The organism is Rhizobium sp. LARHSG275, assembly GCF_052871115.1.
On the sequence record NZ_JBIXJN010000004.1, the window covers coordinates 56150 to 286835 of the forward strand.

Sequence of the window (230686 nt, forward strand, 5' to 3'; positions counted from 1 at the left end):
TTGTGGTGTCGGTAAGTGTATCGGCCATCGTTATTCTCCTTACGCTGCCTCGGTGGAACGCCGGTATCCGGCATCCACCTCCTGGCGAAGATCCTCCCAGATGGTTCGGCAGTAATCGATGAATTGCGGTTCATAGCGGATTTCCGACACGACGCGGGGCCGTGGCAGATCGATCTTGTAGACCGACCTGACGGTCGCCGGTCCCGCTGTCAGCACATAGACCTTGTCGGCCAGCGCAACGGCCTCCTCGAGATCATGGGTGACGAAGACCACCGATGCCTTGCGTTCCGCCCATAGCCGCAGCAATTCCTCGTGCATGACGGTGCGGGTCTGAACGTCGAGCGCGGAGAACGGCTCGTCCATCAGCAGAATTTCGGGCTCGTTGATGAAGGTCTGTGCCAGCGAGACGCGCTTGCGCATGCCGCCCGAGAGCTGATGCGGATAGTGATGCAGGAATTTCGACAGTCCGACCCGGGCAAGCCAATTCTTGGCGCTGGCTTCCGCCCGGGCCTTGGCTGCGCCGCGAAACAGCGGCCCCGCCATCACGTTGTCGATGACGTTTTTCCACGGGAAAAGGGCATCCGTCTGAAAAACAAAACCGACGCGTGGGTCGATGCCGTTGACCGGACCGCCCATCAGCCGGACTTCGCCCGCGCTTGGCCGGGCGAGACCTGTCACAAGGTTGAGTGTGGTGGATTTTCCGCAGCCGGTCGGGCCGACGACCGCGACGAATTCGCCCTTTTCCACCGACATGGTGAAATCGCGTAGCGCCGTCAGCGACTTGCCGGTCGGCGAGACGAAACGCCGGCTGACATTGAGGAGCTCGATGGCGGCCCCCTGACTATGATTGGACATGTTTTTTCCTCAAAGGGTAGAAACAGCGTACAGGCCGGTAACCCGTCACCCGCGGCAGCGGGTGACGGGTCCAGCGCTTACATTGCCTGGGCGTGCTTCACGTATTCCGTCGTATAAGTCTTCGACAAATCGATCTGCTTGCCCTGCATATTCTTGGAAAACGCGGACAACACGGCCAGAACCGTCTTCGGGCCATCTTCTGGCATGATGCCATCAGCGGTAAACATGCCCTTGCCGGCATCGAGGGCCTTGATGTAGCCCTCCTTGTCGCCGACGTAGAAATCCTTCGGCATCTTTTCGGCGATTTCAGCGCCGGAATGCGTATTGATGAAATGCAGCGTCTTGACGAAGGCGTTGGCGAGCTTCTGAGTCTCTTCCTTGTGTGCCTCTGTCCACGCCGTTTCCATGTAGAGTGAGGCTGCCGGATAGGTTCCGCCGAGCGCCTTGCGCGATCCTTCGATGGTGCGCATGTCCACCAGTACCGAAGCTTCCTTGGTCTTCAGCAGGCGTGAAACAGTTGGTTCGGTCGTCATGCCAACCTGGATGGCGTCCTGCTGCAGGGCGGCGATGAAGGTCGTTCCGGCACCGACCGGGACCGATGTGACATCCCCGCCCTTCAGACCGGCCTTTGCGACCATGTATTGGGTGAGAAAATTGGTAGAAGAGCCCAGGCCGGTTACGCCAGCGCTGTGTCCCTTGAAGTCAGCGACCGACTTGATCTCGGGATGCTTCGACGACACCAGTTCGACTTCGCCTGGCGCTTGGCTGAACTGCACGATGGATTCGACGAACTTGCCTTTCGCCTGCAGATCCACACAATGATCGTAGAAGCCGACAACACCCTGAACGGCGCCAGCCAGAAGCTGGTTTTCGGCGTCGACACCGGCAGGTTCGTTCAGGAGTTCGACGTCAAGACCCTCATCCTTGAAGTAACCGAGCGATTCGGCAAGCTTGGCGGGCAGATAGATCTGCTTCTCATAACCGCCGACCATGATGGTGATCTTATCGGCCGCATGTGCGGCGCTGGTCGCGAAAGATGATGCGGCGAGAAGCGTGGAAAAAGCGACGGTGTGAAAAAGGCTGCGTGAATAACGCATAGAAATCTCCTCCTTGTGGTTGCGTGCATCGTCGTCTCGCCACCTTAACCGTGTCTCCTCCACGATGCCGCCCCTTTCTATGACGTCGAAGCTTTCAACTAGCTTTCAGCCGCAGACAGGCAGGCAGCCCGTCCAATCCCGTCCATGCATCAATGACAGCGCCAGCATTTTCTAAGCCGGATATGCCGCCCGTTCCACAGCATGTATCGCAGACATATCCTTTTCCGAGCGCATCGGCAGCGTTCAGTGCTCGCGGTAACCGCTTCAACATGAAAATCGTGAGACGACTTGTCCGCGCCGCTAAGGTCACCTGATGACCGGCTGGAACGTGTGAGCTCTTGGGATCAGATGTCAGCTCGTAAAGCTTCGCAGATCCCTCAGCAGATTGCGGTACCTCGCCTGGCTGCCGACCAGATGGTCGCGCATGGCGTCGCGGGCAGTTTGATCGTCCCTGTCCGAGATGGCGACGACGATCGCCTCGTGCTCCTTGTGGATCAGCTTTCGATAGGCGGTCTGTTCGGCCGTCCTCGTTTCCGGAACGAGCCTCGACTGCGGGATGATCGCCGAACCCTGGGACTCCAGGAACTGCCTGAACAGCGGATTGTTCGTCGCTTCCGCGATCGCGGCATGGAGCTCGAGATCCGCATCGCGAATGGATTGATCACTCTCGATGCACCGGAGGATTTTCCGGTGGCATTCGAATATCGCTTCCTCCTGTGCCGGCGAGCGGCGTAGGGCTGCAAGGCCCGCCGCCTCGATTTCGACAGGTGTTCTGATCTCGAGTACCTCAAGATCGGAGGCGACGCGGGCCTTGTCGACTTTCCGCGCGGAGAGCGCCGGATCGGCACCGAGTACGAAGATACCCGCTCCCTGGCGCACCTCGACAAGCCCGTCGGAGCGAAGTGCTGCCACCGCCTCACGCACGACGGTCCGGCTGACGCCGTGTGTTTCGGTCAACTCATGTTCACTCGGAAGCTTGTCGCCGGCGGAATATTGGCCGCTCAATATGGCTTGCCGGAGGCTTTCGCCGACCTGTGTGACCAGCGACCCCGAGCCTTTGCTGCGATCCTTCATCTGCATAGCCACGCCTGACCCCCGCATCGGCTTTGATCCGAATGCCATTCAAACGCGCGGCACCCGAAATTCACGATTCATCACACATGTATGACAAATTTGGTGGTCTTTCAATGGATGAACCGCGCTTGTCGCTTGCCGGTATCGCCGACAACGGCGGTACGTTGCAGATGATCTGTTGGGTCTTGGCGCGGCAGCCTCCCAGGTGCCTCATCCCGAGGTGCGTAGCCCATAGGGCGAAGCCTCGAAGGACATGCCGCAACTTTGCTCCTTGCATTCAGCACCGCCAGCGTGCCCGCCTCGCTCTTCGAGGCCCCTTGCGGGGCAAGGATGAGGCTCTCTTGAGCTTTATCGTGGCATCCTTCCGCGCGCCTCTTCCTTTGCCTTGGTGATGGAATTCAGGCAAGCGCTCACAAACGCCTGGTCGACTCCCCGCGCACGAATCTCGGCGTCAGGATGAAGTCTTGCGGCGCCGCGGCGGCACCCTCCGGGCTTGCTATTCTTGCCAGTAGGCGCTGCGCCGCGAGTTCGCCGAGCTTCTGCGCATCCTGCACCACCATGGTGATGCGTGGCGTGATGACGTTGCTCCAGGGCACGTCGTCGACCATCGCCAGCGACACGTCGTCAGGGCAGCGGAAACCCATCTCCTGCATGACCTGAAGTGCTGCGAGACCCGTCATGTTGTTGGCGCCGATGATGGCGGTCGGCCGATCGCGGCGGGTGAGCAGGCGCATTGCCTGCGCATGGCCGCCGGTTCTGGTGTAGCCGCCTTCGACCACCAGCGAAGGATCAAGGTCCACGCCGGCGCCGGCCATCGTATCCATGAAGCCCTTCAGGCGCTCGTCGGCGGTGTGCAGGCCGCTCGGCCCGGAGATGAAGCCGATGCGCCTATGGCCGAGCTGCAACAAATGTTCCGTCAGGATGGTGGTGGTCAGCGGATTGTCGGAACCGACAAAATCGCGCTCGGCGCCCTCCACCTTCTGGTCAAACATCACGATCGGGGTTTTGAAGTCGCGCAGGAAGGTGGCGTACTCCTCACCGCGCCCGTTTGCCGCCAGCGCAATGCCGGCAATCTTCTGCGCCTCCAGCCGCTCCAGCAGCGCCCGTTCGAGATCGGCCCTGCCGGAGGAGTCGGCGATCAGGACAAAATACCCGTTATCGAGCGCCTGGTGCTCGATCTCGCGGCGGATGTCGCCGAAGAACATGTTGCCGAGATTGGCCGAGACGAAACCGATCAGCGAGCTGCGTCCGCGCGCCAGCGTCTGGGCCACCGGGTCGATGCGATAACCGGTCGATTTTATCGCCTGCTGGATGCGGTCAAGCGTCTCGGCGCCGACCCGCTTCGGGCTGTTGAGCGCGAGCGAGACGGTTGAGATTGAAACCCCCGCAAGGCGCGCGACATCTCGTATGGTGGTCATGGCTATCGAACCGGTTCTAATGCCTTGTTATGTCCGATTTTATTGGTCGGCGCAACATTCATGCTTAGAATCACCTGTTTGCGGGATTTGTCCTTCTAATCTTCCGATCGAATTTCGGCTTGACAGACATCGGATCAGGCGAGATGATCGTTTGCCGAACCGGTTCGATACGATGTTGACCCGGAAAACAGGGAGGAGAAACCTGTGACGAGTTCGGAACGCCAGCCGGAAAATCCGGCATCGGGAGGAGCGGAGAAACACGCCTGGTTCAGCCAGGATCGCCTGGGCATGTTCATCCATTGGGGCCTCTATGCCCTAGGAGCCCGGCACGAATGGTTGAAGAACCGGGAAGAGCTGACCGACGACCATTACCAGCGCTATTTCGACAATTTCGATCCCGATCTCTATGATCCCAAGGAGTGGGCGCGGCGGGCACGTCTTGCCGGCATGAAATATGTCGTGGTGACGACCAAGCATCATGAGGGCTTCTGCCTCTGGGACAGCAAGGTGACGGACTACAAGGCGCCGAACACGCCCTGCGGCAAAGATCTGCTCGCGCCGCTGGTCGAAGCTTTCCGCGCCGAAGGGCTGAAGATCGGCTTCTACTATTCGCTGCTTGACTGGCACCATCCCGATTTCCCGATCGACGTTCACCATCCGCTACGCAATCATCCCGACGCCAAGGCGCTGAATGCCGGCCGTAACATCGCCAACTACGCTGCCTATATGCGCGAACAGGTGCGCGAGCTTCTGACCGGCTTTGGCCGCATCGACATCATCTGGTTCGACTTCAGCTACCCCCGGCGCGAATATCGCGGCCTGCCTGGGAAGGGGCGCGCCGACTGGGAAAGCGAGCGCCTGGTCGAGCTGGTGCGCGAGCTGCAGCCCGGCATCATCGTCAACAACCGCCTCGATCTGCCGCCCGGCAACCTGCCCGACGTGACGACACCGGAGCAATATACGCCGCGCGTGGCGCCCGCTATCGCCAGCCAGGGCGTGCGCTGGGAAGCCTGCCATACCTTCAGCGGCTCCTGGGGCTATCATCGTGACGAGGATACCTGGAAGAGCCCTGAACAGATCATCCAGCTGCTCATCGATTCCGTCGCGCTCGGCGGTAACCTTCTGATGAATGTCGGCCCGACCGGTCGCGGCACGCTCGACGCGCGCGCCATCGCCGCGCTCGAGGTCTACCAAAATTGGATGGCCGTGAATGCGCGCTCCATTTACGGGGCAGGACCGTCCGATTATCCGGCGCCGGCCGGCTGCCGCTATACGCAGCGCGACAACCGCCTCTATCTGCATGTTTACAACTGGCCTTACCGCCACATCCACATCGAGGGCATCGCCGACAGGATCGCCTATGCGCAGTTCTTGCACGACGCCAGCGAGGTCCGCTGGCTCGCCCAGACCAGGGATGTGGATTCCAATGTCGGCGTGATGGTGCCGGAAGGCATGATCACGCTCGAACTGCCGGTCCGGCGCCCGGATGTTACCGTGCCGGTGATCGAGATCGTACTCAAGGCGTGATCTCGGTCGCACCCCGCGTGTCCTTTGCGTTCATGGAGGGAGGAGAAACCCATGAAGGTTTTGAAGAAAGCGCTTTTGCTCGCCGCGGTCGGCAGCAGCCTCTATGCCACCGCCGCATCGGCCGAGCAGGTCAACTTGACCTGGCAGATGTGGACCGGCTCCGAAACCGACACCAAGAGCTGGCAGCACCTAGCCGAGATGGTGACCGCCAAGTATCCCGATATCAAGGTGACGCTGACGACGACGGGCTGGGTCGACTACTGGACGCGGCTGCCGGTGCTGGCGGCATCGGGACAGCTCGCCGACATCGTTTCCATGCAGTCGCTGCGCATGCCGAACTTCTATTCGCTGCTCGAGCCTCTGAATGACCGGATCGAGGCCGACAAATTCGACGTCGGCGCCTTCACACCCTCGATTATCGGCGGCATGTCGGTCGACAAGCAGCTCTACGGTCTGCCTTACGACGTTGGGCCGTGGGTCATCTATTATAACCAGGACGCGCTCGAAGCCGCCGGCGTTCCGCTGCCGAAGCCGGGCTGGACGCTTGCCGAGTTCACCGATGCCGCCAAGAAGCTGACGAAGGACGGCAAGTACGGCTTCGGCATTACACCGACGAACTACTCGGTCCTGGCCGCGGCCTGGGGCGATAAATACGTCAACGACGCCGGTGCGCTTGACTTGACCAGTGCAAGCGCAGTTGCCGCCGCCGACAGGCTGATCGGCTTTGCCGCCAAGGATAAGGTCGCGCCGCTGGTCCCCTCGGGTGGCGCGGATCCCGGTGATGTCGTCCAGGGCCGGTTCAATTCGGGCAACGTCGCCATGTATATCGACGGCCCCTGGTCGATCATCGGCATGAAGGACCAGGCGAAGTTCAAGATCGGCCTCACCACCCTGCCGCGCGATGAGGGCGAACTTTCGGCCGTCACCGCAGGCTCCGGTTTCGGCATTTCCACGACGAGCAAGAACAAGGACGCGGCCTGGAAGGCGATCCAGGTGCTGACCAGCTCGGAAGCCTTGTCCTATCTCGCCGAACAGGGCCGTGCCTTGCCGGCGCGCACGGCGTCGCAATCGGCCTGGTACAAGGTGGCGGCCAAGGACATCACCAATGGCGGCGAGGCCATCGACTATTCCCTGGCGCACTCCGTACCCTACGTGATCACCAACAACTGGGCAGCGGTGGAAAACCTCTTCAACCAGTATTTCCCGCCGGCTTTTGCCGGCAGCGCCGATGCCAAGCAGACGATGGAGTCCATCCAGAGCCTTGCGCAGCAATAGAGCCAGCGCGTCCGACAGGACGCGCCGTCGCCTGAAATCTGCGCATGATCCTTTCGGAAAATGGATTCCGATTTTCGGGTCATGCGCCAGCTCTCGCTGCGGCAGGACCTGCCGCGCATGGAGGAAGACATGTCGCAAAGCGCTGTTGCCGAAGTTGCCTTGCAGCCCGCTCAGCCACGGCGCTTCCTGAAGCCGGAGACCCAGACAGCCATGCTGTTCCTGCTGCCGAGCTTTCTCGGCTTCATGGTCTTCATGGCCGTGCCGATCCTGGCATCGCTGGCGCTCAGCTTTACCAACTGGCAGCTGATCTCGACGCCATCCTTCGTCGGCTTTCAGAATTATATCAGGCTCTTCACTGTCGATCCGGCCTTCTACACCGTACTCCGCAACACGCTGTTCTTCGCCATCGAGTATCTGGCGCTGAATATCATCGTCTCGCTGACGCTGGCGGTCTGGATATCGAGCCTGAAGCGCGGCAAGGCGATCTTCCGGGTGATCTTCTTCCTGCCGACCTTCACACCGACCATTGCGGCGTCGGTGGTCTGGCTGCTGATCTTCACGCCGGACGGGCTGGCCGACACCATCATCCGAGCGCTCGGCCTCGGCCTGCCGAATTTCCTGCTGAGCTCGACTTGGGCCATGCAGGCTGTCGTGCTCGTCACGCTGTGGGCGAATGTCGGCTACAACGTCGTGATGTTCAACGCCGCTCTCGACCTCGTGCCGAAGCACTATCTCGAGGCAGCGACGATCGACGGCGCCAATGCCTGGCAGCGCTTCTGGCGCATCCGCCTGCCGCTCATCTCGCCGACCATCTTCTTTGGCACCGTGATGACGGCGATTACCTCGCTGCAGGTCTTCGACGAGATATTCGCGATGACGCGCGGCGGCCCGGGCTCGGCAACGGCGACGCTCGGTTTTGCGATCTACCAGAAGGGCTTCACCAACTTCCAGATGGGCTATGCCTCGGCTCTCGCCTGGGTGATGTTCGTCATGATCATGGCGCTCACCATCCTGCAATTCCACATGCAGCGCAAATGGGTGCATTATGACGATTGACCCGGCCTCACGGCATCCGCATTCCGTGTCTCAGCATCGTCACCGTATATTGCGGCGTGTCGGCACCTTCGTCAGCTACGCGGGACTTTCGCTGATCGCGCTGCTTTTCCTCTTCCCCTTCTTCTGGATGGTGTCGAACGCGGTGCGCTCCAATGCCGAGGTGATGGCCGTGCCGGTCCGCATCTTTCCCGAGGAGTATCATTGGGGAACATTCGTCGAAGCCTTGGTTTCCCTGCCGTTCGGAACCTTCCTGTTGAATTCCTTCGTGGTCGCCTGCGGCGTGACGGCGATCGTGATTGCGGTATCCTGCCTTTCCGCCTACGCCTTCGCCCGGCTGAAGTTTCCCGGCCGGGAAGGGCTGCTGCTTACTTATCTCAGCACGCTGATGATCCCGCAGGTGATGCTGGTCATCCCGCTCTTCCTCATCGTCAGCAAGCTCGGCTGGATCAACACCTATCACGGCATGATCCTGCCGGTCGCCTTCAGCTCCTTCGGCACCTTTCTGCTGCGGCAGTTCATCCTCGGCATTCCCAAGGATCTCGACGAGGCGGCGATGATGGACGGGGCTTCCCGCCTGCGCATCCTGATCACGGTCATCGTTCCACTTGCCATGCCAGCCATCGGCCTCTTGTCGCTGTTCACCTTCATTGCACAGTGGAAGAGCTTCCTCTGGCCGCTGATCGCCACCAGCGGCGTCGAAAAGGCCACGCTGCCGCTCGGCCTCACCCTGTTCCAGACACAGCAGGGCACCGCCTGGAACTACATCATGGCCGGTGCGACCATCTCCATGCTGCCGGGTGTCGTCCTGGCCATCGTGCTGCAGAGGGTGATCTACAAGGGTATCACCGTCAGCTCCGGATTCGGTGGACGCTAATCTTCATAAGAACAAAGATCTGAGCGCATCGCATCAAGTTTGGTGTGATGCGCTTCAAGTACGGTCGATCGCCACCGAAGACGGCGCTCCTGCCGCCTCGAGATCATATCTTCGGGCTTAACTTTTCCTTTCGGAGAAAAGTAAAATTTAACCAAAATTTGAAATAACGCATTCATATCCGAATTGTGCAGGGGAATTCATGAAAACCGCCACGCTTGCATCCATCGCCTTGGCGATATCGATCTCTGCTGCCCATGCCCAGACGATCGGGGTTTCGATGTCAGGTCTCGACAAATTCAGGACGGCGCTTCTCAACGGCGTCGTCTCGCATGGGCAGACGATATCCGGCCTCAAACTCGTCACCGAGAATGCCAATGGCGACAAGGAGCTCCAGAAGCAGCAGGTGCAGAAGCTCATTGCCGACAAGGTCGACGCGATCATTCTTGCCGTCTCCGATGGCGACCTCGGGCCGCAAATGACCAAGATGGCGGCAGATGCCGGCATTCCGCTGGTCTACATCAACAACGTTCCTTCCAACCTGTTGGACCTGCCGGACAATCAGGTGGTGGTCGCCTCCAATGAGAAGGAATCCGGAACGCTGGAGACCAAGCAGGTCTGCGCGCTCCTTAAAGGCAAAGGCCGCGTCGTCGTGCTGATGGGCGAACCCTTCCACGCCGCTGCCCGTGCCCGCACCCAGGATATATCAGACGTCATCGCCACCCCGGATTGCAGGGGCCTTCAGATCGTCGAGCGGCAGGCCGCCTATTGGTCGAGCGATCATGCCGACCAGCAGATGCAGGAATGGCTGTCGGCCGGCGTCAAGTTCGACGCGGTCATCGCCAATAATGACGAGATGGCGCTCGGCGCGATCCGGGCCATGAAGAAGGCCGGCATGCCGATGAAAGATGTCGTCGTCGCCGGCGTCGACGCGACCGACGACGCGCTCGCCGCCATGGTGGCCGGCGATCTCGACGTGACCATTCTCCAGAGCGCCGTCGGACAGGGCGCTGCCGCTGTCGATGCCGCCGCGAAGTTGATCCGCAAAGAGAAGGTGCCGCGCGAAAACGACGTTCCTTTCGAACTCGTCACACCTGAGAACATTGCCACCTATCTGCCGAAGAGCCAGTGAGCATAAGAGGATTATGATGTTGCATTTCTGGAATAAATTCGGCATTCGCGCGCAGATCACCTCCGGCTTCGTGCCGCTGATCCTGTTGATGAGCCTGCTCACGGTCAGCGCGATCTCCGGCATGAACGGACTCGCCTCGATCTTTGCGTCTTATCGCGCCACTGCCGGCCAAAGTCTCGCCATCTCGGACTACAGCGACCAGCTGCACGAGATTCAGATGTCGGCGGAAGCCTTCCGCTCTACCCCGACGCAAGAAGTCGTCGATCGCTTCCGCGCCGGCGTGAAGGCGTTCGACGCCGACGATCCGCGTTTTGCCGGCAACAAGGACCTGCAGTCCGGCCTTGCGGCGATCCGCCGGGACATTGCCGCCTATGGCAAGGCTTTCGAAGAGATCGTTGTCCTTCAGGCCAGGCGTGACGCCTTGATCTCCAAGGTCACCGAATTCGGCCCCTGGACCAGCATCGCGCTCAACGACGTCGTGCGCAGCGCCTGGCGCCAGAACGATGTGGCCCTGCTGCAGATGACGGCGGCGACACTGGAGGCTCTGAACCGCAGCCTCTATTTCTCCGAGCGCTTCGTGCATTCCAACGATTTTGCCGCCTATGACACGGCGCAGACGGCACTGGCCGAAGCGCTTACGCTCAACGAAGCCGCCGCCAAGGCCGCGAAGAACGAACTGCAAAAGAAGCGCCTGATGGGCGCCGGCCAGTTGATGCAGAACTACACCGCCCGTCTCGGCGACATGAAGGACGTGCTGCAGGCCTCGGGCAACATCCGCCAGATGCAGCTCAGCGTGCTCGCGCCGAAAATCTCAGGCGGCTTCAAGGATCTGCAGGCAACTGTTACCGGTGCGCAGAAGACCCTGGACGGTTCGGTGGACGCAACGGTTGCCTCCGCGACCAGTGCGACGCTCGTCATCAGCGGACTGCTGATCGTCATCGGCCTCGTACTTTCCTATTTCGTCGGCCGGCTGATTTCCTCGGCGGTGCGCAACATGGCCCAGTCCATGGAGCAGCTTGCCCGCGGTGAGGAAGGGATCGTGATCACGGGCGTCGAACATCGCCACGAGTTGGGAGCCATGGCGCGTTCGCTGAAGGTATTCCAGGAAACGGGGCGCGCCAAGCTGATCGCGGAAGCCAATGCCGAACGCGCCCGCCTGGCGGCCGAAGAAGAGCGGCTGCGCCAGGAGGCCGAGCGGCTCAGCGACGCGCAGGTGATGGAGCATGCCTTCCGCCAGATCTCCGTTGGGCTGGACGCGCTGTCGAAGGGCGATCTCACCGTCCGCGTCGGCGACGTCGACCACCGCTATGTCAGGATCCGGGATCATTTCAACAACTCGGTCGCGAGCCTCGAAGAGGCGGTTGACGCCGTCATTCGCGCGGTCGCCACCATCCGCTCCGGCCTTGCGGAAATCTCTACCGCCTCCAACGATCTCGCCCGCCGCACCGAGCAGCAGGCAGCCTCGCTGGAGGAGACCGTCGCGGCGCTGGGTGAGGTGACCCGCGGCGTCAATGGAACGGCTGAGGGCGCAAGCCGCGCCCAGGGAGTCGTGGCGACCGCCCGCACCAATGCCGAAAAGGGCGGCGAGATCGTTGCCCGTGCCATCGATGCGATGACGGAAATTCAAAATTCATCGTCCAAGATCGGCAACATCATCAGCGTCATCGATGAGATCGCCTTCCAGACCAACTTGCTGGCGCTGAATGCCGGCGTGGAAGCGGCGCGCGCCGGCGAGGCAGGCAAGGGCTTTGCCGTCGTCGCCCAGGAAGTCCGCGAGCTCGCCCAGCGCTCCGCCAACGCGGCAAGGGAGATCAAGCAGCTGATCTCTACCTCCTCGGCGCAGGTCAAGACCGGCGTCCAGCTGGTGGGCGAATCCGGCCTCTCGCTCGAACAGATCGTCGAGCAGGTCACCGCCATGAATGCGACCGTGGCAGAGATCGCCGTTGCCGCCCGCGAACAGGCGACGAGCCTGCGCGAGGTCTCGGCCGCCGGCGACCAGATGGATAAGGTGACGCAGCAGAACGCCGCGATGGTCGAAGAGACCACGGCCGCCGCTCAGAGCTTGACGCATGAAACCGAAAGCCTTGCCGAGCTGCTGCGGCGCTTCAGGACGAGCAGCGGCCGGGGATCGGAGCATCGGCACTACGCGCTGGCATCCTGACGTCGTGTCGATACGAGCAAACGCCGCCGTCCGAAAGGGCGGCGGCGAGCGCGTGTCTGGTGTCGTATCAATGGCTCCCGGATGCCGGAGCGTGCGGTGCGCCGGCAATGCTCTTGCGAACGTGACGAATTGCCGTCCAGACGGCGAAAAGCACGACCGGGATGGCGCCGAGGACGGCGAGCTTCGCCATGTGCGGATCAACGCCCAGTTCGGAAATGCTTTCCAGGCAGATCTTCGCCAGCCCGACGGTGTAGTAGGTGATGGCGATGACGGAGAAGCCTTCGACCGCCTGCTGGATATGCACCTGGATCCGCGCCCTCTCTTCCATCGAGGTCAGTAGCGAGGCGTTCTGATCTTCGAGCTGAACCTGCACGGTCGTCCGGAGAAGGTCTCCGGCCAGGCTCACACGTTCGGCCAGTTCGTCGAGGCGGCGTTCGGCGGCTTCGACCGAGCGGACGGCTGGTTGAAACCGCCGGTCGATGAAGGTGCCGATCCTCTGACGCTGCTCGACGCGCACCTCGCGAAGCTCCGACGTTCTGCTTGCGACGATCTCGGCATAGGCTTTCGTCGCGCCGAAGCGGTGGCGAGCGAGCGCTGAGAAGTTGAGCACATCCGACGAGAGCTTGGTGACCTCGGAAAGCAGGGCTTTGTCGACCTTGACCGCGCTTTGCATGTGCGCGATCAGCAGGTCGAGGCGCCGGTCGAAGACGGAAAGCTTCGACACCGTCTCGCGCGCCATCGGCAACGCCAGCAACGCCATCATCCGGTATGTCTCGATCTCCAGGAAACGCCTGACCATGCGGCCGGTGCGATAGGCATTGAGGTTGCGGTTGAAGAACAGGAATTCCACGAAGCCGCTGTCGGTCAGGCGGAAATTCGAATGCACTTCCGCATCGCCGCCGCCGACTTGCGAGGCGACATAATCAAGCTTCGGTCTTTCCGGACGCTGCCCGTCCTTCTCGTCGCGCACCAGCACCCGGACGGCCGCGATGACCTTCCCGTCGATCTGACGGCAGCATGTCTGAAAGGCTTCCGGCGGGTTGCTGCCGGGTTCGGCCGATGCCGGAACGACGAAGGTGAGGGTCAGGAACTCGGTATGCGCCTCCCACTTCAGCCGGCCGTCGCCGATGCGGCCGATGCCGTGGTTGCCTTCGCGGGTCGTGGAGACATCCTCCAGTCCCGGCAGGGAATTCGGTATCTGAGGAGGGGCATTCACGCCGACGATGGCGACGTGCCACACATCCGTGTCGCCATCGAAGTAAAGCGACGGCCGCGCGTGGAGCTCGTTGTGAAGCTCTCTTCGCAGCGGATGCTCGGAGCCCATCGGCATGGAAATGCACCTCTATACGGTAGGCAGTCGCTGGGTCGCCTGATGTAACCGGGTTGCCGGCATGTGTGAATTGACCATGGCGCCTGCGAGCCGGCGAAGGCCGACAACGCTATAGCCTCTCCCGAACCGCGTGTCACCATGCCTTCACCATCGGGTGGCGGCACTGCGCATGCCTTCGCACCGACCGTTCATTTAGAGCAAGCGCCAGCCGATGAAGCTTCCAAGCAGTTGCACACTACCGCCGGCCGACATCGCGATGATGAAGGCGGTTTCGGCTTCGCCGAGGAAGGCGAAGACCGCGCCCAGTATGGCGACGCCGATCGTCGCTCCCACCATGCGGGCGACGTTGATCAAGGCGCTCGCCGTGCCGGCGCGATCTGATGTCACGGTGGAGACGGCCACCGCCGTCAGCGGTCCTGTCGCCGTGCCCATCCCGACCCCGGTCAGCAACAGTCCGATCTCTTCGGCAATGAACCAGTCCGCCAGAAAGGCGGCGCCGAGCAGCAGATTGCCGAGACCCATCAAGGCGAGCCCCGCGGATATGGCCTTCTTCTTCCCCAGGCGCTCCGAGATCGCGCCGGAGAAGGGAGAGATCGCGATGAAGCTGATCGCCATCGGCAGCAGCGATAGCCCGACCTCGACCGACGCCAGCCGGCCGAGGCCGAGGGAGGCGAGCGGAAAGAGGAAGAGCGTGCCGTACATGCCGAAAGTCATCGCCGCCGTTCCCAGCATCGCGCCGCGGAACTGGCTGCCGGAGAACATCGAGATTGGAACCAGCGCCGTCTGTTCCAGCCGCCGCTCGACCCTGACGAAGAGCAAGAGAAACAGCGCGCCGGCAATGGCCAGCAGGGACGTCCAGAGGGGCGGCAGGTGCGACGATTCGATCGCGGCGAGCGTCGTGACCATGAGGGCAGCGATCCCCAGCAACTGACCGAGCATGTCGAAGGATCGGCCCTGCCGATCCGCGCTCTCGGGAACGAAGAGCCGCGCTCCGGCCGCCGCAGTCAGTCCGATGGGGATGACGACGAAGAAGACGGATCGCCAACCGAAATCACGGATGAGGAAGCCCCCGAGGCTCGGGCCGATCGCCAGCGACATGCCGTTGCAGCCGGCCCAGATTCCGAGCGCTCGGGCACGGATTTTCTCATCCCGGTAGATGACCCGGATTAACGAAAGCGAAGCGGGCAGGAGCAGGGCGGAGCCGAAGCCGGTTAAGGCTCTCGCCGCGATGAGGATGGCAATGGTCGAGGCGAATGCACAGCCAAGGCTCGCCAAGGCAAAGACAGCGCAGCCGATGATGAACATCAAACGTCGGCCGTAAAGATCGGCGAACAAGCCGCCGCTGATGAGAAGTGCTGCGTAGACGAGATTGTAGGCGTCAACGACCCATTGCAGTTCAGTGACGGAGGCCTTGAGGTCGACTCCTATTGGCTGAACCGCCAGGTTGACCACCGATGTATCGACCTGCGCCACGATCACGCCAAGGCACAAAATGGCAAGAGCGGCGGGCCTCAACTGCGAGTGAGACCCGGTGTTTTGTTCGATCGAATTCATGACGCTGCCTTTCCCCTACAGCGCCGCACGTCTTTTCAGAGGCCTAAAGAACGCTGTAACAATTTGAAGTGAGACGTAGCGTGATTCAGGCTATCGACAATTCGAAACTAGTCGAAGTGTCTGTGGGAAAGAAAAAGCCACGGCCCTGTTGCGAGGCCGTGGCTGCTGCATGCGCGCATGATGCGGGACGACGCGTGACCGGTTACTTGGCGGCGAGCGCCACGTTGACCTTGTCGACGTCGGCACTCATTGCCTTGAAGGTCTCGTCGAGGGAAAGCTCGCCGACGATCAGCTGGCTCATCCTCTGAACGATGAGCTGATAGATGGCGGAGGATCCCTTGAGACGTTCCAGGTCCCGGGCTGCCTGCGGCACGCTATTGCGGCTTGCGAGGAAGACGGCCATCGCCTCCTTGGCATTCTTGCTTTCGAGCTTGTATTGCGGGTCCTTGATGTCGGCGCCCGTCAGGATGACGTAGTTTTCAGCGATTTCACGCTGGACCTTTTCAGAGCCGAGAAACTCGATGAACGCGGCCACGGCCTCCGGAGATTTGGTGCGCTTGAAGCCGACGATCGCGGTGCCGCCAGGCATCGCATAGCAGCCGGCATCGCCGCACGGCGCGCTGATTGCCGTCCAGTCGAATGCGTCGCCGATCTTCTTCTGGAACGGATTGACCATCCAGTTGCCGGCGAGATAGGTCACGACGTTGCCGTTGACGAACTCGTCGCCCATGTTCTTGTACTGGGTTCCGCCGGCAGCCCCCCACATTTCCTTGGGGAAGGAGCCGTCCTTCGTCCAGCCGTAGAGATCCGTGACATAACGCTTGGCGGCATCGTCGGGGAAGAAGAACTTGCCGTCCTTCACGTAGTTCGAGCCGTAGGAGAATGCCGCGCCGGAAAAGCGGTGGCCCGAGCGATCCATCGTGAAGGGTATCTGAGCGCCGGTCGCCTTGGCGACGCGCGCGGAGGCTTCGACGATATCCTTCAGCGTGGCGGTGGGCTTCGGAAGCGGTTCGCCGGCCTGTTCGAACAGCGTCTTGTTGACAAAGGGCAGGTTGAAGGTTTGCGACGCGATATAGCCGTTGATCGACTGCGGGTCGTTGACGCCGGGGAAGCGAAGCGTGTTCAGGCTGTCGCCGTGCAGCTTGGCGAAACCGTCCGGGTCCTTCATGTAAGGACGCATGTCGAGGTAATAGGGCGCCAGCTGCCAGTCGGTGATCTTGGCGATGTCAGGGCCTTCGCCGACGGCAAGCTGTACCGGCAACTGCTTGGCGACCGCATCATAGCCCGACGAAACGAAATTGACCTTGACGTCGGGATGCGCCGTCTCGAATTCTTTGCTGAGCGCTTCCATCCGCTCGACGTAAGCCTGGTCGTCGTCGGTGAACAGAAAGGTGATCGTCTTGGTTTCCGCCATGGCCGCGCCGGCCCATGCGAAAGAAACGGTAGCCAGCGCCAGTGCGAGGGCTCCTGAGAGATAGGTTTTCATTTTCATCCTCCCATGAAAACATTTTCATCAATCGCGGCGTGAGCCATCGATAAACGAATTTCATATACTTGACATTCGTTCGGTCAAGCTATTTTCTGCGACCCTAGCGAATGTTTTTGAGCAATTTGCAAAAATAGCGCGCAAAAAGACATAATGAAAATATTTTCATAGAATTGCGGAGGAGGCGGTCTGTGAAAACGGAATCCAGCAAGCAGCCGGGCGAGATGACGCCGGCATACAGCGTGGCCGAGGGCCAGACGATTACGGCATGGGCCGTTTCCGGCCTCATCGCCAGCTATTTTCCCGGTGAGCCCGCGCCGGCCGAAGACCGCGTGAACTATCGTTTCATCAACGGTTTCGTCGATGTCGGCGACTTGCCCTGCCGCAAGGCCTTCTGGTCGACCATGGTCGGGCGGCCGCTGCTGCCCGACACAGCCTGGCCGACCGAAAGCCTCAATCTTCCCGGCTCGAATCGCCGCGTCGAGTTCACCGGTTTCTGGCACGTGCCGACGCATCTCAGGCGATGGCTGAAGGGCACGTTCAGGACGGAGACCGCGCGAACGCTCAATCTCAGGCTGAGAACCTGCGGCGGCGTTCGCATATGGGTCAACGGACAGGAGGAAGTGCGCTTCGAACCCTTCAAGCGCAACGTCGAGAGCGCAACCGACATAAGCCTGCCGCTTAAGGCGGGCGACAACCAGATTCTCGTCCATACCGAAGACCTCGCCGAGCGCGACACGACATGGTTCTTCGAACTCGAGATGCTGGACGAGGAGCCGCTCTGCGTGCTGCTGCCCGTATCGCTTGATCAGGATGAGGTCCGCGAGCTGGAAGCCCTTGCGCGCGGCGTGCGCCCGGCCCGCGACGTCTTCGTCAATCAGCCGCTGGAGATCATCTTCGGCACGGCGCCCGAACGCGACCTGCCGGTGGAACTCAAGGTCGTCGGCCATGGCCACGAACGGCCCGTTCTCGCGCACTCCCGATTGACGCTCAAGGCGCATCAGAGCAGCCTCACGGCCGACGACGTCTGCGGCATTGCGGACGGTTATCACGGCGTGCATATGACGATCGGCAGCGGCACGGGTTCGGTTACGCGCGTCATCGATGCCGCCTTCATGAGCAGCATTTCGCCGGTGCCATCAGAGACGTCGCTCGCCGCCCGCAAACGCCACGCGCTGGAATACAGCGCCCGCTTCGGCGCAAACCGCGTCGGGCGCCTGATCGCCATGATGGAAACCGGTCACCACGACCAGGAAAGCTTCGACCGCATCATCGACGCGACGCTCGCCTCCATCGATGCGCGGGAGGATTGCTCGGATTTCATCATGGTGCCGCTGTTATGGCTGCTCGGCGCCTATGGCGACCGGATGCCCAGGGCCACCATCGACCGCATCCGGCATTCTGTCCGTTCCTATCGTTACTGGGTCGACGAGCCGGGCAATGACGCGATGTGGTTCTGGAGCGAGAACCATGTGCTCTGCTTTCATACGAGCCAATTGCTGGCGGGACTTCTCCTGCCCGACGAGGTGTTTTCAGCCTCGGGCAGGACGGGGCGGCAGCAAGCGGAACTCGCGCGCCAGCGCCTCGGTCGCTGGTTCGACAGCGTCGAAGCCCATGGGTTGGCGGAGTGGAACTCGGCCGCCTATTACCCGATCGATTTCATCGGCCTGCTGGCGCTGGAGCGCTGGGCGGAGAGCGAGATCGCCGATCGGGCACGGGGCCAAGTCGATCTCATCTTCCGCATGATCGCCCTTCACACGCTCGCGGGCGTTCCGGCAGGATCCCAGGGACGCGCTTACGACAAGGAGCTGCGCGCCGGCCCGCTGACCGAGCTTGCGCCCTTCGCACAGGTCGCCTTCGGAACCGGCTGGCTCAACAACGGCGTTGCGGCACTGACGATGTTCTGCGCCGGCGGCTACGAGCCGCCGGCCGATCTCGCCGAGCTTGCTTCGCTGTCGCGGGGCAGAAGCGTCGAGGCGCGTTACAGCCAGGGGCTGGAGAGCGGAAAACTCGTGCTGTTCAAGAACCAGGCGGCGCAGCTTTCGACGGTCGTCGATCACAAGACCGGCCAGAAGGGGCACCAGCAGCATGTCCTCGACATCAGGTTGGCCGGCCATCCGATGGCGAGGCTGTGGGTCAATCATCCCGGTGAGGACGATCCCTGGGGCAATCAACGGCCGTCCTATTGGGCCGGCAACGGCATCCTGCCGCGCGTTGCCCAGCATCGCGACGTCGCCCTGCTGATCGAGGACACAAGCGACGCACGGCACGCATGGACGCACGCCTATATCGGCCGCGACGGGCTAGACGACCTCACTATCGAAGACAAATGGCTGATTGCCCGATCAGGCAGGGGATTTTCCGCCCTCTGGGCGTCGAACGGCCTGGAACTGATCACCGATGGCCCGACCGCCGGCCGCGAGGTGCGCTCCTACGGACCATTGTGCGGCTGGGCTGGTATCGTCGGATGCGGTAACGACGGCGCCTTCAAGACGTTCATCGAACGCCTGGGCCAGACGACGGTTTCCTTCGATCCCGGGCTTCGGCGTCTCTCCCTGACACCGCCCGGCGGCTCGGCGATCTGCCTGTCCTATGTTGATGGTCTTTCGATCGGCGGCAAGGCGAAGCCCTTCACGCACGAGCAGCCGCACCCGATCCTCACCCACGACAGTGCAGCCTCCCGCGCCGGCACTGACGGGCCGTTCTACTCCTGAAACATAGGTCTCCAGCATGAACACAGCATCTGTCGATAACGCCGCCCTCCTGACGACGATCGATCGCGTGGCAACGGCGTTCAGCCGGCTCAGGGGCATCAAGGAAGGTCTCGTGACGGGAAATTCCGCCTCCGGAATCCAGTTCGACGAATGGGACTGGGAAGTCGGCGTCGGCCTTTACGGCTTCCTGCGGCGCGCCATTTCCACCAATGATCAGAAAGCGCTGGAGGAGCTCGTTGCCTGGTATGCCGGCCAGATCGAACGCGGCCTGCCGCCGCGCCAGATCAACAGCACCGCGCCGATGCTGCCGCTTGCGATCCTCGTCCAGCATGTCGACCGCTCCGATTTTCGCGCTCTCGTCGAGGACTGGGCCGAATGGCTCGTCAAGGAACTGCCGAAGACCGAGGACGGCGGCTTTCAGCACGTCGTCAAGGAGCGCCTCAACGACGGTGAATTGTGGGACGATACGCTGTTCATGGCCTGCCTGTTCCTCGCCCGGGCCGGCGTGCTCTGCGAGCGCAGCGAGTGGATCGACGAGGCCGTCTATCAATTCGTGATCCACACCCGCTATCTCTCCGATCCGGTCAGCGGGCTCTGGTATCACGGCTGGACCTTCAACGGACGGCACAATTTCGCCAATGCCTTCTGGGCGCGCGGCAATGCCTGGATCACGGTCGCCATCCCCGAGCTCTTCGATCTCGTCCCAACGCTCGGCGAGAAGGACCGGCGTTTTCTGTCGAACGTTCTGGTCAGCCAGGTGCGCTCCTTGAAAGCATGCCAGCGGCCGGACGGAATGTTCACGACGCTTCTGGACGATCCGTCCTCGCCGCTGGAAACCTCAGCCACGGCAGGCATTGCCTATGGCATATTGCGCGCCATCGATGCCGGCATTCTCGACAAAGACGACAGGGCTCATGCGGAGCGCGCGTTTGCGGCGGTGCTGGCGCAGATCGACGAAGAAGGTGTCGTCCACGGCGTCTCGGACGGCACGCCGATGGGCCATGACCTCGATTTCTACAGGCGCATCCCCAACGTGCCGACGCCTTATGGCCAGGCGCTGACCATGCTGCTCCTGACGGAAGTCTTTCTCGAGAACGGCGAGCGCCAATGAGCCCCGTGTCACTTGTCGCGATCGAGCCGGCGGAAGGTGACGATACGGGCCGCCTGCAGGCGGCCATCGACGGACTGTCGGCTTCGGGCGGCGGACGCGTGGAGCTCAAGGCCGGCATCCATGTCTGCCGCGGGCTCCAGCTCAAATCCGGCGTCGACCTTCACCTGGCCGCCGGCGCGATCCTGCGTCCCGCTCCGGACTACGAGGCCTATGCGCATACGAGTGTTTCCGTGATCGCCGAAAAGTCGGACCGCGGCATGATCGTCGCCAAGGATGCACGGCGGATCAGCCTGACGGGGGCGGGGCGCATCGAAGCCGGTTGTGACAGCTTCATTGTGGGAGACGACGAGACGGTGGGAACCTTCATCCCGGCCGAATTTCGTCCCCGTGTCGTGGTGTTCGAAGGCTGCGACGAGGTCGAGATCAGCTCCGTCCATATTTGCCGCTCGCCGATGTGGACGCTGCACTTCGTCAACTGCGCCGATGTCGCGGTCAGGAACGTGACCATCGACAACGACCGCCGCCTTCCCAATACCGACGGCATCGTACTGGATGCCTGCCGCGGCGCCGTCATCGAGGACTGCCGGATATCGACGGCCGACGACGGCATATGCCTGAAGACGAGTATCGGCCCCGATCGTGTCGCCATCGGACGATGCGAAAACATTCTTGTGCGCCGCTGCTCCGTTGAGAGCCTCAGCTGTGCGCTGAAGATCGGCACGGAAACGCATGGCGACGTCACCAATGTCGTGTTCGAGGATTGCAACGTCTCATCCTCCAACAGGGCGCTCGGCATATTTTCCCGCGACGGCGGCCGGATATCGAATGTGAGGTTTTCGAGAATTGCGGTGGAGTGCCGCGAGACCTCCGATGGTTTCTGGGGCTCGGGGGAGGCGCTGACCGTCAATGTGGTCGACCGTGTCGCGGAGCGCACGGCAGGCGCCATCGAAAATCTCATCGTCGAGGACATAACCGGCCGGATGGAGGGGGCGATCACGATCATTTCGACCTCGTCGGCCGGTATCAGGAACGCATCGCTTGCGCGCATCGCCATCGATCAGCAGCCTGGGCAACTCGGTACGGCGCGATCCTACGACCTGCGTCCGACGAACGCGGACCTTTCCCCGAAAGCCGATGGCGGCGGCCGTGCGAATGCCTGGACCCGCGGGTCCGACGGTCGGGTGATCGGTCTTGAGCACTATCCGGGGGGAATGCCGGCCGTCTACGTGGCTGATGTCGTCGGGATAGTGATGAACGAGGTGCGGATCACAAGACCGACACCGCTGCCGCAAGGCTGGAACAAAAACAACGCCGTCTTCGAAACGGCGGCACCTGATGGGAGTGGGGCATGGCAGAACTGAAACTTTCCAACGTCAACAAATCGTATGGCTCGGTCAAAGTCCTGCATGACGTCGAACTCGATATCCAAGACGGCGAGTTCGTCGTCTTCGTCGGTCCGTCGGGATGCGGCAAGTCGACCCTGCTGCGTGTCATCGCCGGCCTCGAAGAGGTCACGGAGGGCGCAATCGCGATCGGGGGGCGCGACGTCAGCGCGCTCTCGCCAGCCGAGCGGAAGATCGCGATGGTCTTCCAGTCCTACGCGCTCTATCCGCATATGAGCGTTCGCAAGAACCTCGCTTTCGGCCTGGAGAACCTGAAGTTCAAGCGCGCCGAGATCGAGGCGCGGATTGCCGAAGCCGCCAGGATGCTGGCGATCGAACCTTATCTGGACCGGCGCCCGAAGCAGCTTTCGGGCGGCCAGCGCCAACGCGTGGCGATCGGCCGGGCCATCGTGCGCGAACCGGACATTTTCCTGTTCGACGAACCGCTGTCGAATCTCGACGCCGCGTTGCGCGTTCAGACCCGGGCCGAGATCACCAAGCTGCACCGCGAAATCAAGACGACGATGATCTACGTCACGCATGACCAGGTCGAGGCGATGACAATGGCCGACAAGATCGTCGTGCTTCGCGCCGGGCGGGTCGAGCAGGTCGGTGCGCCGCTGGACCTGTTCGATAGCCCGCGCAATCTCTTCGTCGCCGGCTTCCTCGGCTCGCCGCGCATGAACATCATCAAGGGCAAGATATCAGGCATCAGCGAAAGCGGCGTCACCATCGATGTCGGCAATGGCGGCAGCATCGTCAGCGATGTCGATCTCGCCGGCATTGCGGTCGGACAGGCCGTTCTCGCCGGCATCCGGCCCGCGCATTTTTCCCGTTCCAGCGAGCAGGGCCTGCCGTTCATCGTCCAGTATCATGAGGGCCTCGGGACCGAGACCTATGTCTACGGCAACCTTGCAGGTCAGGACGAGCAGATGATCATTCATGAGGCCGGCCATTTCGCGCCGGCCCCTGGTGATCACATCCTGATCGATGCCGCCCCGGGGCGGGTTCATCTGTTCGATCCCGAAAGCGCCCTGGCTTTTGCCCGGCGGCCCGGACAGGGGAGGCGCTGAACATGGCGGCGCTCAAGGCAGGTGCATTGCTGACCCAGACAGGGGAAACGGCGATGAGAGTGGTCGAAGCCCCGATAAATCTGATCGAGCGCATCTTCGGCCGCAAGCGTATGCCATGGCTGTTCCTGGCCCCGAACCTCGTACTGTTTGCTATCTTCACGTTCCTTCCGATCGCGATCGCGATCGGTTACGCCTTTACCGGCGGCACAAACCTTTTCGTGTCGGAGCGTCCCTTCGTCGGCCTGGACAATTTCCGCACGCTGCTTTCCTGCGGCAATTATCTGCAGCCGGGAACCTGTCAGGAATCGCTGTTCTGGACGGCCGTGTGGAACACGCTCTGGTTCGTAGCCTTCAATGTCGTCGCCACATTGCTCGTGGCGCTGATCACGGCGCTGATCCTCAATCGGGCGATCGTCGCGCGCGGCTTCTTCAGGGCGATGTTCTTCTATCCCGTCTTGCTGTCTCCCGTCGTCATCGGTCTCATCTGGAAATGGTTCCTCGATCGTAACGGGCTCCTGAACGCCTTCTTCCAGATGATCGGCGTTCCCCCTGAAATCTTCCTGCTTGATGTCGGCTGGTCGCGCTTCTTCGTCGTCGCGGTATCGGTCTGGTTTCACATGGGTTTTTATACCCTGATCCTGCTTGCCGGCCTCCAGGCTATCCCGAAGGAGCTCTACGAGGCTGCCTCCATCGATGCCGCTTCGCCGCGCCGCACGCTGTTCAGAATCACGCTTCCGTTGCTCGCCCCGAACCTCTTGGTCGTGTTCATTCTTTTGATGATCAAATCCGTCCAGATCTTCGACGAGGCCTGGGTCTTGACCAATGGCGGAGGCCCCGGCACGGCCAACAGCTTCATCGTCCAATATATCTACCAGATGGCTTTCGGCAGCGATCTTCGCCTCTTCGGACTGGCCTCCGCTGCATCGGTTCTCATGGGGCTGGTGCTTCTGGTTCTTACCCTCATACAGCTGCGCATCGGCAAGCGAATGGAGTCCTGAGATGAACCAGACCAGCTTTTTCACGCGCACACGCCGAGCCGGACGCATTGATATAACCGACATATTGTCATGGGTCTGGCTGGTCGGCGGAACCTTCGTGGTGTTGCTTCCGGTTCTCTGGGCGGGCCTCTCCTCGCTGAAGCCGGCGGCTGAGATCACCCGGTTTCCGCCGACGCTGCTTCCCCGGGCCGCCGTCGAACAGACCGTGCCCGGCTTCGACAAGCCGCTCAGCCTCTGGCAGGTTACCGTCGACGGCCAGATGCGCGAAATGGCCATGATTCGCCGCATCGGCCTCAAGGCCCAGATGGTCGATCCGGCAAATCCGGGATCACCGGTCAGCGTCGACGTCAAGGGGCTGACGCCGGTGCAGAAGCTGACGGTCGCCACGCAGAATTACACCGATCCGTTGACGCGCTTCAACTTCCTGACCTTCCTCAAGAATTCGGTGTTCGTCACCTTCGTCGCAACGCTGTTGACGCTGATCGTCAACGCCATGGCGGCTTTCGCCCTGTCGAAATACAAATTTCCCGGTGATACGACGGTCTTCGTCATCATCATTTCGACGCTGATGATCCCGCTCGCCGTCGTCATGGTGCCGGCCTATCTCGTCATCGTCGGAGTTGGGCTTGCCGACAACCTCTGGGGCGTCATCCTGCCGACGGTCGCCTCTCCGACCGCCGTCTTCTTGCTGCGGCAATATATGCTGACTATACCCGACGAGCTGATAGAGGCGGCGCGCGTCGATGCGGCAAGCGAATTCTGCATCTTCTGGCGCATCATCCTGCCGCTGACGGCGCCGGCTCTGGCGGTGCTGGCGATCTTTTCGGTGCTCTGGCGCTGGAACGACTTCCTCTGGCCGCTGATCGTCCTCAACAGCCGTGAGAATTTCACGCTGCAGGTCGGCCTGAACGCATTCCAGGGGGAGTTCTCGGTGCAGTGGCACTATATCCTGGCGATGACGTTCCTCAGCCTGCTGCCCGTCACCGTCGTCTTCCTGTTTCTGCAGAAGTACATCACCACGGGCATCGCCGGAACAGGGATGAAGTAAGTGGGCCTGCATTGAGAGAGATCTCTCGCAAGCGTCGAAGAACCCAACCACGCCGACCTCCGGCTGAGGCGCGTCGTATAGAACTCGGTTCATGCGGCGCGCTTCGGCGGTCGATACCTCCTGCGAATATCACAAAACGGTTTCGATCAGCGGGATCAAGGCCGCGCCGATTGCACCGGGGGCATCGATTATGCGCGCCACGGCAAGGCTTGGGACGTCACGTAATACGCCATGCCGAGGTAGATTATTGAATTCGGTCCGTTCGATAAGCATTCTCGCGAGTGAATGCGGAAGCTCGCCGCCAAGCACGATCAAGGCCGGGTCGAATACTGCGCAGATCGCATTGATGGCTTTGTTGTGGGCCGGCGCGACGCGGTCGACCCACTCCGCAACGCCATCCCAATCCACCAGGTTTTCGTTCTTTAAGTCCCTGAGGGTCAAGTTCGAGCGTCCCTTGGCATGAAGGTGTTGAAGCAAGAGGCTGAGTGCAGGGCGATCGTCGTATTCCTCACGCCCGAAGAGAACGGAATATTCGCCGGCATTTCCGAAACTGCCGCGAAACGGCATGCCTCCGGAAACGAGGCCGCCCCCGTATCCGTGAAGGTGGGCGATATAGGCGAAATCAGCGATGTCGCGGCCGACACCGAAAATTGCTTCCGCCAAGGCGGCGGTTCTCGCGACATTGTCTGCCCAGACCGGCAGGCCGAGCTGCTCTCCGAGCAAAGGCGCCAAATCGATCAATGACCAATGAGCGAGCGGCAAAGGACAGTTGAAGGCCGTCTCCAGCATCCGGTGGCCGGCGACCGCCAGGCCAACGCCGAGGACGTCACGTCGTTTGGCGCCCCGGCGGGCAAGCAGCTCTTCGACCGCCGCTTCGATCCGCTCCATTTCAACGGCTAACGAGGTGCCTACCTGGGGAATTTCCATGTTTTCCAGAGGTTCGCCGAAACCCATGAGGCAAAGGCCGATCGAGCCGACGTTCACAGAGATGCCCAGGGTTAAACACCAGTCTTTGCAAAGGGTCAGCTCCGGACTGGGCGGCCCGGGGCGCCGGGTTTCCGATGTGGAAAAGACAATCATCCCTCGCTCATGAAGCCGCGCGACGATCCTGTGCAACGATTGCTGGGTGAGATCGAGCGGCTCGGTTAGGTCGGAGCGCTCAATGCCCGGAGACTTCCAGATCAGCCGCAACAGGTCGCGTTCGTTGCGGGACGCGACGCGCACAGCTTGCGTGTCTCGCAAAAAATGCGCGGCGATGTGGTCTAGCGGATCATACTTCATTTTGGGTTCGGTTTGATTTACACTGTGAGTGTGAACCAGATTGGGAGGGCGTTTTGCTTCTGTCAAACAAGGAATTCGAGCCCCGGTTTGCCGGCCCTGCTTACTCCATTGAGATTGGCCAAGCCAGCCGGGATCACAATTCACGACGGCAGAGGGGATATCGTTGAGATCCGAGAGCACGGCGCGCGCTCCTGAGCGTGAGACATACGGGTTTGCGCCGACGCATGAAGGCAGGGACTTCGAGTCGATGGTGCAAGCCTATTCGGCAGGCTACGGAGCCTTTAGCGCCAAGCCGCTGAGCAAAGATCGGGCTTTTGCTTGGGCAGCGGACCTGAGAACAAGCGGGCCATTTACGGCGCTCCATTCGGTTTATCAGAGTTCCTGGACGATTCGAACGCTCGAGGAGACGCCGCAACACCTCGCGTTTTACATCCCGCACACCGGATCCTTTCGACTGTCCATTGGAAAAAGGGTGGTTGAAAGTGAGGCGGGTCATCTTCTCATGGCCAACAACCATCAGGCCGGCGATCGTTTCGTCCAGGGCGGCCCGCACCGCTCGGATGCGCTGTTCCTGGACTGGAAAATTGTGAGACGAATGCTCGTTTCACTGGTGGAAACGCCGATCCTCGATTCGCTTGACCTAGAACCCGTTCTGGATCTCGCAACACCATCGGGTCAGCTTATCGGCAGCCTGGCGCAGACGATCGTGCGGGGCATGCTCGATGACGGTCCGCTTCTGTCTTCACCGCTTGCCATGGCAGGAATGAGCGAAACGCTTGCGAATCTCGTGATCCGATTTGGCTCTCACCGTTTTTCCGGCTATCTGGAAAAAAACAAAGTATCGTTGGTCGCGCCTTGGCATGTCCGACGTGCTATCGACTATATGCACGCCAATATCGCAGAGCCCCTCACCATGACGATGATTGCGGATGACGTCGGTGTTTCACTTCGGGCGCTGCAAACGGGCTTCAAGGCCTTCAGGGGAACTTCACCGGGCAGTTACTTGCGCACGATCAGGCTGCAGGCAGCCCGCGACCAGTTGCGGGATCCGATGAATCAGCGATCCGTTCGGGAAATCTGCGCGATGTGGGGTTTTTCTCATGCCGGCAGGTTTTCCAGTGTCTACCGCAGCGCCTTTGGAGAAAGCCCGCGCGATACGCGCTTGCGGGCCGAGCGCTTGCGCTAGCTAACTACGGAAGGCGCGCCTAATAATTTCTTCAACAGCAATCGATACCGGCGCACAGGATGGGATCAGGCCGCGCTGCATTTGCCAAACATCGGTGAGCAATGTCCGATCGTGGAGCGCGCCGCCCGCATTGTCTTTCGACCGGTCTCGTTTGAGAAGACAAATCATCGACTGTCGACTCTCGTTGAACTCCGCCGAGGTAGCCTCTAGTTCCCGTTCCGATAGACCCAGGTATTTTCCGCAGCCTTCAGAGGCGCATATTTCGAAGGGCTTTCTCAAGAAAGCCTCTACCGCCGACGCTTGGCTTGAATAAACGGGATCGTCTTTCACGAACTCGCGGAACGCTTTAAGGTCGCCGCGCAGGATTCTCGGAGTTAGATCGAAGCCTCGAGCTGCGAACAAAAGACCCCAGCTAAAGTATCCAAGCCTGAGTGTGGTCGCCTCGCAAGCGCGACGTTCTTTACTATCGTAGTGGTTGCAATCTCGAAGCTTCACTGCACTAAAGATCTTGGGAATTTGCAAGGTTTCTTTAGCGTCGGACGCAACGGCTATCGAAGCATCGATCATGATACACAATGAGATCGATAGGGCTGCAGCAAGGATTTTGGTCATCGTGCTCTCCGAAGGTACCGCATCGATCAGGCTCGATGCGTTGCGTTCTCGCGCGGCGGCGCGATGCTGCCCCTCAAGACGAGATGGCAACCGAGTTCCAGGCGATGGGCCGGCCGCTGCGGGTCGTTGGCGATCAGCCGCTGTTCGATGAGCGCCAAGGCGGCCGCGCCGAGCCTGTCTGTGGGTACGCTGATCGTCGACAACGGCGGGCGGCTGAATTCGCCGGGGACGATATCGTCGAACCCCAGCACTGATATCGCTTCGGGCACGCGGATGTCGCGATCGGCCAATGCCTTCAGGCATCCGAGCGCCAGATTGTCGGCCGCGCAGAAGACGGCGGTCGCGCCTTTCATCGTGGCATCGCGGTCGAGCAGCGCATTGATCGCAGCCTCGCCGTGCCGGGGCTCATACCCCTCGGCCTCGACGATCATATCGTCGGGCACCGGAAGCTGCGCGGCGAAATAGGCATCGGAAAAGCCGTCATATCGGCGCTGGATCGTCGTGCGGCCCTTCCAGGTCAGGTGCAGGATGCGGCGATGCCCGAGCCCCAGCAGGTGCTCGATGCCGAGCCTCGCCCCGAAGCGGTTTTCGGGGGTGACCGTATCGACCAGCATGGTGGGATCTTCGCCGTTGACGATGACGACCGGCATATCAGGAGAGGCGAGGCTTCGGATCAATTCCGGCTGATCGTCGTTCAGGACCACGATGCCGTCGGCGCGCTCCGACAGCGCGATCTGCCTGACCCGAGCGCCGTCGATGCGGCGGCCGGTGCTAACGAAGGGTACGATCCTGATGCCGCGGCGTTCGCACTCCCTGCGAAGACCGTTGAGGATCGTCCAACTCACCAGGTTGAGGTCGCTCTCCGGCGCGGCATCGTCGGGAATGGCGAGAAGCAGGACGCGCAAGGTCGCGATCGTCGCCTTCTTCCGCCGGCGGTCGAGGTAACCCAGGCGTTTTGCCGAATCCAGAACCCTCTCGCGTACCTCGATCGTCAGCGGTGCGGTTCCGTTCAGCGCGTGCGAGGCCGTGCTCAGCGATACGTCAGCATCGCGCGCGACATCCTTGAGATTGACTTTGCGTTCCACTTTTTCCGTCACGAATTGAGGTCGTGCCTTCGAAGGCATAGCTAACTCGATGTTTTTACATAAAAACTTCAAAAAAGCTACGTGTTTGGCACGGAATTATTCGTCGTTCGGCCATCAGTGAGGTTTGGCAAGCAGGCCGTTGAGCAGCAGGTCGAAATAGGCCCGCAGGAAGGCCTCCTTGTTGGGAGTGGGCACGCGGCGGTCGTCGAATATCAGCCGCAGAACTGTCGTCGTCAGGATGGGCGCGACCACGATGTCGGAGAATTCCACCGGAACTTCGCGAAACTCCCCTGACGCCACACCCTCGAGAATAAGAGCGTCGACCTTGGCGATGATCGGTTCAATGAACTGATCGTGGTGGCGGTCGATCAGGTCGGGGAATCGATGCCCTTCGGCAATGACGAGCCGCGTCAGCTCGCGGGTCGTGCGATCCTCGGCGATTTGTTCGTAGAGCAGGCCGAGAATGGAAATCAGCCGGTCGGCGGCGCTGCCGCTGAGGCTCTCGGTGATCCCCAGCAGCTCCTGAAACGGCACGGAGAAGTGGTGGATCATGGCTTCGAAAAGCTTCTCCTTCGTCTCGAAGTAGACATAGACCGTTCCCTTGGTGACGCCGACCCTGTCGGCGATGTCTTCGACGCGCGTGCCCGCGAAACCGCTTCTCACGAATTCCTCGAAGGCGGCATCGAGAATCTGGATGGGCCGCAGCGCCTTCTGTTCCGCGCGCGTGATCTTCTTCTGGGCTGCCATTTTCTGACCCTCCACCTGTTGCATGCGTCCTCGTTCCCCGCGGCGCAAAGTTTCATTGACTAATGCGTCAGTCAATTATATAGGAGCTGCCGTTGAGAGCAAGAGGTCAACTATGAGAACCATTCTGATCGCCACAGCGATCGCATGCGCCATCGGTCTCGGATCATGCAGCGATGAGCGCGGGCCGACTGAGCCAACCGCACGGCAGGTCGGCGTTGTCGTCGCCAAGCCTGAGCCGCTGGTCCAAGGTGGCGCGGTCACCGGCGAAGTCCGCGCCCGTGTCCAGACCGATCTGTCCTTCCGCGTCAGCGGCAAGATCATCGAGCGGCTGGTGGAAGTCGGACAGTCAGTGAAGGCGGGGCAGCTCCTCGCGCGGATCGATCCGGAAGAGCAGAGGGCCGATCTGGATGTGGGGGCAGCCAATCTTCAGTCGGCTGAGGCCCAGCAAACCCAGGCGCAACTCGCATACGACCGCCAGCAGAGCCTGTTTCGAACGCAGGTGACGACGCGTGCGGCACTCGACCAGGCGCAGGAGGCGCTTCTGACTGCGCAGGCATCGACAAAGTCGGCGCAGGCGCTGTTGGAGACCGCTCAGGACACTCTGTCTTACACCGAGCTGAAGGCGGACGCCGACGGGGTGATCACCGCCCGCAATGCCGAGGTCGGGCAGGTGGCGCAGGCGGCCCAGGTCGTCTTCACGCTGGCCCATGACGGCGACCGCGATGCCGTCTTTGAAGTGGTCGAGAGCGCGTTCCTGCGCCCGATCGACGGCGACGGGACCGTGACCCTTCTGGCGAACCCCTCACAGAAGATTACGGCCAAGGTTCGCGAGATTTCGCCGACGATCGATCCCTCCACCGGAACCATCAAGGTCAAGGTCGCGATATCGAGCGACGCTGCGATCCCCCTCGGCGCTCCCGTCGTCGGAAGATTCAATTATGTCTCGCAGGACGTCATCCAGCTTCCCTGGTCCGCCATGACATCCAAGGGCGGCAAGCCGGCCGTCTGGATTGTCGATCCCGCATCATCTGCGGTTTCGGCAAGGGCGGTGGATGTCTCCGGCTACGAGACCGGCAGCTTCATCGTCAAGTCAGGTGTGTCTGAAGGAGAGGTCGTGGTGGCCGACGGAACCAAGTTCCTCAGGCCGGGTGAAATCGTGTCTTATGTCAAGGAAGCTTCCAAGTGATTATTCGTCCCAAGATAGTCGCACTGATGATGGCTACGGCCCTGATCTCCTCCTGTACGTCGCAGGAGGAAAGCAAGGAGGAAGCCCCTCGTCCCGTGCTGTCGATGACAGCCAAGCCAACGTCGTCTTCGAGCTTGAGCCTGACCGGCACGATCGAACCGACGATCGAGACCGAACTCGGCTTCCGGATTCTCGGGCGGATGATCGCCCGCAACGTCAATGTCGGCGATCTCGTCAAGAAGGATGATGTCGTTGCCGCCATCGATCCGCTGGCGTTGGAGCTTGCCGTGCGCAACGCCCAGTCGGACGTAGAGAACAGCGACGCCCAGCTCAGGAACGCGGTGACCACAGAACAGCGCCAGCGCACGTTGCTGGAGTCGCGCTCAGGTACCGAAGCCTCGCTCGAAGAGGCCGAACAGGCAAGGCGAACGGCCGCGGCCGCCGTCGCCAAGGCGCAGGCCAATCTCGACAAGGCCACGGAGCAACTCGGCTACGCGCAGCTTCGGGCGGAATTCGACGGGGTGGTGACCGCGACCTCGGCCGAGGTCGGACAGGTGGTGTCGGCCGGCCAGACGGTCGTGACCATCGCACGGCCGGACAAGCGCGATGCCGTGGTCGACGTGCCCCAGGCAGCCGCCCAGAAACTGAAGATCGGCGCGCCCTTCGAGGTGGCGCTGCAGCTCGATCCGACCATCCGCACGTCGGGAGTCGTGCGTGAAATAGCACCAGAGGCGGAGACGTCCACCCGCACGAGCAGGACCAAAATCGCGCTGAGCGATCCCCCCGCCACCTTCCGGCTGGGCTCCGTCATCTCAGCCTCGGCAACCATTGCAGCCGATTCGCAGATCGTCCTGCCTTCCTCCGCAATCCTTGTCGGCAGCGACGGCCCGAGCGTCTGGATCGTCGATGCGCCGGCCAGGAAGGTATCTCTTCGCCGCGTCAAGATCGACGGCGACGTCGAAGATGGCGGCACCGTCCGAGTCAGCGAAGGGATCGCCCCCGGAGAAAGGGTGGTCATGGCAGGCGTGCATCAACTTGAAGATGGCCAGGCCATCAGGATCGACCAGGAGATCAGCCAGTGAAGTCCTTCAATCTTTCCGACTGGGCGCTCGAACACCGTTCGCTCGTCTGGTACTTCATGATCGTCTTCATTCTCGCCGGCGCCTTCTCCTACGTGAAGCTCGGCCGCGAGGAAGACCCGAACTTCACGATCAAGACGATGGTGATCACCGCCCAGTGGCCCGGCGCCTCCGCCGAAGAGGTGACGCGGCAGGTAACCGATAGGATCGAGAAAAAGCTCCAGGAACTGGAATCGCTTGATTACACCAAGAGCGAGACCGTTGCCGGCCAGACGACAGTCTTCGTCGAGCTGCTGCCGACGACCAAGGCGAAGGATGTCGCGCCGACCTGGCTGCGCATCCGCAACATGATCGCCGACATCAAGGGCGATTTCCCGACCGGGGTCGACGGTCCTTTCTTCAACGATCGCTTCGGCGACGTGTTCGGAAACATCTACGCCTTCACCAGCGACGGCCTTACCCAGCGCCAACTTCGCGATCTCGTGGAAGATGCCCGTTCCAAGGTTCTGACCGTGCCCAACGTCGGCAAGGTCGATGTGGTCGGCGCCCAGGACGAGGCGATCTATCTCGAATTCTCCACACGCCAGATCGCCGCACTCGGGATCGACCAACAGTCGGTCATCCAGACCCTGCAGGCGCAGAATGCCGTCACGCAGTCCGGCTTCGTTGACGCCGGGCCGGAGCGCATCGCCTTGCGGGTCAGCGGACAGTTCACCTCCGAGGACAGCCTGAGATCGATCAATCTTCGGATCAACGACCGCTTCTTTCCGCTGAGCGATGTCGCCACGATCAAACGCGGCTACGTGGATCCGCCGTCGGCGCTGTTCCGCTTCAACGGCCAGCCGGCGATCGGGCTTGCCATCGGCATGAAGCAGGGCGCCAATCTTCTGGAGTTCGGCGAGGGGCTCGACGCGCAGATGAAACGTGTCGTCGCCGATCTCCCGATCGGCGTCGATGTCCACCGCGTTTCCGATCAGCCGGCCGTTGTCGACGAAGCGGTGTCCGGATTTACCCGCGCGCTTTTCGAGGCTATCGTCATCGTCCTGATCATCAGCTTCATCAGCCTTGGTCTTCGCGCCGGCATGGTGGTGGCGATCTCCATTCCGCTCGTCCTGGCGATCACCTTCGTGGTGATGGAATATTCCGGCATTTCGCTTCAGCGCATCTCGCTTGGCGCACTCATCATCGCGCTCGGGCTGCTTGTCGACGATGCCATGATCGCCGTCGAGATGATGGTGGCCCGCCTGGAGGCGGGCGACGATCTCAGGAAGGCCGCCACCCACGTTTATACATCGACCGCCTTTCCGATGCTGACGGGGACGCTCGTCACCGTTGCCGGTTTCATTCCGGTTGGTCTCAACAACAGCGCTGCCGGTGAATTCACCTTCACGCTTTTCGTGGTCATCGCAGTTTCGCTGATCGTTTCCTGGGTGGTGGCGGTGCTGTTCACGCCGCTTCTCGGCGTCACGATCCTGCCGAAGACGATGAAATCGCATCACGAGAAGAAGGGCCGCTTCGCCTCGGTCTTCTCCTGGCTCCTGGGGCTGGCGATGCGCTGGCGCTGGGTCACCATCATCCTCACGGTCGGTGTCTTTGCACTTTCGATCGGCGGCATGGGGCTGGTGCAGCAACAGTTCTTCCCCAACTCGGACAGAACCGAGCTGGTCATCGACTGGAATCTCCCCAACAACAGTTCGATCGCCGAAACCAACAGGCAGATGGCCAAGTTCGAAAAGGAGATGCTGGCCGATAACAAGGATGTCGACCATTGGACGACCTATGTCGGCCAGGGTGCGCCACGCTTCATCTTGTCCTTTGACGTGCAGACGCCCGACGTGTCGTTCGGGCAGACGATCATCGTCACCAAAGGGCTCGACGTGCGCGACAAGGTGCGGGCGGAACTGCAGGACTATCTGACGAAAACCTTCCCCGGCACCGACGCCTTCGTCAAGCTTCTCGACATCGGCCCGCCGGTGGGCAAGCCGGTCCAGTACCGGATCAGCGGTCCCGATGTTCAAAAGGTCCGCGACCTCTCGCAGCAGTTCGCCGGCGTCATGGGATCGCACCCGCTTCTGGCGAACATGGTCCTGGACTGGAATGAGCCGTCCCGCGTGGTGAAGGTCGATGTCCTGCAGGACAAGGCGCGCCAGCTCGGCGTATCCTCCGAAGACATCGCCACTGCCCTCAACGGCATCGTCGAAGGCTCGACGGCCACCCAGGTTCGAGACGACATCTACCTGGTCAACGTCATCGGCCGCGCCAGGGCAGCCGAGCGCGATTCCATCCAGACGCTTGAGAATCTGCAGCTCTCCACCTCCAACGGCAAGGTCGTGCCGCTGTCTGCCGTGGCGAATTTCCGCTACGAGCTCGAGCAGCCGACGATCTGGCGTCGCGACAGGCAACCCACCATAACGGTCAAGGCGGCCGTCGTCGGTCCGACGCAACCCGCCACGATCGTCGAACAGCTCAAGCCGAAGGTCGAAGAATTCCAGAAAAACCTTCCCGTAGGATACAAGGTGGAAGTGGGCGGCGCGGTCGAATCCAGTGCAGATGCCCAGGGGCCGATCGCGGCAGTCGCTCCGCTGATGCTGTTTGTGATGGCGACGATCCTGATGATCCAGCTGCAGAGCTTCAGCCGCCTCTTCCTGGTGTTCGCGGTTGCGCCGACCGCCCTGATCGGCGTCGTCGCAGCACTGCTGCTCAGCAACGCACCCATGGGCTTCGTCGCGATCCTCGGCGTGCTTGCGCTCATCGGCATTCTGATCCGCAACTCCGTCATCCTGGTCGTTCAGATCGAGCACCTACGCAGCGAAGGAATGGCGCCCTGGCAGGCGGTCATCGAGGCCACTGAACACCGCATGCGGCCGATCATGCTGACGGCCGCGGCGGCCACGCTGGCGCTGATCCCGATCTCGCGCGAGATCTTCTGGGGGCCGATGGCCTACGCCATGATGGGCGGCATCGTCGTCGGAACCGCGCTCACCCTGCTGTTCCTGCCTGCACTCTACGTCGCGTGGTTCAGGATCCCGAGGGATAAAGGCGACCACACCGCCGCCTTGGCAGAGGCGTGAGCACCGGCTTCGACGTCCATCGCATGCGACCGCCTCGGCGGCCGCTGCATGTCCCGGTCTGCGAGGAGCGAGCGCCGGCGACGTTGGTGCATATGTCTTCGATGCCGCGGGCGCCGCAGTCGCAAGTCCGTTTCGCCTGGTCGGACGAGTCGTCGGCTCGCAATGATGAAAGCTGATGTCTCGAGCGGGCGCCCATGGCTAATCCTGAGGCATCGTGAAGAAATGTGTACAATGTGACTATTAAATTGTCAGCTGCACAAATGAAGAGCAAACTTCCGCCTGTGGCCGATTTGGCCTCAAGGATATGGGAGGGCATTCATGAGCGTACGAAATCCGTCTCCCTCGTTATACAACGAGGATCTTGCACCCGCCGAGGAGCGCAAGTGGGGTGCATTCAGCATTTTCAACGTCTGGACATCAGACGTCCACAGCCTGTGGGGCTACTATCTGGCGGCGAGCCTGTTCCTGCTGTGCGGCAGCTTCGTCAATTTCGTCATCGCCATCGGCATTGGATCTCTGGTCATCTTCTGCCTGATGAGCCTGGTCGGCAATGCCGGCGTGCGCACAGGCGTACCATTTCCGGTTCTGGCGCGCGCCTCCTTCGGCACGTTCGGGGCGAACGTGCCGGCACTCGTCCGAGCGGTGGTCGCCTGCTTCTGGTACGGTGCGCAGACCGCCGCCGCATCCGGCGCGATCGTCGCCTTGCTGATCCGCAACGACAGCCTGCTCGCCTTTCACCAGAACAGCCACTTCCTCGGTCACTCGACCCTTGAGGTCATCTGCTACGTCATCGTCTGGGCGCTGCAGCTGCTGATCATTCAGCGCGGGATGGAAACGGTTCGCAAGTTCCAGGATTGGGCCGGTCCGGCCGTCTGGATCATGATGCTGGTCCTTTCGGTTTACCTAGTCGTCAAGTCCGGCACCTTCTCCTTCGGGTCCGAAATCCCGCGCGACGTGCTGATCGAAAAGACGAAGGATGCGGGCGTGCCAGGTGAGCCTGGTTCGATTGCAGCATTAGCTGCCGTGGCCGCCACCTGGATCACGTACTTCGCAGCGCTCTACCTGAATTTCTGCGATTTTTCGCGCTACGCAACGAGCGAAAAGGCGCTCAGGAAAGGCAACCTCTGGGGGCTTCCGATCAACCTGCTGGCGTTCTGCCTCGTCGCGGGCGTGACGACCACCGCCGCCTTCACCGTCTACGGAGAGGTGCTGCTGCATCCGGAAATGATATCGGCGAAATTCGACAGCTGGTTCCTGGCGCTGCTGGCCGCGCTGACATTCGCGATCGCAACGCTCGGCATCAACGTCGTGGCGAACTTCGTGTCGCCGGCCTTCGACTTTGCCAATGTTTTCCCGCGCCAGATCAATTTCAAGCGCGGGGGATATATCGCCGCATTGATCGCTCTTGTGCTTTACCCATTTGCTCCCTGGGAGACGGGTGCGGCGCATTTCGTCAATTTTATCGGATCGACGATGGGGCCGATCTTCGGCATCATGATGGTGGACTATTATCTTATCCGGAAGAGCCAGCTGAACGTCGAAGCGCTCTATCATGAGAATGGCGAGTTCCGGTTCCAGAACGGATGGCACGGCAATGCCTTCATCGCATTTGTGGTGGGCGCGCTGTTCTCCTCAATCCTGCCGACCTTCACCACCATCCTGCCGGACTGGTGGGGCACCTACGGCTGGTTCTTCGGCGTCGCCATCGGCGGGGCGATCTATTTCGTGTTGAGAATGGGCGCGCGGCGCAATCCGGCCTTCGCCTCCTGAGCAAATGAAAGCCGCCCGGCAATCGCCGGGCGGCTTTCATGTCGGATTTCCTGCTGTCACCTGTTTTCAGCGGCGAGCGGCGCCTGGCCACCACGAAGGCGCCTGGTCGGACCCCGCGCAGATGCGGATGATGCATGTTTTACGAAATAGCATTATGATCGGCTGAGCGCCTGACCGGCGGAGGGGCTGCTGCGGATATATGATCCGTGCAGGAATGAGAGGACGGCAGGATTTGGAACGGCTGAAGGATCTGGACAGTATTCCCGCGCGAGAAGGAGGCGGTTCCACATCGCCTCCCTATGAACGGCCCGGCGTCGTGGCTGCCGCCGTTTACCAGCATGGGCAACGCATTCGCGATATCAGGATAGAAGAGGCCGGCGAATGGCGAAGCCGGGAGAATGCGATCGTCTGGATCGGCCTGCACGAGCCGGATGAGGTGCTGCTGAGCCAAGTCCAGGCGCAGTTCAATCTCCATCCGCTGGCGATCGAGGATGCAGCGCAGCCGCACCAGCGCCCGAAGCTGGAGATCTACGGGGAGGCGATGTTCATCGTCGCCCGGACCGCGCACATGAAGGACGGCGAAATCATCTTCGGCGAAACGCACCTGTTCGTCGGTCGCGGTTATGTCGTCTCCGTTCGTCACGGCGACTCGTCCTCCTATCTGGCGGTGCGGCAGCGATGCGAGGCGACGCCGGCGGCCCTTGCCCACGGCGAGAACTACATTCTCTATTCCATCCTCGATTTCATCGTCGACAACTACATGCCTGTCATCGAGGTCGTGCAGGACGAGGTCGAGAATATCGAGGATCTGGTGCTGCGCGAACAGCTGACAAAGTCCGATATCGAGCGGCTTTACCTGTTGAGGCGCAGGCTGCTGCGGCTGCGCAACGCCGTGGTGCCGCTTGTCGACGTCTGCCGGCGATACGAGCACACGGATCTTCCCGGCATGGATCCGACGCTGCAATCGCTGTTTCGCGATGTCACGGACCATGTGCGCCGCGTTCAGGAAGATATCGACGCGCTGCGCGAGGTGCTGGCCTTCGCCTTCGAGGCGAGCGTGATGATCGGCCAGTCGGAGCAGACGGCGATTGCCCGCAAGCTCGCCGCCTGGGCGGCGATCCTTGCCGTCCCCACCGCGATCGCCGGCATCTACGGGATGAATTTCAGCGATATGCCGGAGCTGAAAACCCAATATGGCTATTTCGTCGTGCTTGGTGTCATAGCCATCTTGTGCCTTGGCCTTTTCGGTTTCTTCCGACGGAGGAAATGGCTGTAGGGGTGGGCATGCGGCAGGCGGGACATTCGAGTTGGCAAAGGTGCGTCAGCACACGGCCTTCAGCAGCCGATCCCGATGGCTTCGAACATAATGCATATCGCTGAGATACAGCCGGGCGTCTCCTCTCGCCACGCGCTCCACGAATGTCTCATCTCCGGCCGCTGCACTTGGCAAAATGTAATCGACGAGCGCCTGAAGCCGCCCGCAGATCATCTCGGGGAGTTGGAGCCGTTCTTGCATCGTCGCCCCATATGCCGTGCAGAAAATCTCCGCCCGCTGCAGTTGTTCGTCGAGGCCGAAGGTCACATCAGGATTGGCAGGATCGGAGAGCGGCGCCCAGCGGTAAACCGAATAGGCCAGATCCGATAGGCGGGGTGCGGGATGGGCGGTGTCGAAATCGATGATCCCGACAGCCTCATGACCTGCTGTGGCGACATTGTAGGGTGCATAATCTCCGTGGCATATGATCTCGTACGGTTCCTGCGGTGGCAGCATCCATGTCTGGACCTCGCGATCCGATTCCAGAAACCCATGAGATGCCGAATGAAATTCGCGCAGTAGCTTGGCTGCGGAGAGCAGCATGCGCTCCGACCCGACAAACTGGTCGCTCAAGTCTTCGCAGACGCGCCCGGCGACATGACTGACGACTTCCTGGCTACCGGTTATTTCAATGGGATGAGGCGCTCCCGGAAAGCCTCTGCTTCTCAGATGGCGCAAAAACCGGTGCACCGTCGGCGTCCATGCGCCGGACGGCCTGATCACGGTGTCGCCGTCACGCCAGATCTGCCCGGTTCGTCCGCCCTCCAACGGTTTCATTTGCCGGTCTCCAGACGTCCTCTATGCGGATTTCAGCTTGTCGATGTGGGCCTGAACCGTCGCGCCAAGGTTTGTCTCATGGCAGTTCCGGTAGAAAGCCACCACGTCGGAAGGCATTCCCTCGGGGATGGCGACGAAGTCTTCAAGCCGCAGGCCGCTTGAACCGCCGAGTTGCGGCTCCGCCAATTGGCTCTCGCTCAAACTGCCGACACGATCGGCCAGGGCTTGGAAATAGGCGAGGTTGTCATCCACCGCCGAAGGAGAGTGCGTCCGGCCGTGCGCCGGGATGACCAGTCTTGCATTGAGGTCACGTATCCGCTCGAGCGAGGAACGGATCAAGCGCAGGTCGCCTGCATTTTTGCTCCAGACTTCGGGGATGGGGTATTCCACCGCGTCGACGGCCAGGCTGATGCGAAGTTCGGGAATCCATACGGCGACATGGTCGGGCGTATGTCCCGGCGTATGAATGAGCTCCAGCGTCAGATCGCCGCCGTTGACGGTCATCGAGCCGGAGAACGTGATGTCGGGACCGATGAGGTCGACGTCCCGAAACCTCGACTCCTGCCTCGCCTTGTCTCTCAGGACTTCCCGCGCGGAAGGGTCGCGTAAACGGTCGAGCGCGGCGGCATGCGCGATAATCGGAGCGCGCCGCGCAATGGCGGCATTCCCCCAGAAATGATCCCAATCCATGTGCGAATTGATGACGATCAGCGGACGAGCGTTTATCTGTTCCCCGAGCATGCCCAGCGCCGTCAGGCACAGCTCGGGCGTTCCGAGCGTATCGATCAGCACATTGAACCTTTCGGTCCGGATAAACACGCCATCAACCTCGTCGCCCGCCCTGACGATCACGATTCGATCATCGAGTTCGGGATATGAACATAATTCCACCGATGGGTTCACGTCTGGTTGCCTCTATTGCAATCGCAGTGATTTCATTCGGACACATCAAGTCTCGTTCGGGCGCTGATCTTTCAAAACGGAGCGGGGCCCTCCGTTAGCAGCCAAATGGGTCATCGTCTCAGACAGCCCAAGACTATTCATTTATATCGCGAACCTTCAAGATCCGTCCGCGCAGTTCAAGGCTTTTCACGTGCATGTCGAGCGCCTCCCATCGGTCCCGCGCCGGTGCGGCCGGCGATGCCTGGCGCCACCTGAATTGAAACTTTCGGTGGAACAACGTCCGGCAACAGAAGTTTGCCTTCAAACCAAACTCGAGCGGCGGCCGATGTCATTCTCTCCAAACCAGGGTGTGTTGAGCACCCCACCCCGGATCTATTATGTCAATCCACTCCTTCTTCAGGGTATCGATGCATGGCGCGAGGTTTTCGACCATGCTGCGGAAACCGGTTTCGACCGTGTGCTGACAGCACCGCTCTTCGACCGGGGCGGGGCGCGCAGCATTTTTTCCTTCCAGGATATGAATCGACTCGATCCTCAACTGTCGCTCGGAAGTGCAGTCGAGGATGGGGTGGGTCGCCTGGTGGAGGCCGCCCGCAGGAGCGGCGTCACCCTGATGATGGACCTGATGCTCGACGGCAAAGCCCTGGATACCAAGGCAGGCTTTCGCCCTGTCGACCCAAGACGCTCACCACTGGATCCAGCAGGGCCGATGACTGAGATGGACGCGGAGTCTCAATCCCGGCTGTTGGAAGAATGGGCCGAACGGCTGCGGGGGCTGGCCGGTCTCGGCCTCTGCGGCTACCGCGCGCTCGGGATTGATCGCATTGCGCCGGCGGCTTTCAAATCGCTGATTTCCGCCGTGCGCGAGAAGGCGGACGCGCAATTCCTCGCCTGGACGCCGGGCACTGATTTTGGGGCGAGGAGCGCGGTCCAGAATACAGGCTTCGATGGATGTTTTTCATCTATGGCTTGGTGGGATTTCGACGAGAGATGGTTCATCGAAGAACACCGGGTTCAGAAGCCGCTCGGCTGGCAGATCGCTTTTCCGGAGCCGCCATTCGGCAGGCGGATCGCGCACGGAACCCAGAGCCGCGAAATCCTCGAACGACGGGCTATCAGGGCGCTGCGCCTTGCCGCCTCGCTCGGTGGCGGCCTGATGGTTCCGATGGGTTTCGAATATGGGGCCGCCACGCCGCTCGATCCGACCCATGGGAACGGGACGGGCTTGCGGGGGCTGCGCCATGATCTCCCTTTCGATATTTCTTCCGAAATTCGCCTTGCGAACAGCGAAATCGGCAAAGTCAGTTATGCGCCAGCCTCATCCCTGCGGCTCATCCGCAACGCCAACGGACCGGTCTCGGCGCTGCTGCAATCGGCGGCGGAAGACTTGCGCAGCGCCGAGAATGTGCGCTTCATCCTGCTCAACAGGGACCTGCGGAAAAGTGCGCCAGCTCCGCTAACGGCACTGCGCGAAGCGGCTTCCGGTTTTCTTCCGGTTGCAGCCGACGGCACCCCTCTGCGGCTGCGGGCAGGGGAAACCCTGGTGATCGAAGGCAGGGCGCCGGCGCCGATCACGTCCCGGCCTATGCTGGACATCGCGCAGGCGACGGCGTCGCCGCGGCTCGCCATTGAAAACATCATGCCGCGAGTCGATGACGGGCGCTTTCCCATCAAGCGAGTGGTCGGCGATGTCGTCAGTGTCGAGGCGGATATATTCGCCGACGGGCACGACCCGATCGCCGCGGTCCTGCTGTGGCGGCCGCTCGATGCGGCGGATTGGACCGAGAGGGAGATGCAACTGGTCGAAAACGATCGCTGGCGCGCCGAATTCCTGCTGGAGCGCATCGGACGCTATGAATTCGCCGTCGAGGCATGGAAGAACCCGTTTGCGATCTTTCGCTACGAACTGACGAAGAAGAACGATGCGAGGCTGGACCTGAAGCTTGAACTCCAGGAGGGATTGAACCTGGTTCGTTCGGCTGCGACGCATGCCGATGCAGCGCTCGGCGCCCACTTGAGGGCCCTCGTCAGCAGTCTCGAAAGCGCCTCGGATGCCGAGCGCACGGCGATCCTGCTCGATGCTCGAACATCGGAATTGATGAACAAGGCGGACAAGCGGCCGTTTCGGCTTCGCTCGACGGCAAGCGCCGTCGATGCCGAACGCAAGGCGGCTGCCTTTGCCAGCTGGTACCAGATCTTCCCGCGCTCGCAGAGCGGCGATCCGAACCGACACGGCACCTTCGACGACGTCATCCCGAGGTTGCACGCCATCCGTGACATGGGATTCGACGTGCTCTATTTCCCGCCGATTCATCCGATCGGTTCGACCAACCGGAAAGGCCGCAACAACAGCCTGAAAGCCGGGCCCGATGACCCCGGAAGCCCCTATGCCATCGGCTCCGAGGACGGCGGCCATGATGCCATCCATCCCGAGCTCGGCAATTTCGAGGACTTCCGCCAGCTGGTGGAGGAGGCAGGCCGTCACGGCCTGGAGATCGCTCTCGACCTCGCGATCCAAGCCTCGCCGGACCACCCCTGGCTGAAGGAGCATCCCGGCTGGTTCGACTGGCGTCCCGACGGAACGATCAAATACGCCGAGAACCCGCCGAAGAAATACGAGGATATCGTCAATGTCGATTTCTACACGAAAGACGCGTTGCCCTCGCTGTGGGTGGAGCTCAGGGATATCGTCCAGCTTTGGGTGGACCAGGGCGTCAAGATGTTTCGCGTCGACAATCCGCACACCAAGCCCTTTCCGTTTTGGGAGTGGCTGATCGGCGATATCAGGGCGCGTCACCCCGATGTGATCTTCCTGTCGGAAGCTTTCACCAAGCCGAAAGTCATGTACCGGCTGGCAAAGATCGGCTTCTCTCAGTCCTATACCTACTTCACCTGGCGCAATGCCAAGTGGGAGCTCGAGCAATATATGGGGGAACTCACGGAGACAGCGCCGAAGGAATTCTTCCGCCCGCATTTCTTCGTCAACACCCATGATATCAATCCGGATTTCCTGCAGAACGCGCCGCGCCCGGCCTTCCTGATCCGGGCAGCACTTGCCGCCACCCTTTCGGGATTGTGGGGCATCTATAACGGTTTCGAACTTTGCGAGGGGCGTCCCGATGCCAAGCGCAAGGAATATGCCGACAGCGAGAAGTATGAGATCCGCGCCTGGGACTACGACCGCCCGGGCAATATCATCGCCGAGATCAGAATGCTCAACCGCATCCGGAACGAAAATCTTGCCCTGCATTCCCATCTCGGGCTGACACTGCTGAACGCCTGGAACGACAACATCCTGTTCTTCGAAAAGGCGAGCCGCGCCCGCGACAATGTCTTGTTGATCGCCATCAGTCTCGATCCGCACAACTTCCAGGAAAGCGACGTCGAGCTGCCGCTCTGGAAGTGGTCGCTCGGAGACGGTGGAGCGCTCGACGCCGAGGATCTGGTCGCTGGGCATCGGTTCAGATGGAATGGCAAATGGCAGAGAGTGAGCTTCAACCCTCAGATCCTGCCCTTTGCGATCTGGCGCGTTCGCGCAGCGGAGGCATGAATGGACACGTTGAATCCTGATGGTATGAACCAGCCGCTCTGGTACAAAGACGCGATCATCTATCAGCTGCACATCAAGTCGTTCTACGACGCCAATGGTGACGGGGTCGGCGATTTCGCCGGCTTGCACCAGAAGCTCGATCACATCGCAGCCCTTGGCGTCAACGCCATTTGGCTGCTGCCGTTCTTTCCCTCGCCGCGCCGAGACGACGGTTACGACATCGCCGACTACGGCAATGTCAGCCCCGACTACGGGACGATGGAGGATTTCCGGGCATTCGTCGACGCCGCCCATCTGCGCAATATTCGCGTCATCATCGAGCTCGTCATCAATCACACCTCCGACCAGCATCCCTGGTTCCAGCACGCTCGCCACGCCCCAGTGGGGTCGCCGGAGCGCGACTTCTATGTCTGGTCGGACAGCGACCAGAAATTTCCTGAAACCCGCATCATCTTCCTCGACACCGAAAAATCCAACTGGACGTGGGATGCGGTTGCCGGTGCCTATTATTGGCACCGCTTCTATTCCCACCAGCCCGATCTTAATTTCGACAGCCCACTCGTCATGGAGGAACTGCTGAAGGTGATGCGCTTTTGGCTGGAAACCGGTATCGACGGGTTCCGTCTCGACGCCATTCCCTACCTTGTCGAGCGCGAGGGAACGATCAACGAAAATCTTCCCGAGACCCACGCGATCCTCAAACGGATCCGCGCCGCTCTCGACGCCACTCATCCCGGCGTGATGCTGCTTGCAGAGGCCAATCAATGGCCGGAGGACACGCGCGAATATTTCGGTGAGGGCGACGAATGCCACATGGCCTTCCACTTCCCGCTGATGCCGCGCATGTATATGGCGATTGCCAAGGAAGACCGGTTCCCGATTACCGACATCCTGCGCCAGACCCCCGAAATCCCCGAGAATTGCCAATGGGCGATCTTCCTGCGCAATCACGACGAACTGACCCTCGAAATGGTGACCGACGCCGAGCGGGACTATCTCTGGGAGACCTATGCATCTGACAAACGCGCCCGCATCAATCTCGGCATCAGGCGGCGTTTAGCGCCGCTGATGGAGCGCGACCGCCGGCGGATCGAGCTGATGAACGCGCTTCTTCTCTCGATGCCGGGAACACCGGTGATTTATTACGGCGACGAGATCGGCATGGGCGACAATATCTATCTCGGTGACCGCGACGGGGTGCGGACGCCGATGCAATGGTCTCCGGACCGCAACGGCGGCTTCTCCCGCACGGACCCGGCTCGTCTCGTCCTCCCGTTGATTGCCGATCCGCTCTATGGTTACGAGGCAGTCAACGTCGAGGCCCAGAGCACCGATGCCCATTCGCTGCTCAATTGGACGCGAAAGATGCTGGCGCTGCGCGGCAGGCATCCGGCCTTCGGGCGCGGCTTGTTGCGGTTCCTCTCGCCTGAGAACCGAAAGATTCTCGCTTATCTCAGGGAATATGACGGCGAGACGCTGATGTGCGTCGCAAACCTTTCCCGGCTGCCTCAGGCGGTCGAGCTCGACCTCGCGGCCTTCGAGGGCCGTGTGCCGATCGAGCTGACCGGCATGTCGCCCTTTCCGCCGATCGGTCAGCTGACCTATCTCCTGACATTGCCGCCCTACGGCTTCTTCTGGTTCCAGCTGGAGGCCGATGCCGATCCGCCGGCATGGCGCACCGCGCCGCCCGAGCAATTGCCCGACCTCACGACGATGGTCATTCGCCGCGGCCTGCTCGATCTCGTCGATGAGCCGCGGCTGGGACGCGTCCTCAGCAACGAAATCCTGCCTGCTTACCTCGCCAGGCGCCGCTGGTTCGGGGCGAAGGACCAGCCGCTCCAGGCGGCGCGGCTGATCTCGGCAACGCCGATCCCCTTTGCTGATGGTGTCGTTCTCGGCGAATTGGAAGCGGTGCTGCCGGATCACACCGAATCCTATCAGCTGCCGCTCGCGATCGCCTGGGACGACGCGCAACCCTCTGCTTTGACGCAGCAGCTTGCTCTGGGGCGGGTTCGCCAGGGCAGGCGGGTCGGCTTCCTGACGGACGGGTTTGCCGTAGAGCCGATGGCGCGCGGGGTCCTGCGCGGGCTTGCCGACCGCTCCATCATCACCGGGCGTACCGGCACGCTGGAATTCCTTGGCACCGAGCGGCTCGACCGGCTTGATGTTACCGACGATATGCCGATCCATTGGCTTTCCGCCGAACAATCCAACAGTTCGATGATCGTCGGTGACGTCGCGATGATCAAGCTGATCAGGCATATTTTCCCCGGCGTCCATCCGGAGGTCGAGATGACGCGGTTTCTCACCCGCGCCGGCTACGACCACACCGCGCCGCTGCTTGGCGAGGTCGCGCACACTGATTCCAGCGGGCGTCGCTCGACTTTGATCATCGTTCAGGGAGCGATCCGCAACCAGGGCGACGCCTGGAACTGGATGTTGAGCAATTTGCGCCGCGCGGCAGACGAGCTCGTGCTGAATGACCCGGCGGTGGAACCAGGCGATGATGTCTTCCAGTCACTGATCAGCTTCGTTGCAATGGTGGGCCTGAGGCTCGGCGAATTGCATGTCGTCCTCTCGGGGGAGAACGCGGACGAGGCGTTCAGCCCTCTGATCGCCGGTGGCGGTGAGGTTGAGGCGATCAAGAAGGCGGTGGCGGGCGAAATCGCTTATGCGATGTCGAAGCTTGCCGAACGCGAGGAAAGTGCCGATCCCGCGGTCGATCTGCTCGCTCGCCCGCTTCTGGAGCGCCGCGCCGAACTCATCGAGCTTGGCGCAGGCCTGGCGGAGAGCACTCGCGGCTTGTTGATGACGCGTACGCATGGCGATTTCCATCTCGGCCAGATTCTGGTCAGCGAAGGCGATGCGGTCATCATCGACTTCGAAGGCGAGCCCGCGAAAAATCTCGCCGAGCGCCGAGCCAAGACCGTTCCGCTCCGCGACGTGGCCGGGCTTTTAAGATCGTTGAACTATCTCGTCGCCACCGCGCAGCTCGACAATGATGCGGTTACCGAACACGAGAACGAGGTGCGACGGGACGCCATCGCCCGCTTCGGGCGCAGTGCCGAGGAGGCCTTTCTCGATGCCTATTGGCAGGCGGTCTCCGCATCGAAGACGCTCGCTATGCCGCCCGAGCAACGACGGAGGGTCCTCGATGCCTTTCTTCTCGAAAAGGCCGCCTATGAAATCGCCTATGAAGCGCGTAACCGGCCGAAGTGGCTGCCGATCCCGCTCGCCGGCCTTACCGAAATCGCATCGCGCTTAGCGGGGGTAACGGCATGAATGTTGAACGCATGGAACTTCTCGCAGGCATCGGACAGGATGCGCTTTGGGCTCTGATAGAGGGCCGCCACGGCGATCCCTTTTCGATCCTTGGTCCCCACGAAAGCGGCGGCATGACGATCGTGCGGGTGTACTTGCCCGGCGCGGAAGCGGTCGATCTCATCGACGCGACGAGCGGTCGTGAGGTGACGCCGTTCAGCATCGTCCACCCGTCCGGCCTGTTTGCGGCGGCCGCCGCTTCGAGGACGGGATACCGGCTGCGGATCACATGGCCGGATGCAGTCCAACTGACCGAGGACCCCTACAGCTTCGGTCTGCTGCTCGGGGAACTCGACCTCCATCTGATATCGGAGGGCACTCACTATAGTCTCAGCCGGACGCTCGGCGCGGTTGAGATGTCGATCGACGGTATATCGGGCGTTCGTTTCGCCGTGTGGGCTCCGAATGCGCGCCGCGTCTCGGTCGTCGGGGACTTCAACGCCTGGGATGGACGGCGAAACCCAATGCGGCTGAGACAGTCGGCAGGCGTCTGGGAGCTGTTTATCCCCCGGCTGGCTCCGGGTGAAAGATATAAGTTCGAGATCATCGATGCGCAGGGGACCTGCCTGCCGCAGAAAGCCGATCCGGTGGCGAGGGCGAGCGAGGCCGCCCCATCCACCGCCTCCATCGTCGCATCGTCGACGCCGTTTCGATGGAGGGATGAGGGCTGGATGAAGAGCCGGTCCCGGCAAGACAGGCTGGAGGGCGCGCTCTCCGTCTATGAAGTGCATGCCGGCTCCTGGCTTCGCGACCAAAAGGACGGCAACAGATCGCTCGACTGGGCCGAGCTCAGCCAGCGGCTCGTTCCCTATGCCAGCGATATGGGATTTACGCATATCGAGCTGCTGCCGATTATGGAGCATCCGTTCGGCGGGTCCTGGGGGTATCAGCCGCTTGGCCTCTTCGCTCCAACTGGCCGATATGGGACGCCTGAAGATCTCGCTTATTTCGTCGACCGCTGCCATGGCGCCGGGCTCGGCGTCATCCTCGACTGGGTGCCAGCCCATTTTCCGACAGACGTTTGGGGGCTTGCCCGCTTCGACGGCAGCGCGCTCTACGAGCACGAAGATCCGCGCGAGGGCTTTCACCGCGACTGGAACACGCTGATCTACAATCTCGGCCGCAAAGAGGTGAAAGGGTTCCTGATCGCCAGCGCGCTGGAATGGCTGGAGCGCTACCATATAGACGGTTTGCGGGTCGACGCCGTTGCCTCGATGCTCTACCGCGACTACAGCCGCAACGAGGGCGAATGGATTCCCAATCAGTATGGCGGTCGCGAGAATCTGGAAGCGGTCGAATTCTTCAAGCATCTGAACAGCATCATTCACGCGCGCTGCCCGCACGCGATGACGATCGCCGAGGAATCGACGGCCTGGCCCGGCGTGACGAAGCCACCGGAGGAGGGGGGGCTGGGGTTCGATATCAAATGGAACATGGGCTGGATGCATGACAGCCTGAGCTACATCGAGAAGGATCCGGTGTACCGGAGCTATCACCACGGCACGATGACCTTCGGCATGATCTATGCCTATTCCGAGCGCTTCATTCTGCCGATTTCACATGACGAGGTCGTCTACGGAAAGGGCTCGCTGCTGACGAAGATGCCGGGCGACGAATGGCAGAAATTCGCCAATCTGCGCAGCTATCTTGCCTTCATGTGGGGCCATCCCGGCAAGAAGCTCCTGTTCATGGGCAGCGAAGTCGCCCAGCCGGACGAGTGGAATCATGACGGCTCGGTGAGCTGGGATGTGCTGGACCGGCCTCAGCATGTGGGGATCCAGCGGCTGGTGAAGGATCTGAACGGCCTTTACGGGGACGAGCCGGCATTGCAGTTCGGTGACTTTCATCCCGAGGGTTTCGAATGGGCGGCAGCCGACGACGCCGTCAATTCCGTCCTCGGCATGCTCCGTTATGCGCCCGATCGCGCTTCGACGGTTCTGGTCATGTCGAACTTCACGCCGGTGCCGCGTTACGGTTACAGGATCGGTGTGCCGAGAGACGGCGTGTGGGTCGAGCGGATGACGACGGATGCGCGGGAATATGGCGGCTCGGGCCTTGTCAACGGCGCGGTGTCGACTGAACCCGTGCCCGCCCACGGCAGGTCCGTCTCCCTGTCGCTGACGTTGCCGCCACTGTCGACGATCTTTCTGCAAGGACCGTCACCATAAGCCTTTAGCCCTTGCCTATTCATTCGTGCGGAGCTGGATGAATGAAAGGCCAAGGGCTCGCCTCGGATCCCTTCTCGATGGGAACCTCGATGAGAACAGGTTCGTCGAGAGACAGGGCATCCTCGATCGCGTCTTTCAGTTCGCCAGGGCTCGTCACCTTGAATGCTCGAATGCCGAAGCTCTCGCCAAGCGCGACAAAGTCCGGATTGGTGAGCTCCGAGCCAAGATAACGGCCTTTATACGCCTGCTTCTGGTCACGCAGTACGTTGCCATAGGCCGAATTGTTGAAGACGATGGCGATGACATTGATCTTATGCTGGACGGCGGTAGCAAGTTCCTGAACCCCGAACATGAAGCCGCCATCGCCGGAAACTGAAATAACGGCCTTGTCGGGATTGGCGACTTTCACGCCCAAGGCCGTGTTGAAGCCGAAACCCAGATTGTCCTGATAACCGCATGTGACGTACTGACGAGCGGCATAGACCGGGAATGCAAATCGGGCGGTAAAGCCCATCTGGCAGATTTCCTCGACGAAGAAGCCATCCCTTGGCAGGGCTCGGCGAATGGCATCGAGATAGGCGAGCTGCGGCTGCACTGCCGAGAAGCGAGACTTGGCCTGTTCGTTGCGTTCGGCAAATTCGCGCGTGCGATCTTCACGGCCCAGCCCGGCAAGCGCATCAACGAGGGCCTGTGTTCCGGCCTTGGCGTCCGAGACGATGCCGACATCAGGCTTGAGCCGGACCATTTCGGTCGGATCGATATCGATGCGGATCACCTTGAGATCCTTGGGAAGCCACTTCCATCGCATGAACTGCAATTCCAGCCGGCTGCCGATCCCGATCAGGACGTCCGTCTTCCGCCAATATTCGTAGGCCGCGACGAAATTCAGGTAGTTGGGGTGATCGTCGGCGACGATGCCCTTGCCGGAGCGATGGGACGTGACCGGCGACTGCAGCAATTCCGCAAGAGCAGCGATTTCCGCTCCAGCATCCACCGCGCCGCCACCAACCATGATCATCGGGTTGGCGGCACCTGATATCAGTGCCGCAGCGGCGGCGACCTGATCAGAGTTGACGGCCGGATGAGGTGCTCTCGTGCCGACCGGCAGATCGGTTTCTGGGCCGAATTGCCCGAACACGTCCCATGGCGCTTCGACCGCTCCTGGACCCTGGCGGCCGGAGAGCATTTTGGCGACGACCTCGGCCGTGACCGGACCGGTTTCGGACTGGTGATTGATCCGCTCCGCCGTTTTCGTAATTCCGCGCATCGTCGCGAGCTGATCCGGCAGTTCGTGCAACTGTCCTCTGCCCTGACCGATCAGGTGGGACATGATGTTGCCGGTGATGCACAGCACCGGGGTATTGGCGCCGTAAGCGGTGCAGAGAGCCGCGCCGGAATTGAGGACGCCCGGGCCCGGAACGACGGTATAGGCGCCGATCCGGCCGGTGGACTTGGCATAGCCATAGGCCATGTAACCGGCGCCCTGCTCGTGTCTGGTGTGAATGAACCGAATTTTGTCACCGGCACCGTAGAGGGCATCGTTAAAATCATACATGTGGGCGCCCGGGATGCCGAACACGGTGTCGATCCCGTGGGTGACGAGCGAACGGGTGATCGCCTGACCGGTCGTTTCTTTCCTGCTCATTCGGAGGCTCCAATGCTGCGTTCGGTTACGATCTCAGGCAGCCTTCGGCCCGGAGCGCCGCGACGATGGCGCCGGCATCGGCCGGCTGCATGCCGGCAAGGTTCATGCGCCCGGAATCTGCCATGTAGATGCCGTGGTTTGCCCTGAGCGCGACCGCCGTTTCCTTGAGCATGGAGAGATTGGAAAACAGCCCGCGTTGCCGGCTGATGAAGGCCAGCTCGGGAGAGGCCGCGGCCAGCGCCGCGCGATTGCCGTTGACGCGCTCGCACATTTCTTCGAGTTCCGTGCGCCACATTGCCGTCATTTCGGGGCTTTCGAGAATGGTCCTGACGACGACCGCCCCATGATCCGGCGGCATGGACCAGTTGACACGGGCGAGGGCCGCCATGTTGCTTTCGGCCTTTGCAACGTCGTCGGCATTGCGGGCCACGACATAGAGCGCGCCGACGCGCTCGCGATAGAGGCCGAAGTTCTTGTCGCAGGAATAGGCGATCAGCGCTTCCTCGACCGCATCGAGGATCATGCGGGTGGGCGCGGCATCCTGTTCGAGACCGTCGCCCAGCCCCTGATAGGCAAGATCGATGAACGGCACCAGCCTGTGCGCAACGAGGAGATCGGTAATCTCTCGCCACTGCTCCATGGTGAAATCGATACCCGTGGGATTATGGCAGCAACCATGAAGCAGCACGACGTCGCCCGCGTTGGCGGAAGACAAGGTGTCCACCACGCTTTCGAATTTCACATGCTGTGAAGCCAGGTTGACGAAGGCATATTCCTTCACGGTCAGCCGCGCCGAAGAGAAGATCGGTGCATGATTGGGCCAACTCGGCGTCCCCAAGAGAACCTTCGCCGATGGATTTGCCGTTTGGATGAGTTCTGCGCCGAGTCGGAGCGCGCCGCTTCCACCCGGCGTCTGAATGCCGGCGAGGCGGTCGGCGATTTTCGGGGAGTTTCCGAAGATGATGGGCTCAAGCAGGCGCACGAATTGCAGGTCGCCTTCGGGGCCCAGATATTTCTTGCTGTCCTGAGTCTCAAGAAGAAGCCGCTCCGCGGCCTTGACGGCACGCATGACGGGCGTGCGTCCCATGGCGTCGCGATAAACACCGACGCCGAGGTCTATCTTTCCGGAGCGCTCGTCCGCCTGAAAAGCCTTGATGAGTGCAAGCAGGCTGTCGGCCGGCCGGTTCTTCAGTTCCTCAAACACAGGTCCACCTCTTTTTTGATGTCATTGGCCGGAGATTAGCGGAACTTTCGCGACGAATTTCTGCGATTATCTCCTTTTATAGTCGCGTCAATGCAGACAATCGGCGAATTGCGGGTATATTACGCAGAAATTCCCCTTATATGAGAGGGCAGGCCATGCTCGACCAGTTCGATATCAAATTGCTTGCCGCCCTCCAGCAAAACAGCGAGGTGACGCAGGGCGAGCTGTCCCAGAAGGTCAACCTGTCCGCCACTCAATGCGCACGTCGTTTGGAAAGACTGCGCAAGGAGCAATATATTCAGAGCGTTGTCGCCATCCTCAATCCGGTGAGGCTGGGTTTCACCGTCGTTGCGCATACGCTTGTCAGCCTGCGCGCGCATACGGAAGGCGGAAACGAGCGGCTCCATCGTTTCATCGAGACCGCGCCGGAGATCCTGGAATGCTACTCGCAGACGGGCGACGCCGACTTTCTGATGAAGGTCATGACGCGCGACCTCGACCATCTCAGTCAGTTTCTCGAAAGAATGATCCGGGTCACCGATAATCTGGCATCGGTCAAATCGAGCATCGTCCTCAAGACACTGAAAAAGACGACCGCTTTGCCGCTGCAGATCGTGACGTGAGAGCGGCCGCTGTCACCTGAGATAGTGGATGTGCGGGCGCGAATGATGGGGCGAGGCTTCGATGCGGGCCTCGACGGAAAAGACCTCGCGCAGAAGGTCTTCGCTCAATACGTCCTGCGGTGCGCCGGAGGCGACAATCCTGCCCTGCTGCATGATAACAAGCTCGTCGCAGAACATGGCTGCATGGTTGAGATCGTGCAGGGCGACGATGCTGGTGATCGGCAGGCCGGAGACGAGCCGCATCAGGCCGATCTGGTGCTGGATGTCGAGATGGTTCGTCGGCTCGTCGAGGATCAGCTCCTGGGGCGACTGGGCGAGCGCCCTGGCGATATGGGTGCGCTGCTTTTCGCCGCCCGACAGGCTCTGCCAGCGATCGTCGCGCTTCTCCGCCATGCCGGCGCGCGCCAGCGCCTCTTCGACCGCCTCTTCGTCCGCCTTCTTCCAGCCTGAAAACATCGACCGGTGCGGAAACCGGCCGAGCTTGACGACGTCGACGACCCTGAGATTGGCATTTGTCGTGGCGTGCTGCTCGACGAAGGCAATCCTTCGGGCGATCGAGCGACGGCTGATCGTGCCGATGTCGCTCCGGTCGAGCGTGACGCGGCCGGAATGCGGCCGCTTCAGGCCGGCCAGAAGCCGCAGCAGCGAGGTCTTGCCCGAGCCGTTCGGCCCGAGCAGGCCGAGCATCCGGCCGGGCTGCGCCTCCATGGAAACGCCGTCGAGAATGGTTTTCCTGCCAATTTTCCAGGTGAGGTTGTCGGCCTTGATACTCATGATGCGCGCTGGAATCGGTAAAGGATGATCGAGAAGAAGGGGACGCCCACCAGGGCCGTGACGACACCGATCGGCAGGATCTGGTTCGGAATGAGGGCGCGTGCGGCGATGTCGGCGAGCACCATGAAGATCGCCCCTGTCATGGCACAGGCCGGCAGCAGACGGACATGCAGCGGCCCGACGACAAAGCGGGCGACATGCGGCACGACGAGGCCGACGAAGCCGATCGACCCCACCATGCTGACGATCGTCGCCGTCATCATTGCCGTCAGCGCGAAGAGCACCATCCGAGCGCGGCCGACATTGACGCCGAGCGAGGATGCCGCCTCGTCGCCGAAGGCGAAGGCGTCGAGCACGCGGGCGTAAAACAGGCAGCCGACCAGGCCGATGCCGACGACGATCGAGACCAGCGCGAATTCCGGCCAGCGCACGCCGCCGAAGCTGCCGAGCAGCCAGAACATGACGTCGCGGGCCTGCTGCGCATTGGCCGAGGTGGTGACGATATAGGAGGTCGTGGCGTTGAAAAGCTGTGACGCGGCGACACCGGCAAGGATGGTGCGATCGGCTCCGCTGCGCGTGCCGTTCGACAGCAGGGCGACGAAGAAGAAGGCTGCGAAGGCACCAGCAAAGGCGCCGGCGGAAAGTGAGACCGCGCCGGAGCCGACGCCCAGGATGACGATCGCGACGGCGCCGGTGGAGGCGCCGGCGGAGATGCCGAGAACATAGGGTTCGGCGAGCGGATTGCGCAGCAGCGACTGCATGATCGCGCCCGACAGCGCAAGGCCCGCGCCGCAGAAGGCGGCGACGAGCGCCCGGCTGAGACGATAATCCCAGATCACCGTCTCATGGATGCGGTTCAGTTCGACCGCGGTCCATCCCAGCCGGTTGGTGACGGCCGAAAACGTGGTTGCAAGCGGGATCGGCAGGTCGCCGATCCCGACGCTGACGCCAATGGCGATAGCGATGAGGCAGAAAGAGGCGACGAGCAGTGCGAGGACGGCTCCCAGCTGCCGGAAGATGCGGCCCGCTTCCGTCACTTCAACAGACCGAGAGCCTTCAGCTGGCCGGCCACCTGCTCGGCGCCGTAGACCGTGCGGACGGTCGGGTTCATGGCCTGGCCGTCCATGATCACCATCGCCTTGTTCTTCACGGCAGGGATCTGGCTGACGGCCGGATCGGTGTTCAGGAAATTGATCTTGGCCTCCGGCTTGTCGAGCTCCCAGCGGTTGCGGTCGAGACTGGCGACGACAATGACGTCGGGATTGGAGGCGATGATGCCTTCCCAGCCGAGCGTCGGCCATTCCGCTTCCGCTGATATCGCGTTGTGTCCGCCGAGCAGGTCGGCGATGAAGCTGGACGCGCTGTTCTTGCCGCCGAGATAGGCGTCGGCCGACGGGCTGGGGCTGGAGAACCAGAAGACGTAGGAAAGGTTCTTGCCGTCCTTCGAAACGCTCCCGCGAAGCGTGGCTTCGCGCGCCTTGAAATCGGCGATCAGCGCCTGACCGCGATCGGCGACATCGAAGATCTGCGAGAGTTCGTCGATCTCCTTATACAGAAGATCCATGTTCCACAGCTCTGCGCGGCTGCCATACTGGTCCTTGACGTCCTTAGTGCTCAGGCAGGTGCTGGGCGAGAGATAGGTGGCGACGCCGACCTTGTCGAAATCTTCGCGCTTGGCAATCTTGCTGTTCGGCCCGACCAGGCTCGGCAGGGCCACTGCGACGAAATCAGGATTTTCGGCGAGCATCGATTCGAAGGTCGGCATCTCTACGGTTAGAAGCTTGACCTTGGCATTGGCTTCCGCGAGCTGCGGCAGAACCTTGCTTGGCCAGAAGGCCGTGCCGGCCATCTTGTCCTGAAGGCCGAGCAGCAGCAGGATTTCAGCGCTGTTCTGGCCGAGGCCGATCGCCCGTTCGGGCGCCTTCTCGAACGTTACCTGCGCGCCGCAGTTTTCCAGGGTCAGCGGGTAGGTCGTCGAACCGGCCAAAGACGGATTTGCGGTAAGGCCGATCATGGTTGAGAGGCCGCAGGCGGCCAGAAGTGGTTTGAGGTTAGTCACGAAAGAAATCCCGGTGCGTGTACATATGCGGCCGGGGTATAGCCACAGGAGTGGGACTAAAACAAGAGAGGAAAGATCAACTTATAGCGAAAACTGACAGCGCTGCGCACGTAGCGGGATGGCGACACTACCGGAGTGCGTCTTGAGCTCAGGTGCTATCCGTGCTCGAGAAACTCCTGGATCGCCTGCGAGAGCGCTCCAGGATTCTCCTCGGCCACGTGATGGCCGCTGTCTATGCCGAAGCCGCGCACGTCATCCACCCAGTTCCGCCAGACGGCGACCGGATCGCCGTAGATCTGTTCCATGTCGTCGCGCAGCGACCAGAGACAGAGCATGGGGCAGGTCACTCTTCGGCCGGCGTCGCGGTCCTCGCGGTCGTGGAGATGGTCGATGCGGATGCCGGCGCGGTAGTCCTCGATCATCCCATGGATCGCTGCTGGATCGTGGATGATGTCGATGAGGTCGTCATAGGTCTGCTTTCCCATGAGTGCCGTCGAGAGTTTGTCGTACCATGCCAGGGGAGCGGCCAAGATTGCCCGTTCCGGCTTTTCCGGCTGAGCGAAGAAGAACCAGTGGTACCAGTCTCTGGCAAATTTCCAGTCGGCGCGTTCCAGATGCTCTATGACGGGGATGCCGTCGGCGATGATGAGTTTCTGCACGCGTTCGGGATAATCCATCGCCATGCGGAAGGCAGCCAAGCTTCCGCGGTCGTGGCCGGCCACCGCGACGTTCTCGTGTCCCAGCCTCAGCATCAGTTCAACCAGGGCTCCGGCCTTTGCGCGCTTCGAAGAGTTGCGGCTGTCGGGAGTATCGAGCGGCAGGTAGGAGCGGCCGAAACCAGGCAGGTCGGGGCAGACGATCGTGAGGTAGGGCGACAGCAGATCGGCCACCTTGCCCCAAGTCATATGTGTCCTAGGATGGCCGTGGAGAAGCAGAACGGCCGGTCCCGTTCCGCCGTGACGGACGCGAAACGCCCCTGGCCCAACGTCGACGGTCTCGAGAGAAAAGTCTTCGAACATGCTCAGCTGAGCTTGCCGACGCGCTTGGCGTATTCAGAAAACGTGGCCCCTTCGCCCTTGCGACCGGCTTCGCCGGCAAGCCGCAGCACGCGGATCGGAAACAGGATCGCTGCTAGATTGGCGCCGGACAGCTCGTGGTCGTCATCCTCCTCGATCGCTTTTTGAGCCTTTGAAAGCGCGGCGTCAACTTCCCCGCGCGTGAGCAGTTCCTTCTCGACGATTGCGTCACATAGCGAGGCCATCGCCATGATCAGGCCCTTGAGCTGCAGATTGGCGGTATTCATGAGAACTCCCAGGTGAAGAAGGATTTTAGTCTGTCTCGACCGGCCGGATCGTGTCGACAGAGACCGTGCCATTGAGGATACCTCGCTTTATATCACTTCTGTCCCGACCGATCTCGATCACTGTGTAGAGCTTGTCGTCGCGGAAGGCGCTGGCATTCGCCGTGGTGACGTCCTCGGCGGGCGCAGCATCGACTTCCATGAAATCGAGTTCACGCGCCGCGGCGACGATCCTGGCGTCGCCGGGCGTCCTCGCGGCAACGACGATGACGCCGTGGTTGGGAGCATTGTCCCACCGGGGATCGTCAGGTTTGGCGATGGGTTCCAGCCGATAGATATTGAGGACCTCGCCGCCGGTTTCGGGCGATGCCTCCGCAGCGGCATCCTGCATCTGCGCCTGACTCTCGACCGACCTTCCGAAGGTCGTCAAGCTCGTTGCATTGTTGATCTCTTCTTTGCCTGTCCTTGAGACGTTCGACATGTCACTCTCCTTGTCTTGGCGGAAACGACGGTCGAGCGGAAACTGTTCCCGCGCGGGCAAAGTTTGGCCGTTGATCTTGGGTTTGGCTTCTCTCTGCAACCCTATGGACGCCCATCGCCTTTTTCCGGCGGAGCACTAAATTAGGTTTGTTCGAACAGGGGGATTCCGTGAGCACACAAACGAGTGGATTTTCGCGCGAAGAGGCTGCGGATGAGGGCTTCAACGGGCAGGACCATAAAACTACGGCATTTGACGATGCCAGCGCCCTTTTTAGAGGTGCTGGTTGCGGTCAGGCGAGGCGACTTTTCGGTACGGATGCGTTCCGACTTGACCGGCATTTCCGGCAAGGTTGCCGACGCTCTAAATGGCATCATCGCCGCCAATCAACGCATGGCCCAGCAGCTCGAGCATGTCGGGCAGGTGGTCGGCCGGGACGGGCGAACGAGCACGCGCGTACACTTCGGCCTGTCGGACGGCTCCTGGTCCGAAATGGAAGGATCGATCAACGGTTTGATCGACGATCTTCTATGGCCGACGACCGCCGTCACGCGCACAATCACCGCGGTCGCCAAGGGAGATCTGCTGCAGACCGGGCCGCTCGATGTCGACGGGCGGGCGCTCAAAGGTGAGTTCCTGCGCTCCGCCGATATCGTCAATACGATGATCAAGCAGCTGAGTGTCTTCACGTCGGAAGTGACGCGCGTCGCGCGCGAGGTCGGCACGGACGGAAAACTCGGCGGTCAAGCGCAGGTGCCGGAAGTAACCGGCGTCTGGAAGGACCTCACCGAAAGCGTGAACTCGATGGCCTCGAACCTGACGGCGCAGGTGCGCAATATCGCCGACGTCACGATCGCTGTTGCGAATGGCGATTTTTCCAAGAAGATCACCGTCGACGTGCGCGGCGAAATCCTGCAGCTCAAGGGAGCGATCAACACCATGGTCGACCAGCTCAGGTCCTTCGCCTCGGAAGTGACGCGAGTCGCCAGCGAGGTCGGCACCGAAGGCAAGCTCGGCGGGCAGGCTCTGGTGCCTGGGGTGGCAGGCACCTGGAAGGACCTGACCGATTCCGTCAACGCCATGTGCGGCAACCTCACGGCCCAGGTCCGTAATATCGCCCAGGTGACCACGGCCGTGGCACGCGGCAATGCACCTGCCGCAAGAGGCATCTTCCGCTTCCCAGGCGTTGGAATTCTTTGCCGACGGACAGGGTTGCGATCTCGTCATCACCGATCATGCAATGCCGGGCATGACGGGCGCTGAGCTTGCGCGCCACCTTCGCTCCTCCTTTCCAGGCCTGCCCATCATCCTTGCCTCGGGCTATGCCGAGTTTTCCGAAGACCATGGCCTCGGCCGGATGCTGCGGATGAAGAAACCATTCACGCAGGAACAGCTTCAGGCGGCGATGGATCAGGCTCTCTCGGGCAAAGTCGCGGCGGCCTGACAGTCGAAGTGCCGGCGCCGCAATTTCGGGTCGCAGTCAAGGCGGTTGACGGGAGTTTTATTTGTCCAGGTTATCAAAAACTGATAACATGGCTTCGATGAAAGGTATTGCCATGCCCTCCAGCTATAATATCGGGCCTCGCTATGAAGGCTTTGTCCGTGAGCTTGTTGAAAGTGGACGCTATGCCAGCGCCAGCGAAGTCATGCGTGATAGCCTCCGCTTGCTGGAACAGCGGGAGGAAATTCGCGCGCTTGAACTGGAAAAACTCAAGCGGGAATATGCCGAAGGTAAAGCCAGCGGCGAACCCGAAGAGATTGACCCTGCGGCCTTCCTGCAAGAACTGAAAGCAGAACGCGCAGTTCGTGGCTAAATATAAGTTGTCTCCGCGTGCCCAGCGCCAGATGCGCGATATCTGGCGCAATATCGCCGTTCACAATGAACTGGCTGCCGACAGGCTCCTGCAAAAACTTTTTGAAAAGTTCGAACTGGTCGCCGCTCATCCCGAAATGGGACCTGCGCGCCCGGAAATCAGCCCCGCGGCCCGCTTACTTGTCGAGGGGCGCTACATCGCGGTCTATGAGCCGACCAGTTACGGCGCCGAAATTGTCGTGGTCGTACATGGAATGCGCGAGCCAGCGACCTGGCTCGACTGACCCAGACTTCTATGTTTCGGTGAATGGTGACAGCGGCCGCCTTCGCGCGTCCGCTTGCTGACGAAACTTTTTGCTCCCGCAAAAGTTACCCAAATCCAATCTCACTTCATCGAAGGCTTTCCCTTGACCAAAATGAAGTTCGGCCCCGCATTCACCGAAGAGGGCATTTTGTTTCGCCTCTGGGCTCCCTTGCATGAAAGCGTGTCGCTGAAACTCGAAGGCGCTGATCCGCGGCCGATGCAGGCGCTCGGAAACGGCTGGCACCACTATACGGTCGCGGATGCCAGTGTCGGTACCCGCTATCGCTTCGTCCTGCCGGACGGTCTCGAAATTCCCGATCCCGCCTCGCGGTTTCAGCCGCAGGATGTGCACGGGCCGAGCGAAGCAGTCGACCTTTCCTTCTATCGCTGGAAGACGATCGACTGGGCGGGTCGGCCTTGGGAAGAGATGGTCATCTACGAGATGCATATCGGCTGCTTCACGCCGGAGGGTACTTTCAAGGCGGCAATCGAGCATCTCGACTATCTGCAGCAGCTAGGCGTCACGGCACTGCAGATCATGCCGCTTAGTGAATTCCCCGGACGTTACAGCTGGGGTTATGATGGCGTGCTTCCCTATGCTCCGGACCGCAGCTACGGCCGGCCGGAAGATTTCATGGCGCTGGTGGATGCAGCACATCAGCGCGGCATCTCGGTTTTTCTGGACGTGGTCTACAATCACTTCGGGCCGGCCGGCAATTATATCCCGGCCTATGCGCCACTCTTTACCGATCATCACAAGACGCCCTGGGGCAACGGCATCAACTACGACGGCGACGGATCCGAGATGATCCGCGAGTTCATCATCGAGAACGCCATTTACTGGATCACCGAGTTCAGGCTCGACGGTTTCCGCTTCGATGCTGTCCACGCCATCAAGGACGACAGCGCCGAGCATCTGCTTCACGCGCTTGCCCGGCGTGTCAGGGCGGCGGCGTGCAGCCGGCATGTGCACCTGATCGTCGAAAACGAGGAAAACGACAGCGACCTGTTGCAGCGTGACGAAAACGGGGAAGTGAGGCTGTTCACCGCCCAGTGGAACGACGATGTCCACCATGTGCTGCATATCACCGCCACGGGCGAAACCTTCGGCTATTATGCCGATTACGCCGGTGACGCCGGCAAGCTCGGCCGGGCGCTGGCGGAAGGCTTCGTGTTTCAGGGGGAACACATGCCCTACCGCGGTGGAAGCCGCGGCAGGCCGAGCGGCCACCTCCCGCCCACCGCTTTCATCTCCTTCATCCAGAACCATGACCAGATCGGCAACAGGGCGCTGGGGGACCGGATACTTGCTTCGAGCCCTGCCGATGTCGTCAAGGCCGTCGTCGCCATCTACCTGCTGGCGCCGGAGATCCCGATGCTGTTCATGGGCGAGGAATGGGGCGCCAAAGAGCCTTTCCCTTTCTTCTGCGATTTCGACGAGGACTTGAACGAGAAGGTCAGGAAGGGCCGTCGCGAGGAGCTCTCCCGTTTGCCGGGATTCGACGCCAACGATCTTCTCGACCCGACGGCGCCATCGACCTTCGCCGCCGCCAAGCTGGACTGGTCGAAACTCACCTCTTCCGAGATCCTTGATTTTTACAGGACGCTTCTCGACCTCCGGCACCGCAGGATCGTGCCTTTGCTCAAAGGCGCCGGCGGCGGAAACGCGGTCTATCGCTCGGCGGGAAGCGCGCTCGCGGTGGATTGGAGCCTGGCGCAAAACCGACGTCTTCATCTGCACGCCAACCTCGGCGCCGAGGCGGCGCCGCTCGTCTCGGAGCAAGACGTCGGCGAGACGATCTTCCGTCTCGGCGGCAGCGATGGTGGCAATCTCGCGCCATGGACGGTGATCTGGAGCATCAGCGAGGCTTGATGGCGCGCTGACAGGAAGGCGATCGAACGATGAAATCTGCTGACCTCGACAAGCTCGCCCGCCGGCACGGCATCGGCCTGACCAGGCCCAGTCCCGACAATCAGGAGGTGGCGATATCAGGCGAGACCAAACGCAAGATCCTTCAGGCACTGAAGATCGACTTGGCGGGAGCGGCTGATCACGAGATCGGTGCGCCGCGGCGGCAGCCTGCGGCCAAGAAGATCGCCAGGTCATTTCTGCCGGATTTCCTTTCCAAAACGCCGGTCTGGGGCATAAGCCTGCAGCTTTACGAACTCCGTTCGGCACGTAACTGGGGCATAGGAGACTTCGAGGATCTCTCGGATATGGCGGATCTCGCGGGATCGCTGGGCGCCGATTTCATCGGCCTCACCCCGCTTCACGCGCCGTTTCTCGCCGATCCCGAGCGTTGCAGTCCCTACGAGCCCTCGAGCCGCCAGCATCTCAACCCACTCTATGTCGCGGTCGACCGGTTGCCGGGTTTTGCCTGTGACCCGGAACTCGAACGGAAATTGGCAAGCCTTCGCCAAACCGATCTCGTCGACTACGTCGGCGTCGCAGAGATCAAGTTGAAGGCTCTTCGCGATCTCTGGCCGGCCTGGCGAAGGCGCAGCGTGATCGACGAGGCTTATGATCCGGCTGATTTCGATGCCTTCGTCGCGCAAGGAGGAAACAGCTTGCGGCTGCACGCGCTTTTCGAATGCCTTTCGTTTTCCATGGTCGAGCGGGGGGCGGGCGCTGGCTGGCAACGGTGGCCGGCGGATTTCCAGCGCTTTGACAGCGCAGCCGTCGCCGAATTCGAGCGTGGACACGCGGACGATGTGCGCTTTCACATGTGGTTGCAATGGCTCGCCCATCGGCAGCTGATGCAGGCAGCGGACCGGGCGCGGAAGGCCGGCCTGCGGATCGGACTCTATCTCGATCTTGCCGTCGGGGAGGCGGTCGACGGCTCGGCGACATGGAGCGAGCCGTATATCTATCTCTCGAAGGCCACGATCGGCAGCCCACCCGATCCCTTCGCCATAGATGGACAGGACTGGCACCTCGCTGGGTACCTGCCTTCCGCGATCGCGGCAGGAGAAATGTCGCCTTTCCGGCGCATGGTGAGCGCTGCCATGCGCTATGCGGGCGCCATTCGTATCGACCACGCCGCAGCGCTTCGCCGCCTCTTCCTGGTGCCATTGGGCAGCAAACCAGACGACGGCGCTTATGTCCGCTATCCCCAGGATCGGCTCCTGCAGATCCTCGCAGAAGTGTCCGCCGAGCATCGGTGCCTCGTCATCGGAGAAGACCTGGGACTGATCCCCAAGGGATTGCAGGACGATCTGGCGGCAGCCCACATTCTCTCCTACCGCATCCTTTCCTATGAACAGGACGAGAAGGGCTTCAAGCCGGCGGACACCTATCCCGTGCTCGCTTTGGCCTGCATTTCGACGCACGACCACCGGACCCTTGCCGGTTGGTGGCGCGGCGCCGACATTCAGGACCGGTGCGATCACGGCATCGTGCCGCCGGATCTTACCGAAAGACATCTCGAACATCGTAAGCGCGAGCGGAGAAGCCTGAAGGCGGCGCTCACGGCGGCCGGCCTCGACCTGCCCGCTGGGCTTACCGCGCGGGCAAGTCGGGAGGCGCTGCGGGAACTGACCGTCAGCGCCTATCGCTTCATTGCCAGGACTCCATCGCTTCTCGCCGCAGTGCGTCTTGCCGATCTCACCGACGAGAAAAAGCCGACCAATATTCCAGGCACGAGTGACAGCTATCCGAACTGGAGGCCGAAGCTATCGGTGTTGCTCGAGGATATGACGTCGAGTCCGCTACTCAAGCGCGTAACGGCGGCGATGGGAGAAGAAAGGCCGCAAAATCGAGGGGCGAGGGAACGAATAGCAGATGGGCGGATTCTGAATAGGCAAGGATGAGGATCCTCGAGATGATTTCTAAGAAACAGCTGGTCGAAGTCGCCGTAGATACCGAAGAAGGGCGAATTGCGCTGGGCATCATGAACGCCAAACAGGCGATCGCGCTTCCTGATGAACTCGATGTGGAGGTTTCACATCCCGATCATGAGCCGGGCAAAACCGATCACTTCATCCATAAGGACGAACTGCGCAGGCATCTGGACAAATCGTAGGAACACCCGCCCTTGCTGTCGCGATTTGTTTTTCAGGCGGAACCTCCGCGGGTTTTGATTGTTTGACCTGATAACCGAAGGGAGAAAGACTATGGCAAATGCCGACCGAAAACATATTGGCGCCGGAGCGAAGGGGAAGGGCGACGGCAGCGGCGCGATGACCAATCTCGACGAGGAGCAGCTTCCCGAAAACATGGTCCTTTCCAACCGCGACAAGGCCCGGCACTCCAAGGAGCGCGGCCTCGACAGCAAGACGGTCCAGACTGAGCAATATTCAGATCACAGCGCCAATCGAGATCCTGAATGAGGAGACGTTGATGAGCAGCAGGTTACCCCCCGTTCCAGCCGAGAATGTCAGCGGCAAGGGCGTCGCTGGCAAGCGAGCAAGGACCAGTGCTGACGATGCCGAAATGGCAAGCAGCGCTGAAAACCCCGACAAGAAGGGGCAGCAAGGCAATAGCAAGATCAATACGACCCATCAGGGTAACCAGCAGGACCGGTAGGAGGCATCGATGTCTACATCGAAGAAGAGCCCGTCGACCATCCGTCAGGGTGGCCCCGGCGCATCGCATGAAAACGCAAAGGCTCCGCTCGAAATACCCAAGCCGGCGGCAGAGCCGGACAGGCGCACGCAAAGCAAGGTCTCAGGCGGTGGCGGTGAGCATGATCGCCATCACAGCCACGACCCGAAGCGAAAGTGAGCGGCAGCCGCAGCGGTGGAAACTGATCGGCGGAAGGCACGAGGTCCTTCCGCACAACATGACCAATATGATGGAACACAGACCATGACGACCGCATTCATTCTTGTTGCATTGGCTCTCATCGTCATCTTCGCCGGCCCGACATTGCTGTTTATCTGTGTCGGCTATGCCGACTATATGCTTGAGCGGCGCAAACATCTGATTGCGCTGAAGCACGCAGTGAAGCGTCGCAGCGATGAGCTGTAGCGGCAGCGGCGTCCGCCGCTGCCGACTCGTCCTTGCGCCGGTACCGCTGGGACGCTGATGCTGCGTTCGGGTTGTTCTTAGTCCCTCGTGCAAATCCTATTCTTTCATCAGTGCGATTCCTGATTTAATACCGCTGACAAGTCCCAGCGCCTTGGCGCCCTTACGATTGTCGATTGGCTGCGCCAGTCAGCAATCCGCAACAGCGTATCTCCTTTGCTGACCGAGCTACGCGATGACGGGGTTGTTCCGGTTCAATCGGGAGCCTCGCCTGTCTCATGTCTCAGGCAAATTCTGGAACAAATGTCCCTCAAGCCTGGTTACCTTGGCGAAAGACGAGCAACACTCGGGGGACAGGAAGAAGTGAAGGTTCCGATGCAGCTAAGGATAGGATTTGCGCTGGTTTTCGCCCTTGTGCTGACAAGCTGCACGACGAGTGTAGGCGGTTATTCGTCGTCAGGCCTCGCTCCCATTCCTGGCAGCATCACTTATGGTGGCCAGCCCCGCACCAAGTTGACGAAGTCGCCCGCAGGTTCATCCTTCCCGCACACCTTCACCGATCAATGGGGACGCGAGGTTGAGGAAATCTACGTCATCCGACCCGACAGGAGCTTGCTTATCGCGGAGCGCCATTACCGCCCGGTTTTCTCGCTCGACGACGACTAAAACGAGCAGTTGCCTTGAGAGATTAGGAAGGAGAATGATCATGCCGCCCCGCAAGAGCACAGCAACGAAAACACTCGACACCACGGGAGCCAAAATTGGCGAGCCCGTGCCAAAAGCCATCATTGATACGAATACCGCCTCCGTCGGAGTTCCAAGGCAGGCAGAGTCTGATCTGCAGGAAGACCTGAGCGCGCTGCGAAAACAAATCGACGCGCTCCAGCAGCGGGTGGCCAACGCCGCCCAATCGGCCAAGGGGAATGCCGGCGACGCAATGCGGCAGACGCAGGCGGCGGTGAAGCATCACCCGGTCTCGACATTGGTCGTGGTGGCGGCTGTATGTGGCGCGTTAGCGCTTATCTTCACCGGACGTCGTGCAGAGCCGCCGCGGCGCTATCGCTATCGGCCGGCACTGGACGAATTGCGCGAGCTCTATGACTCTGTCCGCGACCGGCTCTAACAAGATTTCAGGATTGCGAAAATCATCGATATGCCCGACGCTCCATCATCAGCGAGGGATTACATGTTCGATATTATCGTGAGAAGTGCACTTGATATCGTTGGGCAGACGGAGCGTCTGATCGAGGCGATGCGGCGGATGCTGCAGAGTGAAGAGTTTGACGAGGTAGAAGTGTACGAGCTCGACTATGAGATTGAGCGACTCGGAGACATTGTTTTCAATGTGGACGAGGCCGTCCGCTCGCTGGTCCGCTCGGTTGAATATTCGCTAAAAGGTGCCCACGTGCACGCAATCTGCAGAACGGTGCACTGACGGCTCATCGCCAGGCTTCCGACCGACGGCTACGAGACCCGCGGCCCGCATTTGATTATCTCGATTCTGCGTGTCACGCCGATGTCACGCGACCGTCGCAGCAATATGTGCTTGATAGGCGCCGTTGGGCTCAGACCATCGGTCGGGCCGAAATGTCTATTGTTGCTGAGGCATCGCGATGACCTTGAAAACCACCGGGCTGGAAATTAGCCCCGATGAATTCATTTTTCCGGTTCACACCCGAACGATCGCACAGATCAGGTACGATATTCTCAATCAGGTCATGACCGTAGTCTATCACGACGGTCGTTCGCGCACGACCAGTGGCATACAAGGCCCCGCAATGCTGAGGATTCTTGCCCAGCGTCCAGTGGAGCGCTCGCCGTTTCTATTGCAGACCGTCATCTGACGCGGGAAAGACGTCGTCGACCGTTTTCGGTTGGGTACGAACCGGCTTCCGCTGGTTAAATCACCATAGTCGTGCATCCATTTCCCGCGACCTGCGTTCATCCTCCAACTGCCATACACATGGAGGGAACGCCGATGAACTTTCCATCACCGAAGACCGAATTCCCCGCGCAGCGCTTCGAAGAGGCGACCGCTGCCGCACGCGACGCTTTGGAAAGGGTGATCGCAGCTGCCAATGAAGCCGGATGGGGCACCGAAGAAATCACCGCGGCATTGCTTAAGGCCGCGCAGTTTATGAGCGATGCCAACAAGAGAGATCCCGATCCGGCCGACGATCCCTCGATCAGCGACACACCAGCCAGACAGGCGCAGATCGGTCACGGCGAGCTCTATGATTAGCCGCGATCTCACCGGTCGATCGTCGCGACAGAACCGCGCACGACGAGGTTCGTGCTGACGCGCAGATGTTCGACGGCAAGGGGGGTGCGTTCGATGCGGGCGACGAGCCGTTCGCCGGCAAGCTTGCCCATCTCATAGACGCGCTGGTCGACGATGGTGATCGGCGGAACGGTGACGCTGGTCCAGTCCGCGTCGAGAAACGAAATCATCGAGACGTCCTTGGGGATCGACAGGCCGAGCGACTGCAGCGATTTGAAGATGCGCAAACCGACGAGGCTGTCTGAAGCTAGCAGCGCCGTTGGCGGCGATCCATCCGAGAGTAGGCGTTTGATCACGGCGTCCGTCTGATGCTGGTCGGTAGCGCCAAGCCTGACATAATGAAGAGGGCTCGACAAACCCGCCTCGGTCAGCACGCTGACAAAACCCTCCACGCGTTCGCGCACGGCGGAATTCGAGATCCACCCAATATCGGTGAGCCCACCGTCGCCGGCATCCATGGCAGAGACGTAGGCGAGGCGGCGATGTCCTCGCCCGATCAGGTACCGGGTCGCGGTGATGGCCGCATTCCGGTCGTCGCCGGTCACGGCGTCGACTTCGAGTTCCGGGATGGCCCGGTCGAACAGAACCAATGGCACGCCGGCGCGGCGGACGTGCTGGAGATGATCGACGCTGTCGCAACGGGCAGGCGTGACGATCAGGCCATCGACGCGTTTGCCGATCAGGAGGTCGACGGCTGATTTTTCCGCATCCAGCTCTTCGCCCGAATTCGCGATGATGACGTTGAAGCCCGCAAGACGGGCCGCATCGCTGATGCCGCGCACCGCCAGGCTGAAGAAAGCGTTCTCGATATCGCCGACCACGACCCCGATGATGCCGGATCTTCCGGTGCTCATGCTTCGGGCGAGCTCGTTCGGGCGGTATTCGAGGGCGGCGGCAGCCGCCATGACCTGATCTGTGACCTTGGCGCTGACCACGCCGTAGCCGCCGAGAACGCGGGCGGCCGTCGCCTTCGAGACCTTTGCGGCCTTCGCGACGTCGGCGACCGTGACTGAACGTTTCGGATGAGCGGAATCTTCCATGAGCTGAGGACTACAAGAGTTGTTGACTACCGGTCAATTGACGGATATCAAATATGTTATGAGACCGGTCTCTTTATACGGGAGACCGGTATCTTGTCCAGGAAGCCTTTAGCCGCATATGTGGCGGGGCAGGGCGACCCGACGATGCCGACAAGAGCATTCCTTTCAGAGCGGAGAACGAACATGAAGCCTTTTGAATCATTCGTGGCCACCCTCGCCCCATTGCGCGCTGGCCTTTTAACATGCCTTCTTGCGATGGGCGCAGGCTCCGCAGCGGCGGCTGACAATCCCTATAACCTGATCGAGCCAGGGACCATCAGCGTTGGCACGATGGGCGATTCCAAGCCCTATACGTTTGCGACTGCGGACGGCCAGTTCACCGGTTTCGATATCGAACTGTTTCTCAACGTCGTCTCCCGCCTCGGCTTTCCAAAAGACAAGGTGACGTTCACGGGCCAGGAATTTTCTGCACTCCTGCCGTCGGTCGCAAACGAAAGGTTCGACGTTGCCGTTGCAGCGATCGGAACCTCCGAAGCCCGCAAGAAGACCGTCGACTTTTCCGACGGCTATCTCGCCGGTTATCTCTCCGTCCTGACCCCGGATGCCGGTATCAAGGATGCCGATGGCCTCAAGGGCAAGCGTCTCGGCGTCGTGCAGGGAACCTTGCAGGAAGTCTATGCAGCCAAGAATTTCGGGGGAACTGATCTGGTGAAATTCCCCGACAACAATTCCGGCGTGGCCGCGCTCAACAACGGAACGGTCGATGCGCATTTTCTCGACTACGAGGCTGCCAAGCAATATGGCGAGCGCTATCCCGCACTGAAGGTTGCGGTAAACATCCCGTCCTTCGATGCGCCGGCAGGCTTCGTGGTCCGAAAAGGAAATGATGCCTTCCTGACGGCGTTGAACGGCGCGCTTCACGACGCGATGCAGGATGGCACCTGGAAGACCCTTTACGAAAAGTGGTTCCCCGGCTCACCGATGCCGGAACAATATCTTCCCAAGAAGTGACGCCGCAAGCCGCCCGCTCATGGTGGGCGGCTTACCAAGGCTCTGCCGGACGGCGGCGTCTGCGCCGGGCAAGAATTCATGGGGATCTGAATGAACTGGCTTGAAAATCTGCGCCGCAGCTTCCTGGACTGGGACGCCATGGCGGACGTTCTGCCGAGCATGATCAGCGTCGGCCTGAAGAACACGCTGATCCTGGCCGCCGCCTCTACCGTGCTCGGCGTCATCATCGGGATGGCGCTTGCTGTGATGGGCATCTCGCAATCCCGCTGGCTGCGGCTGCCGGCGCGCATCTACACCGATATCTTCCGCGGGCTGCCCGCGATCGTCACGATCCTGATCATCGGCCAGGGTTTTGCCCGGATCGGACGCGAGATCTTCGGTCCGTCTCCATTTCCGCTCGGCATCCTGGCGCTCAGCCTGATTGCCGGAGCCTATATAGGCGAAATCTTCCGGTCCGGCATTCAAAGCATCGAGCGCGGCCAGATGGAAGCCTGCCGGGCGCTCAGCATGAGCCACGGCCAGGGCATGCGCCTGATCGTCATTCCACAAGGCATCAGGCGCGTTCTGCCGGCGCTGGTCAATCAATTCATCGGAAACGTCAAGGATTCCAGCCTTGTCTACTTCCTGGGATTGCTCGCCTCCGAGCGGGAAATCTTCCGTGTTGGGCAAGATCAGGCGGTGGTCACGGGCAATCTGTCACCGCTGCTGTTGGCGGGCGTCTTCTATCTCGTCATCACCGTGCCGCTGACCCACTTTGTCAATTATATTGATGCGAGACTGCGCCTCGGAAAACAAGGCCGCGGCTCGGGTGCTGCGAGCGGATTGGTCGAGGTAAGCGAATTGCGGGCCGCTGCCGGCCCCCACCCCACGGGCACGGCCGAGGAGAGGACACCGCGCTTCAAAGGCGGCGTCCTGAACATCCGCGACCTCACCATGGCCTATGGCGATCTCGACGTGCTCAAGGGTGTCGATCTCGACATCGCCGCCGGCACCGTCACCTGCATCATCGGCCCTTCCGGCTCGGGGAAATCGACGCTGCTGCGCTGCATGAACAGGCTTGTCGAACCGAAAAGCGGCGACATCCTGCTCGATGGCGAGAGCATCCTGGCGATGAAGCAAGAGAGGCTGCGCCGGCGCGTGGGGATGGTGTTCCAGCACTTCAACCTGTTTCCCGACCACACGGCACTCGAAAACGTCATGCTTTCGCTGACCAAGATCAAGAAGATGCCGAGGCAGGAGGCGCGGCTCATCGCGGAGGCACGGCTGGCCGAGGTCGGTCTCGCAGAACGCAGGGATCATCGGCCGGCAGGTCTGTCGGGTGGGCAGCAGCAGCGCGTCGCCATCGCACGCGCGCTGGCCATGGATCCGGAGATCATGCTGTTTGACGAAGTGACGAGTGCGCTCGATCCCGAACTGGTGAAAGGTGTGCTCGACCTGATGGCCGCTCTCGGCCGCCAGGGCATGACGATGGCCGTGGTGACGCATGAGATGGGATTTGCGCGCAGGGTGGCCGATCAGGTCGTCTTCATGGATGAGGGCCGCATCGTCGAGGCGGGCTGCCCGCAGCAGATCTTCGACAATCCCCGAAGCGAGCGGCTGAAGCGCTTCCTTGCTGAAGTTCTCTGAAGCGCCTGAGGCAACGCATGGTGCTCCCGGTCGTCCTCACGCCGGCGCGCCGGATTTCATCTAGTAAGAGCAGAAAACAAGGTTATCGACATGAACGCTTCCATCAAGCCTTCCAAGGTCGTCGTCATCGGTGGCGGCATCTTTGGCGTCTCGACCGCTGTCCATCTGGCACGGCTCGGGGTCCGCACCGTGCTCGTCAATGACGGCCCGCTTGCCAATGGCGCCTCCGGCCGTTCGCTCGCCTGGCTCAACTCGGCACGCAAACGCACCGAGGCCTATCACCGGCTGCGGTTGGCCGGCATAGATCGCTACCGCACGCTGGCTGTCCGGAATCCCGACGCGCCGTGGCTGCGCTTCAACGGCGGCTTGACCTGGGATGCGGACGATGCCAGCAACGAGATCGCCGAGGTCTTCGACTATGAGCGTGAGCTAGGCTATCACGCGCAATGGCTCTCCCCGGAAAGAATTGCTGGGGTAACGCCAGGTGTGGACGCGAGTACTGTGACGCGCCAAGGCGCGATCTTCAATCCCGGGGAGGGCTGGGTCGATCTTCCGTCCTTGATCGGCGTGCTGGCGCAGGAATACCGCACGTTGGGGGGCGAGATCATCACGGACGCGGGTCGCGCGACGGTAGACGTCGAAAGCGGGCGTGCCCGTGGCGTGATCACGGCAGACGGCATGCGCCGCGATGCGGATGCCGTGCTGCTCGCTGCCGGCGGCGACGTCCCCCCAATCGTGGCCGAGGTCGGCCAGCATATCGGCGATGCAACGCCCGTCGCGCTTCTCGTCCGGACCAAGCCGATCCGCCACCCGCTGAAGGCCGTGCTCAATACCCCTCGCGTCGCCATCCGGCCGACGCCCAACGGTGGCTTCGCGCTCGATTCCGCCTGGTCCGAGGAAGAGGTGAGTGTCAGGCCCGACGGCAGCTACGAAATCAGACAATCGACGCTGGAGGGGCTGCTGCGCGAGGCCTCCAGGGTTCTCGAAGGCAATCCGGCGCTGGAGGTCGAAGATTATGGGGTCGGGCCGAAGCCCATTCCGGGCGACGGCGAGCCCGTCTTCGGCGAACTGCCGTCGATCCCGGGTTATTTCGTCGCTTTCAGCCATAGCGGCGCCACCCTCGGCCTAATTGCCGGCGAACTGCTGGCGGACGAGATCGGCACTGGACGCCGCCATCAGCTGCTGGCGGACTTTCGGCCGGAGCGTTTCAGCGCCTCGCGAAGATGAAGGCAGGAGCGGAGGCCGATGCATCCTTCTGAGCCCTCGAGCGTTCTATCGCCAGGAACAACTGGAGACGCATCATGTTCAAGGACGAACTCGGGGACACCGGCACAAACAAGGATATGCACGACGGTGTGGAAATCGCGCCGGCCTCCTTTGAAGAGGCGAGCATCAACCCTGATCTTATTAGACGTGAGGGTTTCGCCAGCGAGGCCGAATATCGGGCATATATTGCGACGCTCGGTGGTTATGCTTCCGTTGCAGACACCGTCGAGGAGCCCCTCCAGATCTACGAAGGTCATGTCTTGGAAGGCCGTTTGCAAGAACTGAGAGAAGAACTCGAAAACCTACGGGCTCGCCTTCACGTGATCAAACATCAGGCCGCGACCGTTGTTACGGAGAACGTCCGATGGGCTGATGCCAGCGCCCATGCGCAGCTCGGCAATCAGCCCTGGCTCAAGCTGGCAGGTGCTATGGCGGCGGCCTTCGTCGTCACGCGCGGCATCATGAGGTTGCCTCTGGCAGCCGTGGCGACGACGGCGCTGCCGTTGGTGGCGGCGGTGATGAACCGGAAGCTCGCCCGGTAAAGTCATCAATGCCGATGACTATCAGGCGAAGCCGATTTCGGCGAGCAGGGGCAGGTGGTCCGATGCGATCCTTGTCAGGCGGCTTTCCAAGACCGCCGCCTGTTTGACGATGAGATCGTCAGTGACGAAGATGTGGTCGAGGCGCATCAGCGGGTAGCGCGACGGAAAGGTCGCTTTCGGCGCGGCGCCGCCTGCGAGCTGGGCGTCTTTCAATGACCGCGCGGCAAGTCGGTAGGTCGCCGAGGACGGAATGGCGTTGAAATCGCCGCAGAGAATGGTTGGAAGAGGCTCATCCGCCGTGCCGCGCAGCCAGCCGGGGTTCAGCAATGTCGTCATCTGCCGGATGCGCTCGCGGCCACGAAGGCCGAGATGGGTGTTGACGACCAGCAGTTTTCTGTCGCCGACCAGTATTTCGACAGACAAAGCGCCGCGCTGTTCGCCAATGGATGGCAGCGGGCCGGCCTTGACCGCGCCTGTCGGCAGCGCCGTGATGATCGCATCGCCATACTGCTCCTCGGCAATCGACAGCGCCGGATGGAAATGAGCCTGCATCTTCAAAAGCGAGGCGATCGCATGGGCCTGGTCAACACCGCCGGTCCTGCGCCGGAGAACATCGACCTCCTGAAGAGCGACGATATCAGCCTTCGCCTCGGCGATGACAGAAGCGATGCGGCCGGGATCGAGCTTCCGGTCGCCGCCGATGCAGCTGTGCACATTATAGGTCAGGAGTTTGATTGATTGATCCGGCATCGGCCCCGCTGAAAGCTCGTTCCCCCAGGACATGGAAATTGTCCTTCGGGGGAACACAGAACTCGTTTGATCGTTCCAGATGATCGACGTAACGCCTTCGTGCTTTCTTCGAAGGCAGGGGGAAGCGCTCGCCCGCAAAATCTGCGCATCGCGCTTCGGAATGGATAATAGATGAGCCTGAAAAGCATAATCTGGAATGGATTATTAATTGCCGCCCTTTGTCTTGCGGTCTTCCTTCTCTATCGGATCTTCCAACAGTACAGCCTGGATGAGATCGTCCAATCGGTTCGCAGCATTCCATTCTTGACCTTCTGCACAGCGCTTCTGTTTACGGCGGCATCTTATCTCTGCCTCAGTTGCTTCGACCTCCTGGCGATCCGCTCGCTCGGCAAATCCTTGCCATACCGGAACATTCTACTCGCCTCGTTCGTCAGCCTTTCGCTCGGCCACAATATCGGATTTGCCGGACTAAGCAGCGGCGCCTTCCGCTATCGGTACTATTCGCGTTGGGGGCTGACGACGGAAGACGTGGCGAAAGTCATCTTGTTTTGCGGTGTCACTGTGGGGCTCGGGCTCATCGCGCTCGGCGGCCTCGTCATGATTATCAATCCCGGCGATGCCGGGCGCCTGTTGCGCATCGATCCTGCAAGCGCCCGTGTCTTCGGTTCACTGGCGCTGATGGTGCCGGTCGTCTATGCGTCTCTGGCGCTTTTCGTCCGCGGCACGTTGCGGCTGTGGCGCTGGTCGTTTCAGCTGCCGCGATTTTCGATCGCGGTTGCGCAGGTCGGAATTGGGACGATCAACTTCATGTTCGTCTCCGCCTGTCTGCATCAGATGCTTTCCACCTTCGGCGACGTTGCCTTCTTCAGATCGGTAACGGCTTACGTGCTCGCCAATTCGGCGATCATCGCAACGCATGTTCCGGGCGGTCTCGGCGTGCTCGAGGCAACTGTCTCCTACGCGGTGCCGAAGGAGGCGTCGATCGGCGCGCTGATTGCATTCCGCTGTGCCTATTTCTTCATTCCGCTGGCGCTCGGTACCATGCTCCTTGCTATCAGCGAGGTAATCTTCCGGCGGAAATCACGCGGGGCGGATGAGGAGGCGGACGAGCGCCCCGAGGCCCAGTCGGTCTAGGGGTGCGAAAGGCCGAGCCGGATCGAAGAGGCCAGTACCCCGAATCGGCGAAATGCTGCCCGACAGATCGACGGCGAATTCCCGCAAACCTCGCGGCCCGTCGTTGAGTGCGTCGATTGCCTGGACCAGTGAGCCGCTTCTCATGAAGGCTGCGGCAAAAGTCTCCGGGGCGGTGCCGAGATATTCCGCCAGAAGCCGGCTACGCAGATCAGCGATCGCGCGGCGGTGTTCGCCGCTGTCGGCCTCGAACAGCATGTCGCATTCGTAATCCAGCCCTTCCGAGCGATTGTTGAGATTGGAGGAACCGATGCGGATCAGCTCATCATCGGCAATCATCAGCTTGGAGTGGATGAGCACCTCCACCTCGTTGTCCTTTTTCTGCACTGGCCCGGGCACGACGGGATAGTAGACGCGCAGGCGGGCTGCGCGATCGGCGCGTTTGAGGCGACGGATGACGCGGTCGCGATTGCCGCCCATGACGATTTTTTCGATCAGGCCGTGAGAGCTCCGCGTGCAGATGATGATGACCTCGGGCCCGTCCTCCTCCTGCAGCCGCGCGGCAATGGCGTCGGCGACACGGAAGGAGGCGAGGTATTGCGCCTCGACGTAGAGCTGCCGCCGCGCCCGGGCGATGACGTCCAATGTCATGGCGATGCCATCGCTGATGCCGTTGCGAAAAGCGGTCGACGGTTCGGTCAGCGCCAAGGTGACCGGGATCTCCTGCATGGAAACGGCGAGATTGGCGGGCCATGTGAAGGGAACGCTCTCAGTCAACGGCAGGTGGCGTTCGCCGGTGGCGTTTTCCCAGCGCCGCCTGGCGATGTCGCCGATCATCCGGGCGGCATCGCCAGTGGTCATCGCCTGAACGTCATGCAGAGGATCGTAGGGCTCGCCACCAGGGTCGCGCCGCCACCTGTCCATGACGCGATGGCTCCTTGTGTCCCATCGCCGCGACGTCAGATCGATGCCGCCGATGAAGGCGACGGCATCATCAATGCAGACGAGCTTTTGATGATGGCAGCCGCGTACTGTACCTGGAAGGTCGAAGCGCAGATCGATCCTGTCATCCTTTGGAAAATCCTTCTTCCGAAGCAACTGGATTGATTTGTCCGAATAGATCGGCCCCAGCGCCCAAACGAGGATGCGTATTTCGAGGTCGGGGTTCGTCGCTACTACGGAATGCAGCAGGTCGGCCAAGGTTTCGTCGGATTTTTCGGGCTCGATCCGAATATCGGGATGGAAATCCCACCCAATGATCCAAACTCTGCGTCGCGCCTGCCGCAACGCACGCGCCAGTTCTGAGAAATAGCGGTTACCATTGATCAGGAAAGCAGCCTTTTCCGCATATCCTTGCAGGCGCCGTGCCGTGCTTTCTTGTTTTTCGCCGCACGGATGTTGCGCTTTCGTTCGGGTCAGGTACGATTGATCGGACATGGTTTCAAATGCGGTCATGTTTGCCTCGGCCTCTCGACTGAGAACAAACGCCTGGAATTTCACCGGGTTCCCGACCGCAGGACGCGGCTGTTGCAATGGGCGGCGGCCCGCCATAGAGGATTGACACAGCGAAATGTCACAACGAGCAGGCAGCGCCGATCTTCCCCTTCACGGAGGACGCGTGCCGCATTGGCTAGGCGACCGGATGACGCGGCTCGGGACGCTGATCACCGAGGCGGTCGTCCATCACTATGGCCGCGACGAATTCCTGCGCAGGCTGGCGCATCCCTTCTGGTTCCAGTCCTTCGGCGCGGTCATGGGCATGGACTGGCATTCCTCCGGCATCACGACCAGCGTTCTCGGCGCGCTGAAACGCGGGCTGAAGCCGCGTGCCGGCGAGCTCGGCCTGCATGTTTGCGGCGGCCGCGGCGCGCATTCGCGCAAGACGCCGCTGGAGCTCGTCTCGATTGGCGAGCGTGTCGGTCTCGACGGCGAGGGGCTTGCGACCACGAGCCGTCTTATAGCCAAGGTCGACAGCGCCGCCCTTCAGGACGGGTTCGATCTTTATCTGCACGGGTTCATCGTCGCCGATGACGGCCATTGGGTGGTCGTGCAGCAGGGCATGAACGGCGACAAGCGGCAGGCCCGGCGCTATCACTGGTTGTCCGAAGGCTTGGAGAGCTTCGTGGATTCGCCGCATGCGGCAATCGAGGGACGGAGCCAGGGTGAAATCGTCAATCTTGCCGACCGGCGAGCGGAACGCTCGCGACGCGGTCAGCTCGATCTGCTGGCGACCCTCGGTCCCGACCGGATCATCCGCGAGGCCGCTGCCTTGCTGCGTGCCGAAGAGCCGGCGCCCGAACCTGCCGCACAGCCGATGCTGCCGCACCTGATCATGCCTGCCCATCACGATGTCCGCGAGAGCGACGTCAACATGCGGCGGCTGCATGGAAACCTGGCTGCCGCTGCCGACCGCGGCCCGGCGGATTTCGAAGAGCTGCTACTCGTTCCAGGCGTGGGCGCCCGCACGGTGGAGGCGTTGGCGATGGTGGCGGAAGTCGTCCACGGCGCGCCCTGCCGTTTTTCCGATCCGGCGCGCTTCTCGATCGCCCATGGCGGCAAGGATCGCCATCCTTTTCCGGTCCCGCTCAAGGTTTATGATGAGACGATCGCCGTGATGAAAACGGCGGTGCAGAAGGGCAGGCTCGGACGCGAGGAGGAGTTGCAGGCGCTCAAGCGCCTGGACGACCAATCCAGGCAGATGGAACGCTATGTGACGGGTCCAGACCTCAAGGAAATCATCGCCGGCGAATTCCGCCAATCCGCCGATTTCGGCGGTCGGAGCGTCTTCGGCTGGGAGGAGCCGCCCGCGGATGAGAGCTAGAACATCTCCGTCTTTCCGAGTGACGAAAATGCCCTAGCCCTTTATAAAACCGCTTCGCGCCTTTGCTGCGATTGCACCAGTTCTCAATGACCGTCGGGCGGGACGGCTTCGGCCGGAACCGTCTCTTTCAAATTCTTCCGATGGAAGATGAAGAGCCCCGCAACGACGATGATTGCGGCACCGACGATGATCTGCGTATCGGGAATATCATTGAAGAAGAGGTAGCCGAGGACGATCGCCCAGAGCAGCAGCGTATATTGCAGCGGCGCGAGCAGCGATGCCGGTGCGAGCTTCAGCGAGCGGGTGATGAGCAGATGCGCGCAGGAGGCGACGACGCCGAGCAGCAGCATGCCGGACCAATCGATGAGCGCCGCCGGCTGCCAATGACCGATGCTCAGGACGATGCCGGTGACGAGCGCCGCGACCGTCTGCCATGTCACGAGCGTCGTGTCGCTGGTCGAGCGTAGATAGCGGCTCATCACCAGCGACAGCGCAAAGGCAAGACTGCCGGCAAGTCCGAAGAGCGATGGAAGCGACAGCATCGCCGTGGACGGACGCAGCGCGATGACGACGCCTGCGAAGCCGGTCAGAACGGCGAGCCAACGGCGCCAGCCGATCTTTTCTCCGAGAAAGAAATGCGAGAGCGCAGCAACGTAGATCGGCCCGGCCATATAGAAGGTCATCACATCTGCGAGCGGCAGATAGGCGACGGCAGCGTAGAACAAGGCGACATCGACAGTCGCCATGAAGACCCGGATGAACTGGAGGCCCTTCTGCTCGACGCGGAACAACGCCATCGGCCCTTGCCGGAGGATCATTGGTCCGAGCACGATGAAGGCGCCGACCGAGCGGATCACCAGCACTTGGCCGACGGCAAAGCTGGCGACCAGCCACTTGCCCATTGCATCGTTCAGCGCAAAGAGCAGATCGCCGAGCAGCATCAGCACGACGCCTGTTATGATCAGGTTTCCGGCATCGGCTAAGCCAGTCTTGGTCGTCATCTCTCGCATCCTCGCAAAAACGGCCGCGCATGCGCGGCCGAGTGCGGCTTCTGCCTTAACACTGCCGATGTCAAGCCGGCGGCGTGGCGGATGAGGCGCCTAGAGCGCCCAATCATCCCAATTCTGGACTTCGGCAGCTTTGTCCTCGCAGCAAATCGTTTCCAGCGCCAGCGAGGCGCGACTGGCGTGCCTTTGTTTATGCCGCAGGATCGCAAATTGGCGGGACGGCAGAGGGAAGCGCGCCTTGACCAGGAGACCTTGCGTCAAGAGTGGTGCTGCCACGGCTCCCGAAACGACCGTCGCGCAGAGGCCCTCTCTTGCTGCCGATATGACCGCCTCGTTCGACGGCAGTTGCAGCGCGACAGCCAGATCTCCTGGGCCTATGCCGAGATTGGAAATCGCCGCCTCGAAAGCCGATCGGGTTCCGGACCCCTTTTCCCGCATGACCCATTTTGTGCCCGAAACCAGCTCTGCCGGTGCAATTGGTTTGCCACGCGCCCAGGGATGGCGCGGACCGACGACGACAAGGAGTTCGTCTTTGGCAAGCGGCTGAACGTGCAGCGCTGGCTCATCGACGCTGCCTTCGACGAACCCGACTTCGGCCAATCCATCGAGTACCGCTTTTGCCGCGGTGGTCGTGTTGCCAATCATCAGCTTCAGGTCAATGCCCGGGTAGCGGATCTTGAAACGCATCAGCATCGCCGGTAGCCAGTAGCTGGCGATCGTCTGGCTCGCAAAAACGACCAGTTCACCCTTTTGCAAGCCGCCGAGATCGGACAGGACGAGCGCTGCGGCCTTTGCGCGTGCCAGCGTCGCTCTTGCCTCCCCCAGAAACACCCGTCCTTCATATGTCAGTTCTATGCGGCGTCCGACGCGGTGGAAAAGCTCGACACCATAGGAGGTCTCGAGATTGCGGATAGCCGAGCTGACGGCTGAGGGCGTCAGCCCGATCGCAAAGGCGGCATTGGTCAGATGCTCGCGTTCCGCAACCGCGACAAAAATGGAAAGTTGTTCAAACGTCATTGATTCAATCGTTCGATTTTAGCGAATGAACGATCCTAAACTATTCAATGGAAGTCGACAATTGGGTGTGGGAGATTGTAGTCTTGCGCAAGGTCTCGCCGATGATCGTTTCCGCCTCCCGTTCCCTGTCGCTTCCTGCCGTCCTCCCGGGACTCGTCCTGTGTGCGGCAGTCACGCTCTCTGCGTATCTCCTTGAACAGCTGCAGATGATGGTTTTCGGCTCGCATTGGATCGAGAACCTCGTGCTCGCCATTTTGATCGGCATTGCCGTGCGCTCCTCGGTCTGCCTGCCGCAGACTTTCATTCCCGGCATCCAATTCGCCGCCAAGACCTTGCTCGAGATTGCGGTCGTATTGCTCGGCGCCTCGCTCAGCATGGCTGCCATCAGGCAGGCTGGACTGCCGCTGGTCGGCGGAATTGCCGTTCTGGTTGCTCTGTCTTTGGCCGGAAGCTTTGTTATCGGGCGGCTCTTCGGGCTGCCGGCCAGCCTGGCGACGTTGGTTGCTTGCGGCAACTCGATCTGCGGCAATTCTGCAATTGCCGCCGCAGCTCCGGTAATCGGCGCCAAACCGGACGATATTGCGGCCTCGATAGCCTTTACCGCAGTGCTCGGCATCGGTGCAGTGCTGACGCTGCCGCTGCTTCACCTGGGTTTTGGTCTCAGCGCCGTACAATATGGTGTTTTCGCAGGACTGACGGCCTATGCTGTCCCGCAGGTCTTGGCGGCCACGGCCTCTGCCGGGGCCGTCAGCACTCAGGTGGGCACGCTCGTCAAACTGATCCGCGTGATGATGCTCGGACCCGTCATCCTCGTGCTCGGCGCAGTCCATGGCTGCCGTCCCGGCAGTTCGCCAGTCAAGCTCCGCTATGTTCTCCCATGGTTCATCCTCGGTTTTGCAGCCATGGCGACGCTTCGTTCCCTCGACGCGATCCCGGCGCCGCTGCTGCCCGGGATGGCGGCTGTCTCTGCCGCCTTCACCGTCACCGCCATGGCGGCTTTGGGCCTCTCCGTCGATGTCAGATCCGTCGCCCATACCGGCGGTCGTGTCCTCGCAGCGGGGGCGCTGTCGCTGTTGGCGTTAGGGGCTCTCGGGCTTTGCCTGATCGGGCTGCTGAACATCGTCTGACCGATCATGCCGGACGGCCGCCGCCGCTTTCAATATGTGATACCCGCAAGAAATCTTGCGCGTCCCGTCAATGAATTCGTCGAGAGTTTCCGCCTTGGCACTCATCCTCTCCGGTGAGATGCCGGGACTGCATGTCAGAGCCGCCGATGGGACGCTTGCGGGATATTTGTCTCGTGACACCTTATTGCGCGCCAATCGACTATAGAGCAACTCCGGCATATTGCGGAGCGGTCTTGCGCCCGGAACTGCGCAGAACAAAAAGATAGAGCGTTTTCGTGACATGGGGACAGGCGGAAACGCTCCGGCTGGAGTCGTTTGCGGAAGAGGGCGACATCGCAGGTCGCCATGACGACGAGCCCAACCTGCTCAACGCAGGCTGGGCCATCTTCGGTTTTCGATCAGATGGTCGAGACGTTCTCAGCCTTCGATTTTCCGGTCTTGCGATCCTGTCCGATTTCGAAGCTGACCTTGTCGCCTTCGCGGAGCGACCCGCCGCTTTGCAGCGCAGACACGTGAACAAAAACGTCCTGCCCGCCACCCTCAGGGGTGATGAAGCCGAAGCCCTTGTCGTCATTGAAGAATTTAACGGTACCTGTCGGCATGAGATAACTATTTCCTTGTGTCGTTCAGCGATTTGCGAAGGCGAAACTATAGCTTCGGGGCTTCTCTATCAACCCTTTAGCACACTGGTGGCTTTTTGAACGCAAAAAGATATCAGCTCCGACGTAGCTCAATGCGGCTCGTAACAACCGATCGACCTGTCGCGGGGTCGGTATCGACGGTTGTGAGGCGCATGCCCGATGCCCCGGTTTTTTCGATCGTCATCTGCGCAAGTCGATCGCCATTGACTTCTTTCGCCCATCTGATCGCGAGGCTTATGGCATTGCCAGCGCGTTTTCCGCCAAGACCCGCGGTGCCAGTGCCCGCGCCCACGTAGGAGCCGGTGTAGGTGTCACCGCTAGCCTTGAGGTTAGCGCTGATGACACGGGAAAAAAGCACGAGACTGGTGCAGCGCCCATTGAGTGCAAGGGAGCTTGCATTCGCATCCGACTTGAAATGGCAAGTGACTGTCATGGTGGGTGCATTTGTCCGCACTTTCACCGTACCCTTACCGCTCCAATTTCCCGCCAGTGTCTTCAGGAACGCGGACTCGTCGGCCTTGGCGTCGCAGGCCATAACTATCGACGCCGTCGCAACGGCGATGGCACATGCAAGGACCTTCATCAGCTGAGTAACTTTCGGACCGCGTAACATCCGCATAACGACGCTCGTCTGATCGAGGAGGAGGGTGTCATATAACCGCTCGGCGGTGAATTGGTTCCGTATGGGACGTATTCGCTCGCCGCAGCGCACGCGTTTTCAACAGGATCAGCCTGCCAATGCTGCGGTTTGCCGAAAAGAAAAGATGCTGCCTGCGCTCGGTAGAGTTCATTCGTTCAGCCCCGCCTGGGATCTTGCGGCTTCGCGCGGGTGGAAAAAGGCATTTTCAATGCTGGGCTCAGCCGGGCGGACTGGCCCGGACCTGCTTGGCGAGCAGCGATCTTTACCCTTTTCAGGGACAAGCTCGGCGAAAAACCTGCGGATGCAGGCAACTTACCATTGCGAAACCAATAGCCTTCGGCGAATGTCACCTGACGTGGCGTGAGGCGAGTTTATGTCATTTCGGATCGAGCGTCTGGTTGAAAAACACATTAGCGGTGCGGCCGTCGTATTGGTAAATGCCTATGCCCTGCCTCCGTGGAATGAGAGCTGGTCCCTTGAAGCGGCTGCAGAAAATGTGACCTATGTGCTTGAAACTCCTAGGTCAATTGCACTTGCGGCAGTTGACGGAAGCAAGGTGCTCGGCATTGCGCTCGGGATACGACAGCGGCGCCATACCGGCCCGGTCATTTATCTGGACGAGCTTTCAGTGCAGCCCGATGCACAGGGTAAGGGAATTGGGACCGCTCTACTTTCTGCAATGTTCGAAACAGCCACAGCTGAAGGATGTAGCAGCTTGTGGCTGATCTCGAAGCGAGGAGGGGCGCTGTCGGAGTTCTATCAACGTTGCGAATTTGCTGTGATAGGCGACCTTGGCCTGTACTCTAGATCGAGCGAATAAGGCCAGATTCGGAATTACGCCTTTCCATACATCCGGCTCGCCCGCAGCAAGCGTTGCGAATAAGGATGTTCGACCGCACCTCTTCGCAAGGCGCCGACATCGACCTGTTCGACGATCTCGCCCGCTTCCATGATGGCGACGCGGCTGCACATGTGCGAGACGACGGCGAGATCATGGCTGACGATCAGATAGGTCAGGCCGCGATTGGTTCGCAGATCCTGGAGGAGATTGAGGATTTCGGCCTGAACGGACACATCGAGCGCCGATGTCGGTTCGTCGAGAAGCAGAACGTCCGGATCCAGCATCAAGGCACGGGCGATTGCCACGCGCTGCCGCTGCCCGCCGGAGAGCTGGTGCGGAAATCTGTAGCTCAGCGCCGGGTCGAGGCCGACTGATCTCAGGACGGCGTTCACGTCGACGGAATTCGTATCCAGGCCCTGGTTGCGCAGCGGTTCCTTTAGCTGCGAGCGGATGGTCTTGCGGGGATGGAGCGATCCATAAGGGTCCTGGAACACCATCTGCACCCGGCGAAAGAACGGCCGGCTGCGCTGTCGGTCCAGCGTCTCTCCGTGGAGCTCGATCCGGCCGTCATAATTGGAGTTGAGACCGGAGAGCGCTCTTAGAACGGTGGACTTTCCGCAGCCGGATTCGCCGACCAGGCCGAAAGCAGTTCCCTTCTCGATGGAAAGACTTACATCTCTGACGACGGGCCGCTGGCCATGGCCGAAACGGATGGAGAGATTGTCGATTTTGATCACCGTGGCGGCTCCAATGCGGGTTCGTCGAGCCAGGCGGGATCCCGCTTCAGGATCGGCAGTCGGGCGGGTGGATCCTCGATCGTCGGCAGGGATGCCAAAAGCCCTTGCGTATAGGGATGTCTGGCCTTGTCGAGATCGCGCGCTTCGAGCACTTCCACGACCCGCCCCGCATACATGATGAGGACGCGATCGCAGAAATTCCTGATGAGATTGAGATCGTGACTGATGAAGATCAGCCCGAGATTGCGGCGCAAGACGAGCTCGTCGAGCAGGGCCAGGATCTCGAGTCTCACCGTCACATCGAGTGCTGACGTCGGTTCGTCGGCGATCAGCACTTCGGGTTCGGCAATCAGCATCATGGCGATCATCGCCCGTTGACCCATGCCCCCCGAGATTTCGTGCGGATAAAGGCGGGCCACACGCTCCGGATCGCGGATCTGAACGGCCTCGAGCATATCGAGAGCCTGCTGCCAGGTCTTTGCCCTGCTCGTCCTCGGATGATGGAAGCGGTAGGTCTCGGCAATCTGTTCGCCGATCCGCATGACGGGATTGAGCGAATATTTCGGATCCTGCAGGATCAGGCCGATCCGCCGTCCCCTGATCGTCATCATCGTTTTTTCATTCGCCTTGAGCAGGTCGACGTCGCAAAAGCGCATCCGCTCGGCATTGACGATCGCGGTCGGTGGCAGCAGCTTCATGATCGCGCGGCCGACGGTCGACTTTCCCGATCCGGATTCACCGACGATCCCGAGCTTTTCCTGTCCAAGCGAAAAGCTGACGCCGCGAACGGCTCGCACCTGTCCGCCGCCGAAGGCGATTTCGAGGTTCTGAATATCGATCAGGTCAGTCATTCCGAACCTCGGGGATCGAGAACATCGCGAAGCGCATCACCGACAAGGTTGAAGGCGAGGCTGACCAGCGCAATGGCAATACCGGGTGCCGCGATGACCCAGGGGCTGTCGAGCATGAATTCACGTCCGCTGGCGGCCATCGAACCCCATTCCGGCCATGGCGGCTGCGCGCCGAGGCCGAGGAAGCCGAGGCCGGCGGCGGTGATGATGATGCCGGCCATATTGAGGGTGACGCGGACGATCACCGAGGGAATGCACATCGGCAGGATGTGACGGGTGATGATCGCAATTGACGTCGCGCCCTGCAGGCGTACGGCGGCGATGTAATCCGCCTTGCGAAGGCTGAGCGTCTCGGCGCGCGCAAGACGCGCGATCGGCGGCCAGGCCGTCAGTGAAATCGCGATGATCGCATTGGTGATGCCTGGACCGAGCGCTGCGGCAAAACCAAGCGCGAGGACGAGGCCGGGAAAGGAAAGGAAAATGTCGGTGACGCGCATCAGGACTTCATCGACGATGCCACCGAAATAGCCTGAGACGGTGCCGATCAACAGGCCGAGCGGGGCGACGATGACCGTGACAAGCATGATGATGTAGAGCGTGGTGCGGGCGCCGTAGATCACCCGGGAGAAGACGTCGCGGCCGAAATTGTCGGTGCCGAGCCAATGGCTGGCCGATGGCGCGGCAAGCCGCCCGGCCATGTCCTGAACGATCGGATCGTAGCTCGTCAGCAGGGGTGCGGCCAGCGCCACGACGATCAGCACTACGATGATGGCAAGTCCCGCCAGGCCAAGCGGGTGCAGGCTGAATTTCCGCCAGCCCTGATGAATTTGCTGCACCGACGACTGAAACCAGCCTCGCGGTTCCTGCGCGAGCAGCCAGTTGCGAAGGCCGCCAGTGTTAGTGCTGTCCGCGTGCTCAGAGGAGATCGTCATGGCGTCATCGTGTCCTCGGATCAAGAATGCGATAAAGGAAGTCCGACAGGATGTTGATCGTCAGGAAGACGGCACCAATCGTCAGGACGGAACCCATGACCACGTTCATGTCGTTCATCTGCAGCCCCCGGGTCAGGTACTGGCCGAGCCCCGGCCACCCGAAGACGGTCTCGATCAGCACCGCGCCTTCGAGGAGCCCGCCGAACGTCAGCGCCATGATCGTTAAAAGCTGCACGCGGATGTTCTTGAATGCATGGCGCCACACCACCTTGCGGGTGCCAAGCCCCTTGGCCCGGGCGGTGATGATGTATTCCTGGCTGAGCTGCTCCAGCATGAAGCTCCGCGACATGCGGCTGATATAGGCGACGGAATAGTAGCCGAGGATTGCCGCCGGCAGGATGATGTGGCCAAGGGCGTTGTAAAACACGTCCCATTGGCGCTCTATCGCCGCGTCGATCAGGAGGAAGCCCGTCATCGGCGTGACGAGGCCTTCATAGAAGACATCGATCCGGCCCGAGGCGCCGACGAGCTTCAGCTTCGCATAAAAGACGAAGAGCGCCATCAGTCCGGTCCAGAAAATCGGGATGGAGTGGCCGGCAAGGGCGACGATCCGCGCGACGTGGTCGATAATGGTCCCGCGCCTGACCGCAGCAGTGATCCCTAAAGGAATGCCGACGATCGCACCGATGATCATGGCGATGATCGCAAGTTCGATCGTCGCGGGAAAGATCGTCATCAGATCGGTGAGGATCGGCTGGCCCGTCGTCGCCGACATGCCGAGATCGCCTGTGGCGATCTTGCCGACGTAGGAGAGGAACTGCATCCAGATCGGCTGCCCAAGACCCAGCTCGTTATAGACGCGATCGTAAACCTCCTTGCTGACTTCCGCCCCGGTGATGGCGAGCACCGGGTCGGCAGGCAGCAGGCGGCCCATCGAGAAGGTCAGGAAGAGCAGGCCGAGCAGCGTCGTCACGACGGCTACGACGCGTCCCGCCAGGCGCCGCAGCAGGCTCAGTGCCGGGTGCGGGGCCGCCTCGGCGAACCCGCCCGCCGGGGAGTGCCGGCTGCTCTCCTCCTTCGATGTCGTATCGGCGCTTGCCACGCGTTCTACTCCTTGGTCACGTCGTGCCAGCGCGTCGACCATGTCGTATGCCCGTGATAGCCCTTGACGTTGGCGCGCATGACATAGGGGTCGGTTCGCTGGAAGAAGATGACCAGCGGGGAGGCCATGCCGGCATAGATGCCGTCCATCTTCTTGAAGATGTCGGTACGCTTTTCCGTGTCGCGCTCCTTCATCGATTGGTCGATGAGCGTGTTGAGCTCGTCCACCTTCATGCCCGTGCGCCAGAGGTAATAGCTGCCGAGGCGTGCCTCGTCGCTATTGTCGGGGTTGAAGGCATATTGCGTGGCGACCGCGAAGGGATCGGGCAGGCGCGCGCCGGAATTGCCGAGCAGCACTTCGAATTTGCGCTCGCGGAAGGCGGGCGTGAACTCGCCGGGCACGAGATCGAGATCGATGCCGGCAGCGCGGGCACTCGCCTGCAGCGCTTCGGCGAAGGGCAGGGTCGGGGCTCCCGACGGATTGAGCACCTTCTTCAGCCCATTGGGATATCCGGCCTCCGCCAGCAACTGCTTGGCCTTGGCGGGATCGTAATCGTAGTGCGAGGCAGCTTCCTCAGGGGCGCCGATCATGCCGCGCGGGATCATCGACTGCCAGGGAAAGCCCGTATAGCGCATGATGTTGCCGGAGATCGCTTTCCAGTCGAAGGCATGCTGGAAGGCCTCGCGAACCTTCGGCTTCTGCAGATCCGGGTCTTTCTGATTGAGGGCGATATAGTAGAAGCCCAGACCCGGGACATTCTCGATGACCATGTCCTTCTTGCTGGCGAGCGCATCGAGGTCGCCGCTTGCCACATACTGGCCGACATCGACGTCGCCGGCTTCGAGTTGAAGCCGGAGATTGCCGGATTCAGGGATATGACGAGCGACGACGCGCGCCATGGCCGGCTTGCCGTCCCAATATTTCGGCTGCGCATTGAAGATCGCGACATCGTTCGGCCGCCACTGTGCCAGACTAAATGGGCCGCTGCCGGCCGAATTGGCGGATAGCCAGGCACCGCCGAAATCGCCGTTCGCCTCGTGCGACAGCACCGTCTTTTTGTCGACGATGCCGATCGACGAGCCCGCCAGCGAATAGAGCACCAGATCGGTATTGACCGACTGCGGCAGCTCGATCTCGAGCGTGTGTTCGTCTTTTGCGCGAACGAGCTTTTCGACGTTTTCAGGCGTGAAGCCCCACAGTGCGATGTCGGTGGAGCCGACCTGTCCCATCTTGATGACGCGCTGGATCGACCAGGCTGCATCCTCGGCGGTCACCTTGTTGCCGCTCTGGAAGACCGCGTCGTCGCGTAATGTCAGCGTGATGATCTTGCCATCCGCCGAGACGCTCCATTGCGTCGCGAGCATCGGCTTCAGCGTTTTAAGATCGTCCGGCGACAGCTGCACGAGGTTGTCGTAGAGGTTAGAGATCAGCTCGGATACCGTGCGGGCATTGTTCTGGGCCGGATCGAGCGTCCTTATGCCGGTGAGATTGGTGCCGATCACCAGCATGTTGGGCGGCGACGCCGCGAAGCTGGGCTGCGCCGTCGTCAGGGCGCCGGCAATTGCGATCGTTGTCAGTACTTGTCTCAGCATCTCAAGACCTCCCAATCCTGTTGTTTGTGGATAGTGTCGAAATCAGCCGGCCGCCTTGACGACCGGTTGGTCTGAATGAGTTTGAATGTCGCCTTCGGCCTCCCAGCCTTGAAGGAGCCGATGAAGCTCCTCGCGGTCATGCTGGTCGAGCTGCGGCAATCCCGGCACACGCACGGGACCGACATCGAGACCGGAATAGGTGACGGCTTCCTTGACGACGGTCACGTTCGCGCCATTGCGGAATTTGGTCCGCATCCGCTCGAATGGCTCGAGCTTGTTGACGATCGCCCTGGCGGCGGCAAAATCGCCTTTTTCAAGCGCAGCGTGGACCGCAAGCGAGAGCTTCGGCGCGACATTGACGAGGCCGGACGTGAAGCCGCGGGCGCCGGCTGCGGTAAATGTCGGCGCCCAGCTCTCCGCCAGGCCGCAGACGAACAGCGCGCCGCCGGGGCTCGCCGCCGGGATCGCTCTCGACAACAACATCAGATCGGTCGTGGCGAATTTGATGCCGGCAACATTGCCGTGATTTGCGAGGCGGACGATATCGGCGACGGCGAAACCATCGGCCCTGACATAGGCGATGAGCGGCAGGGCGGAAACATCCGCAAGATTGCAGAAATAGTCGATCTGGGCCGCAGGTGCTGCGAAGGGATCGACGGGCTGATGCGACATGACGGCGGATGCGCCGATCACCGCCGCATCTTTCGCCATGCCGATCGCCTCTCGCAGCGACCGGCCGATTGCGGCCGTCACCGGCGCCTTGCCGTCGACGCCTGAAACCGCCGCCTCATGGACGATCCTGATTTCCTGCGGCGTGAGCGCATAGAATTCCCCGGTATTGCCGGCAGCGACGATGTTGTGAATACCCGCTGCCGCCACCCGCTCATAGACTTTCGCCGTAATCCGAGGTTCGACTTCGCCTCTCCCGTCATAGGCCGTGACGGGAACACCCGAAACGCCCGTAAGCGCCTTGCGCATGATCGCGATGCTCATTTTTTCTTCCCCGTTCGCTTTCCATCCTAATGGTCGTTATCCGAAGTGGTAGGGCGCCAAGCCCTCCGCATTCACATCGAAGGCAATGACAGTGCCTGCCTCGAAATGTCCGGTGCGGTCCGTCGACAGGCTCGTGACGTAGAGGGTGCGCAGATCCGGCCCTCCGAAACACGGCATCGTCGGTGCGGGAACCGGCAGAATGTAGATTTCGACGATGTCGCCTTCGGGCGAAATCCGGTTGAGGCGACCGGCGGAAACGCCGGCACTCCAGTAGAACCCGTCACGATCGGTTGTCGCGCCGTCGGGCCGACCCTCGTCTTCCGTGAAGCTGCGAAGCCGGCGCCCATCGCCGAGCTCGCCCGTATCAGGATCGAAGTCGAACGCCTGCAGGAAGCATTGCCGGCTGTCGGAGTGATACATCCGCCGGCCGTCCGGCGACCAGGCGAGACCGTTGGAGCTGGTCAGTCCGGTTGCAACGGTCCGCGTGCGGCCATCGGCGCCCACGCGGTAAAGGGCGGCCTCATCGGTCTGCGGCTTGGCTTCGCTGAACGAGCCGATCCAGAAGTGCCCGTCGGGGCCGACCTTTCCGTCATTGAGGCGGCAGTTGATGTGGCGCCCGACTGGATCCGACACAAACTCGAAATCTCCCGAAACCGGATCGAAGAGATGGACGCCCGTTTGGAGCCCCACGACGATCCTGTGATCGCGGCAGAGCCCGAGCGCGCCGATTGCGGCCGGCATCTCGAAGCGGTCGATCTTACCTGAAGGCGAAAGCCGGACGAGCGCCGGCGCCAGAATATCGACGAGCCACAGAGTGCCGGTCTCCTCGTCCCATACCGGCGATTCACCGACCGTCAGCGGTTGCTGGATTACGGAACGGACGTCCGGGCGGATGACCCGCGGCGCCGTCATTCAACCGTCTCCAAGCTCTTGACCAAGCCATCGGCGTCGCGCATGCGGATGGTGCCGTCGTGATTGATCTCACAGAATCCGCCACCCTGGAATGCCAGCGCGACCGGACCTTCGGATCCCTCTTCGATCAGTGCGTAATCGCGCGGCCGGTCCTGCGGCTGGTAGCCCAATCGTGCCGCCAGCTCGTTGTCCCACCATTGCGTGTCCGTGTCGGAAACGCCGTAGACGACTGTTGCGGCGATCTGTGGGTGAGTGAGCCCAATCCGCACCAGTTGCGCCAGATCCCGCGCGCTGATCCAGATTGCCACCGATCGCTCGCTGTTGGGATAGGTGCCGGCATTGCCGATACGGATGGAAAGGGAGCGAATGCCCGACGTGTCGTAGTAGAGCCCCGCCACCAGTTCGCCCCAGCATTTGGAAAGTCCATACGGGCTGTCGGGGCGCATCGGGTCGAGCGGCGATATGACTTCGCCGCGCGGATAGAAGCCGGTGGTATGGTTGCTGGAAGCATAGACGACCCGCTGGACCTTGTTGATCCGTGCCGCTTCGTAGAGATTGTAGGTTCCAAGCACATTCGCGTGCAGAATGGCGTTCATGTCGATGCCGCTGGCGATGCCGGCGAGATGAACGACGCCGTCGACATCCTTCAGCGCCGCCGTTGCCTCGTCGAGCTTTGTAAGGTCTGCTCTTACGAAAGTCTCGTTTTCGCCAAGCTCAGCCGGTTCCTGCAGGTCGATCAGGTGGACGTGCTCGAAATGCGCGTGAAGGTGAGGGCGCAGCAGCGTTCCGACACGGCCGGCAGCGCCCGTCACAGCGATCCGTTTCATTATTCTTCCTTCCATTATCGCTCAACCCCCTGAAACATGCGGGCGCGGGCGTTCAGTATGTGTTTCTTCATCGCATCGTGCGCTTCGGTTTCCCGCCGTGCGAAGATCGCCTCGACGATCACCGCATGCTCATCCTGGACGCTGCGAATCTGCTCCAGCGTCCGTTTCAAGCTCAGGCTTCGCGTGACGGAATGCCCGATGGCGAAATGCGGCCTGAACCATTCGCGAACGGTGATGTGGAACTGGTTGCCGGTCGCCATGGCGATGGCATCGTGCAGAACCTGATCCTCCTCGGCACCGAGCTCTCCGTTGCGCAGACATTGCTCGATCGAAAGAAGCGCTGCCGTAATCCTCTCCTTGTCGGCCGGCTGCCAGTTTCGCGCGGCAAGCTCCGCCGCCTCGGCCTCGAGCCCGGCGCGGAATTCAAAGAACCGCTGGACATCGGCGAGCGATCCGACCGGCACCATTTTCAGCATCGACGAATCCGGTCTTTGCCGGACATAGGAGCCCGAGCCCTTGCGCGAAACGACCAGGCCGTCGGCTCTCAGGCGTTCGAGCGCTTCGCGCACGACGGGTCTCGAAGCGCCGAAATCGGCGGCGAGCTTCGTCTCCGACGGCAGCCGTTCGTTCACCGGAAAATTGCCGTCGGCGATCATCCCCACGATCTTCTCGTAGATGATGTCGCTGAAGCGCGTTGCGCCCCTGTTCGAAACGGCATCGACCGCGAATGTCATTATGGTGCTTTTCTCCGAACGATTTGGGCTCTTGCAGTTGCCGACCGAACGTCTGCGTGGAAGTGTACAGCTTCTAACAGATCTCTGTCTTGGATGCGTATTTGCCTTGTTATTGGCGCGCGAGAACCCGGTTCTGTTGCTGCATCGCTACAAAATTTGTAATTATCTGTCAACTCTTGTAATCATTTGGGAACGTGTCTATGGTTCGGTCCCAGCGCCGAGGAGGGTGCGGGCGGCAGGTCGGGAGCCTGCCGCATCAGCCGGTTCAAAAGGTGCACCGGCTTAGAAAGGGAGGAACTCGATGCCCAATGAAATTCTGTCGCGCGGCGTTACCCGCCGCACTGTGCTTGGTGGCATGGCGGGCGTCGCAGCCTTGTCCATTGCCGGTCGCGTCTCTGCCGCCGCAGGCGGCGAAGCACCCGCACTTGCACAGCTTGTGAAGGACGGAAAACTGCCGCCGCTCGCCGAGCGCCTGCCGAAGAAGCCGATGGTCGTCAAGCCGTTCGAAAAAGTCGGCACCTATGGCGGCTCGCTACGCCGCGGCCTTCGCGGTTCATCCGACCACAACGGCATCCTGCGCATGGTCGGCAACCAGAGTCTCGTGCGCTGGAACCTCGAATTTACCGCTGTGGAGCCGAATCTTGCCGAGCGCTGGGAAGTCAGCGACGACGCGACGCAATTCACCTTCCATCTGATCGAGGGCGTGCGCTGGTCGGACGGTCATCCCTTTACCGCCGACGACGTGGTTTTTGCGATCGAAGACTGCGTCAAGAACACCGAACTCTACAGCTCGACACCGGCGCAGCTTGCCGTCGCCGGCAAGCCGGTCACCGTCGAGAAGATCGACGATCATACGGTGAAGTTCACCTTTGCGGCGGCCAACGCGCTTTACCTGGAAAATCTCGCTACGCCGCTCGGTCAGCATCCGACGCTCTTTCCGAAGCATTACTGCAGCCAGTTCCTGCCGAAATATAACCCCAATATCGAGGCCGATGCGAAGAAAGCCGGCGTCACCAGCTGGACGGAACTATTCCGCAGCCGCTGCGGTGACATCGAGATCCCGTCGCGCTGGGGCAATGTCGACAAGCCGACGCTCGATCCATGGGTGGTCAAGGAACCCTATGCCGGCGGTGCGACGCGTGTCGTCATGACCCGCAATCCATATTTCTGGCAGGTCGACACCGAGGGCAATCAGCTTCCCTACATCGATGAGATCAACTTCGGCATTTCGCAGGATGTGGAATCGCTGATGCTGAATGTCATCTCGGGAAAGATCGACATCCAGGAACGCCATATCAGCGTGCTTGCCAACAAGCCGACGCTGTCGAAGAACATGGAAAAAGGCGATTATCGCTTGCTGACGCTCGTGCCTTCGGCCTCGCAGCAGTGCCAGATCTACTTCAACATCACTCACAAAGATCCGGCGATGCGCAAGATGTTTGCCGACAAGGCATTCAGGCAAGCGCTCTCGATCGGCATCAACCGCCCGGAACTCATCGATATCGTCTATTTCGGCCAGAGCGAGCCCTACCAGGCCGGGCCGCGTCCGACCCATCCGTGGTACAATGAGAAATACGCGCGCCAGTTCACCGAATTTGACGCCGACAAGGCAGGCGCGATGCTCGATGAGGCCGGCTACAAGAAAGGTGGCGATGGTTTCCGCCTCCGGCCGGACGGCCAGAAGGTGTTCTTCTCGATCGACGTCATTCCGACGCTCTATCCCGACCTCGTCGACGCGCTCGAACTGGTCAAGACCCACTGGGCGCAGATCGGCATCGACATGAAGGTCAACACGATCGAGCGGGCGCTCTACTACACCCGCGGCGACGACAATGCCCATGATGCGCAGGTATGGCCTGGCCCCGGTGGCCTCGATCCGATGCTCGATCCGCGCGATTTCTTCGCCTTTCATCCGCAAGGCTCGCGTTACGCCATTCCGTGGACGCTTTGGTACACTTCCAACGGTGCACGCGGCGAAGAGCCGCCGGAAAGCCAGAAGAAGCGTATGAAGCTGTTCGACGAGGCGCGTTCGACGGCCGATCTCGACCAGCGCGGTGCGATCATGAAGCAGATATTCGATATCGCGGCGGAAGAATTCGAGACTGTCGGGCTTTGCCTTGCCGTCGGCGGCTTCGGCATCATCCGCAACAATCTGCGCAATGTTCCCGAAAAGCAGCCGGATAGTTGGTCCTGGCCCAATCCGGGGCCGGCAATGCCGCAGCAGTTCACCTTCACGAGCTGATTTGCACCTCCGGCGCCGTGCCTGACGGTACGGCGCCTTCTTTCAGTTCGCCCTCCGAGATGCCTTGCCGGCCATGGCGGCCGACAAGGTCCGGAAGGCGGCGTTCAATGCAAGAGGCGCCCCATGCTGGTCTTCATCGCCAAACGCCTGCTATGGATGATTCCATCGCTTTTTGCCGTCAGCTTCCTCGCTTTCGTGCTGATCCAGCTGCCGCCGGGCGATTACGTCACCACCTATATCGCGACGCTGGCCGCCTCTAACGAGATCGTCGATCAGAACACGGCGGCGCAATTGCGCGAACGCTTCGGTCTCGGCGATCCGATGTTGATCCAATATTTCAAATGGATATGGGGTATACTTTCGCGCGGCGATTTCGGCATTTCCTTCGAATGGCAGCAGCCGGTCTCGGATCTGATCTGGGAACGCATGGCGCTGACGCTTGTTCTGGCTCTGTCGACATTGATCGCCACCTGGGCGATCGCGCTGCCGATCGGCGTCTTTTCCGCCGTGCGCAAATATTCGATCGGCGACTATTTCTTCACTGCCTTCACCTTCTTCGGCTTGGCCGTTCCGTCCTTCCTGCTGGCGCTGGTGCTGATGTATGTCGCGGCTGTCGAATTCGGCCAGGACGTCGGCGGGCTCTTTTCGCCGGAATATGAGAACGCGGCCTGGAGCTTCGCCAAGATGGGCGATCTTTTCTCGCATCTCTGGCTTCCCGTCATCATTCTTGCCGTCTCCTCGACGGCGAGCCTCATCCGCGTCATGCGCGCCAACATGCTCGATGAGCTGCCGAAGCCTTACGTGACCACGGCACGGGCAAAAGGTCTCTCCGAGTTCCGGCTGCTGGTGAAATATCCTCTGATGATCGCGCTCAATCCGTTCATCTCGACGATTGCCTGGCTGCTGCCTAATCTGATCTCCGGCTCGGTCGTCGTCGCCATCGTCCTCAATCTGCCGACGGCTGCTCCTTTGTTGCTGCAGGCGCTGATGGCCCAGGACATGTATCTCGCCGGCGCCTTCGTTCTGCTGATCTGCGCGCTGACGCTGATAGGCTCTCTGATCAGCGATATCCTGCTTGCGCTGGTCGATCCCCGCATCCGGTTGGAATAGGAGCCGATATGGCCGACATCACCGTTACGAACATTCCGCCGGATCGCGCCGCCGTCGCATCGCAGTGGCAGCTCATCTGGTGGGCTTTCCGCCGGCATCGGCTGGCCATGGTCGCGCTCGTCGTCACCGTGCTGATGTATATCGTCGCCCTGCTTCCCGGCTTCTTCGCCATCAACGATCCGAATCTGCAAAATGCGCGGGCGACTTTTCACCCGCCGCAGAGATTGCATCTGATCGATACGCAGAATGGGTTCTCATTTGGCCCGCATTATTATCCGATGAAGCTGACCCGCGATCCGGAAACGCTGGCCGCCATCTTCAAGGAAGACACGTCAAAACGTGTCGACGTCCAGTTCTTCGGGCGCGGCTATGAATATTCCGTGTTCGGCCTGTTCAGGACCAACATCCATCTGATCGCCTCGCCCGACAAGACGACGCCGCTGCTTCTGTTCGGCGCCGACAGGCTTGGGCGCGATGTTTTCAGCCGAACGGTGCAGGGCTCGCAGATCTCGTTGTCGATCGGCCTCGTCGGTGTCTTCTTCTCGCTCATGCTCGGCATCGTGCTCGGCGGCATCTCGGGATATTACGGCGGCCGCATCGATTTCTTCCTGCAGCGGGTGATCGATTTCGTGCTGTCGCTGCCGACGATCCCGATCTGGCTCGCAATGGCCGCGGCCCTGCCGCAGGACTGGCCTGCGACGCTGCAATATATGATGATCACGATCATCCTGTCGCTGACCGGCTGGGCGCAGCTCGCCCGCGTCGTTCGCGGCCGCTTCCTGTCTTTGCGCACCGAGGAATTCGTCGCTGCCGCCAGGCTCGACGGTGTTCGCGAAAGACGCATCATCTTTCGCCACATGCTGCCGAGTTTCGCCAGCCATATCATTGCGTCGATCACTCTTGCGGTGCCGGCGATGATCCTTGCCGAAACCTCTCTCTCCTTTCTGGGGCTCGGTCTGCAGCCGCCGACCATCTCCTGGGGCGTGCTTCTGCGCGAGGCCCAGAACATTCGCTCGATCGCTACCGCGCCATGGCTCTTCATGCCGGGCTGTGCCGTCGTGGTCGCCGTGATGGCGCTCAACCTTCTCGGCGACGGCCTGCGCGATGCGGCCGATCCTTACAACAAATGAGGCCGGCATGACCGATATCCTTCCCATTGCCGGCAGGCCGCTGCTCCAGGTGAAAAATCTGACGGTTGAGTTCCCCCTGCGCACCGGCGTCTTTCGCGCGGTCAGCGATCTGTCTTTCTCGATCGAGCCGGGCAAGACGCTCTGTGTCGTCGGCGAAAGCGGATCCGGCAAATCGGTGACGGCGCGTTCGATCCTGCAGATCGTCGACGCGCCCGGCCGCATATCCGGCGGATCGATCACACTGAACGATCAGAACGGCGGCTCGATCGACCTGACCAGCCTCAATCCGCGCGGGCGCCAGATCCGAGCGATCCGCGGACGCGACATCGCCATGATCTTCCAGGAGCCGATGTCGTCGCTGTCACCGATCCACACGGTCGGCAACCAGATCGTCGAGGCGCTTCGCCTTCACACCAGGATGAACAAGGCAGAGGCGCGTGCTGAGGCCATATCGCTGCTCAAGCAGGTCGAGATTCCCTCACCTGATAAAGCGCTGGACCGATATGCCTTTCAATATTCCGGCGGGATGCGCCAGCGCGCGATGATTGCCATGGCGCTCGCCTGCAAACCGCAGCTGCTGATCGCTGACGAGCCGACCACGGCCCTCGACGTGACGACTCAGGCCGAAATTCTCGACCTGATCGCGCGGCTGCAGAAGGCCAAGGGCATGGCCGTGCTCTTCATCACGCATGACATGGGCGTCGTGGCGCAGATCGCCGACGATGTGCTCGTTATGCACAACGGCGTCGCCAAGGAATATGCGCCGGTCGAGCAGATCTTTCATGCGCCGAAAGACGACTATACCCGGATGCTGATCGGCTCGGTGCTGAAGCTGGAAGCGAAGGCCGAAATCCGGCTGGCGCGCCCGCCGCTCGACACGACGGCGCCACCGATCCTCGAACTCCGCAATGTATCGATGGATTTCGGCGAGGTGAAAGCGCTGGACGATGTTTCCATTTCGCTTCTGCCGGGCGAAACACTCGGCATCGTCGGCGAGAGCGGATCCGGCAAGACGACGATGGGCCGCTCGATCATGCGGCTGATCGATCCCACGTCAGGCGAAATCCTCTATCGCCGTGCCGACGGCGACATCATTGATCTGGCAACGGCAAAAGGTCAGACGCTCGCCGCCGCACGGCGGGAATTGCGTATGGTGTTTCAGGATCCTTTCGGCTCCCTCAACCCGCGCATGACCGTCTCCCAGATCATCGGCGAGCCGCTGCTCGTCAATGGTGTCGCAAAGGGGCGGGCGCTGGAAGAGCGGGTTTGCCATCTTATGGAGCAGGTTGGTCTCGACCCGAGGGCACGCGAGCGCTATCCACACGCATTCTCCGGCGGCCAGCGTCAACGCATCGGCATTGCCCGCGCCATCACTCTCAATCCGCGCGTCATCGTTGCCGATGAGGCAACTTCGGCGCTCGACGTCTCCGTGCGCTCGCAGGTGCTCGATCTGCTGATGCGCCTGCAGGACGAACTCGGCCTCGCCTATATCTTCATCAGTCATGACATCGGCGTTATCCGCTACATGTGCGACCGTGTCGGGGTGATGTACAAAGGCCAGCTCGTCGAGATCGGCGATGCGGAGAAGGTCTGCCGCACGCCCGAGCACGCCTATACGCAGGCGCTGATATCGGCAATCCCGCGCCCCGATCCGCGTGATCGCGATCATTCGCGGCGTTTCCGCTACGTCGCGCCGGACATTTTGAAGAATGGGAGTTCTCTGCGATGAAAATCACCGGGATCCGCACTTTTCTCATGCGTGTCGGTCAACCAGACCCCTCGAAATGGGCTTCCGACCAACGTGCGGGTGATGGCGCGTCCAAGCACTTCGGTGGCACCAGAAACTGGCTCTTTCTGAAAATCGATACCGACGAGGGCATCACCGGCATCGGTGAATGCTCCGGCTGGCCGCGCGTTGTCGAGGCGGCGATCCATGATCTGGCCCCACTCCTCATCGGCGAAGATCCGGCTCATACCGAGCGGCTGTGGCAGAAGATGCATATCGCCATGATGGGCCATGGCATGCTCGGGACGGTTGGCGGCGGTGCTATGACCGGGATCGACATGGCGCTATGGGACATCAAGGGCAAGGCGCTCGGCGTGCCTGTCTGGATGCTGCTCGGCGGCAAGGTGCGCGACCGGATCCCGATCTATTCGCATGCAAATACACCCGAGCACGCGCTTGCCCTCAAAGAGCGCGGCATAAAGGCGATCAAATGCGGCGGTGTCGCCGATCCGGTCCGCAAGGTCGCCGCCCTGCGTGAGGCCGTCGGCGACGACGTGGACATCGCCATCGATCTGCATGGGCCGCCATGGCTGACGCCGGCGGATGCCTGCCGGCTGGTCCGGGCGCTCGAACCCTATGAATTGATGTGGGTGGAAGATCCGATCGCGCCGGAGAATATCGACGGCTACCGGCGCATCCGCGACGCAGCGCATGTGCCGCTTGCCGCTGGCGAACGTTCGGCAACCATCTTCGGCGAGCGTGAGCTCATCGAGAAGGAACTGGTCGACGTGATCCAGCCGGACACGGGCCGGGCCGGCGGCATCACCCAGATGAAGAAGATCGCGGCCATGGCCGAGGCGCATCATATCCAGATGGCGCCGCATTCGGGCTCGCTCGGGCCGGTGGCGGAATATGCGGCTTTGCATCTGCTTGCGGCGATCCCGAACGCCCTCATCCTCGAGCGCCTCGACGATGACTGGGAGGGCCGCCGCCAGACGATCGTGCCGCATCCGCAACAGGTCGACGGCTTGATCGCCGTTCCCAATGGCCCGGGACTTGGCTGCGATATCGACGAGGCCTTCGTGGCGCGCTTCCCCAGCGGCGGCAATGTCTCGGTACCGCAAAGTGCCGGCGCCTACAATCCCGGAACCGACAACGAGCATCTCTACGTGCAGACGCGCCAGTCGCGCCGCAGCTATTTCAATCGCTAGAAGGACAGAAAGATGAAGATCGACCGCATGCGGGTTTTCATGACCCGCGACAAGGACCGTCCCCGCGTGATCGTCGCACTCGACACCGATGACGGACTGACGGGCTGGGGCGAATGCTACAATCACGGCCCCGACAAGGCGCTTCCGCCGCTGCTCGATTATCTCTACGAATTTTTGTCCGGCCAGGATCCGACACGCGTCGACTATCTCGTCAATCTGTTGATCCAGCAAAGCCGGTTCCCGCCGGGCGCGCTTGGCCTTGCCGCGATCTCCGCGCTCGATCACTGCCTGTGGGACCTTGCGGCCAAGGCGGCGAACGTCCCGGTCTACAAGCTGCTGGGCGGCGAAGTACGCGACCGCATCAAGGTCTATGCCGGAGTATACACTGCACCGGATGCGCCGGCGGCCCGCGACGAGTTCGATCGTCTGAAGGAGGGGTGGGGTTTTACCGCCTTCAAGCTCAGCCCCTGGCGGCTCGACATGCACGCACATCGCTGGGGCAATGTCGTCAAAGCCTCGGCGGATTATTTCCGCTCGCTGCGCGAAACGGTCAATGACGAATACGAGATTGCCTTCGACGCCCACGCCAAGATCTTCGAGCCGATCGCCGCAAGGCAACTCGGCAATGCGCTGGCCCCCTACGACCCGCTGTTTTACGAGGAACCGCTGCGGCCCGAGAACATCGAGGCCTGGGGTGATCTGAAACAGGGGCTCAATTGCGTGCTGGCGACAGGTGAGTCGCTCTATAACAGAAACGAGTTCCTGCGCCTGCTACAGGTCAAGGGCGCCGACCTCATCCAGCCGGATATCTGTGTTGTCGGCGGCATCAGTGAAATGCGCCGCATTGCCACGCTCGCCGAAGCCTATTTCGTCGGTGTGGCGCCGCATAACCCGATGGGACCGCTTGCCACCGCGGTCAACGTTCATTTTTCGGCCGCTGTGCAAAATTTCCGCATCCTCGAATACCGGCTGCCAAAGGGACAGGCCTACGTCTATGGCGGCATCGATATCGAGAAGCGGCAGGGAGAAACCCGCTACGTCGTCGATCCCTATCTGCCGAAGGACGGTTATCTCGAATTGCGTCCCGATCGGCCGGGCTGGGGCGTCGAAATTGACGAGAAGGCGATGGAAGAGGAAGGCTACATCCATTGGCAGCGGCGCGTGCCTAAGCGGCCCGACGGCTCCTACGCCTTCGCCTGAGGGCATTGCGCGCTTTCATAACAGGCGCTGGCCGCTCGGATGGACGCGGCCAGCGCCCGCAGGGCGACGCTTCTAGAGCATGATGCCGAAAGGTGTGAGCGGTTTCGGGTGACATCATGCTCTAAGTATTTAATTTAGGAGGATTCGGATTTTAGGCCGACCGGCCTAAAATCATCCTGTTCTAGGCATCTTTCGGCAGCACTGAGCGAACCCTTGCGATGAAGACATGGAAGTCCTGCATGTAAGTGCGAAGGAAATCAGCGGTTTGGTCGTTCGTGACCTCGCCGTCATCGGTGATCAGCCCCGTTGTGAACTGGATGTATGCTTCCGGGGCATTCATCTGGGGAGAGTTGCAGAAACTGAGCACACTGCGCAAATTCTGCTGGGCGACTGCCGTGCCTATCGCGCCCGGCGACGTGCCGATCACCGCTGATGGCTTGCGTGTGAACGAGTTGGTGCCGTAGGGGCGGCTCGCCCAGTCGATGGCGTTTTTCAGCCCGCCGGGTATGGATCGATTGTATTCGGGCGTGACGAACAGCACCGCGTCGACAGCCGCGATTGCCGCTTTGAATGCCTTGCCAGCCGGAGGGTAGTCGGCGTCATAGTCGTAGCTGTAGAGCGGCAGGTCCTTGAAGGATATCTCCGACATTTCAAGTTCCGGCGGGGCGAGCCGCACCAACGCGTTGGCGAGCTTGCGGTTGATCGAGCCCTTGGCGAGGCTGCCGATGAGATAGCCTACTTTATGCGTGGTCATGGCGTTCTCCAATATCTCGCATGAGAATGGACGTATCATACGCTAGGATCACAGAAGGGGTTTCCTGTCCTTTGATCGCAGGTCACTAATCGCCGAGGAACGTGACCGTCTCGTCGAGCGGGGCGCGGCCTGTACGGGCGTAACTGACCCTGGGATCCTCGTACCCGATCGACATGCCGCAGAAGAGGATCAGCCCGTCCGGGGGCGACAGGACCTCCGCGACCGTCTCGCGAACCTGCGACCACGCCATCTGCGGGCAACTGTGCAGACCTTCGGCGCGGAGCAACAGCATGACGGTCTGCAGATACATGCCGACGTCAGCCCATTGGGGTAGCCCCAGGTCACGGTCGATGTAGCAGAACAGGGCGGCGGGCGCGCCGAAACAGTTCCAGTTGGCGATTGCTGCCCGCTGGCGCGCCTCCCAGTCCTCGCGCGCAATGCCGAGCGCGCTGTAGCGCTCCTTGCCGAAGGCGGACCGGCGCTCCCCATAGGGGGGCTTCAGCTCGTGCGGGTACATCTCGTACTGCCGCTTGTCCCAGGGGTCGCCATGGGCGACGCGCTCGACGGCGGACGTCTTGAGTTCTGCCAGCGATGCGCCCGTCATCACGTAGGTGTTCCACGGCTGGATGTTCGATCCTGACGGCGACCAAGCGGCGGCGGACAGCACACGCTCAAGCACCTCCCTCTGCACAGGCTCGTCTTTAAATCCGCGCACCGACCGTCGACTTTTGACTGCCTCATATACGTCCATGATCGCCTCCGTCCGCCGGCCGTTCGTTACGACCATAGTCATGGCCGTCTCGTGCTGACTGTTCCGTTCCTGATGTGGTTCATTATCTCCATTCGCAATGGAGGCGTAATCACACCGTGGTCTAGGAGGCGTACATCAAACGTACATCAGGGATCGATGCGATCGGGGGCATGTGGGCGAAGGATCGCGAGACTCCCGCGCAACTGCATCCCGGCCTGGAATTACGCCCCGACTTCCAGCTTGGCGCTTACGCTCAAGCCGCAATCATCTCCTTCGAAACCGCGTTCTTCCCCGCTGCGCTGCTCTTCGTTGCCTCGGCGCCGATACTGAGTTGCCTACAAGATCATGCTCGGCAGAATTGGAGGCCAATCATGAGCCGCAAGGGCAACGGTTCGTCATTTCGTCAGGCGCCTGCGGCTCGGACGCGTTCCCCTTGGGTGCGACGGTGCCATCCGAAGACGTCAGCGAGCGTATCGAGCATCGCCTTGGCCGCGTCGGATTGAAGTGAATAGTAGATCGTCTGGGCAGCCCTTCGCGGCTGCACGAGTTCCTGATCTCGAAGAATTGCCAAATGCTGGGAAGTCGAAGATTGGCTCAATCCGACCTCGTCGGCCAGAACGCCCACGGACATTTCTCCTTCGGCCAGCAGATGCAGAATGTGAAGCCGTTTGGCGTTCCCCATGGCCGACAAGAAGTTTGCTTCGTTGTCGAAGGCGTTGGATTCAGGGGACGGCGCGGCTGACGATTGATTGTTCAAGGCGAGATCTCCTTTGGGGAACCAAAGCCGGGTCATATCCCCGAGCTTTAATTTAGAGATAACGCATGGGTGCGGGGCCGAAACCCATTATCGGCGCCGCATCGTCTTTTCCGGCGCGAATCGGATACGGCGCGCATCAAATGGACAGCGGCGGCAGATCATGTTCGAGGCCGGCATCCTTCGCCTATGCGCTAGCGCGGGCCGACCTGGCGCATTTGTGCGGGCAGTGTTTCCCAGGCCCGGATCAGTTCGCCGATAGAGGCCGCCTCCATCTTGTGCATGACATTGCTGCGATGCAGCTTGACTGTCACTTCGCTGATGCCGAGGTCGAAGGCGATCTGCTTGTTCAGACGTCCGCGCGCCACTTCATGCAGAACTTCGCGTTCACGCTGCGTCAGCGTTTCCAAGCGCTCGATATTGCGCTTGGCGATCGCGGCTTCCGCCCGTCGTACGGCATCCATCGCAATGGCTGCACTGATGGCGTCGAGCAGCGTCTGGTCCCGCACCGGTTTGGTGAGAAAATCCACGGCACCGGCCTTCATCGCCTGGACGGTCATCGGGATGTCGCCATGTCCGGTCAGGAAGATGATCGGCTTGGAATTGCCATTTTCGGCCAGATGACGCTGCAGGTGGAGGCCGCTTGCCCCCGGCATGCGCACATCGAGGATCAGGCAGCCGGGGCTGTCCAAGATATCGGCGTCAAGCAATTCACGGGTCGAAGCAAAGCTGGTCGACTGGAAACCCGCCGACAGGATCAACTCCGATAGCGCCTCGCGAACCGATGCGTCGTCATCGACGATAATGACAAGCGGCTGGTTCTCTTCATAAGTGCACTGCAGTGATAACGGCGCCGATCTCCGCTGCAACGGCTGGTCAACTCTCATGTCACCCTCCATCTGTCGATTTATGCAAAGCATTGGCGATGGCCGCCAGCAGGGCCTGGGCATCGAAGGGCTTGCGAAAAAATCCGCCCGCGCCTTGAGCGCGTCCCTGATCGGCTATCTCGTGGCGGCCGGTGATCAGGAACACCGGCAGCTCCGGACGTGACTTCCTCACGAGGTCACGAAGTTCGAAGCCATCGATGCCAGGCATTCCGATATCGGTGATGAGCAGGTCGAGGTCCGACAGCCCGTTGACGAGCAGCGAGCCCGCCGACGAGAAGCTGCGGGCCACATAACCCGCAGATTCCAGAAGGTCGCCCATCGATTCCAGCAACCTTGGATCATCATCGACGATTGCCACGACGTGTCTTGTCTTGTTCATGTTCAATTCCCTCCCACTCGGCGCGAGTGGGTTATTGGTATTTCCAATCTCTCCGCGATCCGCACCAGATCGGCGAGCGACGCCGCCGCCATTTTCTGCATCACATTTCTTCTGTGGATTTGCAGCGTTACTTCGCTGATTCCCAATTCGGCTGCCGCCTGCTTGTTGAGAAGGCCGCTGACAACGAGTGGCAGCACCTCGCGCTCGCGCGGCGTCAGGTCGAGATAGTGCCGTCTGAGCATGTCGATCTCGGCGCGCTCGGCTCTCTTTTCCCGATCCTGAGCAAGCGCCGCCTGGATTGCCGCCATGAGATCCGCATCGCTGAACGGTTTGGTCAGGAAATCCACCGCGCCATGCTTGATCGCACGCACGGAGGAGGGAATGTCGCCGTGTCCCGTAATGAAGACGATCGGCGGATGATCCCTGTCGGCGATCTGCCTCTGCAGATCGAGACCGTTGATGTCAGGCAGCTCGATATCCAGCACGAGGCAGGCGGGCACGTCCGGCTTGTCCGCTCTCACATAGTCGCCGGCCGATTCGAAGGCGATGGCGCGCATGCCGTGCGAGTCCAGCAGCTCGCCGAGCGCTTCCCGAACACGTTCATCATCGTCGACGATGAAGACGATATGGTCGTCAACCGTCATGGCACCGCCTTCGTTTCAATAGGCAATGTGAAGATCAACGTGGCTCCGCGAGGTTCGTTCTTCTCGGCCCACAATCGGCCACCATGCTGCTCGACGATCGAGCGGCAGATCGCCAGCCCCATGCCCATCCCATTTTCTTTTGTCGTGAAGAAAGGGTCGAACATCTTCTCGGGGAACTCGATACCGTGGCCGCGATCGCTGATTTCGGTCTGCACAACATTGCCGATGTGGCGCACGCGCATCTCGATCAACTTATCTCCTGCAATGGCTTCCATCGCCTCAATGCCGTTGCGGATCAGATTGATCAGAACCTGCTGGATCTGGATGCGATCGACTGCGATGAGCGGAAGGTTGCCGTCGACGTTCACGTCCATCCGAACGCGACGCCGCGACGTTTCGTCAGCCATGAGGTTGCGGGCTTCGTCGATGATGCTGGAGAGCGTCGTCTGGATCCTCCTGTCAACGGATTGTTTGAACAAGGCGCGAATGCGGCTGACGACATCCGCCGCCGAGTTGGCATCCCGGATGATGCGCTCGACCGTCCTCTGTGCACGCTCCATATTCGGCGGCTCGGCCATGAGCCAGCGCTGGCAGGCGTGTGAGTTGGCCACGACGGCCGCAAGCGGCTGGTTCACCTCGTGCGCGATGGAGGCCGAAAGCTCGGCCAGGCTCGCCACCTGGCTCGCCCGTGCAAGACCCTCTCGCGCTCGACGCAGATCTTCCTCCGCGTGAACTTCACCGTCGATATCGAGGCATATGACATTCCACTGGACGATGACGCCTTCGGCATTGCGCATCGGTGCCGCGCGCGTCTCGACCCAGCGATATTCACCATCATGGCGCCGCAGACGGTGCCTACGCGCATAGGGCTCGCCAGTGGACAATGAATGGGCATAGTTTTCTTTGACCCCTGCCACATCGTCGGGATGAACCCCGGCATCGAGTGTGCCGTCCAGCCGGGTTTTGCCTGTTCCATCCAACTCATCGAGATTATAACCGAGGAAGTCGCGCAGTTGCTGGCTGCGATAGATCGGCTCCCCATCAGGTGCTGCGCAATCGATCATTGCCGGCAGCGTTTCAACGAGCTGCGAGAGCGATCGTTCTCTCTCCCGCAACGCCTCCTCGACGCGTAGTTGATCGTCGATGTCATGCGACAGGCCATACCATTGGACGATACGGCCGCTCTGATCCCGCAGCGGTTCGGCGCTGCCTTTCACCCAGCGGTAGACGCCGTCGGCGCGCCGCAGGCGATACTGCTTCGAAAAGCCCTCGCCGGTGACGAGGGAATGGTTGAGCGCTTCGGCGAGGCTGGCGGCATCATCGGGATGGACGGCGGCTTCGATGAGGGCTGCCAGCCGGCTCAAGCCGGGCTTTTCCATATCGGCGATGCCGAGACCGAGAAAATCGATCAGGCGCTGGTTGAAGAAGGTCGGGGTGCCTTCCGAGTTGAGCCGCCAGAGCAGGCTGGGAACCATATCCACCAGTTGCGAAAGCTCTCGCTCGCGGTCGCGCAGCGCTTCCTGCGCGCGCATCTCGTCGTCGATGTCGACTGAGATCACATACCATTGCATGATTGCGCCGCCTTGATCCCGCAGCGGTTCCGCGCGGCCGTCGACCCAGCGATAGGCACCGTCGAAACGGCGCATGCGGTATTTTATCGAGAAGGGATCGCCGCTGGCGAGTGAATGGTGAACCGTCTCCAGCAACCTCGATGCGTCATCGGGATGGACGAGGGTGTGAATGACCGAGGCGAGGCGGCTCATGTCCGGCCTGTCCATATCGCCTACGTCGAGACCGAAAAAGTCGATCAGGCGCTTGTTGAAAAAGACCGGCTCCCCTTCCGGCGTCAGGCGCCTGATCTGAGCCGGGACCATGTCGACGAGCTGCGAGAGTTCGCGCTCTCGGTTACGCAACGCCTCCAGTGCGCGCACCTCATCGTCGATGTCGAGAGAAACGCCATACCATTCCGCGACCGTTCCGTTTTCGTCGCGCCGAGGCTCCACCCGGCACTCCGCCCAGCGGTAGACGTCATCCTTTTCGCGCCAGCGAAATCGCATCGCGCAGCCGTCGCCGGTTTCGAAGCAGTTCCGGAGCGTGCGCTGGATATCGGGAGCGTCTTCGGGATGAACCAGCTGCTGCAGCAGATCGTCGATGCGCGGTTCACCGAGAGCGTCGAAATCGGCGATAACCGAGCGGAAATGGTCCTGATACCGCTTGTTGAAATAGAACGACCCGCCGTTAGGCTCTACACTCCAGATGCGGACCGGCACGGCGTCTATGATCTGCTGAAGCTGTTGTTGGCTTCGACGCACAGCTTCCTCGGCATGGACCTGATCGTCGATGTCGTGGCAAAGGCCGTACCATTGGACGATGCGCCCCGCCTGATCCCGCATTGGCTCGGCCCGGCTCGACATCCAGCGATAAATTCCGTCGGCGCGGCGCAAGCGATAGCGGCTGGCGAAGTTCTCGCCCGTGAGAAGACACCTCCGCAGGGCATCACCGAACCCCACCGCATCCTCGGGATGAACAGTGGCGTCCAGGAGCGCCTCCAGCCGACTCATGCCCGGCTTATCGAAATCCACCACATCCAGGCCGAGGAAATCGACCATCCGCCTATTGAAGAATGTCGGCTCGCCATCGGGCGTCAGGCGCCACACATGGCTCGGAACCATATCCACGAGATGCGAAAGCTCCTCCTCCCGTTCCCGCAATGTTTCTATGCTTTGGCGCAAATTGAGCAATGCCGACTGGTGCTGCCGGGAAATGGCGGCCACGATGAGCGCCGAAAATGCCGAGATGGCCAGAAAAAGCTGCAGCATGACCTGCTTGTGCTTCTGGGACTCGGGATCGCCGGCGAACTGGCTGGTCCCCGTTATCGTAAACAGCGCCGTGATCAGGGCGAGGAGAGCCAAGGATACGGCAGCACCTTTGAACTCGAAGCGAACGGCAGCCCAAAGAAGGGGCGGCATGATGATGTATGCGAAGGGGAGGTAGCCGCTCAGAGAAAGAGCGGCAACGCCGAGAAAGATCAATCCCAGGACGCCAGCTTCCACCCATTGCGCGGCTGAGAGCTGGGTCTTGCCGCGCCAGCTATGAAATACAACCAGCGCCAGCGGCGCTACGATCAAGGCGCCGGTGGCGTCTCCGATCCACCATAGAGGCCAAGCCGTTGCGAAGGATTGCGATTGCATGCCAAACCATGCCAGGGTCGCACTTCCCACAGTCGCGCTGACGATGGGCGCGATCCCTGCGCCCAGTACCACAAATGCCAAAACGTCCTGCAAGGTTTCAAACCGAACTGGCCGCTTCAAAGTCTGGTTGACGAGCCATGCTCCGGCCACCGCTTCAAGAGCGTTGCCGATGTAGATCAGGACGGCCGCAGGCAGGGGGCTGTGGAACCATACGTAATTGCTGAACAATTCAGCCAGGCAGCCCCCCAGTACCCACCAAGGCCAGCTGTAGCGGGAGGCGAGGACAAGTGTCGCGATGAAAAGCCCCGCCGCAGGCCAGATGGAAATGCCGGTTCCAGGGACAATTGCGAGCGACTGCGCGAATCCGCATGCCAGCACATAGGCGACGATGAAAAGCCCCAGATGCAGGGGTCGGGGACGGTGCGACCAGACGCTCATCATCAGCTGCTCCTGCCGGACAGGCAAAGCCAGCGGATCGTCGGCGTTTCTACCGTTGTTCTTCTCGATTTCGGGGCTGGCGAGCTCATGTTCAAACCGTAACCCCGCCACATTGCAACCGCAACTCATGGAAACCCATGCATTGCGCGGGGGTGTAGCCGCCGTGCCGGGTCGGCACTTTTGCGCGAACGATAAATTGGGGACCTGTTCTGCCTTCCTGGTGGGGCATCCTAACCGTTGGGCTGGCTTTCCTAGACCTACGGCTAAAGCGACCGAACCCCTTGGACGATAGATGGCGCCTGGCTTTCCAGTCATTGTCGACCCAATCGATCGCCAGACATTGAAGACGATAGGGAGCCCGTCTGCGATCTCGTCCTCATTCGCGCCGCGCAATGCAACAAAGGGGTGCTGAGATGAAAATCACCGTGGCGGGAGCAACCGGTGTTATCGGAACACGGCTCAGTGAAAACTTGCGCCAGTCCGGTCATCAAGTCGCGGCTGCATCGTTGTCGCTCGGCGTCGACACCATCACCGGAAAAGGCCTTGATACGGCCTTGGCAGGGGCTGAGGTCATTGTTGATGTCACCAACGCGGCGTCCTTCGGCGACCGCGTAGCGCTGGATTTTTTCAGGGCTTCGACCAGGAATTTGCTTGCTGCCGCAGCTGAGGCCGGCGTCAGCCACTATCTTGCACTTTCCGTCGTCGGTACGCCGCGTCTCGTTGAAAGCGATTACTTCCGCGCGAAAATGGTGCAGGAGAATCTCATCAGGGCGTCGAAGCGACCCTATACTATTCTCCGCTCCACGCAGTTTTACGAGTTCATCAGCGGATTGATCGACACCGGTTCTGATGGTGATTTGTTTCGATTGCCGCCGGCGTTCATGAAACCGGTCGCAGCTGGAGACGTCGCCGCGTTGCTGGCGGAATTAGCAATGGGAGCGCCGTTCAACGATGTCGCCGAAATCAGCGGCCCGGAGCAATTCGGTATTGATGAAATCGCTCGGATCTATCTCGCCGCAAACGAAGATGAACGGCAGGTGGTAACGGATCCATCCGCCTCGTATTTCGGCGTTGAATTGACTGACGACGCGCTGCTTCCGGGCGCCGGCGCGCGCGTGGCAACCGAGAAGCTCTCCGACTGGCTCTACCAATCGATGGGGGAGTAGGTCATGCGGCTTTTGACCGGCAGGTAAGGGATTTAATTGACCTGCCGCGGACCGGTATCGTTGCCGGGTCTGGTCTGAGCAATGCGTGCGGTCTCAATGGCTCACCGCAATCGTCAAATCGAGGTGAACGGGAATTCCAGGACTTGCTTTCCGAAAGATTGCGCACTACGTAATCGCGTGCGATATAAAAGGAGTTTGACTATGTTGAAGATATTTGTCGCCGCTGTCGCGATCACCGCAGGTGGCCTTTTGAACGCCCATGCGGCCGAAAAGCCGACGGTCGTCCTTGTGCATGGCGCATTTGCAGATGCCTCCAGTTGGAATGGCGTGATCACACGTCTTGAAAAAGATGGATATCCGGTGGTGGCGGTCGCTAATCCGCTTCGAAGCGTAACGTCCGATGGCGATTACCTAGGCAAAGTGGTTGCTGGATTGAAGACCGACGTCGTTCTCGTCGGCCACTCCTACGGTGGCTCAGTGATCAACGAGGCAGCAGCCGGCAGCGCCAATGTCAAATCGCTCGTCTTCGTCGCGGCGTTCGCGCCCGATGTTGGGGAAACTGCCCTCACGCTTTCGGGCAAGTTTCCCGGAAGCACGCTCGCACCGACCCTCGCGGAACCCGTGCAGTTGGATGGGGGAGCAAAGGACCTGTACATCAAGCAGAGCGCGTTTCACGATCAATTCGCTGCAGATGTATCCAAGGCGGATGGCAAGCTGATGGCCGCAACACAGCGCCCAATCACCGATAAGGCTCTTGGCGAGGCCTCGACCGTGGCGAGCTGGAAGAAGATCCCGTCTTGGTTCGTCTATGGTGACGCGGATAAAAACATACCGCCAAAGGCGCTAGGATGGATGGCGGAACGAGCGGGTTCTAAAGAGACGGTTGTGGTTAAAGGCGCGTCTCACGTCGTGATGGTCTCTCATCCCGATAAAGTCGCGAAGGTCATCGAAGACGCTGCGTCCAATAAATAAACGGCGCATTGTGGTTCTGCGACCGGATCAGCATTGATCCGGTCGTGGTAAGGGAATACGCAATGCGAGATACCGAAGTCTCTTTTCTCTCGAACTGTCCTGTTCCAACCCGATGGCCGTGAACTGTCTCGATCTCATGGACGGGTGATCCTGTAGACCAGCAAATCATCTGAATCCACAAGCTTGGTTGCGGTCTTGTCCAGATAGTCGATGACACCATCATGATGCTCGACGAATAGCCGGCCCTGCTTGTCGACGGCGTTCTTGGCCGCGCCGAACAGATCCGCGCCTTGCGCGCGCAATTCGTCGAGCTGTGCGATCGCGGTGGCGTCATCCGCGACGAATTTCGACCATTCGACATCGCCTCCGCCAGGCGGGAACAACCAGCCGCGCGCCCTGCTGTAGTAGACTGCGACGGGATCGCCGACCTCGGGCGCGATGGCGACGACGAGGTCGCCCGGTTGCGCCAACCGCGCCAGTTCCTCGCCAAGCAGCTTGCCCTTCATGGCGATTGGCTTCTTCATCGTCCTGACGAGCGGCAATGTCGACCAGGCAAGCCCGACGGCCACGATGCAGATTGAGCGAAGCACAATCGTCGGCGTTAGAATGCCTCGAGATGCAAGCGTTGCCAGAAGCAGCGCGCCGTGGCCGCAGAACATCGCGACCGGCACATGGAAGATGTGGAAGTTCCACACATTGCTGGTGATCTCGCCGGCCGCAGCCAGATAGACGATCATGGCCGCAGCCAGCCACACATAGGGAATGGCCGAAAGGGTGCGTTGCTTCGGGTCTTCGGCGGGGCTAGGCGGCATCCACAAGCCGACCGCCAGCAGCACCAAGAACGGATAGCCGTAGAACCACAAGACCGAGGTGTTCCATAAGGATTCGAAGTAGAATCTGTCCCTGACATATGTCCAGAAGCCGTAATCCCAGATATAGCCGCCGGTCCCGGCGACATGAAACGGCGGATAGCTGCGGCCGAGATAAATCGCCCAGCTGAAATAAGCGCCAATGATGGCCAGGCTCAAAAGCCCCGACAGGAAAACCCAGGTCGCCTGCTTTCGCTTCTTCTCCAGAATCCAGCAGACCATCAGATAGACGATGACGGCGCCGGCAGCGATGCCTGGTGGCTTTGACAGCACGCCGAGCGAGAAGCAGACCGTGGCGAGCGGCAAGAGCCAGCCGCTGCCGCCCGCCCAGTATTTGACGAACAGCCAGACGCCAAGAGTGACCAAGGCCAGCATCGCGGGATCGGGAAGAAACGAGCTGTCGATCATGATTGCCGCCGGCATCAGCGCGTAGGCCAGTGCCGCCGCGTGGGCGTGCATCTCATCCCAGCAGAGCGCCGTTAACCGGTGCAGCGAAAACACCGTCACCAGACCGAAGAAGGCAGCAACCGTGCGGCCGAACCAGTCGTGCCAGCCGAAGAGCTGGTAGAGCAAGGCTGTGAGATAGCTGACGATCTGGAACTCGCGGCCCTGATAGCTTGGCCCGGGTCCGGTCCAGCTGACCTCCGGAAAGAAGATGTTCCAGCTGCGCTGCTGGAAATTGTCGGCCATCATTGCCGTGCTTATCTCGCGCCAGCTGAAGCCGTCGACCAGCGGCAAGGTGATCTTGTGGAATCTGAAGACGATCGCAATAAACAGGATCCCCAGAAAGATCGCGGTGTCGAGGTTCAGGTAGTTGCGAGCAGCCATGTCCCGGTCGGTCGTCTGCTGCTGACCCTGCTGACCATTGGCCTGATTCAATTCCGGGTCGTGCGTTATCTGAAACCGTGTCCTCCCTTCCGCCCGACGCGGCGCGATATGCGCCGGCATCGGATCGAGAGCAAGATTAGGCTGAGCGGGATCTCGCCGCCGGCGCGGCCGGCTGCGGAGCGGTTCGGAGGCTTCACCGGGCAGCGTCTTGGAAGGCTTGCGGGGCGGTTTTCTCATGATGGCAGTTCATCAGCAAAGCCTTAAAAAGCAATTCACCCAGATTGATTAGTGACTCATTCAAACATAACAAGAACATCAGCGGGGCGGCTGCCAATCTGGAAACTGAAGTATGGAGTGCGGGATGCGCAAGCCGCCGATCAGCGAACCGGTGGGAGACGATGAGCGTGTGGAGGTGATCGCCTATCGAAGGGCGCCGCTATCGGCATTCTGCTGGAAATACAGCCGATTGGTATCTGACGGCCGGTAAGATAATGAGCGAGCATATATCCATGCTGGATGAACGGCGTTCACCGCGGCATCCTAGATCAGTGCTTCGGGGATGCCCCAAGGTTGACGAAAAGACATCCATTGCCGATCTCTATTTGTGTCAGAAGGTCCGCCCTTACCTCTTCGCCAACAACCGCCTTTAAGTGTCGCCACTTTTGGCCCTTCGGATGTGCCGGCACCGGTACGCCTTCTCGCAAAAACAGCGTTACTTCAGGAGCTTCATCTGATTTGTAGATGCAAATTCTCAACGGCTCAAGTCCTGTTGGCAGCATTTATTGTGCACTGCAAAACAAGAAATGGCAAACATTCGTTTGCCGGGTAAGTCAACATTGGGCGGGATTCCGGCGGCTAGCGTTGGAGTGGCAGCGGAAGGTCCAAAGGATTGGTATCGGATTACGCGGGCTTCCAGGCTGCCGCACGGATCGTCGGCGACGCCTCGGTAATGAGTTGACCGCACGCGGGAGTTTATCGGCAACACCGGCCGTCATGCCGTCGGGCTAGCAATGCGCGTGGTAAAGGGCTGGCGGTTGGAGGACGCCTTTCCAACGACTTGGTTGTCGGCGAGAGTGGCGTGTGAACTGGCCCGGCCGAGGGCGCGGTTAAAGGAAGGCGGCGGGCCCTCATGTTGCCCACCGCCCACCCCTCCCGGCGTCCGCCGCCACGGTCGGGAGGAGAAGTGAGCCTATCTGAGCCAAGGCACGGTTTGTATCCAAGCAGACAAACAAAGATGCGGTGTCATTCCACAGTCACATAAGCATTTGTGAGGAGTGGTTTGCCGACAGGCGAATGTCATTGAAGTTGCTGCGATCATTGCAGCGGTGCCTGTGGATAGGCTGTGGATATCCGGTGGATGACAGGATCAATCAGCGCGCGATAACGTCGCAGTTTCCAATCGCATGTTGCCTATCCGTTCCGAATCTCATCATTCTACCGTTGCTGCTGTCGACTTCCGCCGCAAACGTCGTCGATCGCATGCCACGGGGCGCTCCGACTGATGTCGTGGAGCGCCCTTTTCTTTGGATTCGGCGTCTCGTCACAAAAGAGGGTATGAGAACCGTAGCTGAGCCTCGCATATCGTTGCTCATGCCATAGATTACGCCAATCGGTCGTTGATCAATCGGGCGACACCGACCCCGGTGACCGGCCGGTACCTATTCATAACTTTCGGGAGTTGCATGATGGAATATCGACGTTTGGGAAGGTCGGGCCTGAAGGTGAGCGAGTTCTCTTTCGGCTCATGGGTCACATTCGGCAAACAGGTCAATGGAGGCGACGCCGTCGACCTCATGAAGCTTGCCTACGACAACGGGGTGAACTTCTTCGACAATGCTGAAGGATACGAAAGCGGCAGGTCCGAGATCGTGATGGGCGAGGCGCTCAACCGACTTGGCTGGAGCCGTGACAGCTTCGTCGTCTCCAGCAAGGTCTTCTGGGGAGGCCAGAAGCCCACACAGCGCGGCCTGTCGCGCAAGCATGTGACCGACGCCTGCCATGCAGCGCTCAAGCGGCTTCAGGTCGACTACCTCGACCTTTACTTCTGCCACCGCCCGGATATCGACACGCCGATCGAGGAAACGGTCCGGGCGATGCATGATCTCGTTGCCCAGGGCAAGGTGCTCTATTGGGGCACGTCGGAATGGTCGGCGCAGCAATTGACGGAAGCCTATGCCGTTGCCCGGGATCTGCGCATCACGCCGCCGACCATGGAGCAGCCGCAGTACAACATCTTCGAACGCCAGAAGGTCGAGTCCGACTACTTGCCGCTCTATGACCTGATGGGCCTTGGCACCACGACCTGGTCGCCGCTCGCCTCGGGCGTCCTGACCGGCAAATACAACGACGGTGTTCCGGCCGACAGCCGGATGAACCTGCCGGGCTACGAATGGCTGAAGGAGAAGTGGTCCAGCGATGCCGGCCGCGCCCAGCTCAGACAAGTCGGCGAGCTCGCAAAGCTCGCGGACGAGATCGGCATGTCGATCACGCATCTCGCCCTTTTGTGGTGCCTTGCCAATCGGAACGTCTCGACCGTCATTCTTGGAGCCTCGCGCGCCAGCCAGTTGCAGGACAATCTCGCGGCCCTCTCACACCGACAGAAGATGACGTCTGACGTTCTGGACCGGATCGACACGATCGTCGGAAACAAGCCCGAAGGACCGCGTCGCTTCTAGGCGAACAAATCTCCCTCGACGAGCCGGATTAAGTGTCGTCGAGGGAAAAGCGCCAGCTATGTTACCAGCACCATGGTGCTGCGGGCGGCGGTGGGAATGTTCGAGAATGTGAGGTGCCGCGTAGCGACCCGTACATCCCAATTTCGGTCGTTAGCGAAGCACGTCTTCATCGCAGGCTGCCGCCCCGCTAGTTGCCCCAGACGACGGCTTCCTCATGACGCTTGATCAGGTGGCGCAAGCTCTCGAAGCCGGACCTGACAAACTCGGCGAAGTGATGAGCACGATTTCGTGCTGGCGCGGGAGTAGAGCCTCTCGGGCGGGTCGGGCAACTGCCCAGGCGATTATTTCCGTGCCAGCGGTTATCTCTAAAGCGCCGGATGCTGAGAAGGATCTTCAGATTCCAAGCACGGTCACGAGCGGGGGCGTGAAGTCCTTGAAGCCCAATCTCGGCCAGTCGCACCTTGTGTCAAACCTCGTTTTCGGTTCGTGGCGCTGACATTTCGGGTTGGTCTTGAAGGCGTATCCGGGCAAGGTGACATATCTGGCATTTGCCGTGCAAAGGGCAATGGCGATGCACAGCGTCAATGCGGAGCACATGGTTCTCATGGCACACCTCCAGGCGTCGTAGGAACCTTCAAGTGCGGAGAATTTCCGGTCGATAGTTCTCCCACTTTTGCCGGCCCCCCGCCATTCGCCTAATAGGAGGTGGCGTGGCGTCGTGAGTAATCCATTTAGTGGAGCATTGGCTAAGCGTTCAAGAAACCTGCATAAAATCCCAGACCTCATCGGGGTCGGTGGCGTCCAGCCATACGCTGAGGATTCATCGAAACGATACTTTCGAACGCACAGGCTGGTCGGGCGCCTCGATGACGAACGAAATCGGCGGATCGCAATCGGGCGTCACCACGTCAAGCAACCGGCCGGCGCAAGCGGACGCTACAAGCTTCCGGCTATCGTCTCGATCTGACCGACGCGAGCGGCAAGACCGAGACCATGAGCATGTTCGAGCCGGACAAAGGTTCCGACGGTCAACGGCAACAACTACCTGAAGGATGATGGGAAATAGAGAGGCAGCGCCCAAGCTGTTGATAAATCCGGCTTATACGGCGACGTCATTGATCTCGGTCGGCTGGAAAGCCACCGTGGGTATCAGTCACTTCGAGCCCTCGGCGAATAGGCGAATCACCGGAAATCTGTGTCATGTCGTCGGCCGTCTCGGCGGGCTGAAACGGACGGTTTGGTTAAGCATTTGTAAATTGGTAACGAATCGAGGCATATAGTAACTGCGCAACTGAAGCGCTTTCGTTCAAAATTGCGCAGTTACCTGGGAAAAAGATCATGCAGCCGAGTCTTGCTCTTCAAGACGATCAAGAGCACCTCCCATCGCTTCTGGCAACAGATGCGAAGGAGTTATCCTATCAACTTCAGCAGCATCAGGCAAAAATCTTTCCCCCGCTCTCGCAAAAGACCATCAGAACATTTTCGCCGGCGGAAGCTGCAGCCTTTATCGGCATCGGCGAAGGTTATCTCCGCCAAGTAGCCGCCGACGGCCATGGGCCCGATCCGCTCGCAAACGGACGGCGGCTTTACAGTGCAACGGACATGGACCGGATTCGCCGGGTCCTCGACGAGCGAAACGGAACGCCGAAATATGTGCCGGCCCGCCGGCCCGGGGAAAAGCTCCAGATCATCTCCGTCATGAACTTCAAGGGTGGCTCGGGCAAGACCACTACTGCGGCCCATCTGGCGCAGTTCATGGCGCTTAGGGGCTACCGCGTGCTCGCCGTCGACCTCGATCCGCAGGCCTCCTTGTCCGCCTTGTTCGGTCATCAGCCGGAGTTCGACGTCGGAGAGGGCGAAACGATCTATGGGGCGATCCGATATGAGGAGCCGCGCCCCATCGCCGACATCGTGCGCGCCACCTACACGCCCAATCTGCATCTCATTCCGGGCAATCTCGAGCTGATGGAATTCGAGCACGAGACGCCGAAGGCGATGGCGTCGGGTACGGCGGAGACGATGTTCTTTGCCCGCATCGGCGAAGTCCTGACGGAGATCGAAAGCCTTTACGACGTCGCGGTCATCGACTGCCCGCCGCAGCTGGGGTTCCTGACGATGTCGGCGCTCTGCGCGGCCACCTCGGTGTTGATCACGGTTCACCCGCAGATGCTGGATGTCATGTCGATGTCGCAGTTTCTGACGATGACGAGTGAGTTGATGTCGGTCGTCGAAAAGGCCGGAGGGCGTACCAGCTATGACTGGATGCGCTATCTGGTGACGCGGTTCGAGCCAAATGACGGACCGCAAAGCCAGATGACCGGCTTCATGCGGGCGATCTTTGGCAATCGAATGCTCCACAACGCCATGGTGAAGTCGACGGCAGTGGCCGACGCCGGTGTCACCAAGCAGACACTCTACGAGGTCGAGCGGTCGCAGTTCACACGCGGAACCTACGATCGGGCTCTGGAGTCCCTCAACCTCGTGAACGGCGAGATCGAGGCGCATATTCGCTCGACCTGGGGAAGGAAATAGCAGATGGCGCGCAAGAACCTCATCGAAATTTCCGCTCCGAACCCGGAAAGGATGGACGCAGTCGCACCGCGTGACAATCGTCCGATCGCCGGATTCGTGCCGCAGGAGCGCAGTGCCGCGCCTGTCGGCGGTATCACCAAGACGCTCGGCAACATTACCGAGAAGATGGAGCGGGCAAGTGAGCTGGAACGGCAGCTCGCTGCCGGCCAGACCGTCGTCGAACTCGATCCCGGACTGATCGATGCTTCCTTCGTCAGCGATCGATTGGCGATCGACGCGGCCGAACTCGCGCAACTTGTCGAGCAGATCCGCGAGCATGGGCAGCAGGTTCCGATCCTTGTCCGCCCTCATCCCGAAACCAGGGGACGCTATCAGGTCGCCTACGGCCATCGGCGCCTGGCTGCCACCCGAGAAATCGGCATCCGGGTGCGCGCGGTCGTCCGCGATCTCACCGACGGTCAGCTGGTTGTCAGCCAGGGACAGGAAAACAGCGCTCGAACCAATCTCTCCTACATCGAGCGCGCGCTCTTCGCATCGCGGCTCGAGGAACGCAGCTTTGGCCGCGATGTCATCATGGCGGCTCTCGGCGTGGACAAGGCGGCGCTGTCGAGAATGCTGATCGTCATACGACAGGTTCCCCTGGACCTCGTCAACGCCATAGGCGCAGCACCCGATATCGGCCGCCGGCGATGGCTGGAACTGGGCGAGCGGCTTGAGAAAGCCGACGTCGACAAGATCATCGTGGAGTTGTCCGCGGACGACGCGCGCAAAATTTCGAGCGACGAGCGGTTTCAGCGGGCACTCGTTCTGGCGACGAAGAAGACGGCTGCGCCGAAACCGGCGGTGGCCAAAACTCAGGTTAGTGGCGTGCCTGTCATGATTAAAAAAACAGCGTCCGGTGCAACCTTCGTTTTCGACGCCAAGACCGCACCCGGTTTCGATCAATTCGTCCAGGAAAGGCTGAAGGGCCTGTTCCAGGAGTTCAACAAGGTCAGAGGAGCGTAGCGCGCAAAAGAAAAAGGCCCCCAACGACGCCGTCGTGGAAGCCCTTCTCAGATCTTAAGCACATCGAGAATCGCATTTCCACGAATCACAGTCAAGCGTCTTAGGCACCAAATTGGTGGATGGTTTTCTTTTGCCTGAACGAAGGTGAAGGCAAATGGAGAGTGGATATGTGACGACGCCCTTTGGGCGGCGGCCGATGTCACTTGGCATGCTGGCAAGCCAGCAACTGGCCGAGACCATCGAGCCGGGGATGAAGCGCAGCAAGTGGAAGCTGTTCAGGGCGATCTGCGAAGCGCGGCCGGCGCTCGGCGTTACCGATCGGGCGCTGACGGTGCTCGACGCGCTTCTGACCTTCTACCCAGACGACGAGATCTCCGAGGAGAAGGGCCTGATTGTCTTCCCGTCGAATGCGCAGCTTTCGCTTCGCGCCCGCGGCATGACGCCAGCGACCCTCAGGCGGCATCTTGCCGTTCTGGTCGAGGCCGGCCTGATCCTGCGCAAGGACAGCCCGAATGGAAAGCGCTATGCGCGACGCGACAGGGCAGGGACCGTCGGCGAGGCCTTCGGGTTCAGCGTAGCACCGCTTCTGGCGCGTGCAGTCGAAATCGAAAACCTGGCCGCCCAGGCGGTTGCCGACCGGGAACTGCTGCGCGCGATCAGGGAACGGTTGACCATTTGCCGGCGCGACATCTCCAAGCTGATTGCGACGGCCTTCGAAGAAGAGGTCTCCGGTGATTGGGAAGGCATTTCGGTGATGTTTCGAACGCTCCTCGCCCGGATTCCGCGCGTGGCGACCACTGAGCAATTGACCCCGCTACTCGATGAGATGGGGTTGCTTCGGGCTGAAATCGTCAACTTGCTGGAAAAGCAGATAAAAACACAAAAAATAGACGCCAATGAGTCTCAGATTGAGCATCACAAACAGAATTCAAATCCCAACTCCACATATGAACTTGAACCAAGCTTCGAGACGAAGCAGGGCGAAAGGGCAGTTGCCGATCTTGAACCGAATGCCGGACCGCCGGACGAGCAAAGACTGAAACAACCGAAGCTTTCCGGCAACAGGGCGGGGGGCGCCGCCGATCCAGGGGCTGGGCATAACCTGAAATCCTTCCCGCTCGGCCTCGTCCTCCAAGCCTGCCCCGGTATTCTCGACTACGGGCCTGGCGGAACCATCGGCAACTGGCGAGATTTGATGTCGGCTGCTGTCGTCGTGCGCTCGATGCTCGGCGTCAGTCCCTCGGCCTATGAGGAAGCCTGCTCCGGCATGGGGCCGGAAAATGCCGCCACCGTGATTGCCTGCATTCTGGAAAGGGGAGGCCACATCAACTCGCCCGGCGGCTATCTCAGAGATCTGACCCGCAGGACCGAGAGGGGTGAGTTTGCGATCGGCCCGATGCTGATGGCGCTCGTGCGGGCGAACGGGCCAACAGCAAGGCGTGCCAGTTGACCGGAGGGAAGCCGCGGCCGCGACAAATCGTGTAACGAGACGGTGTGCAATCACCTCTTTACATCTAACATGTTAGTCTGCTACATCTGAGCCGGTAATTGGGAGGAGGCATATTTGACACAAAAATTCGGGCTCTCAGTCGCTCTCGCCACACCATTCGACAGCCACGGCGGCATCATGATCGAGGCGATGATCGAGCAGGCACGGCGAAGCCTCGCGGCCGGATGTTCGAGCGTGACGCTGTTCGGGACGACGGGTGAAGGTTGTTCCATCGGAACCAAGGAACGTGAACGTGTCCTCACTTCCATGCTTGATAATGGGATAGCAGCAAAGCAAATCATCGTCGGCGTGCTGGTCGACGCGGCCGAGGATGCGGCGATGCAGGCCGGGCATGCGCTTTCCGAGGGAGCCCGCAATATCCTTCTTGCTCCCCCTTCCTACTTCAAAAACGTCACTGACGACGGCGTCTTCCAGTGGTTTTCGGCTGTTTTCGCCATCCTGGGCGAGAAGGCGCGAGACATTATCGTCTACAACATTCCCTCGGTCACCATGGTCCCGCTGAGCGTATCGCTGATCGGCCGGCTGCGGACCGCCTTTCCCAATATCGTCACGGGCGTCAAGGATTCCTCCGGCGACTGGCCTTTCACGGAAGCGCTGTTGAAGGCGCATGGCGATCTTGTCATCCTGGTGGGGGACGAACGTCATCTGGCGAAGGGCGTGCGGCTTGGCGGCCAGGGTGCGATCTCCGGCATGGCGAATTTCGTACCCCACGAAGTCAAGCTGATGGCAGAGGACGGCAAGGACGATTCCCGCATCGAGGATTTCGTCGATGAACTGCTGAAATTTCCGGTGACCGCTGCCGTAAAGGCCATGGTGGCTCATTTGACGTCGGATGAAATCTGGCTTGCGGTTCGCCCACCACTCGTTTCAATATCCGGCGAAGGGCAGGCGCAACTCGCTCTTGCGTTCGACACTCTTTTCCGCTCGAAAGTGGCATAGGGCGGACATGTTTCTGGGAGAGGCGATGGACGGAACGGACGAGCAGCCGACACTGCGGGAAAAGGCGTATGAGAGCTTCACACGCCACCTTCTTGCGCGTGACGTGCGCCCCGGCCAGTTCGTTTCGCAGCGCCGCCTCGTCGAGCTGACGGGGTTGACGCTTGGCGCCATCCGCGAACTCATCCCGAGGCTCGAAGCCGAAGGCCTGATCAAGACGGTGCCCCAGCGGGGGTTGCAGATTGCGCATATCGACCTGAACCTTATTCGCGAGGCGTTCCAGCTGCGCGTCTTCCTGGAGAAGGAGGCGGTCGCGCTTTTCACCCGCTCTGCGTCGGACGAGACGATCGCCGGGCTGCTGAAGCAGCATCGGGATATCGCCGACGCCATTCGAAACGGCGATGGATCGCACGAGTTGGAGGTGCACGCGCAAGCTGTCGATTGGGGCATGCACGATGCCTTTATCGATGCGCTTGGAAATACCATCATCTCGAATGCCTACCGGGTGAACTCGATCAAGATGCGCCTGATCAGTCAGGATCGTTTTCGCATCGATGGTCACGTCGGACCTGTCATGGGCGAGCATCTGAAAGTGCTCGAGGCGATCGAAAGACGATCGGCGGAGGACGCCGTCAACAGCCTTGTCGCACACATTAATCACGCAAGAGATCGTGCGCTCAGGATATAATCGGAAATAAACAGCCGGGGGTGAGGAGATCGCCGGCAAAAGGAGGAGGTACCACATGTCATCGTTTTTGAACCCGACGAGGCGCGGCTTTCTGGCGGGTACGGCCGCTTTTGGCGCCAGCAGCATGCTCGGCGTGCGGTTGGCGTCGGCTGCCGTCGATTGGAAGCGCTTTGCCGGCACGACGCTCGAAGTCAACCTGGTCAAGAGCCCGCGCAGCGAAATACTTCTGAAGTACCTGTCCGAATTCGAGGAGCTTACCGGCATCAAGGTCAATGCCGAAGCGACGCCCGAACAACAGCAGCGTCAGAAGACGACCATCGAGCTGAGCTCCGGCAAGCCGAGCTTCGACGTCGTGCACATGAGCTATCATGTCCAGAAGCGGCAGTTCGAAAAGGGCGGCTGGCTTGCGGATATCGGCGGTTTCCTCAAGGACCCCTCTCTGACCGACCCGTCTCTGGTTGAAACCGACTTTGCCGAAGCCGGCCTGACTTTTGCCAAAGATCCGGACGGCGTTCTGCGTTCGCTTCCATTCTCGGTCGATTACTGGATCATCTATTGGAACAAGGCGCTGTTCGAGAAGAAGGGGCTTTCCTACCCGACGACGTTCGAAGAACTCGCCAGTGCTGCGGAGGCGCTCACCGATCCTTCGAGCAACACCTACGGCTTCGTCGCCCGCGGCCTGAAGAACGCCAATACGCCGGTCTGGACGTCGCTGCTGCTCGGCTATGGCTCGAGCCCGCTCGGCCCTGATGGCAAGCTGCGCACGACATCGCAGGAAGCGATCGATGCGGCCAAGCTCTATCAAAGGCTGATGACCAAGACAGCCCCTCCCGGCGTCTCCGGCTTCAACTGGGCCGAGGCGCAGTCTGCCTTTCTGCAGGGCAAGATCGGCATGTGGCTGGACGGTGTCGGTTTTGCGCCGCCGATTGAGAATCCGGAAAAGTCCCGCGTCGTCGGCCAGGTCGGTTACGGCATCATGCCGAAAGGTCCGAAGGCACAGGCCGCGGGCACTTTCGGCGACGGGCTTGGCGTCGTCGCGGCAAGCCAGAAAAAGGAAGCCGGCTATCTCTTCTGCCAATGGGCGATTTCGCATGAAATGGGCGCACGTCTGCTGCAGGCTGGCGCCGGTGTTCCTTTCCGCCAGTCCGTCCTCGAGGACGCAAAGGTTCGCGAAGGCGTCAAAATGCCGGGTGCATGGCTTGATGCCGTCGTCGGTTCCGGCAAGATCTCGCAGCTCGCGCTGCCGGTCATCATTCCGGTCACCGAGTTCCGCGACGTTTATGGCGTCGGTCTCACCAACATGATCGGCGGCGCCGATCCCGAAACAGAACTGAAGGCAGCGACGGCACAGTTCGAACCCGTCCTGGCAAAAAGCGAGGGATAATGGCCTCGACAAGCATCGAAACGGCTGCCGTGGCCAAGACGTTGAAAGGAAGGAGCAAACCGGATCGGTTTGCTCCCAACTACTGGCCCTTCGTCATCCCGGCGCTCATCGTCATAGCCGCCGTCATCGTCTTTCCGTGGGTATTTACGGTCTGGATGAGCGTCAACAGCTGGACGCTCGGCCAGTCGCAGGTCTTTGCGGGGCTGGACAATTACGTGCGCCTCGCTTCCGACATTCGCTTTTGGGAGTCGCTGTGGCACACAGTGCTCTATACGACGCTCTCGGTGGTGGTTCCCCTGTTTCTGGGGACGCTCGCGGCGCTGATTTTCGATGCTCAATTTCCGCTGCGCGGTCTTATACGCGGCATATTCGTGATGCCGATGATGGCCACACCCGTCGCCATTGCCCTCGTCTGGACGATGATGTTCCATCCGCAGCTCGGCGTCCTTAACTATCTCCTCTCCTTCATCGGCATCGGCCCGCAGGAGTGGATCTATAATCAGAGCAGCGTCATCCCGTCGCTGGTGCTGGTCGAGACCTGGCAGTGGACGCCGCTTATCATGCTGATCGTGCTCGGCGGTCTGGCGGCGGTTCCGCGCGAGCCCTATGAAAGTGCTGAAATCGACGGCGCCAATGTCTGGCAGAAATTCCGCTATCTGACGCTGCCGATGATTGCGCCGTTCCTGATGATTGCCGTGATCATCCGCAGCATCGATGCGGTGAAAAGTTTCGACATCATCTATGCCATGACCCAAGGCGGTCCCGGCACGGCGTCGGAGACGATCAACATCTATCTCTACAACACCGCTTTCGCCTATTACGATATCGGCTATGGCTCGGCGATGGCGGTTGTCTTCTTCATCCTCATCGTCCTGCTCTCCTTCGTCCTTATGATGCTCCGGCAGCGCGTGAACTGGTCCGACGGGGAGGCACGCTGATGAAGCGCAAGACACTCGATCGCATCGGACTGCTGTTTGTTGCCCTGGTGATGATCTCGCCGGTCGTCCTGTTCTTCCTCTGGATGATCTCGCTGTCGCTGAAATATGAGATCGACAGCGGCGCCTATCCGCCGATCTTCATTCCGGAGCGCTTGGCCTGGTCGAATTATCTGAAGGTCTTCGAAGAGAATAACTTCTTCCTCTATCTCTGGAATTCGGTGCTGGTGACGGGTGCGGCCACGCTTCTGGCGCTGCTGATAGGCGTACCGGCCGGATATGGCATCGCACGGCTGAAGGCGGAGAAGTCCGCTATGGTCATCATGATAGCGCGCATGACGCCCGGCCTTTCCTTCCTGATCCCGCTCTTCCTGCTGTTCCAGTGGTTGAATGTGCTTGGCACGCTCATGCCGCAGATCATCATCCATCTCGTCGTCACCGTGCCGATCGTCGTGTGGATCATGATCGGCTATTTCGAGACGACGCCGATGGAGCTGGAAGAGGCTGCAAGCATCGACGGCGCGACACCCTGGCAGGTTTTCCGCTTGGTCGCCTTGCCCATCGCCAGGCCGGGCATCGTCGTCGCCTTCATCCTGTCGGTCATCTTCTCGTGGAACAACTTCGTCTTCGGCATCGTGCTCGCCAGCCGCGAGACGCGCACGCTTCCTGTGGCGGTTTACAACATGCTCTCGTTCGAGCAGGTCAGTTGGGGACCGCTCGCGGCTGCCGCGTTGATCGTCACCTTGCCTGTGCTGATATTGACGGTATTTGCGCAACGGCAGATCGTGGCGGGCCTGACGGCCGGAGCCGTCAAGTGAGCGGGTGAGACAACGGTTTTGACGACTTCTTCTGCCTTCGAGCAGCCTCCCGGTCGGGCGCGCCGCGTTTTGTGTGTCGGCGCGGCGGTTATGGACACCGTATTTCGCGTGCGCTCGTTGCCCACCGGCCAGGGAAAAATTCTGCCCTACGATATGCTGCAGATCGCCGAGGGCATGGCGTCGAGTGCTGCCTTTGCGGTCGGCCGGCTGGGCGGCCATGCCAGCCTCTGGGGTGCTGTCGGCAATGACGCCACCGGCGATCGCATCATTGCCGATCTCAGCGAGAGCGGTATAGATACGAGCGGCATGCTGCGTGTGGAAGGCGCCCGCTCGGCGATCTCTACCATCCTTGTCGATGATCAGGGCGAGCGCCTCATTGTGCCTTTCTATGATGCGGGCCTGCACGAGACGGTCAAGCCGGTCACAGCAGAGGACATTTCTTCTTTCGACGCGGTTCTGGTTGACGTCCGGTGGCCGAAGCTCGCACTGGCGACGCTGTTGGGGGCCCGAGAGGCAGGCAAGCCGGCCATTCTCGATGGCGATGTCGCAAGCGATGGCGTGATCGAGATGCTGGCGCCGGCAGCCAGCCACATCGTGTTCTCGCAGCCGGCGGCCGAACGGCTTTCTGGAGCAGCCGAGCTGGTGAAGGTCGTCGGCCTTTTGAAACGAAAGTTCGAGCATGCTTTCGTCAGCGTCACCGCTGGCGAAAACGGCTGCTTCTGGTTCGATGACCTGACCGGCGAAGTCTTCCATTTTGCCGCTCCGAAGGTGAGGGCCGTCGATACGCTCGCAGCCGGCGATATCTTCCATGGCGCTTTTGCGCTGGCTACTGCGGAAGGCATGCCGATCGAAGAGACGATGCGCTTTGCATCCATGGCGGCGGCGCTCAAGTGCCAAGTGTTTGGCGGTCGCACCGGGGCACCTAACAGAGCCGAGGTCGGCGATGCCCTGCGGGATTGGGACGTCGGCGTTAGCCGCAGCGCTTTGCTCCCGTTATGAAATTCGAAACGCGATCAGCGCCCCATCAGCTTTTGACTGAGCCGGCGGTCATGCCCGCCAGGAAGTAGCGTTGAGCAACCAGATAAAGGACCAGGAGGGGCAGGGAACCGAGCACGCTCATCGCCATCATCTCGTTCCATTCGAAGGCGTGCTGGCCCATCAGAAGCTGGATACCGATCGGAACCGTCCTGAGGTTCATCGATTTCGTCAGCGTCAGCGCAAAGAGGAATTCGTTCCAGGCTAGCAGAAACGTGTAGACCGCCGTGGCAACGATCCCGGGGATGGAGACGGGAACGATGACGCGCCAAAGCGCCGTCCAGCTTGAGCCGCCGTCGACAAGGACGGCCTCGTCCAGTTCTTTCGGCAGCGTGTTGAGATAGCCTGTCATCAGCAGGACGGCGTAAGGCAGGGTGAAGACCATGTAGGTGAGGATCAGCGCCAGATAGGTATCGAAGATCCTGAAGGCGACCACCATTCCGAAATAGGGGATGAGAAGGGTGATCGGCGGAACGGTCTGGGTGCTGATGATGAAGATGTTCAAGGTGTTCTTGAACCGGAACTGATAGCGGCTGAAACCGTAGGCGGTCACGATCGCGACGACCAGAGTCAGGCAGGTGACGACGCCGGCCACGAAGTAGCTGTTGATGAAGAACCGCACTTTTACCGGATCGTTGAAAATCGTCAGATAGGCGGCGACCGTAAAATCATCCGGCAACAGCCGCGGCGGAAGGGCGAAGATTTCCGTATTCGATTTCAGCGAACTGAAAAACATCCACACGATCGGAAAGGTGGAGAAGACAAGACCGATCGCCAGGCCGAGATAGGTCAGGATGGTCGGCAATGCCGAACTCTTGAAGGAACGCTTTGCCATGGCGGTTACCTGCGCTGCTGGTGTTTGATATAGAAATAGGTAACGCTCATCGAGATGATCAGGATGATCATCGCACTCGCCGAAGCCAGTGAGAATTCGTACTGGGAGAAGGCGAGTTTATAGGTGAAGGTGGAGAGCACTTCCGTCGAATAGATCGGGCCGCCGCCCGTCGTCATCCACACCAGCGGAAAAACCTGCATCGTCCAGATGAAATCGAGGAGCGCGATGCTGATGATGATCGGCATCAGCTGCGGAATGGTGATGTACCAGAACTTTTGCACTTCGTTCGCGCCGTCGATACCGGCTGCCTCGTAAAGCTCCTTCGAAATGCCCTGGAGGCCGGCGAGCAGGCTGACCATGTAGAGCGGATAGCCTGCCCAGATGTTTGCGAAGGTCAAAGCGTGGATGGCGGTGCGTGTCGACGAAAACCACTCGACCTTGAAGTTGATGATATGGAGCGCCATCAGCACGCTGTTTATGACGCCGTTCGGGTCGAGCAGCAGGCGCCAGATGATGGCGATAATGACGGCGGTGAACAGCCAGGGCAGGATGAAGAGTACACGCAGGATGCTGCGAATAAGCGGATCGACGCGGTTGGTGTTCAACAGCAGCGCAAAGGCCAAGCCGATGATGAAGTGGAAGACGACGCTCATGATCGTGAAGTAAAGCGTCTGTACCAACGATTGCCAGAAGACCGGATTTTCGAAGATGGTCATATAATTCTGGACGCCCGCGAAGGCAGCGTCCTTTTTCATGATGGCGCCATCCATCAGCGAATATCTGAAGACCATCACCATGGGGAACAGCATCAGCAGCACAAGCAGCAGGCTCGCCGGCGAAACGTAGAAATACGGCACCAGCTTCCTCAAGGTGCTGTAACGAAGCCATCCTTTTCTCCGCGCTTTGGATTGCGCAACGACCAGAGCCGTAGCCGAATGGTTCATGAGCTGTGACTTTCTATTCTGCCGAAATTTGACGACTTGCACCGGCAGCGCCTGTTTGCGCTGCCGGTGATCCGTGAAAGCGACGTGCTTAGAACTTCGCCAGCCAAGCCTTCTCGGTGTTGGCGGCTGCCTCCTTGGCTGACTGCCCGCCGTCGAACATCTTCTGAACTTCGACATTCATGTCGCGCATCAGCTCTTCGGCAACCGGAAGGCCGACGAATTCGTTCGCCGGATAACCGCTCTGGAAGATTTTGAAGGCTTCCGCGAAGATCGGGTCCGAGGCCACGAAGTCCGGCTTGGCATGGACGTTGCCGGGGAAGGCGTTGGCAATCGAGACCAGACGGCCGTTGACGTCAGGGCTCATCAGGTATTCGACGAGCTTCCAGGCCTCTTCCTTGTGCTGGCTGCCCTCGCTGATGCCGATGCCCCAGGACGCATAGGGCATGCCGCGCTTGCCTGTGTAGCCGTCAGTGGCCGGCAAGGCGGAGATGCCGAAATTGAGCTTCGGATTGCGCTCGCGGATGAGGTTCACATGGGCGAGGGAATCCACCATCATGCCGACGCGGCCGTTGACGAATTCCTCGACCTTGTCCTGTTCCTTCTTGGCGAAGATGCCGGGAGAAATAACGCCTTCCTTGTTGAGGGAGGCGATATAGTCGAGCGTGCCGACGACGGCGGCATTTTCGAGGTCAGGCTTGCCGTCCTTCATCATCGAGGCGCCGGAGGCCCAGACCCAGGACATCACGTCGTTCTGGATACCGCTCGGAGACTGCAGCGACAGCGGCAGAACCCAGCCGTACTGGTTCTTCGAGGCGTCGGTCATCTTCTTTGCGGCTTCGGCGAATTCCGTGCGCGTGGTCGGCAGCTTGTCGACGCCGGCGGCCTTGGAGATATCCAGATTGACGAAGACCGGGTAGACGAAGGATGCCAGCGGGAACATCACGCTCTTGCCATCGACCTTGACGATATCGGTGATCTGGCTCTTGTCGTATTTCGCCTTCTCCATCAGTTCGTCCATCGAGGCGATCGCGCCCTGCTTGGAGAGCCCGTTTACCCAGGCACCATCCAGCCCTACCACGTCGCTCAGCGTTCCGGAGGCTGCGCCGACGACGATCTGGTCACGCGTCGTGGCATAGGGACCGCTAACCAGCGTCACCTTAATGCCGGGATTTTTGGCCTCGAAATTGTTCATAATGCCGCGCAGGGCGCCGGACGGCATTTCGGGTTCCCACCATTGAATGAACTCGATGGTGGTGTCGGCAAACGCGGATGTGGCGCAGAGCGCCCATACCGCTACGGCCGCCCGCATGGTCACGCCGAATTTCCTGATATTCATCTGTGCCTCCCAAAGATTGTCCCGTTAATCGATCCTCCTCAAGATCGTAGGCAAAGTAGGTTCCCTGGAGCCCCTAGCTGTCAATGAAGAACTGCGATCGGGAAAAGATGGGAGGCCGGCATGCACGGCGCGTGTTGAGTTAAATCGTTGATGGAAAACAATAAAATTGATTGACATCGGCAGTAATTTTCTACAGCATTTGTGTTGCTTGTGATGCATTTTTTCTTTACTTTCGTAAACAAATGAAAGTTTACCCAACAGAATGAAAAGCGTGGAACCTGGCGTCTTCACTGCAAATTTGGGAATTTGGGGTGCTGAAACAAGCACCTTTTGCAACCACGCAGCGCAGACGGTGCAATTCGCAGTGAAGGGAATATTTCGATTTTCGAAAGGGAGGGCGGAGCCTGCACCAAAAACGACGGATCACGCCGGCTTACGCGGTGATTTTCGACGCTTCAGGATCCGAAGATCACCTGTACAAATTGCCGAATGCGTGATTTGGCGCGCCAGAGGATCGGCCGTTGCGTGAATCATTGCCGATCGGTTGTCGTCGTCCCGCCAGTAAGGAATTGAATGGCCAAGAAAAACTATAAATCGATGGACGACTTCGCGACCGCCGCCGGCGTCTCGCGTCCGACCTTGTCGAAATATTTCGATGACCCCTCGCAGATCAAGGAGGTGACCCGCAAGCGGATCGAGGCGGCTCTCAAGAAGTCGCATTTCGAGCCGAACCTTTTCGCGCGGCATCTCAATCGCAAGCGGACCAGGAATATCGGGATTCTGGTCCCGACCATGTCGGATCCCTTTTATGTGCAGGTGGTGTCGCTGATTGAGCTGGAGTTGCGTGAAAGAGGATTCTGGCCCGTCCAAATCTCTTCGCACACGCGGCCGGAGCTGGAGGCGGAGGCCGTGCGGACCTTACTCTCGCTGAAGGTCGCGGGTGCGATCGTGGCGCCGCTCGGAGCCGGTTCGCGCCGTTCCGCGCTGGAAAGGCTGAGGGATGCCATACCCGTCGTCTGCTTCGACAATCCTGCCGACGCCGACCTTCCCTATGTCGGCAACGATAACGCGCAAAGCATGGCAGCCATTGTGCAATATCTCTGCCGGTCCGGTGAGCCGCCGATCTTCCTGGAAATTCCGCATATGACCGAAAATGCCGGCGAGCGGCAGGAGAGCTACCGCGCGACCATGCTGAGGGAAGGGCATTCCCCGCTGGTCATAGATTGCGACGCGCCACCTTCCTGGGAATTCGAGCGTCTCGGATACGAGCAGATGCAGAGAATTCTTGGCACTGGCGGTCTTCCGGGCAAAACGCTCCTATGTGCCAACGACCGCTTCGCTTTCGGCGCGATGGCAGCCGCCTTTGCGTCGGGACTGAAAATCGGCCGTAGCGACACGTGCGACGTGCGCATCGCCGGACACGACGATCACCCGCTTAGCCGATATACCTGTCCGTCACTGACGACCATGGCCCAGAACGCACCCGAGATCGCCGCGAAATCCGTGGAGCTTTTGTTGGCACACATCGAAAGCGAGGATGATGGAACGACCCCGGTGACGAACAGGGTGATCCTCGAGGCAACGCTTGTTATGCGCGATTCGGCTTGAGACTGGGCGGGTTCCCGTTTCAACGGGCAAGCGCAGGGTCCATGGTGCGCCATGCCATTGCAATGGCTTCTAGAGCCTCCTGCCCCTCCGGAATGGCCCCGCGCTTCGACACGAATCCATGAATCTGTCCGGGCCAGGTGCAGCTTGTGGCCTGCGCTTCCGAGCTGAGCCGCTCGGCATAAGCGGCCCCTTCGTCGAACAGCACGTCATATCCGGCAAGGATCACCAGTGCCGGCGCCACGCCCGTCAGCGACGCCACGCTCAGCGGCGAGGCGCGCCAATCCGACCGGCTTTCGGCGTCCGGCAGGTAGTGGTCTCGGAACCATTTCATCGCTGCGGCCGTCAAGCCGAAACCCTCTTCGTAACGTGAGTAGCTGTCGCTTGTCTGCAACTGGTCGGTCACTGGATAGATCAACACCTGTCCGATGATATCAGGCACCTGTCCGTCCCGCGCCAGCAGGGCGACGACGGCGGCCAAATTGCCGCCGGCGCTATCGCCGGCAACGATAATCCGCAAGGGATCGATGCCGAGCGCATCCGCCTGTTCCGTCATCCAGACGAGTGCGGCGGCGCAGTCGTCGATCGCTGCCGGAAAGGGATGTTCGGGGGCGAGGCGATAGTCGGGTGAAACGACGACTGCGCCCGCCATATTGGCCAGCGTCCGGCAGATATCCCCATGGGTTTCGGGCGCGCCGATCACAAAGCCGCCGCCATGGAGATAAAGCAAGGCCGGTGCGCCCCGGCGCGGCGCAGCGCGGCCGCGCCATATCTTCAACCTGATTGCGCCTGCATGCCTTTCCAGGATCTCGGCTACGTCTTCAAGCGGCCGCTGGATGTCTGCGAAACTATCGAGATACTGCTGCCGCGCCAGCGCCGGGGTGCAGCTTTCGACCGGCGTTTGCGGATCGCCAGGCCATGCAAGGGCGCGTTTGGCGGATTCGTCCAATTGGATCATGCCAGCAAACTCCTCGCTTCGTCTTCCCGCAATTCTTTTGGCTGCGCGACGATACCCGGAATGGTCTGCGCCGTACCGGTTTCACCTGCACGCAGGATCGCTTCCATGACTTCGAGCACGTGCAGTGCGAGATCGCCCGAAGCGCGTGGCGCACGGCCTTCGATGATTGCGCGCGCGAGATCGGCAAGACCAAGCATGCGGTAGTTGGCCCGATCCGGTGCTGCGATCGGCCAATTGACGGCGCCGAAAAGTTCGCCGGATGTATCCGTTTCCTGCCAGGGCGCGCCGCGGCTGGAGAGCGCGACGGAGCCGCCGAAATTGTCGGGGTCGGGCAGGCGTAGCGAGCCTTCGGTTCCGTGGAGCTCGATGGGATGGTTGGAGTGGCGGAAGACGTCCCAGGAGGTGCCGAAGGTGACCGTGGCACCGCAATCGAATTCCAGCAGTGACAGCACGCTGGTCGGCGTACCGACTTTGAATGTGGCGCCCTGTTTCGGCCCCTCGGCGGTGATGAGCCGCTCTTCCTGCCCGCTTGTGGCGACGGCCTGCACACGGCGGATCGGGCCCATCAGATTGACCATCATCGTCAAATAGTACGGTCCCATATCCATGACCGGGCCTGCGCCGGCCTGATAGTAGAAGCTGGGGTCCGGATGCCAGTGCTCCATGCCGCGCCCCATCATGAAGGCTGTCCCGGTCACCGGCTTGCCGATGGCGCCGGCCTCCATCTGCCGCCGGGCGTGGCGTCCGGCTGCGCCCAGGAACGTGTCTGGCGCCGAGCCGAGCATGAGGCCCCTTACGGCGGCGGCATCCACCAGCCGGCGTCCTTCTGCGGCCGTGACACCGAGCGGCTTCTCCGTGAAGACATGCTTGCCTGCCGACAGCGCCCGCATCGAAACGTCAAAATGCGCAGCCGGGATCGTCAGATTGAGGATGAGGTCGATGCTCTTATCGTCAATGAGGCTATCGACGTCAGCCGCCCGCAGATCGAACTCCGCCGCGCGGCGCTTGGCGGCGTCTGCGTTCAGATCTGCACAGGCGATGATTTCGACGCCGCGAAACAGCGGCGCGTTGCGCATATAGGCGAGCGAAATATTGCCGCATCCTACAACGCCGATCCTGAGTTTCATACCATTGGTCTGTGCCATCTAAGAACCTGATTTTGCCGATGCGGGTGCGAAGGGCTGAGAGGTGCGTTACATCTTAATCGCAAGGAATAAAATATATTGACGTACGGTAACATTTGACCGTACGTAATGGCAAGACGCTGGCGTCGCAATCCCCGCTGAAGAGCCCGCCGTTCCGGTCTTCGGCCGCCTCTCCAGGCGGAGGAGGTTTGGCAAGGCCGGCGAAGCCTCCGAGGATTGCACCCGCGGGGAAGTCGCCGGCTTCGGTATCGGCTGCATCAATGGACAGGTCAGGATTAAGATATGAAAAATGCTGAGCTGCAGATCGGCTGCCAGACATTCACCTGGGAGATGCTGGGTACCGGTTGGGGCGGCGGTCCGGACGATCTGGTGCGCGCCATTGCCGACGGCGGATATGCCGGTATCGAAATCACCGACACGATGATCGGTCACTACGCGCTCAAGCCTGCCGACTTTGCCCGCACCCTGACGGACGCCGGTTTGGCGCTGGTTTCCTTTGCTTTCGGCTCCGCCAGCGGCTTCACGATGGCGGAAAAGATTGCCTCCGATCTCGACACGGCGCGGCGATGGGTCGATTTCGCGGCGAACTTTCCCGGCGCGATGATCTCGATGGGATCGGCGACGGTCGTCTCGGACGGCCCGCGGGATGAGAAATTCGCCATTGCGGCCGAGTGCTACAATCGTGCGACCGAGATCGGACAGTCGGCCGGCGTTGCCGTTGCTGTTCATCCTTCCTCGCACCACAACACGCTGCTCTTTACCCGGAACGAGTATGATCGCCTGTTTGCTCTCTTGGACCCGCGGGTGGGTTGGGTGCCGGATACCGGCCATATCCTGCGAGGCGGCCAGCAGATCGGCGATACGCTGGCGGCCCACCGGGACCGGATCCGCTACGTGCATCTGAAGGATGTGGACGCCGACGGGACCTGGGCGATGCTCGGCGAAGGCGTCTGCGACGTGCCTACCGTGATTTCGGCCGTTCGGGATGCGCCGAACTTTATCGGCTGGATCGTGGTGGAAGAAGAATCGGACCATGCCGGATCCGATCCTGCCGCCGCCGTTCGCGCGAACCGCGAGACGCTTCGACGTCTGGGGTTTTAGCCCATCTCGTAGTCCGTGGCGTCGGCCAAAGCCATCCGTCGACGCCAAAGCCTCCCCTGTCTCTCTTGTAAATTGGAGAAGTGGACTGCAGGTCACGCGTAGCGAACCTCCACGCCCAGCTTGTCCAGCCTATGGCGAATGCTGTGCGGCATGTTGCTGTCCGTGATGATCAGATCGACGCGCGATAGCGAGAAGGCTTTGGACGAAGCGCCGATGTCGAATTTGCTCGAATCCGCCACGAGGACGACACGCCGGGCCATGCGAACCAGGTTACGCTTGGTCCGCGCCACGTCCTCGGAGACATCGACGACATCGAAGGCCTGATCGATTGCGTGGGCGCCGACAAAAGCCTGGTGGGCGACGAGGCCGCCGACCGCTTTGTCGGAGTCCTGTACGATCGTGCTCACGGTGCTGGGAAACACGCGGCCGCCGATCATGTGCACGTCGAGCCCTGGCCGGTACATCAGATGCTGGGCGATGTTCATTGCCGTTGTCGCAACCACGACGTTGTTGACCGGTGGCATCTGCATGGCAACCTGCAGCAGCGTCGAACCGCTGTCGAAGACGATCGACTGATTGTCGATGATCTGCCGCGCAGCCATCTGGGCGATGCGTCGCTTCGCATCGAAATTGCGTTGCATGCGTTCCTCGAAGGCCGCTGCCGGCGAGTCGGATGGCAGGGCGATTGCACCGCCATGCGTTTTGATCAGCTGCTTCTTAGCGTCCATGATTTCAAGATCGGAGCGGATCGTCACTTCCGAGACCTCGAAAAATTCCGCGAGCTGGCGGGTGCGTGCCTGACCGACCCGTTGAAGTTCCAGCATGATCTGCTGCCGCCTCTGTTCTGCAAGCATATGTGATCCCGACTGCTGTTATTTGCGACACTGCGACTTTTGAAAAACGAAAGCTCGCTGTCCCATCCTACGGCTTCTGCTGCAGAAATAATCGTTCCATGACGAAAATGCACGTCAAAAATTCATCGTTCACGTAAAAACGAAAGAAATCGAAATATTGAATGTTTGTTTGTTTTCGAGTTAGGGTTTTTCCAGCATCGGTGCCGGCAATCGCAAGCCTGCAATCACAAAGCCGGCAATCACAAAGGAAGTATCGCTATGGGTCTCGGAACCAAAGTCCGCCTTGCACGCCTGTTCTCGAACCCATCGGGTCATCTGTTCGGAGGCGCCGTCGATCATTTTGTCGGTTATGGCAATGTGCGTGAGGGCGGGCTTGCCGACCTGCCGGGTGCGCTGAGACGCGTCATGGCGGGAGGCCCCGACTATATCAGTATCCAGCCCGGCGCGGCGCGCCACCTCTGGTCGGAATATGCCGGAAAGGCAGCGCTCGTCATTCAGGGTGGTTGCTTCACCGCCGACGACCGTATTCGCCAGCTCATTGCGACCCCGGAAGACGCGGTGCGCTATGGTGCGGACGCACTGGCTGTCGCCATTCCCGTGCGCGGCGCCACCGAAGGAGAGTATATCCGCTGGCTCACCGATACGGTCAACGCCGCCGCCCGCTTCGAGATGCCGGTCGTCGCCCATGTCTATCCCCGCGATTTCTCCGACGGCGGCAAGATCGTGTTCACCCCGAATGAGATTGCTTATGCGGTGCGCATCGGCTTCGAGGCCGGCGTCGACGTGATCAAGGTCGGCTACACCGGCGATTTCGAGTCCTTCCGCGAGACCGTTGCGACCTGCCCGATTCCGGTCGTGATCGCCGGCGGCCCGAAGACCGATACGCTGCTCGGAGCGCTCGTCCAGACGTCGGAGGCATTGCGCGCCGGGGCCAAAGGCGCGGTCGTCGGTCGCAACCTTTGGGGTCACGGCGATACGACGATGGCCGCTCGCGCCTTCAAGCTGGTCATTCATAAGGGCATGGCGCCAGAGGATGCGCTGGCGGCGGCCGGTGCTTGAGACGTGTCGCGCCCTTTCCAGGTTCTGGGCTTCGGCGCCCTGGCAATCGATGACATCATTTATGTCGATCGGGGGCTGACGGCCGGCAAGGGGAAAGTGACGAAGCGTGCCACGGACCATGGCGGCAACGTGGCGACGGCCCTGGTTGCCGTCGCCCGGCTCGGCGGGCGCGCCGGCTTCATCGGCTGGCTCGGCGATGAGCGGGCGGCGGATGTGGCGGGCAGCGAACTCGAGCGCGACGGCGTCGACATATCGCTGGCTCCCCGCCACGCTGATGCCGCGCCGATCCGCTCCGTGATCACGGTTGGTCCCGACGGCGACCGGTTCATCGCTTATGACGACGATGTGCTGCACGGCACGGCGGATTCGCTGCCTGACGAGGCTTTGATGCAGGCCCCGGTACTGCTGATCGATGGTTATGCCACGCACTCGGAAAGTGTCGTGGCGCGCGCACGCGCCCTGGGCTTGGCCGTGATTGCCGATATCGAATGGACGGTCGGTGCCGCGACCGACCGGATCCTGGCTTTCGCCGACCACCTGGTGCTGCCGCTTGCCTTCGGGCGGGAGTACACCGGCGAGGGTGATCCAATGATGATCCTGGACAAGCTCTGGTCCGAGGATCGGTCCGCGGTTGTCCTGACTGACGGCGAACGAGGGACCTACCTCCGCCAGAAAAGCGATGCCACCCGCTGGCATGTACCGGCCTATCAGGTTCAGGCGGTCGACACGACCGGCGCCGGGGATTGTTTTCACGGTGCCTACGCCCTTGCCCTCGCTAGGGGTAAAAGCCCGCTTGATTGCACTGCCTATGCCACGGCGGCGGCCGCCATTTCCGTGACCGCACGGGGAGGGCGCAGAGGTCTGCCGGATCACCGGACGTGCCTGGCATGGATGGCGGCGGAGAATGCGCCCACGACGCTCCCGATGCGCCAATCATAAAAGTTACGCGCGATAAAAAATATAGTTCCGCAAATAATTTTTAATTTTTTGTAAAATACCTCTTTCTTTCAAAGAGATATGCAGATCGTCTGACCGATTACAGCGAGTTTTCCTCGATTCTTTTGTTGACTTTGAAGCTCAGTCCTGAGCCTTCTTGTCGAAACGATTGGAGATGGCAGGGAGCGCTGTCTGAAGGTGCGATCCTGACCGGTACGGGAGGACGAGACGTGGCTGTGGTTGTACTCGACAAAATCTGCAAGACCTATGGAAACAGCTACCATGCGATCAAGGATCTGAGCCTGACGATCCATGATGGCGAGTTTCTGATTCTGGTCGGGCCGTCCGGATGCGGAAAATCGACCGCTCTGCGCATGATTGCCGGGCTCGAGGAAATCAGTAGCGGAACGTTGAGCATCGGCGGTCAGGACGTCGTGGATCTCGCGCCTAAGGACCGGGACATTGCCATGGTCTTTCAAAGCTATGCGCTTTATCCGCACATGACCGTCTTCGACAACATTGCCTTTTCGATGAAGCTGGCCGGAAAGAACAAGGCCGAACGCACCAAGCGCGTGCATGAGATCGCCAAGATCCTGCAGCTGGAGCCCTTGCTGGGCAACAAGCCCGCGCAGCTCTCCGGCGGCCAGCGCCAGCGGGTTGCGATGGGCCGCGCCATGGTCCGCGAGCCCGCGGCATTCCTCATGGACGAACCGCTCTCGAACCTCGATGCGAAGCTGCGGGTTCAGATGCGGGCAGAGATCGCCAGCCTGCAGAGACAGCTGGGCGTGACGACGATCTACGTGACGCACGACCAGACCGAAGCGCTGACCATGGGCGACCGGGTCGCGGTGCTGAAGGGCGGCGTGCTTCAGCAGGTGGATACGCCCAGGGCTCTCTATCACCGGCCGGTCAATGCGTTTGTCGCCGGCTTTATCGGCTCGCCGTCGATGAACCTTTTCGAAGGGCGTCTGGCGGGCGGGCGGATCCATCTGCCGGGCTTCTCCATTCCCTTGTCCGACGGCGCCACCGAGCGCGCTCCCGGCCTGTCCGCCTTTGAGGGAAAGGACGTGATCTTTGGGGTCAGGCCCGAGGACCTCTACGACAGCCGGTTGCCGTCAGGCGCCTCCCATCCGACGATTCCGGTTGTCGTGAAGTCGATCGAGGAGCTCGGGTCCGAGCTGATCGTGCATTTGAAAATCGACGCGGTCCGGATCGACTCGGGCGACCCCGATGCCGTCGAAGACCTGAGCGGGGCCGCCAATGCCGTCGCGCGCTTCGAAGCGGTCAGCGCGGTCGAGACGGGCCAATCGATCGATCTGGCCATCGACCCGGCGAAACTGCACTTTTTCAATCCTCAAACACATATGGCGCTATGAAGTGAGGAGGGAGCAGCACCCCTTGGTGGCCCTCCGCCAGCAGACGTCGTCGACGTTTGAAAGCATTCCATCTGACGCCAAAACCAGCGTTCATCTTCAATATCGACCCAAAGGGCTTATCGATGCCAGCAAAACAGGAACGACGTCTCCGCATCGGTGTATTGGGAGCGGGCCAGATTGCCCAGGCCGCGCACTTCGAGAGCTGCACGAAAGCAGTCAATGCCGATCTCTATGCGATTTGCGACGTAGCCGAAGATCTCCGCGAACGTATGGCAATCACCCATGGGGCGGACAGAACCTATGGCGACTACGACAAGATGCTGGCCGATCCCGACCTCGATGCGGTGATTATCGCGACCGCCGATGCCTTTCATGTCCCGGCCTCCATTCGCGCTCTTCAGGCGGGCAAACATGTCCTGTGCGAAAAACCCGTCGGTGTGACGATCGAGGAATGCCTTGAACTGAAGGCGGCGGTCGACACGTCGGGAAAGGTGTTTCAGGTCGGGCATATGAAGCGTTTCGACGCGGGGCTGCAGGCTGCCAAATCCTTCATCCGCGATGAAATGGGCGAGATGGTTGCTCTGAAAGCATGGTATTGCGACAGCACGCATCGCTATCCGATGACCGATGCGGTCCAGCCGCTGATCGTCACCAGCGCCAATGCGAAGAAACCCTCCACCAATCCGAAGGCCGACCTGCGGCGCTACTACATGCTTGCCCACGGTTGCCATCTGATCGACACGGCACGGTATTTCGCCGGCGACATCGTCTCCGTCAACGCTCGTCTGTCCGAGCGCTCCGGCATCTGGTGCTGGTTCGTGGACGTGGAATTTGCCTCCGGGACGCTCGGCCATCTCGATCTTACCGTCCAGGTGCGCATGGACTGGCACGAAGGCTTCCAGATCTACGGCGAGAACGGCAGCATTTTGGGCAAGACCTATAACCCGTGGTACTACAAGACCAGCGAGGTGGACATTTTCCGGGAAGCGGACGGTGCCACCCATCGCGTTCTCGGTGCCGACGGCCATTTCTATCGCCGTCAGGTCGAAGGCTTCGCCCGCACCATTCTGGACGGCACCGCGATGGAAGGCGCCGACATCGATGACGGCCTGGCATCCGTCCGGGCTATGGTCGCCGTCGCGCGCTCCGTCGAAAGCGGCAAGGCGGTTGCGCTGTCCGATGTCACGGGTGGCGTGTGATGAAGCTCGGTATCTTCGCAAAGACCTTCAAGGGAACGGAACCCGCAACAGTTCTCAATGCGGTCGCCGCAGCCGGGTTCACCTGCGCACAATACAATATGGCCTGTTCGGGCCTCGCGCCGATGCCGGAGACGATTACGGAAGCCCAGGCCCGCGCAGTCGGCGAAGCGGCGCGTAGCAGCGGCGTCGAAATCGTTGCCGTTTCCGGCACCTTCAACATGATCCATCCGGATCCCGCCATGCGCGAGGCCGGCCTTCGCAGACTGGCGACACTGGCCGAACGCTGCGCCGGCATGTCGACGGCGCTGATCACGCTCTGCACCGGCACACGCGACCCCATCGATCAGTGGAAGGCGCATGCCGACAACGACACGCCGGAGGCCTGGCGGGATCTCCTCAAGGCCATGGGCGCGGCCATCGAGACCGCCGAGCGCTACGATGTGGATCTCGGCATCGAGCCCGAGCTTGCCAATGTCGTCAACTCGGCTGAGAAAGCCCGTCGGCTGATCGCGGCACTGAACAGCCCCCGCATTAAGATCGTGCTCGATCCGGCCAATCTCTTCGAGGTCGCGACGCTGGATAAGCAGCGGAGCATTGTCTCTTCCGCCATCGATATTCTGGCCGATCGGATCGTCATGGCGCATGCGAAAGATCGCAATCCGGACGGCAGTTTCGCGACCGCCGGCAAGGGCGTGCTCGACTATGGCCATTATCTCGGCCGTCTCAAAGCGATTGGTTTCGAAGGCAGTCTCGTCACGCATGGTCTTTCGGCCACGGAGGCGGCCGATGCGGCGGCCTTCCTGAAGAATAGCCTCGACGGTAATTCTGCGGGGGCAGGAAGATGAGACGAGCGCAACCGTTCGAAACCAGCGACGGGACCATTCTCAATGTCGATATGGCGGGCGAGGGCGCGTCCATGATCTTCCAGCACGGCCTATGCGGCGACGCGGCGCAGACCGACGAAGTCTTTCCGCTCGACGCGGGTTTTCGCCGGGTAACGATCGAAGCGCGCGGCCACGGCCATTCCCAAGCCGGCAATCTGGAGCAGTTGTCGATCGCGACCTTCTGCGATGATATCGCCGCCTATATGGAAAAGAACCTTATGCCGCCGATCGTGATCGGCGGCATCTCGATGGGTGCTGTGATCGCCTTGCGTCTCGCGGTCAAGCGGCCCGATCTTGTCAAGGCTCTGATCATCGCAAGGCCGGCCTGGCTGACGGCATCCGCGCCGGAGAATATGTCACCCAACGCCGAAGTCGGGCATCTTTTGAAAACTCTGCCGCAGGGCGAGGCAAAGACCGCATTCCTTGCCGGGCCGGTGGGTGTGCGGCTCGCCGCCGAGGCGCCGGACAATCTGGCCTCGCTTGTTGGTTTTTTCTCCCGCACGCCTCTGGATGTGACCGCCGAACTGCTCACCAGGATTTCCAATGACGGTCCTGGTGTGACCGACGAGGAGGTCCGCAATCTCACCGTGCCGACGCTCATCATCGGCCATGATCGGGACAGCATTCATCCTCTCAGCCTTGCGCGTGCTCTTGCCGAGCGGATTGCCGGCGCGCGTTTGGTGCAGATCACATCGAAGACCGAGAGCCGCCGGCAATACGTCGCCAACTTCCGGCTTGCCATGGGCAATTTTCTGAAGGAGCTCTGAAAGCAATGACGACCCCCTCCAAGACCTGGATCGCCGATCTCCCGAAGGATCGCCTGATTGCCGAATTCTCGGTCTGGTCGGCCGATCTCGTCCGTCTGGCGGATGATCTGGCGCGTGTCGATCCTCACGTCGACATGCTCCACATCGATGTCGCCGATGGCCATTTCGCGCCGGCCATGTTGTTTTTCCCTGATCTTGTTGCCGGCGTGCGCAAAGCGTCCTCGCGCCCGATCCACGTTCACCTGATGGTCGCCGACAGCATCCTCCTGTCGCAAATCGAGCAGTTCGCCGATGCGGGCAGCGATCTGATCAGTCTTCACGTCGAAAACGACAGCGTCGCCGACCAGGCTCTCGATCTTCTCGATCGCCGCGGTGTCGCAGCCGGCATGGTGCTGAAGGTCGAGACGCCTGTCGAACGCGTCGAGAAATATGTTTCCCGGCTGCGCTTTGTGACGCTGCTCGGTACGGCGATCGGCGTGAAGGGCCAGGGTCTCGACGAAAAAGCCGGAGCGCGGCTGCAACAGGCCAAGCAGATCATTGCCGGCTGCGGTGCGGCGCATCGGATCGTGCTGGCGGCAGACGGCGGTATTCGCGAGCATACCGTGCCGCTTCTGCGCCAGTCGGGCGCGGAGACGGTGGTCCTCGGTTCCCTGGCCTTTAAAGCACCGTCGCTCGACGAGCGGATGGCATGGCTGCGCGCACTCTAACTCATGGTCTTCACATGCAGCAGGTTGCCATTGGAATCGACCTTGGTGGGACGCAGGTGCGCGCTGCCCTCGTCGACGAGCAGGGCAGGATCCTGGCGCGCGCAGCCGAGCCAACCGCTGCGCTGGCGGGCCCCGACCGCGTGCTCGCCCAAATCTGCGGCCTGACCGATGGACTGCTTGCAGCATCGAACCCCGCTTCTGTGGTGGGCGTCGGCGTCTCCGCTCCGGGCCCGCTCGATACGGTCGCCGGTGTCGCCTCGCATATCCCGACCCTCTCCGGCTTTGTCGATTTTCCGCTGAAGACGGAGTTGCAGAAACGGTTTCCGTTTCCGGTCAACCTCGAGAACGATGCGATTGCCGCTGCCATCGGCGAATGGCAGTTCGGAGCCGGCAAAGGGCTCGACAATCTGGTCTATGTCACAGTGAGCACCGGTATTGGCGGTGGCGTCGTTTCGGATGGCCGCGTCGTGCGGGGTCGCAAAGGCATGGCAGCCCATGTCGGCCACATGTCGGTCGTGCCGAATGGAGAGCTTTGTCCCTGCGGCAACAGGGGCTGTTTCGAGGCCTACGGATCCGGAACGGCTTTTGCGCGCCGCGCCCAAATGAGAGCGATGGAATCCAGCGGGACGACGATCGGCAGCGACGGCGGCGCCATCGACAGCCGCAGCGTTTTTGCAGCCGCCAGAGATGGCGATCGTCTCGCAAATCAACTGATTGACGAGGAAGCGGAAATTCTCGGTCGCGGTTTCACCAGCCTGATCCATATCTTCAGTCCCGATATCATCGTGATGGGAGGTGGGCTGTCCCACGAGTTCGATCGTCTACAACCCGGCATTCAAGCCTACATCAGGCAATGGGCAATGCCGGCATTCAAGGATGTCAGGGTGGTGCTGGCGGCATTGGACCAGAACTCGGGCCTCGTCGGCGCAGCGGCTCTGGCGTTTCTGACCGACAAGGTCCCTGCGGTCGATCATCAATAAAATCGGGGTGCCCATGTCGGCTAATGGAACAGATGCTCCGATCTGGCTATCAACCATGACCCGAGCCGCCGCCTCCCTGTTTCAGATCGATATTTCGCAGGATCAGGGCGAGGGGGATGAGGCAGAGCGAGATCAGCATGAGCGTGTGGAAGACGTCGATATAGGCAAGATAGCTCGCCTGCGTTTGAACCTGTTCTGCGATCCAGGCAGTTGCCTGCGTTTGGGCGTCCGCCATCGGCAAACCCCTGTCGATGAAATGCTGCGTGGCGGTTTGCAGTGTCTGTTGGTAGGCGGGATCGGGCGGCACCACGCTTTCGACGAGCCGGCTCTGGTGCCATTGCTCGCGATGGGCAAGTACGTTCGAGGCGATCGACACGCCGATCGAGCCGCCGGTGTTGCGGGCGGCATTGATCAGCGCCGATGCCTGGTCGGTCTGGTCGGGGCGCAGGCCGTCATAGGATGCCGAGGTGATCGGAATGAAGATCAGCGGCAGACCGAGGCCGAGAAAGATGCGCGACCAGACGAAGAAGCCGAAGTTGAGATCGGCATGGATCCTCGTCATGTCCCACATGGCCGCCGCGATGATCGCCGTACCGATGGCGATCAGATATCTCGGCTGGATGCGGGCGGAGAGCCGGCCCGACACGAACATCATGACCATCGCCATGAGGCCGCCGGGCGATAGCGCGAGGCCGGCCCAGGTGGCCGTGTAGCCGAAGTTCTGCTGCAGAACCTCAGGGACGAATTGTGTCGTTGCGATCAGGATCGCGCCCGTTGCCAGCATGACGATGAAGCACGATCCGAACTGCCGGCTTGCCAGCAGGTGGATGTCGATGATCGGATTCGATTTCGTCATCAGCCAGGGAATGGCGGCCGCAAGGGCGAGGATGCAGATTGCAATCGTGACGACGATGAAATTCGAATCGAGCCAATCCTCGATCTGTCCCCGGTCGAGCACCACTTCCAGGGCGCCGAGAAAGGTGGCGACGAGCAGGAACCCGACGATGTCGATGCGAATACCGGTGCGGCGCATTTCCGCCCGCTCCCGCTTCAGCGAGTCCGGCTCCTTCACCAGCATATAGACGAGCGCGAAGGCGAAGAGCCCGACAGGGCCGTTGATCAGGAAGCACCAGTGCCATGAGAAATTGTCGGAGAGATAACCGCCGAGCGTCGGGCCGATCACCGGCGCAACCACGACGGCAACGCCGAACAGCGCAAATCCCTGCCCGCGCTTTTCGGGTGGGAATGAATCGGCGAGGATCGATTGCGAGATCGGCACCATGCCGCCGCCGGCAAACCCCTGGATCATCCGGAAGATCAGCAGCGATTCCAGGTTCCAGGCCATGCCGCAAAGGATCGAGGCAATGGTGAAGGTCGCAAGACAAAGCAGATAGAAGCGCCGCCGGCCGTAGCGTTTCGCGATGAAGCTGCTGGCGACGAGGATGATGGCATTCGAGACGAGATAGGTGGTGACGACCCATGAGGCTTCGTCGGCGCTTACGGCGAGGCCGCCGGATATATAGCGAAGAGCAACGTTGGCGATTGTCGTGTCGAGCACCTCCATGAAGGTGGCGAGCGAGACGACGAGAGCGATCAGCCACGGGTTTGCCGCTTGTGTCGGCGATGCCTGGCTGCCAGCGGTGGTCGCAGCGCCGCTCACGTCAATCCCTCGGGCGGACCGTTACCGTCGGAACCACCGACATTCCAGGTCCGATCGCCACGTCCTGAGGCCAGTCGTCGACGGCGATCTTGACGGGAACGCGCTGGATGACCTTGACGTAGTTGCCGGTCGCGTTCTCGGCGGGAAGCAGCGAAAAGGCGGTGCCCGATCCCGGCTGGACCGAATCGACGTGGCCCTTCAGCAGTCTGTTCGGATAGGCGTCGATCGTCAGCTCGACCGGCTGGCCGGGGCGCATATCCGTCAATTGCGTCTCCTTGAAATTGGCAGTCACCCAGATCTCGTCGGGAACGAACATCGACACGGCCTGGCCGGCTTGGATATATTGCCCTCTGGAACCGGAAAGGCGGACGATGCGACCGGGCTGCGCTGCGGTGATGGTCGTGTCGGCGAGGTTCTGTTCGGCGGCCTCGACCTGGGCTTGGGCCTGACGCAGGCTGGCAATCGCGCTCGCCTTCTGCGCTTCGGCGGCTGTCTTGTTCTTCAGCGCCGAGGTGACACTTGCCTGCGCCTGCGCCAGGCTTGCCTGGCTTTGCCTGAGCGTGGAGGTCGCCTGCTGCGCAGCCTGTTCGGAACCGGCGCCCGATTTGACCAGCTGCTGCTGCCGATCGGCCTCGTCCTGCGCGTACTGAAGTGCGGCTGCTGCCGAATTCTGCTGCGCCTTGGCTTCGTCGATAGCGGCATCGCCGGCTGCGATCTGCGCCTCGGCGCTTGAAATGGCCGCCTCGGCGACGCCAACCTGGCCTTTCGCCGCGTCGAGCGCAATCTGATAATCGCGAGGATCGATCCTCAGGATCGGATCGCCTGACGTCACGTGCTGATTATCCGTCACGGATACGTCCGACACATAACCTGAAACCTTTGCGGCAACCGAGAAGCTGCGGGAATCGACGAAGGCATCGTCCGTCGTCTCGTAGGGGTGGAAATAGACGAGCCAGATGAAATAGCCGGCGACAGCCAGCAGCAACAGGGCAGCGATGCCGGAGAGGACCATGAATGGATGACGGCGAAGCAGCGAAGGGCGCTCTTCCTCCTTACCGTCATTCTGCCGTGCATCATCTTCCGCGGATTGATCCTGCAGGCGTTTCATTTCATCGCTTTTGGGAGGAGAGCTCTGATCCAACGGGCCGGTCTCGCACTTGGTGATTGAAACAGGGCGAACGCCAAAACCCCGCATAGGTTCCTGATGAGGAAGAACTGCAAAGGATTGTGATCGCTGAGCGAAACAATCAGCTTCGTCAAATGCGCCGGTTCAGCTCGTCTTCGTTGATCCCAAAGTGGTCGAGGATGATGCCGACGTTTCGGCGATGAGATTTGAAATAGACGTCGAAAAGATCGCCGAGGAGGGGAACCGTTCCGCCGGCGGCGTCGATCCCGAGATTGACAGCCATGCGGGTGAGCTTGTGGGTGGGAATGCCGAGACGTCTTGCCTCATCGATGATGAAAAGACCGATGAGGGATCCGGCAATGTCGCCGACCGCCGGGATGAGGCCGAGAACCGAGTCCGCGCCGATCCGCACGCCGATGACGGGCAATCTGACCGCGGTATCCATCAGGCGGGCTAGGCCGACGGCACGCCGAATTCTTGCGAGTTCGGCAGGGGTGAGGTATGTCGTGCTACCGGTTGGCATCAGCGGCCGCTTGGCGCGAACGACAGTTCGGTCTCCTTCATGGATAGAACGAAGCTTTGGATCTTCCGCAACAGCGAACGCTCGATGTCATTGCAATGATTTTCCATGGCCGTGAAACGCCGCAAGGCTCATAAAGTTCGCCTGCGGCGTGATCAGCGATCGGGTCTTATCGTTGGTCGGGAACCACGACCAATTTGCCGACGAAGTTCTTCGCCATGAAGTCGGTCTGCGCGCGGTGGAATTCCGACAGCGGATAGACGCCGCCGACGAGAGGCCGGATTTTCCGGCTTTCGATATAGCCGACGATCCGACGAAAGTCCGTGCGGCTTCCCTGGCTCGAGCCGTGCAGCTCCAGCTGCTTCAGGTACATGGTTCGCAAATCGAGCTGGACGACCGGGCCGGCGATGGCGCCGGCCGTCGTGTAGCGGCCTTCGGGGCGCAGGATTTTCAGAAGATCGTTGAACAGCGGTCCGCCGACGAGATCGGCGACGACATCGATCGGCTGCCCACGGCTGGCGGAATGGACGGCTTCGACCAGATCGCCCTTGCCGCGGGTCACGACCGCCTCGGCGCCGATATCGAGCATCGCCGCCTCCTTGCCGGGGCCGGCGACCGCGATCGGGATGGCGCCGCGGGCGCGCGCGAGCTGGATGATCGCCGAGCCGACGCCGCCCGAGGCGCCGGTCACCAGAACGCGTTCGCCGGCGACAAGCCTTGCCCGTTCCAGCATGCGCTCGCCGGTCAGATAGGCACAGCAGAAGGTGGCGAGTTCGACGTCGGTCAGATCGGTTGCGACGACATGGGCGTTCTCGGCCGGCAGTGCCATGTATTCGGCATAACCGCCGTCGCGGCCATGGCCCATGTAATCGATGTCCGCGAGGCTATCGTCGTCGCGGTTATAGATCGAGAAGTCGACCATGACGCGTTCGCCCACGCGTGCCGGATTAACGCCGGCGCCGACGCCGACGATATGGCCGACCGTATCGGTGCCCTGGATGCGCGGGAATGTCAGCGTGTTGCCTTGCCTTCGCCATGTGGAGACGGCGGACGGATCGTCCTCGGTGCCATAGGCGCCTTGGCGGACCCAGACGTCGGTATTGTTCATGCCGCAGGCCGTGACGCGGATCAGAACCTCGCCGTCCGCGGGTCTCGGGACGGGCACGTCCCTGTCATAGACGAGCTTGTCCAATCCGCCATGGCCGGTGAGCAATACGGCCGCCATCTTTTCCGGGATCGTCATGCCGTTCTTCTCCTCAGATGTTCGTGAAGACGGTTTCGATCGCATCCGCCGCGGCCTTGACCACGATATCGGCCTCTTCGCGGGTCAGGCAGAGCGGCGGGGCGAAGCCGAGGATATCGCCCTGCGGCATGGCGCGGCCGATGACGCCGCGTTCGAGGAGGGCGGAGGCGACCTGCGGGCCTATCTTGCGGCCGGCATCGAAGAATTTTCGGTCGTCCCTGTCCTCGACGAATTCGACGGCCGCCATCAGTCCGTCGCCGCGGACTTCGCCGACGTTGCGGTGGCCGCCGATGGCTTTCTCCAGTTCCGAGCGGAAATAGGCGCCGGTCGCACCCGCATTCTCGACGATGCCGAGTTCGTCGATCAGCTCGAGATTGGCAATGCCTGCGGCAGCACAGATCGGATGAGCGGAATAGGTCCAGCCGTGACCGATCGCGCCCATCTGATCGGAACCCTGAACCAGGACTTGCCACATCTTGTTCGACACGATTGTGCCGGAAAGGGGAGCGTAGGCCGAGGTCAGGCCCTTGGCGATGGTGATCAGGTCCGGCTTCATGCCGTAATGATCCGAGCCGAACATGGTGCCGAGACGGCCGAAGCCGGTGACGACTTCATCGGCGACGAGCAGGATGTCATATTTGTCGAGCACGGCCTGGATCTTTTGCCAGTAGGTTTTCGGCGGCGGCACGATACCGCCGGTGCCGAGGATGGGTTCGCCGATGAAGGCGGCGACCGTTTCCGGGCCTTCGGTAATGATCATCTCCTCGAGCTTGTCGGCGCAATATTGCGAGAACTGCTCCTCGCTCATCGACCGGTCGGGGCGGCGGAAATAATAGGGTGCTTCGGTGTGCAGCACCGGTGCGCGCGGCAGGTCGAAAGCGTTGTGAAAAAGCGCCAGGCCGGTGAGGCTGCCGGTCATGACGCCGGAGCCGTGATAACCGCGCCAGCGCGAGATGATCTTCTTCTTTTCCGGGCGGCCGAGGATGTTGTTGTAGTACCAGATGAGCTTGATGTTGGTCTCGTTGGCGTCCGAGCCGGAGAGACCGAAATAGACGCGGCTCATGCCGTCGGGCGCGCGGTCGATGATCATCTTCGAAAGCGTAATCGAGGCTTCCGTGCCGTGGCCGACATAGGCGTGGTAATAGGCGAGGTTCTTCGCCTGTTCGGCGATCGCATCGGCGATCTTCTGGCGGCCGTAGCCGACATTCACGCAATAAAGGCCGGCAAAGGCGTCGAGGCTTTTGCGTCCTGTCGTGTCGGTGATGTAGACGCCTTCGCCGCCGGCAACGACGCGGGTCGGTGTCTCGCCACGAGCATGCGCACCCATATGGGTCGAGGGATGGAAGAAGTGATCGCGGTCCCAGGCGGTGAGTTCGTTGCTTCTATCGAGCATGTCGTAGCCTCTTTCTTGAAAATGGGGCGGCTCAGGCGGCCGTGTCGATGCAGAGATATTTAAGCTCCGTGAAGGCCTCGAGCCCATGGCGTGAACCCTCGCGGCCGAGGCCGGACTGTTTCCAGCCGCCGAAGGGAATGGGAGCGCCGGTGATTTTCACGCGGTTGACCGCCACCATGCCGTATTCCAGCGCACGGCCGAGCCGCATCTGGCGGGCGCCGTTTTCTGTGACGATATAGGCGACAAGGCCGTATTCGGTATCGTTGGCGCGGGCGATAACGTCGTCTTCCGTATCGAAGGCGGTCATGGCCGCCACTGGCCCGAAAGTCTCCTCGCGCATGATCAGCGCCTCCGCCGGCACATCGATCAGCAGCGTCGGCTCATAGAAAAGCCTTCCGGCCTTGTGGCGCTTGCCGCCGGTGACGAGCCGCGCGCCATGCGCCAGCGCGTCGGAGACCTGCTCCTCGACCTTGGCGACGGCGTGTTCATGCATCAGCGGCCCGATCTCGGCGCCATCCTCGAGCCCCGGACCGACCTTCAGTTCGGCAATGCGGTCTGCAAAGGCCTTGGCGAAGGCATCGGCGATCCGCCGCTGGACGAAGATCCGGTTGGCGGCGAGGCAATCCTGGCCTGACGTGGCAAACTTGGCGTTGACGGCGATCTCGACCGCCTTTGATATATCGGCGTCATCGAAGATGATCAGCGGGGCGTGGCCGCCGAGTTCCATCACCAGCCGCTTCAGTGTCGGAGCGCACTGGGCGGCGATCAGCCGTCCGATCCCGGTCGAGCCGGTGAAACTCATGGCGCGCACGCGATTGTCGGCGCACATCCGCCCGACGATCGTAGCGGCATTGCCGGGGGCCACGTTGAAGACGCCGGCGGGAATGCCGGCCCGCTCGCCGAGCTCGGCAAGTGCAAGTGCCGAAAGCGGCGTTTCGGAGGAGGGGTGGGCGACGACCGTGCAGCCGGCGGCCAGCGCTGCGGCAGCCTTTCGGGTAAGCATGGCAGAGGGGAAATTCCAGGGCGTGACGATGCCGACGACGCCGAGCGCCTCACGCCGGACGATCATTTCCGCGCCGGGCAGATGGCTGGTGACGCTTTCGGCGTTCAGCCGTTTGCCTTCCTCGGCATACCATTCGACGAAGGAGGCGGCGTAGTCGATCTCGCCACGCGATTCCGCAAGCGGCTTGCCCTGTTCGAGCGTCATGATCAGCGCCAGATCCTCCTTGGCCGCGAGCATCAGCTCAAACCATTTGCGCAGGATCGCCGCGCGGTTCTGCGGCAGCTTCGCGCGCCAGCCGGCAAAAGCATCCGACGCTGCATCGATCGCCACTGCCGTTTCGTCGGCGCCAAGGCTTGCAACCCAGGCCAGCGTCGTCGAAGAGGCGGGATCGGTGACCTCGAAACTTTTCCGCGATTGGCCGGCGACCCACCGGCCGCCGACATAGGCCAGATCGCGCAGGAGATGACGGTCGGCAAGCCGCGACAGCGCGTCATGATAGGCGGGGCGGGCAAAAACGGCGGTCATATCAAGTCTCCTCGTGGCTGACGCAAGTTTTCCACGGGAGCGGGCGAGAGATTGTCTGTTGGTGAAGGCGAAAACAGAGAGATGGTCTAAAGGACGGTGGCCTGGCAGAGAGATTGTCTACGGCGCGGTCTCGTCTTCGCCGGCGGCAGTGAAGGAAGAGACCGGAAGGACTGTTTCCTCCTTCACCGTCTTGGTGACGATGTAGGTGAAGTAGCGGTCGATGCCGAGTTCGCGGTCGAGGAGCCCGTCGACCAGCCGTTGATAGGCGTCGATATCGGGCGCGATGATCTTCAGGATGTAATCGACTCCGCCGCCGACCGACCAGCAGGCGACGATCTCCGGGATTGCGGTCACGGCGCGCTCGAAGCGCTCGAAATCCGCCTGGCGATGATTGGCGAGCGTCACTTCCATCATCACGCTGGCGACCGGCGCGATGCGCCGCGGCGCGATGCGTGCATGGTAGCCGGTGATAACACCCGCCTTTTCGAGCTTGCGCAGCCGCATCCAGCACGGCGTCGGCGACAGCCCGGCCTTTTCGGCCAGCGCCAGCTTGGTGATGCGGCCGTCGCGCTGAACGGCGTCGAGAATGCGCAGGTCGATGGCGTCGAGCTTCATGGTGCTTTCTTAAAAATAAATCATTTCAAACGGAGCGAAAAGACAATGGGAGCGCATTTTGGCATTGTCAATTGAACTGATTTTCAGCAGTGTTGAAATCATGACAAAGTGGCGCCCCGATCCCTCGCAACTCCGCCGGCCGGCCTATCTTTCGCTTGCCGAGCAGATCGCAAACGCGATCATGGACGGCAAGCTCTCCGATGGCGTGCAATTGCCGCCGCATCGCAAGATGGCGGATGACCTGCATCTTTCCGTGCAGACGGTCAGCCGCGCCTATGACGAATTGATCCGCCGCGGACTGATATCAGGCGAGATCGGACGCGGCAGCTTTGTCCAGACCAGGCCGCGCGAGCCGGAACCGCCCTATCTGCCGGAACGGCTGGGCGAGGTGATCGATCTGTCGATCCTGAAGCCAGTCTGCGAGCAGATCCATTTGGAAAGGCTGCGGCAGGCCTTCGGCTGGCTTTCGGAAAACCTGCCCTCCAGCTCGGCGCTTTCATTCAGGCCGAATATGGTATTTCCACGCCATCGCGCCGTCGCTACGGAATGGCTGGCGCGATGCGGGCTGGAGGTATCGCCGCTGAACATCAGCGTGACGAACGGTGCGACATCGGGCATGACGGTGGCGCTGATGAGCGTTGCCCCGGCCGGTTCGACGGTTGCGACCGAAGCGATCAGCCATCATACGCTGGTTCCGCTCTCCACCTATCTCGGTCTGCACCTCGAAGGGCTGGCGATCGACGAGGAGGGCATGATCCCCGAAGCGCTGGACGAAGCCTGCCGAAAGGGACCGATCCGGGCCATTTTCCTGCAGCCCTCGGTGATCAATCCGATGGCGGCGCTGATGAGCGCGAACCGCAGGCAGGCGCTTGCCACCGTCGCGGCCAAGCATGATATCGCGATCATCGAAAACGATATTCTCGGCCCGATGGTCGAGAACCGCGCGCCGCCGATGGCCGCGTTTGCGCCGGAACGGACACTCTACGTCACGAGCTTCACCAAAATTACCGTTCCGGGCCTGCGGATCGGCTATCTCACCGCGCCCGACCGCTATGTCGCGGCCGTCGCCAACAGGCATCTCGTCTCCAACTGGATGGCGACACCTGCCATGGCGGAGATCGCCACCCGCTGGGTTAGCGACGGCACGGCGATGGAACTGGTCAACTGGCAGCGCCGTGCGCTTTCGAACCGGCACGCGATCGCGGCGGAGATGCTGGCGGGCCTGCCGTACCGGGCGCATCCGCAAAGCCTGCACGTCTGGCTGCCGCTCTCAGGCAACCATACCGAGGATGGGTTTGTTTCGCAGGCAAGGCTGCGCGGTGTGGCGATCGCGCCTGGCAAAGCGTTCCACACTGCCGATCAGGGCTGGACGCCGGCCGTGCGCATTTCACTTGGTTCGACGACGGAAAGCGAGTTGCGGACGGGGCTCGGCATCGTCGCCTCACTGGCGCAAGGCAATCCGGAAGAGCTGCTGCTTGCGATCTGATGCCGATGCCTTGTATTTGAGCGCGCGCAGAATAATTGTCATGATATTATTTTACGAATTGACATGATTTTGATGGACCGTCATCGTTAGGACATTGCTTGTCTCAACAGGGAGAGACATGAATGCTTCCGCCCATCATCCGCATCGACAACATCGTCAAGAAATACGGCCCGCTGACCGTGCTCGACGGCCTGTCGATGAATGTCATGCCGGGCGAGAAGTTGGCGCTGATCGGGCCATCCGGCTCCGGCAAGACGACGATCCTGCGTATTCTGATGACGCTGGAGACGATCAGCGGCGGCCATATCGAGGTCGACGGCGAGCAGCTCTACCATATGCCCGGTAGCAGCGGGCTGGTGCCGGCTGACGAACGGCATCTGCATCGCATGCGCGAAAAGATCGGCATGGTCTTTCAGCATTTCAATCTGTTCCCGCATAAATGCGTGCTCGACAACGTGACGTTGGCGCCGATGCTGACCAAGGGTATCAAGCGGCCCGTGGCGGAAAAGCGGGCGCTGGAGCTTCTCGACATGGTCGGCCTGGCCGACAAGGCAAAGAGCGTTCCGGCGCAGCTTTCCGGCGGGCAGAAGCAGCGCGTCGCCATTGCCCGGGCGCTGGCTCTATCGCCGAAGATCATGCTGTTCGACGAGGTGACCTCGGCGCTCGATCCGGAACTGGTCGAGGAGGTGCTGAACGTCATGCGGCGGCTCGCCTCCGAAACCGACATGACCATGCTTCTCGTCACCCATGAGATGGGCTTCGCCCATGATTTCGCCGACCGTGTGCTGTTCTTCGATCGCGGCAAGATCGTCGAGGAAGGCAAGCCGGGCGACATCTTTCGCAATCCGACCCAGGAGAGGACGCAGACCTTCCTGCGCAAGATCATTGCGGCGGGGCACCGCGTCTGACCTCAGACATTGCCCGCAAGAACAAAACTCAAGGAAAATCAGAGGAGTTGGGAACGATGAAAACAGGATATCTTTTGAGCGCCGCCAGCCTGTCGGTGCTTCTGATCACAGCGGCTGCGCCTGCCTCCGCCGCCGATGACAAGCTCGAGCAGCTGAAGGAGCAGGGCTTTGCGCGCATCGCCATCGCCAACGAGCCACCGTTCACCGCTGTCGGCGCCGACGGCAAGGTGTCCGGCGCGGCCCCCGATGTGGCGCGCGCAATCTTCGAAAAGCTGGGCGTCAAGGAAGTGGTCGCCTCGATCTCGGAATATGGCGCGATGATCCCCGGCCTGCAGGCCGGCCGCCACGACGCGATCACCGCGGGCCTCTTCATGAAGCCCGAGCGCTGCAACGCCGTCGCCTATTCCGAACCGATCCTCTGCGACGCCGAAGCTTTCGCTCTCAAGAAGGGCAATCCGCTGAAGCTGACGAGCTACAAGGATATCGCCGACAATCCGGACGCCAAGATCGGCGCCCCGGGCGGCGGCACCGAGGAGAAGCTGGCGCTCGAGGCCGGCGTGCCGCGTGATCGCGTCATCGTCGTTCCGGATGGCCAAAGCGGCATCAAGATGCTGCAGGACGGCCGCATCGACGTCTACTCGCTGCCGGTCCTGTCGATCCACGATCTGATGGCCAAGGCAAACGATCCGAACCTCGAAACCGTCGCTCCCGTCGTCAATGCGCCGGTCTATTGCGATGGTGCCGCCTTCCGCAAGCAGGATGTTGCGCTCCGCGACGCCTTCGATGTCGAGCTGAAGAAGCTGAAGGAATCCGGCGAATTCGCCAAGATCATCGAGCCCTACGGCTTCTCGGCCAAGGCGGCGATGTCGACGAGCCGCGAAAAGCTCTGCGCCGCGGCGAAGTAAACGAGGTGAGCACCCGGCCATGCTATCGGCACGGCCGGGTTATCCTCAAACGATCTCCAGAGAAGCGAGTTGCCGATGTCGGGATGGTCCGGCTATCTGACATTGATCCTTGAGGGCGCCCTGGTGACGCTCCAGCTGACGATCATGGGGTCTGCTCTGGCGCTTGTCATGGCGTTCCTGGCGGGCCTCGGCCGCCTGTCGCGATTCTTTGCCGTGCGGGCTCTGGCGACGGCCTATATCGAATTCTTTCGCGGCACCTCGATCTTCGTCCAGCTGTTCTGGGTCTATTTCGTGCTGCCCTTTGCGGGCGTGACCCTGACGCCGCTGCAGGCAGGCGTGCTGGCGCTCGGGCTGAATGTCGGCGCCTATGCGGCGGAAGTGGTGCGCGGCGCCGTTAAGGCTGTCGGGCGCGAACAGTCGGAAGCCTGCATCGCGCTCAACCTTTCGCGATACCAGCGCATGCGTCACGTCATCCTGCCGCAGGCGCTGCCGCTGATGCTGCCGACCTTCTGCAACAATGCAATCGAACTCTTGAAGGGCACGGCCGTCGTGTCGCTCATCTCGCTGACGGATATGACTTTCCAGGCGCAGGTTGTGCGGGCGCAGACCGGCAGTACGCTGGTGCCCTTCGCGACGATCCTCATCCTCTATTTTCTCATGGCCTCGGCGATCTCCGCGACGATGCGCTGGCTGGAGCGGCGGATGGCGCGCAGCCTCGACGGCATAAGGACCTGATCGGATGGAATGGGATTGGGACTTCGTCTGGCAGATCATGCCGACCCTCCTCGAAGGGTTCAAGATCACTCTTCTCGCCACCATCCTCGGCGCTGCCGTCGCCATGATCGTCGGCCTGGGGCTCGCCATTGCGCGGCGCTCACCGCTCGCCGGCATTTCCAGGACGGTCGCTTTCGTCTCGGAATTCATCCGCGGTACGCCATTGCTGGTGCAGCTCTACTTCATCTTCTACGTGCTGCCGGATATCGGCATCCGGCTGGCGCCGCTCACCGCCGGCGTCATCGGCATGGGCATTCACTATGCAACCTATACCGCCGAGGTCTATCGCGCCGGCATCGAGAACGTGCCGCGCGGACAATGGGAGGCAGCCAAGGCCACCAATCTGTCGACCCGCCAGACCTGGATCCACGTGATCCTGCCGCAGGCGATCCCGCCGATGATCCCGGCGCTCGCCAATTATTTCATCGCCATGTTCAAGGAGACGCCGCTGCTTTCGGCAATCACGGTGCTCGAACTGATGAACCAGGCAAAGAGCATCGCCAACAGCAATTACCGCTACATCGAGCCGATGACGCTGGTCGGCGTCTTCTTTCTCGTCATCAGCTTGATCTCGGTCTTGGGTTTGCGCTGGCTCGAGGAACGCTACGCCAGGATGGACGACTGACCATGACCGTAGAGATTGAGATCATTCCCGCCGGCCGGCTGCCGCGACTGGACGACCGGCCGCTGGAAAAGCGCATCGGCCTCATCATCCTCGCAACCGACCACACGACGGAAGTCGACTTCCAGCGCATGGTAGCCGGCGATCGCATCGGCGTTTATGTCAGCCGCATCCACTATGCCAATCCGGTCACGCCGGAAAACCTCCTGAAGATGCAGCCGTCGCTGACCGAAGGCGCGGCATTGATCCTGCCGGACGAGGCACTCGATGCCATCGTCTATTCCTGCACCTCCGCTTCGGTGGCGATCGGTGACCGGAACATCGAGGCGGCGATCCACGCGGCAAAGCCCGGCGTTCCTGTCGTGACGCCGACGGCGGCCGCCGTGACCGCCTTGAAGGCACTGGGCGCCAGGCGGATTTCGGTGCTGACGCCCTATACGATCGAGACCAGCCGGCCGATGGCGGATTATTTCGGGGAGCTCGGCTTTGCGATCGACCGGTTCACCTGCCTGGGACTGACCGACGACCGTCAGATGGCGCGGATCGCACCGGACGAGATCGTCGCCTTCGCACGCCAAGCACTGGCGCCGCAGTCGGACGCGCTGTTTATCTCCTGTACGGCGGTGCGGGCGGCCGAGGTCGCGGACCGGATCGAGGCTGAAATCGGCAAGCCTGTCGTCACCAGCAATCTTGCGACGGCCTGGGCCTGCCTGCGGCTCTGCGGCGATGATCGGGCGCGGTCCGAACTCGGTCAATTGATGACCAAGCCCTATCGGGAAGGCTGAGATCATGGTGAACACCTTGCCCGTTTCGCTGGAGGATATCCGTGCTGCGGCGCGCCGGATCGCCGGCCGCGTGCTCTGTACACCGATGGTGCAGTCCGCTTCCCTTGGCGAATTGGCAGGCGTTCCTGTCCATCTCAAGCTTGAGCATCACCAGACGACCGGCAGTTTCAAGCTGCGCGGCGCGACCAATGCGGTGCTCTCCTTGTCGCCGGCAGAGCGCTCGCGCGGCGTCGTCGCGGCCTCGACCGGAAATCACGGCCGGGCGCTTGCCTATGCGGCAAAGACGGAAGGTGCTGTTGCGACCATCTGCATGTCGCGGCTGGTGCCGGAGAACAAGGTTTCGGAAATCCGCCGCCTCGGGGCCGATGTCCGCATCGTCGGATTATCGCAGGACGAGGCGCAGCAGGAGGTCGACCGGCTGGTTCGCGAGGAGGGGCTGGTGATGGTCCCGCCCTTCGACCATCCTGATATCGTGGCCGGGCAGGGAACACTGGGGCTCGAAATCATCGACGCCTTGCCGGAGGCGGCAATCGTGCTGGTGCCGCTCTCGGGCGGCGGCCTTGCGGCGGGCGTTGTCGCTGCGGTCAAAGGCATCAATCCGAAGACCAAGGTGATCGGCCTGACGATGGAGAAGGGCGCTGCAATGAAGGCAAGCCTCGATGCCGGACGGCCGGTGCAGGTCGAGGAAGTGCCGAGCCTTGCCGACTCGCTCGGCGGCGGCATAGGTTTCGACAATCGCGTGACCTTTGCTATGTGCCGCGAACTTCTCGACGAGGTCATCCTGCTGACGGAAGCGGAAATCGCCGCCGGCATGCGCCACGCCTATGCCTGCGAGCGCCAGATCGTCGAAGGCGCGGGCGCGGTCGGCATTGCAGCGCTTCTTGCCGGGAAAATTGTGGCAAACGGTCCCATCGTCGCGATCCTGTCCGGGGCGAATGTCGACATGGAACAGCACCGGCGGGTGATCAACGGGACACAGCCGCTCTACCGCGAGGAGGGACCATGAGCCGGATGATCATTCTGACGGAAGCGGAACTGAGGAAAGTCATCGGGCTTGATCGCGATGCGGCCGCCTGCATCGAGGAGGCTTTCGCAGCGCTTGCAACCAAGGCTGTCGCCATGCCGCCGATCCTGCGGCTCGACATTCCGGAATATCGCGGCGAAGTCGATGTGAAGACGGCCTATGTGCCCGGCATCGAGGGCTTCGCAATCAAGATCAGCCCCGGCTTCTTCGACAACCCCAAGATCGGCCTGCCGAGCACCAACGGCATGATGGTGCTGCTGTCGAGCCGGACCGGACTGGTGCAGGCGCTGCTCTTGGACAACGGCTATCTCACCGACGTGCGCACCGCAGCAGCGGGCGCCGTCGCGGCAAAACATCTGTCGCGGGAAAATGCATCCGTGGCCGCGATCTTCGGCGCAGGCATGCAGGCGCGGCTGCAGCTCGAAGCACTGACGCTGGTCCGGCCGATCCGGGAAGCGAGGATATGGGCGCGCGATGCTGCCAAGGCGCAAAGCGTGGCAGCGGAATTGGCCGGAAAGCTCGGCTTTCCCGTCACCGCGACACCGAACGCCAGAGGTGCAATGACCGGCGCCGATCTCATCGTCACCACCACGCCGTCGGAAATACCGATCATCGAGGCCGGGTGGCTGGAACCCGGACAGCATCTGACGGCCATGGGCTCAGATGCGGAGCACAAGAACGAGATCGATCCGGCCGCCATTGCGGGTGCCGACCTCTACGTCGCCGACAGCTTGAAGCAGACGCGGCGTCTCGGCGAGTTGCATCACGCCATCGATGCCGGCCTGGTCGCAGGCGATGCGGTTTTTGCCGAGCTCGGCCAGATCGTCGCCGGCCGGACGCCGGGGCGGACGCGCAACGACCAGATCACCATCGCGGACCTCACCGGAACCGGGATCCAGGACACCGCCATCGCCACACTCGCCTTTGCCCGCGCCGGCGCGGCGAAGGCCGGGACCGCATTCGAAAGCTGACCGGCGCGGCGCCGGAAAAGAAGGGAAGAGACATGACAAAGCCCAATCTCAAATTCTCGCTCGGCGAATATGCCGCGCGGCTGGAAAAGACACGGCGTGCCATGGAGGCGAAGGGCGTAGACCTGCTTGTTGTCAGCGACCCGTCGAACATGGCCTGGCTGACCGGCTATGACGGCTGGTCCTTCTATGTGCATCAGGCGGTGATCGTGCCGCCGCAGGGCGAGCCGATCTGGTTCGGCCGCGGCCAGGACGCCAATGGCGCCAAGTTCACCGCCTATCTGAAACACGACAACATCGTCGGTTATCCCGATCACTATGTGCAGTCGACCGAGCGCCACCCGATGGACTATCTCTCGGGCATCCTGACCGAACGCGGTTTCGGCAAGCTGACGATCGGCGTCGAGATGGACAATTACTGGTTTTCGGCGGCGGCTTTTGCGGCGCTGCAGAAGCACCTGCCGAACGCCCGCTTCGTTGACGCGACCGCTCTCGTCAACTGGCAGCGCGCGGTCAAGAGCGAGACCGAAATCAGGTACATGCGCAATGCCGCCCGCATCGTCGAGGCGATGCACGCCCGCATCTTCGACAAGATCGAGGTCGGCATGCGCAAGTGCGATCTGGTTGCGGAAATCTATGATGCCGGCACTCGCGGCGTCGACGGCATCGGCGGCGATTATCCGGCGATCGTGCCGCTGCTGCCGTCCGGCGTCGAAGCATCCGCGCCCCACCTGACCTGGGACGATCGGCCGATGAAGAAAGGCGAGGGCACCTTCTTCGAGATCGCCGGCTGCTACAACCGCTATCACCTGCCGCTGTCGCGCACCGTCTTCCTCGGCAAGCCGACACAGGCTTTTCTCGATGCCGAAAAGGCAACGCTCGAAGGCATGGAGGCCGGCCTTGCGGTCGCAAAGCCCGGCAATACCTGCGAGGACATCGCCAACGCCTTCTTCGACGTCTTGAAGAAATACGGCATCGTCAAGGACAACCGCACCGGCTACCCGATCGGCCTTTCCTATCCGCCGGACTGGGGCGAACGCACCATGAGCCTGCGTCCCGGCGACCGCACGGAGCTGAAGCCGGGCATGACCTTCCATTTCATGACCGGTCTCTGGCTCGACGACATGGGTTTCGAGACGACCGAGAGCATCCTCATCACCGACAGCGGCGTCGAGTGCTTCGCCAACGTGCCGCGCAGACTGATGGTTAAGGATTGAGGCTGTCATGACAGAGATTGGCTTGCGGCCGTCGCCGATCAGCGCGACGGTCAATTTCGCCGCCGAGGGTATCCAGCACGGATTCCTGCGCCTGCCTTACAGCCGCGACGACTCCGCCTGGGGATCGGTGATGGTGCCGATAACGGTCATCCGAAACGGCAAGGGGCCAACGGCCCTGCTGACCGGCGGCAATCACGGCGACGAGTATGAAGGACCGATCGCACTCTTCGATCTTGCCAACTCGCTGAAGGCCGAAGAGGTGAGGGGCACTGTCATCATCGTGCCGGCCATGAATTACCCGGCTTTCCTGGCGGGGACCAGGACCTCGCCGATCGACAGGGGCAACATGAACCGCAGCTTCCCGGGCCGGCCCGACGGTACGGTGACGGAGAAGATCGCCGACTATTTCAGCCGTGTGCTGCTGCCGATGGCGGATCTCGTCCTCGATTTTCATTCCGGTGGCAAGACGCTCGATTTTCTGCCGTTCTGCGCGGCCCACATCCTGCCGAACAAGCAACAGGAGGAAAAAGCTTTCGAATTCGTGAGGGCGTTTGCGGCACCCTATTCGATGAAGATGCTGGAGATCGATGCGGTCGGCATGTACGACACCGCGGCCGAGGAGATGGGCAAGATCTTCATCACCACGGAACTCGGCGGCGGCGGCACCGCCACGGCCAAAAGTGCGGCGATTGCCAAGCGCGGCATCATGAACGTGCTGCGCCACGCCGGGATCGTCGCGGGCATCGTCGATCCTGGTCCGACGACCTGGCTCGACATGCCGGACGGCCGCTGCTTCTCCTTCGCAGAGGAGGGCGGGCTGATCGAACCTGTCATCGATCTCGGTGAAGCCGTCACTGACGATGCGGTCATCGCTCGCATCTATCCGACCGGGCGGACCGGGGTGGTGCCCCGCGAGATCCGCGCCGGCATGAGCGGCATTCTCTGTGCCCGGCACTTCCCGGGGCTGGTCAAATCAGGCGATTGCGTTGCCGTCGTGGCGGTTGTTGACGATTAGAACAGGATGATTTTAGGCCGGGTCGGCCTGAAATCTGAATCCTGTTCCAAATTAAATGGTTAGAGCATGATGTCGTCCGAATAATCGCGCACACTTTTCGGCATCATGCTCTAGGCGATCGGACAGGTCGAGGCAGGACGAGCTTCGACGGTCAGGCGTCAAGCCGCTTTCTGCGGTCTTGACCCGGTGGCGGCCGCGTCGATCTGAAAGCGGTTTACCACCCCTTCCAATGTCTGCGTCTGGCTGCCGAGCGCCCGGCAGGCCGTGGCAGTTTCGACCGCCATGGCTGCGTTGCGTTGGGTTACCTGATCGAGGGCGTTGACGGAGGCGTTGATCTCGCCGATCGCCACCGCCTGCTCGGAAGACACCGACACGATGCGGGCGATCAGGCCGGCAACCTGCTGGACCTGTCCTTCGATTTCCAGGAGCGCCTTGCCGGTGCGATTGACGAGGTCCACACCGGTGGAGACCTGGGCGGAGGAGGTGGAGATCAGAGCTCTGATCTCCTTGGCGGCGTTGGCTGAGCGCATGGCAAGTTCACGTACTTCCTGGGCAACGACGGCAAAACCCTTGCCTGCTTCGCCGGCGCGCGCTGCTTCAACCCCGGCATTGAGCGCGAGAAGATTGGTCTGGAAGGCGATTTCATCGATGACATTGACGATGGCGCCAATCTGGGAGGACGAGCCTTCGATCCTTTCCATTGCGGCGATGGCTTCGCGAACGACGGCTGCCGAATGTTCGGCGCTGGTGCGGGTCTCGGCCATCATGCCGGTGGCTCTGCCGGCATGGTCGGAGGCGTCTTTGGCTTTGATATTCATTTCATCGAGTGCGGCTGTGGCCTCTTCGAGCATCGCGGCCTGCTGTTCCGTGCGCGACGCAAGGCTGTCGGCTGCATCGGTGATGCCGGCCGAGGAACTGCCCACTTGCTTGGAGGTCTGGGCAATCTCCGCCATCGAAGCGCAAAGCGCATCCATACTGTCGTTGAACTTCGCGCGCAAAGTCTCGTAGGCGGCGGCGAACGGCGTCGTGATCCGGCAATCGAGATTGCCGGTCGACAGCTGTTCAAGGCCGTATGTCAGCCGATCGATCACTGTTTCGCGGATCTGCTCCTCGACGGCTCTTTCGGCCAGTTGGCCGCGTTCACGCTCGAATTCCGCATCGCGAAGTGCGGTCTCGCGCTTCTGTGCGTCCTGCCGCTCGAGCGCGTTGCGGCGGAATACCGCGACGGCCCTGGACATGGCGCCGATCTCGTCGGACCGGTTGGCATAGGGGACTTCGGTCGAAAAATCACCTTCGGCAAGGTTGCCCATATAGGCCTTCATGCCATCGAGCGGCACAATTGCGCGGCGACGCAGGAGATAAAGTCCCACCAGCAACAGCCCGAACGAACCGAAGCCTGCAGCACCCGCATATAGCGTCCAGGTGACGATCTCCGAGGCGGCATTGCGCTCCTCACCCTTCAGGAAAGCGTCGGAATTGGCAACGAGTTTCTCAACCGCGTCCTGGTGCGAATGAAAGGCGACGCGCAACTGCTCGATCGCTCCGTGCGCCTTGTCTTCATCCTTGGCATTCAGGGCCGGAATGATCTCACGGTTCATCACGCCCCAGAATGCATCGCCCTTGGCGATAACATCGTTTTCAAGCTCGTCCTTCAAAGCCTGCGGCAGCCGAGTGGTTTTCCAATAGGCGCGGCGGTCATCGTAAGCGGCCTTCAGATTTGCGATCTTGGCAAGATTGGTGTCGGTGAGTTCGGGAAATTTGCTCGCCTCGAAGGAGAGCATATAGGATTCGACCACAAACAGCGGCGGCGGCAGAATATCGGCAATCAAATCCTTGCCGTAGACAACCTGCTCGTAAACCGGCCCGTTGACTTTCAGCCGTTCAAGGGCCGACTGCTGCAATCCGATCGACATGAAAAGGCCTGCCGAAACGGCGACACCGAACGCAACCAGACTGCGGGCAATGGTGAATGCCAAGGACTGTCTCCCACATGATTTGGCTTCTCTGCTTGAGATGCCTGATCCCTCGTGAAGTACTATGTCGATAGAACACTGAAATATGGTTAATTCTTTTTGACATCGGAACAAAATCAGGACCGGGACTACTTGTAGTACCCAGCCATCATCTGCAATCTTGATGTTAGCGACTGCTGCTACATGCAGATGAAAGGAGACCGACATGGCCGAACCTCAACTTTCCGTGCGCAGTGCGAAGGCACGCGATCTTGCACATCGGCTTGCTCGGCGCGAAAATCGATCAATAGCTGACATCGTTGAGCGGGCCCTCGAATCGTATGAAATACGGGAGACCGGCCGCGAGACGGCCACGACCTTTTATGCTCAGCTTTCGCAACAAAGTGGCACGGATATCGACCTTGAGTCAGTCCTCAAAGAGGACAGACAGGCACACAAGGGCATCGAACTTTGATCTTTCTCGTTCCAGTAAAAACAGGCTTGCGGTTGATTTTGTTGCCGAAACTGCGTTAGAGGATGGGATACCCTGGGATGCTGCGGTCGAACTCTTGCTATAGGAATAGGAATAGGAATAGGAAAAGATAGAGGTTGCGGCGGAAATGGCGGTCACAGGCGCTCCATCGGTAGACGGTGAGAGATGCAACGCATTGCAGAGCTGATGAGTTCTCTAAATTGAAATTGCCAATGCCACAGCTGAAGAATCGCCTCTCAGAAGTCCTTGTCTCCTTTCTGCGGCCTTCGGCTTGTGCCTCGATGGGGGTCTAGGCCATAATGGATGTTGTCGAGCTCGCAGATGAGCCGCGCAAGCGCGGCCGGCCGAAAGTCTCCAGTGACGATGACAAGCGGGCGCATATCGTTGAAATTGCCCGCCGCGTTTTTGTAAAATACGGTTATGCTGGCAGCACGACCGCAGTCGTCGCTACCGAGGCGAGTGTTTCAAAACAGACGCTTTACAAGCTGTTTCAGAGCAAGGAAGAGCTGTTTGCCGCGGTGGTCGGCGCGCATCGGCGCCTGATGCTCGACCTTCCGCGGCCTGCTGAAGATCTCTCGATCGCCGAGAGCCTCGAACGCATCTTCATGATCGACATGGATGACGACAAGGATGCGGATCGTGCCGGTTTCCTGCAGCTCGTCTTTCGCGAAGCGGGGCAGTTTCCCGAACTTATCGACATACTGCAGCGTGAAGGCATGCTTGCCAGCCGGCAGCATCTGGCAGACTGGCTGAGGGACCGCAGGGTGGAAGGCAAGTTGTCGCTTGATGATCCGGACAGCGGGGCCCGGATGCTGATGGATATGATCTTTGGCGCCATGGGTCCGCCGGAAGGACGAGCAAAGGCTTGGCCTAATCGGGCAACACTGCTTGCCCATCTCCAGCGCTGCATTGCAGTCTTTGCCGCAGGCGTCGGCGCCGCGTGACCCCGAAAGACGGCGATCCCTCGGCTTTTGACGTCGATGAGCGATTACAAGCTCTAATCTTATGCCATGCAGGCCTGCGGGCGTGAAGACATGGCTATGCCAAGGCCTTCATGAAGAAGGTGCTGGAGAGTGCGCTTCGCCCACAGCTTGAGCGACACCCGCTATGCAGAGTTGGCTGCCGCCTTCAAATTCGCCGGCGAGACGAAGACGGCGCGATCGGACGTGCAGCGGGAAGTTCATTAGAATCCATGAAGTCTACAAGCCTCCCCCAGCGCATACCTAGATTTCTCTTACCGAAATGCGCTGTATTTTCGTTTTCACACATTCCCTGCAAATCCACCGCGCATTTTTGCTGAAATGCTCTGGACGAAGCGGGAAGCTTCCGGTTGGCGAAAGTTGGCCGTTGGCTTGAGGTTGGCAGTTTCCCGAGATCCTAATTCGCCGCCTGCGCCAACGCCTCGCTTGCATATTCCATTTACCAAGGCTAGCGCAGCCGGGCGGTCCGGAAGTGGGATGAAAATGCTGCGCTGCCGAAAAAATCGCCACGCGCGCCACTGCGCGTTTTTTCGGCATACCCCATTGACAATTCATCCTTGATGGCACTTGATAACGTTATTCCAGTAAAACAGACATACGTCCATTATACTGGAATATAGGAACAATCCATAAGGGGAACGCCATGACCATTTCCTTTCGCACCGGCGTGATGTCGTTGGTCGCCGCCGCTCTGTTGTCCACGCCTGTGCTGGCCGAAGGCAGCAAGCTCGATGAAGTGTTGGCCCGCGGCCATCTCGTCCTCGGCACGGGCAGCACCAATGCGCCTTGGCACTTCAAGAGCGCCGACGACAAGCTTCAGGGATTCGACGTCGACATGGGCCATATCATCGCGAAGGCGCTCTTCGGCGACCCTGAGAAGATCGAATATGTGAACCAGTCCTCCGATGCCCGCATCCCGAACATTACCACCGACAAAGTCGACATCACCTGCCAGTTCATGACCGTTACCGGCGAGCGCGCCCAGCAGGTTGCCTTCACCATTCCCTATTATCGCGAGGGTGTCGGCCTGATGCTCAAGGCGGACGGAAAATATGCCGACTACGCCGCCCTGAAGGCGGCCGGTTCCTCCGTCACCATCTCGGTTCTCCAGAACGTCTATGCCGAGGCGATGGTGCATGCGGCGCTGCCGGAGGCGACCGTCGACCAGTACGATTCCGTCGACCTGATCTATCAGGCGCTAGAATCGGGACGCGCCGATGCTGTCGCCACGGACCAGTCGTCGCTCGCCTGGTACATGACGCAGAATCCCGGCCGTTACAAAGACGCCGGCTATGGCTGGAATCCGCAGACTTACGCCTGCGCCGTCAAGCGCGGCGATCAGGATTGGCTGAACTTCGTCAACACCGCTCTGCACGAGGCCATGACCGGCGTTGAGTTCGACTTCTACGCCAAGTCCTTCAAAACCTGGTTCGGCAAAGATCTGACGCCGCCGCAGATCGGCTTCCCGGTCGAGTTCAAGTAACAGTCATGTGGAGCGGGACATGTTTCCCGCTCCACATTTAAAGAGTGAGAGCATGATGCCGTCCGGAAACCGCTCACAGTTTCCGGTATCATGCTCTGGTCTGAAAGGCGGCCCGCATGGGTTACACGTTGAATTTCGCTGCCGTCTGGCGCAATTTCGATTTTCTTTTGAGCGGGCTCGCGCTCAGCCTCGGCCTGGCGGTGATCTCGATCCTGATCGGGGCGGCGATCGGCCTTGCCGTCGCCTTCGCGCTGACGTCCAAAAGCCGCTTTGCGATCGTGCCGGCGCGGGTCTATGTCACTGTCATTCGCAACCTGCCAATTCTCGTTCTGGTGCTTTTTGCCTTTTTCGCGTTGCCGCAGATGGGCTTGCGGCTCGACAAGATAAAAAGCTTCGTCCTGGTTCTATCCCTTTACTCCGGCGCCTATCTGGCCGAGGTGTTCCGCGCCGGGCTGCTGTCAATTCCGAGAGGGCTGACGGAAGCGGGTCTTGCCATCGGCCTGACGGGGATGCAGATCCGCAGTTCCATCATCGCTCCGCTGATGCTGCGCAACGTGCTGCCGTCGCTGTCTTCGACGATCATTTCGCTCTTCAAGGACACCTCGCTCGCCGCCGCCATCGCGGTGCCGGAACTGACCTTCGCGGCTCGCAAGATCAATGTCGAGAGCTTCCGCGTTATAGAAACCTGGATGGTCACATCAGCCCTCTATGTCGCGACCTGTTTCCTCATCGCCGCCGTGATGCGCTTCGTCGAGCGCCGCCTGGCCCTGCCGAGATAGACCTGATGTCCCACACTTTTCTCGAACAACTCTGGATCGCCCGATACGTCATCATGAACGGCATTGGCGTGACCGTGTCGATCTCTCTGCTCGCCATCCTCGCGGGTTCCATACTCGGCGTTTTCGTCGGCCTGGCGCTCGTCTATGGCGGCGCTGTTTTGCGTCTGGCCGTGCGCGCCTACACCGATATCATCCGCGGCACGCCGGTGCTCGTGCTGGTGCTGGCGAGCTACTACGTGTCCGCCGCCGTCGGCCTTAATCTCGGGCCGTTCTCGGCCGGCGTGCTTGCCCTTGCCATCTTCTGCTCTTCCCATGTCGGCGAAATCGTTCGCGGAGCACTTCAGGCGATCCCGAAGGGGCAGACCGAAGCCGCCAAGGCGATCGGCCTGACCTTTACCCAGACCTTCACCTCGGTGCTGTGGCCACAGGCCATGCGCCAGTGCCTGCCGGCCTGGGTGAATACGGCGGCCGAGATGGTCAAAGCCTCGACGCTGCTCTCCGTTATCGGCGTCGCGGAGCTTCTCCTGCGCACGCAAGAAATCATCTCCCGCAATTTCATGAGCCTCCAGTTCTATTTCCTGGCCGGCGGCCTCTATTTCATCGTCAACTACGGCATCGAGCACTTCGGCAAATATGTCGAGCGCAAGACCGCCCTGCCGTCCTGAGGAGGCATCCAATGGCCAAGACCATTCTCGACATTCAGGGTCTGCGCAAGACTTACGGCATCCACGAAGTCCTCAAAGGCGTCGATTGCGCCGTGCAGGAGGGCGAAGTCATTTCCATCATCGGCTCGTCCGGTTCCGGAAAGACCACCTTGCTGCGCTGCATCAACATGCTCGAGGAATTCCAGGGCGGCACGATCAGCCTTGACGGCAAGGAGATCGGCTATCGCGTCGAAGGGACAGCGCGGCGCCGCAAGAGCGAGAAAGAGATTGCACGCCAACGCGCGTTGACCGGCATGGCGTTTCAGCAGTTCAATCTTTTTCCGCATATGAGTGCCGCTGAAAACGTCATGCTCGGCCTCGTCAAGGTCAAGAAAATGACCAAGCCGGACGCTCGCGCCATTGCGGAAAAATGGCTCGATCGTGTCGGCCTTTCCGCCCGCTCGAATCATTATCCCGGACAGCTTTCCGGCGGCCAGCAGCAGCGCGTCGCGATTGCCCGCGCCATCGCCATGTCGCCGAGGCTGATGCTGTTCGACGAAGTGACCTCTGCGCTCGACCCGGAACTGGTGGGCGAAGTGCTCCAGGTCATCAAGGGGCTTGCCGCCGACGGCATGACCATGCTGCTGGTCACGCACGAGATGCGCTTTGCCTACGACGTTTCGTCACGAGTCATCTTCATGAACCAGGGCGTCATCTGCGAGGAGGGTGATCCGAAGGACATGTTCGTGCATCCGAGGACCGAACGGCTGGCGGAATTCCTCAAAACCTCGAGTTTCAATTAAGCGAAAAGAGAATGACGATCACAAGTTACGGTGGGCGCAGCTCCCCTAACCACTGTTTGGCTTACGATCGCATGGCAAGCGCACATTGAATGTGATGGCAAATCCATTATATTGCTAGCATCGCTATCATGTTCCACAAGGTTGCCATCATGCCCGCAGTCACAATCAGAAACCTCTCCGAGGCGACCCACCGTGCTCTCAAGGTGCGTGCGGCTCATCACGGGCGCAGCACCGAAGCGGAAATGCGCGAAATCCTCGAGGCTGCCGTCCGTCCGGAAACGCGGCTGCTTCTTGGCAGCGCGCTCGCCGAACGGAGTCGTCGCCTCGGGTTGACAAATGAGGACCTTGCCGTTCTGGACCAAGCTCGCGACGCATTGCCTGCAAAGCCGTTGAGCTTTGAGTGATTATCCTTGATACGAACGTCGTTTCCGAGGCGATGAAACCCGCGCCCGACGAAACCGTGAAATTCTGGCTCGATGAGCAGGCAGCCGAAACCCTCTTCCTTTCTAGCGTCACGATCGCCGAGCTGATGTTTGGAATCGGCGCCCTCCCGGCTGGCAAACGCAAAGAAAGGCTCTCCGACGCGTTGGACGGTCTGATGGAACTCTTCGAACGCCGTATTTTGGCTTTCGACATTACAGCGGCACGGCGCTATGCCGATCTCGCGGTCAAGGCCCGAACTGCTGGCAGAGGATTTCCCACTCCGGACGGCTATATCGCCGCTATCGCGGCATCGAAAGGGTTCGCCGTCGCCACGCGCGATACAAGTGCTTTCGACGCTGCAGGTGTTGAAGTGATCAATCCCTGGGCGGCTTCGACCGCATAAGGTCGTTCGGCCAGTAAGAACAAGCCGCCACGAGTGGTTCGACGCTGGTCTGCGTTTGCAAGGCGTTGCAGGCACGCGCTCAATTTACGCTCAGTCTGCATTCCCAGCGTGCAAATTCCAAGGGGAGGGATCCGAGACATAATTGGAAATCCTGAACGCAGAATTTTGGCACGCGCTTTGCTTTCCTGCCTTGTATGCAAGATAGCCACACATCTGAGAGCACGCAGAAGACCATTGAGGAGACGATCGTCTCCGGGATTCTTTCAGCCAAAATTCGGCCTGGGACGCGTCTTGGTGAAAACCAGTTGGCAACGCTCTTCAGCGTGTCTCGAACCCGCGTTCGTGAAGCCATGATGCGCCTGGAAACACGCGGCATCGTGCATGTCAGTCCAAGGCGAGGCTGGTTTGTTGTCGAGCCGTCCGCAGAAGAGGCGATCGCGGTCTATGAGGCACGGCGCGTCATCGAGGCCGGATTGCTGCGCAGCATGCGCGCTCTGACAGACGAGGGGCGCAAAGCTCTCGACCTGCATTTGAACGAGGAAAAGACCGCAATGGGTGCGGGCGACCGCCAGCGCCTGACCTATTTGATGGGTGATTTCCACATCCGCATCGCCGAATTGAGCGGGAACGCCATCATCGTCGATATCCTCCGCGACCTCACCGCGAGGACGATCCTCATCTCGATGCTCTATCAGTCTGAATTTCATGCCGCACAGTCGCATGACGGGCACTGCCGCATCTTCGAGGCCATGCAAGCGGGCGATTTCGTCAGAGCTGCGGAGCTCTCTGTCGAACATCTGGACGAGGTGGAAATGGGGCTCGACCTCACCACACGCCCGGACCCGCTCTCGGAACTGCGCAGTTCCCTGTCACTTCCTGCCAAGACCGTGCCCCAACTCCCGGACCCAAAAAACCACAACTTTAAAGGAGCAATTAAAACATGCTGACAAGACGAGTCTTCTTCGCAATGGCGACCCTGGCTGCAACCTTCGGCTTCGGCTCCGCGTCTTACGCCGATGCTCTCGCCGACATCACGGCGCGCGGTACGCTGCGTGTCGCCGTCCCGCAGGATTTCCCGCCCTTCGGCAGCGTCGGCACCGATATGGCGCCGATGGGTTACGACATCGATGTGGCCAACCTCATTGCCGAAAAACTCGGCGTCAAGACCGAACTCGTGCCGGTCACCAGCGCCAACCGCGTTCCCTATCTGCAGACGAATAAGGTCGATCTGGTCATATCAAGCCTCGGCAAGAATGCGGAGCGCGAAAAGGTGATCGATTTCACCACGGCCTACGCCCCCTTCTTCAATGGCGTGTTCGCGCCCGCCGATCTTTCGATCGCCAAGGTGGAAGATCTCGCGGGCAAGAGCATCGGCGTTACGCGCGGCGCCGTGGAGGATCTCGAGTTGACGAAGATCGCGCCGGCCGATGCGACGATCAAGCGCTACGAGGACAACAACGGCACCATCTCGGCCTTCCTCTCCGGCCAGGTCGACACCATCGCCACCGGCAACGTCGTGGCCGCTGCGATCCTCGCCAAAAATCCCCCCAAGCGCCCTGAGATGAAGTTCCTCATCAAGAACTCGCCCTGCTATATCGGTCTCAACAAGGAACAGGCAGCTCTTCTGGAGAAGGTGAACGGCATTATCGCTGCGGCCAAAACCGATGGCGCGCTGAACGCCATATCACAGAAGTGGCTCGGCGCCGGTCTCCCGTCGGATCTCTAAGGGACTCGGTCTCACGGACGTCATCCCGCGCCTGCGCGGGATGACGTGACGATCCGCCACCGCAAGAGGGGACAATTCCTTGAGTTACCATTTCGAATTCGGCTGGCTGCTTGAATATTATCCTGAGATCGTCAAGGGCATACTGATCACCCTTGAGCTTATCGCGATCGGCGGAATGCTCGGCATTTCGCTCGGCATCTTCTGTGCCTGGGTGCGCGCACTCGGCCCGGCCTGGCTGAAGCCTGTCGTTGCGACTTATGTCGAGCTGATCCGCAACACGCCGTTCCTGATCCAGCTCTTTTTCATCTTTTTCGGTCTGCCGTCGCTCGGTCTCAAGCTTTCCGAACTGACGGCCGCCAACCTCGCGATGGTCGTCAACCTCGGCGCCTATAGCTGCGAGATTATCCGCGCGGGCATCCAGGCAACCCCGAAGGGTCAGTTCGAGGCAGGCGAGAGCCTTGCCATGACCCGCTTCGAAACCTTCCGGCACGTCGTTCTCGTGCCGTCGCTGCAGCGCATCTGGCCGGCGCTGTCGTCGCAAGTCGTCATCGTCATGCTCGGCTCATCAGTGGTGTCGCAGATCGCCGCAGAGGATCTGACCTTTGCTGCGAACTTCATACAATCGCGAACCTTCCGCGCCTTCGAGGCCTACATCGTCTCGACATCAATCTATCTTGTGCTGGCGATCCTGCTCCGGCAGGTGCTGGCGGTGGTCGGCGGGTTCATTTTCCCAAGGAGAGCGGCGCGATGATCGAGTTCACACTCTGGGATATCCTGCGCAACCTGCTGCTCGCCACCCGCTGGACGATGCTGCTTTCGGTCGTCTCCTTCATCGGCGGCGGCGCGGTCGGACTGGGGTTGCTCTTCTTGCGCATCAGCAAGCGCAAGTCATTCAGGACGGTCGCAAAATACTATATCGAGCTCTTCCAAGGCACACCGCTGCTGATGCAGCTCTTCATTGCGTTTTTCGGTCTCGGCCTCTTCGGGATAGATGTGCCGGCCTGGCTTGCTGCGGGATTGGCGCTCACCCTATGGAGCGCCGCCTTCCTCGCCGAAATATGGCGAGGCTGCGTCGAAGCGGTCGTGAGGGGTCAATGGGAAGCCTCCGCCAGCCTCGGCATGGGCCGGTTGCAGCAGATGCGCTATGTCATCCTTCCGCAGGCGCTGAGGGTCGCGATACCACCCACGGTCGGCTTCTCCGTTCAAATCGTCAAGGGAACGGCGCTGACCTCGATCATCGGTTTCGTTGAATTGTCGAAAGCCGGCACGGTGGTCACCAATGCCACCTTCCAGCCCTTCACCGTCTACGGGCTCGTCGCCCTCATCTACTTCGCCCTTTGCTGGCCTTTGTCGAAAAGCAGCCAGATCCTGGAAAGGAAGCTCAATGTCGCTCATCGAAATCACTGAAGTCCGCAAGAGCTTCGGCACCACCGAGGTGCTGAAAGGCATCAATCTCGACGTGGAGGCTGGTGAAGTCATCGCTATTATCGGCAAGAGCGGTTCAGGCAAATCGACCCTGCTTCGCTGCATCAACGGCCTGGAGACCATCACCGATGGCTCCATCTCCGTGGCCGGCGCGCAGCTCCTTGATGACGAACTGCATCTGAAGGCACTGCGCCTCAAGGTCGGCATGATCTTTCAGCAGTTCAACCTCTTCCCGCACCTGACCGTCGGCGGCAACGTCATGCTGTCGCAGACCGTGGTCAAAAAGACCCCGAAAGCCGAAGCCGAGGCTACCGCCCGCAAGATGCTGGAGCGGGTAGGGCTGGGCCACAGGTTCGACGCCTATCCCGACGAGCTCTCGGGCGGCCAGCAGCAGCGCGTCGCTATCGCCCGCGCGCTCGCCATGCAGCCGACAGCACTTCTCTGCGACGAGATCACCTCGGCGCTCGATCCGGAACTGGTCGCCGAAGTTCTCGCCGTCGTGCGCGAGCTTGCGGCCGAGGGAATGACGCTCCTGATGGTAACGCACGAGATGAAGTTCGCCCGCGATGTCTGCAGCCGCGTCGTCTTCATGCACCAGGGCCGCGTTCACGAAATAGGCCCGCCGGAGGAAGTCTTCGCCAATCCTCAGACTGCGGAGCTGAAGCAGTTTCTCGGCGTCAGCTAGAATATCCGTGCGTTTTCCATCTGGACAACGCTCAGGCGTTCGTCACGGATCTTCTGGATGACTTCGAGGCGATGCAACTCTTTCTGCGACATGGTGATCATAAAGGACATGACGACTCCGACCGCTCATGGTCTCGACCAGGCTGAAGATCGTCATCCTTGCTCCCAACGTTGGCTTTGACCAGTGCGTCGAGAGGCGAGACTGTCGCATCTCTAACTGGCCCAACTGTCGCATTACTAAATAGCCCTTACACAAGAAGGTCGCATAACCTAGTTTATGGAACTGGCGTGTCCCGAAGGCATGCCGACATTCCGATGGTCGGGGTGGCATGCCGCGCATCCGCTAGGAAATACTTAGGCACGCACCCCAGATTAGCGTCGTCGAGCGGCTGGCGGCTGAGGCGTGTACACGGCCAACCCACGGCTCATCAATGGCGAAACGGAAAACGCGGTGCCGCCGGATCTGGATTCGCCGCATTTCCAAGCATATCGGTCTTGCAGCTCTCTCTGAACCTGCGATCATCGTCTTCCGGGGGGAAACAGATGACGATCACGCGAACGCAGCTAACCAACGATGAATGGAAGTGGCTGGTGCGGCTTTGCCAGCACGAAGCGAATAGTATGCCCAAAGAAATAGAAACGAGGTTTGTTGAACTCGGCCTGTCCGGACCGAACGCTCTTCGCGAGCACGCTAAGGCCTTGGTTCAACGGGAGTTATTGAGCGAGCGCCGGAATAGGTTGCAGGGCCTTCACTGACTGATTGTCTCGACCGCTGAGTACGAACGCCACTCGCGACATCGCTGATATTGGAACGGCCGCGGCAATGAGTGGGGATGAAGACCCATTGTGACGCTCTTCGGTCACGAACGGCCGCCGACCGTTTCTGGTTGAGGCGGAACATTGATCCATTACCACTTCTGGTTCAAGGCAAGCAATGCAGAATTCAGGCTATTTTCTCGAGACATTTCAAACCCGCTCTGCAATAATTGGGATCATTCCTCGACCATACTCCACTGAGAAACAAGTTTCGATCTCCGGCCCCGTGAGATAGACATCACAGGCGCCATAAGCGCGTGTTCTGCTTGGACGCGCCAATCCCCGGAGTTGCATCATGATAATCGCGCCGCAGCAGCGGATCTATGTCTGCTTCTTTCTCTTCGCTGTGTCGCTGGGGGCGCTGCTGTCGAGGATGCCGGATTTGCAGGTTGCACTTGGCGTCAATAAATCCGAGCTTGGTTTAACGCTGATAGGGGCTGCCATCGGCGCCTTAATTTCGTTGACCTTATCTTCGCCCTTGATCGCCCGGCTCGGCGCGCGTACGACGGCATTCATTACTGTTCTCGGCACGTCTGCGCTGCTGTCGCTGGTGCCTTGGATCGGTGCGGCGCCGGTCGTGTTCGGTGTGCTTTTCGTCGAGGGGCTGCTCGCCGGAGCGCTGGAGATCAATCTCAACGTTGAGATCGACCGCATCGAAGCGCAGCTAGGACGCGGCGTGATGAACAGAGCGCATGGTTTCTGGAGCCTCGGCTTCTTCGTCACAGCACTTGTCTCCTCAATCGTCCGCCAAGCCGGCATTTCGATGCAACTCCATCTCGCGGTGACCTTTGTCGCGGTTCTTGTCATCGGTATCTGGACGATTGCCGGCATGCGGAATGCGCCGGCGCGGATCGCGTTGCATGAAGGCAAGGCACCGCCGGTAGCGCTTCCCACCTGGGGCCTCATGCCGCTCTGCGTGATCGGCATCGCGGCCTTTCTCGTCGAAGGTGCCGGGATCGACTGGTCGGCGATCTATATGCGCGACGTTTTTTCGGTCGAGCCCTTCATTGGCGGACTGGGATTGACGCTCTTTACCTTCTGCATGGCGCTGGCGCGCCTGTTCGTCGATCCGCTGGTCGATCGGTTTGGCGCGCGGGCCGTCGCCACGATGCTGCTTATTCTTTCGGCGATTGGCATCTGCGCGGTATCGGGAGCGCCGCATCCCTATATCGCGCTGGCGGGCTTTGCCTTGATGGGCGCTGGTTGCAGCGCGGTCTATCCCCTCGCCGTCTCGGCGGCGGCCCAGCGCATAGATCGAGCGGCGCATCTCAACGTCGCCGCCCTCGGCCAGGTGACCTTTGTCGTTTTCTTCCTGGCGCCGCCGCTGCTCGGTTTCATTGCCGAGCATGCTGGAATCCGGATATCCTATCTGGTCTGCCTTCCGCTGATCATTTACGCACTCCTTTCGGCCAAGGCGCTTCCTACGCGCCGGGCTGCCGGCGGAGCTAGCGCCGCGGCTGTTCGGAGCCTCAACGGTTGACGGATTGTGCTGCCGGTTTCGGCGCCTCGACGAGTTCGGCGAAAAGCATAAGCGAGCACGCCGTGGAGGCGTGCTCGGCGCTCCCACAACGTGTATACGTTTAATGTCCGCGATGAAGTTTCAAGAGAACTTCGCTCAGCCCAAAGCCAGGTATTCCTTGGTATTGCCCTTGGACGTTAACGCCTGGATTGCCGTCCTGAGCGCGCGGTCGTCAAGATGTGCATCGCGCCCCGAACCTCTGCCAGTGTCTCGAGCCTGCTAGGCGCCACCTGGGAGACACTTCGCAGGCATCAGAACACGGGAAATCGAGACGACCGTCGCTGCAGACACCGAGGCGGGTCAGGACGAGGATAAAGTGCGCGAGGCACTGAGGGCCGGTGACGAGCAAGAAGTCAAGATGCCGAAACAGAAACCCCTCCCGCATGGTTGCTTGCCGCCTCTCTGCAGATCGCCATATAACGCGCGATGACGTTTGATTCGAAGATTTTCGTAGGCCTGAGGCCAACGCGCAAAAAATCAGCTCCGCTCAGCGAGCTTTACCAGCCGAAATGCCAGTGGGACGGTTGCGAAAGCGGCGGCACCAATCGTGCGCCCGTTGGGCGAGATGCAGAAGGTTTGTACCTGATGTTCTGTCCTCAACATGCGAGGGAATACAATAAGGGTTATAATTTCGCGAGCAATCTGTCTGATCCGGTGACCGCCCGCTATCAGAGGGAAGCAGCAAACGGCAGCCGAAAGACGTGGGGGACCCGCGTTGAGCCGGCGACAGAGACGCCGCTTCCTTCGACCGTTCGCTCCGGTACGGCAAAAACTCTTAACGCACGCAAGATTGCTGCACGACATCAGGCCACGAAAGCCGATCTCCAGCAGCGTAAGCTCAAGGTCTTGGAAGCAAAAGCTTTCGAAACGCTTGGCCTTTCGCAGGACGCGACGCCTGTGGAAATTAGGCGACGCTACAAACTGATGCTCAAGATGCACCATCCGGACGCTAACCGAGGAGATCGAAACTCCGAAGATGAACTCAGGGCGGCAATCGACGCCCATAAGATCCTCAAGCTGAACGGATTCTGCTAGATCCGAGACACGCTCTTTGCGGTCTATGGTGAGTGTGAGCTGTAGGTTGTTGACAGATGGATGCAGAGCAACTGGGCAGCGCGACCGCTCGCGGCAAGAGGTCGTCGCATTAAACAATGACGTTCAACCTGAAGGCGTGAGGCAAGGACGACCGGTGCTCGATCTCTGCCGGGCAACATCACTTTTCGCAAAGCCGTCGGCTTCCGGAATATGGCTGATAAGTACAATCGGATGGACGAAAGGAGCGGTAACTGCGCGAGCAGGCGTTTATATTGCAAGATTGCGGTGCGCCTTGACCATCGCTCGCCGCTTCTGTCGATCGCACTCCGTTCAGCATCGGTTCGGTCGCCGCCTCGCGCATGAAATCCCGCCAAATATGTGCTGGCAGGGCGCCGCCCGTCACTCCCTTCATCGGCGCGTCATCATCATTGCCAACCCAGACACCGACGACGAGCGCTTCCGTGAAGCCGATGAACCAGGCATCACGATTGTTCTGGCTCGTGCCGGTCTTGCCGGCCGCAAACGTGCCGGGATCTGCCCCACGTCCAGTCCCGCGCTCGACCACCAACTGAAGGAGGCCGAGGAGATCGGATTGGTAGGGCGAAAGATCGACATTCGGCTTTGATTGTAAGCCAATTCGAAAGGCCTTAGGCTGCCCTGCCGCTTGAAAGTCGATGATGCCCCAGGGCTTCACGGGTGCCCTACCGAGCTGGACAGACGCGTAGGCGCTGGTGAGGTTGAGCAGATTAACTTCGGATGTGCCAAGCGCCAGAGACGGCGTGTTGGCCAGCGGCGCATCGATGCCGAGTTCGCGCGCCGCGGCAATCACATTGTCCAGACCTACCTCTTCGGCAAGAGCCACTGACGCGGTATTGAGCGATCGCGCGAACGCCTCAGCAAGCGTCACCCAACCGCGATAGCTGTCGCCGGAATTTTCAGGCGACCAGCCATTGATGTCGATTGGCGCGTCCAAAACCTGGTCAGACAAGGTGAGCCCAGCCTTCAATGCTGCGTAATAGACGAACAGCTTGAAGGTAGAACCGGGCTGTCGCATCGCAGAGACCGCACGATTGAACTGGCTTTCCTTGTAGTCACGCCCGCCAACCATGGCAACGACCGCGCCATCGGGCATCATCGCAACTAACGCGGCCTGCGATGCTCCGACCGTCTTTCCTTGACTGTCGAGAGCACTTTTCACGACCCTTTCGGCGATCAGCTGCAACTGCGGCACCAGCGTGGTGCGCACCGTGGTCGAACCTGGTGAGGAGCCGGCGATTTCGCTCGCTTGCGGCGAAATCCAGTCGGCAAACCAGCTTCCGGAGCGCGGCGTGGGCGTCGTAGGTTGCAGCCTGGCAAAGCTCGTCTTGGCCTGAGCCGCTTGTAGTGCGGTGATCTTGCCATTGGCCGTCATCGCATCGAGAACGACCATGGTGCGCTGCCGGGCGCCTTCGAGATTGTCGATAGGATTCCATTGGCTCGGCGCCCGCAGCAACCCCGCCAGCATCGCCGACTCCGGCAGGTTGAGGTCACCGACATCCTTGTTGAAATAGATCCGAGCGGCCGCAGGCATGCCGGTGGCGCCGGCGCCGAGATAGACGCTATTGAGATAGCGCGTCAGGATTTCCCTCTTGCCGAGCTTCCACTCCAGCCAGACCGCGATGACAACCTCCTGAACCTTTCGTTTTATTGTTCGGTCGCTGTCGAGGTATTGCAGCTTGATGAGCTGCTGGGTGATCGTGCTGCCACCCTCCACCACGGAACCGGCCTCCAGGTTCCGCAGAAGCGCCCTCCCGATGCCCCTCGGATCGATGCCGAAATGATTCATGAACCGGCGATCTTCAATTGAAAGGACGGCATCGATCAGATGGGGCGGAAACTGGTCGTATCGAGCATATGGCCCTTGATAAGGTCCCTGTCTCACCAACGGCGCCCCGTCAGCGGTTTCCAGCACCACCACCGGCTTTAACGTTCCATCCCGGATTTCGCTCCAAGGCACGTCTTTGAGTGCCCACACCAGCAGGCTTCCTGCGAGGAGGCAGACAAGAAGCGCGAATCCAACAGCGAATTTCCGCCAGCCGGCAACGAGCGAAGCGCTGCGGCGACTTTCACGCGGCTTTGAATGCTGATTGCGAAAACGGCGCCCTGCTTCGACCAAAGCAGTCGTAATCCATGTGTAGGGAGATGACGTGAACGGCGTCCATGTCTTTAGCTTCGCCCCCCAAGCCAATGCGGCCGTGTTGATCTTTGTCAAAGCTGAACTTGCCTGCAGATCTTGGCGCAGCGCACGGAACAGCGTCCCGACGGCTCGTCTAGTTTGGCTAAAGGATCGATCGGGCGGTTGCGGGTCGTCGACTTGAATGGTTCCCGGCGAATCCGAGGCGGCCGCTTGCGCTGCCGAATCTACTGTCTGATTGCGAGCCGAGCTCGAGTTGCTAACGCTTTCATCTGAGGATTCGGGAGAATTGGGCATCGGTTACCGCTAAAAAGCCAACGCAGCATACCTTTATAGCCGGGCGATGCCGTGTGTTCTACCGCAAAAGGCGTTACAATGGTTCCGAGCGTCTGGCGATAAACCGAGTTGGTGGGGCTCCGCCGCCGGGACGACTTTGCTGGGGCTCTCGACGGGAAACGAACCATCGGCCTCACAGCCTCTTTCCAAGATCCTGAAAAATCGGCCCTGTGGTGTAACCCTTATTTAGAACAACAGATCTTTGCGACCTCAAGAACCGCTTTCGCCTTCGCCGTTGGGAGCCAGCGCAGAACGGATGTAATCAAGCAAAAACTGTCCGTTGAACGGTTTTGTCAGGCAGCCGACGACATCCGCGTCCAATGCTGACGCGCCCAAATTCTTTTCCGGGAAGGCGGTGATCAGAATAGTCGGAATGCTCTTGCCCAGTGCGACGAGCCGGCGGTGCAGATCGAGTCCGCTCGTTCCGGGCATATTGATGTCCGTCACGAGGCAGGCCGTGCGGCGGATATGAGGCGACATCAAGAAATCATCAGCGGATGAAAAAGACTCGGCGTCAAATCCCATCGACCTCATGAGCCCCTTTATAGCGTCCCGCATCGACTCGTCGTCGTCGACGATCGCAATCAGAGGTCTCTTGATTGGCACTGCCGCCTCCCAACTTCGCCGACCGGCATCGGGCCGAATTAGCGTTGTGGCGCGCTTGACTGGATGGACTAATATTGAACGGCGACAAAGGCGTCGCAAGCTATACATTCGTATAGAGATCTAAGACTTGCGCGACCAGCGCGGCATCGCGGGCCATGTGGCGCATCGGCACGACACGGCAGACTGCTGGACGCGCAAGCGCTTTTGGGGCGGCCCGCATCCAGCCTTGTGGCCAAGGTAATTATCGCGCATTCTAGTGTGCGAAAGAAGACCCGTTTCGACACTAGGAAGGAGAGAGGAGTAGTGTTCTCATCGCGTGACCGGCGCTATGCTTGTTGGGCTTCGCCCGCTGCTGCTGCGATGGGGATAGATAGTTATATTCCCAAAACGTCGATTCACCTTGGGAGTTCTGACGATTGACCGAGGCGCCAGCCACCATCATTGTCATAGATGATGACCCGGAAATCCGCGAGGCGCTTGGCAGTCTGCTGCGTTCCGTCGGCTTTGCCGTCAACCTCCTTGCTTCGGTCGGCGACTTCCTCAGATCTGGGCGACCCAACGGGCCGACCTGTCTCGTGCTCGATGTCCGGCTCCCGGGGCAGAGCGGTCTTGATTTTCAGCTTGAGCTGTCGCGAGAAAATATTCAGTTGCCCATCGTCTTCATTACCGGGCACGGCGACATTCCCATGTCAGTCAAGGCGATGAAAGGGGGCGCGGTCGAGTTCCTAACGAAACCGTTCCGAGACCAGGATTTGCTCGATGCCGTTCACGTCGGCCTGGCGCGCGACCGCGCGTGGCTTGAAAATGAAAAGTCCTTGGCGACGGTCAGAGCGCGTTTCGATAGCCTGACGCCGCGGGAACGCGAGGTGATGGCTTTGGTGGTGACCGGACGACTCAACAAGCAAATTGCAAGTGATCTAGGCGTGAGCGAGATTACCGTGAAGGTTCACCGCAGCCAGGTCATGCAAAAGATGGGTACCAGATCCCTGCCCGAACTCGCGCGTATGGCTGACAAGCTGATGCTCGCGCCGGGAAAGCCACAAACGCACTCGTAAAAGTCTTGGCTCCGCGTATAGCTCACCCCCTCCCATTGGTAATCGATCCTTCCTGGTGGCCGATAGCCCCGGCGGGGACTCCTCTATGATGCCGGTTCTTTCGTCCTCCACCTCCTCCTCCCAGGCCGTATCGCTCCCGATCGGCCCACCTTGAGCCTCCCCACGCGGCGGGAGGCTCTGGCTCCCTTTAGGCCTCAGAGCGGGCAAGACACTTTCGTCTTCAACAGCGACAACGAATCGCAACCGTTGGCACGACACGCCGAAGCACGCCGATGTTGACCATGTGCTGGCCTTGTATCTTAGGCGACTCTGCGGCCGTACCACCTGCCCGGCTGCTGGGTAAGACAAGGAGAGAGACCGTCACCCCGATCGTCGTCGGACCCGGACGACGTCGCCGACATGTCGATCGCCGAGCGGAAGTTCGCTGATGGGTATCCGTGCCGGTATCCCAAGGTATCGCAAGACCAAACCACAGTATAATTTCCCGTCGTCCCTTCCGTCGCTAGTGTCTACTCGTTGCCTCGGGCAGGTAGCGAATCCCCCCGTTGCTACCACTAAGCTTCGGCGCTCCTCCATCCGAAGCTCTGTGGGGCCATGACCCGCCTGACCGCCCAGCAGCCGCTGGGCGGTCTTTCGTATAGGTGCACCACGAACGGGTGGGCGATGGCCGCTCGTTGTTGGGACGAACAGGCGAGATGTGCTAAAGAGGTGGGGAAGTGGCCGAGGTTCGTCATATGTGCTCGCTTTTGCCAATTTGACTGGACGGATCTCCGAAATGAAAGTGGCAGTGCCGGAAGCACATCCTCTTTCTTCTGCGTTGGTGGAGATAGGAGTTTGGAGGTTCTTTGGGAGGATGGTGATCGCGTGTTCCACCGTGAACGGCGCCGGGGTGCCGACGGCAAGTGGAACCAGGTACTGGTCGTACTTTCGGCGCTCGAACACCCGACACCTACGAGCCTCGGCCGCCTCGACCATGAATATGGATTGAAGGATGAGCTCGATAGCGCATGGGCGGTGCGACCGCTTGAGTTGGTACGCGAAGGCGGGCGTACCATGCTGGTGCTTGAAGATCCGGGGAGCGAGCCGCTCGCCGGGCGGCTCGGAACGGCAATGGAAACGGAGCTTTTCCTGCGCATTGGGATCGGCATCGCCGCCGCGCTCGGTGGGGCCCACCAGCGCGGTCTCGTTCACAAGGACATCAAACCGGCCAATATCCTGGTAACGGGCACGGGCACCGAGGTGCGGCTAACAGGCTTCGGGATCGCCTCGCGTCTCTCCCGCGAGCGGCAGACGCACGAGCCGCCCCAAGTGGTCGCCGGAACGCTCGCCTATATGGCCCCCGAGCAGACCGGGCGCATGAACCGCTCCGTCGATTCCCGCAGCGACCTTTATGCGCTCGGCGTGACGCTCTACGAAATGCTGACCGGCAGCCTGCCGTTCTCCGCCTCCGACCCGATGGAATGGGTGCATTGCCACATTGCACGACGGCCGACACCGCCCGACGAGCGGGTGGCGGATGTTTCACCGGCAGTCTCGGCCATCGTCATGAAGCTGCTCTCCAAGACGGCCGAGGAACGATACCAGACGGCAGGCGGCGTCGAGCACGATCTGAGCCGCTGTCTCAGCGAGTGGGAAACGCAGCGCCGGATTGACGCATTCCCGCTCGGCGAACGCGACATCCCGAACCGCCTGCTGATTCCCGAGAAGTTATACGGGCGGGAGCACGAGGTCGAGACGTTGCTCACTGCCTTCGACCGCGTGGTGTCGAGCGGGGCGCCGGAGTTGGTGTTGGTCTCTGGCTATTCCGGCATCGGCAAGTCGGCGGTGGTCAATGAACTCCACAAAGCCCTGGTGCCGCCGCGCGGCGTTTTTGCGTCCGGCAAGTTCGATCAGTACAAGCGCGACATTCCATATGCGACCCTGGCGCAGGCGTTTCAGAGCCTTGTCCGGGAGCTTCTCGCGAAGAGCGACGCCGATTTGGCACTCTGGCGCGAGACGCTGAGAGAGGCGCTGGGGCCGAACGGACGACTGATGGTCGACCTCGTCCCCGAACTAAAACTCATCATCGGCGACCAACCGCCGGTCGCTGAACTTCCGCCACAGGATGCGGAACGGCGATTCGAGCTGGTATTCCGGCGGTTCATCGGTGTCTTCGCCCAGCCGGAACATCCGCTGGCGCTTTTTCTGGATGACTTGCAGTGGCTTGATGCGGCGACGCTCGATCTGCTGGAAGATCTCTTGACGCGGTCGGATCTGCAACACCTGATGTTGGTTGGTGCCTATCGCGACAACGAAGTCACCGCCGCCCACCCGCTCATGCGGAAACTTGACGCGATCAAAACCGCCGGTGGCAAGGTCGCGGAGATCACGCTTGCGCCGCTTACTAAAGACCATCTCCGGCAGTTGACTGCGGATGCGCTCCACTGTCAGACCGATCGTGCAGCCCCGCTCTCACAAATGATGCACGAAAAGACCGGCGGCAATCCGTTCTTCGTCCGTCAGTTCCTATTTTCGCTCACCGAAGAGGGAATGCTCGCCTTCGATCATGACACGGCATGCTGGTCCTGGGATCTCGGGCGCATTCACGCCAAGGGATACACCGACAACGTCGTGCAGCTCATGGTCGGCAAGCTTGAGCGCCAGCCGCCCGAAACGCGGGAAGCGTTGCAGCAGTTCGCCTGCCTTGGAAACATAGCAGATATTGCGACGCTCTCACTCGTCCTCGGGATATCAGAGGAGCAAGTCGCCGGCGCCTTATCGCCTGCCGTCGCTCATGAACTGCTCGAGCGGTTGGCAGACGCATACCGGTTCGTCCACGATCGCGTTCAGGAAGCCGCCTATTCGCTGATCCCGAAGGAGCGACGCGGAGAGTTGCACCTCCGCATTGGGAGGCTGCTTGCTGCGAACACCGCGCCGGAGCTGATTGACGATTATGTTTTCGAGATTGTCAGTCAACTCAATCGAGGAGCCGCACTGATCACCTCAACTAAGGAGCGCGAGCAATTGGCCGAGTTCAATCTGCTGGCCGGCAAGCGCGCAAAGGCGTCTACGGCATACGCCTCGGCGCTCAACTATTTTGTAGCAGGCACGACGCTCCTGCCGGAAGACGCCTGGGAGCGCCAGCGCCAACTGGCCTTCGCACTTGAGCTGAACCGAGCCGAATGCGAGTTCCAACTTGGCGCGTTGCCGGACGCGGAGGAGCGATTAGCACAGCTTTCCAATCGTGCTGTCTGCTCCGATGATCAGGCTGCTGTCGCCTGCCTGCGCATCGAACTCTATGCTGCGCTCGGTCAGACCGGCCGGTCGGCCGCGGTCGGTCTCGACCATGTGAGGCAACATCTCGGCATCGACTGGGCGCCGCATCCGGCCGACGAGGAGGTGCAACGAGAATACGGCCGAATATGGTCGCAGCTCGGGAGCCGCGCGATCGAGGAACTCATTGATCTGCCGTTGATGAGCGACCCAGCATCCTCCTCGACGCTGGATATTCTCACCCGTCTGGTTGGGGCGGTATGGCATACGGATGCGAATCTGGCTTGCATGGCAATCTGCCTGGCTGTGAACCTCAGCCTCGAGCGAGGCAACAGCGACGGCTCCTGCTACCATTATGTGTCGCTTGGCTATATTGCCGGACCGCGCTTCGGCGACTATGAGGCCGGATTCAGGTTCGGTCAGCTAGGCTGCCATCTCGTCGAAAAGCACGACCTGAAGCGCTTTCAGGCCAGGACTTACAAAGACTTCGGGGCTCACGTCATACCGTGGACGAGGCATGTCAGAACCGGCCGCGACATCTTGCGGCGAGCGCTTGACATTGCCAACCAGAGCGGCGACCTCACGTTTGCCGGATACAGCTATGTCAGTTTGAATTCGAACCTGCTGGCGGCGGGAGATCCGCTTATGGAAGTGCAGCGCCAAGCGGAGATTGGCCTCACGTTCGCGCAGGAGGTGCGGTTCCAGTTCGTTGTAGATCTCGCCAGTGCGCAGCTCGGACTCGTCCGGACCCTGCGCGGGTTGACCCGCAAATTCGGCTCCTTCGACGACGAGCGATTCGACGAATTTGAGATCGAACGTCGGTTTTCCGAAAATCCGAATCTTGCGGAAACCTGCTACTTTGTCAGAAAACTGCAGGCGCGGTTTTTTGCCGGCGACTACGAGGCGGCCGTCGATGCGTCATTGCGGGCGCAGAGGCTGCCATGGACATCGGTGTCGCATTTCGAGGAAACGCCGGAGCATCATTTCTACGGTGCGTTGGCCCGGGCCGCATGCTGTGACCATGCTGTGGCTGAGCAGCGGGCGTGGCATACCGAGGCTCTGGTCGCCCACCACCGACAGCTTCAGATCTATGCGAAGAATTGCCCGGAGAACTTCGAGAGCCGAGCCGCGCTGGTCGGCGCCGAAATAGCACGCCTCGAAGCGCGCGAAATCGACGCCGTGCGTCTTTATGAACAAGCGATCCGCTCGGCGCGCGCTAACGGCTTCGTTCATCATGAAGCCCTCGCATATGAACTCGCCGCCCGCTTTTATGCACAGGGAGGCTTCGAGGATTTCACTCGTCTCTATCTCCGCAACGCGCGTGCCTGCTATCTGCGCTGGGGCGCCGACGGCAAGGTGCGGCAACTTGACCAACTCTATCCCGACCTGAGAGGCGAAGAGCGCGCCTCCTCTCCAACAAGCACGATCGGTGCACCGGTCGAACAGCTCGATCTCGCAACCGTAATCAAAATCTCGCAGGCGGTGTCGGGCGAGATTGTGCTTCAAAAGCTGATCGACACCGTCCTGCGCACCGCCGTTGAGCAGGCCGGCGCCGAGCGCGGCTTATTGATCCTGCCGCGTGGCGGTGAGTCACGGATCACGGCAGAAGCCACGACGGGCGGCGAAACGGTCTTGGTGCAGATGCGTGACGAGATCGTGACAGGAGACATCCTGCCGCAATCGCTCCTTCATTATGTCTTGCGCACAAGCGAAAGCGTGGTTCTCGACGATGCCATAGCTCAGAATCCGTTTTCCGCGGACCCCTACATTTGTCAACACCGTGCTCGTTCTGTTCTTTGTGTGCCGTTGCTCAATCAGGGTCAACTGGCCGGGGTACTCTATCTCGAAAACAACCTCGCCCCTCGGGTCTTCGCGCCGGCCAGGATCGCGGTGCTGAAGCTGCTCGCCTCCCAGGCAGCGATTTCACTCGAGAATACCCGGTTGTACCGCGATCTCGCTGAACGCGAAGCCAAGATCCGTCGCCTCGTCAAGGCCAACATCATCGGGATCGTCATCTGGGATATCGAAGGTCGTATCCTCGAGGCCAACGACGCGTTTCTCCACATGGTGGGATACGACCGAGACGATCTTGCCTCGGGTCGGCTATGCTGGACGGAGCTGACGCCGGCCGAATGGCGCGACCGCGATGCACGGACCGTCGCGGAGCTGAAGAAGATCGGGTCAGTGCAACCGTTCGAAAAGGAATACTTTCGGAAAGATGGCAGCCGTCTGCCCGTACTGATCGGCAGTGCTCTATTGGAAGAAAGCAGGGACGAAGGCGTCTCTTTCGTCCTCGATTTGACGGAGCGCAGGCAGGCCGAAGAGGCGTTGCGGGAGAGCGAGGAAGCATTGCGCGTGGCGCAGGGGCAACTGGCCCACGCAAACCGCGTCGCCACAATGGGTCAGCTCACAGCCTCTATCGCCCATGAAGTCAATCAACCGCTCGCCGCCTCGCTCACCAACGCCCAGGCCGGCTTGCGGTGGCTAGGTACCCATCCGCCGAATCTGGAGGAAGTGGCTCAGGCACTCGGCCGAATCACCGAGAACGCCAATCGAGCCGGCGACGTCATTGGCCGGATCCGTGCCTTGGTCAAGAAAGAGCCGCCTCGCGATGGGCAGTTCGACATCAATGAAGCCATTCGTCACGTCATTGCGTTGACCAGCAGTGAAGCGCATCGGCAAGGCGTCACGCTACAAACCGAATTCGCGACCAGCCTTCCGTCCGTGAAAGGAGATCGCATCCAGGTGCAACAGGTGGTCCTAAACCTGATCATGAATGCCATCGAGGCGATGAGCGGCATCGACGCAGAAGAACGCGAGCTGCTGATCAGCACCGAGTCAGAGTCCTCAGGAGGCGTGGTCGTCGGGGTGCGCGACTCGGGTCCAGGTCTCGACCCGCAGACCATGGACCGTCTATTTGAGGCTTTCTACACGACCAAATCCAGCGGCATGGGTATGGGCCTGGCGATCTGCCGCTCGATCATCGAGGCTCACGGCGGCCGGATGTGGGCAACCGCCAATGGAACTTGTGGGGCAATGTTTCTGTTCACCCTGCCTCTCGAACGAGACGAAACCATCGGCGCAAAGCCAGCCGACCAAATGGCGGCGTGGGAGACTGCGTAGGACTAACAACTGGCTGAAGCTCTCGCAGAAAGTAGGTCTCTGCGAAGTGTTTAGGCCTTAGGCAGAGCCCCTCGTCGCCATCACCAGACGACGAGGTGCAGCGGAGCTGGATTCACCTCTACGATGCCGCGATCGGGCCGATGGCACTGGCGAAAAGCAACGGTCGCATCGACCACCGTGCGAAATCGCGCAACCGGAAACTGGACGGGGTTGGAGAGCATCAACATGTCTGCACCAGCTAAAGGTGCCAGGCGCCAAGCTTGCTGCTCCTCAATTCTGCACGCAAGAGGCGGTCGGGCGTAACCGGTGCTCCACTCCCACGTTGTCCTCGCCGCCGTGATCTGTGATCGCCTATCCATGGACAAGCAACGGGAGTTTCTCCATGGAGAGTACACTGGAGGTTCTCACGACCAGGAAGTCTGGACGTGAGGTGCATCGGCATTGGCCGGACGACGTCAAGGCGCAGATCGTGTCGGAGAGCCTTCGGCCAGGCGCGTTGGTGAACGAAGTCGCGGAGCGACATGGCCTGAAGCCGAACCACCTGTCGACTTGGCGGACAATGGCGCGACAGGGCAAGTTGGTCCTGCCTGCACCCGATGATGCGGTGGAGTTCGCATCGGTGATCGTCGATCCGCCCATATCGGAGCCGTTTATCAAGAAGGGCAGTCGGCCCGAGATCATTGTTGGTTCCGTCATTATCCGTCTGGAAGAGGGCGCGTCTGTCGACCGGATTGCTGCTGTCGCGTGTGCCTGCGCGGTCCCGGCATGATCGTTCCATCGAACCGGGTTCGGATCATGGTGGCGACCAAACCGGTCGATTTCCGGAAAGGCCACGATGGGTTGGCGGCGCTGGTCAAGAACGAGCTGCACAAGGACCCCTTTACGGGGACGGTCTTCGTGTTCCGGTCCCGGAAAGCAGATCGATTGAAGCTGATATACTGGGATGGTAGCGGCCTGGTGATGGCATACAAGCGCCTGGAGGAACACACCTTTACCTGGCCGAGCGTCAAGGATGGCCTGATGACACTGGGCCATGCACAGTTCGAGGCGCTGTTTGCAGGTCTCGACTGGCGTCGGGTCCGTTCCGTGGAAGCGAGAGCGCCCGACGCCATCGAATAGATGCGGCACGATGACTCGGGCGATAAATTCCAACGGCGAAGCGGCGTTGGTTTTGATAGACTTTCACCATGCTGGACGCCGCCAATCTTCCCAACGACATTACTGCCCTGAAGGCGATGCTGATCGCGGCGCAAGCCCGTGAGGTTCGTAAGGATGAGCGGATTGAACGACTGGAGAAGCTGGTTGCCGCCCTCAAGCAAGCTGCCTTCGGCCGCAAGTCCGAGAATGCCGACCCAGAGCAATTCGATCTTGCGTTGGAAGACCTGGAAACGGCGATGGCGGCCGTCCATGCCGAAGATGAAGCCGATAGCCCTTCGGGGAAGCCACAGCCCAAACTCCGTGCAGCAAATCGCGGCGCTCTTCCCGCTCATCTTCCTCGCGTGGAAGAGATCATAGAGCCCGAAAGCCTGATCTGCTCTTGCGGCGGAGGCTTGCATTGCATCGGCGAAGATGTATCCGAGCGGCTGGATGTCGTCCCGGCGCAGTTCCGTGTCATCGTCACTCGTCGCCCCAAATACGCCTGTCGCGCGTGCACCGACGGGGTTGCCCAGGCTCCCGCGCCCGCACGACTGATCCAGGGTGGCCTGCCGACAGAAGCGACTATCGCTCATGTGCTGGTGTCAAAATACGCCGATCACCTACCGCTCTATCGGCAGGCGCAGATCATGAGCCGAGAGGGTATCGATCTCGACCGTTCCACGCTCGCCGATTGGGTCGGCCGGGCAGCGTTCGAACTGCGCCCGGTCTTCGACGCTCTGATGGCCGACCTGAAGCGGTCGACGAAGCTGTTCATGGACGAGACCCGTGCGCCGGTTCTCGATCGAGGCTCTCGCAAAACCAAAACTGGATACTTCTGGGCGCTGGCCCGTGATGACCGACCATGGGGCGGAGGCGCGCCTCCAGGTGTCGCCTTCTCCTATGCCCCCGGTCGCGGCGGACTACATGCCGAGCGGATATTGCAAGGGTTTGACCTGCCCCTGAGAATTTCCTCCAGAATGGATTAGAGTCCGGCCCATTAAAGGACGGACGACTGAAGAAGCAGAGATTTACGGAAGAGCAGATTATCGGTGTGCTGAAGGAGCAGGAGGCAGGCGCAAAGGCCGCTGATCTTTGCCGCAAGCACGGGATTTCAGAGGCGACCTTTTACAATTGGAAGGCCAAATACGGCGGCATGGAAGTCTCCGAGGCGAAGCGGCTGAAGGCGCTTGAGGACGAGAATGCGAGGCTAAAGAAGCTGCTGGCCGAACAGATGCTTGATGCGGCCGCACTCCGCGAGCTTCTTGCAAAAAAATGGTAGGGCCTGCCGCCCAGCGTGACGCTGTCACGCATCTGAAGGCCGTCATGGGTCTTTCGGAGCGGCGGGCCTGCCAGATCATCTCTGCCGACCGCAAGACGATCCGTTACCGGTCAAGCCGACCGCCGGAGGTTGAGCTGCGAGCAAAGCTGCGCGACCTCGCCAATGAGCGGCGTCGCTTCGGCTATCGTCGGCTGTTCGTCCTGCTTCGGCGGGACGGAGAGCCGTCCGGGGTCAATCGCATCTACCGGCTCTATCGCGAGGAAGGTCTTTCCGTTCGCAAGCGGAAAGCCAGGCGGCGTGCGGTCGGCACACGTGCGCCGATCCTGGTTGAAGCGAAGGCCAATGCTCGCTGGTCGCTGGACTTCGTGCATGATCAGTTTGCCTGCGGTAGACGCTTCCGGGTGCTCAACATTGTCGATGATGTGACGCGCGAATGCCTGGCGGCAATTCCCGACACGTCGATCTCCGGTCGCCGTGTTGCTCGGGAACTGACGACGCTGATCGAACGACGCGGCAAGCCTGATATGATCGTCTCCGACAACGGCACCGAATTCACCTCGAATGCCATTCTTGCCTGGTCGAAGGATCACAAGGTCGAATGGCACTATATTGCGCCGGGGAAGCCAACGCAGAACGGCTATGTCGAGAGTTTCAACGGTCGGATGCGCGACGAGTTGCTCAACGAGAGCCTCTTCTTCGGCCTCGATCATGCCCGCAGCGCCATTGCTGAATGGGCGGACGATTACAACCATTTCCGGCCGCACTCATCGCTCGGATACAAAACCCCGGCAGACTATGCCGGGACCATCGCCGCAACCGGCTCCAACGCTGCGCAAGATGAAAGCTTCGCGTTTCCGCCGGTTGCTCACACCGCGCCATTTGGCGTATTCAAAACTGCCGGGGCTCTAACCGCCGCTGGATGAAAGTTCAGTGGCAGGTCAGGTTCACGGGCGTCCTGCAAGTGGACGGCTATGCCGGATATAACCGGTTGATCGCACCGGATCGTGCCGGGCCTGGCATCCGGCTAGCCTATTGTTGGGCACATGCGCGGCGTAAGCTGGTCGAGATCACCCGTGCTGGTGCAGCACCGATTGCCGAGGAAGGCGTGAGGCGGGTTGGTGAACTCTATCGCATCGAAGCCGAACTGCGTGGTCTTTCCCCAGAAGCTCGGTTGGCCGGAAGGCAAGCACGGTCAGCGCCTTTTATCGCGGACATGCGGACCTGGCTCGCGCATCATCGCGCCCGCGTCGCGGGCAAGTCGCCACTCGGCGAAGCACTTGCCTATATCGCCAAATACTGGGACGGCCTCTGCATCTTCCTGGGTGACGGTCGGATCGAGATCGACAACAACACCGTCGAGCGAACTATCCGGCCGATTGCACTTAATCGCAAGAACGCGCTCTTTGCAGGCCACGATGCTGGGGCTGAGAATTGGGCGACCATCGCCTCACTCATCGAAACGTGCAAACTCAATGCTATCGATCCGTTCTCCTATCTGACCGACACGCTCACTGCCATCGTCAACGGCCACAAGCAGAGCCGGATCGGCGAGCTGATGCCGTGGAATTACTCGGGCGAACAGACGGCTAAAGTCTGCTGTCCGCCCTAAGCGGACCTCACTTGAAATCGGGAAAGACTACCCGCTTGTCGTCAGGCGTCTCCGCCCATGCTCGATAGGCCTCGTATTTCACAGCACCGGACGCGATTCCCTTGATCATGCGACGGCACACCTCGGCAATAGCCTTCGCTGCGGGCATTCCGCTATCCCGTTCGACCTCTGCCCGTGCTCGGTCGGTCATAGCCGCCAACCCGTTCTCAGCACATCCCTGGATAATTCGCGAATGGGTCGACGGCTGTTCACGAATGACAGAAGCGTAGTATTCGAAAGTTTCTCTGTTCCATGCACCGCCATCAGCCCGGACCAAAGACGGGATCGCGAGGGTAGCAACGAGAGAGGCAATCAATTGAATTCGGTTCGGCATGGCACTCCGCCTAAGGTTGCGCCGCTGAGAAAAGCAGTTTCTGACTGTGAGCGCAACCTTTCACGCGGGGCCGCAATGACTGCCATTGGCGCATTCCCATAAGTGTCGCAGCGGTAGCTTTCTGGTCTGCCGCGCTTAGTCAATGTGCGGGGAAAACACCGATTACGGTCGGGCTTAATGCATGCTCACGGAAATCGCTGAAGGAGTGAGATTTCCGAAGTCGTCTAGAAGACGGACAAGCCCAGCGGAGTAGCAAAAAAGATCGAACTGGGTTCCAGTAACGTATAGGATGAAGGCAGATCTCCAGGCGTGCAAAGCTTGTCCCCAGGGACACCCCATCGTGGTGCGTGGCATGACGGAAAACATCATCAAATGAGCCTCCAAGTCCGTAGACGGCCGTGATGCAATATCTGGCGGCCTGTGGAGCGGAGAGCCTGGAGCCCACGGCCAAGCTTCCCCCGATGCTCTAGGAAAAAGCGTCAATGGAATCAGCTCGATTTGGATGCGGTGGAGGTCGTGTATCATGGTGTCAATCCTTCGAAAGAACGCTAGGGAGCGAAGAGGCAAACGGTCCGACCCGTCGGCTCGCCGGACACCTACCCCTGGCGAACTGTGCTCAAGTCTGTTCTTGATGCAGGCATCGCGAGGCGATGAACTCCTTTGCGACCTTGATGACATTGCCGCGCGGGAGGAAGTACGACGACGACCGTAACAGGGCGCAGTTCGACCTGCTATTGATCTTGAGGAAGGGTCGGGTAGCGAAGAGGGAGGGGATGCCTTATACAGGGGTTTAGGAGACGCCCGTCGGGGGCTACGGTCAGAAATCAGATAGACTACCACCCGCTCCTTCCCGATGAGATGCCCTCGTCGAGAAATGTATAGACGCTTCATGCTCGAAACGCGCGGCCGAGCCGAGCATAATCTCTAGCAGCCCGCCTGGTGCTGCCTCCGTATAAGTTGCGCATACACAAGTATGATGGCGGACCTACGCGGTTTGTTTTAGCTTTTTCTCATGAGTGCAGGTTTCCCTAGGCTGGTCATGTTCGCACCGGGCGTCGGCAGCCATTCACTAGACATTGGAACCTTGGCCAATTTTCAGGTTCCAAAACCGTTAAGAAGGGACGCAGAATGCCGACGGTATCTCCGACTCCTATCACGCCTGCGGACGAGCACGTTGTTACCGCCCGAGAAGCGCTTGAGCCCCTCTACGAGAGACTTGAGCTTCACACCGACGCCACCCTGCTGTCGGCGGCGATGGAAGCTGGATGGCCGGCCGACGAGGCAACGAAGGCGCTGGCTGCCCTTAGATTGCAAGACGCCCTCAATATTCTTCGCCGAGGGAATTGAGGTCCAAGCACATCGATGCATGTCCAACGGCCGAAAGAAATGGCAGGCTTCGCAAAATTCTAAAGGAATTAACCCGACCAGGGACTATCCGGAATTGGATAATAGATGCCACCGCAACCGAAAGCGAAAGTTACGGCTTTCGGATGTGGATGGGGTCCTCAGGAAGTGGGCCGGGAATCCTAGGTCTACTGTGCTCGTTCACGCCAGCGCCAATTTTGATGATCAATCAAATGGCGGCTGCATTCTCCACACCGAATCAGTTTTCCAGCATCCAAATTGAACGCCGTGGTCGAAAGGAGGTCGAGATTAAGGTTTTCGGTCTGTTAAAGTGCCGCAAGAGCACGCCGGTCATCGACCATTGCTTCTAACACCGTTCGGCGAGACACCAGAGGCTCTCTTGGTTGCCACGATTTAATAGATCGACCAAGTTATCGGCCTCCTCGGCGGTGAGCATGTCCATGACAAACCCATCGATGATAACCGCCTGTCCCATGACTTTGTCCAACACAGTCCAGTAAATATTGAGGTTCTTGCAACGGCTATATCTTTGAGCTGGCATTGTGAACGGCTTCCATGTGGTAACGACTTTCGTCAATTGTGAGCGGACTATCAGACATGACTGCCCGGCTGCACATCTGCGAGGCTGGTGACGGTAGTCGGCAGCTCGGCAGAGGAAGAGGCACCGCATTCACCGGTGGTAAAGGAACCGTTGCACCACAAAGGGTTCGGCGGCTCGTTGCCTTTAAGCAGGCGCTCACAGTAGAGCATTTTTGTACCCGCTAATGAAGAGATGCGTTGGAATCAGGCATGCTATCTATTCGTATAGCCTTCCAAAAGCTTGCATCGTCTCCGTTGACGGCGAGCGACACTTGGTGCCGCGGCCTGCGCCTCGTTCGCTGGTAGGTCTGGATGACCAAATCGAAGTGGCCTGCTGAGAGCCAGGAGTCTCGCACATTCGGACTTCGGCTCGGCACGACGAAGGGATCTGATCGTAGCCCGTGAACTTCCTCTGGAGTAAAAGGTGGCAAACGCCAACACCTCATAATCCTCCGGCCGCCGTGCTTCGCGCGCTACGCAAACTGGGCGCAGACGTACACGACGCTCGCCGGCGTCGCCGCCTGCCTATGGCTGTCGCCGACATTAGTAATGACAGCTGGTCAGTCGCTCGCCGGCGCGCAGTTCCGTAAACACGCCCACCCGAAGCGATCGTCGCGTGATGGCTGATTTCGAAGTTCATCTCGACTTACACGGCCGCACACGTCCAATCGGGCTGGCGCGGAGTAATCGCGTGCGTGGTGCCGAGACGATCATGTTCGAGTATGACCGAGCCTGGCGTGAGGACACTGACCGCTCCTCGCTTGAGCCCGCGCTACCGCTTCAGGACCTTCGTCAACGCTCGGCCGCGTGATCCATTCGGGCGGATCGACCCCTGAAACACTAATCAACACATCACCGGACGCTTCCTGAATAGGCGAGACTCCGATTGATCCTGCAGGAATTTACCGAAGGGCTGGCGAGCTTGCACCCTTCAACGAAGGAGCTGTTGCCCGTTGTCAAAGGTAACAGCTAGTACCCGGTCATCTCAAGATATCCGACGCCTGACGTAGAGCCCGTGACGTTAATCGGCCCCTCCCAATAGGGCGTTGAGGTCGCCATCCAAGACTGGTCGTTCAACGGTTTGGTCGTGATATCGAGCGACTTACCCGGCAACAGTATACGCCACTCTACCGGCATTTGGCGGCCATCGACGGTTGCGTTCCGAATTGGCTCCAGTTGGATGTCGTCTTTCGACAGAGGTGTCGTTCGTCCATCCGCGGATATCCAGTTCGCGGAGATGAACCCGTTCTTGTCGTCACGAAGCCGAAAAGCCATCAACTTCTCGCCGGAGTTCAGATGCAGTGAGAACCAGTCCCAGCCCGTCTGATTGGACGCGAGTGGTTGCGATGACCACTCCCGGTCCAGCCACGCTTTGCCGGTGACCTTAACCAGCGATCCGGACGTCGTGATCGTCCCCGCCACTTCATAGAAGGGCTGTGAGTAATAGTAGCTCGCCTGTCCGTTCGCCGACTTCACGGAAAAGCCGTTGTCTCCCTGAAGAACGAGCGGGCCGTCGGCCTTGATGTCTAGGGTGTAGCTGAAGTCCGGCCCGCCCGCAGAGACTGAAACGTTGCCAAGGACGTCCAAGCTGGTTCGCTCGCTACCCTCCATCCGCCACTCGTCTATCCAAGCCCGAAATGGTGTTGCGGCCACACCCGCCTGCCCGACGCCTCCCCGCGCCAAGCGCTCCGCAACATACTGATGGCCTTGTGTGGTGATCGCCGCGTGCCCGATCCAGACCTGCGGATCCGCGAAACCTACCCTGTCTCCCGGAGCCAGCGCAGAGCGAAACAGCGTCCACTGCGCTCCGTATTGCCTGCCATTCTCATCTTCGAGATTGGCGGTCACATACCACCACTCAATGCGATAATCAGGATGAGCACCATGATCGGCGGGGAAAGAAAGAATAGAGCCCCGCTCGGGGATCGCAAAACCTTGCGCATCCGACCCCAATCCGGCAAAGCCCTGCGCAAATGTCTGACCGTTCGCCCAGATCACAGCCGCAGCTATCAGGACAGATGCCGACAATCTACCGTTCATTGGCGAAAATCCTCAGCAGGTCCGCAGGATTTACCGAGGCCAGACGTCGAACCGGCACCAGCACCGATGCCAATGCAGCAATAAGAGCGATTGTTCCCAGCCAAAACCAGTCCATTGGAAACACCATCATTGGCAATCGCCAACCAAAAGCCTCTACGTTCACGATCGCAAGCAGAACCCACGCCAGGGCAAGACCGACCGGGATCGCAGCCATAAATGTCGCCAGCCAAAGAGCAAGTGTCCGGGCAACTTCGTAGAGCGCCAGATCCCGTCGCCGGACACCCATTGCCCACACCGGCGCGAGCTGCGGAAGCCGAATAGCAGACAGCGTCAGGAGACTTGAGAACATGGCAAATCCTGCCACAGCAAGGGTGAGGACATTCAACGCGCCCGTCACCTTGAACGTCTGGTCGAAAATCGCTCTCGATTGTCGCTTGAGCGAAGCCTGATCAACGATGGTGGTATCCGACAGACCAAACTCCTCGACCAACTGGCGCTTGAGATCCTGCGCTCGCTCGGGAGCCACTCGGACCCCGTAGCGAAGTTTCGGGACATCGGGGTAATGATCGACCAGCGTTTTGATCCCGATTATCACTTGCCCATTCGGATTTCCATAGTCTGAGTACACACCGGCCACGATAACGCTCCAACCTCCAGGCATGACCAACGGCTGGCCGATCTTACTTGCGCCGCGACGCCACATCTGTTCGTTGATGAGAGCACCCTGCCCGGCGGCGACCTTATCCCAAACGTCATTGTCGGAAGCAATCAAGGGCCAGTGCTCTCGGTAAGTTGGATCGTCCGCGACACCAAAGATCTGGATCTGTTCGCCAAGCACCTCGCCGTCCACGCTCCAGATGGGCAAGACCGCGCTCGAGCGTTTGGTAAGCCAGGCCCGGAGCCGCACAGCTTGCTCCTCATCCTTGGCAGTCAGGTAAAGCTCGGCGGCCAGGCGTTGATCCAGCCATCCGGTGAAAGTCAGCCGGAAGCTCGATACCATCGTGCCGACGCCGATGTTTGCCGACAACGCCAGCAGCAGAGCCATCAAAGCCAGCGACAAGCCGGGAAGCTGTATGCGGGTGTCGGCCCAGAACCATCCCATGAGGGCACTTCGTGCCAACTGCTGCGCTCTGGTCAAGATGACCGCAAGAAGTCCAGGTAGCACCAGAGCTGTTCCAAGCAGCAGGCAGCCAAGTGTCGCAAAACCCGCCAGCAGCCCGGACGCAGTAGTCGCCAGGATAGCAGCCAAGATCAGCAGAAATCCACCTATTCCCGCTTGAAAGGCAAGCGATCTGGCCGACTCTCTTGCCCACGCTCGCGGCTGTGCGGCAGCCAAAATCGGCAGTTTCCAAACCCGCCACAGGCTCTGAGCTGACGAGACAGCGGTTCCTCCGAGAGTAATCGCCAGTCCAGCCAACCACCACTCCGGCCGAATGGATAGCGAGCCCGATACATTGGCGCCGTAAAGGCCCCTGAGGGTCGCGGCGACGCCCGGCATGAGGAGCCATGCTATGACGTAGCCGAGTATGACGCCGATCAAGCCCGACATCAGCGCCAGCAGCGAAAGCTCGATCAGGAGCATCGTGGTCAACGCTTGAAGCGAGACACCAAGTGATCTGAGTGTCCGAAAAGTCCCTCGACGCTGTTCGAAGCTCAGGCCCGTGGCCGAATACACGATGAAGAGCCCGACGATGAACGAAAGGAAGCCGAAGGCAGTCAAGTTGAGGTGGAAGCTGTCTGTGAGGCGAGCGACGTCTGATTGTTCAGATGGTTCGCGGATCGTCAATCCCGCCTGGTCGATTGCTTCGGCGGAAATCTTTTGATTGCCTGCGACCACCAGGCGGTCGATTTTTCCATGCTTATCGAGCAATCGATCGGCGACCGCTATATCGACGAAGGCGGCGCCGTCGGGAACGTTGCCATCGATTTTGATGCTCATGTTTGTGGCACCACGAAGCCGCTCGGCAGTGGCGCTCGACACGAGCAACTGTCCGCTGGTTGAAAAGAAGGCGGATAGAGCTGAACCGCTGGCGATCGTCGCATTCGGGGAGTCCCTTGGCATCGTCAGAGGCTCGATGCCGACCAAACGGATCCTTATGCTTCCGAAGCGGTAGCTGCCCTCAATCACGGGCGAAACATTGAGGCCCGCTCGACGCAGGCCGCCATAGGCCTCAGTCGCTATGCCATCACCGTCCTTGGCGACGATCTGCCGGAGGTTGCCTTGCTCCAGAACCGATGCCGCCCGGGCATAGCTCGCTCTCGCCTCGGCGTTGATAGCTTGAACGCCGGACCAGAGAGCTGTCGCCAGCGCAATCCCCAAGACCAGCGTCAGCAGCTGGAGAGGTCTCCGACGCCAGTGTGACAGCAAGGCTGCGAATGCAACGAAGGTCATTCGGCAATCTTCCCACCGCGAAGGACGACCTTTCGGTCCAAACGCGCTGAAAGCCTCGTGGAGTGAGTGACGAGAAGCAGAGCCGATCCGGCCGTCCGAGCCAGATTGAGCATCAGATCGAGGACGGCATCGCCCGTTTGCTCATCCAGGTTGCCCGTTGGCTCGTCAGCAAGGATGAGAGGTGGTCGGGCAGCCAAGGTTCGCCCGATTGCAACGCGCTGCTGTTGGCCTCCGGAAAGCTGCTCGGGATACCGAGCGGTGTATTCGCGCAGTCCCAGTTTCTCGATCAACTGCGCTTCCCAAGCCTGATCGTACCGGTTCGCGAGCTTGGCGTGGAACGAAATGTTGGCTGCGACGCTCAGGGATGGGATGAGATTAAACTGCTGGAAAACAAGACCAACGCTTGTTCTCCGGTATCGAGCCCGTTCGTTCTCTCCAAATAGCGCCAGGTCGTTGCCGTTCATCACGACCGAGCCGCTGTCTGCGCGGTCGAGCCCGCCTGCCAGATGCAGCAATGTGCTTTTGCCACTGCCGGACTCTCCGGTGAGCGCGACGCTTTCGCCAGCAGCGACTTCCAAGTCGATGCCCTTCAGGATTTCGATGAGGCCCTCGGCCGTGGAATACGCTTTTTGAACACCTGAAAGGATGAGGATCATCTCGGTCTCTTAAGCACGGGTTTGCACAATGCAGAGACCCTCGACCTAAGAACTTTCGAGAGGGATCGCAAGCTCTTGAAGGCCGCGAGCGCTGGCTGCACCCGTTCTGCCGATGTATCGGTTATTCCGACAATCTCGGCGTCTGGGTGCTGGTTCGCCTCCCGCAGCAAATCTCCATGTTCATGTCATCGAAATTTATCCTGCAACGCGCCATTTTTTATCCCGCAGCGCCCCCAAGCCTAGTCAGAAAAAGCTCCAGTTGGTGTGGCTCTAACGCAACCTTATGCTTCTCGGCCGGGTAAGCGCCGCTTGCGACATCCGCCGCATATTCGCGAAAGGCTGGATCAGACCAACCCCACCCTCTGCTTGTTGCTACGATTGCACCGACCTCTGAAAGACCCGTGCAAGCCGCTCGGCAAATCGGCGTGGATCCGCTGGCCGATCTCCATCTAGAATACGGGCCTGGTCGAGCAATAAGAACGCGGCGTCCTCCTGGTACGAAGCATCACCCTCCACGCTCGCAATCGCTTTGATCAAAGGGTGCAGCAAATTGATCTCCAGGATCGGCTTGGACGCATCTTGAAGGCGACCGGCGTTTCGCAGGATTTTTTCCATCTGCCTGTCATAGCCGTCTTCGGGTGCTACGAGGCAGACGGCACTCTCCGTCAGACGGTCCGAAGCCCGGACATCGGCAATTTGGTCGGCAAGTTTTTGCTTGGCGAATGCAAGGAAGGTCGCCGTGCTGTTGTCTTCCGCTTCCTGCGTTGTCTGACCGTCAAGCTTCGCAAACTGTGCGAGATCCGCAGCACCCTGCGTGATGGACTTGAACGCCTTGCCTTCATAGTCTGGAGCATTCATCGTCCAGAAGCTGTCGATTGAGTCCGACAAAAGCAGCACTTCGATGCCGCGCGCCCGGAACCCTTCAAGCTGTGGTGATGCCTTAAGCTGATCAAGGCTGCCGCCCGCCAGATAATAGACCGCGTTCTGGCCTTCCTTGGCATCTTTGACGTAGTCGGCAAGTGAACGGTAGCCTTCGTTCGATGCGGACGTCCGAAACTGAGCAAGCGCCAAGAGTTGAGCGCGTCGTTCGAAATCTTCGTAAATGCCTTCCTTGAGGACGGCACCGAAGTTCTCCCAGAACTTGAGGAAGGCGTCGGCGTCACTTTCAGCGACTTTTTCTATCGCGGTGATGATCCTGCTGGTGATGCCCTTGCGGATCGCCGCCAGGATAGGGCTTTCCTGGATCATCTCACGAGAAACGTTGAGCGGCAGATCGGCGGTATCGACCAACCCACGAACGAAGCGCAGGTATCTCGGCAGCAGATCCGCATCATCGGTGATGAACACCCGCTTGACGTACAGCTTCATCCTTCCTTTGCGTTCGGGATCGAACATATCGAAAGGCTGTGTTCCGGGTATGAACGCCAAAGCCGTATATTCCTGCCGGCCTTCAGCACGGAAATGGACGGTCAGCGCCGGTTCATCGTACTGCCCGGAGACGCCACGATAAAAGTCCGTATACTCTTCCTTGCTGACATCGCTCTTCGACTTCGTCCATAGTGCGGTGCCGTCCGTTATCTGGACTGGCTCTTTGCCCGGTTTCTCAACAAGGCGGATCGCAACTGGCACGTGGCCGGATTGTTCCTTGACGATACGCTCGATGGTCCAGCGGGACGTATATTGCTTAGCGTCCTCCATCAGATGCAAGACGATACGTGTTCCACGCGATGGAGCTTCAGTGAGGCTGGCTGCCGAGCTCACGCTGTAACTTCCCTTGCCGTCCGACGTCCATGTCCAGGCTTCCTGCGTTCCGGCTCGACGCGAGATCACATCGACACGCTCCGCCACCATGAAACAGGAATAGAAGCCGACGCCGAACTGCCCGATCAGTTGAGCACCTTCTGCGGCTTTGCTCGCTTCGATTCGCTCCATAAACGCCCGGGTCCCCGATCTCGCGATCGTTCCCAGCGCCTCGACCATTTCGTCGCGGCCCATGCCGATGCCATTGTCCTCGACGATAAGCTGCCGGTTCTCTTCGTCCAGCGTTAGCGTGATCCGGTTTTCGGCATCAGCACCGAGGAGTGACGGTGTCTCGATCGCCTCATATCGAAGTTTCTCGCAGGCATCGGCTGCATTCGAAATCAGCTCACGCAGAAACACATTCCTATCCGAATAGACGGAGTGGACCATCATGTGCAGAAGGCGGGCAACGTCGGCCTCAAAGACATGGCTTTCGGCGGTCTGTTCTGCAGTCTTTGTCATGTGCTCGGGTTCTCCAGGAAAGCGAATTAGCGCCGATCAAATGGCGAAACAGGTTTGAAAAATCAAGGTGGGAACAGCCCTGATCGTGATGGACTCACGAGCCGCCCAATCCTCGCAGCGTCTCTTTGAGAACCCCGAACAATGAGGAGCGGAGCCATTGCGGCACTGGGTCAGGACCATGAACGGGAATGCCATCGCCTGGGCCGTCATTGGCGAGAGGCCGCCTGCGGTGGTGACGGCATGGTTCGCCATTTTCCTCGCGTGTGTGGCGAGGGATCGCGCCGTGGCTGGCGCGACCTCGTTCGGGTTTTCTATAGCGACATGCTTGGCCATGAGCGCTCGAGCAAGCCCCGATGGTGATATCCTGCATGGTGTTCAGAGTTGCGATCAGCCCGCACGGCTCAGCGCTTGTACAGGCCGCGAAGGCGCACGGACAGGTATTCGCAGGCTGCCGGCTACGTCCACGGAGCGATGCTGCGCGCCTATATCGGTGCGACGGTCAAGCGTGCGCTGCATGGTGAGGAAATGCGGCTCCATCTCGACGCCTGGCTTGACGATGAAGCGCAGAAGGCGTTCCGGCGCCAGATAGCCCAAATGGATGGCAAATATAGCGAAGAGGTGAGATCCATTGCCCTGTGACCATCCTGTGGGGGCGCTGAAGACGAGTTTATACCGCTGAAGGACGGCGAGGAATTCGCGCGGCGCATCCCAGGCGCGTTATTCACAGTCATCCCCGACGCCAAGCATCTCGTTCAGGAGGATGCGCCGAGGCGATTGTTGCCGCGGTGCTAGATGACTGGCGTCAATAGGAGGTAGCGCTTTCCTCGGTCCGCCTTCGGGCAGCGGGACATTGGAGCGTTCGATCCCGATGGCGGGTTCTTGATATCGCTTTCCATTTGACAAAGCGCCGTCACACGGAGGTCGAGCCTGCCGATGGGATCTCAATGTCGATAAGCAGCCCTTCATCCGACCAGATTTTCTGAAGACGTCCTTTAAGCTGCTTTTCAACCATTGCGCCGACGATCACCGTGCCAAAACCTCGTTTGGCTGATCTAGGCGGAGTGTCGATGCCCACCTCCTGCCACCGGATGTTAAAGCCTGCCCCGGACGGTCTTGGCTTCCAACTGATTGAAAGCTTACCTTGCGTAGCGGCAAGCGCACCGTGGTGGGCTGCGTTGACAGCGAGTTCATGGAGCACGAGCGCAAGGGGCTGGACGACCGGCGCAGCCATTTTGATATCCGGTCCGCTAAAAAAAGCGCGGGTGGCCGCAAACGGCGACACCTGCTGGCGAATGAGTTCCTCAAGAGAAACGCTTGTCCATCTTCGTGCAGCAAGCAAGGTATGGGCACGGGCGAGCGCCTGCACGCGGTGTTGAATAGCGGCGGCGTAAAGGGCCGGGTCATCGGCATTGCTCAGACGGACAATGCTGTCAACGATTGCCAGGACATTCTTGGACCGGTGGTCGACTTCCATCAGCAGGCGGTGCTCGGAGGCCTCCAGTGCCTCGATCCGCCGATATTCCGTCATATCGATCTGAGATCCAAAGAAATACAGTATCCTTCCGTCATCCCCATGGATGGGACTTAGATGCAAGCGGTTCCAGAACTGCTCCCCGCTCTTCTTATAATTGAGGATCTCTACGCTGACCTCACGCTCGCCGGCGATGGCGGCACGAATTTCGGCGACGGCGATCGGAGACGTCGCAGGGCCCTGCAGGAAACGACAGTTGCGGCCTAACACTTCATGGGCCTCATAACTTGTCAGTGCGAGGAATGCCTTGTTTGCAAGCACGATCGGCTGATCGGATTTACGCGCGTCGGTGACGACCATCGGCATCCTGGTGCGTTCAAACGCGATCGCTGCCAGCTCTTTCCGATCGGCGGAGGCTGCTTTTGAAGATGCGGAAGGCAAATCCCCATGCAGTTTTTCTCTCGAATGGCCTGTCATGCTTTCACGCTCACTAAGACGTCGGCTGATAACGCGGCTCGCGTATCTTTGTTTCCGAGAAGGTCGCTCGTTTGAGTGCGTGATTTACTCATCCGACACCTGCCCGGCGAAGAGCCACATCCGCATCTTGGCCAACACGACGGCCTCCGCTATAGAATCGGGATGTGGTCGATCGGCCTTGCAGCTCCGGAGGATCAGGCGCAACATATGATCATGAAACTCTTTTCCAATTCCAGCCGGTCACGGGAGCGCTTTCTCGAAGCCATCCTGCAAAGCGCGATCGAGTATGCGATCATCTCCACGGACTTGGATGGGCTGATAACCACATGGAACGAGGGCGCGCGCCGGATTCTCGGATGGGATGAGCCCGAGATTATCGGCCAGCCCGCGGCCATGATCTTCACCGAGGAAGACCGGCAGGCCGGGATTCTCCAGCGGGAAATGGCTGCCGCTTTAACGGAAGGTCATGGCAATGATGAGCGCTGGCACGTTCGCAAGGACGGCTCATCGTTCTGGGCATCCGGGCAGATGATGGCGTTGACGTCGGACAACGGGGAAGTCGAGGGCTTCGTAAAGATTCTGAGAGATCGCACCGAGCAGCGAGAGAATGAGGAGCGACAGCGCGTCCTGATGCACGAACTCTCTCACCGCATGAAGAATACGCTGGCCGTCGTTCAGGCTATCACCAGCCAGTCCTTCCGAAACGCCAGCTCTATGGAGGATGCGGAGCAGTCGATCGCGGCACGCATCAATGCTTATTCGAAGGCGCACGACATTTTGCTTCAGCAAAACTGGCTGGGCACGACCATGGCGACGATCGTCGAGGCGACCGCGATCAATCTTGGGCTTGAGGCGTCACGACGTTTCGAAGCACGCGGTCCTGCGGTTGAACTGGGGCCTCAGGCGGCTCTTGCATTTTCCCTCGTGCTGCACGAACTTGTCACCAATGCCAACAAGTACGGCGCGCTGTCGGTCGATACCGGGACGATTGAAATCGAGTGGTCCGTGCGCGGCGCGGCGGGCGAAAAGCGCCTGGACTTCAGGTGGCAAGAAGCCGGGGGCCCGGCGGTGGTGGCGCCGAACAACAAGGGGTTTGGTACGCGCCTCGTCAACTCCAGCCTGGCGGCCTTCGGAGAGGTCGCTCTTGATTACCCGCCGACAGGGTTCATCCTGAAGCTCGATGCGTCGCTCCAGAAGCTGCAATATAAGACCTATTCCGACGCCGAGGAATAAGTGGAATGCTGAGCGGGCATTGGGGAAACCACACGGCGCCAGGCTGCAGGCGTCTCAGTCTCTCCGATCGAATGGGATAAACCGACTGTCCTCATAGACTCGCAAATAATTCGAGTGAACAGGCTCGGCGAGCCGACGCGATTTCATGTACGCCAGTGCTGAACATATTGGCCCGCCGGCGACTGGTTCCACGTCTAGCACTACGCGCAGGTTGCCGGGTATGCCGATCGATTCCAGCCGATCCAACCTTGCTATCGTATCCTCGCCAGGCTCGTAAAGTTCACCGACGACGCGATAGCCAATGCCCGGTTCATTGAACATCATCGGAGCGAACCATGGGCCGGCAATCAGCATCGGATAACATTCCCGCGTCCGGAAAATTCCAAGAAACCTGGCGCGGAAAAGTCCCTGCTCATGAAGAGGAAAGCCTTTTTTTAAAGTTCCAAAAACGAACAGGTTCCGTGTCATCCGGGCCAGCCCCATGCGTGATCGGCTAATCCCCCAAAAGTTTTGGAGCGATCGTGATCGCCTGCGTTTCCATCAGGCCGACGAGGATCACGCTCAGTCACGCTTCATCACGGGTGGCGCCGTCGCCAGGTTGTCTGCTGCGTCTGTTTCGGGCAATCCTTCTACCCTTTCATTGTCCGGCCGGGCGCGGCGCGTCGCCGATCTCCCCGAAGGACGGCCGGCTCGCGCTTTAACGCGCTTGCCGACAACTGCACCGGGGTCTTCACCTCCACCTTCGGACCGGATCGGCTCGAGCTCCATCTCCGGTGGGCGCAGCTTATTCCGGTCTTCGATAGGGTCGTTTGATTTCTTCTGCATGATCGATCGGGCCTTTCTTCAATGCCGGCGGTAATCCCAGGACGTCCGCGGCTTTCCCTACGGCTTGAGAACGACCTTTATGCAGCCGTCCTTCTTGTCGCGGAAAGTCTTGTAGAGATCAGGACCTTCTGCGAGGGTCGCACGATGCGTGATAATGAACGACGGATCGATTTCGCCCTTTTGGATGCGTTCCATGAGTAGTGGCAGGTAGTGCTGCACCGGCGTCTGCGCCATTCGGAACGTCAGGCCGCGATTGATCGCCGAACCCATCGGGATCTTATCGAGGAACCCGCCATAGACGCCAACGATCGACACCGTGCCGAAGTTGCGGCAGCAATGGATTGCCTGGCGAAGAACGTGGGGGCGATCGGTTCCCATGAACGTAGCGACCTTGATGCGGTCAAGCCTTGAGTCCCAGCTCGCCGACGGATCGGCCTCGGTGCCAACCGCGTCGATGCACGCGTCGGCGCCGCGCCCGTTGGTCAGCTCTATGAGCTTGTCGTAGATGTCTTCGTCCATGAAATCGAGAGTGGTTGCTCCCGACGCTTCGGCAAGAGCAAGCCGCTCCGGCACGGTATCGATTGCGATAACGCGTTCGGCGCCGAGGATGAAGGCCGACTTGATCGCCATCTGTCCGACAGGGCCGCAGCCCCAGATCGCAATCGTGTCCCCCGGTTGGATATTGCAGAAGTCAGCCGCCATGTAGCCCGTCGGAAAGATGTCGGAGAGAAAGAGCACCTGCTCATCTGTCAGTCCGTCCGGCACCTTTATCGGTCCGACGTCCGCATAAGGCACGCGCAGGAACTCCGCCTGACCTCCACTGAAGCCGCCAAGAAGATGCGTGTAGCCGAACAGGCCCGCGGGTGAATTCCCCCACATCTTCTTGACCTTCGACGGATCGGGGTTGCTGCGTTCACATCCGGAATAAAAGCCGCGCTGGCAGAAGAAGCATTCGCCGCAGGAGATGGTGAAAGGCACCACGACACGGTCACCGACCTTGAGCTTTTTATTGTCATTGCCGACTTCGACGACCTCGCCCATGGTCTCGTGGCCCATGATGTCGCCGCTATGCATATCCGGCATCACACCGTTGAACAGATGGAGATCCGACCCGCAGATCGCGCAGGCTGTCACCCTGATGATAGCGTCGCGCCCTTCCTCGATTTGAGGATCGGGAACGCTCTCGCATCGGATGTCATGTTTGCCATGCCAGGTAAGTGCTTTCATGTCTTCGCCTGCCTTTCGATCGGAAGCGCATAACCAACGCGCCGCCTTGCCCATTCGGCCTTCATCCCTCGGTCTGAAAATTCAAGACAGCCAAGCCGTGATCCGCGGGAGTTGTTCCATCAGAAAGCGAGACGGACCCGTTTGGCGGGAACAAATCCGCGTTAGGCTTGTTTAGCGGCCGAATCGACAATGGCGGGCATGAAATGACCTTCAATCTTGATCCGTATTGCGGCAGCGCGCCGGCACCTCAGTTGCTGATGTCGGATTGGAATTTCGATCCCTATCTGCTGCTTGCGATAGGCATTGCGACTGCGTTGACTTGGTTGCCGGCGCGTCGGGACAAGCGCGTCGGGCAGTGGCTTACCGCCATCGCTCTTTTCACCGTCGCCTTCGTTTCCCCGCTTTGTGCGCTCAGTTCAGCGTTGTTCTCGGCAAGGGCAGTTCATCATATCGTGTTGATCTCGCTCGTTGCGCCGCTTACGTGGCGCTTTCTCTTCAGCCACGCGATGCTCCTGGATCGAGTGCCGTCGATCTTCATATTCGTCTTTCACACGACGATGCTCTGGCTATGGCATTTGCCCCTGCCCTACGCCTGGGCTCTCTCTGGGAGCATTCCCTATTGGATCATGGAAATCCCGCTTTTCCTGTCGGCGGCGTGGCTGTGGAAGGAAATCCTCGATGCTCGACGGCCTTCAGGCGGCGCACTTGTGGTCTGCGCCGCAACCCTTCTGCAGATGACAGCGCTCGGTGCGTACCTGACCTTTGCATCCCATCCTCTGTTCAGTCCGCACTTCCTGGCGGCGCCGGCCTATGGCCTGTCGCCGCTTGAAGATCAGCAACTCGCAGGTCTGTTGATGTGGATTCCCGCATCACTGCCCTTTGCCGCGGCCTTCCTGTTCAGGATCGCTCAAGCCATCACCCGGCCAGACGGAGGGCTCTCAGCCGGACGGTACCCAGTCGCGGCAAGATTGCCTCGTTAGGCTTCGGCGCATGGCCGGAGCGTTTCGCCGAGGCAGCGCCGCGCCATCGTGGTCTCTTTGTGCAGCCGCCCGACGGCAGGCATGCCGTTTGCGTCTGATAAGGCCAGCGGGCGCCGTGACAATTGCTGAGCGGGCCGGGAACAGTTTGGCGCTTTTGAAGTTCTGATGCCACCAACCAGGAGACCAGACCATGAAGAAAATCATCATCGCCTCCATCGCGGTTTCGCTTGCTGGACCCGTTATGGCCCAATCAGCCGCGGAAAAGACCGGAGTCAACTCGCTGATCGGCGTTGCACCGAAGACGGCGGACTTCGTGAAGGAGGCCGCCACCAGCGACATGTTCGAGATCGAATCCAGCAAGCTGGCACTCGAGCGTGGCGATGCGGCAACCAAGACCTTTGCCCAGCAGATGGTGACGGACCATGAGAAAACGAGCAGCGAGCTCAAGGCGCTGATTTCCGGCGGCAAGGTTAAGGCGCAGCTGCCAGCCGCCATGACCAGCGCCCAGCAGAAAATGCTCGACAAGCTGAAGGGCCTTCAAGGTAGTGATTTCATCAAGCAATATCATTCCGATCAGGAATCCGCGCACGAAGATGCGGTCGACCTCTTCAAGCGCTATGGCGAAGGCGGCGACAATGCGGAGCTGAAAGCTTGGGCGGCAAGCACGAGGCCTGCGCTTGAACACCATCTGCAGATGGCGGAGGAGCTTAACAAATAAGATTGCGCCGAAGCTGCGATGGAGCATTTCCGTGACTTGGAGAGAACGGAAATGCTTCAGGAACCTTTCTTTCCCCTTCAGGGTTAGGCGGCCGGACATTGGGAGCCTATGCTGATGAATTATCTCTGGCTGTTTGCGGTGGCAGGAGGAGCAGCGCTTCTCGGAATTGCCCTTGCTTTCGGAATGATCAAGCAGGACGGGCGACGGTCTGTCTTCGCCATAGCCGGTGCGTTCATCGTTGCGATCGGCGCGCTAGGAGCGGGCGTCTATATTGCCCGGGCGCCGGCGGCTCCGGTGCGCGGCTCGGACAGGGAGCAGTCGCAGCAAAGGCTTCCAGGTGCTGCGACGACCGAGAAGGACCTGCCGGGAAAGTGACGCCCAAACAATTGCCGATCAGTGCTTTCTGGCTAAGGCCCAGAAACGCGCCGTCGGCAGGAGGTGCATGGTGATGAATTTTGCGGCTGTCTCGGAGCGTGAGTTCGCCTTGGCTCTCGAGGCAATGACGGACGACGAGCTTTTCGAACTGATGGCTGATCTGGAGAAGCGGAGTGAAGCATTGAATCGAGCTTCGCCGACCGATGAGATCTTCGCAAAAATCGTTCTGACGGAGAACGCGATCGAAAGGCGGTTTCCCGGCCAGATGCTGTTGCCATACAAGGAATGGAAGGATCAGCCCGACCGGTTGACGCTGCAATAGCGCCCACATCTTATATCAATGAACTACTGAACCGCAGCCAATGAGCGATGGCCGGAATCCGGCCAACTGCGGCCTGATACTCCCGGAACATCGTAGGCGTCAGCTGCGAACGCTTCCAAGGATGTGCGATTGCGAACGATAACAAGCCCCCGGTGAGAATAGATGAAGTGCTCGCCTTCGAGGATGTGCAGCGCTTCGGTGACGCTGGAGCGGCGCACTCCGAGCATGGTCGCCATATATTCATGCGTCAGCTCGATCTCCTCGCCGTCCATACGGTCATGGCACATCAATATCCACTTCGCCAATCGGACGTCGATCTTGTGAACGGCATTGGAAAGCGCAGTGTGGGCGACCTGTGCGAAGAAGCCTTGAAGAAAGCGTGCTAGCAGTTGCCGAACGGCGGGCTGATCAAACAGAAACCCTGCCAGAGCGCGCGCTTCCACGCGACGTCCCGCGCCGCCGACCTGCATCATTACGTCAAACGAAAATGCCTCCGCCTCCATCGTCAGGGCCGGCGGCGATACGCCGTCTCTGCCGACCAGGCCGATCTCGGCTTTCTTGCCTTCGGGCGAAGTTGCCACCATGGAGGCGATGCCGCTTTCCAGGAAATAATAGTGGCTGACCGGCAGCCCTATAGAGGCGAGTTCGAAATCGCGCGGCAAAGCGAGCGGCTCGAGAATTCTCTCGAAAACCAAAAGCTGTGGCGTCGTCAAATGGAGCAGGAAGAGATTTTTGCTTTCGAAAGGAGGCATCGCCTTGCCCTCTTGTGTGGCAAGAGCGGATCGTCTCCCAGCCGTCGGCGCCAAGAATTCTGCCAACGATGATCGAAGTATGGGCCGCAAGAGACCCCATTGCAAGTCGTTTGTCCATCGGCCCCGAATGTGGGCGGGCCATCTATCGCTTTCCGCGTCGCGGTGCTGGTCGTTCCTATCTTTGTACGCAAACGACTTGCAGCGAAATCGCCGTAGGAGGTGCGAATGTAAGCCGGCGCCAGCCGCATACGAGACGGTGGATTTGGCGGACTTCCTGTCGAACCTCTGCCAATGCCTGCAGCAGTCTGCCTCCTAGCACACAGTATCCGTCGAGATGGAGCCATGCGCCGTCGATGCCGATCGCGCAATAGAGATCGCCCTTCTCATCAACGGGTTGGTGACGAACGCCTTCAAACACGCCTACCCTGATGTCCCCCGGCACGGTTATCGTCAGGGCGCATAGTACCGACGACCAAATTCCTTGAAATCGCCGATGGCGGAAAAGGCCTGCCGCCGGAATTTTCCTCTTTTCAAACCGACGTCAAAAGCCTGGGAATGAGGGTGGTACGCGGTCTCGTGCAGCAGTTGAAAGCCAAGATCGAAAATCAACGGCCGAGTGCGCGATTTTTGATCCGCTTGCCTCGCAATCCATAACAATTGTCCCGGGCGATGAATCGGTTCTGGCGCCTCGTAGCGGAATTGTCAAAACCGCACAAAGCCCCTTCCGAATATGGCTATACCAGCCCTTTTGACGCATAAGCTGATCATTACCACGATCGTGACGGCTGCTGGTATGAGTGCGGGCTCTCTCCCGAAGGAGACGTGCATGCCCGCACCCGACCAGCGTAACGTTCGTAACTTGCTGCTGAAGGCTCTGCCCGCTGATGCCTTCGACCTGCTCACTGCGGATGCCGAAACGGTCCACCTGCCGAGCAGGCATGTCCTGGTCGAATCCGATCAGCCGAATGAGCATGTCTGTTTCATCGAGGAGGGTCTGGCGTCGATGGTGGCGACCAGCGCCGAAGACGAAGCTGTCGAAGTCGGGCATGTCGGATACGAGGGCATGGTGGGAGCCCATGTCGTCCTGAAGACCGATACGACGCCCAACCGGACCTTCCTTCAAGTCGCCGGCTCTGGCCTGCTCGTCGCCGTCAAAACCCTCAAGCGGGTGTCGGCCGAATTTCCGGCGGTCAACGATCTGCTTCTCAATTACGTGCATTGTTGCGACATACAGCTGTCCCAATCGGCTCTTGCCAACGGGCGCTACAATATGCATGAGCGGCTCGCTCGCTGGCTGCTGATGTGCCATGATCGTCTGGTCGGAAACGATCTGCCCCTCACTCATGAATTCCTGTCGCTTATGCTTGGCGTACGCCGATCGGGGGTCACCAACGAGCTGCATATTATCGAAGGGATAAAGGCGATCAGGGCCACCCGCGGAAATGTCAGGATCATCGATCGGGCAAAATTGGAAGAAATCGCCGCGGGCAGCTACGGCATACCGGAGCGGGAATATGAACGCCTGATTGGCCTGCCGATCCGGCGATCGGTTACTCGAAAGGTCTGATCGTCTCCGTGAAAGGGACGATCAATAGAACAGCGCCCTCTTCGTTACAAACCTGGATTTCCCTGGCTGAGATATCTTTCCCAGAAAGCACTGCTTGGCTCATCAGCGCTCTGGCGTCGCGTACAGCCTCATGCCTGGCGTCCTCGAGCGTCGCTAGCTCGGTACCTTCGAAGTCGGCGATCGTCCCTGCGCCGGAAACGATGTTGAAATAAAATCGTGGCATCGCCCGCCCCATCGCTGCGGAATCAATGCCATAAATTTCTAGTCAGTTCCTTAGAAATATTTCGCCTGCTGTCTCGGTTCGAAGATAGCGGAGGACGATCAAGAGGGTCCTGCCGACGACTGTTTTAGGCGCCTCAATGGGAAATCCTGCTGCTCTGGCCGCCCTTCAAATCGACCATTGTCGCGCGAAGTTGTAGGAGCTCATCAACGATCCTCTGCCAACACTCGTCGTCGGCTCTGGCGATCGATAGCATCGAAGCGCGGATCGTCTGAAGCAGACGAATGAGCGCCGGGTATCGACCGGCACCGCCGCCTGCAGCGTCGCCATTGCAGATTTCCTGAAGTTCATCAACGATCTGCCCCACGACAATCTGCCGATCGACGGCATCGAGCGCGGCCGGATCCGCGGCGATCGCCTTGAAATAGAGAAGTCTGTCCATCATAGCACACTGGTTAAGCCAATATTGACGGCAGTACGCAGCGTTTCGCAATGCGGTGTTTTCGTCGAGGTCGATACGCTGTCGAAATCCATATGCATATATCGCATCAGGCCACTGAGTTTGCGCTGGTCTCGAATGCCGCACTCGAACCAAGATACAAGTTCCCTCGCGACATGCTGCGCCGCCGGACTGGTAATGCCATATGACTTCTCTTGACACCATCCCTGCAAAACAGCCTGCAACATGGCGATATCACCAGGCTGTAGAGCCGGCTTCGTAATTCCAGAGTGCTGCGTCATTGTGTTCCTCCCAAGCATATGAGGCGATCCTAAAATTCCAAATTTTCGATTTCAACCGCTGGTGCGGAACCGTACAAGTCCGGATCCCTTTCACCTTGCCGTCGACCAGGGAACCAACACGGCACGATCGGGTTCGGCGGATTAAATGAACATGGTATGGCAAGCTTGAATATGATACCCACAGCCCTGCCAGAGCGGCCTGAAATGCCATTTGGCGGCATGATCACGGTCCAACCGACTTTTGCAGGCGTCCGCTATGAAATCGCTCAGTCCGGTCGCTGGAAAGACGATCGTCATCATCGGAGGCCCGGACTTTGTCTCAGATGGCGTCAAAGAGGCATGGGCCGCCCGCCAAGCCGTGGTCGTCATCAGCAGCGTCGATGTGGTCGCGATGCATAGCTCAGATGAAACCTTGCCATACGACGCCGCGATCATCGACGTCACCATCCCCGACCAGGCGATGCTGACAATGAACGAATGGCTGGAGATGCGGCGAATACCCTTCGTCTTCGCGCAAGGGCATCGTTCCGAAGCGCTCTCAGCCGGCTTTGTCCTCAGCGATCACCCTGGCGATATCAACGCGATCGTCGCCGCATTGTTCGGACCCGGTTCGGGTTACTATCACTAGATCCGTGCGCTTGCGTACGCAGCGTTGCGCTTGACGTGTGCGGACCTCATGATGATGGCTGCAGAATTCGAAGCCTTTATTCGAGGAAAGGCACTATGCTCGATTCTCAGTCTGCTCACTTGATGGCCCTTGATTCAGCTGACCTCAGTCATCTGCAGGCGATTTTGAACACCATATGTCGCGAGACGGGAAAGCCTCTGCGAGCGCCTGAGACGCAGGAGATCGCGGCTTTGCTGATCAGCCTTTACCGACATGGAGTGGCAGACCAGAACAAATTGCTTTCGGTGGGTCGCCTGGCATCGGTCCGCAAGCGCCGCCGCTGAACGCCGATCACGCCAGTCTTGATCAAAAGATCACTCAGCGCCCAAGTGGACTGCCGATCAGCCGTCGATATTCCTCCTCCGCCGCGCCGTAGGAGCCATGCGCCTCTTCGATCAATCCGCGCCTGTTAAGAATGACGATCTGCCTTCGGGTGGACCTGATCAGACCTTTGCCTTCCAGCAGATGCAACGCAACCGTCACTCCGGCGCGGCGGACCCCCAGCATCACGGCGAGAAACTCGTGGGTCAGGGATATCGTCATGCCGTCCGTCCGGTCATGGACCATCAACAACCACCGCGCGAGCCGCTCTTCGAGTTTGGCGTGACCATTGGCCAGCACCGTCGACGTCGTTTGCGCAAGCAGCGTCTGGACATAGGCGAGAAGCAGGCTGCGCAAGGCGCGGCTTTCTTCCATGGCCGCGGAAAGGATGGGTGCCGGCAATTTGAAGCCATGGCCTGAGATCTGCATGAATGTCCGGTTGGCGGATTGATCACCGCCGAGCATCACGGCGGCACCTGTCATTCCCTCCCGGCCGACGATGCCCACTTCGATATCGCGCCCGCCTGGAAATCTTGCCACGATCGATGCAAGCCCAGACTCGGGGATATAGATGTCGCCGACCGGCGTATTCTCCATCTCAAGGATCAAGGGGACATCGAGAGTGATTGGCTCCAGATGAGGCACGATCAGATCGCGCTCTTGTGGGCCCATGGCTCGCAACAGCTCATTTCTAAAATTCAATTGCTCGTCATCCATGTTTCGTCCACATGCGGCCGTCCTTCGCCCGTTGCTGGGAGAACCTAACCATCTAGAATCGTTGAGCAATACACTGTGCCATATCGTACAGACGGTTCGAAGCCTGCGCGACCCTGTTCGCTGTGAACAAGAGGGCCTGACGGTTTCGATGGCCGAAACCGCTCGAATGACGGGCTGTCGGCTACCCCCTCGTCGGCAGCGCCCTTTCCGGTGGAAGTGTGGCCGGGCGACGAGGGCTATTTGCAGATGGAGAGCGTGAGCCGAAGCAGTCGGTCCCTGCGTTGGATTCGGGAGCGCCAAGATGGCATCGAGATCAGGACCTCGGTCAATCCGCCCTCCAGGTAGCACACCAAGACAGAGCCAAACGCGATTTGGACCCTCGGCATAACTCTCCTCAGTCGCAATGATTAAACATCAGATTATGCCGGACTTCAAAGCGCAAAGCGTGCTTTACACCTCTCAAGGACCCGCGCCACCGCGCGGTTGCTCGATCCACGAGACCCTTTACGGGAACAATTCGCAATGGTGAGGGTTAGCTGCACCTGAGCGCCTCATGTGGATCCAAGACATGACCTATCCAACCCCTTCTTCGCGCGTACTCATCTATTCTCACCCGTTTCGCGCTATCCCACTTCATTTTTCAGCGGCGTGTTTTGTCGAAGCGTTGGCCACGGATATCGCCTATTGGCGGACGGCAGAGATGATGTGGACCAATTTTTCGTCGTGGCTGCTGACCGCCGGGCTGCTGCTTGGCGGAATTGCCGCAATCGGAGGCATTGCCGATATCGTGATAGGACAGCTGTCGTTGAGATGGGGCATCGGAGTGTTCTATACGCTCGGCAATCTGGCAGCCTTCATACTCGCGCTCTTCAACGCCTTCGTTCACAGCCGCGACGCATGGACATCCGTGGTTCCGACCGGTCTGACGCTGTCGGCGGTGACGGTGGTCGTCATTGTCATCAATGCGGTTCTTGGGCGAATGGTTCAGCGGCGGTATTTTAAGGTCATTGCGTGATGAGCCGATCTCTTCTCTCAAACAAACTCCGTGCCCTGGCCTTCTCGCTGCTTTGCGGTTGCAGCCTTGGCCTGGCAGCCTGCAGCGAGGATGAAGCCGATCCTAGCAGCGAAATCGGTGCCAATCCGAAACTGCCCGCACAATCGCAATATCTCCTTCCGCCGATGCACATCGCCTCGGTCGTCGGGTGGAATGAAAACGAGACGCCAGTGGTTCCGAAGGGCCTTCAGATCAAGGCTTTCGCCACAGGACTGAAGCATCCTCGTGCCGTCTACCTGCTGCCGAATGGCGACATTCTCGCAATCGAATCGGTCGCGCCGCCGGAGGCGGCCATCAAGCGTCCGAAGGACCTTATCATGGGATGGATTGAGGCAATGGCAACGTCAGGCGGCAAGGCGAGCACCGAAGGGAGCAACCGCATCACTTTGCTTCGCGATGCCGACGGTGATGGCGTGGCCGAGGTCAAGGAGACTTTTCTCGATCATCTCAACTCGCCATTCGGCGTGGCGCTTGTCGACAACGATCTCTATGTTGCGGCGACCGACGCGATCATCCGTTATCCCTATCAATCGGGTGAAACCAAGATCAGCGCGCCGGGCACGGTACTGACGGAACTTCCTGGTGGACCGATCGACCACCACTGGACGAAGAGCCTCGTTGCCAGTGAGGACGGCAGGTTGCTCTATGTCGGCGTCGGTTCGAACAGCAATATCACAGAGAATGGCTTGGAGGCGGAGAAGGATCGTGCGTCGATCTGGGAGGTCGACAGACAGACGGGACGCCACCGCATTTTTGCAGACGGCTTGCGCAATCCCAACGGATTGAGCTGGGAACCACAGACCCATGCTCTTTGGACCGTGGTCAACGAACGTGATGAACTCGGCCCCAATCTGGTTCCGGACTACATGACGTCGGTCAAGGATGGCGGCTTTTACGGATGGCCCTACAGCTATTTCGGCCAGAATGTCGACCCGCGGGTCGAGCCGCAACGGCCTGACCTTGTCGCCAAGGCGATCATTCCCGACTACGCGCTGAGCTCCCATGTCGCGCCTCTCGGCATGGTGTTTTACACCGCCCAAAATCTGCCGGCGCAATATCAAGGCGGAGCGTTCATCGGCGAACATGGAAGCTGGAACCGTTATCAATTCAACGGCTACAAGGTAGTCTATGTGCCCTTCAAGGACGGGCGTCCGAGCGGCAAACCGGAGGATGTCGTCACCGGCTTCCTGCGAGGCGAGGACGAAACACACGGCCGGCCGGTCGGACTTGCCGTCGACAAGGCCGGGGCGCTGTTAATCGCCGACGACGTCGGCGATACGATCTGGCGCGTCACCGGCGCGCCTTAGCTCCTGGCGAACATAGAGATGGCAGCACGGCCTATTCGACGATGTCAGCCAATCATTTTCGACTGACGAATTTGTTGAACCGGCTTGTCCCATCCTCGGTCTTGTCCTGATAAAGAAAGGCCAGCTCGTTTTCATCGAAAATGGCGAAGAATTCGTCCCAGGAGATCTTTTCCAGGTTCTCTTCCGGCTCTCCGAAGTCAATCCGCAGTATGCCACCTTGCTTGGCGCCTTTGACACGGGAGGGTTGTCCCTTGCGCGCTTCCACCCATTTGCGAATTGCCGAATGATCGGTCGTCGTAGTTGCGGTTGTCATTGAAACCTCCGTTCGATTTCGGCCCCGCGGTCTCTCGCGGCACGGTGCCGAACCGATCTCACGAGGGAAAGTTCCAGGCAATAGCGTGCCTCAACATGACGCGGGGCAAGAGGCAGAGATCGTCTCGCGCTGGAGCGGAGCTTCCGACACCTATGGAAAATCTGAGGAGGAATATGAGCGACTGATTAAGCCTCTCAGAAGATCGAAACGATGAAGGATCGCGATGGTACTGATATTTGATAACCGACATGCCGCAACAGATGCTCAGGTGAGATGACGGTGCGATAGCGCACGATCCCTGCATTTTGGCCGGAAAGGTTTATTGTATCACCCTGTATTTTAGGAGTTTGGCCATGAACGTTGCAGGGACGACGTCCATCCTTCTGATGGAGGATGAGATTTTCATCGCGATGGACGTGGAAGACATCCTTCATGGCGCCGGCTTCGATCGGATAGAGACGGTGTCGTCTTGTCGAGCAGCCGAAGAGTGGCTGACAGCGAACGATCCCGATCTCGTGGTGATGGACATCGAATTGACGGACGGGGTCGCTGGAGCGATTGCCAGATCTTTGCGCGACCGCAATATCCCATTCATCGTTTACACCGGTGCTCAGCGGAAGATGCACCCGGATGCCTTATCATTTTCCGAAGGCGTGTGGTTGGAAAAACCGTGCGAGCCGGCGACATTGCTGACGGAAGTTATGCGCTGCATACGTCAGGGGCCGACGTCGATTGTGGTCGATGGCTGCAGGGAAAGCAAAAAGACGCGATAAGGCCATCTGGCGGGAACATTGCCGTTGTTCTTTGGTTTGGCGAACCAAGGGAGAGGCAGATGAACCAGGAATCGGACGGTCGGGCTTTGATCATCTACATCGGCGCCAACACGTTAGTCGGGCTTTTGATCGTTTTCGGCTCAATAATCTCGTTTACCGCAAGCGGCAGAAATGACGAGCCTGCAAAGATTTCGACGGAAGTGAAGCCCTGATGGACAGGCCCGAAAACGATCCCATTCAGGCAACCCATACCAGCGCTGAACAACAGCGAAATAGCCTTTCAGGTGGGCGGATTGCGGTCATCTTGATCGCGACCGTGGCCGCCATCGCCTTCCTGCTTTACACCATGATCCTCGTCTACGGGCTGGCGCACAGAATGTGACTGCATCCGTGGCGGATCTGCCTGGCATATTTGGATGCTGGCCCAAGGACGCAAGCTCGGAACCTTTCATTGCGACACAGGTTTGCGGTCTTTGACAAGCAGAGGACGAGTTCGATGCCCAATGCCGCCGATATATTGATAGACACGCTGATCGAGTGGGACGTGAAGGTCATCTTCGGCCTTCCTGGAGACGGGATCAACGGGGTCATGGAGGCGTTGCGCAAGCGCCAAGATCAGATCCGCTTCATCCAGGTCCGGCACGAGGAATCGGCCGCCTTCATGGCGAGCGCCTACGCCAAGTTCACCGGAAATCTCGGCGTTTGCCTTGCGACGTCTGGACCGGGAGGCACGCACCTGCTGACGGGTCTCTACGATGCCAAGCTCGACCAGATGCCGGTGCTTGCGATCACCGGAACGCAGTTTCACGACCTGATCGAGACCTTCACCCAGCAGGACGTCGACCTGACCCGCGTTTTCGACAATGTCGCTATCTACAATGCGCATGTCAGTGATGCCTCGCATATGGAAAATGTCGCCAGCCTTGCCTGTCGTTCTGCGCTTTCGCGCCGCAGTGTTGCGCATCTCTCCATCGCCAACGACATCCAGGAGATGGACTCGAAATCGCGCTCGAAACGCAACCGGCCAAAACACGTGCCGAACCGCTTTTTCCGCGGCCGCCAAGTGCCCGACGATAGCGAGCTCGATCATGCCGCCGAGATATTGAATAGCGCCCGCAAGGTTGCGATCCTCGCTGGCCGGGGCGCCGTCGGCGCCCAGGAAGAATTGCGCGAGACTGCCGACCTGCTCGCCGCGCCGGTCGCCAAAGCCCTGCTCGGCAAAACGGCTCTCGCCGACGACGATCCATTGACGACTGGCGGAATCGGAATTCTTGGTACTGGACCGTCGCAAGAGGTCATGGAGCAATGCGACTCCGTGCTGATCGTCGGCTCCTCCTTTCCCTATATCGAATATTACCCGCGACCCGAAGCCGCCCGTGGCGTGCAGGTCGACAGTGACCCCCAGCGGATGGGTCTGCGCTTCCCCATCGATGCTGGCCTAGTGGGCGACGCGAGGGAAACGCTGCGGCTCCTCAATGTCAGGCTGAGGAGGAAGACGGATCGCTCGTTTCTGGAACAGGCGCAAACAGCAATGTCCGGCTGGCGCCGAAAGATGGAAATGATGGAGACGGAGCGAAGTGCGCCCTTGAAGGCGCAGGCGGTGGTCCGCGCCTTCGGCAATCGCATTGCACCTGACGGTGTCCTCGTAGCCGATTCCGGACAGAACACCGAACTCGCGGCCCGCCATATTGATCTCGGCACGGGGAACCGGTTCGCCGTCTCGGGCGCGCTCGCCTCGATGGCCTCGGGCCTGCCTTACGCGATCGCCGCTGGCGTTGCCGATCCGAAACGACCGATTTACGCGGTCGTCGGCGATGGCGGGTTCGGCATGCAGCTCGGAGAGTTCTCGACGGCCGTCCGTCTCGCTCTCCCGCTGAAATTGCTGGTGATTTGCAACGGCATGCTCAATCAGATTGCCTGGGAACAGATGATGTTTCTTGGAAATCCGCAATTCGCCTGCGAGTTGGCACCGATCGATTTCGCCCTCGCCGCAGAAGCAATGGGAGGCCGCGGCTTCACGATCCGGGAGTTCGATCAGATCGAACCGACTTTGACTGAAGCTTTCTCAGTTGCCGGGCCTGTCGTCGTCCAAGCCTTCGTCGACCAATACGAGCCGATGATGCCGCCTAGGATGCCGAAAGACTACGCCAAGAACTTTCGCGATGCTCTTCCCGAGACGCCTGGTCATGAGGCGATCGAGGCAAACATATCCCGCTCGCCGCTTCGCGAGATGATGATCGCTGGCGAACAGCAACAGGAGATATCCGAAACTACGACCGATTTGCCGGGCACGCCGTGAACTGTGAGCTGGCGGAAAGAACATTGTGAGCAGTTTGTCTACTATCGATGACTGTCTTCGCGGCGTAGCGCATCGCTTGCGCAGCTTGTTGTCGCCCCTACCAATTGGGCTGATAGCCGGGGTTCTGGCTTGCGCTTTCGCCTTGGTTTTTCTCTTTCGCTACATCACCGATGCTGATCCGCACTTCGATTCAAAGACCGCCGCGTTAACGGCTGGCGACGCAACGAAAGGAAAATTGGTTTTTTTGGCCGCCGACTGCACGTCTTGCCACGCGACCCCGGGCCAGCCCGACCGATTGAAATTAGGTGGCGGTCTGGCTCTCGCCTCACCGTTCGGAATATTCAGGCCGCCGAACATCTCGCCGGATCCAACGGACGGAATCGGAGCGTGGTCGGTCGCCGATCTCGCCAATGCATTGATCGCCGGCGTTTCTCCCCGTGGCGAGCACTACTATCCGGCATTCCCCTATCCAAGCTATACCGGCATGTCGCTCGACGATGTGAGAGACCTTTACGCCTACCTGCAGACGTTGCCGCCGGTAGCCGGACGGCCGCCACCACACGATCTGGCTCTGCCGCTCAAATTTCGCCGTCTCCTTGCGTTTTGGAAGCTGCTGTTCTTCCGCGAGGGTAAGTCGGGGGCGACGGTCGGGGGCAACGCCGCTGATCGCGGCGCTTATCTGGTCGAAACGCTCGGCCACTGCGCCGACTGTCATTCGACCCGGAACGTGCTTGGCGCCATCAAGCCGTCGACACGCTTTGCCGGAGGCTCGGACCCCGAGGGCACCGGCTTTGTGCCGAACATCACTCCGCGCCGGATAGGCCACTGGTCTGAGGCGCAGATCGCCCTCATGCTTAGCACCGGTGAGACGCCGGACCATGGCCGGGTTGGCTCGTCAATGGCGGATGTCGTCATCAACACTGCACAGCTCCCGCAAGGCGATCGTGATGCGATTGCACGCTATGTCAAATCGCTGCCGCCTCGGCCGACGCCGCATCCGTGAGTTACTGCTCGTAGAGATAGGCGGCGAGATCCCTTGCCTCGGCCTCGGAAATCCCGGTTGCCGGCATGGCCGAATTCGCCGAAAACCGTTGCGGAAAAACGATCCATTGCACGAGGTTCTCCGGCGTGTTGTTGACGACGCCGCCGATGTAGACGCGTTGCCGTAGATCGGTCAGCGGCCCGCCGACCTTCCCGTCGGCGCCGGGAACGCCTGGGATAATGTGGCATCCCACACATCCATAGCGGCGAAATATCTCCGCCGCCCGCGTGGGGTCGCCTGATGTCATGGCGATGGCAACGTTCTGCCGCCTCTCCCGGTCTTTGACGATATTGGCTGCGACGCCGATCGAGACCAGTATCAGGACGACACCGGCCATGACGTAGCTAAGGCGAGCATAAGAGATCTGCATTGGCGCCTCTCTTGTCTATTGTATCGATCTGCAGCAACGCCATATCGAGCACCGCAGAACCGGGATCATCAGGATGAAGGTGATCAGTGCGCGCATGGATTCAGCAGCAGCGTCGCCGCCCCCTGTAGAATGAGAGCAAAGGCGAAGACGGCCCCAAACAAGACACCCACATTGCTGATGAAGCTGGCGCTGCGTGAGACAGCGGAGAGATGGCTCCGCCATGAGATCAGCGCGCCTGCCATAGCCAGAGCAGCTGACAGAAAAGTTGCGAATATGATCCATCCGGTTCCCGTGTCGCAATCTGCGGAGGGAAGCATCTGCCCGAGCTGGGTGCTTACGGCCCAGGCGGCCGGGGACAGTGTCAATCCTGAAATTCTTGCGATAGCGACACTCATTGGCGAGGCACCCAATAGATGCAGAGGTAGAGCGGAAGCCAGGCAATGACGACAAAGTTCCAATAAAGCGCGTTGTCCTGGACGTCGCCGTAACGACGGGCGTTGTCGCCGTGCCGGGAAAACATCAGACATGTCAGCACCAGCGTGTCGATCAGATCGGTAAGGATATGCGTCGTATGCAGTCCGAGCAGGGTCCAGACGATCGAGCCATAGGCGTTGTCATCCCAACTGATATGAAGAGCCGGAAATTCGAAAACGCGCAAAGCAAGCGGAGCAATGCCCAAGAGCGACATCACCACGAGGCCGAGCTGTACCCTTCTCAGTTTCTTATGCTTTGCCCAACGCGATACCATCATATTAGGGATGACGCTGATAAGAAGCAGGCCTGTCAGACACGTACCGGCCAGCAAGTCTGGCGGTGGCGCATCGATCGGCCACTGCGGTGCGAGGCTCATCAGGTAGAAGTAGACGGCAATCGCCAGGCCGAAGCCCGACCCTTCGATGAGCATGAAGGCTCCCGTCGCCCACCACGTCGGAGACGCAGTGCCCATCCCGTGCAGGGACAGTTTCGAGACGTCGAGCACAATCCGATCCTTCATGATTCATCCTCCGGGCTGCCCTTTGGCCAGAACCATCCGATCAATGTGACAGCAATCGGAATGGAGCCCCAGACGACCGCCCAAGGCGAGAACATCGACCAGATCAACATGACCGCTGTGGCGATCGCCGCCCAGAGCGGCCAGACGCTGTCACGTGGCGACGACTCGCGCGCTTCCGGCAGCGCTTCGACCACACTCGTCACCAGAAGCTCCCGACGATCCGTTCTCAGCCCGCTTGCAACCGCCAGCTCGCCATCGTTCGGCGAAAGCGCTTCGCGCGCATCCACGACGGGAATGCGGCGAAAATTATAGGAGGGCGGCGGCGAAGATGTCGCCCATTCCAGGGTCGTTGCCTTCCAGGGATTGGGGCCGGCGGGCAGGCCGTTTCGCCAGCTGCGGACGACGTCGACGAAGAAAACGAGGAAGCCCAGTGCCAACAGGACCGCACTCAGACTGATGAACAGGTTCAGACCGGCCCAGGGCAGCTCGGGCTGATAAGTGTAGACGCGACGCGGCATGCCCAGCAGGCCGAGAAGATGCATCGGAAAAAACGTCAGGTGAAAACCGATGAAGGTCAACCAGAACGCCCAACGGCCCAGCCGTTCGCTCATCATCCTGCCGGTCATCTTGGGAAACCAGTAGTAAATGGCGGCTATCAAGGGAAAGACAGCGCCGCCGATCAGCACGTAATGAAAATGTGCGACGACGAAATAGGTGTCGTGCACTTGGGTGTCAAAAGGAACCGACGCCACCATGACTCCGGTCAGACCGCCGATTACGAATGTGGCGATGAAGCCGATCACGAACAGCAGCGGCGTTCGAAAGACCGGTCGCCCCGCCCACATCGTCGCCAGCCAGCAGAAGATCTGGATACCGGCCGGGATGGAAATCGCCATGCTGGACGCAGTGAAAAAGCTCTCTCCGAGCCGCGGCAGCCCGACCGTAAACATATGATGCACCCAGAGCCCGAACGACAGCACGCCGGTGGCGATCATCGCCATCACCAGCGGGAGATAACCAAAGAGCGGACGCCCGACGAACGCCGGCAGGATGGTCGACACCATTCCGACGGCTGGCAGAAAGATGATGTAGACCTCGGGGTGGCCGAAGAACCAGAACAGATGCTGCCACAGCAGCGCATCGCCCCCTTCCGCCGGGTTGTAGAACTGCGTTCCGACCAGGCGGTCCAGGATCAGCGTCGAACTGGCGAACATGATCGCCGGCATGGCCATGATGACGAGGAACGACATGACAAGCATCGCCCAGACAAGCACCGGGATCCGGTCCAACGACATGCCCGGTGCCCGTTGCTTAAAGACGGTGACCACGATTTCAACGGCGACCGCGAGCGCCGAGAGTTCGGTGAAGGTGATCATCTGCGCCCAGATATCGGCGCGTTTGCCCGCACTATATTCGGGTCCCGATAGCGGCACGTAGGCAAACCAGCCGACATCGGGGGCGGTGTCGAGCGCGAAGGACAGCCAGAGCAGGACTCCCCCGAAGAGGAATACCCAATAGGAAAAGGCGTTCAGCCTCGGGAACGCGATGTTGCGGGTGCCGACCATGAGAGGCACGAAGTAAACGCCGATGGCTTCCATCACCGGGACGGCGAAGAGGAACATCATGTTCGACCCGTGCATGGTGAAAATCTGGTTGTAACGGTCGGGGCTGATGAAGCGGGCTTCCGGCTGCGCCAATTGCAGGCGCATGGCGAGCGCAAGCAATCCGCCGAGGATGAGGAAGATGAAGGCCGTCACGATGTAGCGTCGGGCGATGACCTTGTGATCGACGGATGCGACGGCACCCCAGAAACCCGGGCGCGAGCCCCAGATTGTCGTAAGCTGGCGCTCGACCTCGGCATCGGCAAGCCCGGTATCGGCCGGAACCGCTGAGGCTTGATCCTTTTTCATCGGAGACTTTCCATATAGGTGGAAAGCTGCCGCAGCTCATCGGCCGTCAACGGTACCATCGGCATGTTGTTTCCGGGTTTCAGGATCTGGGGATCGGCAATCCAGGCGGCGAACGAGCCGCGGGTGGTCTCAAGCAGGCCGGCTGCGATAGTGCGCCGCCCCGCGACATGGGTGAGGTCGGGTCCGGTCGATCCCGATGCGGACGTTCCGCGGATCGTGTGACAGGCGGCGCACTGTTTTGCCAGAAAAACCGCTTGCCCGGCGATCGCCTCGGCTTCGGTCGGCGTTGCGGCATCGAGACGTTGCCCCGCCAACCAATGCTGATAGTCTGCATCGTCTTCTGCGATGACGACGAAGGCCATATGGCCATGCTGAAGACCGCAGAATTCGGCGCATTGACCACGATAGACGCCGGGCTTTTCGGCCCGCAAGGTCAGGATATTTTCCCGTCCCGGGATAAGATCCAACTTGCCTGCGAGGCTCGGCACCCAGAAGGAATGAATGACATCGACCGCCTGAAGTCGAAGGCGGATGGTTTTACCCACGGGGATGTGAAGCTCGTTCGCCGTCTGGAATATCTGCGTTTGATCGTGATCGGCATAAATGAACTGCCACCACCACTGATGGGCCCGAACAACGACCGTCACATCGGCGTCTCCACCACTGTTCAAGGCGCGGGTCGTATAGAAACTTGCTACAGTCAGGATGCCGACGATGAGGGCAGTGGCGGCAGTGGCCGTCGCAACGGCGATCGTCATCATCCGCTCCGAGCGATTATCCCGGCCCGCGGACTGGTTCCTGCGGGGCACCAGCGCGAATGTCAAAAAGCCCACCACGGCGAGCCAAATGATGGCAGCTACCCAAGCAATGAAGATGATCAGGTTCTTCAGCGCAATGGCCGCTTCACCATGAGCGTGGAGTACCGACTGGGCAGTGCTGCACCCGGAAAGCATGATCAATAGCGCGAGCGGCAAACAGCGGAGCTTCACGGTGATGGCCCCTGCTGAGGATGCAACGGGATTGGACCTTGTTCGAAAAACTTGGCGGCGGGCGCTCGGTTTTCGGCCGGGCGCGTATATCGATCGTCGTCGCGGCCGGGGGCGACAGGGTTGGCGGAATAGGCTCCGATCGTTTTGACATAGCCGGCGAGCTGCCAGATCTGATCGATCGTCATCCTGTCTTTGAAGGCCGGCATCCCGTGCGGCCGTCCGTCGCGAACAGAGGCGACGATCGACACCATTGAAGGGCCATAGAGCCACCATCCGTCGAGGAGCGACGGACCAGCACCGCCTCTGCCGTCACCGTGACAGGACGCACAACCGAACCAGCTGTAGAGCCGCTTACCCTGGCTGAGGTCGTAGCCAGTCGCCTCATAAGGCTTGTTGAGCGCAAAATAGATTTCCGGGGGCGCGCCGCTGATCCCGTTTGCCATCAACCGGATACCGTCCAGCGCCGCCGCTACCGGCGGGTCGATACGGTACTGCCTCGGCTCCCGCAGCCAACCGATAGCGGCGGCCAAGATGATGGCAAGGATTAAAACTAAGATGCTCGAATACCAGCCAAGGCTCCCCTTCAAAATCTTCTCCGGCATCGCATGATCCTCTAGAGCATGATCCCGAACGCATGATCGGATTTGAGATGACATCATGCTCCAGCGATATATCTTGAAACAGAATTCGGTTTTGGGCCGACCGGCCCTACATCATCCTGTTTTCAAGCTCATTCATTCAAGTGGCGCTGCTTCACATCGACTGAGGCGGACGGGCAGCAGCTTGTAAGATGGGGTTTTGGCTTTCTCGTCGTGATGGCTGAGTGGAAAGAGCGGATTGGCTTCAGGGTAATAGGCTGCGCAACATCCGACCGGAATGTCGTAGGGGACAATTCTGAAGCCGGAGATCATGCGTCTAGTCTCGGGCTCAATGGCCGTCGACAGATCGACAAAGTCTCCGGCGACAAAACCCAACCGGGCAATATCGGCGGCGTTCACAAAAACTACGCGGCGCGTACCGTCGACGCCCCGGAAGCGGTCGCTATAACCATAAATCGTCGTGTTGAACTGATCGTTTGACCGTAAGGTCGTAAGGTGAAGAACTTGTTCGTCGCCAACGCTTTCGAACTGCGGAAACAGGCGTTGCGGAGTGATGAAATTCGCCTTGCCGTTCGGAGTCACCCAGCGGCGTTCCCTGGCCGGCAGCGGCCGCGGAAAACCGCCGGGCTGGAAGAGCCGCCGGTTGAATCCCTTGAAGGTCTCCGGATATGTCCGCTCGATGGCATCGCGAATCTCGGAATAGTCCGCAACCCAGCTATCCCAAGGCACGGGGCTTTCCGGCAACGTCGCTTTCGCCATGCCGGCGATGATGGCCGGCTCGGACAGCAGGTCTGGGCTGGCAGGCGTCGCCCTGCCCCGCGAGCCATGGAAATGTGCCACCGAACTTTCCATCGACACCGCCTGCGGGCCGCTTGCCTGCTTATCGATCTCCAACCGGCCAAGACACGGAAGAAGGTAGGCGATCTCGCCATGGATGACATGGCTTCGGTTAAGCTTAGTGGCAATCTGCACGGTCAGGCGTAGCTTTTGCCATGCAGCTTCCATCGCCTCCGTCTCAGGGGCTGCGCGTAGGAAATTGCCGCCGAGGCCGACGAAGGCCCGGCTTTCGCCGCCCAGAATGGCTTTGCAGACATCGACGGTCGTGTGACCCTTCCAGCGCGGCGGATCGAAATGATAAAGTTCCGCCAGCTTGTCCAGCGGCACAAGATCCGGCTTTTCGGTTATGCCGACCGTGCGCTGCCCCTGGACATTGGAGTGGCCTCTGACGGCGCAGATATTGGCGCCGGGTTTGCCAATATTGCCCCGCAACAGGGCAAGATTAACCACCATCTGAACATTTTGAACGCCCATGACATGCTGTGTCAGCCCCATCCCATAGACCATAAGAACCGCATCGGAAGCGGCATAGGTACGGGCCGCGTGCGTCATCTGCTCGCGGGTCAACCCCGATACCCGTTCCAACTCCGGCCACTGATAGCCCCGCGCGGCGGCGGCGAACTCCTCGAAGCCGGAGGTGTGTTCGGTGATGAAATCATGATCCAGGACGTGCTTTCTATCGACCGCCCGCATCGAGGCCGCAAAGGCAACGGCTGCCGCATTGGCCGGATCGCCCGGCACTGCATCGGATCCAGCGACTCTGCTGAAACCGGAGCTATGCAGGGCGTCGTCGGCCTCTATCAAAGCCTTGCAGACACCAAAGATGGCCGCGACGTCTCCACCGTTCCTGACTTGATAATATTCGCTGGAAATCGGCGTTTCCTTACCAGTCAGCATCTGGCTCGGCGCCTGCGGATTGATGAAGCGCAGTAGCCCCGGTTCTCTGAGCGGATTAAAAGTTACGATCTTCACACCACGGTTGACCGCATCCTGAAGGTCATGCAGCAGACGTGGCGACGACGTTCCGACATTCTGGCCAATATAGAATATGCAGTCGCAATTTTGAAAATCGGAAAGAACCGCCGTGCCGACGGAAGCGCCGATGCTTTCCGGCAGCGCGACGGATGAACTCTCGTGACACATGTTGGAGGAGTCGGGCAGATTGTTGCTGCCGAAGATGCGAGCGAAGAGCTGATACATGTAGCATGTCTCGAGCGAAGCTCTGCCCGAGGTATAGAAGTCCACCTTCTCCGGCGAAATCGCCCGCAATTCGCGTCCGATCTCTTCGAAAGCGGCAGCCCACGAAACCGGAACATATTTATCCGCTGTCGGGTCCCATCGCATCGGGTGGGTGAGGCGCCCCTGTTCCTCCAGGTCGTGGTCGCGCCAGCTTTCAAGTTCGGTCAGGGTATGCGCTGCGAAAAAAGTCCGATCTGCTCGTTGGTTTGTCGTCTCCCATGTCGCCGCCTTGGCGCCGTTCTCGCAAAATTCAAGCGGATGGGTCTTGGCGGGTTTGGCCCAGGCGCAGCTCACGCACATATATCCATCCGGCTTGTTCTGATGCGCCAAGAGCGCTGGGCCCGAGAGGGGGATATGTTCGCGGATAAGAATTTCTCCCACCGATTTTGCCGAGCCCCATCCGCCCACTGGCCCGCTGTCAAATCCAATTTTCGGTGTTCTTCTGGGTTTTGACGTCATGGTTTGAACTATCCCGAAAGTTACTTCGCAACTGCTGCTGATGCCCGGCGGGGCAGCCGCCGGTCGGAAATCCAGTCTTGACACTGGAAGGTCGAATCGACTGCAGCCAATGTTGCTGCCAAACTCCCGAAAGGACCCGTTGTTCCGCGGTCGCAGAGATGCGGTTGGCCCCCCCGGAATTCTGCCCATCACGCGGTAGTGCACCGATGGTCAGGCAGGCCTTGGCGCCCTTTTACGCTGGCGGCGGTTTTGTGCTCCCCCGCCGGTGCATTTTCTCTTCGATTTCGTCCAGCACCTCTTCCGGCCTCACCTGCTCCTTTAGTTCCTCCAGCTCTTCTGTCGTCTCGATTTCGATGCCGAGCTTCTCGGCAATGGCTGAGACCAGGGTCAGCAACTCCGTCGCCTCATGCTCTGCCAGAAGACAGATCTGCAAATTGAGATCGGCGCGTTTGTCGTCAGCTTCCGCCATCCGATTTTGGCTGATCAGCACGAATGTCGAGATGAAAATGGCTTCGACGGAAGCGGCCATCGCCAGAATGACAAATGACGGGTCGAAGAGCGGCATGAGCGGAAGCAGGCCGATATTGAAGATGACCCAGAGCGTAACGACCAGCAGGTGCAGGTAGACGAACTTCATCGATCCCGCGAAACGGGTAATGGCATCGGCCACCCGCTCCTGCCGGCTCGCTTGTCGCGCCTCCTCCTCTCGCCGCTTCAGCAGAGCCTCGATATTGCGGTCGAGACGTCTCGATATCGTGCTTTGCTTCTGCTCGGGTCTCGGCGCCGACATTGAATCTTCCATGTTGGAAATCCAAACCTCCTTGAAAGCAGAGAGTTCCGCGCGTTAGCAGTGCTGCTCATTTCACCGGTGAACCGGCGGTTCCCGATGGCTTGGCTTCCCGCTCCCGCCGCTTTCACAGCTGTTCAGAGACGACCGGATGAGTTCCACGGCCCGCTTACCTATGCCGGGAAGCGCCAGGAGTTCGTCGTCGGTCATGGAGGACAATTTACTGACGCGCTTGATGCCGCTGGAAAAAAGCGCCTTGGCGATCCAGGCAGGAATTTTGCTGCGGGCGAGCATATCACTCGAGGCTCCCCGCGGCTTTGATGTCTTTCCTGCTGGTCGAGGGGCCATGTTCATCCCGCAGATGATTTGCGACCGTCAAAACCGGAAAGAGGCTCGGTGGTTCCAGCCGATTCACCGATGACTGCAAACAATTTCATCCGGCCGGGCCGACCTCGCCCCTTCATCCGTGCCGATAGATGTCGTCGATGATTTCCGCGACCTCGACAAGTCGTTCGCAGCACGGATCGTAAGCCTGACCACCGGCGAGCCGGGCGGCCCAGTCCGCTGCCGCCCGGCCGCCCCAATCGTCGGGAGGCCGGACAATTTCTTCGGTCGATGTGCCGCGGAAGCGATAGGCCGCAAAGTCATAGAACGACCCGCCGACATTCCTGAAGGATGCACCCCCTGATGTTCCGAAGAAGTCGGCGCCGATGACCGCATCGCATCCTGCCTGCAGCCGCCAGGAGCAGGCGAGGCGGATGACCGCGCCAGTCGCCAACGTCAGGGTGGCAACAGCGTAATCTTCGACATCCCCCGTTGCGCTGATTGGCTCGCCGCCTTTCATCAGGGTACTCGTGGTGTCGACCACCTCGGGAAAGTCGAGGCACCAGAGCGCCATGTCGATGAGGTGGACGCCGAGGTCGATCACGCATCCTCCGCCCGACAGTGACTTGTCATAAAACCAGGATTTGTCGGGACCGTAGGCATTGTGGAAGACCAGATCGGCGGCGAAGACCTTGCCAAGCTCGCCTGATCTGATCAAATCGCGGATGCGCTGCATGCCTTGCGTGTAACGATAGGAGAAATCGACGCTCAACAGACTGTCGGCTGATCTGGCGGCGGCCACGACCGCTGCCGCTTCGGCGCCAGATCGGCCGAGTGGCTTCTGACAGAATACTGCAACCCCAGCCTGTAGCGCCCGGATCGACTGCCCGGCGTGCAGGGCGCTCGGAGTGGCGATGACGACGCCGTCGAGGTCGAGCGACAGGAGCGCATCGAGATCGCCGACGATTTCCGCATCCGGCGCAAGGCGCAGGGCTTCTTTCCGCATGTCTTCGGAGGGATCGGCGATGGCAACAGCTTTGGCCATCTGCGTGCGGAGGATTGCTTCCATTCTATTTCTGCCGATCCAGCCGACACCGAGGAAGCCGAGTCTGACAGGCTTGACCCGCATCTGCAGAGAGCGCTCTACCAACCTGTTCATCAGCACGTCACCATCGCCTTGAGGAAACCATCCGGCCTGTCCCGAGTGGCGTCGAGCGCCTCGCCCAGGCTCTCGAGCGGATAAACATGGGTATAGAGCGATGATGGATCGAGCCTGCCGGAAACGACCGCTTCGATCGCCTGGCGCATGCCGCTGATATAAATCCTTGGATCGCGTTCATGAGCATTGATGACGTCGAGGCCACGCCAGTTCCAGAGCTGCATATTGACCTGCCTCGGACCGTCCTGATGGTATCCGGCCACAACCAGCCGGCCGCGCTCCGCGGTCAGTTCGCCGGCGAGATCGAGCGGCCACTGTTTGCCGACCGCCTCTATGACGCGGTCGCAGAAAGCACCGTTGGTCAACACTCTCACAGCTTCGATGATCCGCCAGTGGTCGTCCATCGCCAGTACTTCGGCGGCGCCCATGCGCTTGGCGGTCTCGAGGGAAAACGGACGGCGCGAGATGGCGATGACGCGCGCACCGGCGCCGCTGGCAAGCTGCGTCAGCAAGGCGCCGAGAAATCCGATCCCGATAATGGCGACGGTCTGGCCCGGCTCGATGCGGCTGCGCCGGAATATGTTCATCGCGCAGCCGAGCGGTTCGCCCGGAAAGGGTTGGCCGTCGAGCGCCGGCAGCAGCGGCACGACCATGTCGGCATCCGCGATATCGTGGGTTGCGTAGGCATGATATGAGAGTGCAGCGACGCGGTCTCCCAGGCTGAGGCCAGACACCCCTTCCCCAAGCGCATCGATCCTGCCCCATCCCTCGTGACCGAGACCACCCGGCTCCGTCGGAAAGGTCATCCATTCTGGCCCTGCCCAGGGCGCAAGATTGGAAGCGCACACGCCCGACCCTTCGATCCTGATCCTGACCTGGCCCGGCCCTGGCTGGGGAAGAGGCCTCTCTTCGACCGATATTTGTCCGGGGCCGGTGATGATTGCCGCCCGGATCGCTCCCTCGGTCGCCCTTGGCAACATGTTCATGAGTTGCTCCTTCATCTAATTGGCCGGCTTGGTGTTGGCAGACGTCGTTGCCGCAGTGTGGCTCCGATTCCGACCATCGACCTCTCACCAGGTCGCCGCTTCTCAATCTTCGAGACGTTATTTCGCTTATAGATTGGCCGCCGAACCAGCGACGCCGCCAGTTGTTCCGGACGATGTCAAAGAACATGTCAAAGAAGATGACATTGATGCAGGAACAATCTTCGCCTCGGTTGGTTCGGCAGGTCATCTTCAACTTGAGCGGACGGAAATCAGATGACGATGATCCTTGTAACTGGCGGCTGCGGCTTCATCGGAAGACATGTTGTCGAGGAGCTTCTCGACAATAGGTATGAGGTACGGGTTCTCGATGCATTGATCGATCAGGTTCACGGCGATGCTGAAACGTCGCTGCCGGAGGCTGCCGAAATCATCCGCGGCGACGTCAGAGACAAGACTGCGGTCGAACGGGCTCTGTTGGGTGCCGATGGCGTCATCCACCTCGCTGCGGAGGTCGGTGTCGGACAGTCAATGTACGAGATCGCTCGATATGTCGGGGGCAATGATCTTGGCACCGCGGTTCTTCTGGAGGCGATGATCGGCCGCCGACCCAAACGCGTTGTCGTCGCCTCGTCTATGAGCGTCTATGGCGAGGGCCGCTATGAAACCGCCGACGGTGCGCAGCTCGACCTGGTCAGGCGGCGCAGCGACGAGATCAAGGCCGGTCAATGGAATCCGCGCGGCGCTGACGGCAAAGTCCTGAGGCCGGTTGCGACGGATGAAGAAAAGCCGGTGGATCTCTCCTCGATTTATGCGCTGACCAAGTATGCGCAGGAAAAACAGGTCCTGATCTTTGGCGAAGCCTATGGCCTCGAGGCGGTGGCGCTCCGTCTCTTCAACGTGTTCGGCGCCGGCCAGGCCTTGTCCAATCCCTATACCGGAGTGTTGGCGAACTTCGCTTCAAGGCTCGCCAATGGTCAGCCGCCGATGATCTTTGAGGATGGCGAGCAGCGGCGAGATTTCGTGCATGTGCGCGACGTCGCGCGCGCTTTCCGCCTGGCGCTCGAAAAACCCAATGCGCCGGGACATGTGATCAATATCGGCAGCGGTCAGGCCTATACGATCGCGGAAGTCGCAACGCTTCTCGCCGATGCGATGGGCGTGCCGGAGATCCTGCCCGAAATCATGAACAAGGCAAGGTCCGGTGATATCCGCAACTGCTTTGCCGACATTGCAAAGGCGCGTGAACTGCTCGGCTTTGAGCCGCGCTTCATGCTGGAAAACGCGCTCGGACCTTTCGTCGATTGGGTGAAACAGACCGGAGCGATCGATCGCGGCGCGGAAATGAAGCGGCAGCTGGAGGAAAGGGGGCTGGTATCATGACCATAGCCGCATTGTCCGCCGCGACCGGCACGTCCTCAAGATCCTATGGCTTCGTCGAATGGTTCCGCCCGGGCGAATACGAGCGGACGTCGCAGACGATCGCAGACGTCCGCATCAGCGGCGCCAGCTACTTGCGCACCCATCTGTCATGGGCCGAATACCTCGCTCCGGGTGGCGAAGCATGGTTTGACTGGCTGATCCCGAAGCTTGGCCGCGAGATCGATCTCCTGCCCTGCCTTCACTACACGCCGCCGTCCTTGTCGCGGACCGGAAGGTCCTCCGGCGCACCGGCCGATCTCAAATCCTATGCCGACTTCGTCGACCACGTGCTCACCCGATACGGTCACCATTTCAGTCATATCGAATTGTGGAACGAGCCCAACAACCTGCTCGACTGGGATTGGCGCGAGGACAAGGACTTCCTGCTGTTTTGCGAGATGGTCGGCGCCGCCGCCTATTGGGCCAAACATCGCGGCTGGCAGCCGGTGCTCGGCGGGCCATGCCCCTTCGACCCCTATTGGCTTAACCTGATGGGCGAGCGCGGTGTGCTCGGCGTCGTCGATGCCGTCGGCTTCCACGGTTTTCCCGGCACGTGGGACAGCGAGGAAGGCACCTGGGGCGGCTGGGACATGCATCTCGGCGAGATGCGAAACATTATCGACCGCTTTAATGACAAGGCCGAGATCTGGATTACCGAAACCGGTTATTCGACCTGGCGCAACGACGAGATGGAGCAGGCACGGCGTTTCGTGAGGGCTCTGAGCGTGCCGGCCGACCGGATGTATTGGTATTCCTGGCGCGATGT

Annotated in this window: 211 protein-coding genes and 8 pseudogenes (2 of these 219 cut by a window edge); 130 read left to right on the forward strand and 89 right to left on the reverse strand. The window is 60.4% G+C overall.

Going from position 1 to position 230686, the window contains the following annotated elements; all coding sequences use genetic code 11:
* The 5 genes from ACIPSK_RS05860 to ACIPSK_RS05880 all read right to left on the reverse strand — a co-directional run.
* Positions 1–28, reverse strand: partial view of an ABC transporter permease gene (locus ACIPSK_RS05860; RefSeq protein ID WP_446532657.1) — the 5' portion only. 854 nt of this gene lie to the left of the window's left edge; only the first 28 of its 882 coding nucleotides appear in the window; it begins with the start codon at positions 26–28; its stop codon lies beyond the left edge, outside the window.
* A gap of 11 nt (positions 29–39) precedes the next feature.
* Positions 40–855: an ABC transporter ATP-binding protein gene (locus ACIPSK_RS05865; protein WP_446532658.1), complete on the reverse strand. Its 816-nt coding sequence runs from the start codon at positions 853–855 to the stop codon at positions 40–42.
* Positions 856–932: 77 nt separating this feature from the next.
* Positions 933–1952, reverse strand: coding sequence for an ABC transporter substrate-binding protein (locus ACIPSK_RS05870; protein WP_170275971.1), 1020 nt, complete (start codon positions 1950–1952; stop codon positions 933–935).
* Between the two features lie 351 nt (positions 1953–2303).
* The gene (locus ACIPSK_RS05875) at positions 2304–3032 is read right to left on the reverse strand and encodes a FadR/GntR family transcriptional regulator (RefSeq protein ID WP_446532732.1); all 729 of its coding nucleotides are present in this window, start codon (positions 3030–3032) and stop codon (positions 2304–2306) included.
* A 404-nt stretch (positions 3033–3436) separates the two neighbouring features.
* The gene (locus tag ACIPSK_RS05880; protein ID WP_446532659.1) at positions 3437–4444 is read right to left on the reverse strand and encodes a LacI family DNA-binding transcriptional regulator; all 1008 of its coding nucleotides are present in this window, start codon (positions 4442–4444) and stop codon (positions 3437–3439) included.
* A gap of 204 nt (positions 4445–4648) precedes the next feature.
* Here ACIPSK_RS05880 and ACIPSK_RS05885 point away from each other — a divergent pair, with 204 nt between their 5' ends.
* The 6 genes from ACIPSK_RS05885 (at position 4649) to ACIPSK_RS05910 (ending at position 12466) form a co-directional block, all read left to right on the forward strand.
* Positions 4649–5971: an alpha-L-fucosidase gene (locus ACIPSK_RS05885; RefSeq protein WP_446532660.1), complete on the forward strand. Its 1323-nt coding sequence runs from the start codon at positions 4649–4651 to the stop codon at positions 5969–5971.
* Positions 5972–6022: 51 nt separating this feature from the next.
* Positions 6023–7246: an ABC transporter substrate-binding protein gene (locus tag ACIPSK_RS05890; protein ID WP_170279640.1), complete on the forward strand. Its 1224-nt coding sequence runs from the start codon at positions 6023–6025 to the stop codon at positions 7244–7246.
* 81 nt (positions 7247–7327) lie between these two features.
* Entirely contained in the window at positions 7328–8302 is a 975-nt protein-coding gene (locus tag ACIPSK_RS05895; RefSeq protein WP_260111445.1) for a carbohydrate ABC transporter permease, read from the forward strand.
* Positions 8292–9176: a carbohydrate ABC transporter permease gene (locus ACIPSK_RS05900; protein ID WP_446532661.1), complete on the forward strand. Its 885-nt coding sequence runs from the start codon at positions 8292–8294 to the stop codon at positions 9174–9176. Before ACIPSK_RS05895 ends, ACIPSK_RS05900 begins: the two co-directional genes overlap by 11 nt.
* Positions 9177–9375: 199 nt before the next feature.
* Complete coding sequence (locus ACIPSK_RS05905) at positions 9376–10305, forward strand: substrate-binding domain-containing protein (RefSeq protein ID WP_446532662.1); 930 nt, start codon at positions 9376–9378, stop codon at positions 10303–10305.
* Positions 10306–10321: 16 nt separating this feature from the next.
* The gene (locus tag ACIPSK_RS05910; RefSeq protein WP_446532663.1) at positions 10322–12466 is read left to right on the forward strand and encodes a methyl-accepting chemotaxis protein; all 2145 of its coding nucleotides are present in this window, start codon (positions 10322–10324) and stop codon (positions 12464–12466) included.
* Positions 12467–12533: 67 nt separating this feature from the next.
* Here the strand turns inward: ACIPSK_RS05910 and ACIPSK_RS05915 are convergent, their stop codons facing one another.
* From ACIPSK_RS05915 to ACIPSK_RS05925, 3 genes are all read right to left on the reverse strand, one after another.
* On the reverse strand, positions 12534–13796 hold the full coding sequence (locus ACIPSK_RS05915; protein WP_446532664.1) for a DUF3422 domain-containing protein: 1263 nt from the start codon (positions 13794–13796) through the stop codon (positions 12534–12536).
* A 192-nt stretch (positions 13797–13988) separates the two neighbouring features.
* A complete protein-coding gene (locus ACIPSK_RS05920) occupies positions 13989–15350 on the reverse strand; it encodes an MFS transporter (protein WP_446532665.1) in 1362 nt (453 codons plus the stop codon).
* Between the two features lie 202 nt (positions 15351–15552).
* Complete coding sequence (locus ACIPSK_RS05925; RefSeq protein WP_170275964.1) at positions 15553–16836, reverse strand: ABC transporter substrate-binding protein; 1284 nt, start codon at positions 16834–16836, stop codon at positions 15553–15555.
* Positions 16837–17027: 191 nt separating this feature from the next.
* On the opposite strand from ACIPSK_RS05925, the gene ACIPSK_RS05930 reads away from it, so the two are divergent.
* The 6 genes from ACIPSK_RS05930 to ACIPSK_RS05955 are packed head-to-tail and all read left to right on the forward strand — an operon-like array spanning position 17028 to position 25162.
* Positions 17028–19550, forward strand: a complete 2523-nt coding sequence (locus tag ACIPSK_RS05930) for a hypothetical protein (RefSeq protein WP_446532666.1) — start codon at positions 17028–17030, stop codon at positions 19548–19550.
* A 16-nt stretch (positions 19551–19566) separates the two neighbouring features.
* A complete protein-coding gene (gene bglB / locus ACIPSK_RS05935) occupies positions 19567–20661 on the forward strand; it encodes a beta-galactosidase BglB (RefSeq protein WP_446532667.1) in 1095 nt (364 codons plus the stop codon).
* Positions 20658–22022: a polygalacturonase PglB gene (gene pglB / locus ACIPSK_RS05940; protein ID WP_446532668.1), complete on the forward strand. Its 1365-nt coding sequence runs from the start codon at positions 20658–20660 to the stop codon at positions 22020–22022. The genes bglB and pglB overlap by 4 nt, the downstream gene beginning before the upstream one ends.
* Positions 22010–23116: an ABC transporter ATP-binding protein gene (locus ACIPSK_RS05945; protein WP_446532669.1), complete on the forward strand. Its 1107-nt coding sequence runs from the start codon at positions 22010–22012 to the stop codon at positions 23114–23116. The genes pglB and ACIPSK_RS05945 overlap by 13 nt, the downstream gene beginning before the upstream one ends.
* A 2-nt stretch (positions 23117–23118) precedes the next feature.
* The gene (locus ACIPSK_RS05950; protein ID WP_222331884.1) at positions 23119–24114 is read left to right on the forward strand and encodes a carbohydrate ABC transporter permease; all 996 of its coding nucleotides are present in this window, start codon (positions 23119–23121) and stop codon (positions 24112–24114) included.
* 1 nt (position 24115) lies between these two features.
* The gene (locus ACIPSK_RS05955) at positions 24116–25162 is read left to right on the forward strand and encodes a carbohydrate ABC transporter permease (protein WP_446532670.1); all 1047 of its coding nucleotides are present in this window, start codon (positions 24116–24118) and stop codon (positions 25160–25162) included.
* A gap of 129 nt (positions 25163–25291) precedes the next feature.
* Here ACIPSK_RS05955 and ACIPSK_RS05960 read toward each other — a convergent pair whose 3' ends face one another.
* Positions 25292–26443, reverse strand: coding sequence for an ROK family transcriptional regulator (locus tag ACIPSK_RS05960; protein ID WP_446532671.1), 1152 nt, complete (start codon positions 26441–26443; stop codon positions 25292–25294).
* A 163-nt stretch (positions 26444–26606) separates the two neighbouring features.
* Between ACIPSK_RS05960 and ACIPSK_RS05965 the strand changes: the two genes are divergently transcribed.
* Positions 26607–27629 carry a helix-turn-helix domain-containing protein gene (locus ACIPSK_RS05965; RefSeq protein ID WP_017967459.1) on the forward strand — a complete coding sequence of 341 codons (1023 nt, stop codon included), beginning with the start codon at positions 26607–26609 and terminating at the stop codon, positions 27627–27629.
* On the opposite strand, the gene ACIPSK_RS05970 is transcribed toward ACIPSK_RS05965, so the two are convergent.
* The 3 genes from ACIPSK_RS05970 to ACIPSK_RS05980 form a co-directional block, all read right to left on the reverse strand.
* Complete coding sequence (locus tag ACIPSK_RS05970; protein WP_017967458.1) at positions 27630–28241, reverse strand: hypothetical protein; 612 nt, start codon at positions 28239–28241, stop codon at positions 27630–27632.
* Between the two features lie 26 nt (positions 28242–28267).
* Complete coding sequence (locus ACIPSK_RS05975) at positions 28268–29365, reverse strand: LacI family DNA-binding transcriptional regulator (RefSeq protein WP_446532672.1); 1098 nt, start codon at positions 29363–29365, stop codon at positions 28268–28270.
* A gap of 75 nt (positions 29366–29440) precedes the next feature.
* Positions 29441–30073: a TetR/AcrR family transcriptional regulator gene (locus ACIPSK_RS05980; RefSeq protein ID WP_162116331.1), complete on the reverse strand. Its 633-nt coding sequence runs from the start codon at positions 30071–30073 to the stop codon at positions 29441–29443.
* 112 nt (positions 30074–30185) lie between these two features.
* Between ACIPSK_RS05980 and ACIPSK_RS05985 the strand changes: the two genes are divergently transcribed.
* The 5 genes from ACIPSK_RS05985 to ACIPSK_RS06005 all read left to right on the forward strand — a co-directional run bounded on the left by ACIPSK_RS05985 (position 30186) and on the right by ACIPSK_RS06005 (position 38455).
* Positions 30186–31259 (forward strand): efflux RND transporter periplasmic adaptor subunit, encoded by a 1074-nt coding sequence (locus tag ACIPSK_RS05985; protein WP_446532673.1) that lies wholly within the window; start codon positions 30186–30188, stop codon positions 31257–31259.
* Positions 31256–32341 carry an efflux RND transporter periplasmic adaptor subunit gene (locus ACIPSK_RS05990; RefSeq protein ID WP_446532674.1) on the forward strand — a complete coding sequence of 362 codons (1086 nt, stop codon included), beginning with the start codon at positions 31256–31258 and terminating at the stop codon, positions 32339–32341. The genes ACIPSK_RS05985 and ACIPSK_RS05990 overlap by 4 nt, the downstream gene beginning before the upstream one ends.
* Complete coding sequence (locus ACIPSK_RS05995; protein ID WP_446532675.1) at positions 32338–35409, forward strand: efflux RND transporter permease subunit; 3072 nt, start codon at positions 32338–32340, stop codon at positions 35407–35409. Before ACIPSK_RS05990 ends, ACIPSK_RS05995 begins: the two co-directional genes overlap by 4 nt.
* Positions 35410–35727: 318 nt before the next feature.
* The gene (locus ACIPSK_RS06000) at positions 35728–37179 is read left to right on the forward strand and encodes an NCS1 family nucleobase:cation symporter-1 (RefSeq protein ID WP_017967452.1); all 1452 of its coding nucleotides are present in this window, start codon (positions 35728–35730) and stop codon (positions 37177–37179) included.
* 232 nt (positions 37180–37411) lie between these two features.
* Complete coding sequence (locus ACIPSK_RS06005) at positions 37412–38455, forward strand: magnesium and cobalt transport protein CorA (protein ID WP_170275955.1); 1044 nt, start codon at positions 37412–37414, stop codon at positions 38453–38455.
* Positions 38456–38500: 45 nt separating this feature from the next.
* On the opposite strand, the gene ACIPSK_RS06010 is transcribed toward ACIPSK_RS06005, so the two are convergent.
* Positions 38501–39271 (reverse strand): phosphotransferase enzyme family protein, encoded by a 771-nt coding sequence (locus ACIPSK_RS06010; protein ID WP_446532676.1) that lies wholly within the window; start codon positions 39269–39271, stop codon positions 38501–38503.
* A gap of 21 nt (positions 39272–39292) precedes the next feature.
* Positions 39293–40174 (reverse strand): MBL fold metallo-hydrolase, encoded by an 882-nt coding sequence (locus ACIPSK_RS06015; RefSeq protein WP_446532677.1) that lies wholly within the window; start codon positions 40172–40174, stop codon positions 39293–39295.
* Positions 40175–40499: 325 nt separating this feature from the next.
* Between ACIPSK_RS06015 and ACIPSK_RS06020 the strand changes: the two genes are divergently transcribed.
* The 3 genes from ACIPSK_RS06020 to glgB are packed head-to-tail and all read left to right on the forward strand — an operon-like array spanning position 40500 to position 49213.
* Positions 40500–43724 carry an alpha-1,4-glucan--maltose-1-phosphate maltosyltransferase gene (locus ACIPSK_RS06020; RefSeq protein WP_017967448.1) on the forward strand — a complete coding sequence of 1075 codons (3225 nt, stop codon included), beginning with the start codon at positions 40500–40502 and terminating at the stop codon, positions 43722–43724.
* Positions 43725–47006: a maltose alpha-D-glucosyltransferase gene (gene treS, locus ACIPSK_RS06025; protein ID WP_446532678.1), complete on the forward strand. Its 3282-nt coding sequence runs from the start codon at positions 43725–43727 to the stop codon at positions 47004–47006.
* Positions 47003–49213 (forward strand): 1,4-alpha-glucan branching protein GlgB, encoded by a 2211-nt coding sequence (gene glgB, locus ACIPSK_RS06030; RefSeq protein WP_017967446.1) that lies wholly within the window; start codon positions 47003–47005, stop codon positions 49211–49213. The genes treS and glgB overlap by 4 nt, the downstream gene beginning before the upstream one ends.
* A 19-nt stretch (positions 49214–49232) precedes the next feature.
* Here glgB and ACIPSK_RS06035 read toward each other — a convergent pair whose 3' ends face one another.
* Both ACIPSK_RS06035 and ACIPSK_RS06040 read right to left on the reverse strand, forming a co-directional pair.
* Positions 49233–50858, reverse strand: coding sequence for a thiamine pyrophosphate-dependent enzyme (locus ACIPSK_RS06035; protein ID WP_017967445.1), 1626 nt, complete (start codon positions 50856–50858; stop codon positions 49233–49235).
* Positions 50859–50883: 25 nt separating this feature from the next.
* Positions 50884–52062: an amino acid aminotransferase gene (locus tag ACIPSK_RS06040; protein ID WP_407751233.1), complete on the reverse strand. Its 1179-nt coding sequence runs from the start codon at positions 52060–52062 to the stop codon at positions 50884–50886.
* A gap of 155 nt (positions 52063–52217) precedes the next feature.
* On the opposite strand from ACIPSK_RS06040, the gene ACIPSK_RS06045 reads away from it, so the two are divergent.
* Positions 52218–52685: an Lrp/AsnC family transcriptional regulator gene (locus tag ACIPSK_RS06045; RefSeq protein WP_017967443.1), complete on the forward strand. Its 468-nt coding sequence runs from the start codon at positions 52218–52220 to the stop codon at positions 52683–52685.
* A gap of 12 nt (positions 52686–52697) precedes the next feature.
* Here ACIPSK_RS06045 and ACIPSK_RS06050 read toward each other — a convergent pair whose 3' ends face one another.
* From ACIPSK_RS06050 to ACIPSK_RS06075, 6 genes are all read right to left on the reverse strand, one after another.
* Entirely contained in the window at positions 52698–53459 is a 762-nt protein-coding gene (locus tag ACIPSK_RS06050; RefSeq protein ID WP_407751232.1) for an ABC transporter ATP-binding protein, read from the reverse strand.
* Positions 53456–54496, reverse strand: coding sequence for a FecCD family ABC transporter permease (locus ACIPSK_RS06055; RefSeq protein WP_170275949.1), 1041 nt, complete (start codon positions 54494–54496; stop codon positions 53456–53458). The genes ACIPSK_RS06050 and ACIPSK_RS06055 overlap by 4 nt, the downstream gene beginning before the upstream one ends.
* Positions 54493–55518: an ABC transporter substrate-binding protein gene (locus ACIPSK_RS06060; RefSeq protein WP_446532679.1), complete on the reverse strand. Its 1026-nt coding sequence runs from the start codon at positions 55516–55518 to the stop codon at positions 54493–54495. The genes ACIPSK_RS06055 and ACIPSK_RS06060 overlap by 4 nt, the downstream gene beginning before the upstream one ends.
* A gap of 155 nt (positions 55519–55673) precedes the next feature.
* Entirely contained in the window at positions 55674–56537 is an 864-nt protein-coding gene (locus tag ACIPSK_RS06065; RefSeq protein WP_446532680.1) for an alpha/beta fold hydrolase, read from the reverse strand.
* A gap of 2 nt (positions 56538–56539) precedes the next feature.
* Positions 56540–56821, reverse strand: coding sequence for a hypothetical protein (locus tag ACIPSK_RS06070; protein WP_162116349.1), 282 nt, complete (start codon positions 56819–56821; stop codon positions 56540–56542).
* 25 nt (positions 56822–56846) lie between these two features.
* On the reverse strand, positions 56847–57299 hold the full coding sequence (locus ACIPSK_RS06075; RefSeq protein ID WP_170279661.1) for a hypothetical protein: 453 nt from the start codon (positions 57297–57299) through the stop codon (positions 56847–56849).
* A gap of 167 nt (positions 57300–57466) precedes the next feature.
* On the opposite strand from ACIPSK_RS06075, the pseudogene ACIPSK_RS06080 reads away from it, so the two are divergent.
* From ACIPSK_RS06080 to ACIPSK_RS06155, 16 genes and pseudogenes are all read left to right on the forward strand, one after another.
* Positions 57467–58445: pseudogene (locus ACIPSK_RS06080) on the forward strand (HAMP domain-containing protein); the annotation flags it as partial.
* Between the two features lies 1 nt (position 58446).
* Positions 58447–58740, forward strand: a pseudogene (locus ACIPSK_RS06085) (response regulator); the annotation flags it as partial.
* 112 nt (positions 58741–58852) lie between these two features.
* Complete coding sequence (locus ACIPSK_RS06090; RefSeq protein WP_020486220.1) at positions 58853–59110, forward strand: type II toxin-antitoxin system ParD family antitoxin; 258 nt, start codon at positions 58853–58855, stop codon at positions 59108–59110.
* Positions 59103–59393, forward strand: a complete 291-nt coding sequence (locus tag ACIPSK_RS06095) for a type II toxin-antitoxin system RelE/ParE family toxin (RefSeq protein ID WP_017967436.1) — start codon at positions 59103–59105, stop codon at positions 59391–59393. The genes ACIPSK_RS06090 and ACIPSK_RS06095 overlap by 8 nt, the downstream gene beginning before the upstream one ends.
* Before the next feature lie 132 nt (positions 59394–59525).
* Positions 59526–61286: a malto-oligosyltrehalose trehalohydrolase gene (gene treZ, locus ACIPSK_RS06100; protein ID WP_446532733.1), complete on the forward strand. Its 1761-nt coding sequence runs from the start codon at positions 59526–59528 to the stop codon at positions 61284–61286.
* Between the two features lie 29 nt (positions 61287–61315).
* Positions 61316–63223 carry a 4-alpha-glucanotransferase gene (gene malQ / locus ACIPSK_RS06105; RefSeq protein ID WP_407751230.1) on the forward strand — a complete coding sequence of 636 codons (1908 nt, stop codon included), beginning with the start codon at positions 61316–61318 and terminating at the stop codon, positions 63221–63223.
* 11 nt (positions 63224–63234) lie between these two features.
* On the forward strand, positions 63235–63435 hold the full coding sequence (locus tag ACIPSK_RS06110) for a hypothetical protein (RefSeq protein WP_026154492.1): 201 nt from the start codon (positions 63235–63237) through the stop codon (positions 63433–63435).
* Between the two features lie 91 nt (positions 63436–63526).
* Entirely contained in the window at positions 63527–63742 is a 216-nt protein-coding gene (locus ACIPSK_RS06115; protein WP_017967432.1) for a hypothetical protein, read from the forward strand.
* A 10-nt stretch (positions 63743–63752) separates the two neighbouring features.
* A complete protein-coding gene (locus ACIPSK_RS06120) occupies positions 63753–63938 on the forward strand; it encodes a hypothetical protein (protein WP_017967431.1) in 186 nt (61 codons plus the stop codon).
* 9 nt (positions 63939–63947) lie between these two features.
* Positions 63948–64136, forward strand: a complete 189-nt coding sequence (locus tag ACIPSK_RS06125) for a hypothetical protein (protein WP_407751229.1) — start codon at positions 63948–63950, stop codon at positions 64134–64136.
* A gap of 84 nt (positions 64137–64220) precedes the next feature.
* The gene (locus ACIPSK_RS06130) at positions 64221–64382 is read left to right on the forward strand and encodes a hypothetical protein (protein ID WP_017967429.1); all 162 of its coding nucleotides are present in this window, start codon (positions 64221–64223) and stop codon (positions 64380–64382) included.
* 372 nt (positions 64383–64754) lie between these two features.
* Complete coding sequence (locus ACIPSK_RS06135) at positions 64755–65045, forward strand: hypothetical protein (protein WP_162116403.1); 291 nt, start codon at positions 64755–64757, stop codon at positions 65043–65045.
* A 40-nt stretch (positions 65046–65085) separates the two neighbouring features.
* Positions 65086–65502 (forward strand): hypothetical protein, encoded by a 417-nt coding sequence (locus tag ACIPSK_RS06140; RefSeq protein ID WP_162116404.1) that lies wholly within the window; start codon positions 65086–65088, stop codon positions 65500–65502.
* A 63-nt stretch (positions 65503–65565) separates the two neighbouring features.
* Positions 65566–65814 (forward strand): hypothetical protein, encoded by a 249-nt coding sequence (locus ACIPSK_RS06145; protein ID WP_026154490.1) that lies wholly within the window; start codon positions 65566–65568, stop codon positions 65812–65814.
* A gap of 178 nt (positions 65815–65992) precedes the next feature.
* Positions 65993–66223, forward strand: a complete 231-nt coding sequence (locus ACIPSK_RS06150; RefSeq protein WP_162116354.1) for a hypothetical protein — start codon at positions 65993–65995, stop codon at positions 66221–66223.
* Positions 66224–66357: 134 nt separating this feature from the next.
* Positions 66358–66621 carry a hypothetical protein gene (locus tag ACIPSK_RS06155; protein WP_017967425.1) on the forward strand — a complete coding sequence of 88 codons (264 nt, stop codon included), beginning with the start codon at positions 66358–66360 and terminating at the stop codon, positions 66619–66621.
* Between the two features lie 8 nt (positions 66622–66629).
* On the opposite strand, the gene ACIPSK_RS06160 is transcribed toward ACIPSK_RS06155, so the two are convergent.
* The gene (locus ACIPSK_RS06160; RefSeq protein ID WP_162116355.1) at positions 66630–67700 is read right to left on the reverse strand and encodes a LacI family DNA-binding transcriptional regulator; all 1071 of its coding nucleotides are present in this window, start codon (positions 67698–67700) and stop codon (positions 66630–66632) included.
* A gap of 183 nt (positions 67701–67883) precedes the next feature.
* Between ACIPSK_RS06160 and ACIPSK_RS06165 the strand changes: the two genes are divergently transcribed.
* The 4 genes from ACIPSK_RS06165 to ACIPSK_RS06180 all read left to right on the forward strand — a co-directional run bounded on the left by ACIPSK_RS06165 (position 67884) and on the right by ACIPSK_RS06180 (position 72145).
* On the forward strand, positions 67884–68711 hold the full coding sequence (locus ACIPSK_RS06165) for an ABC transporter substrate-binding protein (RefSeq protein ID WP_446532681.1): 828 nt from the start codon (positions 67884–67886) through the stop codon (positions 68709–68711).
* A gap of 90 nt (positions 68712–68801) precedes the next feature.
* Positions 68802–70337, forward strand: a complete 1536-nt coding sequence (locus ACIPSK_RS06170) for an amino acid ABC transporter permease/ATP-binding protein (RefSeq protein WP_446532682.1) — start codon at positions 68802–68804, stop codon at positions 70335–70337.
* A gap of 90 nt (positions 70338–70427) precedes the next feature.
* Complete coding sequence (locus ACIPSK_RS06175) at positions 70428–71564, forward strand: NAD(P)/FAD-dependent oxidoreductase (protein WP_407751226.1); 1137 nt, start codon at positions 70428–70430, stop codon at positions 71562–71564.
* A gap of 74 nt (positions 71565–71638) precedes the next feature.
* Positions 71639–72145 carry a hypothetical protein gene (locus tag ACIPSK_RS06180; protein WP_407751225.1) on the forward strand — a complete coding sequence of 169 codons (507 nt, stop codon included), beginning with the start codon at positions 71639–71641 and terminating at the stop codon, positions 72143–72145.
* Between the two features lie 21 nt (positions 72146–72166).
* Here the strand turns inward: ACIPSK_RS06180 and ACIPSK_RS06185 are convergent, their stop codons facing one another.
* The gene (locus ACIPSK_RS06185; RefSeq protein ID WP_170256693.1) at positions 72167–72895 is read right to left on the reverse strand and encodes an endonuclease/exonuclease/phosphatase family protein; all 729 of its coding nucleotides are present in this window, start codon (positions 72893–72895) and stop codon (positions 72167–72169) included.
* A 171-nt stretch (positions 72896–73066) separates the two neighbouring features.
* Here ACIPSK_RS06185 and ACIPSK_RS06190 point away from each other — a divergent pair, with 171 nt between their 5' ends.
* Complete coding sequence (locus ACIPSK_RS06190; RefSeq protein WP_446532683.1) at positions 73067–74029, forward strand: lysylphosphatidylglycerol synthase domain-containing protein; 963 nt, start codon at positions 73067–73069, stop codon at positions 74027–74029.
* On the opposite strand, the gene ACIPSK_RS06195 is transcribed toward ACIPSK_RS06190, so the two are convergent.
* Complete coding sequence (locus ACIPSK_RS06195; RefSeq protein WP_446532684.1) at positions 73976–75481, reverse strand: phospholipase D-like domain-containing protein; 1506 nt, start codon at positions 75479–75481, stop codon at positions 73976–73978. The genes ACIPSK_RS06190 and ACIPSK_RS06195 overlap by 54 nt on opposite strands.
* Before the next feature lie 115 nt (positions 75482–75596).
* Here ACIPSK_RS06195 and ACIPSK_RS06200 point away from each other — a divergent pair, with 115 nt between their 5' ends.
* Positions 75597–76847 (forward strand): DUF763 domain-containing protein, encoded by a 1251-nt coding sequence (locus ACIPSK_RS06200; protein WP_162116362.1) that lies wholly within the window; start codon positions 75597–75599, stop codon positions 76845–76847.
* 83 nt (positions 76848–76930) lie between these two features.
* Here the strand turns inward: ACIPSK_RS06200 and ACIPSK_RS06205 are convergent, their stop codons facing one another.
* Entirely contained in the window at positions 76931–77848 is a 918-nt protein-coding gene (locus ACIPSK_RS06205; RefSeq protein WP_162116363.1) for a DMT family transporter, read from the reverse strand.
* Between the two features lie 99 nt (positions 77849–77947).
* Complete coding sequence (locus tag ACIPSK_RS06210) at positions 77948–78871, reverse strand: LysR family transcriptional regulator (RefSeq protein WP_446532685.1); 924 nt, start codon at positions 78869–78871, stop codon at positions 77948–77950.
* A gap of 65 nt (positions 78872–78936) precedes the next feature.
* Between ACIPSK_RS06210 and ACIPSK_RS06215 the strand changes: the two genes are divergently transcribed.
* Entirely contained in the window at positions 78937–79998 is a 1062-nt protein-coding gene (locus ACIPSK_RS06215) for a YeiH family protein (RefSeq protein ID WP_446532686.1), read from the forward strand.
* 398 nt (positions 79999–80396) lie between these two features.
* On the opposite strand, the gene ACIPSK_RS06220 is transcribed toward ACIPSK_RS06215, so the two are convergent.
* Both ACIPSK_RS06220 and ACIPSK_RS06225 read right to left on the reverse strand, forming a co-directional pair.
* Positions 80397–80600 (reverse strand): cold-shock protein, encoded by a 204-nt coding sequence (locus tag ACIPSK_RS06220; protein ID WP_017967409.1) that lies wholly within the window; start codon positions 80598–80600, stop codon positions 80397–80399.
* Between the two features lie 112 nt (positions 80601–80712).
* Positions 80713–81333, reverse strand: coding sequence for a hypothetical protein (locus ACIPSK_RS06225; protein ID WP_446532734.1), 621 nt, complete (start codon positions 81331–81333; stop codon positions 80713–80715).
* Between the two features lie 319 nt (positions 81334–81652).
* Between ACIPSK_RS06225 and ACIPSK_RS06230 the strand changes: the two genes are divergently transcribed.
* Positions 81653–82099 carry a GNAT family N-acetyltransferase gene (locus ACIPSK_RS06230; protein WP_170259676.1) on the forward strand — a complete coding sequence of 149 codons (447 nt, stop codon included), beginning with the start codon at positions 81653–81655 and terminating at the stop codon, positions 82097–82099.
* Between the two features lie 14 nt (positions 82100–82113).
* Here the strand turns inward: ACIPSK_RS06230 and ACIPSK_RS06235 are convergent, their stop codons facing one another.
* Genes ACIPSK_RS06235 through ACIPSK_RS06275 form a run of 9 tightly spaced genes read right to left on the reverse strand, consistent with a single transcriptional unit; the run spans position 82114 to position 90800 of the window.
* Positions 82114–82857, reverse strand: coding sequence for an ABC transporter ATP-binding protein (locus ACIPSK_RS06235; protein ID WP_446532687.1), 744 nt, complete (start codon positions 82855–82857; stop codon positions 82114–82116).
* Positions 82854–83708: an ABC transporter ATP-binding protein gene (locus tag ACIPSK_RS06240; protein ID WP_162116369.1), complete on the reverse strand. Its 855-nt coding sequence runs from the start codon at positions 83706–83708 to the stop codon at positions 82854–82856. Before ACIPSK_RS06240 ends, ACIPSK_RS06235 begins: the two co-directional genes overlap by 4 nt.
* Positions 83705–84640: an ABC transporter permease gene (locus ACIPSK_RS06245; RefSeq protein ID WP_446532688.1), complete on the reverse strand. Its 936-nt coding sequence runs from the start codon at positions 84638–84640 to the stop codon at positions 83705–83707. Before ACIPSK_RS06245 ends, ACIPSK_RS06240 begins: the two co-directional genes overlap by 4 nt.
* Before the next feature lie 4 nt (positions 84641–84644).
* Complete coding sequence (locus tag ACIPSK_RS06250; RefSeq protein WP_446532689.1) at positions 84645–85742, reverse strand: ABC transporter permease; 1098 nt, start codon at positions 85740–85742, stop codon at positions 84645–84647.
* Positions 85743–85747: 5 nt separating this feature from the next.
* Positions 85748–87334 carry an ABC transporter substrate-binding protein gene (locus ACIPSK_RS06255; RefSeq protein ID WP_162116372.1) on the reverse strand — a complete coding sequence of 529 codons (1587 nt, stop codon included), beginning with the start codon at positions 87332–87334 and terminating at the stop codon, positions 85748–85750.
* Positions 87335–87376: 42 nt separating this feature from the next.
* A complete protein-coding gene (locus tag ACIPSK_RS06260) occupies positions 87377–88327 on the reverse strand; it encodes a dihydrodipicolinate synthase family protein (RefSeq protein WP_446532690.1) in 951 nt (316 codons plus the stop codon).
* Positions 88328–88363: 36 nt separating this feature from the next.
* On the reverse strand, positions 88364–89239 hold the full coding sequence (locus ACIPSK_RS06265) for an SMP-30/gluconolactonase/LRE family protein (protein WP_162116374.1): 876 nt from the start codon (positions 89237–89239) through the stop codon (positions 88364–88366).
* Entirely contained in the window at positions 89236–90066 is an 831-nt protein-coding gene (locus ACIPSK_RS06270; protein ID WP_162116375.1) for an NAD-dependent epimerase/dehydratase family protein, read from the reverse strand. The genes ACIPSK_RS06265 and ACIPSK_RS06270 overlap by 4 nt, the downstream gene beginning before the upstream one ends.
* A 14-nt stretch (positions 90067–90080) precedes the next feature.
* A complete protein-coding gene (locus ACIPSK_RS06275; protein ID WP_017967398.1) occupies positions 90081–90800 on the reverse strand; it encodes a FadR/GntR family transcriptional regulator in 720 nt (239 codons plus the stop codon).
* Between the two features lie 301 nt (positions 90801–91101).
* On the opposite strand from ACIPSK_RS06275, the gene ACIPSK_RS06280 reads away from it, so the two are divergent.
* The 6 genes from ACIPSK_RS06280 to ACIPSK_RS06305 all read left to right on the forward strand — a co-directional run bounded on the left by ACIPSK_RS06280 (position 91102) and on the right by ACIPSK_RS06305 (position 99419).
* Positions 91102–93042, forward strand: a complete 1941-nt coding sequence (locus ACIPSK_RS06280; protein WP_017967397.1) for an ABC transporter substrate-binding protein — start codon at positions 91102–91104, stop codon at positions 93040–93042.
* A 123-nt stretch (positions 93043–93165) separates the two neighbouring features.
* Positions 93166–94152: an ABC transporter permease gene (locus ACIPSK_RS06285; protein WP_017967396.1), complete on the forward strand. Its 987-nt coding sequence runs from the start codon at positions 93166–93168 to the stop codon at positions 94150–94152.
* Between the two features lie 8 nt (positions 94153–94160).
* Positions 94161–95282 carry an ABC transporter permease gene (locus ACIPSK_RS06290; RefSeq protein WP_446532691.1) on the forward strand — a complete coding sequence of 374 codons (1122 nt, stop codon included), beginning with the start codon at positions 94161–94163 and terminating at the stop codon, positions 95280–95282.
* Positions 95283–95289: 7 nt separating this feature from the next.
* Entirely contained in the window at positions 95290–97011 is a 1722-nt protein-coding gene (locus tag ACIPSK_RS06295) for an ABC transporter ATP-binding protein (protein ID WP_162116377.1), read from the forward strand.
* A complete protein-coding gene (locus tag ACIPSK_RS06300; RefSeq protein ID WP_446532692.1) occupies positions 97008–98219 on the forward strand; it encodes a mandelate racemase/muconate lactonizing enzyme family protein in 1212 nt (403 codons plus the stop codon). The genes ACIPSK_RS06295 and ACIPSK_RS06300 overlap by 4 nt, the downstream gene beginning before the upstream one ends.
* Positions 98220–98231: 12 nt before the next feature.
* A complete protein-coding gene (locus tag ACIPSK_RS06305) occupies positions 98232–99419 on the forward strand; it encodes a galactarate dehydratase (protein ID WP_162116379.1) in 1188 nt (395 codons plus the stop codon).
* A gap of 181 nt (positions 99420–99600) precedes the next feature.
* Here ACIPSK_RS06305 and ACIPSK_RS06310 read toward each other — a convergent pair whose 3' ends face one another.
* The 7 genes from ACIPSK_RS06310 to ACIPSK_RS06340 form a co-directional block, all read right to left on the reverse strand.
* On the reverse strand, positions 99601–100173 hold the full coding sequence (locus ACIPSK_RS06310) for an NADPH-dependent FMN reductase (RefSeq protein WP_162116380.1): 573 nt from the start codon (positions 100171–100173) through the stop codon (positions 99601–99603).
* Positions 100174–100258: 85 nt separating this feature from the next.
* On the reverse strand, positions 100259–100924 hold the full coding sequence (locus tag ACIPSK_RS06315; RefSeq protein ID WP_162116408.1) for a nitroreductase: 666 nt from the start codon (positions 100922–100924) through the stop codon (positions 100259–100261).
* 403 nt (positions 100925–101327) lie between these two features.
* Positions 101328–101681, reverse strand: coding sequence for an ArsR/SmtB family transcription factor (locus ACIPSK_RS06320; RefSeq protein WP_162116409.1), 354 nt, complete (start codon positions 101679–101681; stop codon positions 101328–101330).
* A 191-nt stretch (positions 101682–101872) separates the two neighbouring features.
* Positions 101873–102565, reverse strand: a complete 693-nt coding sequence (locus ACIPSK_RS06325) for a response regulator transcription factor (protein ID WP_446532693.1) — start codon at positions 102563–102565, stop codon at positions 101873–101875.
* 1 nt (position 102566) lies between these two features.
* A complete protein-coding gene (locus ACIPSK_RS06330; RefSeq protein WP_162116410.1) occupies positions 102567–102944 on the reverse strand; it encodes a response regulator in 378 nt (125 codons plus the stop codon).
* 2 nt (positions 102945–102946) lie between these two features.
* Positions 102947–103588 (reverse strand): response regulator transcription factor, encoded by a 642-nt coding sequence (locus tag ACIPSK_RS06335; RefSeq protein ID WP_162116382.1) that lies wholly within the window; start codon positions 103586–103588, stop codon positions 102947–102949.
* Entirely contained in the window at positions 103585–107220 is a 3636-nt protein-coding gene (locus ACIPSK_RS06340) for a PAS domain-containing protein (protein ID WP_162116383.1), read from the reverse strand. The genes ACIPSK_RS06335 and ACIPSK_RS06340 overlap by 4 nt, the downstream gene beginning before the upstream one ends.
* A 410-nt stretch (positions 107221–107630) precedes the next feature.
* Between ACIPSK_RS06340 and ACIPSK_RS06345 the strand changes: the two genes are divergently transcribed.
* Positions 107631–108383, forward strand: a complete 753-nt coding sequence (locus ACIPSK_RS06345) for an SDR family oxidoreductase (protein WP_446532694.1) — start codon at positions 107631–107633, stop codon at positions 108381–108383.
* Positions 108384–108584: 201 nt separating this feature from the next.
* Entirely contained in the window at positions 108585–109355 is a 771-nt protein-coding gene (locus ACIPSK_RS06350) for an alpha/beta fold hydrolase (RefSeq protein WP_162116385.1), read from the forward strand.
* Between the two features lie 134 nt (positions 109356–109489).
* Here ACIPSK_RS06350 and ACIPSK_RS06355 read toward each other — a convergent pair whose 3' ends face one another.
* Complete coding sequence (locus tag ACIPSK_RS06355; RefSeq protein WP_162116411.1) at positions 109490–111121, reverse strand: glycosyltransferase family 39 protein; 1632 nt, start codon at positions 111119–111121, stop codon at positions 109490–109492.
* A gap of 1616 nt (positions 111122–112737) precedes the next feature.
* Between ACIPSK_RS06355 and ACIPSK_RS06360 the strand changes: the two genes are divergently transcribed.
* Complete coding sequence (locus tag ACIPSK_RS06360; protein ID WP_162115625.1) at positions 112738–113727, forward strand: potassium channel beta subunit family protein; 990 nt, start codon at positions 112738–112740, stop codon at positions 113725–113727.
* A gap of 393 nt (positions 113728–114120) precedes the next feature.
* Here ACIPSK_RS06360 and ACIPSK_RS06365 read toward each other — a convergent pair whose 3' ends face one another.
* The gene (locus tag ACIPSK_RS06365; RefSeq protein WP_018493339.1) at positions 114121–114333 is read right to left on the reverse strand and encodes a hypothetical protein; all 213 of its coding nucleotides are present in this window, start codon (positions 114331–114333) and stop codon (positions 114121–114123) included.
* A gap of 170 nt (positions 114334–114503) precedes the next feature.
* Here ACIPSK_RS06365 and ACIPSK_RS06370 point away from each other — a divergent pair.
* From ACIPSK_RS06370 to ACIPSK_RS06415, 10 genes and pseudogenes are all read left to right on the forward strand, one after another.
* Positions 114504–114793: pseudogene (locus ACIPSK_RS06370) on the forward strand (hypothetical protein); the annotation flags it as partial.
* A 272-nt stretch (positions 114794–115065) separates the two neighbouring features.
* Complete coding sequence (gene repA, locus ACIPSK_RS06375; RefSeq protein ID WP_446532695.1) at positions 115066–116259, forward strand: plasmid partitioning protein RepA; 1194 nt, start codon at positions 115066–115068, stop codon at positions 116257–116259.
* 3 nt (positions 116260–116262) lie between these two features.
* Positions 116263–117264 (forward strand): plasmid partitioning protein RepB, encoded by a 1002-nt coding sequence (gene repB / locus ACIPSK_RS06380; protein ID WP_017967369.1) that lies wholly within the window; start codon positions 116263–116265, stop codon positions 117262–117264.
* A 154-nt stretch (positions 117265–117418) separates the two neighbouring features.
* The gene (gene repC / locus ACIPSK_RS06385; protein ID WP_017967368.1) at positions 117419–118714 is read left to right on the forward strand and encodes a plasmid replication protein RepC; all 1296 of its coding nucleotides are present in this window, start codon (positions 117419–117421) and stop codon (positions 118712–118714) included.
* 114 nt (positions 118715–118828) lie between these two features.
* Positions 118829–119713, forward strand: a complete 885-nt coding sequence (locus ACIPSK_RS06390; protein WP_446532696.1) for a dihydrodipicolinate synthase family protein — start codon at positions 118829–118831, stop codon at positions 119711–119713.
* Between the two features lie 7 nt (positions 119714–119720).
* Positions 119721–120398, forward strand: a complete 678-nt coding sequence (locus ACIPSK_RS06395; RefSeq protein ID WP_017967366.1) for a GntR family transcriptional regulator — start codon at positions 119721–119723, stop codon at positions 120396–120398.
* Between the two features lie 55 nt (positions 120399–120453).
* On the forward strand, positions 120454–121782 hold the full coding sequence (locus ACIPSK_RS06400; protein WP_017967365.1) for an ABC transporter substrate-binding protein: 1329 nt from the start codon (positions 120454–120456) through the stop codon (positions 121780–121782).
* Positions 121782–122720 carry a carbohydrate ABC transporter permease gene (locus ACIPSK_RS06405; RefSeq protein ID WP_170258409.1) on the forward strand — a complete coding sequence of 313 codons (939 nt, stop codon included), beginning with the start codon at positions 121782–121784 and terminating at the stop codon, positions 122718–122720. Before ACIPSK_RS06400 ends, ACIPSK_RS06405 begins: the two co-directional genes overlap by 1 nt.
* Positions 122720–123535 carry a carbohydrate ABC transporter permease gene (locus tag ACIPSK_RS06410; RefSeq protein ID WP_170275928.1) on the forward strand — a complete coding sequence of 272 codons (816 nt, stop codon included), beginning with the start codon at positions 122720–122722 and terminating at the stop codon, positions 123533–123535. The genes ACIPSK_RS06405 and ACIPSK_RS06410 overlap by 1 nt, the downstream gene beginning before the upstream one ends.
* Before the next feature lie 18 nt (positions 123536–123553).
* Positions 123554–124534 (forward strand): sugar kinase, encoded by a 981-nt coding sequence (locus ACIPSK_RS06415; protein ID WP_446532697.1) that lies wholly within the window; start codon positions 123554–123556, stop codon positions 124532–124534.
* A gap of 25 nt (positions 124535–124559) precedes the next feature.
* Here ACIPSK_RS06415 and ACIPSK_RS06420 read toward each other — a convergent pair whose 3' ends face one another.
* The 3 genes from ACIPSK_RS06420 to ACIPSK_RS06430 form a co-directional block, all read right to left on the reverse strand.
* Positions 124560–125405: a carbohydrate ABC transporter permease gene (locus ACIPSK_RS06420; protein ID WP_017967361.1), complete on the reverse strand. Its 846-nt coding sequence runs from the start codon at positions 125403–125405 to the stop codon at positions 124560–124562.
* 5 nt (positions 125406–125410) lie between these two features.
* On the reverse strand, positions 125411–126349 hold the full coding sequence (locus tag ACIPSK_RS06425) for a carbohydrate ABC transporter permease (protein ID WP_017967360.1): 939 nt from the start codon (positions 126347–126349) through the stop codon (positions 125411–125413).
* An 88-nt stretch (positions 126350–126437) separates the two neighbouring features.
* The gene (locus tag ACIPSK_RS06430; RefSeq protein WP_446532698.1) at positions 126438–127685 is read right to left on the reverse strand and encodes an ABC transporter substrate-binding protein; all 1248 of its coding nucleotides are present in this window, start codon (positions 127683–127685) and stop codon (positions 126438–126440) included.
* A 573-nt stretch (positions 127686–128258) separates the two neighbouring features.
* On the opposite strand from ACIPSK_RS06430, the gene ACIPSK_RS06435 reads away from it, so the two are divergent.
* A complete protein-coding gene (locus tag ACIPSK_RS06435) occupies positions 128259–129293 on the forward strand; it encodes a LacI family DNA-binding transcriptional regulator (protein ID WP_446532699.1) in 1035 nt (344 codons plus the stop codon).
* Between the two features lie 19 nt (positions 129294–129312).
* Here ACIPSK_RS06435 and ACIPSK_RS06440 read toward each other — a convergent pair whose 3' ends face one another.
* Together ACIPSK_RS06440 and ACIPSK_RS06445 are read right to left on the reverse strand one after the other, a co-directional pair.
* The gene (locus ACIPSK_RS06440) at positions 129313–130248 is read right to left on the reverse strand and encodes an alpha/beta hydrolase (protein WP_446532700.1); all 936 of its coding nucleotides are present in this window, start codon (positions 130246–130248) and stop codon (positions 129313–129315) included.
* Positions 130245–131393: a Gfo/Idh/MocA family protein gene (locus ACIPSK_RS06445; RefSeq protein WP_446532701.1), complete on the reverse strand. Its 1149-nt coding sequence runs from the start codon at positions 131391–131393 to the stop codon at positions 130245–130247. The genes ACIPSK_RS06440 and ACIPSK_RS06445 overlap by 4 nt, the downstream gene beginning before the upstream one ends.
* 282 nt (positions 131394–131675) lie before the next feature.
* Here ACIPSK_RS06445 and ACIPSK_RS06450 point away from each other — a divergent pair, with 282 nt between their 5' ends.
* Entirely contained in the window at positions 131676–132494 is an 819-nt protein-coding gene (locus ACIPSK_RS06450) for a sugar phosphate isomerase/epimerase family protein (RefSeq protein ID WP_017967355.1), read from the forward strand.
* Positions 132495–132586: 92 nt separating this feature from the next.
* On the opposite strand, the gene ACIPSK_RS06455 is transcribed toward ACIPSK_RS06450, so the two are convergent.
* Positions 132587–133348 carry a DeoR/GlpR family DNA-binding transcription regulator gene (locus ACIPSK_RS06455; RefSeq protein ID WP_003550157.1) on the reverse strand — a complete coding sequence of 254 codons (762 nt, stop codon included), beginning with the start codon at positions 133346–133348 and terminating at the stop codon, positions 132587–132589.
* Between the two features lie 258 nt (positions 133349–133606).
* Between ACIPSK_RS06455 and ACIPSK_RS06460 the strand changes: the two genes are divergently transcribed.
* From ACIPSK_RS06460 to ACIPSK_RS06495, 8 genes are all read left to right on the forward strand, one after another.
* Positions 133607–134407: a class I fructose-bisphosphate aldolase gene (locus tag ACIPSK_RS06460; RefSeq protein WP_017967354.1), complete on the forward strand. Its 801-nt coding sequence runs from the start codon at positions 133607–133609 to the stop codon at positions 134405–134407.
* A 3-nt stretch (positions 134408–134410) separates the two neighbouring features.
* The gene (locus ACIPSK_RS06465) at positions 134411–135346 is read left to right on the forward strand and encodes a PfkB family carbohydrate kinase (protein ID WP_017967353.1); all 936 of its coding nucleotides are present in this window, start codon (positions 134411–134413) and stop codon (positions 135344–135346) included.
* 227 nt (positions 135347–135573) lie between these two features.
* Positions 135574–136719 (forward strand): ABC transporter ATP-binding protein, encoded by a 1146-nt coding sequence (locus tag ACIPSK_RS06470; RefSeq protein ID WP_017967352.1) that lies wholly within the window; start codon positions 135574–135576, stop codon positions 136717–136719.
* Positions 136720–136841: 122 nt separating this feature from the next.
* Entirely contained in the window at positions 136842–137918 is a 1077-nt protein-coding gene (locus tag ACIPSK_RS06475; RefSeq protein WP_026154480.1) for a Gfo/Idh/MocA family protein, read from the forward strand.
* Positions 137918–138763 carry a sugar phosphate isomerase/epimerase family protein gene (locus ACIPSK_RS06480; protein WP_017967350.1) on the forward strand — a complete coding sequence of 282 codons (846 nt, stop codon included), beginning with the start codon at positions 137918–137920 and terminating at the stop codon, positions 138761–138763. The genes ACIPSK_RS06475 and ACIPSK_RS06480 overlap by 1 nt, the downstream gene beginning before the upstream one ends.
* Positions 138760–139569 carry an alpha/beta fold hydrolase gene (locus ACIPSK_RS06485; protein ID WP_017967349.1) on the forward strand — a complete coding sequence of 270 codons (810 nt, stop codon included), beginning with the start codon at positions 138760–138762 and terminating at the stop codon, positions 139567–139569. Before ACIPSK_RS06480 ends, ACIPSK_RS06485 begins: the two co-directional genes overlap by 4 nt.
* Positions 139570–139574: 5 nt before the next feature.
* Positions 139575–140276: a ribulose-phosphate 3-epimerase gene (locus ACIPSK_RS06490; protein WP_017967348.1), complete on the forward strand. Its 702-nt coding sequence runs from the start codon at positions 139575–139577 to the stop codon at positions 140274–140276.
* Between the two features lie 14 nt (positions 140277–140290).
* Positions 140291–141256: an ROK family protein gene (locus ACIPSK_RS06495; protein ID WP_017967347.1), complete on the forward strand. Its 966-nt coding sequence runs from the start codon at positions 140291–140293 to the stop codon at positions 141254–141256.
* A 49-nt stretch (positions 141257–141305) separates the two neighbouring features.
* Here ACIPSK_RS06495 and ACIPSK_RS06500 read toward each other — a convergent pair whose 3' ends face one another.
* The 7 genes from ACIPSK_RS06500 to ACIPSK_RS06530 all read right to left on the reverse strand — a co-directional run bounded on the left by ACIPSK_RS06500 (position 141306) and on the right by ACIPSK_RS06530 (position 149341).
* Positions 141306–142916, reverse strand: coding sequence for a DHA2 family efflux MFS transporter permease subunit (locus ACIPSK_RS06500; protein WP_017967346.1), 1611 nt, complete (start codon positions 142914–142916; stop codon positions 141306–141308).
* Between the two features lies 1 nt (position 142917).
* Positions 142918–144024 (reverse strand): HlyD family secretion protein, encoded by a 1107-nt coding sequence (locus ACIPSK_RS06505; protein ID WP_245268428.1) that lies wholly within the window; start codon positions 144022–144024, stop codon positions 142918–142920.
* A 148-nt stretch (positions 144025–144172) separates the two neighbouring features.
* A complete protein-coding gene (locus tag ACIPSK_RS06510; RefSeq protein WP_017967343.1) occupies positions 144173–144565 on the reverse strand; it encodes a DUF4112 domain-containing protein in 393 nt (130 codons plus the stop codon).
* A 166-nt stretch (positions 144566–144731) separates the two neighbouring features.
* A complete protein-coding gene (locus tag ACIPSK_RS06515) occupies positions 144732–145805 on the reverse strand; it encodes an alcohol dehydrogenase family protein (RefSeq protein ID WP_017967341.1) in 1074 nt (357 codons plus the stop codon).
* 13 nt (positions 145806–145818) lie between these two features.
* Complete coding sequence (locus ACIPSK_RS06520) at positions 145819–147198, reverse strand: aspartate aminotransferase family protein (RefSeq protein ID WP_017967340.1); 1380 nt, start codon at positions 147196–147198, stop codon at positions 145819–145821.
* Positions 147199–147229: 31 nt separating this feature from the next.
* Positions 147230–148726, reverse strand: coding sequence for an NAD-dependent succinate-semialdehyde dehydrogenase (locus ACIPSK_RS06525; RefSeq protein WP_017967339.1), 1497 nt, complete (start codon positions 148724–148726; stop codon positions 147230–147232).
* A gap of 117 nt (positions 148727–148843) precedes the next feature.
* Positions 148844–149341 (reverse strand): Lrp/AsnC family transcriptional regulator, encoded by a 498-nt coding sequence (locus ACIPSK_RS06530; protein WP_017967338.1) that lies wholly within the window; start codon positions 149339–149341, stop codon positions 148844–148846.
* Between the two features lie 100 nt (positions 149342–149441).
* On the opposite strand from ACIPSK_RS06530, the gene ehuR reads away from it, so the two are divergent.
* From ehuR to doeB, 10 genes are all read left to right on the forward strand, one after another.
* Positions 149442–150827, forward strand: coding sequence for a MocR-like ectoine utilization transcription factor EhuR (gene ehuR, locus ACIPSK_RS06535; protein WP_020486209.1), 1386 nt, complete (start codon positions 149442–149444; stop codon positions 150825–150827).
* 122 nt (positions 150828–150949) lie between these two features.
* Positions 150950–151735: an ectoine/hydroxyectoine ABC transporter ATP-binding protein EhuA gene (gene ehuA / locus ACIPSK_RS06540; protein WP_017967336.1), complete on the forward strand. Its 786-nt coding sequence runs from the start codon at positions 150950–150952 to the stop codon at positions 151733–151735.
* Between the two features lie 56 nt (positions 151736–151791).
* Positions 151792–152640 (forward strand): ectoine/hydroxyectoine ABC transporter substrate-binding protein EhuB, encoded by an 849-nt coding sequence (ehuB, locus tag ACIPSK_RS06545; RefSeq protein WP_017967335.1) that lies wholly within the window; start codon positions 151792–151794, stop codon positions 152638–152640.
* Between the two features lie 75 nt (positions 152641–152715).
* The gene (gene ehuC, locus ACIPSK_RS06550) at positions 152716–153375 is read left to right on the forward strand and encodes an ectoine/hydroxyectoine ABC transporter permease subunit EhuC (RefSeq protein ID WP_026154478.1); all 660 of its coding nucleotides are present in this window, start codon (positions 152716–152718) and stop codon (positions 153373–153375) included.
* Positions 153376–153379: 4 nt separating this feature from the next.
* Positions 153380–154039, forward strand: coding sequence for an ectoine/hydroxyectoine ABC transporter permease subunit EhuD (ehuD, locus tag ACIPSK_RS06555; protein ID WP_017967333.1), 660 nt, complete (start codon positions 153380–153382; stop codon positions 154037–154039).
* Positions 154040–154041: 2 nt separating this feature from the next.
* Positions 154042–154821, forward strand: coding sequence for an ectoine utilization protein EutA (gene eutA / locus ACIPSK_RS06560; RefSeq protein ID WP_017967332.1), 780 nt, complete (start codon positions 154042–154044; stop codon positions 154819–154821).
* A 4-nt stretch (positions 154822–154825) separates the two neighbouring features.
* Complete coding sequence (gene eutB / locus ACIPSK_RS06565; protein ID WP_017967331.1) at positions 154826–155827, forward strand: hydroxyectoine utilization dehydratase EutB; 1002 nt, start codon at positions 154826–154828, stop codon at positions 155825–155827.
* The gene (eutC, locus tag ACIPSK_RS06570; RefSeq protein ID WP_017967330.1) at positions 155824–156816 is read left to right on the forward strand and encodes an ectoine utilization protein EutC; all 993 of its coding nucleotides are present in this window, start codon (positions 155824–155826) and stop codon (positions 156814–156816) included. The genes eutB and eutC overlap by 4 nt, the downstream gene beginning before the upstream one ends.
* 32 nt (positions 156817–156848) lie before the next feature.
* Positions 156849–158030 carry an ectoine hydrolase DoeA gene (gene doeA / locus ACIPSK_RS06575; protein ID WP_162115664.1) on the forward strand — a complete coding sequence of 394 codons (1182 nt, stop codon included), beginning with the start codon at positions 156849–156851 and terminating at the stop codon, positions 158028–158030.
* A gap of 7 nt (positions 158031–158037) precedes the next feature.
* Entirely contained in the window at positions 158038–159045 is a 1008-nt protein-coding gene (doeB, locus tag ACIPSK_RS06580) for a N(2)-acetyl-L-2,4-diaminobutanoate deacetylase DoeB (protein WP_170279717.1), read from the forward strand.
* Between the two features lie 158 nt (positions 159046–159203).
* Here the strand turns inward: doeB and ACIPSK_RS06585 are convergent, their stop codons facing one another.
* Positions 159204–161021 carry a methyl-accepting chemotaxis protein gene (locus ACIPSK_RS06585; protein WP_446532702.1) on the reverse strand — a complete coding sequence of 606 codons (1818 nt, stop codon included), beginning with the start codon at positions 161019–161021 and terminating at the stop codon, positions 159204–159206.
* A 202-nt stretch (positions 161022–161223) separates the two neighbouring features.
* On the opposite strand from ACIPSK_RS06585, the gene ACIPSK_RS06590 reads away from it, so the two are divergent.
* From ACIPSK_RS06590 to ACIPSK_RS06665, 16 genes and pseudogenes are all read left to right on the forward strand, one after another.
* Entirely contained in the window at positions 161224–161472 is a 249-nt protein-coding gene (locus ACIPSK_RS06590) for a type II toxin-antitoxin system VapB family antitoxin (RefSeq protein ID WP_162115667.1), read from the forward strand.
* A gap of 317 nt (positions 161473–161789) precedes the next feature.
* Positions 161790–162434 (forward strand): TetR/AcrR family transcriptional regulator, encoded by a 645-nt coding sequence (locus tag ACIPSK_RS06595; protein WP_162115668.1) that lies wholly within the window; start codon positions 161790–161792, stop codon positions 162432–162434.
* A gap of 36 nt (positions 162435–162470) precedes the next feature.
* Positions 162471–162668: pseudogene (locus ACIPSK_RS06600) on the forward strand (DUF1217 domain-containing protein); the annotation flags it as partial.
* A 445-nt stretch (positions 162669–163113) separates the two neighbouring features.
* A complete protein-coding gene (locus ACIPSK_RS06605) occupies positions 163114–163953 on the forward strand; it encodes a transporter substrate-binding domain-containing protein (protein ID WP_017967324.1) in 840 nt (279 codons plus the stop codon).
* Positions 163954–164069: 116 nt separating this feature from the next.
* A complete protein-coding gene (locus ACIPSK_RS06610; RefSeq protein ID WP_017967323.1) occupies positions 164070–164732 on the forward strand; it encodes an amino acid ABC transporter permease in 663 nt (220 codons plus the stop codon).
* A 5-nt stretch (positions 164733–164737) separates the two neighbouring features.
* A complete protein-coding gene (locus ACIPSK_RS06615; RefSeq protein WP_017967322.1) occupies positions 164738–165397 on the forward strand; it encodes an amino acid ABC transporter permease in 660 nt (219 codons plus the stop codon).
* Positions 165398–165408: 11 nt separating this feature from the next.
* The gene (locus tag ACIPSK_RS06620; RefSeq protein WP_446532703.1) at positions 165409–166179 is read left to right on the forward strand and encodes an amino acid ABC transporter ATP-binding protein; all 771 of its coding nucleotides are present in this window, start codon (positions 165409–165411) and stop codon (positions 166177–166179) included.
* Positions 166180–166328: 149 nt separating this feature from the next.
* Positions 166329–166583, forward strand: coding sequence for a FitA-like ribbon-helix-helix domain-containing protein (locus tag ACIPSK_RS06625; RefSeq protein ID WP_446532704.1), 255 nt, complete (start codon positions 166329–166331; stop codon positions 166581–166583).
* Positions 166580–167005, forward strand: a complete 426-nt coding sequence (locus tag ACIPSK_RS06630) for a type II toxin-antitoxin system VapC family toxin (RefSeq protein ID WP_260059493.1) — start codon at positions 166580–166582, stop codon at positions 167003–167005. Before ACIPSK_RS06625 ends, ACIPSK_RS06630 begins: the two co-directional genes overlap by 4 nt.
* Positions 167006–167199: 194 nt before the next feature.
* On the forward strand, positions 167200–167952 hold the full coding sequence (locus ACIPSK_RS06635) for a GntR family transcriptional regulator (protein ID WP_170275895.1): 753 nt from the start codon (positions 167200–167202) through the stop codon (positions 167950–167952).
* Positions 167946–168731, forward strand: a complete 786-nt coding sequence (locus ACIPSK_RS06640) for a transporter substrate-binding domain-containing protein (RefSeq protein WP_170275894.1) — start codon at positions 167946–167948, stop codon at positions 168729–168731. The genes ACIPSK_RS06635 and ACIPSK_RS06640 overlap by 7 nt, the downstream gene beginning before the upstream one ends.
* 79 nt (positions 168732–168810) lie before the next feature.
* A complete protein-coding gene (locus tag ACIPSK_RS06645) occupies positions 168811–169482 on the forward strand; it encodes an amino acid ABC transporter permease (RefSeq protein WP_170275893.1) in 672 nt (223 codons plus the stop codon).
* Positions 169479–170138, forward strand: a complete 660-nt coding sequence (locus ACIPSK_RS06650; RefSeq protein ID WP_170259718.1) for an amino acid ABC transporter permease — start codon at positions 169479–169481, stop codon at positions 170136–170138. Before ACIPSK_RS06645 ends, ACIPSK_RS06650 begins: the two co-directional genes overlap by 4 nt.
* Positions 170116–170841, forward strand: coding sequence for an amino acid ABC transporter ATP-binding protein (locus tag ACIPSK_RS06655; protein ID WP_170259719.1), 726 nt, complete (start codon positions 170116–170118; stop codon positions 170839–170841). Before ACIPSK_RS06650 ends, ACIPSK_RS06655 begins: the two co-directional genes overlap by 23 nt.
* Positions 170842–171951: 1110 nt before the next feature.
* Positions 171952–173136, forward strand: coding sequence for an MFS transporter (locus ACIPSK_RS06660; protein WP_170258379.1), 1185 nt, complete (start codon positions 171952–171954; stop codon positions 173134–173136).
* Between the two features lie 465 nt (positions 173137–173601).
* The gene (locus ACIPSK_RS06665) at positions 173602–174210 is read left to right on the forward strand and encodes a J domain-containing protein (RefSeq protein WP_017967298.1); all 609 of its coding nucleotides are present in this window, start codon (positions 173602–173604) and stop codon (positions 174208–174210) included.
* A 178-nt stretch (positions 174211–174388) separates the two neighbouring features.
* On the opposite strand, the gene ACIPSK_RS06670 is transcribed toward ACIPSK_RS06665, so the two are convergent.
* Both ACIPSK_RS06670 and ACIPSK_RS06675 read right to left on the reverse strand, forming a co-directional pair.
* Positions 174389–176680 carry a PBP1A family penicillin-binding protein gene (locus ACIPSK_RS06670; protein WP_170258923.1) on the reverse strand — a complete coding sequence of 764 codons (2292 nt, stop codon included), beginning with the start codon at positions 176678–176680 and terminating at the stop codon, positions 174389–174391.
* 249 nt (positions 176681–176929) lie between these two features.
* Positions 176930–177325: a response regulator transcription factor gene (locus ACIPSK_RS06675; RefSeq protein WP_446532705.1), complete on the reverse strand. Its 396-nt coding sequence runs from the start codon at positions 177323–177325 to the stop codon at positions 176930–176932.
* Positions 177326–177741: 416 nt separating this feature from the next.
* Between ACIPSK_RS06675 and ACIPSK_RS06680 the strand changes: the two genes are divergently transcribed.
* The 7 genes and pseudogenes from ACIPSK_RS06680 to tnpC (ACIPSK_RS06710) all read left to right on the forward strand — a co-directional run.
* Positions 177742–178380 carry a response regulator transcription factor gene (locus ACIPSK_RS06680; RefSeq protein WP_162115682.1) on the forward strand — a complete coding sequence of 213 codons (639 nt, stop codon included), beginning with the start codon at positions 177742–177744 and terminating at the stop codon, positions 178378–178380.
* A gap of 834 nt (positions 178381–179214) precedes the next feature.
* Positions 179215–184755 (forward strand): trifunctional serine/threonine-protein kinase/ATP-binding protein/sensor histidine kinase, encoded by a 5541-nt coding sequence (locus tag ACIPSK_RS06685; protein WP_446532706.1) that lies wholly within the window; start codon positions 179215–179217, stop codon positions 184753–184755.
* 382 nt (positions 184756–185137) lie between these two features.
* Complete coding sequence (locus ACIPSK_RS06690; protein ID WP_162115684.1) at positions 185138–185524, forward strand: transposase; 387 nt, start codon at positions 185138–185140, stop codon at positions 185522–185524.
* Positions 185521–185874 (forward strand): IS66 family insertion sequence element accessory protein TnpB, encoded by a 354-nt coding sequence (gene tnpB, locus ACIPSK_RS06695; RefSeq protein ID WP_162115685.1) that lies wholly within the window; start codon positions 185521–185523, stop codon positions 185872–185874. Before ACIPSK_RS06690 ends, tnpB begins: the two co-directional genes overlap by 4 nt.
* A 68-nt stretch (positions 185875–185942) precedes the next feature.
* Positions 185943–186842: pseudogene (tnpC, locus tag ACIPSK_RS06700) on the forward strand (IS66 family transposase); the annotation flags it as partial.
* 62 nt (positions 186843–186904) lie between these two features.
* A protein-coding gene (locus tag ACIPSK_RS06705; protein ID WP_085991530.1) for an IS3 family transposase occupies positions 186905–188094 on the forward strand; the annotation gives its coding sequence in 2 pieces (ribosomal slippage) (positions 186905–187157 and positions 187157–188094; 1191 coding nt in all).
* 20 nt (positions 188095–188114) lie between these two features.
* Positions 188115–188780, forward strand: a pseudogene (gene tnpC, locus ACIPSK_RS06710) (IS66 family transposase); the annotation flags it as partial.
* A 7-nt stretch (positions 188781–188787) separates the two neighbouring features.
* Here the strand turns inward: tnpC (ACIPSK_RS06710) and ACIPSK_RS06715 are convergent.
* Complete coding sequence (locus ACIPSK_RS06715; RefSeq protein ID WP_162115686.1) at positions 188788–189153, reverse strand: hypothetical protein; 366 nt, start codon at positions 189151–189153, stop codon at positions 188788–188790.
* A 1128-nt stretch (positions 189154–190281) separates the two neighbouring features.
* On the opposite strand from ACIPSK_RS06715, the gene ACIPSK_RS06720 reads away from it, so the two are divergent.
* Positions 190282–190500 carry a hypothetical protein gene (locus ACIPSK_RS06720; protein WP_170276266.1) on the forward strand — a complete coding sequence of 73 codons (219 nt, stop codon included), beginning with the start codon at positions 190282–190284 and terminating at the stop codon, positions 190498–190500.
* Between the two features lie 364 nt (positions 190501–190864).
* Here the strand turns inward: ACIPSK_RS06720 and ACIPSK_RS06725 are convergent, their stop codons facing one another.
* Positions 190865–191059, reverse strand: coding sequence for a hypothetical protein (locus tag ACIPSK_RS06725; protein WP_246730849.1), 195 nt, complete (start codon positions 191057–191059; stop codon positions 190865–190867).
* Between the two features lie 439 nt (positions 191060–191498).
* On the opposite strand from ACIPSK_RS06725, the pseudogene ACIPSK_RS06730 reads away from it, so the two are divergent.
* Positions 191499–191724: pseudogene (locus tag ACIPSK_RS06730) on the forward strand (hypothetical protein).
* Positions 191717–191878, forward strand: a pseudogene (locus ACIPSK_RS06735) (type II toxin-antitoxin system HipA family toxin); the annotation flags it as partial. The pseudogenes ACIPSK_RS06730 and ACIPSK_RS06735, both read left to right, overlap by 8 nt.
* Before the next feature lie 188 nt (positions 191879–192066).
* On the opposite strand, the gene ACIPSK_RS06740 reads toward ACIPSK_RS06735, so the two are convergent.
* From ACIPSK_RS06740 to ACIPSK_RS06760, 5 genes are all read right to left on the reverse strand, one after another.
* A complete protein-coding gene (locus ACIPSK_RS06740; protein ID WP_446532707.1) occupies positions 192067–193137 on the reverse strand; it encodes a lipocalin-like domain-containing protein in 1071 nt (356 codons plus the stop codon).
* Positions 193127–195529 carry an FtsX-like permease family protein gene (locus ACIPSK_RS06745; RefSeq protein WP_446532708.1) on the reverse strand — a complete coding sequence of 801 codons (2403 nt, stop codon included), beginning with the start codon at positions 195527–195529 and terminating at the stop codon, positions 193127–193129. Before ACIPSK_RS06745 ends, ACIPSK_RS06740 begins: the two co-directional genes overlap by 11 nt.
* Entirely contained in the window at positions 195526–196185 is a 660-nt protein-coding gene (locus ACIPSK_RS06750) for an ABC transporter ATP-binding protein (protein ID WP_446532709.1), read from the reverse strand. The genes ACIPSK_RS06745 and ACIPSK_RS06750 overlap by 4 nt, the downstream gene beginning before the upstream one ends.
* 372 nt (positions 196186–196557) lie before the next feature.
* Positions 196558–198447 carry a molecular chaperone HtpG gene (gene htpG, locus ACIPSK_RS06755; protein ID WP_446532710.1) on the reverse strand — a complete coding sequence of 630 codons (1890 nt, stop codon included), beginning with the start codon at positions 198445–198447 and terminating at the stop codon, positions 196558–196560.
* Between the two features lie 36 nt (positions 198448–198483).
* Positions 198484–198780: a hypothetical protein gene (locus ACIPSK_RS06760; RefSeq protein WP_446532711.1), complete on the reverse strand. Its 297-nt coding sequence runs from the start codon at positions 198778–198780 to the stop codon at positions 198484–198486.
* Positions 198781–198918: 138 nt separating this feature from the next.
* Here ACIPSK_RS06760 and ACIPSK_RS06765 point away from each other — a divergent pair, with 138 nt between their 5' ends.
* Positions 198919–199086, forward strand: coding sequence for a hypothetical protein (locus tag ACIPSK_RS06765; RefSeq protein ID WP_260109535.1), 168 nt, complete (start codon positions 198919–198921; stop codon positions 199084–199086).
* A 271-nt stretch (positions 199087–199357) separates the two neighbouring features.
* On the opposite strand, the gene lov is transcribed toward ACIPSK_RS06765, so the two are convergent.
* Positions 199358–200395, reverse strand: coding sequence for a blue-light-activated histidine kinase (gene lov / locus ACIPSK_RS06770; RefSeq protein WP_162115693.1), 1038 nt, complete (start codon positions 200393–200395; stop codon positions 199358–199360).
* A 207-nt stretch (positions 200396–200602) separates the two neighbouring features.
* On the opposite strand from lov, the gene ACIPSK_RS06775 reads away from it, so the two are divergent.
* Positions 200603–201628, forward strand: coding sequence for a sensor histidine kinase (locus ACIPSK_RS06775; protein ID WP_170262967.1), 1026 nt, complete (start codon positions 200603–200605; stop codon positions 201626–201628).
* Positions 201629–201682: 54 nt separating this feature from the next.
* Here the strand turns inward: ACIPSK_RS06775 and ACIPSK_RS06780 are convergent, their stop codons facing one another.
* Together ACIPSK_RS06780 and ACIPSK_RS06785 are read right to left on the reverse strand one after the other, a co-directional pair.
* Positions 201683–202096 carry a gamma-glutamylcyclotransferase family protein gene (locus ACIPSK_RS06780; RefSeq protein ID WP_446532712.1) on the reverse strand — a complete coding sequence of 138 codons (414 nt, stop codon included), beginning with the start codon at positions 202094–202096 and terminating at the stop codon, positions 201683–201685.
* Positions 202097–202510: 414 nt separating this feature from the next.
* On the reverse strand, positions 202511–203680 hold the full coding sequence (locus ACIPSK_RS06785; protein ID WP_260109537.1) for a zinc-dependent alcohol dehydrogenase: 1170 nt from the start codon (positions 203678–203680) through the stop codon (positions 202511–202513).
* Between the two features lie 203 nt (positions 203681–203883).
* On the opposite strand from ACIPSK_RS06785, the gene ACIPSK_RS06790 reads away from it, so the two are divergent.
* The 4 genes from ACIPSK_RS06790 to ACIPSK_RS06805 all read left to right on the forward strand — a co-directional run bounded on the left by ACIPSK_RS06790 (position 203884) and on the right by ACIPSK_RS06805 (position 206075).
* Positions 203884–204660: a cytochrome c oxidase assembly protein gene (locus tag ACIPSK_RS06790; RefSeq protein ID WP_020486207.1), complete on the forward strand. Its 777-nt coding sequence runs from the start codon at positions 203884–203886 to the stop codon at positions 204658–204660.
* 190 nt (positions 204661–204850) lie between these two features.
* Entirely contained in the window at positions 204851–205378 is a 528-nt protein-coding gene (locus tag ACIPSK_RS06795) for a DUF4142 domain-containing protein (RefSeq protein ID WP_017967272.1), read from the forward strand.
* A 114-nt stretch (positions 205379–205492) separates the two neighbouring features.
* On the forward strand, positions 205493–205753 hold the full coding sequence (locus ACIPSK_RS06800) for a hypothetical protein (RefSeq protein ID WP_026154469.1): 261 nt from the start codon (positions 205493–205495) through the stop codon (positions 205751–205753).
* A gap of 67 nt (positions 205754–205820) precedes the next feature.
* Entirely contained in the window at positions 205821–206075 is a 255-nt protein-coding gene (locus ACIPSK_RS06805) for a hypothetical protein (protein WP_446532713.1), read from the forward strand.
* Between the two features lie 23 nt (positions 206076–206098).
* Here the strand turns inward: ACIPSK_RS06805 and ACIPSK_RS06810 are convergent, their stop codons facing one another.
* Complete coding sequence (locus tag ACIPSK_RS06810) at positions 206099–206827, reverse strand: Crp/Fnr family transcriptional regulator (protein ID WP_162115696.1); 729 nt, start codon at positions 206825–206827, stop codon at positions 206099–206101.
* An 826-nt stretch (positions 206828–207653) separates the two neighbouring features.
* On the opposite strand from ACIPSK_RS06810, the gene ACIPSK_RS06815 reads away from it, so the two are divergent.
* Entirely contained in the window at positions 207654–208394 is a 741-nt protein-coding gene (locus ACIPSK_RS06815) for a Crp/Fnr family transcriptional regulator (RefSeq protein WP_170276259.1), read from the forward strand.
* Here ACIPSK_RS06815 and ACIPSK_RS06820 read toward each other — a convergent pair.
* The 3 genes from ACIPSK_RS06820 to ACIPSK_RS06830 all read right to left on the reverse strand — a co-directional run bounded on the left by ACIPSK_RS06820 (position 208378) and on the right by ACIPSK_RS06830 (position 209355).
* Positions 208378–208629, reverse strand: coding sequence for a DUF6894 family protein (locus ACIPSK_RS06820; RefSeq protein WP_017967265.1), 252 nt, complete (start codon positions 208627–208629; stop codon positions 208378–208380). The genes ACIPSK_RS06815 and ACIPSK_RS06820 overlap by 17 nt on opposite strands.
* 121 nt (positions 208630–208750) lie before the next feature.
* A complete protein-coding gene (locus ACIPSK_RS06825) occupies positions 208751–209059 on the reverse strand; it encodes a hypothetical protein (protein ID WP_446532714.1) in 309 nt (102 codons plus the stop codon).
* Entirely contained in the window at positions 209056–209355 is a 300-nt protein-coding gene (locus tag ACIPSK_RS06830; protein ID WP_446532715.1) for a hypothetical protein, read from the reverse strand. Before ACIPSK_RS06830 ends, ACIPSK_RS06825 begins: the two co-directional genes overlap by 4 nt.
* Before the next feature lie 256 nt (positions 209356–209611).
* On the opposite strand from ACIPSK_RS06830, the gene ACIPSK_RS06835 reads away from it, so the two are divergent.
* Positions 209612–209983 (forward strand): hypothetical protein, encoded by a 372-nt coding sequence (locus ACIPSK_RS06835; protein WP_446532716.1) that lies wholly within the window; start codon positions 209612–209614, stop codon positions 209981–209983.
* A 95-nt stretch (positions 209984–210078) separates the two neighbouring features.
* Positions 210079–210306 carry a hypothetical protein gene (locus ACIPSK_RS06840; RefSeq protein WP_162115700.1) on the forward strand — a complete coding sequence of 76 codons (228 nt, stop codon included), beginning with the start codon at positions 210079–210081 and terminating at the stop codon, positions 210304–210306.
* Positions 210307–210340: 34 nt separating this feature from the next.
* Here ACIPSK_RS06840 and ACIPSK_RS06845 read toward each other — a convergent pair whose 3' ends face one another.
* Entirely contained in the window at positions 210341–211060 is a 720-nt protein-coding gene (locus ACIPSK_RS06845; RefSeq protein ID WP_446532735.1) for a Crp/Fnr family transcriptional regulator, read from the reverse strand.
* 568 nt (positions 211061–211628) lie between these two features.
* On the opposite strand from ACIPSK_RS06845, the gene ACIPSK_RS06850 reads away from it, so the two are divergent.
* A complete protein-coding gene (locus ACIPSK_RS06850) occupies positions 211629–212075 on the forward strand; it encodes a DUF2231 domain-containing protein (protein ID WP_026154466.1) in 447 nt (148 codons plus the stop codon).
* Positions 212075–213421 (forward strand): PQQ-dependent sugar dehydrogenase, encoded by a 1347-nt coding sequence (locus tag ACIPSK_RS06855; RefSeq protein WP_017967257.1) that lies wholly within the window; start codon positions 212075–212077, stop codon positions 213419–213421. Before ACIPSK_RS06850 ends, ACIPSK_RS06855 begins: the two co-directional genes overlap by 1 nt.
* Positions 213422–213473: 52 nt before the next feature.
* On the opposite strand, the gene ACIPSK_RS06860 is transcribed toward ACIPSK_RS06855, so the two are convergent.
* On the reverse strand, positions 213474–213734 hold the full coding sequence (locus ACIPSK_RS06860) for a hypothetical protein (RefSeq protein ID WP_017967256.1): 261 nt from the start codon (positions 213732–213734) through the stop codon (positions 213474–213476).
* 353 nt (positions 213735–214087) lie between these two features.
* On the opposite strand from ACIPSK_RS06860, the gene ACIPSK_RS06865 reads away from it, so the two are divergent.
* The 5 genes from ACIPSK_RS06865 to ACIPSK_RS06885 all read left to right on the forward strand — a co-directional run bounded on the left by ACIPSK_RS06865 (position 214088) and on the right by ACIPSK_RS06885 (position 217809).
* A complete protein-coding gene (locus ACIPSK_RS06865; RefSeq protein WP_017967255.1) occupies positions 214088–214507 on the forward strand; it encodes a response regulator in 420 nt (139 codons plus the stop codon).
* Positions 214508–214566: 59 nt separating this feature from the next.
* On the forward strand, positions 214567–214719 hold the full coding sequence (locus ACIPSK_RS06870; RefSeq protein ID WP_017967254.1) for a hypothetical protein: 153 nt from the start codon (positions 214567–214569) through the stop codon (positions 214717–214719).
* Positions 214719–214889 carry a hypothetical protein gene (locus ACIPSK_RS06875; protein WP_017967253.1) on the forward strand — a complete coding sequence of 57 codons (171 nt, stop codon included), beginning with the start codon at positions 214719–214721 and terminating at the stop codon, positions 214887–214889. The genes ACIPSK_RS06870 and ACIPSK_RS06875 overlap by 1 nt, the downstream gene beginning before the upstream one ends.
* Before the next feature lie 114 nt (positions 214890–215003).
* Positions 215004–216806: a thiamine pyrophosphate-binding protein gene (locus ACIPSK_RS06880; protein WP_017967252.1), complete on the forward strand. Its 1803-nt coding sequence runs from the start codon at positions 215004–215006 to the stop codon at positions 216804–216806.
* Positions 216807–216969: 163 nt separating this feature from the next.
* Positions 216970–217809: a c-type cytochrome gene (locus tag ACIPSK_RS06885; protein ID WP_245268440.1), complete on the forward strand. Its 840-nt coding sequence runs from the start codon at positions 216970–216972 to the stop codon at positions 217807–217809.
* Position 217810: 1 nt separating this feature from the next.
* On the opposite strand, the gene ACIPSK_RS06890 is transcribed toward ACIPSK_RS06885, so the two are convergent.
* From ACIPSK_RS06890 to ACIPSK_RS06925, 8 genes are all read right to left on the reverse strand, one after another.
* Positions 217811–218218, reverse strand: a complete 408-nt coding sequence (locus ACIPSK_RS06890) for a c-type cytochrome (protein WP_017967250.1) — start codon at positions 218216–218218, stop codon at positions 217811–217813.
* A gap of 391 nt (positions 218219–218609) precedes the next feature.
* A complete protein-coding gene (locus ACIPSK_RS06895; protein WP_162115705.1) occupies positions 218610–219212 on the reverse strand; it encodes a cytochrome c oxidase subunit 3 in 603 nt (200 codons plus the stop codon).
* Complete coding sequence (ctaD, locus tag ACIPSK_RS06900; RefSeq protein WP_017967247.1) at positions 219209–221122, reverse strand: cytochrome c oxidase subunit I; 1914 nt, start codon at positions 221120–221122, stop codon at positions 219209–219211. The genes ACIPSK_RS06895 and ctaD overlap by 4 nt, the downstream gene beginning before the upstream one ends.
* A complete protein-coding gene (gene coxB / locus ACIPSK_RS06905; protein ID WP_172643378.1) occupies positions 221119–222075 on the reverse strand; it encodes a cytochrome c oxidase subunit II in 957 nt (318 codons plus the stop codon). Before coxB ends, ctaD begins: the two co-directional genes overlap by 4 nt.
* Before the next feature lie 32 nt (positions 222076–222107).
* Entirely contained in the window at positions 222108–222713 is a 606-nt protein-coding gene (locus ACIPSK_RS06910; protein WP_017967245.1) for a c-type cytochrome, read from the reverse strand.
* 132 nt (positions 222714–222845) lie between these two features.
* Positions 222846–225245, reverse strand: coding sequence for an FdhF/YdeP family oxidoreductase (locus ACIPSK_RS06915; RefSeq protein WP_017967244.1), 2400 nt, complete (start codon positions 225243–225245; stop codon positions 222846–222848).
* Positions 225246–225477: 232 nt separating this feature from the next.
* On the reverse strand, positions 225478–226035 hold the full coding sequence (locus ACIPSK_RS06920; RefSeq protein WP_017967243.1) for a DUF1003 domain-containing protein: 558 nt from the start codon (positions 226033–226035) through the stop codon (positions 225478–225480).
* A 72-nt stretch (positions 226036–226107) separates the two neighbouring features.
* Positions 226108–226326 (reverse strand): helix-hairpin-helix domain-containing protein, encoded by a 219-nt coding sequence (locus ACIPSK_RS06925; RefSeq protein ID WP_017967242.1) that lies wholly within the window; start codon positions 226324–226326, stop codon positions 226108–226110.
* On the opposite strand from ACIPSK_RS06925, the gene ACIPSK_RS06930 reads away from it, so the two are divergent.
* Positions 226241–226453, forward strand: a complete 213-nt coding sequence (locus tag ACIPSK_RS06930; protein ID WP_172643376.1) for a hypothetical protein — start codon at positions 226241–226243, stop codon at positions 226451–226453. The two genes, ACIPSK_RS06925 and ACIPSK_RS06930, sit on opposite strands and share 86 nt — an antisense overlap.
* 39 nt (positions 226454–226492) lie before the next feature.
* Here the strand turns inward: ACIPSK_RS06930 and ACIPSK_RS06935 are convergent, their stop codons facing one another.
* Entirely contained in the window at positions 226493–227515 is a 1023-nt protein-coding gene (locus tag ACIPSK_RS06935) for a Gfo/Idh/MocA family protein (RefSeq protein ID WP_050561860.1), read from the reverse strand.
* Positions 227515–228501: an MDR/zinc-dependent alcohol dehydrogenase-like family protein gene (locus tag ACIPSK_RS06940; protein WP_017967240.1), complete on the reverse strand. Its 987-nt coding sequence runs from the start codon at positions 228499–228501 to the stop codon at positions 227515–227517. Before ACIPSK_RS06940 ends, ACIPSK_RS06935 begins: the two co-directional genes overlap by 1 nt.
* 273 nt (positions 228502–228774) lie before the next feature.
* Between ACIPSK_RS06940 and ACIPSK_RS06945 the strand changes: the two genes are divergently transcribed.
* Positions 228775–229881 carry an NAD-dependent epimerase/dehydratase family protein gene (locus ACIPSK_RS06945; RefSeq protein ID WP_017967239.1) on the forward strand — a complete coding sequence of 369 codons (1107 nt, stop codon included), beginning with the start codon at positions 228775–228777 and terminating at the stop codon, positions 229879–229881.
* Positions 229878–230686, forward strand: the 5' portion of a protein-coding gene (locus ACIPSK_RS06950) for an NAD-dependent epimerase/dehydratase family protein (RefSeq protein WP_017967238.1). 1234 nt of this gene lie beyond the right edge of the window; only the first 809 of its 2043 coding nucleotides appear in the window; the start codon lies at positions 229878–229880; its stop codon lies beyond the right edge, outside the window. The genes ACIPSK_RS06945 and ACIPSK_RS06950 overlap by 4 nt, the downstream gene beginning before the upstream one ends.

Excerpts from the sequence above, each read along its gene's own strand:
- ACIPSK_RS06830 (WP_446532715.1), bottom strand. The coding sequence starts at position 209,355 with ATGACGCAGCACTCTGGAATTACGAAGCCGGCTCTACAGCCTGGTGAT.
- ACIPSK_RS06270 (WP_162116375.1), bottom strand. The coding sequence starts at position 90,066 with ATGAAACGGATCGCTGTGACGGGCGCTGCCGGCCGTGTCGGAACGCTG.
- ACIPSK_RS06650 (WP_170259718.1), top strand. The coding sequence starts at position 169,479 with ATGATCGAGTTCACACTCTGGGATATCCTGCGCAACCTGCTGCTCGCC.
- ACIPSK_RS05900 (WP_446532661.1), top strand. The coding sequence starts at position 8,292 with ATGACGATTGACCCGGCCTCACGGCATCCGCATTCCGTGTCTCAGCAT.
- ACIPSK_RS06265 (WP_162116374.1), bottom strand. The coding sequence starts at position 89,239 with ATGACGGCGCCGCGGGTCATCCGCCCGGACGTCCGTTCCGTAATCCAG.
- ACIPSK_RS06400 (WP_017967365.1), top strand. The coding sequence starts at position 120,454 with ATGTCATCGTTTTTGAACCCGACGAGGCGCGGCTTTCTGGCGGGTACG.
- ACIPSK_RS05960 (WP_446532671.1), bottom strand. The coding sequence starts at position 26,443 with ATGAAGTATGATCCGCTAGACCACATCGCCGCGCATTTTTTGCGAGAC.
- ACIPSK_RS06240 (WP_162116369.1), bottom strand. The coding sequence starts at position 83,708 with ATGACTGACCTGATCGATATTCAGAACCTCGAAATCGCCTTCGGCGGC.
- ACIPSK_RS05910 (WP_446532663.1), top strand. The coding sequence starts at position 10,322 with ATGTTGCATTTCTGGAATAAATTCGGCATTCGCGCGCAGATCACCTCC.
- ACIPSK_RS05890 (WP_170279640.1), top strand. The coding sequence starts at position 6,023 with ATGAAGGTTTTGAAGAAAGCGCTTTTGCTCGCCGCGGTCGGCAGCAGC.
- repC (WP_017967368.1), top strand. The coding sequence starts at position 117,419 with ATGGAGAGTGGATATGTGACGACGCCCTTTGGGCGGCGGCCGATGTCA.
- ACIPSK_RS06895 (WP_162115705.1), bottom strand. The coding sequence starts at position 219,212 with ATGAAGGATCGGATTGTGCTCGACGTCTCGAAACTGTCCCTGCACGGG.
- ACIPSK_RS06065 (WP_446532680.1), bottom strand. The coding sequence starts at position 56,537 with ATGTTCGAAGACTTTTCTCTCGAGACCGTCGACGTTGGGCCAGGGGCG.
- ACIPSK_RS06615 (WP_017967322.1), top strand. The coding sequence starts at position 164,738 with ATGTCCCACACTTTTCTCGAACAACTCTGGATCGCCCGATACGTCATC.
- ACIPSK_RS05895 (WP_260111445.1), top strand. The coding sequence starts at position 7,328 with ATGCGCCAGCTCTCGCTGCGGCAGGACCTGCCGCGCATGGAGGAAGAC.
- ACIPSK_RS05880 (WP_446532659.1), bottom strand. The coding sequence starts at position 4,444 with ATGACCACCATACGAGATGTCGCGCGCCTTGCGGGGGTTTCAATCTCA.
- ACIPSK_RS06130 (WP_017967429.1), top strand. The coding sequence starts at position 64,221 with ATGACGACCGCATTCATTCTTGTTGCATTGGCTCTCATCGTCATCTTC.
- ACIPSK_RS06840 (WP_162115700.1), top strand. The coding sequence starts at position 210,079 with ATGCTCGATTCTCAGTCTGCTCACTTGATGGCCCTTGATTCAGCTGAC.
- ACIPSK_RS06305 (WP_162116379.1), top strand. The coding sequence starts at position 98,232 with ATGAAGATCGACCGCATGCGGGTTTTCATGACCCGCGACAAGGACCGT.
- ACIPSK_RS06230 (WP_170259676.1), top strand. The coding sequence starts at position 81,653 with ATGTCATTTCGGATCGAGCGTCTGGTTGAAAAACACATTAGCGGTGCG.
- ACIPSK_RS06510 (WP_017967343.1), bottom strand. The coding sequence starts at position 144,565 with ATGCCAACCGGTAGCACGACATACCTCACCCCTGCCGAACTCGCAAGA.
- ACIPSK_RS06865 (WP_017967255.1), top strand. The coding sequence starts at position 214,088 with ATGAACGTTGCAGGGACGACGTCCATCCTTCTGATGGAGGATGAGATT.
- ACIPSK_RS06880 (WP_017967252.1), top strand. The coding sequence starts at position 215,004 with ATGCCCAATGCCGCCGATATATTGATAGACACGCTGATCGAGTGGGAC.
- ACIPSK_RS06945 (WP_017967239.1), top strand. The coding sequence starts at position 228,775 with ATGACGATGATCCTTGTAACTGGCGGCTGCGGCTTCATCGGAAGACAT.
- ACIPSK_RS06050 (WP_407751232.1), bottom strand. The coding sequence starts at position 53,459 with ATGAGTATCAAGGCCGACAACCTCACCTGGAAAATTGGCAGGAAAACC.
- ehuA (WP_017967336.1), top strand. The coding sequence starts at position 150,950 with ATGCTTCCGCCCATCATCCGCATCGACAACATCGTCAAGAAATACGGC.
- ACIPSK_RS06660 (WP_170258379.1), top strand. The coding sequence starts at position 171,952 with ATGATAATCGCGCCGCAGCAGCGGATCTATGTCTGCTTCTTTCTCTTC.
- ACIPSK_RS06220 (WP_017967409.1), bottom strand. The coding sequence starts at position 80,600 with ATGCCGACAGGTACCGTTAAATTCTTCAATGACGACAAGGGCTTCGGC.
- eutB (WP_017967331.1), top strand. The coding sequence starts at position 154,826 with ATGGTGAACACCTTGCCCGTTTCGCTGGAGGATATCCGTGCTGCGGCG.
- ACIPSK_RS06595 (WP_162115668.1), top strand. The coding sequence starts at position 161,790 with ATGGATGTTGTCGAGCTCGCAGATGAGCCGCGCAAGCGCGGCCGGCCG.
- ACIPSK_RS06750 (WP_446532709.1), bottom strand. The coding sequence starts at position 196,185 with ATGATCCTCATCCTTTCAGGTGTTCAAAAAGCGTATTCCACGGCCGAG.
- ACIPSK_RS06350 (WP_162116385.1), top strand. The coding sequence starts at position 108,585 with ATGTTGAAGATATTTGTCGCCGCTGTCGCGATCACCGCAGGTGGCCTT.
- ACIPSK_RS06300 (WP_446532692.1), top strand. The coding sequence starts at position 97,008 with ATGAAAATCACCGGGATCCGCACTTTTCTCATGCGTGTCGGTCAACCA.
- ACIPSK_RS06165 (WP_446532681.1), top strand. The coding sequence starts at position 67,884 with ATGAAGCCTTTTGAATCATTCGTGGCCACCCTCGCCCCATTGCGCGCT.
- ACIPSK_RS06490 (WP_017967348.1), top strand. The coding sequence starts at position 139,575 with ATGACGACCCCCTCCAAGACCTGGATCGCCGATCTCCCGAAGGATCGC.
- ACIPSK_RS06640 (WP_170275894.1), top strand. The coding sequence starts at position 167,946 with ATGCTGACAAGACGAGTCTTCTTCGCAATGGCGACCCTGGCTGCAACC.
- ACIPSK_RS06745 (WP_446532708.1), bottom strand. The coding sequence starts at position 195,529 with ATGACCTTCGTTGCATTCGCAGCCTTGCTGTCACACTGGCGTCGGAGA.
- ACIPSK_RS06765 (WP_260109535.1), top strand. The coding sequence starts at position 198,919 with ATGCTGCGCGCCTATATCGGTGCGACGGTCAAGCGTGCGCTGCATGGT.
- ACIPSK_RS06090 (WP_020486220.1), top strand. The coding sequence starts at position 58,853 with ATGCCCTCCAGCTATAATATCGGGCCTCGCTATGAAGGCTTTGTCCGT.
- ACIPSK_RS05955 (WP_446532670.1), top strand. The coding sequence starts at position 24,116 with ATGAACCAGACCAGCTTTTTCACGCGCACACGCCGAGCCGGACGCATT.
- ehuB (WP_017967335.1), top strand. The coding sequence starts at position 151,792 with ATGAAAACAGGATATCTTTTGAGCGCCGCCAGCCTGTCGGTGCTTCTG.
- ACIPSK_RS06785 (WP_260109537.1), bottom strand. The coding sequence starts at position 203,680 with ATGAAAGCACTTACCTGGCATGGCAAACATGACATCCGATGCGAGAGC.
- ACIPSK_RS06000 (WP_017967452.1), top strand. The coding sequence starts at position 35,728 with ATGAGCGTACGAAATCCGTCTCCCTCGTTATACAACGAGGATCTTGCA.
- ACIPSK_RS06170 (WP_446532682.1), top strand. The coding sequence starts at position 68,802 with ATGAACTGGCTTGAAAATCTGCGCCGCAGCTTCCTGGACTGGGACGCC.
- ACIPSK_RS06610 (WP_017967323.1), top strand. The coding sequence starts at position 164,070 with ATGGGTTACACGTTGAATTTCGCTGCCGTCTGGCGCAATTTCGATTTT.
- ACIPSK_RS06820 (WP_017967265.1), bottom strand. The coding sequence starts at position 208,629 with ATGGGGCGGGCGATGCCACGATTTTATTTCAACATCGTTTCCGGCGCA.
- ACIPSK_RS06930 (WP_172643376.1), top strand. The coding sequence starts at position 226,241 with ATGGAGGACAATTTACTGACGCGCTTGATGCCGCTGGAAAAAAGCGCC.
- ACIPSK_RS06495 (WP_017967347.1), top strand. The coding sequence starts at position 140,291 with ATGCAGCAGGTTGCCATTGGAATCGACCTTGGTGGGACGCAGGTGCGC.
- glgB (WP_017967446.1), top strand. The coding sequence starts at position 47,003 with ATGAATGTTGAACGCATGGAACTTCTCGCAGGCATCGGACAGGATGCG.
- ACIPSK_RS06335 (WP_162116382.1), bottom strand. The coding sequence starts at position 103,588 with ATGACGGTTGACGACCATATCGTCTTCATCGTCGACGATGATGAACGT.
- ACIPSK_RS06035 (WP_017967445.1), bottom strand. The coding sequence starts at position 50,858 with ATGAGCAGGAAAGAAACGACCGGTCAGGCGATCACCCGTTCGCTCGTC.
- ACIPSK_RS06405 (WP_170258409.1), top strand. The coding sequence starts at position 121,782 with ATGGCCTCGACAAGCATCGAAACGGCTGCCGTGGCCAAGACGTTGAAA.
- treZ (WP_446532733.1), top strand. The coding sequence starts at position 59,526 with ATGAAGTTCGGCCCCGCATTCACCGAAGAGGGCATTTTGTTTCGCCTC.
- ACIPSK_RS06480 (WP_017967350.1), top strand. The coding sequence starts at position 137,918 with ATGAAGCTCGGTATCTTCGCAAAGACCTTCAAGGGAACGGAACCCGCA.
- ACIPSK_RS05870 (WP_170275971.1), bottom strand. The coding sequence starts at position 1,952 with ATGCGTTATTCACGCAGCCTTTTTCACACCGTCGCTTTTTCCACGCTT.
- ACIPSK_RS06625 (WP_446532704.1), top strand. The coding sequence starts at position 166,329 with ATGCCCGCAGTCACAATCAGAAACCTCTCCGAGGCGACCCACCGTGCT.
- ACIPSK_RS06890 (WP_017967250.1), bottom strand. The coding sequence starts at position 218,218 with ATGCAGATCTCTTATGCTCGCCTTAGCTACGTCATGGCCGGTGTCGTC.
- ACIPSK_RS06825 (WP_446532714.1), bottom strand. The coding sequence starts at position 209,059 with ATGATGGACAGACTTCTCTATTTCAAGGCGATCGCCGCGGATCCGGCC.
- ACIPSK_RS06255 (WP_162116372.1), bottom strand. The coding sequence starts at position 87,334 with ATGCTGAGACAAGTACTGACAACGATCGCAATTGCCGGCGCCCTGACG.
- ACIPSK_RS05920 (WP_446532665.1), bottom strand. The coding sequence starts at position 15,350 with ATGAATTCGATCGAACAAAACACCGGGTCTCACTCGCAGTTGAGGCCC.
- ACIPSK_RS05925 (WP_170275964.1), bottom strand. The coding sequence starts at position 16,836 with ATGAAAACCTATCTCTCAGGAGCCCTCGCACTGGCGCTGGCTACCGTT.
- ACIPSK_RS06435 (WP_446532699.1), top strand. The coding sequence starts at position 128,259 with ATGGCCAAGAAAAACTATAAATCGATGGACGACTTCGCGACCGCCGCC.
- ACIPSK_RS06665 (WP_017967298.1), top strand. The coding sequence starts at position 173,602 with ATGACGTTTGATTCGAAGATTTTCGTAGGCCTGAGGCCAACGCGCAAA.
- htpG (WP_446532710.1), bottom strand. The coding sequence starts at position 198,447 with ATGACAAAGACTGCAGAACAGACCGCCGAAAGCCATGTCTTTGAGGCC.
- ACIPSK_RS06045 (WP_017967443.1), top strand. The coding sequence starts at position 52,218 with ATGCTCGACCAGTTCGATATCAAATTGCTTGCCGCCCTCCAGCAAAAC.
- ACIPSK_RS06115 (WP_017967432.1), top strand. The coding sequence starts at position 63,527 with ATGGCAAATGCCGACCGAAAACATATTGGCGCCGGAGCGAAGGGGAAG.
- ACIPSK_RS06365 (WP_018493339.1), bottom strand. The coding sequence starts at position 114,333 with ATGAGAACCATGTGCTCCGCATTGACGCTGTGCATCGCCATTGCCCTT.
- pglB (WP_446532668.1), top strand. The coding sequence starts at position 20,658 with ATGAGCCCCGTGTCACTTGTCGCGATCGAGCCGGCGGAAGGTGACGAT.
- ACIPSK_RS06655 (WP_170259719.1), top strand. The coding sequence starts at position 170,116 with ATGTCGCTCATCGAAATCACTGAAGTCCGCAAGAGCTTCGGCACCACC.
- ACIPSK_RS06110 (WP_026154492.1), top strand. The coding sequence starts at position 63,235 with ATGATTTCTAAGAAACAGCTGGTCGAAGTCGCCGTAGATACCGAAGAA.
- ACIPSK_RS06070 (WP_162116349.1), bottom strand. The coding sequence starts at position 56,821 with ATGAATACCGCCAATCTGCAGCTCAAGGGCCTGATCATGGCGATGGCC.
- ACIPSK_RS06605 (WP_017967324.1), top strand. The coding sequence starts at position 163,114 with ATGACCATTTCCTTTCGCACCGGCGTGATGTCGTTGGTCGCCGCCGCT.
- repA (WP_446532695.1), top strand. The coding sequence starts at position 115,066 with ATGCAGCCGAGTCTTGCTCTTCAAGACGATCAAGAGCACCTCCCATCG.
- ACIPSK_RS05950 (WP_222331884.1), top strand. The coding sequence starts at position 23,119 with ATGGCGGCGCTCAAGGCAGGTGCATTGCTGACCCAGACAGGGGAAACG.
- ACIPSK_RS06120 (WP_017967431.1), top strand. The coding sequence starts at position 63,753 with ATGAGCAGCAGGTTACCCCCCGTTCCAGCCGAGAATGTCAGCGGCAAG.
- doeB (WP_170279717.1), top strand. The coding sequence starts at position 158,038 with ATGACAGAGATTGGCTTGCGGCCGTCGCCGATCAGCGCGACGGTCAAT.
- ACIPSK_RS06920 (WP_017967243.1), bottom strand. The coding sequence starts at position 226,035 with ATGTCGGCGCCGAGACCCGAGCAGAAGCAAAGCACGATATCGAGACGT.
- ACIPSK_RS05875 (WP_446532732.1), bottom strand. The coding sequence starts at position 3,032 with ATGCAGATGAAGGATCGCAGCAAAGGCTCGGGGTCGCTGGTCACACAG.
- ACIPSK_RS06520 (WP_017967340.1), bottom strand. The coding sequence starts at position 147,198 with ATGCTCGATAGAAGCAACGAACTCACCGCCTGGGACCGCGATCACTTC.
- ACIPSK_RS06800 (WP_026154469.1), top strand. The coding sequence starts at position 205,493 with ATGAATTATCTCTGGCTGTTTGCGGTGGCAGGAGGAGCAGCGCTTCTC.
- malQ (WP_407751230.1), top strand. The coding sequence starts at position 61,316 with ATGAAATCTGCTGACCTCGACAAGCTCGCCCGCCGGCACGGCATCGGC.
- ACIPSK_RS06200 (WP_162116362.1), top strand. The coding sequence starts at position 75,597 with ATGTCACAACGAGCAGGCAGCGCCGATCTTCCCCTTCACGGAGGACGC.
- ACIPSK_RS06145 (WP_026154490.1), top strand. The coding sequence starts at position 65,566 with ATGTTCGATATTATCGTGAGAAGTGCACTTGATATCGTTGGGCAGACG.
- ACIPSK_RS05985 (WP_446532673.1), top strand. The coding sequence starts at position 30,186 with ATGAGAACCATTCTGATCGCCACAGCGATCGCATGCGCCATCGGTCTC.
- ACIPSK_RS06315 (WP_162116408.1), bottom strand. The coding sequence starts at position 100,924 with ATGGACGTATATGAGGCAGTCAAAAGTCGACGGTCGGTGCGCGGATTT.
- ACIPSK_RS06635 (WP_170275895.1), top strand. The coding sequence starts at position 167,200 with ATGCAAGATAGCCACACATCTGAGAGCACGCAGAAGACCATTGAGGAG.
- ACIPSK_RS06330 (WP_162116410.1), bottom strand. The coding sequence starts at position 102,944 with ATGAACAAGACAAGACACGTCGTGGCAATCGTCGATGATGATCCAAGG.
- ACIPSK_RS05905 (WP_446532662.1), top strand. The coding sequence starts at position 9,376 with ATGAAAACCGCCACGCTTGCATCCATCGCCTTGGCGATATCGATCTCT.
- ACIPSK_RS06290 (WP_446532691.1), top strand. The coding sequence starts at position 94,161 with ATGGCCGACATCACCGTTACGAACATTCCGCCGGATCGCGCCGCCGTC.
- ACIPSK_RS05975 (WP_446532672.1), bottom strand. The coding sequence starts at position 29,365 with ATGCCTTCGAAGGCACGACCTCAATTCGTGACGGAAAAAGTGGAACGC.
- ACIPSK_RS06720 (WP_170276266.1), top strand. The coding sequence starts at position 190,282 with ATGCCGACGGTATCTCCGACTCCTATCACGCCTGCGGACGAGCACGTT.
- ACIPSK_RS06360 (WP_162115625.1), top strand. The coding sequence starts at position 112,738 with ATGGAATATCGACGTTTGGGAAGGTCGGGCCTGAAGGTGAGCGAGTTC.
- ACIPSK_RS06845 (WP_446532735.1), bottom strand. The coding sequence starts at position 211,060 with ATGGATGACGAGCAATTGAATTTTAGAAATGAGCTGTTGCGAGCCATG.
- ACIPSK_RS06505 (WP_245268428.1), bottom strand. The coding sequence starts at position 144,024 with ATGAAACGCCTGCAGGATCAATCCGCGGAAGATGATGCACGGCAGAAT.
- tnpB (WP_162115685.1), top strand. The coding sequence starts at position 185,521 with ATGATCGTTCCATCGAACCGGGTTCGGATCATGGTGGCGACCAAACCG.
- ACIPSK_RS06455 (WP_003550157.1), bottom strand. The coding sequence starts at position 133,348 with ATGCTTGCAGAACAGAGGCGGCAGCAGATCATGCTGGAACTTCAACGG.
- ACIPSK_RS06150 (WP_162116354.1), top strand. The coding sequence starts at position 65,993 with ATGACCTTGAAAACCACCGGGCTGGAAATTAGCCCCGATGAATTCATT.
- ACIPSK_RS06780 (WP_446532712.1), bottom strand. The coding sequence starts at position 202,096 with ATGACACGGAACCTGTTCGTTTTTGGAACTTTAAAAAAAGGCTTTCCT.
- ACIPSK_RS06345 (WP_446532694.1), top strand. The coding sequence starts at position 107,631 with ATGAAAATCACCGTGGCGGGAGCAACCGGTGTTATCGGAACACGGCTC.
- ACIPSK_RS06670 (WP_170258923.1), bottom strand. The coding sequence starts at position 176,680 with ATGCCCAATTCTCCCGAATCCTCAGATGAAAGCGTTAGCAACTCGAGC.
- ACIPSK_RS06810 (WP_162115696.1), bottom strand. The coding sequence starts at position 206,827 with ATGCCTCCTTTCGAAAGCAAAAATCTCTTCCTGCTCCATTTGACGACG.
- ACIPSK_RS06915 (WP_017967244.1), bottom strand. The coding sequence starts at position 225,245 with ATGACGTCAAAACCCAGAAGAACACCGAAAATTGGATTTGACAGCGGG.
- ACIPSK_RS06910 (WP_017967245.1), bottom strand. The coding sequence starts at position 222,713 with ATGCCGGAGAAGATTTTGAAGGGGAGCCTTGGCTGGTATTCGAGCATC.
- ehuD (WP_017967333.1), top strand. The coding sequence starts at position 153,380 with ATGGAATGGGATTGGGACTTCGTCTGGCAGATCATGCCGACCCTCCTC.
- ACIPSK_RS06125 (WP_407751229.1), top strand. The coding sequence starts at position 63,948 with ATGTCTACATCGAAGAAGAGCCCGTCGACCATCCGTCAGGGTGGCCCC.
- ACIPSK_RS05945 (WP_446532669.1), top strand. The coding sequence starts at position 22,010 with ATGGCAGAACTGAAACTTTCCAACGTCAACAAATCGTATGGCTCGGTC.
- ACIPSK_RS06280 (WP_017967397.1), top strand. The coding sequence starts at position 91,102 with ATGCCCAATGAAATTCTGTCGCGCGGCGTTACCCGCCGCACTGTGCTT.
- ACIPSK_RS06795 (WP_017967272.1), top strand. The coding sequence starts at position 204,851 with ATGAAGAAAATCATCATCGCCTCCATCGCGGTTTCGCTTGCTGGACCC.
- ACIPSK_RS06205 (WP_162116363.1), bottom strand. The coding sequence starts at position 77,848 with ATGACGACCAAGACTGGCTTAGCCGATGCCGGAAACCTGATCATAACA.
- ACIPSK_RS06740 (WP_446532707.1), bottom strand. The coding sequence starts at position 193,137 with ATGAACGGTAGATTGTCGGCATCTGTCCTGATAGCTGCGGCTGTGATC.
- ACIPSK_RS06790 (WP_020486207.1), top strand. The coding sequence starts at position 203,884 with ATGACCTTCAATCTTGATCCGTATTGCGGCAGCGCGCCGGCACCTCAG.
- ACIPSK_RS06715 (WP_162115686.1), bottom strand. The coding sequence starts at position 189,153 with ATGCCGAACCGAATTCAATTGATTGCCTCTCTCGTTGCTACCCTCGCG.
- ACIPSK_RS06260 (WP_446532690.1), bottom strand. The coding sequence starts at position 88,327 with ATGAGCATCGCGATCATGCGCAAGGCGCTTACGGGCGTTTCGGGTGTT.
- ehuR (WP_020486209.1), top strand. The coding sequence starts at position 149,442 with ATGACAAAGTGGCGCCCCGATCCCTCGCAACTCCGCCGGCCGGCCTAT.
- eutA (WP_017967332.1), top strand. The coding sequence starts at position 154,042 with ATGACCGTAGAGATTGAGATCATTCCCGCCGGCCGGCTGCCGCGACTG.
- ACIPSK_RS06155 (WP_017967425.1), top strand. The coding sequence starts at position 66,358 with ATGAACTTTCCATCACCGAAGACCGAATTCCCCGCGCAGCGCTTCGAA.
- ACIPSK_RS06775 (WP_170262967.1), top strand. The coding sequence starts at position 200,603 with ATGATCATGAAACTCTTTTCCAATTCCAGCCGGTCACGGGAGCGCTTT.
- ehuC (WP_026154478.1), top strand. The coding sequence starts at position 152,716 with ATGTCGGGATGGTCCGGCTATCTGACATTGATCCTTGAGGGCGCCCTG.
- ACIPSK_RS06190 (WP_446532683.1), top strand. The coding sequence starts at position 73,067 with ATGAGCCTGAAAAGCATAATCTGGAATGGATTATTAATTGCCGCCCTT.
- ACIPSK_RS06530 (WP_017967338.1), bottom strand. The coding sequence starts at position 149,341 with ATGAAGCTCGACGCCATCGACCTGCGCATTCTCGACGCCGTTCAGCGC.
- ACIPSK_RS05865 (WP_446532658.1), bottom strand. The coding sequence starts at position 855 with ATGTCCAATCATAGTCAGGGGGCCGCCATCGAGCTCCTCAATGTCAGC.
- ACIPSK_RS06420 (WP_017967361.1), bottom strand. The coding sequence starts at position 125,405 with ATGGCAAAGCGTTCCTTCAAGAGTTCGGCATTGCCGACCATCCTGACC.
- ACIPSK_RS06850 (WP_026154466.1), top strand. The coding sequence starts at position 211,629 with ATGACCTATCCAACCCCTTCTTCGCGCGTACTCATCTATTCTCACCCG.
- bglB (WP_446532667.1), top strand. The coding sequence starts at position 19,567 with ATGAACACAGCATCTGTCGATAACGCCGCCCTCCTGACGACGATCGAT.
- ACIPSK_RS06180 (WP_407751225.1), top strand. The coding sequence starts at position 71,639 with ATGTTCAAGGACGAACTCGGGGACACCGGCACAAACAAGGATATGCAC.
- eutC (WP_017967330.1), top strand. The coding sequence starts at position 155,824 with ATGAGCCGGATGATCATTCTGACGGAAGCGGAACTGAGGAAAGTCATC.
- ACIPSK_RS06445 (WP_446532701.1), bottom strand. The coding sequence starts at position 131,393 with ATGGCACAGACCAATGGTATGAAACTCAGGATCGGCGTTGTAGGATGC.
- ACIPSK_RS06815 (WP_170276259.1), top strand. The coding sequence starts at position 207,654 with ATGCCCGCACCCGACCAGCGTAACGTTCGTAACTTGCTGCTGAAGGCT.
- ACIPSK_RS06135 (WP_162116403.1), top strand. The coding sequence starts at position 64,755 with ATGCAGCTAAGGATAGGATTTGCGCTGGTTTTCGCCCTTGTGCTGACA.
- ACIPSK_RS06160 (WP_162116355.1), bottom strand. The coding sequence starts at position 67,700 with ATGGAAGATTCCGCTCATCCGAAACGTTCAGTCACGGTCGCCGACGTC.
- ACIPSK_RS06075 (WP_170279661.1), bottom strand. The coding sequence starts at position 57,299 with ATGTCGAACGTCTCAAGGACAGGCAAAGAAGAGATCAACAATGCAACG.
- ACIPSK_RS05915 (WP_446532664.1), bottom strand. The coding sequence starts at position 13,796 with ATGCCGATGGGCTCCGAGCATCCGCTGCGAAGAGAGCTTCACAACGAG.
- ACIPSK_RS06210 (WP_446532685.1), bottom strand. The coding sequence starts at position 78,871 with ATGACGTTTGAACAACTTTCCATTTTTGTCGCGGTTGCGGAACGCGAG.
- ACIPSK_RS06515 (WP_017967341.1), bottom strand. The coding sequence starts at position 145,805 with ATGACGATCCCGGAAAAGATGGCGGCCGTATTGCTCACCGGCCATGGC.
- ACIPSK_RS06725 (WP_246730849.1), bottom strand. The coding sequence starts at position 191,059 with ATGCCAGCTCAAAGATATAGCCGTTGCAAGAACCTCAATATTTACTGG.
- ACIPSK_RS06195 (WP_446532684.1), bottom strand. The coding sequence starts at position 75,481 with ATGACCGCATTTGAAACCATGTCCGATCAATCGTACCTGACCCGAACG.
- ACIPSK_RS06285 (WP_017967396.1), top strand. The coding sequence starts at position 93,166 with ATGCTGGTCTTCATCGCCAAACGCCTGCTATGGATGATTCCATCGCTT.
- ACIPSK_RS06340 (WP_162116383.1), bottom strand. The coding sequence starts at position 107,220 with ATGATGAGCGTCTGGTCGCACCGTCCCCGACCCCTGCATCTGGGGCTT.
- ACIPSK_RS06440 (WP_446532700.1), bottom strand. The coding sequence starts at position 130,248 with ATGATCCAATTGGACGAATCCGCCAAACGCGCCCTTGCATGGCCTGGC.
- ACIPSK_RS06450 (WP_017967355.1), top strand. The coding sequence starts at position 131,676 with ATGAAAAATGCTGAGCTGCAGATCGGCTGCCAGACATTCACCTGGGAG.
- ACIPSK_RS06925 (WP_017967242.1), bottom strand. The coding sequence starts at position 226,326 with ATGCTCGCCCGCAGCAAAATTCCTGCCTGGATCGCCAAGGCGCTTTTT.
- ACIPSK_RS06935 (WP_050561860.1), bottom strand. The coding sequence starts at position 227,515 with ATGAACAGGTTGGTAGAGCGCTCTCTGCAGATGCGGGTCAAGCCTGTC.
- ACIPSK_RS06175 (WP_407751226.1), top strand. The coding sequence starts at position 70,428 with ATGAACGCTTCCATCAAGCCTTCCAAGGTCGTCGTCATCGGTGGCGGC.
- lov (WP_162115693.1), bottom strand. The coding sequence starts at position 200,395 with ATGACAGGCCATTCGAGAGAAAAACTGCATGGGGATTTGCCTTCCGCA.
- ACIPSK_RS06485 (WP_017967349.1), top strand. The coding sequence starts at position 138,760 with ATGAGACGAGCGCAACCGTTCGAAACCAGCGACGGGACCATTCTCAAT.
- ACIPSK_RS06805 (WP_446532713.1), top strand. The coding sequence starts at position 205,821 with ATGGTGATGAATTTTGCGGCTGTCTCGGAGCGTGAGTTCGCCTTGGCT.
- ACIPSK_RS06875 (WP_017967253.1), top strand. The coding sequence starts at position 214,719 with ATGGACAGGCCCGAAAACGATCCCATTCAGGCAACCCATACCAGCGCT.
- ACIPSK_RS05980 (WP_162116331.1), bottom strand. The coding sequence starts at position 30,073 with ATGGCAGCCCAGAAGAAGATCACGCGCGCGGAACAGAAGGCGCTGCGG.
- ACIPSK_RS06835 (WP_446532716.1), top strand. The coding sequence starts at position 209,612 with ATGAAATCGCTCAGTCCGGTCGCTGGAAAGACGATCGTCATCATCGGA.
- ACIPSK_RS06410 (WP_170275928.1), top strand. The coding sequence starts at position 122,720 with ATGAAGCGCAAGACACTCGATCGCATCGGACTGCTGTTTGTTGCCCTG.
- ACIPSK_RS06275 (WP_017967398.1), bottom strand. The coding sequence starts at position 90,800 with ATGACATTCGCGGTCGATGCCGTTTCGAACAGGGGCGCAACGCGCTTC.
- ACIPSK_RS06430 (WP_446532698.1), bottom strand. The coding sequence starts at position 127,685 with ATGAATATCAGGAAATTCGGCGTGACCATGCGGGCGGCCGTAGCGGTA.
- ACIPSK_RS06855 (WP_017967257.1), top strand. The coding sequence starts at position 212,075 with ATGAGCCGATCTCTTCTCTCAAACAAACTCCGTGCCCTGGCCTTCTCG.
- ACIPSK_RS06940 (WP_017967240.1), bottom strand. The coding sequence starts at position 228,501 with ATGAACATGTTGCCAAGGGCGACCGAGGGAGCGATCCGGGCGGCAATC.
- ACIPSK_RS06460 (WP_017967354.1), top strand. The coding sequence starts at position 133,607 with ATGGGTCTCGGAACCAAAGTCCGCCTTGCACGCCTGTTCTCGAACCCA.
- ACIPSK_RS06760 (WP_446532711.1), bottom strand. The coding sequence starts at position 198,780 with ATGGCCAAGCATGTCGCTATAGAAAACCCGAACGAGGTCGCGCCAGCC.
- ACIPSK_RS06525 (WP_017967339.1), bottom strand. The coding sequence starts at position 148,726 with ATGACCGCCGTTTTTGCCCGCCCCGCCTATCATGACGCGCTGTCGCGG.
- ACIPSK_RS05970 (WP_017967458.1), bottom strand. The coding sequence starts at position 28,241 with ATGACCAAAATCCTTGCTGCAGCCCTATCGATCTCATTGTGTATCATG.
- ACIPSK_RS06590 (WP_162115667.1), top strand. The coding sequence starts at position 161,224 with ATGGCCGAACCTCAACTTTCCGTGCGCAGTGCGAAGGCACGCGATCTT.
- ACIPSK_RS06425 (WP_017967360.1), bottom strand. The coding sequence starts at position 126,349 with ATGAACCATTCGGCTACGGCTCTGGTCGTTGCGCAATCCAAAGCGCGG.
- ACIPSK_RS06010 (WP_446532676.1), bottom strand. The coding sequence starts at position 39,271 with ATGAAACCGTTGGAGGGCGGACGAACCGGGCAGATCTGGCGTGACGGC.
- repB (WP_017967369.1), top strand. The coding sequence starts at position 116,263 with ATGGCGCGCAAGAACCTCATCGAAATTTCCGCTCCGAACCCGGAAAGG.
- ACIPSK_RS06140 (WP_162116404.1), top strand. The coding sequence starts at position 65,086 with ATGCCGCCCCGCAAGAGCACAGCAACGAAAACACTCGACACCACGGGA.
- ACIPSK_RS06395 (WP_017967366.1), top strand. The coding sequence starts at position 119,721 with ATGTTTCTGGGAGAGGCGATGGACGGAACGGACGAGCAGCCGACACTG.
- ACIPSK_RS06690 (WP_162115684.1), top strand. The coding sequence starts at position 185,138 with ATGGAGAGTACACTGGAGGTTCTCACGACCAGGAAGTCTGGACGTGAG.
- treS (WP_446532678.1), top strand. The coding sequence starts at position 43,725 with ATGGACACGTTGAATCCTGATGGTATGAACCAGCCGCTCTGGTACAAA.
- ctaD (WP_017967247.1), bottom strand. The coding sequence starts at position 221,122 with ATGAAAAAGGATCAAGCCTCAGCGGTTCCGGCCGATACCGGGCTTGCC.
- ACIPSK_RS06020 (WP_017967448.1), top strand. The coding sequence starts at position 40,500 with ATGTCATTCTCTCCAAACCAGGGTGTGTTGAGCACCCCACCCCGGATC.
- doeA (WP_162115664.1), top strand. The coding sequence starts at position 156,849 with ATGACAAAGCCCAATCTCAAATTCTCGCTCGGCGAATATGCCGCGCGG.
- ACIPSK_RS06325 (WP_446532693.1), bottom strand. The coding sequence starts at position 102,565 with ATGAGAGTTGACCAGCCGTTGCAGCGGAGATCGGCGCCGTTATCACTG.
- coxB (WP_172643378.1), bottom strand. The coding sequence starts at position 222,075 with ATGCTTTCCGGGTGCAGCACTGCCCAGTCGGTACTCCACGCTCATGGT.
- ACIPSK_RS06870 (WP_017967254.1), top strand. The coding sequence starts at position 214,567 with ATGAACCAGGAATCGGACGGTCGGGCTTTGATCATCTACATCGGCGCC.
- ACIPSK_RS06310 (WP_162116380.1), bottom strand. The coding sequence starts at position 100,173 with ATGACCACGCATAAAGTAGGCTATCTCATCGGCAGCCTCGCCAAGGGC.
- ACIPSK_RS06860 (WP_017967256.1), bottom strand. The coding sequence starts at position 213,734 with ATGACAACCGCAACTACGACGACCGATCATTCGGCAATTCGCAAATGG.
- ACIPSK_RS06620 (WP_446532703.1), top strand. The coding sequence starts at position 165,409 with ATGGCCAAGACCATTCTCGACATTCAGGGTCTGCGCAAGACTTACGGC.
- ACIPSK_RS06245 (WP_446532688.1), bottom strand. The coding sequence starts at position 84,640 with ATGACGATCTCCTCTGAGCACGCGGACAGCACTAACACTGGCGGCCTT.
- ACIPSK_RS06295 (WP_162116377.1), top strand. The coding sequence starts at position 95,290 with ATGACCGATATCCTTCCCATTGCCGGCAGGCCGCTGCTCCAGGTGAAA.
- ACIPSK_RS06475 (WP_026154480.1), top strand. The coding sequence starts at position 136,842 with ATGCCAGCAAAACAGGAACGACGTCTCCGCATCGGTGTATTGGGAGCG.
- ACIPSK_RS06185 (WP_170256693.1), bottom strand. The coding sequence starts at position 72,895 with ATGCCGGATCAATCAATCAAACTCCTGACCTATAATGTGCACAGCTGC.